This window comes from Pseudomonas sp. Teo4 (assembly GCF_034387475.1).
GTDB lineage: Bacteria > Pseudomonadota > Gammaproteobacteria > Pseudomonadales > Pseudomonadaceae > Aquipseudomonas.
Genome location: NZ_JAXCIL010000002.1, coordinates 1,832,954 through 2,061,001 on the forward strand (window position 1 = coordinate 1,832,954; position 228,048 = coordinate 2,061,001).

Sequence of the window (228,048 nt, forward strand, 5' to 3'; positions counted from 1 at the left end):
GCGACGAAGTGCGCCAGACGCAACCGCCGCGTCAGGGCTACTACCAGGATATTCCTCGACGCAATGGCGAAAACCGATCATGGGAGGCTGGTGGCCACGGGCAACGGCCCGGTGGTGACTGGCAAGGGCGTCCGGACGGCCATGGCAATGGCTGGGGACCTGGGCCGCAGTATCGACCTGGACACACGGTAGATCGCTTCCCCGACCGCTCCTGGAAAGTGCCCTATCGCGGACAGGACTATTTCTACTCCGGCGGCTACTGGTATCGACCGCATGGCGGCAGCTATATCGTGGTGACGCCACCCTATGGCGTGCGGGTCGACTACCTGCCGCCTTATGCCCGAGAGGTGTGGTTGGGCGGTGCGCTGTTCTTCCTGGTCGCCGATACCTATTACCAGTACCTGGCCGACAGCCGCGAGTATGTGGTGGTCAACCCGCCTGCGGCGACACCTGCACCTGTAGCGCCGGCAGCCAGTGGCTATGACGTGGTGGCCTACCCGATGTATGGCCAAGGGCAGGAGCAGCAGGATCAGGACCGCTACCAGTGCCATCGCTGGGCGGTGAGCCAGTCGGGCTTCGACCCAGCCACGGCCAGTTATGCTCCGCCAGTCAACGTGGCAGACACCTACCGACGTGCGCTCGGCGCCTGCTTCAGCGGACGGGGCTACAGCATCAACTGAGGCTTGGTGGGCCTCATCGCTGGCAAGCCAGCTCCCACAGGTACGGCAGTGATCTCAAGATCTGCGCCGTCCATGTGGGAGCCGGCTTGCCGGCGATAGGGCCCCTGTAGATTCCGCTGAAGACCCGATCAGACCGGGTCCGCATGCACGATCACATCCGCCTTCGGATAACGCTGGCGGATGGCCGCAGAAGCCGCCACGCACAACGCATGCGCCTCATGCAGTGGCAGGTCCCCCGGCAATTCCAGATGTAATTGCACGAACCATTGGTTGCCCGACATCCGCGTACGCAGATCGTGCACCCCTTTCACCCCAGGTATGGCCAGTACTTGCTCGACCATGCCTTCGGCAACATCCCCCGGCAGCTCCTGATCCATGAGAATCGCCGTGCTCTCCCGGGCAATCTGCAGCGCGCTCCAGAGGATGTAGGCGGCAATGCCCAGGCCGAACAGCGCGTCCAGTTGCGGCCAGCCGAAGCGAGCCAGCAGCAGGGCCAGCAGAATGCTGCCGTTGAGCAGCAGGTCGGAGCGGTAGTGCAGCGAGTCGGCGCGAACTGCCGTGGAGCCGGTCAGGCGGATCACCTTGTGCTGAAACGCCAGCAACGCCAGGGTCAGCGCCAGCGACAGCAGCATCACGGCTATGCCGATGGCGGTGTCGCCCAGAGGCTGTGGGTTCTGCAACCGCTCGACCGCCTGCACCGCAATCAGCACCGCGCTACCGCCAATGAACAACGCCTGGGCCATGCCGGCCAGGGCCTCGGCCTTGCCATGGCCGAAGCGGTGGTCGTCATCGGCCGGGCGCAAGGCATAGTGCACAGCCAGCAGGTTGAGGAACGAGGCGACTGCGTCCAGCGCCGAATCGGTCAAACCCGCCAGCAGGCTGACCGAGCCACTCAGCCACCAGGCAATCGCCTTGCTCAGCACCAGAATGCTGGCCACGGCCAACGAGGCGCGGGTGGCCAGGCGCAGCAGCCGTTGGTGTTCAACCGAAGTGGTCATGCCGGGGGCGATGTCCTTGTGTGGCTCAGGCGGCTGGAACCAGGCCGTAAGCGGCCAGTTGCTCGACGCTGCCACGGTGCTGGATCAGCCGTGGGTCGTTCAGCGGCAGGCGCTGGCCCAGTTCGCTTTCGATAATGGCTTGTAGCTTGAGGTTGTCGACCTTGCCGTCCGGGGTGATGGCTTCGCGCAGTTTTTCAGGCGCGACCTGGGCGGTGGTGCCGCCTGGGTAGTAGATGGCGCCAGTGGCGAAGTCGACGCCGAAGGCGATCAGGCCAGGGATGACGTAGAACAGGATGCCGATGGCATCGAGCGCGGCGACCACAGGGTCGATCTTGCCTTCGATCTGGCCGCGACGGTCAGGGTAGAACAGCGTGCCGCAGGCCGTCAGCTGGGTCAGCAGGGTGGCGATGAGTACGCTGCCAATGACGCGGGAAGGGATACGCATGTGAATCTCCGGAAAGGTGTACTGCAAGGCTGGGCGAAACGCCAGCACCTGATGCTAAGACCATGATAGAGCAGGCTCGGTTCGCCGTTATACTCGGGCGATTGTTCGAGGACCACCATGATTTCATTACCAATCGATGCTGTCTTGCCCGCTTTGCGCCGGGCGCTGGAAAACCGTGACGAAGCGGTGCTCGAGGCGCCTCCCGGTGCGGGCAAGACCACCCGGGTGCCTTTGGCCCTGTTGGACGAGCCGTGGATGGCCGGCCAGACCATCCTCATGCTCGAACCACGCCGCCTGGCCGCCCGTGCCGCAGCCGAGCGCCTGGCCAGCGAGCTGGGTGAGAAGGTTGGGGAAACCGTGGGTTACCGCATCCGGCTGGACAGCAAGGTGGGGCCGAACACCCGTATCGAGGTGGTCACCGAAGGTATCCTCACCCGTCGTCTGCAGTCCGACCCGGCGCTGGATGGGGTGGGCCTGCTGATTTTCGACGAATTTCACGAACGCAGCCTGGATGCCGACCTGGCCCTGGCCCTTAGCCTCAATGGCCGTGAGCTGTTGCGTGACGAGCCGCCGCTGAAGATTCTGCTGATGTCTGCAACCCTGGAAGGCGAGCGCTTGTCGCGCCTGCTGGACGATGCGCCTGTGGTCAGCAGCGAGGGCCGCATGCACCCTGTGGATATCCACTGGGGGCGGCCGTTCCAGCCAGGTGAATTCATCGAGCCGCGGGTCGTGGACAGTGTGCTTCACGCCTTGGCGGACCAGACCGGCAGTTTGCTGGTCTTCCTGCCAGGTCAGGCCGAGATTCGCCGCGTTCACCAGAGCCTTCAGGATGCTTTGAGCGAGCGTGCCGACATTCTGCTGTGCCCATTGCACGGCGAGCTTGACCTCAATGCCCAGCGCGCGGCCATCGACCCCGCGCCCAAAGGCCAGCGCAAAGTGGTGCTGGCTACCAACATTGCTGAAACCAGCCTGACCATCGACGGCGTACGTGTGGTGATCGATGCAGGCCTGGCGCGCGTGCCGCGTTTCGACCCGGGTAGTGGCATGACCCGCCTGGACACGCAGCGTATTTCCCGCGCCAGCGCCACCCAACGAGCGGGGCGCGCCGGTCGACTTGAGCCGGGCGTGTGCTACCGCCTGTGGAGCGAAGCCCAGCACGACCAGTTGGCGGCCCACGGTACAGCCGAAATGCTTCAGGCCGACCTCGCAGGCCTGGCCTTGCAACTGGCGCGATGGGGCGTTGAACCAGGCCAACTGCGCTGGCTCGACCAGCCGCCAGCTGCCGCGCTCGGTCAGGCCAAGGACCTGCTGGCACGTCTCGGTGCGTTCAAACCGGGCAGTCGCGATCACCTCAGTGACCACGGCCAGGCCATGGCCGAGCTGCCGGCCCACCCGCGCATCGCTCATTTGCTGTTGCGCGGGCAGAGCCTGGGCTTGGCCGAGATGGCCTGCGATGTCGCCGCCTTGCTGGGCGAGCGCGATATCCAGCGCGGTGGTGGGGCCGACCTGCACAGCCGACTGGCGCTGGTGAGCGGTGAGACCAAGGCAGGTCGTGGCGGCCAAGGGGGCGTGCAGCGCGCCCGCCAGCTGGCCCGCCAGTATCGGGGGCTGTTGAGGGGGAAGGCCGGTACCGCTGTTGCTGACCCTGATCATCAGCGATGGCTCGGCGCCCTGTTGGCGCTGGCCTACCCCGATCGAGTTGCACAGCAGCGCCGCGAAGGCGGTGCCGAGTACCGCCTGGCCAACGGCCGTGCTGCGCTGTTCGCCGAAGTCGATGCCCTGATGAAGTGCCCATGGTTGGTGATCGCCGACCTGGGCAGTCGCCAGGGACAGCGGGAAGAACGCATCTACCTGGCGGCTGAATTCGATCCCGCATTGCTGGAGGGGGTGTTGGCCGAACAGGTCGAAACCCTCGACATTCTCGACTGGGACGAGCGTGAGCAAGTCTTGCGTGCCGAGCGCCAGCGCAAGGTGGGCGAGCTGGTACTCAGTCGCGAGCCGCTGCCGGGCTTGGATGAAGAGGCGCGCGCCAAAGCCCTGCTTGGCCTGGTGCGACGCAAGGGCTTGAACCTGCTGACCTGGACGCCGGAGCTGCGCCAGTGGCAAGCGCGTGTGGCGTTGTTGCGCCAGCTTGACCTCGAGAAGGGCGGCCAGAGTGAATGGCCTGATCTAGCCGATGAGGCATTACTGGCAAGCCTCGAAGGCTGGTTGCAACCCTACCTTGGCAAGGTCTCGCGACTTAGCCATTTTGCCTCGTTGGATTTGCCCTCGATCCTGCGCAACCTGTTGCCCTGGCCGTTGCCGCAGCGTTTGGACGAGCAGGCGCCGCAGTCCATAACCGTGCCATCAGGGTCGAACATCAGGCTCGATTACAGTGAGTTTCCGCCGATTCTCGCCGTGCGCCTGCAAGAGCTTTTCGGCTTGTCGGATACGCCACGTATTGCGCAAGGGCGTCTGCAGGTGAAATTGCATCTGCTGTCACCTGCGCGACGACCGGTGCAGGTAACCCAAGACCTGGCGAACTTCTGGCGTACGACCTACGCACAGGTGAAGAAAGATTTGAAGGGGCGTTACCCGAAACACTACTGGCCGGATGACCCGTTGGTGGCCGAAGCCACCGCGCGGGCCAAACCGCGTGGTACTTGAGCGGTTAGCGGGACCTTTCGATCACGAACTCATGCGGCGTACCCTCAGCGGTGGTGAGATACGCGATGTTCGTGCCCGGGGTGTGCGTGCTTTTGATCTGATGGCCCAGATGATCGCGGATCAGGCAGCGAAGCTCGTGCCTCGACCATGCCAGTGGTTGTAGCTTCCAGTAGTCCAGTTCGGCCTCCTGTTCGTAGAGCCCCAGGTAGCCTTCACTGCTGGCGCCCAGTTTTCGTCGGCTGTTGCTGGCAAGCGATATGTTGAAATGCAGGCGGTCTTTGGCCTTCGAGTGAAACCTGAACTGAAAGCCAGGGGCGGCGAAATCGCCCCCCACTTTGAGCCAGCCGTCGTCGGTTTTGATGTTTACACCAAAGCTGAGGTCATGATGGCTTTTGAATATGTGTACCGGCAGTCGTCCACTGGCATCCAGCAGATAGATCTTGCCCAGGAATGAATGGCCATCGGCCCAGTGGTCATTCGTTTGGTTTTCGTTCATTGCCTGCCCTCCGTTGGGTTGTTCAGCCCAAGGTAGGCAGGCGGCGGGTAAGGCGGCAGCCTGTCAGGTTTCCATGCAAACAACCATCGGAAAAGCGCTAGCTCTCAAGCGCCAGCTTCACCTTCCAGCAGCATGAACAGGCGATAGAGCACCACAGTACTGAACAGTTGCAAGAAGCCGCTCAGGCTATCCATGGCCAGCTCGATGGCCGGTGTGGGTTCCGGGATGGCCATCAGCAGCAAGCCGTCGATCAACCAGATCGGTGCCAGCACACCCAGCACGCAGATCATGATGCGCATGAAATGCCCGGTGGTCATCCGCGCGCTTTCGCGCATGGACTGCACCACCGGCAGGCCGCGTAGCACCAGCAGGTACTCGGCGAACACCAGATTGATCATGATCCACACGCCCGGGAAGATGAACAGCGCCAGGCCCGCCATGATCAGCAGCGAGCTGATCAGAATCAGCAGCGCCAATGGCGGCCACAGCTGCACAGCACGAGCGAACAGGTCGCGTTTGGGGATTTCCTGGCCGTTGCTGCGGGTGTCGAGGTAGAGGATCAACGCCGCGCTGTACAGCGGGTAGAACAGCAAACTGACCAGCATGCCGTAGGCGGGGGAGGCCTGGTCGCCCATCTGCCGGTACAGCAGTTGGGTCAGCAGGGCTTCGAGCACCACCAGCGGCAGGCACAGCGGGATGATGCTCGGCAGGTGGCGGCGGAAGAAGTAAAGGGAGTCGCGCAGAACGCTCAGCGGATTCATCAGTCAACATCGCATGGCTGTAAAAGCAGGGGCCTAACTTTAGCCCAGAGCGGTCACTTGCTGAAAAAAGTTTCACGGCCGCCATGATTGAATCCTGTGGCTGCGCCCCCCATCTTTGACGCATCCGATGTCCTGCTCCCGCACGAGGTAGCCCCATGAACACTGAAGAACAAACTCTGATCGACGGCCTGTTCGGCCGCATCAAGCAAGCCGAGGACCCGAGCCAGCCTCGCGACGCCCAGGCTCAGTCGCGCATCGAGGAACACCTGCGCCAGCAACCGGCAGCGCCTTACTACATGGCCCAGGCGATTCTGGTCCAGGAGGCTGCAATCAAGCGCCTCGACGAGCAGAACAAACAGCTCGAAGCCGAACTCAAGCAAGCCCGCGCCCAGCTCGAGGCCACCCGCAGCAGCAACAGCAGCAGCGGTGGTTTCCTGTCCAGCATCTTTGGGGCCGGCGCACGCAACCCGGAGCCGGTTCAACAGCCGCAACGCTCGGTTGCACCACCCCCCAGTGCCGGTGGCTGGCGCGAACCCTCCGCGCCGGGCTTCTCCCAGCCGCAAGCTCAGCAACCTGGCTTCGGCGCAGCACCCGCTCGCAGTGGCGCCAGCAGCTTCCTGGGCGGCGCCATGCAGACTGCCGCTGGCGTGGCGGGCGGTGTATTGCTGGCGCAGGGCATCAGCAGTCTGTTCAACCACCACTCGCAGCCAGAAGAAGTGGTCGAGGTGATCAAGGAAGAACCGGCTCCTGCCAGCGATACCGGTGGCTGGAACGACTCGGGCGACCAGCGTCAGGTGGCCGACAATGGTGGCTGGGGCGCTGATCAGGGCGGCTACGCCGATACCGACTACGGCAGTGACGATGGCGGGTTCTTCTCGGATGACGACACCTTCGTCTAACCGGTCTGGCATACTGCAGGCATTTCAGGGGTGCTTTGCGCCCCTTACTGCCGAGAGTGAGTCGTGAAGAAGATCGCGCTGTTCGCCGATGTGCAGAACCTCTACTACACCGTGCGCCAGGCTTACGGTTGCCACTTCAATTACACCGCGTTATGGGCCGATGTCTGTCGCGAGGGTGAAATTGTCGAGGCTGTGGCTTACGCCATCGACCGTGGCGACAGCAAGCAACAGCAATTCCAGCAGATCCTGCGCAACCTTGGTTTCGACGTACGTCTCAAGCCCTTCATCCAGCGCAGCGATGGTTCGGCCAAGGGCGACTGGGATGTAGGCATCACCCTTGATGTGATCGATGCCGCCAGCCGCGTCGATCAGGTGGTGCTGGCGTCAGGCGACGGCGATTTCGACTTGTTGCTGGAGCGGGTGATCCAGCGCCATGGCACCGAGGCGGTCGTTTATGGCGTGCCTGGGCTGACCGCACTGTCGCTGATTCGTGCCGCCAGCCGTTATGTGCCAATCGAAGGGCGATTGCTGTTACGCCATTGAACTCAGCTTTTCTTGCCATTGTGCTGTAGATGATCCAGCGGCACCCGTCGCTCCACCGCGCTGGACAGAATGATCGAGGTCTTGCTGAAGCCCAGCTGCGAAACACGGTTGATCAACGCTTCAAGTTCAGTCATCGACCCCACGGCCGCCTGCATGATCACGCAGGGGTCACCGGTCACCCGGTGGCATTCGGTCAGTTCCGGTATGCGCGCCAGCTCGTCGTAGCTCTGCTGGTTGCCGTGGCTGGTCAGGCGTAGCTCGATCACGCACTGAATCGGCAAACCGATCTTTTCCAGGTTGACCTTGGCCGTGTAGCCAGAGATGACCCCGGTCGCTTCGAGCTTTGCCACCCGTTCCGCGACCGCCGGTGCCGAAAGGTTCACTTGGCGAGCCAGTTGTGCATAGGTGGCCCGGCCGTCCTCCAGCAGGGCGGCGAGCAGCATGCGGTCGTACTTGTCCATGAGCGGTTCCTGTCGGCTTTGCATTCAACGGTAAATGGCCTGAATAAACGTTCATTGCAAAGTGTTATGGCCTATTAAACGTTTTTTGTAACTTAAGTTTGCACGGAAGCCTTTCTAAACTAAGTCACCCGTAAACGGATTTCGAGTCTTTTTCCATGCCTGCCTCCCGTCGCTTTCCCTGGTTGCTCATTGGTGCTTTCCTGGCCTTGTATTTGGTCTGGGGTTCCACCTACCTGTTCATTCGCATTGGTGTCGAAACCTGGCCGCCGATGCTCATGGCCGGGGTGCGATTCCTGATTGCTGGCAGCCTGCTGTACGGCTTCCTGCGGTGGCGCGGCGTGCCAGCACCCACCTGGACGCAGTGGCGTGCGGCGGGGGCCATCGGCTTTTTGCTGCTCAGTTGCGGCAATGGCGGTGTGACCCTGGCCGAGCATGCCGGGGTCGCGTCGGGTGTGGCGGCACTGGCGGTGGCCACGGTGCCCTTGTTCACCTTGTTGTTCGGCCTGCTGTTCGGGCACCGCAACTCGCGGCTGGAATGGGCGGGGATTGGCCTCGGCCTGGTCGGTATCGGGCTGCTCAACCTGGGGTCGAACCTGCAGGCCAGCCCCATGGGAGCCGCACTCATCCTGTTCGCCGCAGCGGCCTGGGCCTTCGGTTCGGTCTGGAGCAAAAGCCTGCCCTTGCCCCAGGGCGCCATGGCCAGCGCCGCCGAGATGCTGGTGGGCGGTGCGGTGTTGCTGCTGGGCAGCGCCATCAGCGGTGAGCGCCTGACCCAGATGCCCACCGCAGCAGGTTGGGGCGCGCTTGCCTACTTGGTGTTCTTTGGCTCGATTCTGGCGTTCAGTGCCTACATGTACCTGCTCAAGAACGTGCGTCCGGCGGCGGCGACCAGCTATGCCTACGTCAACCCGGCGGTAGCGGTGTTGTTGGGCATCGTCTTCGCGGGTGAAACCATCGGTGCCGAAGAGTGCCTGGCCATGGCGGTGATCATTGGTGCGGTGGTGCTGATCGGCCTTCCACAGTGGCACAAGCCGCCAGAACCCGTGCAACCATTGAAGGGCGAAATCTGCAAGTAGGGTGGGGTGTTGCGGTAAACTTGCCGCCTTCGCTGAACCCCCTGACGGTATTGCCATGAATTTCGCCAAACTCGGCCTGATCGAACCCTTGCTGCGCACCCTGCAGCACCTGGACTACACCACCCCGACCCCGGTCCAGGCCCAGGCCATTCCCGCCGTGCTGGCCAGCCGCGACCTGATGGCCGCGGCCCAGACCGGCACAGGCAAGACCGCAGGTTTCGCCCTGCCGGTGCTGCAGCGCCTGGCCCTTGAGGGGGAAAAGGTCGCGAGCAACTCGATCCGTGCGCTGGTGCTGGTGCCGACCCGTGAACTGGCCGAGCAGGTGCACGCCAATATCCGTGAATATGCCGAGAACCTGCCGCTGAGCACCTATGCGGTGTACGGCGGTGTCAGCATCAACCCGCAGATGATGCGCCTGCGCCGTGGTGTCGACCTGTTGGTGGCCACCCCAGGACGACTGCTCGACCTGTTCCGCCAGAATGCGGTGAAGTTCGGCCAGGTTCAGACCCTGGTGCTCGACGAAGCCGACCGCATGCTCGACCTGGGCTTCGCCGAGGAACTGCAGGCGGTGTATGCCGCCTTGCCGCGCAAGCGCCAGACCCTGCTGTTTTCCGCCACGTTCTCCGACCAGATCCGCATGCTGGCCGGCCTGGCCCTGAACGACCCGCTGAGCATCGAGGTCAGCCCGCGCAACGCCACGGCCACAACGGTCAAGCAGTGGCTGGTGCCGGTGGACAAGAAGCGTAAGGCGGACCTGTTCTGCCACCTGCTGCGCAAGCAGCGCTGGAAACAGGTATTGGTGTTTGCCAAGACCCGTAACGGTGTCGACCAGTTGGTTGAGCGTCTGATGGGCGAGGGCGTGAATGCCGACGGTATTCATGGTGACCGCCCTCAGGCTACTCGCCAGCGTGCGCTGGACAGTTTCAAGGCCCGCGAGATTCAGGTGCTGGTTGCCACGGACGTTGCAGCACGTGGCCTGGACATCGATGACCTGCCGCTGGTGGTCAACCTGGACCTGCCGATTGTTGCCGAAGACTATGTGCACCGCATTGGTCGCACCGGCCGTGCGGGCAACAAAGGTGAGGCGATTTCGCTGGTGTGTGCTGATGAAGTGCAATTGCTGGCCAGCATCGAGACACTGATCCGTCAGACGCTGCCGCGTCATGAAGAGCCGGATTTCATTCCTGACCACCGGGTGCCGATGACCGATGCCAGTGGCCAGGTGATCAAGAAGCCGAAGAAGCCCAAGAAGCCGAAAGAGAACAGCGCCAAACGTGGGTTGGGCAAGTGGATGGACAGCGAGGCTGCGGGTGAGGCAAAGCCTGCAGTCAAAGCGGTGCGCAAGGTGCCGAGCTTCAATGGTGGGCCGCGCAAGCGTAAGCCTTGAGGTGGTCGGGGCGGATATTTCAGTCTCTGCACGGACTTTGTAGGATCCGGCTTGCCGGCGATCACCGGCGTAGCCGGTGCCAAGCACCGTGTCGCCTGCATCGCCGGCAAGCCGGCTCCCACATGGACCGCGCAGATCTTGAGATCACTGCCGTACCTGTGGGAGCTGGCTTATCGTGGCGACGAACCGCAGCGATGAGGCCTGTACAGGCAGCGCAAGACAGTTGCCCCCACAAAGACCGCGCGGATCCTGAGATAACCTGCAGGCGTAGGCTCGCCGACGATTGGGCTGCAATCTAACGGGACAACCACTCCACCGCAGCCCGCCCCGCCCGCAAGCCACTGGCAAAGCACGCCGTCAGCAGGTAGCCCCCGGTCGGCGCTTCCCAATCCAGCATCTCCCCGGCACAGAACACGCCCGGCAGTTGCTTGAGCATTAGTCCTTCGTTCATCGCCTCAAAACGCACGCCGCCCGCACTACTGATGGCTTCATCCAGCGGCCGTGTGCGCACCACCTCAATCGGCAATGCCTTTATCGCCTGTGCCAACGCGTCAGGGTTGGCGAAGGTGGCCTGGTCGGTCAGTTCACGCAACAGCGCCGCCTTCACTCCGTCGAGGCCCAACTGGCTGTGCAGGTGCTTGGCCATGGAACGCGAGCCGCGCGGCTTGGCCAGGGCCAGGGCAATTTTATCCACAGGCCGGTCTGGTAGCAGGTCAAGTAGCAACGTGGCTCGGCCATCACGGTTGATCGCCTCACGTACCGGTGCCGACCAGGCGTACACCAGGCTGCCTTCCACACCCTGGGCGGTCAGAATGAATTCGCCCTTGCGCGGCGCACTGCCGGGGACGCTCAGGGCAATGTTCTTCAGCGGTGCACCGGCGAACTTGTCCTTGAGCAATACGCTCCAGCCTTTGACTTCAAAGCCACAGTTGCTCGGCTGCAACGGCGAGATATCCACACCCCGCTCAGCCAGCATCGGTTGCCAGCTGCCGTCCGAGCCCAGGCGTGCCCAGCTGCCGCCTCCCAGGGCCAGTATTACAGCACTGGCGCGCACGCTGAGTTCGCCCTGTGGATAAGCGATTCGCAAGCTGCCGTCATCGTTCCAGCCCAACCAGCGATGGCGGGTGTGGATAACTACGCCGCTGTCGCGCAGGCGCTTGAGCCAGGCGCGCAGCAGCGGCGCGGCCTTCATGTCGCGAGGGAAGACGCGGCCCGACGTTCCGACGAAGGTTTCGATGCCCAGGCCATGTATCCACAGGCGCAAGGCGTCCGCGTCGAAGCCGCGCAGCAGGGCGTCGATCTCGCCTTGGCGCTCGGCATAGCGCGAAACGAATGCTGGGTAGGGTTCGGAATGGGTGATGTTCATCCCGCCCACGCCCGCCAGCAGGAATTTGCGGCCCACCGAGGGCATGGCGTCGAACACCTCCACGGCGAGGCCAGCCTGGGACAGTGCTTCGGCGGCCATCAAACCGGCGGGGCCGGCGCCAATGACGGCGACGAGGGGAGGGGAGGCAGGGTGCAGATCGGGCATGGTGGGCGGCAGGCTGTGGAAAAGAGCGCGCATTCTACCGCAGCGAGGCCAGTGGAGATACTGAGCAAAAAAATGATCAGTATCTTGGAGGCCAGGTGTTTAAAGGGCTGTAGCCGCTTTCCCGCAGGTTATCCACAAGCGGCTCCACAGTCATTGTGAACAACCGATGACTTTCGCTGCACTGTGGTGAAGGATGCCATGGCGCTTGGCCAAGGCCAGGCGGTCCTTGCTGTAGCCACCACCGATCACTCCCACCACCGGAATATCGCGGCCCAGGCAATGACGCAGGACAAGCTCGTCGCGTGCGGCCAGGCCCTCATCGGTCAGTTGCAGGTAACCCAGGGCATCGTCCTTGTGCACGTCAACACCGGCGTCGTACAGCACGAGGTCGGGCTGGTACAGCGGCAGCAGGTAGTTGAGGGCGTCGTCCACCACCTTCAGGTAGGCAGCGTCGCCCATGCCGCGAGGCAAGGGGATGTCCCAGTCGCTTTGCGCCTTGCGTGCCGGGAAGTTCTGCTCGCAGTGCAGCGACACGGTGATGGCATCGGGGGTGTCATGGAGAATGCGCGCGGTGCCGTCGCCCTGATGCACGTCACAGTCGAAGATCAGCACCCGGTGCACACGCCCGGCTTCCAGCAGGTAGCGGCTGATCACGGCCAGGTCGTTGAAAATGCAGAACCCGGCCGGGTGGTCGTAGTGGGCATGGTGGGTGCCGCCAGCCAAGTGGCAGGCAACCCCATGGCGCAGCGCCATTTCGGCGGTGAGCAACGACCCGCCCACGGCGCGAACGGTGCGGCGGGCCAAGGCTTCGCTCCAGGGCAGGCCGAGACGGCGCTGGTCCTCGCGGGAAAGGTCGCCGCTCATGTAACGCTCGATGTAGCTCCGGTCGTGGGCCAGGGCGAGGATGTCGTTCGGGCAGATTTCCGGGCGCAACAGGGCCTGGTCGGTGGTCAACCCGCTGTCGACCAGGTGATCGTGCAGCAGGCGGAACTTGTCCATCGGAAAGCGGTGCTCGGGGGGAAACTCCGGGCTGTAGTCTTCGTGGTAGATCAGCGGCAACGGCATGGCAGGTTCGCATTCAGGGCCAGCAGCCATCTTGCCAGCAGTTGCCGTGTCGTTGCCAATGTCGGGGTGGTTGAATTACTGGCCGGCAGAGGCCAGCACGCGCTGCCAGTCAGGTTCGTTCATGCGCCCCAGAATCCGCGCCTTGCCGGTGCTGTCCACTGAAACGAACAGGGCGCTGGCGTAACCGCTTTCGCGCTCGCCCCCTGGCACCTTCTGCGCGCGTTCGAAGTGGTCGATACAGCCATTGTGGGTGACCAGCACCAGGTTGTGGCCTGGGCGTTTGCGAGCCAGGGCTTCTTTGGCGAATGGGCGCTCGCAGCTTTCCAGCCAGTCCTCGCTGGGCACGGCCTGGCCGAGAATGAAATGGGCCGTCTGACGGGTGCGCAGCTTGGGGCTGCTGAGCATGTCGGCGTTGGCCAGCCCCAGGTGCTGCAAGCCTTGGCCAACCCGAGTGGCGGCTTCGCTGCCGGCCACGGTGATACCGGTCGGGTCGTCCAGGCACGGGCCGGGCGCGCTGTCACAGCGTTCGGCGTGGCGGATCATGACGATCACCGCACCTTCGGCCCAGTCCTGCAGCAGGCCGCTGTCACTCAACTGTTGTTCGTTGCCAAGGTCCACGATGTGCGTCCTCGTTGCCAGCCAGGTGCTCAACGCCGCCAATACCAGGCACAGGCCGAAGACGACGCCGAGGGTCTTGCGTGGGTACCGACGTCGTTTGCGTCGGGTGTGGAGGGTAGGGGCTTCCAGGGTATTGCTCGACTGCATGCGTCACTCCGATGGCATGGCCGCGTCGGGCGCGGCGTTGGATGCCGGCATTCTGGAAAGCGCGCTGTAGGGAGGCAGTGAAGGTGTTGTGAAAATTGCATTCAAGGCGGGCTGCAGGTGAAAACCCTTGGCCGCGCCTACGCTTTACACTGCAAGACCGTGAAACCGGAGCCTCCCCCGATGACCCCTATCCTGCATCTGGAAAGCGCACGTCTGGTGCTGCGCCAATGGCACGACGACGACTTGCGTGAGTTCGCCAGCATGTGCGCGGACCCACACGTGATGCGTTACTTCCCCGCCCCCATGACACGCCTGGAAGCGGCAGCCCTGATCGGACGGATCCGTGGTCACTTCAACGAATACGGCTTTGGCCTGTGGGCGCTGGAGCGCAAGGACAGTGGTGCCTTCATCGGCATGACCGGCCTGCTCAATGTCAATTTCGACGCCCCATTCGCCCCGGCCGTCGAGATAAGCTGGCGCCTGGCACGACGTCACTGGGGGCTGGGTTTTGCCAGCGAGGCGGCCTGGACCTGCCTGCGTTGTGCTTTCGCCCAATTGCGCCTGGGCGAGGTGGTGTCGTTCACTACCGAGAGCAACCTGCCGTCGCAGAAGGTCATGCAGGCCATCGGCATGGTTCAGGACCTGTCCGGCAACTTCGAGCACCCCCGCTTGCCCGTGGGCCATCCCTTGCGCCCTCATGTGCTGTATCGCATCGACCGAGCGCATTGGGAGCAGACCCTGCGCGGCTGAATGGTTGGCCATGCGCGGCAGCAATGACAAACCCTGTATCATTTACCCAGATGAGAGCGCCGTAGAGCTGTGATGCCTTGCTAGGAGAACCCCCGATGAGCCATGTGTTGGACGACCTGGTCGACCTGTTGAGCCTCGAGTCGATCGAGGAAAACCTGTTCCGTGGACGCAGTCAGGACCTGGGTTTCCGCCAGCTGTACGGTGGGCAGGTGCTGGGCCAGTCGCTGTCGGCGGCCAGCCAGACGGTTGAAGATGCGCGTCATGTGCATTCGCTGCATGGCTACTTTCTGCGCCCGGGCGATGCCAGCTTGCCGGTGGTCTACTCGGTCGACCGCGTGCGTGATGGCGGCAGCTTCAGCACCCGCCGGGTGACGGCGATCCAGAAGGGCCAGACCATCTTCACCTGCAGCGCTTCGTTCCAGTACGACGAGGAAGGCTTCGAGCACCAGGCGCAGATGCCTGATGTGGTGGGCCCCGAGAACCTGCCCAGCGAGGTCGAGCTGGCCCGCACCATGGCCGATCACTTGCCCGAGCGCATTCGCGAGAAAGTGCTGTGCGCCAAGCCCATCGAAATTCGTCCGGTGACCGAGCGCGACCCGTTCAACCCCAAGGCGGGCGACCCGGTGAAATACGCCTGGTTCCGCGCCGACGGCAACCTCCCTGACATTCCTGCGCTGCACAAGTATCTGCTGGCCTACGCGTCGGACTTCGGCCTGCTGACCACCGCGCTGCTGCCCCATGGCAAGTCGGTGTGGCAGAAAGACATGCAGATCGCCAGCCTCGATCACGCGCTGTGGTTCCACCGCAACCTGCGCGCCGATGAGTGGCTGCTGTACGCCACCGACAGCCCGTGGGCCGGCAACTCCCGTGGATTCTGCCGTGGCAGCATCTACAACCGCGCCGGTCAACTGGTGGCCTCGTCCACCCAGGAAGGCCTGATCCGTCATCGCAAGGACTGGGCATGAGCCTCGCCGAGATTCGCAACTGGGTGTTCGACATGGACGGCACCCTCACCGTCGCGGTGCACGATTTCGCCGCCATTCGCGAGGCGCTGGACATTCCCGCCGAGCACGACATCCTCACTCATCTGGCCGCGCTGCCGGCGGCGGAGGCAGCTGCCAAGCATGCCTGGCTTCTGGAGCACGAGCGTGACCTGGCCATTGCCTCCACTGCGGCCACAGGGGCGGTGGAATTGGTACGCGAGCTGGCCGAGCGTGGCTGCCGTTTGGGCATTCTGACCCGCAATGCCCGGGAGCTGGCCCACGTCACGCTGGAAGCGATTGGCCTGGCTGATTGCTTCCCGGTGGAGCACATCCTCGGGCGCGACGAAGCGGCGCCCAAGCCCAGTCCGGATGGCTTGCTGAAGATCGCTGATGCCTGGGGCGTGGCGCCCAGCGAACTGGTGATGGTGGGGGACTACCGATTCGACCTGGACTGTGGGCGCGCTGCGGGGGCGCGGACGGTGCTGGTGAACCTGCCGGACAACCCTTGGCCTGAACTTGCCGATTGGCATGCGGCCGACTGCCACGCGCTGCGAGGCCTGTTGGGCTGATGGCCCTGTCGCTGAGCAGATTGACCGCGCAGATCTGAGTAAACCACATACCTGTGCAAGCAACTGTCATGTGCCGCCTGTACCGGCCTCATCGCCGGCAAGCCGGCTCCTACAGGTACTGCGGTGGTCTCAAGGTTGGTGCGGTCCATGTGGGAGCCGGCTTGCCGGCGATGAGGCCATTACAGACACCGCCGCCATAGCTGGCTAAGCTCCTTGTCTGCTTCCCCACCCAAGGAAACCCACCCATGAGCAGCAAGGCCATCTTCGTCCAACCCGGCGGCGGCTACGACAAGGTCCAGGTCGGCACCTGCGAGGCCCCGGCGCCACAAGCCGGCGAGATCACCGTGCGCCTGCACGCCAGCTCCCTCAATTACCATGATTTCGCCGTGGTCAGCGGCATGTGGGGGCCCAGTGAGCGGCGCATCCCCATGGCCGATGGCGCGGGTGAAGTGGTTGCGATAGGTGCAGGTGTCAGCGAATTCAAGGTCGGCGATGCCGTGGTCAGCACCTTCTTCCCGGACTGGATCGACGGCCAAGCCCAAGTTGAAGGTTTCGCCAGCGTGCCCGGTGACGGCATCGACGGTTACGCCCGCGAGCAGGTGACCGCCCGTGCCACCGCCTTTACCTTGGCCCCGAAAGGCTATAGTCACGCTGAGGCCGCCACGCTGACCACCGCCGGCCTTACTGCCTGGCGTGCGCTGATGAGCGACGACCACCTCAAGCCCGGTGACACGGTGCTGGTTCAAGGCACCGGTGGGGTGTCGATCTTCGCCCTGCAGTTCGCCAAGCTGGCTGGTGCGACGGTCATCGCCACTTCGTCCAGCGACGCCAAGCTCGAACGCCTCAAGACGCTGGGCGCCGACCACCTGATCAACTACCGCAGCACCCCGGCGTGGGGCGAGCAGGTGCGCAAGCTCACCGACAACCGGGGTGTCGATCACGTCATCGAAGTGGGCGGCCCGGCCACCCTGGAGCAGTCGATGATCGCCGCACGGATCGGTGGGCATATCTCGCTGATCGGTATTCTCACCGGCGTGGCCGGGCAGTTGCCGCTGGTCCAGGCGCTGGTAAGGCAGATCCGCCTGCAGGGTGTGCTGGTGGGTAGCCGGGCCCAGCAACAGGCGATGGTCCGAGCCATCGATGCCAATGGCCTGCGGCCAGTGGTGGACAAGCACTTCGAACTGGAGCAGATCGTCGAGGCGTTCCGCTACCAGGAGAGCAACCGCCATTTCGGCAAGATCTGCCTGACCTGGTAACACCTCGGGCGGTCAGTCTGGCAACAATCGGTCCCGGCTGTTGGACAGGTGAAGGCAGATCGCCGCCCGCGCCGCATCCGGGTCCTTGCGCCGAATGGCATTGAGGATGGCCTCGTGTTCCAGGTTCGCCAGGTAGGCATGGCGGGCCAGCTTGGCGCCCGAGCGCTCGTTCAAGGCCATGCGGTTGCGCGGGATCATGCCATTGCCCAGCTGCGTCATCATTTCGGTGAAGTACAGGTTGCCGGTGGCTTCGGCAATCAGCAGGTGGAAACGCCGATCAGGCTCGATGCAACTGTCGCCGGCTGCCGCCAGGTCCTGATAATCGTCCAACGCTTGGCGCATGCGCTTCAACTGCTCGTCGCTGCGGCGCAGGGCGGCGAGGGCGGCGGCCTGGCCCTCCAGGCCGATTCTCAGTTCCAGCAGGTCGCGTACGCTGGCGGCGTTCTCCGCTGCCACCCGCAAGCCCGCCTGTGGCTGGCGCTCGATGACGAAGGTGCCGATACCGTGGCGTGGTTCCACCAGCCCCGAGGCCTGGAGTTTCGACAAGGCTTCGCGGACCACGGTGCGGCTTACGCCGTGCTCACGTACCAGTGTGTTCTCTGACGGCAGCTTGTCGCCGGGCTGGAAAGTGCCCAGCAAAATCTGCTGGGTCAGGCTCGAGACCAGGTCGTGGGCGCGGCTGTGGCCACGGGGGCGGGGTTCAAGGGTTTCCATGGTGCAATCCCTGACGTCAGTTGATCTTGTACGACAAGTTAAATCATAGAAATTTTTTTTGCAGATTTTTTGTATTGCAGAGACAGCGCTGTATGGTCTGTTTTACAGGAGATCGCGTTATTTAAGCTTTTTGATGCTTGTATTTTGCCTTTTAGGCGACTTTTCATGTCTTGTCGTACAACCCCGCTGCGAATATGCTCTTTCCCACTGGCCTGTCATACAACTTCGGCGGACTGCCTCCCGCCCACGACAGCCACGCGACCCGCACAAAAACAATTAGTGGGAGATTCCACAGTGAACGACACCCTCGATCCGTCCGCACGGAGCGGTGGCGACGCGTTGGCCAGTGCCGTGGCCAAAGTCAAACGCCATGTGCTGCCGCTGTTCGTCATCATGTTCATCGTCAACTACCTCGACCGCGTCAATATCGGCTTTGTTCGCCCGCACCTGGAAAGCGACCTTGGCATCAGTGCTGCGGCCTTCGGTTTTGGCGCCGGGCTGTTCTTCATCGGTTACGCCTTGTTCGAGGTGCCGTCGAACATGCTGTTGCAGCGTGTCGGTGCACGCTTGTGGCTGACCCGCATCATGTTCACCTGGGGGTTGGTCGCCACGGCCATGGCCTTCGTGCAGAACGAAACCCAGTTCTATGTGCTGCGCTTCCTGCTGGGTGTCGCTGAAGCCGGCTTCTTCCCAGGCGTCATCTACTACTTCACCCGCTGGCTGCCGGCCGCCGAACGCGGCAAGGCAATCGCCATCTTCCTCAGCGGTTCTGCGGTGGCTTCGTTGATTTCCGGCCCGCTGGCTGGTGCGCTGATGCAGATCCAGGGCATGGGCCTGCACGGTTGGCAGTGGATGCTGTTCATCGAAGGCATGGCTTCGGTGGTGCTGTGCTTCTTCGTGTTCTTCTGGCTCGACTCCAAACCTGAGGATGCCAAGTGGCTAAGCAAGGCCGAGCAGAACGCCTTGATCGAAACCATCGACCGCGAGCAGCGTGAGCGCGAGGCGGGTGGGGCGGTGAAAGTGTCGGCCTGGCGCCTGCTCAAGGACCGTCAGATCGTGCTGTTCTGCGTGATCTACTTCTGTATCCAGTTGACCATTTACGCGGCGACCTTCTGGCTGCCGAGCATCATCAAGCGCATGGGTGACCTGTCCGACATTCAGGTGGGCTTCTTCAACTCCATTCCGTGGTTTATCGCGATCGTGGCCATGTATGCCTTCGCCGCCGGCTCGGTGCGCTGGAAGTTCCAGCAGGCCTGGGTGGCTGCAGCGCTGGTGGTGGCGGCAATCGGGATGTTCATGTCCACCACGGGTGGGCCGGTATTCGCCTTCGTCGCGGTGTGCTTCGCCGCCATCGGTTTCAAATCGGCCTCGTCGTTGTTCTGGCCAATCCCTCAGGGTTACCTGGATGCGCGGATCGCCGCGGCCGTGATCGCCCTGATCAACTCTGTCGGCAACCTCGGCGGCTTCGTCGCCCCCACCACTTTCGGCCTGCTGGAGCAGCAGACCGGTTCGATCCAGGGCGGCCTTTACGGCCTGGCGGTGACCTCGGTGCTGGCAGCGATTCTGGTGTTCTTCGTCCGCACCCGCCCCAACACCTCTTCGAACAGCCTCAAGCCTCAGTCGGCATTGAGCCAGACCCACTGAACCTGCAGGAAACCCCACATGAATATGCAGAGCACTCCAGAATCCTTCAGCGGCGCCCCGGTGCATACCGGCACCCCAGTGGTTACCGACTTGCGCGTGATCCCGGTGGCTGGCCACGACAGCATGCTGCTCAACCTCAGCGGCGCGCATGGCCCGTACTTCACCCGTAACGTCGTGGTGCTGCGTGACAGCGCTGGCAACACCGGCCTGGGCGAAGTGCCCGGCGGCGAGAGCATTCGCCAGACCCTGGAAGACGCCCGCAGCCTGGTGGTCGGCCAACCCATCGGCCACTACCAGCGTGTGCTCAACGCCATGCGCCAGACCTTCGCCAACCGCGACGCCGCCGGGCGCGGCCTGCAGACCTTCGACCTGCGCATCACCGTGCATGCGGTAACTGCCATCGAGTCGGCCCTGCTCGACTTGCTGGGCCAGCACCTGGGCGTGCCGATGGCGGCGCTGCTCGGCGAAGGCCAGCAGCGTGATGCGGTGAAGATGCTGGGCTATCTGTTCTATATCGGTGACCGTCAGCAGACCAACCTGGCCTACCGCAATGAGGCCGACGCCGACAACGACTGGTTCCGCCTGCGTCATGAAAAAGCCCTGACCCCGGAGGCCGTGGTGCGCCTGGCCGAGGCTGCGAAAGAGCGCTACGGCTTTGGCGACTTCAAGCTCAAGGGCGGCGTACTGCGCGGCGAAGAAGAGATGGAAGCGGTCACCGCCCTGGCCGAGCGCTTCCCCGAGGCACGCATCACCCTGGACCCCAACGGTGCCTGGTCACTCAAGGAGGCCATCGCCCTGTGCCGCGACAAGCACCACGTGCTGGCCTACGCCGAAGACCCCTGCGGTGCCGAGAACGGCTACTCGGGCCGTGAAGTGATGGCTGAGTTCCGCCGTGCGACCGGGCTGCCGACCGCCACCAACATGATTGCCACCGACTGGCGGCAGATGGGCCACGCCATTCAGTTGCAGTCGGTGGACATTCCGCTGGCCGACCCACACTTCTGGACCTTGCAGGGTTCGGTGCGGGTGGCGCAGATGTGCAATGACTGGGGCCTGACCTGGGGCTCGCACTCCAACAACCACTTCGACATTTCCCTGGCCATGTTCACCCAGGTCGCGGCGGCGGCACCGGGTGAGATCACCGCGATCGACACCCACTGGATCTGGCAGGACGGCCAGCGCCTGACCCGCGAGCCGCTGCGCATCGTCGACGGCCATGTGCGCGTGCCAGAGCGTCCCGGGCTGGGTGTCGAGCTGGATGAAGACCAACTGGCCAAGGCCCATGAGTGCTACCGCAACATGGGGCTTGGGGCACGGGATGACAGCGTGGCGATGCAGTTCCTGATTCCGGGATGGACGTTCGACAACAAGCGGCCTTGCATGGTGCGGTGAGTTAGATCAGCTTGCGGTGGCCCTTTCGCGGGTGAACCCGCTCCCACAGGTACAGCGCTGCATTCAAGGGCAGCATGGAACCTGTGGGAGCGGGTTTACCCGCGAATGCCGCACCACAGAAAGCCAAGCTCACCCCGCCTCGAAAAACCCCCTCGCCATCTCCACGAATGCCCCCAGCACCGGGTTGGGATTGTCCCGGCAAAACGCCAGGAATATCTCCGCCTGCTGGTCCATGGCCATCAGCGGCTTGAACACCACCTGCTCCAGGCGCAACGCCTGCGCCGAAGCCGGCACCACCGCGCACCCCAGGCCGACATTGACCAGGCCCAGAATCGAATGCGTCTGCCCCAACTGATGCAGGTAACGCGGCTGCACCTCGTGCCGGGCGAACAGGTTGGCGATGCGGTCATGGAAGTAACGCCCTTCGTTGGCGCTGTACATCACGAACGGCTGGTCATGAAAGTCTGCTGGCTTGAGCCGCTCGCGCATGCTCAGCGGATGCCCGGCGGGCAGGGCGGCGACAAAGGGTTCGCGATGGATCGGCAGGTAGTCGACGCGCACGCTGGGCAGTACCTGACGCACCAGGCCAACGTCGATCAGGCCGGCTTCCAGGTCGTGCACCTGGGTGCTGGAAACACGCTCGCTAAGCACCAGCTCGATGTCTGGCAGGGTCTTGCCGGCATGCACCAGCAAGCGTGGAATCATGCTGTACGAACCCACGGCCGTGAAGCCCAGGGTCAGGCGCCCGGCTTCGCCATGGGCGATGCGCCGGGCCGAGTGGCTGGCCGATTCGGCAATCTGCAACACGCGGCGGGCATCTTCGAGAAAGCTTTGCCCGGCCAGGGTCAGGCGCGCCTGGCGGTTGTTGCGTTCAAGCAGCAGCACACCCAGCGAGTGCTCCAGCAGCTGGATCTGCCGGCTCAACGGCGGTTGGGTCATGTGCAGGCGGGTGGCAGCGCGGCCGAAGTGCAGCTCTTCGGCAACGGCGACGAAACAGCGCAGTTGGTGCAGTTCCACGATTCAATTCCTGGATTATTCGATCCAGCATCTATATTAGACCTGTATCGTTTGCAGGCCTAGCATCGGATCACAACCTTCGAACTGCCGGATGCTAACGATGAACAACGACAACACTGCACCCGTCGACCTGCTGCTGACTCAACCGGTGCCGGATGCCATCGATGCGCAGCTGGTGCAGGACTATCGCGTGCACCGCCTGTATCAACATGACAACCCGCAACAGTTGCTGAACGAGGTGGGGCCACGCATTCGCGGCGTAGTCACCGGTGGTGCCAAGGGCCTGTCCAATGCGTTGATGGACCAGCTCCCGGCGCTGCAGATCATCGCCATCAGCGGTATCGGCACCGATGCCGTGGACCTGCGCCACGCCGCCGCCCGCGGTGTCCATGTGACCACCACGCCGGGCGTGCTCACCGACGATGTGGCTGACATGGCCATCGGCCTGATCATTTCCACCCTGCGCCGCCTGGGCGAGGGCGAGCGCCTGGTGCGCGATGGCCTGTGGGGCACGGTGAACCTGCCGCTGGCGCGCAAGGTCACGGGCATCGAGCTGGGCATCGTCGGCCTGGGCCAGGTGGGGCAGGCCATCGCCCGCCGAGCTGCGGCCTTCGACATGCGCATCGCCTACAACGACCGGCGCGAAAAGCCGGAGTACGGTTACCGCTTCGTGGCTGATCTGACCGAACTGGCCCGCTCGGTGGACGTGCTGGTGCTGGCCGCCTCGGCCGACGACGGCAAGGCCATCGTCACTGCCCAGGTGCTGGAGGCATTAGGGCCGGACGGTTATCTGATCAACGTGGCGCGCGGCAAGTTGGTGGATGAAGACGCCCTGGTCGAGGCGCTGCGCGAGGGCCGAATTGCCGGTGCCGGGCTGGATGTCTTCGTCGACGAACCGAACGTACCGCCGGCATTGCGCGACTTGCACCAGGTCAGCCTGCAGCCGCACCGCGCCAGCGCCACGTTGCAGACCCGCCTGGAGATGGGGCGCATGGTGCTGCAAAACCTTGAAGCTTGTTTGCGCGGGGAAACACCACCGAACTGCGCCTGACGCCAATCGCCGCGGCCCATGTGGGAGCCGGCTTGTCGTGGCGACGAACCGCGGCGATAGGGCCGAGGCAGACAGCACCAACGCCACACCTTCTTTTCACAAGAACAATCGCTTCCACCGAGAAGCAAGAGGGTCACCATGAACACAAAATCCGCCGTCGCCGCTTCACCGGCCGTGGCCGGAATCGGCCGCCACCGCTTCCTGGTCCTGGCACTGATTTTCGTCATCACTGTCATCAACTACGCTGACCGCGCAACCCTTTCGATCACCGGCACCGAGGTGCTCAAGGACCTCGGCCTGGACCCGGTGATGCTGGGCATGATCTTCTCCGCTTTCGCCTGGGCCTACGCCCTGGGCCAGGTGCCTGGCGGCTGGCTGCTGGACCGCTTCGGCGCACGACGGGTCTACGGCATCAGCCTGATCCTGTGGTCGCTGTTCACCCTGTTGCAAGGCACGGTTGGCTGGCTGGGGCTGGCAGGCGTGTCGGCGGCGGTGGCGCTGTTCTCCATGCGCTTCATGCTGGGCCTGGTGGAGTCGCCGGCGTTTCCGGCCAACTCGCGCATCGTGAGCTGTTGGTTCCCGACCCGCGAACGGGGCACCGCATCGGCGTTGTTCAACTCGGCGCAGTACATGGCTGTGGTGGTGTTCGCACCGCTGATGGCGTGGATGACCCATACCCTGAGCTGGGAGCAGGTGTTCATCTGGATGGGCGTGCTGGGGTTGTTGCTGAGCCTGGTGTGGTTCCGTCTTTACCATGAGCCGCACAGTGCGCCGGGGCTCAGCCGTGAAGAACTCGACTACATGCGTGAAGGCGGTGCGCTGGTGGACCTTGAGCAAGAGCGCAAGACGGCCAAAAGCAAACCCACCCGCGCCGAGGTGCTGCAACTGTTTACCAGCCGCAACCTGTGGGCGGTGTACCTGGGCCAGTACTGCATTACCGCGCTCACCTACTTCTTCATCACCTGGTTCCCGATCTACCTGATCAAGGGCCGAGGCATGACCATCATGGAGGCCGGCTGGGTGGCAGCGCTGCCAGCCATCTGTGGTTTCACCGGTGGCATTCTTGGCGGCTTCATTTCCGACTGCCTGATCCGTCGCGGCGTGCACCCGTCCAAGGCGCGCAAGACCCCGTTCGTGATCGGCATGGCGCTGTCCACTAGCCTGGTGCTGGCCAACTATGTCGACGGAAACGCCGCAGTGATCGCCCTGATGACTCTGGCCTTCTTCGGCAAAGGCCTGGCGGCAGTGGGCTGGGCGGTGCTGTCGGATGTGGCGCCGCAGAAAATGGTTGGCCTGTGCGGCGGTGTGTTCAACGGCATCGGCAACATTGCCGGCATCGTCACCCCGCTGGTGATCGGCTTTGTCGTGGCCAGCACCGGCTCATTCAACAACGCACTCTGGTTCGTGGCCGCCCATGGCGTGCTGGGGATCCTCGCTTATCTGTTGCTGGCCCGACGCTTCGAGCGTACCGGACAGGCGTAGGCAGACGCTTGAGCAACAGAGCCCCGGGAGACCGGGGCTTTTTTCATTTTGGGTATTGCGTTGGGGCTGCTGGGTGCTTGGCGCTAGAGGTGTAGCGATCATGAGATCGAGCGCCGCCCACGCGGCGCATCGCGAGCAAGGCTCGCTCCTACGTTTGTTTCAGGCCAAGTATGCCTGTGGGATTTGCGCGCGAACGCCTTGGCGCACGACGCGATTGCGTGTCCTGCACAGCAGGCGGTCGCGCGCTTGTCACAGGTGTTATTGGCCGTAAACAAACGTAGGAGCGAGCCTTGCTCGCGATGCGCCGCGCGGGCGGCGCTCGATTTGTGCACCACCTCAAAACTCAAGTCAGGTCCTCTTCCCCAAACTTCCACGAAGCGTCGCCCCTTCCACATCCAAATGAAAAACAAAACCCTCAATTGGCCAGCAGGCGTGTTTGGACATGCCATTCACGACTTGTGACGCGATTGGAAATCCAGTGTCGTGATCGCGCACTTACGGGACGTTCTCGTGTAATTTCCCACAGCCTCACGCGGCTTAAATGAAGCCCAAATTCCGCTGGTGCGTTGCTCTGTGAAGCGTGCAAAAGGTCAACAACAGAGCGCGAGTGACGTGCCCCTCATTTTCCCCAAGGAGATTTTTTCGCTTACGTCTGCCCGTCCTTTCCTTGTGTCAGCAAAAAGAGAACAACATCAATGAACACCGTGGGATCTGATGGCAACCTTGCACAAGGTTTCAAGCCACGTCATGTAACGATGCTGTCCATCGCGGGCATCATCGGCGCCGGACTTTTCGTGGGCTCCGGGCACGCCATCGCGGCGGCCGGGCCAGCCACCATTGTTTCTTACTTCGTGGCCGGGACCCTGGTGGTGCTGGTCATGCGCATGCTCGGCGAAATGGCCGTGGCGCACCCCGACACCGGATCATTCTCCACCTACGCCGACCAGGCCATCGGCCGCTGGGCCGGCTACACCATCGGCTGGTTGTACTGGTGGTTCTGGGTACTGGTGATTCCCATCGAAGCGCTAGCCGCAGGGCACGTGCTCAACGCCTGGTTCCCGCAGGTGGACAGCTGGATCTTCGCCCTCGCATCGGTGCTGTTGCTGGCCGGTACCAACCTGTTCAGCGTGGCCAAGTACGGTGAGTTCGAGTTCTGGTTCGCCATCCTCAAGGTCACGGCGATTCTTGGCTTCATCGGCCTTGGCTTCGCCGCGCTGATGGGCTGGTTGCCCAACCGTGAAGTCAGCGGCCTGAACACCCTGATGGCCGAATACGGCGGCTTCGCCCCCAAAGGCTGGTCGGCGGTAGTCGGTGCCTTCATCACCGTGATGTTCAGCTTCATCGGCACCGAGGCGGTGACCATCGCCGCGTCCGAGTCCAGCGACCCTTCGCGCAACATCGCCAAGGCTACTCGCTCGGTGATCTGGCGCATCAGTACCTTCTACATCCTGTCGATCTTCGTGATCATTTCGGTGGTGCCGTGGAACGACCCGCAGCTGGCAGTAGTGGGCTCGTACCAGCGTGCACTGGAAATCATGAACATTCCCAACGCGGCATTGATGGTCGATTTCGTGGTGCTGATTGCCGTCACCAGCTGCATGAACTCGTCGATCTACATCGCCTCGCGGATGATGTATTCGTTGGCCAAGCGTGGGGATGCACCAGCGTTCCTCAACAAGACCTCGAAGGTTGGCGTACCGCGCGCAGCGGTGTTCGGCAGCACCTTGATCGGTGCGGCCATTGCCGTCCTCAACTACTTCGCGCCCAAAGGCGTGTTCGAGTTCCTGCTGGCCAGCTCCGGGGCCATCGCTTTGCTGGTGTACTTGGTGATCGCCATTTCCCAGCTGCGCATGCGCCGTCGCCTGGAGCGGGAAAACGCCGAGCTGAAGTTCCGCATGTGGCTGTTCCCGTGGCTGACCTGGGCGGTGATTGCGTTCATCAGCGGGGCGCTGGCGGTGATGATGTATACGCCTGAGCATCGGGCCGAGGTAACGGCCACTCTGAGCCTGGCGATTGTGATTTCCTTCCTGGGGATTGTGACGTCGCGTGGGCATGCCAAGGCGGTGGGGGTGCGGTCGATGGGGTGATGGGCCTTTGGGCTGAGTAGGAAAAAGAGCACCCAGGACGGGTGCTCTTTTTTTTTGAAGTGCGCTTTCGAGCCCTGAACATGCAGACTTAAGCGACCACCGGGTAGCAGGCATCGCCCCAAAGTGTTTGCGGGTTATCCAGCATCAACAAGATGATCGCCGGTACCAGCTTGCCGAGCAGGTTCGAGCAGTCTCGCAGCTGATCACGGTTCACGCTGCTGTTCCAGGTCGCGCCGCCATGCATCAACTGGTTGCGCAATGTGTAAATTCGATTGAACACAACGCCAAGTACGGCTGGCGTATCACGGCTGGCCAGTGCCTGATGCGCCACTCGCCGGCCGTTGGCGAAGCGCTCGGTCCACTGTTGCTCGCTGATCTTGCCGTTCTGGTTGTCCCAGAAACTCTGGAAAACGTACGGGTTGTCCAGCAGCACGCGAATGCTGCCGGAGAACTCGGACCACACCAGGTTCTCGATCAGGTTGGCCGTGTCGAGCGAACAGAGTTTGTCGAGAAAGGCTTTGAACGTAGATTGTTCGGAGAGGCGGTATTGCTCGTCGATGTCGGTGGCATAGGCCGAGTTGAAGGCGATCCACAGGAAGATGAAGCGCCCGTCGACATCGTCCGCCTGTTCGGCGCGGTTCAGCCAGCTCAGCGCGCGATGAACCCGCAAGGTGAGGTTGGGGTGATGACCTTCACGTTCCTGGCGGTGACGGGTCTTGAGTGCTGTGTAGTCCATGGGATGGCCGATCCTCGGGCGCGTGAGCGATATGTAAGAATGTGAGTTGTGTCTTAAATATTTACATGTTTTTCGATGAGCTGACGCAGATAGGCAGATGGCTCTATCCCGCGCTTCGGAACCTGCTCCATTTGTTTACCTGTATGCACAGACAATGTGGACGCAGCGTGTCATTTTGCTTAGGTTATGGCCATTAGACACTACCTGCAAGGCAGCCTGCATGAAGCGTGAACAGTTCCTGGCACAACCTGAAGTTGCAGCGTTCGTTGATTGGCTCGTGGTCAAGTTGCCCGCCCTCACTTTCAAATTGCGTTTCAAGTCCAGCAAGTTCGTGCCCGGTGGTTTGAACGTCGATGTACTGGGGTTCGAGCAGGTCATTGGGCACTATCGCTGGAAGGCCAGCTGGAGCGACTCCAGCCAGCAGCCCGTTGACTCTGCAACCTGGGCCGAGACCCGGCGCTCGCTTGGGCAGTTGCGTGAGTGGTTGGCCAGTGCGGTGAGTGCCAATGATGAACAACAGGCGCTGCAGGCCTGCTTGCAGATTCTTCGCTGGGGTGGGGTGAGGGGCGCGATCCCGTTCCTGCACCGGCTGGCGGGGCAGGGAAAGTTGTCGAGCTACCTGCGCAAGATGGCTGGGCTGATGTCGCTGGACGGTGACAACGACCTGGATGATCTCGATGCAAACAGCGTCGAGCGTTTCGATTCTGGCCTGACCAAGATCCATGCGTTGCTCGACCTGACTGGCTCGCCCATTTACGACAGCCGCGTTGGTGCTGCGATCGCGATGTTGTATTCGCAGTTCCGCCAGCAATGGTCGGGGAAAGGCAAGCCGCTGCTGAAGTTCCCATCCGGTGGTGCCCGTGGTGACCAGATCCGTAACCCAGGTGCCTTTGCAGGCTGCCTGCCGGCGCCGCAGTTCTCGACGATCGAGTACGCCGAGTGGGCGCGCTGGCAGGTGCGGTTGGGCTGGATCATTCGGGCGGTGCTCGAGCGAACCCAGTGGTTTGCTGACCAAGGTGCACTGCCGGCTCGCTGTCATGCGTTCGAGGCAAGTTTGTTCATGCTCGGCTATGACCTTCGTTGCTTCGATTTGACGCAGGTGCCCGAGGCGAAGGATGAGGTACCAGCGGAGGAGGGTAGCGACGAGGTACGCGGCGGCAGAGGGTGGGTGCCCACGGGGCACCCCTTCAGCCAGGTCCTCAAGGATTACCTGGCCTTCCGTCAGGCGGGGGGTGCGCTCGACAACAAGGCGTCGTTCGTCGACTGGCTGGTGGCCCAACCGCGAGACGAGAAGCCACTTTCGCGTACGACTGCACAGGGCTACTGCTTTGCGTTTTCCATTGAGGAATTCGACCTGTTCGGTCGGCCATTGGCCGAGCTCAAGCTGATCGTTGCCGGTGGCGAGGACGGGCTGCGTGCGGCCATGGGCACCGAGGTACTGGAGCCGTTCACCATGGGGGACGAACGTGTGGGTGTGTGCCTGGTGGATGTGCTGATCACCGGCAATGCGTATGCCGGTGCAACGACCGAAAAGGCACGCGTCGACGCCATCCTGAGCGCCGGATACGCCGGGACCGAAAATGCCGCCAAGACGTTGATGGCCCTCGGGCGCAACGTGGGCAAACACTTCGGCCTGCTCGATGAACAGCACTTGCCGACGCGCTTGTTCATGCAGTTTTACCAGCCATGCCTGCTTGACGCCTGAACCACGTACACGGCCATGGGCAGCTACAGCTGCCCATTGATGCGACACACCCTGTCGCATCTGCCCCTGATGATCAGCTCATCAGAAGCGTGAGCGGTGGCTTGCACCGCTTTGTGACGCTGAAACCTGTCATTCCGAAGAGGTGCTGCCATGAAGAATCTGTTCGCAATTGTTGGCGTTATCGTCGTTGCCAAGAAGGGCTACGAGTTTGTTCGTGAATACATGGCTATGAAAGAAGAGCTCGAAAAGCGCGCGGCCGAGTCGGCGTGACTGTTCGCCCACATCGTTTTTTCAGCTAGCCAAGGGTGCCTGCTCCTATGCCTATACCGCCTCGCCCGTCCACTTTCAGTTGCCCCCAATGCCATTGGCATGCCACGACGTTACCGGCCAGTGACGCGCTGTGCGAGGGGAGGGACTGGTTCTCGACTTGCCCTTCGTGCCGGAGCACCAAGCTGGAGGTCAGGGCTGCTACGCAGTTGGAGATACTCAAGGCCAAACTGTTGCGACCGTTTAGCTGACGCACTTCTTGTTGGAGGTTGGCGATGAGTGACGAGCAAGAACGAGGTGACCCGGATGCCATTCCCGCACAGCCGGATGCAGATGAAGACGCGCCGGAATACAGCGACGAGTTTGCCGCGATGATCCTGGCGCAAGAAGACAGCGACTTCGAAGAAATTGATGCCGATGACCTGTTGGCATTGCTTGACCAGATGCTCGAAGAGGCCCGGAGCTTGGGGCGCAGTCGGCAGTGATTGTCGGAAAGATTGAACGGGGAGGGCTGGCAGTCCAAGTATATGCTGGCCAGGAACCGAAGCAGCGTACTTCGGCGATCCTTGAACACTGTCAGGGCCGGATGCTGTTTATAATAGTCCAAACCTATTGGTGATTCGGTAAGCGTCTCTGTTTTTTATAATTAAAAAACAGTGATATCATATGGCCTCCATTGGTGCGTTCAGGCTTTGAGGGTTTTACCGTGATGGATAAAATATCTGATGTCGATTTGAAGGCCCTTCAGAATGCAAGAAATTTACTGGAGAATCCTGGCGTTGCAGTGAAGGTCACGAATCTTATAGGTGCGCCAATTGAAAAGGGATTTGAGTTGTTACCTAAGGATTGGAACAAAAATATTGGTGATGTTGTAAAGACAGCTCTGCTCAAAGCATCAGATATGGCAACCTCCACGATGAAAGATGTCCCAGGTGAGGAATCCTCCAACATTTGGCACAAGTTGGGAGTGGCTGTCACCGGTGGAATCGGAGGCTTTTTTGGATTGCCAGCTTTGGCAGTCGAGCTTCCGATCTCGACTGCAATTATGATGCGTTCCATCGCTGATATAGCAAGAAGCGAAGGAGAGTCAATATCTGACGCCGAGACCAAACAAGCCTGTCTAACGGTGTTTGCTCTTGGCGGCGAGAGTGTTGATGATGACTGCGCTGAAAGTACATATTACGCTGTGAGAACAGCCCTTGCTAAGTCAGTTGCAAGTGCTTCTGAGTTCCTCGTAACGAAAAAGCTTACCGAGGAAGGCGCTCCAGTTCTAGTGAAGCTAATAGCTGCAATTGCAGAGCGGTTTAGTGTTCAAGTCACTGAGAAAGTTGCAGCGCAAGCTGTTCCGGCCATTGGGGCGGCAGGAGGTGCATTTATAAATACTATATTTATGGATCACTTTCAGGATATGGCAAGAGGGCACTTTACCGTCAGGCGGTTGGAGAAAAAATATGGTGCTGAGTTGGTGAGGTCAGTTTACGACGGGCTTCCAAAATTCGGTTAAGTCTAAAGGCCGCAACCTAGGCGGCCTTTAGACGTATTTTACCGTAAGACTCGGTCAATTGAATCGCGGAGGGTTTCTGCGGAATGAGAGCTGTCAAGTGAAACACTTTCACGAAGCCGCTTCAGTGCTCGAAGTGCGGGTTCATCACTTTTCAATAAATCTTGAGCCTCCCATCCACCCATAGCAGCCAAGGCAAGAGCGCGTTTCGAAGCATTGTTACGCTCGCTAGTATTATTTTGATTGTAAAAATCTCTAAGGCGGTCGGAAGATGCATTGCGCATTTTGTCCCAGGCTTCAAGTTGTTGCTTTGTAACCGCATCTCCCATGGACTTGATCGCTGCCTTACCAATGCCGGCAACGATATCAAATAATCCCATTTTGCATTCCTCTTGCTTGTATGCACTGTTTGCCCCAATACATTTTGGGATCCCCAAACTAGTGTAGGCTTTCTTTTTTTTGGTGGCAATACGACATCACTCAGGTCAGATTCTGTCCTAGGCTTAGGCGCCTTTTCAGAGCTCATGCTCGTGCATCGAAACCACGATCAATATTAAGGCGGGTGGTTTGCGTAGCCCCTTATGGGCTGCGGGTTGTAGGGATTGGGGTAGTTCGGGGTGGTAGCTTTGCGCCGATTCTGATTCCCAAGCATGAGCGTCGGTTTGCCGGCTTTGATGACAAGATCATCGCCATGTATGCCCAAGGCATGAAAGTGCGGGAGATCCGGGCATTTCTGGTTGAGCAGTATGGCACTGAGGTGTCTGCCGACTTCATCAGCTCGTTGACCGACGAAGTCAGGTTCGCGGCTCGACACCGGACTATTCTTCTCCGAGTCCCCAGAAACTTGCAGGCGGCTCTCGATGGGGTTTTGTACGGCTATGAAGGACTCTGATTTAAAGGCACCGGGGCCATTTGCTCAGTGCCTTCCTCACTCTAGCGGCGTATCCGAAGCCGAAGAAAGTCTTCCATTTCGGCGCCCTTGCTGTGTGCTTGATCAGAGACTCGCAAGGCCTTTTGCGCCGCCAGCTTGAGTTTGCGACGAAGGTCTTCGCAATCACCCACTAACTGCTCAAATTCCGAGGTGTCAAACATCTGTTCTGATATCGGGAAGGCCCGCTCGATACGATCATGCAATGCAGTGCCGCCAATTTCGAGCGCGTCCAGTTTGAACGCGTTGAATTCGTTCTTGCGACCTTTCAATTGCGCAATGTCAGCTTTGATCGCACGTTTGTAGGCATCGAAAACGGCATCTAGCTTATTGGAAATCTTCCCGACTACGTCCACCTTGCAGTTGATAGACCGCAGGAACTGTTCGAACGTCAGCCCTGTTGATGGATAGGTTCTCTTGCGTGCAGTGGATGAGTAGGCACACATACCCGCGTACTCGATGTCTGCGAAGGCAAGGTCCTCGGCTACCTGTTCCATGATTTGATCAATGTCATCCTCAGACTTAACATCAGCCTTGTTCAGCACGATGTACAACGAGTCTCCACGGAATGGCGTGGACTCGATGAACTCAATGTCGGACTGGTCGATGGTCCCGGCGGGGTCAAGGCCGATGACCCAGACCAGCGCAGTAGCCTGATTGACGAGAGAGGCTGCGGTGCTCCTGTCAGCAGCTGAGGCACCACCTGACGTACCTGGGTTGTAGCCCGGTGTATCAATAATGCACAGGTTGCCGAACAGTTGCGGATCCATGGGCACCTTGACGCTGATGAAAGGCAGGATGCGGCGAAGATCGAAGCCGAAGGCTTTGACGTATTCGTGGGACATGGATGCGTAGAGGCTCGGCTCCAGGTCGATGGCTCCGCCGTTGTACGAATAGCCTTTAATCCTGGTTTCTTCAGAGCACACGACATAGCTGGGTACTACGGTCACCGGGTTGATGCCGGTCGCCAGGCGCACGCTTGAGTCTTTGATGAAGCTGTTGATGAACGCAGACTTGCCGCTACTGAAGCCACCCGCAATGCTGAGGATGGTTTTGCCCGCAATGCTTGGGAAGTTATTCAGCATGCGCAGCTCGGCGAGAATCGCCTGCATGTCGAGCACGGCCTGGGCTTCGCCTGCCAGCGACGATTCGCGGCCTGCGAACGCCATGTAATCGTGGTTGATCAGCTCGGCGAATCGGTCCAGCTCTTCATTGACGGGAGGCTGCTGCGCCAGAACCCTGCTCACCAGGGAAAACTTTTCAGTGAGCGACAGGTGTTGCTGGTTAATGTTTGCGTAGTGGTTTTCGAGGTGCTGTTTGGACGCCTTCAGTTCCTCTGTGAAGCTCTCCAGCAATTCGACATTCTGCTCTTGGGCCGACAGTTGGGCTTTATGCTCGTCCAGATAGGCCTCGAGCTCACTGATTTGCGCAAGGGCCTGCCCCATGTGCTCTTCCAGCTTTGCAACATTGGCCTGTTCAGTATGCAACTGGGTCGACAGTGACGCATTGTGAGCCACCAGCTCACTGATGTGTGTGGCATGCCCGGCACATTGTTCATTCAACGACAGATTGGCGTCTTTCACCTCTTCGAGATGTTTTTGGACCTCGGCCATCGTCCGCTCCAGGTCCGCAGCGTCTGCCTCTTTGGCCGTCAACTCTCGGTTGAGCTCGTCCAGCCGCTTTTCAAGATTGGCGATCTCATCAAGGGCCTGGAACTCTCTCCGTGCCAGATCTTCAGCCTCGGCCGTCTTCGCATGCAGCGCATCAGTGAGCGCCTGCTTGCGTGTTTGCAGATCGCCGATCTGTTCTGCCTGGTCTGCGCATTGATCGGTCAACGCTTGTTTGAGGCTTTCGAGCGCTTCGAGTTGATGGCGAACATTGGCCAGCGTTTGCTCAAGGTCGAGGATGTGCTGTTCTTTGTCGGCCAGCAGTTGCTTGTGCGCTGCCAGGTCTTGCTCCAGGCCGCTGATTGTCGCTAGTGCTTGTGCCTGACGCTCTTCGAGCTCCTTGGTGTAGACCTTGGCTTGTGCAAGCGCGAGCATTGCCTTCTGTAGCTTGGCGGTTTCCTGCTCAAGCGCCTTAGTGGTCGAGGCGAGCTTGCCTGTCTCGACCTGTAGCGCTTCGGCGAGCGTGTCATTGCTCTGATTCAGGGCGTGAATGCTGTCGCTCTGGCTTGCAGATAGCGTGGCAAGCGCCTGATGGCTGCTGAACAAAGTGTCTAGCTGGCGTTGGGCATCTTCAAGGTGGCCTTGCAGTTCCAACGCCAGTTTTTTGCGCTTGAATTGCCAGAACCGAGCGAGGGATTCCACGGCCGGCCGCGCCCGGTCATCAATGCGTGGCGGGGTGCTCACAGGGTTACCTCTTCAGCCTTGCGTGTCATACGTTCGAGCCGATCGATCGTTTGGGCTGCGTTGTCGACCTGCGCTTTGAGGACATTGATCCGGCGCTGCACTTCGTCAACGAAAGAGCCAGAGATAGTGCCCGGTGTATTACGCTCTACCTTCTTGAGGAATGAGCTGATCGTTGTTTTGACCTTGCTGCCGAGTGAGCCAACAAAATCCTCTGCGGAGTCTTTGAACTGCTCAGCCTCGTAGCCCTTGAGGGTGCCTTTGCTTTTCAGGTCGTCAGGTAGGGGGATATCCAAATCGAAGTCGTCTTTCGGAATGGATTGGATGATGGACAGGATGGCGAGCTTGATCATCTGTGGATTGGCATCGTGCTCCAGAACGCCACGGATTTTCGGTGTCAGCGATCGGGCTAGCGCTTCATTCAAGCCTTGGTGGGAATAGCTCACTGTGGCGCTCAATTCGTCCTGAACATCGGTCATGTAGTCTTTGAGCGTGGATACAACCTGGCTGCTGATGATCTTTGCGCGGACTTCGGTTTTTTCCGTTGTACCACCAAGCCCTAGCTTGCGCGCGAACCAACCTAAGGCGCCGGCATTATCGACGGTATAGGTATGGCTGTAGGAACCTTCGGCATTATCGATAGCCGATTTCGTCTCACGAAGCAGCTGGGAAGCCTTCTGACGCATGCGTTCACGCAGGTTCTGGCGATAGTCGTCCATGGTGTACTTGAAACTGCCATCCAGCTCCAAGGCGAGATCCAGTCGCTTTGCCTCCAATGACGAAAGCTGCTCGTTAAGTTCGCCGACGTTAGCGCTTTTGATCTGCGACACTTGGTTTTTTGCAAGCGTGATGATGTATTGCTTGAACTCTTCCAAGATCTTCTGTTTGGTCGCTAGCTGGCTGCAGATGAAGTCAGTGGTGATCTTGGCTTTTTCCGCACGGACCTCTGCAAGCACGGCCTTGACCGCATGGATGTTGGCCAAGCTTTCCAGGCTGCCCAGGGTCAGCTCCCGATTGTCACGGGAGAAGTAGTCTGGGTAATCGATGCTCAGGTTTTCCCATGTCACCTGCTCATTCGAATCCCAGCTTTCGGGGGCGTCGAGGCGGCGATTGAGGCTGTGGCACAAGCCCGAACTGTGCAGGAGGTTGTGGTGCACCGAACTGATCAGTTTGTCGAACACCGAACCCACTTCGGGGCTGTTCTGTTTCATGTCCGACAGGGTACTTTGTGCCCGCGCAGAAAGCTGGGTGCGAATGGCTTCCACGGCATCGCTCAGGCGAGCCCGCTTTTCACTGCCATAGAGCTGTGTATCAATTTGGCTGGCCACTAGCACTAGCTTCTGAATGCCTTCTTTCTTAGTGATGCGGCCCATCACCTCCAGGTCTTGCTCATTGAGGAACTGGCCGGCCGGGCTGACGATGAATACCACGTCGCACGTCTTCAGCAGTTCGACCGTTCGTTCCTCGCGCGACTGCACCGGGTCGTTCATGCCGGGCGTGTCGATGATGCAGATATCGCGCAGCTCTTCCAGCGGCATGAAGACATGAACCGTCTTGGTGAACGGCATGTAAGTGCCATTGGCACCGACGTACTCGTGCAACCGCTGCGCCAGCTCCTTTGGGTTGCTGGCGCTGATTTCGCTTTGCGACTGCAACATTTTGCTATCGATGCCGGAGGCTGTCATGCGCTTGAACTGGTCGTTGGCTGCAAACAAGCCTTCTTCCCGCTGCAACTCGGTTAGCGCCCTTTTTTCCGCCATCTGTGTCAGTTGTTGCATGTCGATCGACGTGCCCGGCGCCTGGGTGCTACGTCGTTTCACCAGTTCTTCGAGGCAGGCATCCTTGCGCGCTGCGAGCCGCTGTTCGTACTGGTCCGACTTGAACTTGATCGCCCTTATGTCAGCTTCACTGTAGAACTCGACCTTGGCTCGGAATACCTCTCCCCAGGTGATCGTGGTCAGCGCCGCCGTCATAGGCGTAGCGGCCTTTGGCAGGATTGGCTCACCGTCGAAGATCAGTGCATTGAGCAACGACGATTTGCCAGCCTTGACGCGGCCGACGATACCAATGTTCATCAGCCGATTCTGGTCCTGCAACACTTGGAAGGACTGGGCAAGCTGTTGCGGTTCGTCGATGGCGTTCATGCGCTTGAACTGCTCGATTTCCCGTCCAAACAGGTCCTGATTGCTCCTTGCCAACGCATGAAGGCTTTCGCTGAACTCAACGAGTTTCTGGTAGTTCATCGGGTCGTCCGCCTTATTTGTACAGGTGTTCGTTTGCAGCCGCCTTCACGGCGCTGGCCAGGTTTTCCAATGCGGCGGTCTTCTGACCGATCTCGGCTTCGCGCTGCAGGTTTTCCTCAGCAATGGTGTCGACGACGTGCTTCTGTTTGGTGATCTGCTCTTCGAAACCGTCGCCGATCTTTTTCAGCATGGCGTTGAGTTGCTCATCAATGATCGACGGGATCTTCCCGCGCAGCTCCGCCTTGATATTCGGGAACACTTCACCGGTGAGTTTCTGGCGGAATTTCTCGCGCTCGTTGCCTCCACCGTTGAGCATCCTGAGGATTTCTGGCAGGAAGATGATCGCCAGTTCGACCAAGGGGTTGACCACCGATGTGGTCACGGCAAGCACGGTGGAAAGGCTGCGATAAAGCGCGACGCCTCCCGGTTTGTCGGCTTCGGCACGCGCGCTCAGGCGCGTGGACCAGTCACTGAGCAGTTCGGTGGTGCGCTCCAGTGACACCTTGACCTTGCCCGTCAGCTCTTCGCTCCAGTTGCCATTGATGTCCAACACGGCCATTTGGCCGTTGGTAGCGCTTAAGTTGCTGGCAATGCGGTCCACCATATTGCTGGAGATATCCTGCACTTCAGATTTGATCGTGCTGGCCAGGGTGCTACGGATGATGTCGGAGATCGCGTTCGACATGGCACCTGGGTTTTTGCTGCTACCCAGCGTCACGAGTTCTTCCAAGGCGTTATTTAGGGCGTTATCGAGGCTGCGCAGGCTGCGGTCGAGCATTTTCCCGGAGTAGCGATCCTTGAGGTCCGACTCCACATCCTTGCGCTGCTCCAGCAGCTTTTGCAGGGCTTGTTCCAGTGCACGAGCAGCTTGCTCGCTTTCAGCCTTGTCTTTCTTTAACAGGCTGAGCGCCAGATTGATTTGTGCCAGAACCTCGAAGTTCTGGTCTTTGAGAATATCGATGAACAGACGGGAGAACAGCGCGTCAGGCTGCAAGGCACTCAGCGCATTTTGCAGCGCTTCGCCATCGTGGTTGCCGACGGTGAGGCTACGGTGGTGATCACCGAAATACACACCCAGCTGGTCATCGACATACGCCTGCACTTCCTCCACCTGATCGGCAGCGCGCAGGTTGCATTTGCTGAGTAGGAAGGTGAAATCGGTGTTGTAGGTTTTCAGTTCGTCGAGCTTGCGCAGCATTGACTGGGTGATATTGCCGTCTTCGATGCTGGTCAGCACGACGAAGTGCACACCCCGTGGCAGGTAGTAAGCGATCGCCTTGTTGTGGTTTTCCAGCGAAGAGCCGAACCCTGGCATGTCGACCAGAACTAGCGGTGCAATGGCTTTCAAGGCATCGCTGTCCAGGTAAAGGCGCAAGTGAGAGAACTCGCTGGAGCGACGGTTGATCGAGCTCAGCGCTTCGACGGGCAGGTGTTCCTGAGTGCCGTCGGGCTTGATGGCCAGCAAGTACGGTTCGCTGGCGTAACGCAGCTCGGTTGCCAGCTCGGTCTCTGGTGCGATACCAACGGGCAGTACTTGTTGCCCCATCAATGCGTTTAGCAGTGAGCTCTTGCCCGCGCTGAATGCACCGATTACCGGCACCACCAGCTCGGTCTCCATCACTTTAGGCAGCAAGGTTTGGTCGAAGGTGAAGGCCTGACCCTCGAGCAACCCCTGCATTTTTTTCAAGTACGTGGCAAAGGCTTTCTGGCTTTCGAGCATGGTGATAATCCTTTAAGTGCTGGGCTTGTTCGGAAGAGCAGGGCTAGCGCAAGGCGCTCAATGCTTGCGGATGTGCAGATGCCGGGCGGCTTTTGCCAGCAGGCTGTCAAGGGCGCCGGCCCGAGAAATTTGCAGACTGGGGTTGCCACATTTAGGGCAGCTGTGATGCCAGTCTCTAGGGCCCAGCGCGTCGCTAGCTGGGGCCACTGTCATGCTCCAGTTGCATTGATCACAGTGGAAGGTCATGGGACACGGAGGAATAGGCATTCACACGTCCTGTATGAGTCAGAGTGGGCGCATGATGGCACTCTGATTTCCCTTCGTAAACTGTCAATAAAACGCACTGTTTTGAGTTGAAACATGGGCTGAGAGCGGCTTTTTTGACGAGTTTCCCAAGATTATATGAGCGGATGATTTACCTGTTTATTAGCCAGCTTTTGATTAGGCTCGTTGTTGTTGAAATTTGAAGTCACTGCAGGTGAGCTTTGCGACCCGCACCCGCCTGGTCCTGAGTCGCCTCTGTTTATGTCTGCAACCGAGAAGCGCAAGCGATGGCTCGAGGGCTATACATCGTCGTTTATGAGGAGATTGACGACGGTACCCGTTCGACCTCCCGAGGCAGTAGTCCATTAGTCGTTGCGAGCTTTACGACGGTTGCGGCTCAGGCTAAGGTGCTGGCATAAGGACATTATTCTCTACCATTTTGTCCACGGAAGGTTCTTGGGTCGCTGTGATGCGCCCATTCCACTCCGAATTTTTAGTGCCCCAAAACTTGCTCGGCAAGGTGCTGTCGCTATCCCCCAGCGGGATAGGTGATTGGCGCTTTCGTGTGGGTAATGCGGTCTTGCTGAACATCAAAAAATGCTCAATTGAAGGCGGAAGGTATGGATTTTTCGACGCTGCGGCACCTATGGGATGGTGCGAGCTCCGAGCAGTTGATCGCACCCATAGTGGTTGTTGGGTTTGTTGCCATTTTGTGCACTTGTTATTTTTTCCACTATTTCTACAAATCTTTCGGTCTTAGTGGCCAGCTGAAGCGTTTGATCAAGACCTTGCAGAGCGCAAAAACAGCTCTCCCGCCACTTCGTCGATCAGAGCTGGAACGTCTGTTCAAAGACACCAAGCTGGAGCATTCCTGGCGCGAATATGCTGAAACGCTGCACGACCAGTTCGAGCTCAAGGAAGGCGAGCAGCTACTTGTCCGATCGCGAGCTACCGCCGCAGCAGCGCACTTCTTCTCACCGCAAAGTGTGGTTGATACCCCACTGCGGACCGAATTCTATAAACACCTGCCTGGCATTTTGACCGGAATCGGTATTGTCGGAACCTTCTTCGGCTTGATGTTAGGCCTCCAGCACTTTGACCCGAGCACACCTGAACAGGTTAACGCCAGCGTCGATAAACTGTTGAAAGACGTGTTGTTCGCTTTCTTTGGCTCCTTCATTTCAATCATGGCCTCTATCGGCGTCACGCTCACTGAAAAGTGGCGCCTGGGACAATGCTACAAACTGCTTGAGGAACTCAACGAAACAATCGACGGCCTTTTCGACAGTGGAGTCGGTGAGGAATACCTGGCTGAGCTGGTGCGCTCCAGTGCTGAAAGCTCGGTGCAAACCCGACAGCTGAAGGACAGCCTAGTTACTGATCTGCGGGAAATGCTACAGAACCTGGTTGATACCCAGGTCCGTGAAAGCCTCAAATTGGCAGATACCTTGTCGACGACCTACCGTGACTCGGGGCAGCTGCTGGCCGACCAGGTGAGCGGCGCAATTGAAAATAGCCTCAAGTCGCCGCTTGAAGCCATCGCGGGGGCCGTGCAGGCCGCCAGTGGCGATCAGTCCGGGCAGGTACAGAACCTGCTTCAGGATGTTCTGGTGGCGTTTATGAACAAGCTGGAAGGTACGTTCGGCCAGCAGTTCAATGGCCTGCACGAGTTGATGGGCCAGTCGGTTGCCGCCATGCAGTCGATGCAGCAGGGCTTCTCGACGCTGATCCAGGATATGCGTTCGGCTAGCGAGTCCTCGAATCAAAACAGTTCGACCATGATTGCCCAGCTACTGGCCGATATGCAGGCCGGACAAAACGCCATGCAAGCGGGGATGAACGAGATGCTCGCCAATCTGCAGGCTTCGGTTGCCCGTATCGGCAACGAAGGGGAGGGGGCTGGCGCTCGAATGGCCGAGCAACTGGAGAAGCTGTTTGCTCAAAGCGAGGCTCGCCAACAGGCAATGGCTGAGAATCTCCAGGCTTTTGTCGAGTCGATCAAACAGAGCATCGGCCAAGGCCAACAGGAAACCATGTCCAAGATTGCAGGCTCGGTCGAGGTGCTGGGTGAGCAGCTCTCTGCAGTCTTCAAGCAACTGGAACAGGGCCAGCAGCAGATGGATCAATCTACCCGCGCCGCCCAGGCTGACCTGCACCAAGGTACCCGCGAACTGGTGGGCGGCCTCGACGAGCAGGTCAAGGCTTTGCTGCAGACCGTTTCCGAGCAACAGAAGTCCGCCCAGGACACCATAAATGCATTGAGCGCCCAGACAGAGCAGCATCTGCACAGCATGCAGCTAGGCGCGGACAAGATGCGGGCGGCGGCTGAGCGATTTGAAACCGCCGGACAAAGTGTTGCGCGAGCCAGTGAGTCAACTGCGGGGTTGATGGGTACAGTTCAGGGTGCAGGGGCTGAGCTCGCACAGGCGTCGCGTGAGCTGAATACCGTTGTCGCGGACTACCGGAACAATCGTGAAGCGTTAGCGAAAACGCTCGCTGTCATCGAAGGGGTAGTTGCCAGTGCTCAAGGGGAAGCCAGCGGTCGCAACCAATATCTCCAGGACCTGAAGGTTCAGAGCGAACGGATGCAGGCGCTTAACCGCGAAGTGTATGAATACCTCGAAAACATCAGTGGTGTGCTGGGTAACGGCTTCAAGGAATTCGGTGAAGGCATGGACCGGGCGTTGAGACAAACCCTGGGCAGCCTCGACACCGAGCTCGATAAAGCAGTCAAGAGCCTCGCTGGCGGTGTGGAAGGGGTCAAGGAAAGTCTCGAAGATTTCGGCGACATCATGGAACGTATCAGGCGGTAACGGAGGCTAGTCGATGTTTGGTAAGCAAATGCCTTCGGCTGCCCGTTCAAAGGACGAGGGAGAGAAGCCTTTCTGGATTTCCTTCGCTGATTTGATGACCGCGATGATGATTCTGTTTCTTGTAGTCATGGTGGCGGCTTTGAGTTCTGTGACGCAGCGTATCAATCAGGCGGAGCAGGGGGAGAAGCAGCGTAGCAAGGACATCAGTCAGATTTGCGAGCACCTGAGCCTCAAGGCGAAGACTGCCAGCAAGACCATCGTCGTGGACTGCAAGGACAACCGGATCAGCTTCGGCGATGCTGGTCGCTTTGGGCATAACCAGTACGCGCTGAGCAACGATGGCCAATCGGCACTTCAGGAGGTCGTGCCGATGATTCTGGACGCGGCCAACAGTGAAGAGGGGCGCAAGTGGTTCAAGCAGGTCGTGATCGAGGGGTCTACCGATACCGACGGTTCCTACCTGTATAACTTGCACCTGTCACTGCAGCGTTCGGAGTGGGTGATGTGCAGCCTGCTCGATAGTCGCAGCCCGCTCCAGGTCGGATTGTCGCCGGAGCATCAGCAGCAAATCAGATCGATGTTTCTGGCGGGTGGCGTGTCCTTCAATAATGCAAAGGACACCAAGGAAGAAAGCCGGCGAGTGGAGTTGCGCATGCAGTTTTTTGGCTTGAAGGAGAAGGAGGGCAATCTCAAGCCTGATGTGCCGGTGTTCACTAATACTGATGTGGAAAAATGTCAGTTGGCGATGAACCGATGAGCAGCTCGATCGCGAGGCTTTCCGCCGCCATTAGCCAAAGCCTGTCAGCTCATCGCACAGTGCATGCCCCAGAGCCGTTGGAGCGCTTCCCTCGTCTGACTGCTGCGGGAGTCGACCTATACGAGCGGTTCGAGCGCGCTGAAAAGGCCTTGCCGCCACCCGAAGAAAAGCGCCGTGCTGCGATAAGCAAATTTCGCAATGTAGTACCACTTAACGCCTCGGAATGGCGCTTGGTGTTCGCCGGCCTTTCAGACAAGAGTGAGCGAGTTGGGCCGATACTGGACGATGACCAGCTTTACGCCCGGGTGCATAAAGAAGTTCATAGGCGTATTGAGAAGCGAGAACTGAGCCGCCGGGACTGGTTGGCGCTGTGCTTCAGCTACTTTGGATACGACGCTGCTACGCCTCAGCAGAATGCCAATTGGTGCCTGCTACGTGAAGATGTTCAGCTCGGTTTCGAATGTGTCCGAGACCAGCAGAAGCGTGTGAAGGAATGGGTGCAGATCGTTCAGCAGCATCAGGAGCTTTTTTCCGAGCAAGCAGGTGCCACGCTGGGTGACCAGATGTTCAAGGGCGAGATCAGCGACCTTTCGGCATTGCAGACGATTGCACAGATCCCCGACAAAAGTTGGCTGTGGAACAGGATTTTTAACGTACTGGTTTCTCGTATTTTCTTGTTGGATGACGCTGAGTTCTCTCAGCGTTTAGCCGACTTGGTTGACATCGGCCGGCAGCATCAGGGTTACATGAATCAGATTCTGAGTGCATGTCTGTCGCGTTACCACTTGGCAGCTTATCGGGAGAAACCATCGTCGCTGCTCAAACAGCTCGCGCTCGACAATTGGGGTAGTCCGCAGATCCGCTCCAGGCAAAACAGCTGGCTGCAGTATGTCGAAAAAGATGTCTGTGCGATGGTCGTAGCCTGGTTTGCGAAGGAGGATCTGGAGCACTTCTTCAACCTGCTGAAGGGCGATGATGACGTAGACCAGTCACGCCTTTTCTACTGGCTGCGGTTTGCCAACCAGATGAGCTACACCAGAATCATCATGGGCTCGGATGCATGGAGTAACGAAGGTCGAGACTTTGCTCATTTCCGTGAGAAGAACAAAGGGCGTCTTGGCCGGCTGATAGGCGCAGCTGGTCATAACAATGCTGTCGTCATGCAGATCGGGAACTACTTTTTCGTGGAGTTCTCGGGAATGGGCGCCTGCTATGTGTATCAGGCAGACAAAGCTCCGTTTGATCCAGAAAAGTCCCAGCTTGGACTCGCTACCGAAATTAAGCAGCGCCATCTTGTGGTGGAGTGGATGCGTCACTTCCCGGCGCCGAGCCGCTCAGATCGCGTTGAGGGATGGCTGATCAAGTTCGATGACACCCTAGAGAGACTGGGTATTCGTATTCAAAGCCAGGGGGTAGAGCCTGTCACGTCAAGACTGCTGTCGTTTGACTATCAGCTTCGTGAGTCCATGAGGTCAGTAAAACACACGCTCCAAGATCGACGTGCGCAGGGCGGTGCAATCCATATTCAACTCGAAGAAAATGATCAGGCTGCAACCATCGCCCTCCGGCGATTGGGCTTCAAGCCCGAGAACAATAAGCCACTACGGTTCTGGAGAGAGTAATGCTCAAGCGTTTCCTCAAAGGCATCGGCCTGCAGCCGAACTCGGCAGCAGAAAGTACTGAGCCGGTTTTTTCCATTGAAGAGCAGGGCATCTGTTATCCCCTGAGCTTGGCGGAGAACACGGAGTCCTGGTCGCTGGCGAGTTATCTTGATCAGCTGGAAGAAGAGGAGTTTGTCTCCCAGTTGAGCGATCGCTGGCTCTTGACGTGGGATGAGCTCTACCGGCTGCTGGATGAGCCCGAGCACGTGACAAGCCTGCCGCTATTAGGTTTGCCGCCGCAGACAGCTCTCATCCCTCAATTGAGCAGCCAGGGCAGCCTTGCCTCCGACGATTTCAAGGTCTCCATCAGTGGTTGGCGTGATCCGCAGTCCAATGCCAACGTGCAGGTGCAGCGAACGGGGGCCATTGTTCAGTATCAGGGCGCTACAGAAATGCTGCCAGAGGCATCCTGGAAACTGACCGGTGCGGTACGACAGCTTTATCTGGCACAACAAAATGAGCCCGGTGAAGTAACCAACCAGATCGGCTGGGCCAGCATCAGAAAGCTGGCGCGCAAGGCTGGCGCTGGCATGGATGGCTTCCTGGACAAGACTGTCGTTATCAAACCCGAGAAGCTGCGACTTAACCCACGAAAGTCGACGCTAGGCGATACACCGGTTATCGAGTTGCAACCGAGCTTCGAGGGCCAGCCGGCCAACTGGCTTGAGAGTTTTGACGGTGCCAAGCAGGTTCAGGATCGATACCGGGTAACGGGGGACGATGGCTCGTTGACTCATGTTCTGATTGAACCTGAAGTCAAATCGGTATTGGACTACGTGCGCTCGCTGCCCGGGCGTCGGGTTGCTGGCGACGATGCCCTTTCATTCGTCCGTAACCCTTACAGCACACTCGGCGAAAGTGCCGCGCAAGTGCTGGATGCCGAGGACTATGAAGACGAGCTCGCCGAGGCGGGTATTTTCTTTCATCGTTTCCATCTGGAACCCCAACTGGATGAAGCGGGCCAGCGTATCGAGCAGGTAACGCTGACGCTCGAAGCGATTTCTCCAACCCCGCAAGCGCCCATCGAAATTGAGTTCAAAGCGGCCCATGAGTTCGCGCCGCTGGTGCATGAACTGCACCTGAAGTTGGCCGCCGGCATGCCTGCAGGCTTCTGGCAGGGCTATGAGCTGGAACTCAGCGATTTTGATTTGCGCCAGTTGGCAGGCATCAATGACCTGCTCAAGCGTTGGCAAAACGAAGCGGCCGGAATCGAGTTTGAATCGGTCCTGGACCTTTCTCTCTACGGCGACCGTGTGACAGGCATTGGTGAGGCGGAAAGAATTACTTCGCCTTTCCTGGTCAAAGAGGCGACCGAGAATTGGCTGCCGAAAGATGTGGCAGCGCTGGGCATCGACGCAGAAATCCTGGGTCGGTGGGATCCTTCCGATCGTGCTCAATTTGAAGCGTTTGGGCAGCGGCTGGATGAAGCACGCGCTGCCGGTGATGACACGGTCTGTTTGCCAGAGTCCGAGACACCACTCTCGATTGCCGCAGCAGAACAACTGTTGGATGCCTGGTCGAAGAAGATTGTACCTGTCGAGACCGGCCAGGTTGAGCAACGGGAGAAAGTTGGCCGCGCCGTACTGCAAATCGGTCACAACATTGACGAGCCGACTTACGTACAGGTACGTCAAGCAGCGCTACGCGCCGCTTTGGATGCAACGCCAGAGTTGCCTGGTTTGCTCAAGCCTGAAGTCGTTCTGCGTGACCATCAGTTGCAAGGCGTGGCGTGGTTGCAGCATTTGTTCCGCTTGTCCCCCACGGACGTATCGGGTTGCTTGCTCGCTGATGACATGGGGCTTGGGAAAACGATCCAGTTGCTCACCTTCCTGGTCTGGTACCTGGAACAGTACCCAAACGATCAGCCAACACTGATCGTCGCTCCGGTTTCGTTGCTCGATAACTGGGAGCGAGAGCTTCACCGTTTCTTCTTTGCTGATGCGCTGCCTGTATTGAAGCTGTACGGCTCAGCCTTGAGTACAGTGAAGTTCAAGAAAGATGAAATCCCAGCGGACTTGAAAGCCAAAGGCATCAAGAACCTGCTGCGCCCAGGTTGGATGGGTGATGCCCGAATCGTCCTGACGACTTACGAGACACTGCGTGATCAGGAGTTTTCCCTGGCGCGCCAGCAATGGTCCATCGTCGTGTGTGACGAAGCTCAGAAGCTGAAGAACCCGGCGGCACTGGTGACTCAGGCCATCAAAGCCATTCCCGCACGGTTCCGAGTGGCGTGTACCGGTACGCCGGTCGAGAACACCCTGATCGATCTCTGGTGCCTATTCGACTTCATTCAGCCAGGATTCTTAGGCGGCTTGAACCAGTTCGGTCGCGACTATCAGCGCCCCATCGAGGCCGCACTAGAGCGTGATACGGATGCGCTGGAACGCCTGCGTGGGCTTATCGAACCGCAGACTTTGCGGCGGACCAAGCAGGACATCGCCAAGGACCTGCCGGCCAAAATCGAAGACGCAGCATGCCGTTCACTTGGCATGCATACTCTGCAGCGTAACCTGTATCTGTCCGAAATTTCCGCATACAGCCAGAAGCAGCAGATCGAAGAGCAGCTCGATCAGAAGACCTCGGGCATGCTGGGCTTGCTGCACAAGCTCAAGCTGATTTGTGCCCATCCTTACAGCGTTCAGCCAGACACGAGGTTGCGCGACAACTCGCCGAAGCTTCAGTGGCTGATGCAGACGCTCGAGTCGATCAAAAGGGCCGGCAACGGCGACAAGGTCATCGTCTTTACCGAGTTGCGAGATATTCAGCGGGAATTGCAGCATGCGATTCAGCAGCATTTCGGGTTTCGGGCGACGGTCATCAATGGTGATACCAGTACCAGCAGTCAGAGCGCCAATAGCCGGCAGAGGCTGATCGATCAATTCCAGGAGCTGCCAGGTTTCGCCGTCATCATCCTGTCCACCATCGCCGTCGGATTCGGGGTGAATGTGCAGGCCGCCAACCACGTCATTCACTTCACGCGCTGCTGGAACCCGGCCAAGGAAGATCAGGCGACCGATCGGGCCTATCGGATTGGGCAGCAGAAGGATGTGTATGTGTACTATCCGACGGTTCGAGATGCAGCGATGCCGACGTTTGAGGCGACGCTGGATGAACTTTTGAGTAAGCGACGGGCGTTGGCGCGGGATATGTTGAGTGGGGCTTCGGAGCTTCAGGCTTCGGATTTTGAGGGATTGCTGGGGGCGCGGTGAAGGCTAAGCCTTTAATTAATCAAAATCACAATCGAATTAGAACGGTGACGGCCAGCCTCGACACACTGTTAATGCCTGCCTCCCTATGCGGGGTTACTAAGCTATGTGTCAATTATGGGTGCAGGTTGTTCATTACTGCATTGGCAATTGCGGAGCTTTCAGCCGCCTGAGGGGTTTCTAACGCAGTATCGCCAGCGAGGCCTGCCTGGATTGTTTACCTGTGAGCTTGTCCAGTCTTGGCGCCGGCAGCTCAATGGCCTACGGTGCGCTGAAGTTCGCATCGTAGGTCACATACGTCGAAGCAGCTGTGGTGTCCATGATGCCGAGTAGGTTGAGCGAAGAGCTATCCGCCTCGGACTCAGCATCGCATTCTTCGTGACGGCGGCATCGATGGCCTATTGGATTACTCGCATCCGCTATTCTGTGAGCCGAACTGCCTTTGCTTTCTCACTGTGGGCAGCCTCCGGCAGCTTCAGGACAGACGGAAGATTGGGGTGATCCAGCGGCGTGATCCAATCGCACGGGGGAATGTGCATTTCGCCATGCGCTGGCGTCACAACGCCGCGCGAGTAGCTTGAGTGGAATACTGGTTTTACCTCTGTGCAAAAAAGCCGCGTGTTGATAGGGCGCGAGCTTTACCCATGCTGGCTGGATAGATATTGTGACGTCGTTCGCACACAGTTAGGTCAAAGAGCCATCAGGGACGTAATCAAGGGTTCTAGCGTACACTTTTACGCCGTCCCAATAATCGCCTCGCCAACCAGATATGCGAGGTCAATTCAGTTCAACGGGACGGATACATGGACAAGAATTCACTGACTGAGCGCGACATCTGCAGCAAATACATCACGCCGGCCATCACCGCAGCGGGCTGGGATTTGCACAAGCAGGTCCGTGAGGAAGTCAGCTTTACCAAGGGCCGCATCATCGTCCGTGGCAAGCTGCACAGCCGGGGCGAATCGCGCCGCGCAGACTACATCCTGTATCACCAGGCCAACCTGCCGCTGGCGGTTATCGAAGCCAAGGACAATAAGCACTCCCTCGGCGCCGGCATGCAGCAGGCGCTCGGTTATGCCGAGGCGCTGGATGTGCCGTTCGTGTTCTCCAGCAACGGTGACGGTTTTCTTTTCCATGATCGCAGTGGCACCGGCGCGCAGAAGGAAACCGAGCTGAGCCTGGAGCAGTTCCCCAGCCCCGAGGAGTTGTGGCAGCGCTACTGCCAGTGGAAGGGCCTGAGTGGCGAAAGCCAGCAGAAAGCCGAAGCCCCGTATTACGACGACGGCTCCGGGCGCATGCCGCGCTACTACCAGATGAATGCCATCAACCGCACCGTTGAGGCCGTGGCGCGTGGGCAGGATCGCATCCTGTTGGTCATGGCCACCGGCACCGGCAAGACCTACACGGCCTTCCAGATCATCTGGCGCTTGTGGAAGTCCGGGCAGAAGAAACGCATCCTCTTCCTCGCCGACCGCAACATCCTCGTCGACCAGACCAAGAACAACGACTTCAAGCCCTTCGGCCAGGCGATGACCAAGATTGCCAAACGGCAGATCGAAAAGTCCTACGAAATTTACCTGTCGCTCTATCAGGCCGTGACCGGCAACGAAGAAGAGAAGAATGTCTACAAGCAGTTTTCCCGCGACTTCTTCGACCTCGTGGTGATCGACGAATGCCACCGAGGCAGCGCCTCCGAAGACTCGGCCTGGCGCGAGATTCTCGACTACTTCTCCGGTGCCACCCACATCGGCCTAACCGCTACGCCGAAGGAGACCAAAGAGGTTTCCAGCATCACCTACTTCGGTGAGCCGGTGTACAGCTACACCCTCAAGCAAGGCATCGAAGATGGCTTCCTCGCCCCGTACAAAGTGGTGCGCATCGACTTCGACAAAGACCTGCAAGGCTGGCGCCCGCCCAAGGGCACGCGCGACAAGAACGGTGAGCTGATCGAAGATCGCGTCTATGACCTCAAGGACATGGACCGCGACCTGGTGATCGAAGCGCGCACCCAGTTGGTCGCCCGCAAGGTGACCGAATACCTGACCGCCACCGACCCCTTCCAGAAAACCATCATCTTCTGCGACGACATTGACCACGCCGAGCGCATGCGCCAGGCCCTGGTCAACCTCAACCCCAAGCGCGTTGAGGAAAACCGCAAATACGTGATGCGCATTACCGGCGACGACAAGGAAGGCAAGGCTGAGCTGGACAACTTCATCAACCCCGAGTCGCGCTACCCGGTGATCGCCACCACCAGCAAACTCATGACCACCGGCGTTGATGCCCAGACCTGCAAACTGGTGGTGCTCGACCAGCACATCAAATCCATGACCGAGTTCAAGCAAATCATCGGTCGTGGCACCCGTATCAACGAGGATTACGGCAAGTACTGGTTCACCATCATGGACTTCAAGAAAGCCACCGAACTGTTTGCCGACCCGGCCTTCGACGGTGAGCCGGTGGTGATCTACAACCCCGAGGGCGACTCCTCACCAGTGCCGCCGGAAGAAACCGAGGGCGAAGAGGGTGACGTGACCGACGGTGGTGCTGGGGCAACCGAAGGTGACGAAACCACCGGCGGCGCTGACGACGATGGCGGCAAGAAGCGCGTCAAATACGTGATCAACAACGTCGCTGTGCAAGTCATTGCAGAGCGCGTGCAGTACTATGGCCCGGACGGCAAGCTGATCACCGAATCGCTACGCGACTACACACGTACCTGCGTTAAGAAACAGTTTGCCTCGCTGGATGACTTCCTGCGCCACTGGAGCGATGCCGAACAGAAGAAGGTCATCATCGATGAGCTGGCCGCTCAAGGTGTGATGTGGGAAGCGCTGGACGACGAAGTCTCAGCCAAGCGCGGCCAGCCGCTCGATCCGTTCGACCTGATCTGCCATATCGCCTTCGACCAGCCGCCGCTCACCCGCAAGGAGCGCGCCGAGCAGGTGAAAAAGCGCAACTACTTCGCCAAATACTCCGGCGCCGCCCGCCAGGTACTGGAAGCCCTGCTCGACAAATACGCCGACACCGGCGTCGAGCACATCGAAGACATCAAGATCCTTCAGCTGGCTCCATTCAGCCAGATCGGTGCGCCGATTGAGCTGGTCAAGGCCTTTGGCGGCAAACCGGGCTATCAGCAGGCCATTCAGGAGCTTGAGCGACAGCTCTACGGATAACCGATGCCCAAACTTAATTCATTTGAAATCGCAGCTGCGCTCATCCGTAAGGGCTTTGTTCAGACCGTCAAAAATCAACATGCTAACGGGTATGAGCATCCTGATTTTAACGGTCGTGTATTCGTCAAAATGAGCAAAACGGGTGCTTCTGTTGCCAAGCAGCCCTTCCTCATTCATCCAGAACATGTCACCGCAGGTAAATGGGACTACATCAAGGCACTTTCCCCTTCGTTACCAAATACCGGGTATCGAAACACCAACATGACGGGTTATCCCGCCGTAGCTGGCTCTGACAGTAAACTAGCAATTGCATTGGATATCGCTACAGAGGCCGATCTTCATCAACTGCTTGATCTACTCGGTTATACATCCTCTGTTTCTGCCCTCCAGTCCGCGGCTGCTAAATCTTCGGTCTCAACAGAGGAATTTCTAAACGAACCCAACCTCACCGACACCGAACGCGATGCGCTGATGAAAGCGCGCATCGGCCAGAGCGGCTACCGCGACGACCTGCTTGCCTATTGGGGCGGCTGTGCGATTACTGACTGCTGCGTACCGGAGTTGTTGCGGGCCTCGCATATAAAACCCTGGCATGCTGCCAGCCCGACCGAACGGCTTGATCCGTTCAATGGGCTGTTGCTCACCCCCAATCTTGATCTGGCCTTCGACCGTGGCCTGATCAGCTTTGATGATCAGGGGCAGATTCTCCTCGGCGAGGATCTCGACCCCGACAGCGCCCGTGCGCTCAACATCACCCCTTGTCTGCGCTTGCGCCAGATCAAGCCGCAGCATCGCGGTTATCTGGCCTGGCACCGTGAACACCTTTTCAGGAAGTAAGCATGTCCATCAGCAGCACCATTAAATCCATCCAGGACATCATGCGCAAAGACGTCGGCGTCGACGGTGATGCGCAGCGTATCGGCCAGCTTGTGTGGATATTGTTCCTGAAAATTTTCGACGACCGCGAGCAGGAGTGGGAGCTGCTGGATGACGACTACCGCTCGCCGATTCCGGAGAGCTGCCGCTGGCGCACCTGGGCGGCCAACCCGGAGGGCATCACCGGTGATGCACTGAAGGATTTCATCGACAACAACCTGTTCCCGCAGCTGCAGAACCTCCACGAATACAGCACCACGCCGGCCACCTATGTGGTGCGTGGCGTGTTCGAGGATGCCTACAACTACATGAAGTCTGGCCAGTTGATCCGCCAGGTCATCAACAAGATTCAGGAAGGGGTGGACTTCAACAAGGCGCAGGAGCGCCACGCCTTTGGCGACATGTATGAGCAACTGCTGCGCGACCTGCAGAACGCCGGCAATGCTGGTGAGTTCTACACCCCGCGCCCAGTCACCGAATTCATGGTGCGCATGGTCGACCCCAAGCTGGACGAAAAGGTCTTGGACCCGGCCTGCGGCACTGGCGGCTTCCTCACCTGCAGCATCGAGCACAAGCGCAAGCGTTATGTGCAAACCGCCGAAGACGAGCGCATCCTGCAGGCGAGCATCTTCGGCGTGGAGAAAAAACCGCTGCCGCACCTGCTGGCCACCACCAACATGATCCTGCACGGCATTGAGGTGCCTAACCAGATCAAGCATGACAACACCCTGGGGCGCCCGCTGATCAGTTGGGGCCCAGCAGAGCGGGTCGACTGCATCGTCGCCAACCCGCCGTTCGGCGGCATGGAAGAAGACGGCATCGAAACCAACTTCCCGACTACTTTCCGTACCCGCGAAACCGCCGACCTGTTCCTGGTGCTGATCATGCACCTGCTCAAGGACGGCGGCCGCGCCGCCGTGGTGCTGCCCGACGGCTTCCTCTTTGGTGAAGGCATCAAGAGCCGCATCAAGGAAAAGCTGCTCACAGAATGCAACCTGCACACCATCGTCCGCCTGCCCAACGGCGTGTTCAACCCTTACACCAGCATTAAGACCAACCTGCTGTTCTTCACCAAGGGCACACCGACCAAGGACGTATGGTTCTACGAGCACCAGTACCCGGCCGGTTACAAAAGCTACACCAAGACCAGACCTATGCGCGTCGAGGAGTTCGCCGTCGAAGAAGCCTGGTGGGGCAGCGAGGCCGATGGCTTTGTCGCACGCCAGGAGAACGAGTTCGCCTGGAAAGTCAGCTTTGACGAGTTGCAAAACCGCAACTGGAACCTCGACTGCAAGAACCCTCACGTCGGCGAGCAGATTAGCCACGACCCGGACGAACTGCTGCGTGACTATGCCGCGCTGCAAGGCGAGATTGGCGTACTGCGCGACCAGCTCAAGGCCGTGCTGGCCGAGGCCTTTGCCGCACAGGCGGCGGAGCGTGAAGTATGAGCGCAGTACTGACTGACAACCTGCCGCTGCTGGCCGGCGCGCCCAATGGCATCAAAAAGCTGCGCGAACTGATTCTGGAGCTGGCGGTGCGCGGCAAGCTGGTGCCGCAAGATCCGAGTGATGAGCCGGCCAGTGAGCTGCTAAAGCGGATTGCCGAGGAAAAGGCGCGGTTGGTCGCTGAGGGGAAGATCAATAAGCAAAAGCTGCTGGCAGCGATTACTGAGGAAGAAATACCATACGATCTGCCAGATACCTGGGCGTGTGTAAGACTTCCAGAGGTCTATTACTTGGTATCGGTCAGCGGTAATAAGCTGCTGTCCTCCCAAATTAGTGAGAAAGGAATATTTCCTGTCGTCGACCAAGGGAAACGGTTTGTTGCTGGCTACACCGACGACGAGTCCCTATTGATTCGACTCCCCGGCCCAGTTGTTGTGTTTGGTGACCACACGACGGAGCGAAAATACGTTGACTTTGATTTTGTTGCTGGGGCTGATGGCGTCAAAATTCTCAGACCAGTTTTGCTAAATGAGAAGTTCTTCTGGTGGCATCTGGTTGGTTTAAAGCTAGAAGCCAGAGGGTATGCGCGGCACTTCAAGGTTTTGAATGATGCTTTCTTTGCGCTGCCTCCCAAGGCCGAACAGTCGCGCATTGTCGCCAAAGTCGATGAGCTGATGGCCCTGTGCGACCGGCTGGAAGCCCGGCAAGGCGATGCCGATAGTGCCCATGCCCAACTGGTGCAGGCGCTGCTGAACAGCCTGACTCAGTCCCGCGATGCCGGGGACTTTGCGCAAAGCTGGCAGCGCCTGGCCGAGCACTTCCACACCCTGTTCATCACCGAATCCAGCATCGACGCCCTAACGCAAACTCTGCTGCAACTGGCGGTGATGGGCAAGCTGGTGCCGCAAGATCCTGGTGATGAGCCGGCGCGGGAGTTGTGTAAGCGGATTGACGTCGCGAAACAACGCGTATTGATTGAAACCAAAGCAAGAAAACAAAAAGAGCTAGCTGTCGATACACTGTCAGTGCTCCCTTATAGCGTCCCGAATGGCTGGGAGTGGAAGACTCTAGATTCAGTTTTATATGTGACTGGTGGCGTCACGCTCGGACGTAAACTTGCAGGGCGAAAGCTGGTAATCAAGCCATATCTTCGTGTCGCGAATGTCCAGAGGGGGCACCTTGTCCTTGATCAGATCAAAGAGGTGGAAATTCCAGAGGATGAGCTCGAAAAATATCTCCTGTCGAATGGTGATTTGCTTATTACCGAAGGTGGTGATTGGGACAAGGTCGGACGCACTGCTATTTGGCGTGGAGAAATTTCGGAGTGCTTACACCAAAATCATGTGTTCCGAGCCAGAGCAGTGACAACGGAGTGGGAACCGCGCTGGGCCGAAATTTATCTGAACTCAGCTACAGCTAGAGAGTATTTCGCAGGATCGTCAAAGCAGACAACGAACCTCGCGTCGATCAACATGGCTCAGCTTCGAGCATGCGCTTTTCCGCTACCCCCTCTAGCCGAACAATACCGTATCGTCGCCAAAGTAGATCAACTGATGGCCCTCTGCGACCAACTCAAAGCCCGTCTTAACCAGGCCCGGCAGGTGCACGAGCATCTGGCCAGTGCGCTGGTCGAGCAGGCCGTGGCCTGATTTATCAAGACCACGATAAGGACATCCTATGCGTCCCGACAAGAAAGCCGTCACCGACCTGTTTACCGAGCGCGCGCAGTACCTGATCCCCTTGTTCCAGCGCGGTTACGTGTGGACGCTGAACGAGCAGGTGCAGCCACTGTGGGAAGACTTCGTTGATCGCCTGGAGGCTATCGTCCAGCATCAGGCCGATGCAGCCATGGTCGGAGCTGGCCGGCTCAGGCCGCTACGTCGGCACTTCCTCGGCACCGTGGTGATCGGGAGCCTCAAGGGCGGCAGCAGTGATGCTGTGGGCAACCGCGATGTGATCGACGGCCAGCAGCGTATCACCACCCTGCAGATTCTGTTGCTGGCGTTTCGCGACCTAGTCGCGCCGCTGAAGGACGAAGCGCTGATCTATGACCTCAAGCCGCTAACGCAGAATATCGGCCGCTACCGCCTTGCCAGCGATACCCTCAAGGTACTCCCGACCAATGTCGGTCGCGATGTGATGCAGGCACTGGCCGAGCTGGGCAGCGCCGAAAAGATCTGCGAGCGCTTCCCGGCCAAGGTCGGTCGGCAGTATCAGGAGCGTCCGGCCATGGTGCGCGCCTACCTGTTCTTCCACGCCATGCTGGCCTGCTACCTGCGCGGCCTGCGCTACGATGACCTGTTGCCGGACGCGGCTGCAGATGAAGAGCGCACTGTGGCCCATTCGGTGATTCGCTCCATCGACGCGGATATCTATCTGAAACTGCCTGGCGCCGACCTACCGCTGCAGGTTGAGCGCGCCCATGCGCTGCTGGTCACCCTGCGCGAAGGCTTCCAGATCATGTCACTGGAGCTGGAGGACGAGGACGACCCGCAGATTATCTTCGAAACCCTCAATGCCCGGGGCGCGCCGCTGTTGCCGAGTGACCTGATCCGCAACTTCATCTTCCTCCACGCCACCCGCAACGGCGAGGACGTAGATGAGCTGTATCGCCAGGGCTGGCAGCATTTCGACGAGACGGTAGACACCAGCACTGGCAAGGGCGCCAAGTTCTGGAAGCAGCAGGAGCGGCAGGGCCGCCTGAAGAACTCGCGACTGGACCTGCTGCTTTACCACTACGTGGGCATGCGCAAGTGCGAGGATCTGAAGGTGGCCCACGTATTCAACGAGTTTAAGGACTGGTGGCAGGATGAGTCGCGCGACACTCAGCGCGAGCTGGCGCGCATCACGCACCTGGCGGGGTATTTCCAGACCTTTATAGTGCCGGGGCAGGCGAGTCGCCTCGATCTGTTCTGCCGGCGTCTGAAGCTGTTGGATGTATCCACGGTGACGCCGCTTGTGCTTTATCTACTGGAGCACCATAAGCCGGATTCAGCGGAGTTCCTGCAGGCCATTGGTGATCTGGAGTCTTACTTGGTGCGCCGCTTTATCTGTGGCTACACCACCAAGAGCTACAACCGCACCTTCCTCAACCGCTTGCTGGCGGAGATGGTGCGCGAGCAGAAGACCGATGCCGCGACCCTGCGCGACAAGCTGCTGTCCCTGCAGGGCGACAGCCAATGCTGGCCGGATGACGAGGCCTTCGCTCGTAACTGGTGCCATCGCGCACTTTACCAAGGCCGCAACACTAGCAAGGTCCGTGCGGTTCTCGAGGCGCTGGAACTGTCCATGCGCGGTAGCAAGCAGGAGAGCCTGGTGCTACCTGATGGCCTGACCGTGGAGCATGTGTTGCCGCAGAAATGGCAAACGAACTGGCCGCTGGCCGAGGACACACCAGAGAACCAGGAAAGGCGCCGTCGTCTGCTGCACAGTATCGGCAACCTCACACTGGTGACCCAGGCCTTCAACTCCGCCCTGAGCAACGAACCCTTTGCCATGAAGCGGCAGGAGATCGTGACCACCAGCCTGCTGATGCTCAATATGCACTTCCAGGCGTTTGGTGAGAACGATGCCTGGGAAGAAGCACAAATCGTGTCGCGCTCCGACAAGCTGTTTTCCTATGCCCTGAGCCTCTGGCCTAGACCCTAATCCCCTCAACGTTGAGTTTTTATAGTTACGTCTTGGAGGACTTGAAATGTTGGATCTTCTAACGCTTCTCTGGCCGGATTTTTCGTTGCTGTTCTCAGCAGAAACCAATGGCGTCAGTGCCTGGTTCTGGATTACTACGGCAGCTATCTTCGCTATTTCTGTGATATTTGTCGGGCTTCACGTAGTGTCTTGGAGGCGCGATAAGCTGCTGGTCACAAAAAAACGGATGGCGATCGGCACCAATTCTTTAGCATTTCGTCTTCCTTGCTGACGGCATTTTGCCATTATGCCATTAAGGTTGAAAGAGTGGATTTTGAACAGGTTCACTCAGCAAGAGAATGTCCACGCTAAGATAGTTGGAGGCGGACAAGAGAGCCTGGTGGACTGCCTACCCTCGATGCGAGCGTCAGATCCGCAATCCTCGGTCGCTCCCTAATCGCTTCCAGATCAATAGGGCGGTGAGTCGATAGTAATACCGGGTGGCGTCGGAATGGTCTTTCAGGTGCTGAGTGAGAAACCAGCGCACATGCTTGAGCTGCCAGTTCCAGGGATTATCGCGTTGCCATCGCTGTTGAATGGCCGCTTGCATGACTCGTGCTTGACGTAGGTGACGTTGCTGCGTGGCCTTCGAACCGGTCAATACGCCGCTCAGGAACAGCGTCATATCGAAGGGTTTGCTCATGTTCTCCCGCCAATGTAGGCCGACACCACATCGATCCGGTTATGCCCGAGCTCTAGGCTGATTTGTTGGCGCGCCTGTTGATCAAGTTCACGGTCAATGCGATAGCACTGGCCGCCATTGACCGGTGCGGCGTGGCCCGTGAGCTGCTCGTACCGTTCGCAGGCGTAGGCTGCGCGCAGTTCATGAAAACCCTTCAGTCCGTATGCATGCAGCGTTTCGCGGGCGGGGAGCACGGTTTGGTGCAGAAATATGGCGTAGCTTTCGTCTCGGGCTAGCAAGTTGCGGCTGCCGGTCGGCGATGCCTGACGAACCAACTGCATGGCCGCTTTCACTGCTTCATTGGCCACGACCCATCGCGGCGCTGATGAGCCTGAACGGCCGCCTTTGGTGCCGTCTTGGATGTTGATGCGGCCTAAGCGTTCGGCTTCGCGGTGTAAGCGTGGCAGGTCAGCCAGGATCGCTTCGCGCAGGCGCATGCCGGTTGCTCGAGCTAAAAGGACTATGGCGGCCACCCGATCGTGTTGCAGTTCGCCAAGCAGCTCAGCCAGTCGCCGCACTTGTTGGTGATCTTGGCCATCCGGCGCGCGAGTGCGTACGCTCGAGCGCCGCTGTCCCAAAGCCTGACTCGGGCTGGCGATTCTCACATCCTGATCACCGCGCAGCGCAGCAAGGGTGCGGTTGACGCTGCTCAGGCGGTTCTGCGCGGTGGCGATGCAGAGTGCATCTTGCTGGATCTGATGGCGCAGATACTCGGTGTAGTCTTGTAGCGTCTGTCTATTGATCTGGCGCGCATCGTTGTAACCGGGGCCGTGGTCTGACCGGCACCAGCGTACAAAGGCTTGCCAGCGATCGCTATGCGCTTTGACTGTGGCGAAGTGGCCGCCGCCAAACAGATCTTCCAGTGCCTGCCGCCCGGCATAGCTCAGTTGGCGACCGTAGCCAAAGTTGCGACCGTCACGCCGACCGACCAGTGCCATTGTCTTCACCTTGAACGTTGGTTTGTAGAAACCGCAGCAGGACTTTCCAGTGGGCGCTGACGCTGTCCAACTGTCCCCAGTGTGCTGGGCGGAAGAAAAGGGCATTTTCGCTGTGCAGCAGCAGAGCCCCTTCCTCTTGCAACTGCTCGATGAGCTGAGCCAGGTCGATGGGCTCAGGTGTTGCACTGGCGACAGCGGCGACACTGGCGACAACCCCTGTCGTATCTGGAATGGCACGTGGCGACAAAGTGGGGGCGGTTGTGGCGACACACCGTAGCTCAGTCGGTGAGCGATGTTGCGCTTGGTAGCGGCGCACGGCGTCATTGAGGCGGAACATGGCGCACCTCGAACATCTTTCCGTCGGTTTTCAGCCACCGATGATCAATCAATACCACCAGCAACGCGGCGGTGTGTGGGGTGCTTTTACGGGCAAAGCGAGGACCGTTGCGTGTGAGGTCGCGGATGTTGAACGGAGGCCAATTCTTCTGTACCAACCAGCGCAACAGGCAATCTGCCTCTGCGCGAAGCTTATTCAGCGGTTCCTGTTCAGTCAGTCGTTGGGTCTCGGCCAGGTAGTAATCCATCAACGTAGAGGCGCGCTGAATGTGCACCTCTTCCAACACAGTCGATTCCTCAACCAGCGCCATCACACCAGCCATGCGTAGAACGTTCGCGGCGGCTTTGCCCGCAGCAGCCTGCACATTGACCAGCTCGCCGAACTCCCCTGACTCGCATTCAATGGTGTCGTGAATGGCAATCCAGGCCTCGCGAGCGCGGGGGCTCAACTCCAGGGTTGCAGGGTTGAGGCCGCCGTCTTTATGACGTGACCAAGGCTTCTGCATCAACGCGGCAATGCGCTGCTGGTACAGGTGCACCTTTGGATCTCGGGTCAGGTCAATGGCTTTATACAGCCGCTGTCCAACCAGACGCTCTGGCCAACTGATCAGACAGCGTCCCAGGATGCCCTGGTCTCTGATATCAGCGTCCTGCAGCAAGCGGTCTGCCAGGCGGGGTTGAAGCATCAAGTGCATGCTGAGTCGGCGATCATAGGCGCGCAGACTTTCCCCAGCCATCGCGCGCGATCGATCAATCGGGCTACCGTCCCACAGCGTCGACAAGTGAGTGATCGCCTTGATCATGTTGTCCTTGCTCATGGTGCTGCCGCCCAAAAACTGTCCGCCCTCATCGCTGAACAGCCCCATGCTGGGCAAGCCGTGGCACAGGCTTTTGACCAGGCCCTCAATGGTCGGCTCAGCAGTGAGCAGTCTTGGTTGGACAGGTTCAGGTTGCGCGTCCAGCGCTAGCTGTGCTGACTTTTTCGAGGTCGGTGACTTCGCGGTGAGGCTCATTGCAGCTCGGTGCGCATTGAGCTGTTCGCCATAGGCGATCCACTGCTGTCTTTCCCAGTCCCGTACGGCCTGCAGCGCAATATGGTCCACCGCACTTTTGCGGTCACCTGAGCAAGCCACCGTCAGCAAGTACAGCGACAACGGATAGATTCGGCCATCGAGGTGAACATTGGCGTGCGCCTGGCTCGCCAAAGCTGCTGTGGCCAGCACGGATTGCGCGGCCATGGCGCAGGGCACGCCGATCACATCGGCCATGCGTTCCACGGCAGGCCCCAATAGATCGCCCAGCGCCTCGACCGGGTAGGGTAGGGGCCTAATCTGCTGTTCCAACAAGGGGCGTGGTGGCCCTTGTACTTCGCGCAGTTGCATAGCCGTCCTCCATAAATTACCAATCTCTCCCCCACGTCATCCCGCCAAGAATGCTGAGTGTTATCAGGGATCAAGGCCCCTGCGACCTGTGAGGGTGTCCACTGACGCGGGACTGGCGGCTCTTTACGACCAGGAGCAAGGGCATCTCATGATCTGGCCTCCTGAGCACCGTTACCGGTGGGCGGGTGGAGGCTGCACTGGCTGACGAGACCAGCGCCGCGAGATCCTGAGCCACAAGCAAGCAGCAATGCGATGACCGGGGCATGCCTGACTGTCAGTTAGGTGCAGTCCATTCCTTGGGCTGCGGCACCATCATCTACAGCGCTGTTGCTGGTGACATCGGCGTTTGTCACGCCGATTGTCACGAGGGGGATTGCCGCAAAGCCATGTGCGATCGGGGCTGCAGCAGTGTCAGGAGCGCCCGTCTCTTTTCTGGAAAAAGAGACGGGCGAACGGTTGGCGCAAAACGTTGGCCGAGCAGGTTCGTTGCTGCAGGGCTAAAGGGTTAGCGGGCAGCCGCACTAGGCGGATTGTTTAGAGGGCGTCCATCATTCTGGCGAATGACCGTGCGAGCCTCCGGGCGCGAATCGCACTTTGGGATGAACCACCGGGTTAGCGGCATGACCTTGAAGGCTCTGGTCATCTGGGGTGCTGCCTAAGGCAGCGCTTTGAATCTTCGTTCTATCGGTCACCGCGGCACGGGTCAATTGGTGAAGGGCACATGGAAATGCGCCAGATTCCACCTCTGGCGTGCTTTGGAAGTCGGTGGGAGTCAGTGGCAAAGTGGCCGTTTGTCGCTTTTCTAGTGTTAGCCCGTGAGCATGGGGATGCGAAGCCTCCCCATGCTCACGGGCTTAGCCGGAGAAACCAAAATCGAGGCGAGTTGGCGACTGTCGCCATCCGTTCAGACGGCAAAGATGTAGATGGCACGGGGTCTGTCGCCAGTGTCGCCGTTGTCGCCGCCCTATCGGATGGGTATTACGTTCCGATCCCTGGCCACATTCATCGCGCTGGCTGAGAGATTGCCCGTCGACGCCTTCAGAATGTGCTCGCTCCACCAAGCCATCATCGGCCGCCGTCGCTCGATGTAGTCGGCTCGATTGTAGGCACTGCGCACCTCATCCTTGTCGACGTGCGCCAACGCCACTTCGATGAGCTCCGGGTCCCACCCATGTTCATTCAATATGGTGCTGGCCATCGAGCGCATGCCGTGGCTGACCAAGCGGTCCTGGAAGCCCATGCGTTTCAATGCCATGTTGGCGGTCTGGCTATTGGCATGAGTACGAGGGTTTCGGTCTGCCGGGAAGACGTATTCCCGATGACCACTGTGGGACTTCAGTATCTCCAGCAATGACATGGCTTGATCGCTCAACGGGATGCTGTGCGGGCGGCGCTTCTTCATCCGCTCCGGTGGGATAGTCCAGACTCGCCTTTCAAAGTCGATGTCTACCCAGCGAGTAGTTGCCGCCTCGGCGGGGCGAGTCATCGTGTGCAACTGCCACTCGATCAGGCAGCGGGTCGTGCGCTTGATACTGGCATTCGCTATTTCCAGCATGAGCTCAGGAAGCTCCTCGGGTGGTAGCGCCGCCATATTTTCTTTCTTCGGTTTCTTGAATACCGCCCGAATCCCGCTGAGCGGGTTCGCGAAAATCATTCCCGAATTGACCCCGTAGGTCATGATCTCGTTGAGGCGCTGGCTAAGCCGCTTCACCGTTTCCAAGCTGCCTTTGGCTTCGATAGGGCGAAGGATCTTTATCACCATCGGTGCGCTGACTTCCGAGATCGGAGTCGATTTCATGCTCGGGAAAACGTGCAGAGTGAGTGAGCGCCAGATGTCCTCGGCATAGGCCGGCGTAACAGAGTCCTTTTTCAGCTCGAACCAGGCGCTAGCTACTTTCTCGAACGTATGTTCCGTCTCGGCTAGCTTGGCCTGCGCGAGATCATTGCGCTGAGCTTTTGGGTCGATCCCCTGCGCAAGTACTTCCCTAGCCTCAACCGCTTTCCGCCGAGCTTGCGCCAGAGAGACCTCAGGGTAGGAGCCGAGCGCCATGTTGATTCGATTTTTGGTGACCGGATGCCTGTAGTTGAAATTCCACTGCATCGAGCGATTGACCCGGACTCGGAGCTGGAGGCCGTCGCCGTCCGTGAGGACATAGTCTTTGTCTTTGGGCTTGACCGTCTTGAGCTGGCGGTCGGAGAGGCGAGCTGTTTGAGCGCACATGGGAGAAGCTCCATGACACCTTTTGGTATTCCCAAGATTAGCCCCAGGTAGGCTGGAATACCACTGGGAATACCGGGATGGCTGGAACTCAAAAAACCGTTGTGGCCCTCAAAAGAGCAGTAAACCCTTGATTTCACTGACTTCCAGGCACAAAAAAAGACGTCCGTGGACGTCTTTGATTGATCATTTGGTGGAGCCGGGGGGATTTGAACCCCCGTCCGCCAGTACTCCGCTGTCGGTACTACATGCTTAGCCGTGTCTACTGAGTTAATCCGCAGCCGCCCGACGGGCAGGGTGCTTTGGACGAGTTGGGTAAGTTTTAGTCGCTTTGCCCCCAACGTGCTACACGACGATCCTGTTCTGTATGACAATCATTTCGGGTTTACAGGCATCCCCTGATGATTGCTGGAGCCGAAGCTACCAGGAGAGCGGGCTCAGCTGCTTACGCAGCGAGAGCGTAACCCTCGTAGTTTTCGTCATTGGCAACTATAGAAAGTTGCAACAGTGGATTTACGAGTTCTGTTACCAACTCGGCATGCACCTAGAGTTTCGCTACCGGCGTCGAATCCTGATCGGCCCCACACTAGCTCTAAGCTAACGCACCATACGGCACGTGAGGCGCAGTATACGCCATTGCGCGGGCGACGTCGACAGCCGGTCCGGCCGCCCGCTGCTGGGCTCATACGCCGCTGCCTTTCTCGGTTTTCTCCAGGCGCTCCAGCACTTTGCTGGTGATGGCGATGCATTCCTTGGTGTCGCCCGAAGCCTGGGCGGCCTTGGCTTTGTCGACGTGTTCGGTGATGGCTTTGTCCAGGCCTTCGGAGGTGGCGCCGGCTGTGGCCATGCTGTCGTTGATCTTCTGCAGGTTGGCAGCGCAGAGGTCTTCGGCGGCGAACACGGGGGAGGCCAGGAGGGTGGCCGCTGCGAAAAGGGCGGAAAGCGCAGTACCTTTCATGGGTGTCTCCTTTGAAGGCCTCGGGAAGGTGGGCCTGTAGGGTGGACTGCATCGCTTTGACGAGAGTTCCATCGGGTGCTGGCTTGGCGATGCGAGGGTGAGTGGTGGGGTGCGGCGGGCAGCTGCGCTGACTTCGCTTTGGCCGATAATGGGGCTGCTGTGCAGCCCATCGCAGGCTGCGCCAGCTCCCACGGGTTGGTGGGGTTGTGGAGGTTTGCCGGGAGATAGCGCAGCCGGCAGGTCCTCAACGAGATTTGCTCATCCCAAGCTCCAGATCATCAATCAGCGCTTTGGCCATCTCGCTGAGAATCCGCGCCGCGCTGCCAGCCTTGCGGTCATTTTCCATTTCAGCTTCGGTGGTCAGGTGGCGGATGCAGCCGAGCAGCACTGACAGTTGGCTGAAGGCATGGTCGAAGGGCACGCCGGGTTGCAGGCGAAACAGGTCGAAGGTTTCTTCTCCGGCGGTGGTCACGATTTTCAGTTCGTCGTTCATTCGATCAGCCCTGGCGTTGTGCGTTGGAGAGGCCAGCCAAGGCATGTTCGATCAGGGCCATCGAGGTCTCTGACGCATGCGCGGCGTTGCTGAGCATATTCAAGCCAGGTTCGCCGGCGTGGGTGCGGCAGTGTTCGTCGATGGTTTCGGCGACGCCGCGCAATAGTTCGCTGGCATGGGCCAGGGCATCGGGCGGGGGCATGTCGCTGTGGATGGAGAAGTAAGGGTTGGCGACTAGCTTGAGGCGGGGTGGGTCGGGGACGATCTTTTTCATGGTGCTGTTCCCAGTTTGATCTCAACAGGAGCTGCCAGCTCGATCCTTCTCACGGGATTGGGGTGGCAGCCATGCGCGGGGTGAGAAACCGGTAAACATGGGAAATCCGGCCAGACCGAGGTCTGCCCGCGCAGGGCCGCCATTGCGAGGCTGCTGTCATGTTTACGGGGTTCTCACACCCCATCGTTCGAAAACGACCCAGGGAAACTAGCCCCGATGCGCATGGGCAACAACAGCGAAACGGCAGTACGGGCCGTAGGATAATTCCCAAAGCATTCAATTCAGAAGCATTTGGTTGCAGGTTGGGAAATGTCTTACGGCAAGAGGGTGTGGGCGAGGGCTTTGCCCTCGATTCGCGGGGCAAGCCCGCTCCCACAGGGGGCAAGCTTTTAGAGTTTAAGCAGGACAGTTCTCTCCAAAAGGACCGCGCGGGTTAGTGAGTGCGCGGTCGAGTCACGCGGTCTACCAGGTAAACCAGCCCGTGGTAGTCGATGCCACTGTGGCTGGACAACCCGATTTCGCAGGTGCGGCTGGTGGAAATGCCTTCGCTGCAATACTGCACCGCATCCTTCAGGCTGCGCAGCGAGTGGGCATTGAGCTCGGGCGTGGTAAAGCCCTTGTCGCCTGCAAACCCACAACAATGAATGCCTTCGGGAATCACCACCTGTTTGCTGCAACGCCGGGCCAAATCAATCAGCGCCTGGCTCTCCCCTAAGTGCTGGGTGCTACACGTTACGTGAACAGCCACTGGCGCTTCTTGCGGTGTGAACTCCAGCTTGTCCACCAAATGTGTGCGGATGAAGCGCACCGGGTCGTACAGGTCAAGCCGGGTTTCGCCCAGGTCTTGCACCAGGCGCAAGGTGCACGGGCTGGTGTCGCAGTAGATGGGGTCGAGGCCGCCGCGGCTGGCGTGCAGCAGCGCATTGATCAGTTCCTGGCGCTTGTGCTCGGCCTGTTCGGGGTAGCCTTTGGAGGCGAACGGCTGGCCGCAGCAGAGGCTGTCGGCGTTGTCCGGGAAAATCACCTGGTAGCCGGCTTTCTCAAGCAAAGCGCGGGTTTTGTCGAGCAGCGAACTTTGCTCGTGGTCGCTGTAGGCCGGGCCCATCACGCGGGACACGCAGGCGGCCAGGTACACCACCCGGGGGCGGGCGTCGCTGCTGGCGGGGCCGAAGTTCAGGCTGCGCAAGGGCTGCGGCATGGCGGGGGTCCACTGCGGCAGGCGGCCTTTACTGGCTTTGCTCAAGGCGGACGTGAGGCGACTCAGGCGTGGGGCGCCGAGCAGCTTGCGGGCCGTGTTGGCAGCGGTAAGGGTCAGGCGGGCGCCGCCCAGCGCGGTATGGAAATGCTCGGCCAGCCAGTCGGCGGTCTTCACATGCTCGGCGGCCTGGCTGCGCAACTTCTTCACCAGCTCACCGGTGTTGATGCCAACCGGGCAGCGCTGGGCGCACAGGCCGGTGGCGGCGCAGGTGTCGATGCCCTGGTACTGGTAGGTTTGCAGCAGTTCTCGGGTGTCGACGCCCGCACGCTTTTTGGCCTGAATATCGCGCCACATGACGATGCGCTGGCGGGGGCTCAGGGTCAGCCCCTTGGACGGGCACACCGGCTCGCAGAAGCCGCACTCGATGCACTTGTCGACGATCTCGTCGGCCGCAGGCAGTGGCTTGAGGTGCTTGAGGTGAATGTCTGGGTCTTCGCTCAGCACCACATCGGGGTTGAGGATGCCGTTGGGGTCGAGCAGGCGTTTGAGGGCCCACATCAACTGGTAGGCATCCTGGCCCCACTCCAGTTCGACGAAGGGCGCCATGTTGCGGCCAGTGCCGTGCTCGGCCTTCAGCGAGCCGCCGAACTCCACCGCCACCAGCTGTGCCACGTCATCCATGAAGGCCTGGTAGCGCGCCACTTCCTCGGCGCTGTTAAAGCCCTGGGTGAAGACGAAGTGCAGGTTGCCTTCCAGGGCATGGCCGAAAATGATCGCTTCGTCGTAGTGGTGCTTGTCGAACAGCTGGATCAGGCGGTTGACGCCTTCGGCCAGTTGCTCGATGGGGAAGGTCACGTCTTCGATGATCACGGTGGTGCCGGTCTGGCGCACGGCGCCGACGGCGGGGAAGGTGTCCTTGCGGATTTTCCACAGCTGGTTGTACACCGCAGGGTCTTCGCTGAAGTCGACCTGTTGCTCCAGCGGGAACTCGGCGATGGAGGCCATCACCTGTTGCAGTTGTTCGTGCAGCAGGCTCTGGCTGGCAGCGCGACACTCGATGAGCAGCGCGCAGGCGTTATCTGACAGGTCTTTTACCCACAGCGGCATACCTGGCATGTTCTGCACCGAGCGCAGGCTGCGGCGGTCGAGCAGTTCGACGGCAGAAACAGGCTGGCGCTTGAGCACGGTCACCGCGCGGCAGCAGCTTTCCACGCTGGGGAACACCAGCAGGGCGCTGGCTTTGTGCGGGTGGTCCGGTACGGTGTCGTAGGTGACGGCGCTGATGAAGCCCAGGGTGCCTTCGGAGCCGACCAGCAGGTGCTGCAGGATATCCAGCGGTTGGTCGTAGTCCACCAGCGCATTCAGCGACAGACCTGTGGTGTTTTTCAGCCGGTACTTGTGGCGAATGCGGTCGGCCAGTTCGGTGTTGGCGCGGGTTTCCCGGCCAAGGCGGGCCAGTGCTTCGAGTAGGCCGGCGTGGCTTTTCTCAAAGGCTGCGATGCTGGCGGGGTCTTCGCTGTCCAGGCGCGTGCCGTCGGCCAGCACCAGGCGCATGCCGGCCAAGGTGTGGTAGGTGTTCTGGGCCGTGCCGCAGCACATGCCACTGGCGTTGTTGGCGACGATGCCGCCGATCTTGCAGGCGTTGATCGAGGCCGGGTCTGGGCCGATCTTGCGGCCAAAAGGCGCCAGCCAGGCGTTGGCCTGGGCGCCGATGACGCCGGGTTGCAGGCGGATCTGCTCGCCCTGGCCGCGGATTTCACGACCGTTCCAATTATCGCCAAGAACGATCAGCACCGAGTCGCTGATGGCCTGGCCCGACAGGCTGGTGCCCGCCGCGCGGAAGGTGACCGGCACGCGTTCGCGCTGGGCCAGGTGCAGCAGGCCGACCACTTCGTCCTCCGACTCGACGCGCACTACCAGCTTGGGGATAAGTCGGTAGAAGCTGGCATCGGTGCCGAAGGCCAGGGTGGAGGTCGGGTCGTCGAAACGGCGTTCGGCGGGAATCAGGCGCTCGGCATCACGCAGGAACGCGGCGGGCAGGCTCATGCAGTCTCCTCGCGGGGCCACGGCATCTGGCGCGCCGTGTACCCCGGTAATCAGGCGGTGTTTCGTGCAGGCGTCAGGCGCCCAGTTCGCGAACCAGCGAGTCGCGGGTGATTTCGCTGATCGACTTGGCGCCGGTGAGCACCATGGCCACGCGCATTTCCTTCTCGAACAGTTCGAGCAGGTTCTTCACCCCAGCCTGGCCATGGACGGCGAGGGCGTAGAGGAAGGCGCGGCCGATCAATACAGTGTCGGCGCCCAGGGCGATCATGCGTACCACGTCCAGGCCGCTGCGGATGCCCGAGTCGGCGAGAATCTTCAGGTCGCCTTTGACGGCGTCGGCAATTGCCGGCAGGGCGCGGGCGCTGGACAGCACGCCGTCTAGCTGGCGGCCGCCGTGGTTGGAGACGACGATGCCGTCGGCGCCGAACTTGACCGCGTCGCGGGCGTCGTCGGCGTCGAGAATGCCCTTGATGATCATCGGGCCGTCCCAGAACTCACGAATCCACTCGAGGTCTTTCCACGAAATCGACGGGTCGAAGTTGTTGCCCAGCCAGCCGATGTAGTCGGCAAGGCCGGTGGGGTTGCCACGGTATTTGGAAATGTTGCCCAAGTCGTGCGGGCGGCCCATCACGCCAACATCCCACGCCCATTCGGGGTGGGTCATGGCTTGGAGCACGCGGCGCAGCGGGCCGTTGCTGCCGCTCATGCCGGAATGGGCATCGCGATAGCGGGCGCCAGGCACCGGCATGTCGACGGTGAACACCAGGGTCTTGACCCCAGCGGCCTTGGCTCGCTCCAGGGCGTTGCGCATGAAGCCACGGTCTTTGAGTACGTACAGCTGGAACCACATCGGCCGGTCGATGGCCGGGGCCACTTCTTCGATCGGGCACACCGACACCGTCGACATGGTGAAGGGAATACCGTGGGCCGCTGCAGCGCGTGCCGCCTGAACTTCACCGCGACGCGCGTACATGCCGGTCAGGCCAACCGGGGCCAGGGCCACGGGCATGCTCAGGGTTTCGTCGAACAGCTTGGTTTGAAGGCTCAGCTCGGACATGTTCTTCAGCACGCGCTGACGCAGGGCGATGCTGGCCAGGTCCGAGACGTTGTGGCGCAGGGTGTGCTCGGCGTAGGCGCCGCCGTCGGCGTAGTGGAAGAGGAAGGGGGGCAGCTTGCGTTGGGCCGCGGCGCGATAGTCGGTGGAGGCGGAAATGATCATGGATTCTCGCAGCGTGGGTTGAAGGAGTTGCCGGGCGCGCCATGGCGCCCGGCCCCTTTCACTTTAGTGATGAACCAGCATGCCGGTCAGCCAATAGGCCTGGATCAGGGTGATCAGGCCGACGATGGTGGCGAAGAACAGGCTGTGCTTGACGGTGAAGCGGAACAGGTCGGATTCCTTGCCGACCAGGCCGGTAGCGGCGCAGGCCACGGCGATCGACTGCGGCGAGATCATCTTGCCGGTGACGCCGCCGCTGGTGTTGGCGGCCACCAGCAGGGTGTCGTTGACCCCGATCTGGTGCGCGGTGGTGGCCTGCAGCGAGCTGAACAGGGCGTTGGACGAGGTGTCGGAGCCGGTCAGGAACACGCCCAGCCAGCCGAGGAACGGCGAGAAGAACGGGAACGCAGCGCCGGTGCCAGCCAGGACCAGGGCCATGGTCGAGGACATGCCCGAGTAGTTGGTGACGAAGGCGAAGGCCAGCACCATGCCAATCGACAGGATCGGCCAGCGCAGTTCCCAGAAGGTTTCCTTGAAAGTGGTCAGACCAGTTTTGAGGTTGATCTTGAGCACCGCCATGGAGATCAGCGCCGAGAGGAAGATCGCAGTGCCGGTAGCGGAGATCGGGTCGAGCTTGAACACGGCCGGCATCGCGGTGGCGGTGGTGACGATCGGCGCGGTCTTGATCACCAGCTGGTCAAGGTGCGGGATGGCGAAGTTGAAGACGAAGTTGTACATCGAGCCGCCAGCGGCGAAGGCGGCCTTGAACGGCTTCAGGGTCCAGATGGTGACCAGCACGGTGAGGATCAGGAACGGCGACCAGGCCTTGAAGATTTCACCCAGGCTGTAAGGCGAAGGCTGGCTGCCACCGCCGCTGACCACGGCGGCGCCGACGCTGCCTTGGGCCTGCGCGAACGAACGCTTGGGTTGCCAGACTTTCAGGAACAGGGTCAGGGCGATCAGGCTGGCCAGTGCCGAGGTGATGTCCGGCAGCTCTGGGCCGATGAAGTTCGAGGTGAAGTACTGGGTGACGGCAAAGCTCAGGCCGGCGACCAGGGCTGCGGGCCAGGTTTCCTTCACGCCGCGCAGGCCATCCATCATGAACACCAGCCAGAACGGTACGAACAGCGACAGCAAGGGCAGCTGGCGGCCTGTCATCGCGCCGATGTGGAAGGCGTCGATGCCGGTGACTTGGCCGGCAACGATGATCGGGATACCCAGGGCGCCGAAGGCGACCGGCGCGGTGTTGGCGATCAGGCACAGGCCTGCGGCGTACAGCGGGTTGAAGCCCAGGCCCACCAGCAGCGCGGCAGTAATGGCCACGGGGGCGCCGAAGCCGGCCGCGCCTTCGAGGAAGGCACCGAAGCAGAAGCCGATCAGCAGCACTTGCAGGCGCTGGTCGTCGGTAATCGACAGCACCGAGCTGCGGATAACCTCGAACTGGCCGCTCTTGACCGTGAGTTTGTACAGGAACACCGCGGCAACGATGATCCAGGCAATTGGCCAGAGGCCGTAGAGGAAGCCGTAGCCGGCGGCCGCGAAGGCCATGTCGGCAGGCATCTGGAAGGCGAAGATCGCCACCAGGATCGACAGTGCAAGGGTGATGCTGCCAGCGACGTGGCCTTTGAGGCGGAAGACGGCGAGGGCAAGGAAGAAGAACACGATAGGGATGACCGCCGCCAGTGCGGACAGGCCAAGACTACCAAGCGGGGTATAGAGTTGTTGCCAGGTTTGCATATGGGGTGGCCCCTAATTGTTGTTGGTCAGGCACTGGCATTGGATAATTGGTAAGACCAATTTACAATGGCTGGGCGCTAGGTTAAAAGCGCTGTTGTGGGTGTGTCAATTTGTCCGAGGCAAAACTTTGGTCGTGTGCCGATGAGCGGCCAGCTGATTGGCTGGGAAAATCCACAGCTGATGGGTGTCTGCGCGGCGCGGATCGGCGAGAATAGGCGCCCCCCGAAATAGGCAGGGGGTTTGTGGAGAGCATGTGATGGTTTTTGATCAGGTCCGCCAACGGCGCCTGTCCGACGACATCGTCGATCGGTTGGAAGGGATGATTCTCGAAGGTACGTTGACCTCCGGGCAGCGGCTTCCTGCCGAGCGGGTCCTGGCCGAACAGTTCGGGGTGTCCCGTCCGTCACTGCGCGAGGCCATTCAGAAGCTGGTGGCCAAGGGGTTGCTGGTCAGCCGTCAGGGTGGCGGCAACTATGTGGCCGAGAACCTCGGCTCGACTTTCAGCGACCCTCTGCTCCAGTTGCTCGAGCACAGCCCCGAGGCGCAACGCGACCTGCTCGAGTTCCGCCATACCCTGGAAGCATCTTGCGCCTACTACGCCGCGCAGCGTGCCACCGAGCCTGATCGTGTGCGCCTGAAGGCCGCCTTCGATGAGTTGCAGAGCTGCTACACCCGCGTGGACGAAGTTACCCGGGCCGAAGAAGGCGCGGCCGATGCCCGGTTCCACTTGGCGATTGCCGAAGCCAGCCACAATGCGGTGTTGCTGCATACCATCCGCGGCCTGTTCGACCTGCTCAAGCGCAACGTGGTGACTAACATCGGCGGTATGTACCAGCAGCGGTCAGAGACCCGGGACATGCTGATTGGTCAGCACCGGGAGCTGTATCTGGCGATTGTCGAGGGCAGGGCGGATGATGCGCGGGAGGTTTCCAGCCGGCACATTCTGTATGTGCAGGAAGTGCTGGAAGAAGCGCATGAGGAAGCGCAGAGGGTGGCGCGAGCGGAGCGGCGTAGCGGGCGGTGAGGTTCGCTGCGTCTGTGCTGGCCCTTTCGCGGGTAAACCCGCTCCCACAGGTATTGCACCGCTTTCAGGCTCGGTGAATCACCTGTGGGAGCGGGTTTACCCGCGAAGAGGCCAGCGCAGGCTGAAGAAGAGGCTTTACTCTTCCTTGCCCTTGTTCCGCACCGCACGCTGCAGCTCGCGGTTGGAGTCGCGTTCGCGCATGGTATCGCGCTTGTCGAACTCCTTCTTGCCCTTGCCAAGCGCGATCTCGCACTTGATCAGGTGCTTGCTCCAGTACAGCGACAACGCCACGCAGGTGTAGCCCTTCTGCGCCACGGAGGCCTCCACGCGCTCGAGCTCGCGCTTGTTCAGCAGCAGCTTGCGGGTGCGCGTGGGGTCGGCGATGACGTGGGTGCTGGCGGTGGTCAGCGGGGTGATGTGGCTGCCGAACAGCCAGGCTTCGCCATCCTTGAGCAGCACGTAGCTGTCGGTCAGGTGCGCCTTGCCGGCCCGCAGGCTTTTTACTTCCCAACCGGACAGGACCAGTCCGGCCTCGAACTTGTGTTCGATGAAGTAATCGTGTCGCGCCTTCTTGTTTTGCGCGATGGTCCCGGTCGGATGTTTCTTTTGCTTAGCCATAGGGGCGGCATTATAGGCAGTCGCCGCGTCGTCGGCTACGGGATTTCAGTGTGCTTGAGCCAGTGGAATGAATACCGGACAATACGAGGCCTGTCTTTTGCACAGAACCTGTTTTCGGCACGCTGCGAAGCGCCGCCACCCAGCCTTGGAAGTGACGCCTGGATGACTACCCATATTCAACGCTCCGCCCTGCTGCCGTATCCCGCCCAGGCGCTGTACGATCTGGTCAACGACGTGGCCAGCTACCCGAAATTCCTGCCCTGGTGCTCGGCATCGACCGTGATCGAAGCCAGTGACACGCATATGCGGGCGAAACTGGAAGTGGCCAAAGGCGGTATGAGTCAGCATTTTGTTACGAGCAATGTGCTGGTGCCGGGGGAGTCGATCGTGATGAATCTCGAGGAAGGGCCATTCACCCAATTGCATGGTGTGTGGGTGTTCAAGCCGCTGGGTGAAAAAGCCTGCAAGATCAGCCTGGACCTTTCGTTCGACTATGCCGGGCCAATCGTGCGGGCAACACTGGGGCCCTTGTTCAACCAAGCGGCGAACACCCTGGTGGATGCGTTTTGCCAGCGCGCCAAGCAGCTCAATGGTTGAGCGATTGCTGAGCATCGAGGTGGCCTACGCCACGCCAGAGCGGCAGTGGCTCTTGGCCTGCAAGGTCGCTAGCGGGACAACGGTGCGCGAGGCGTTGCGGCTTTCGGGGATTGCGGTCGAGGTGGCTGGGCTCGATGTCGAAGGTTGCCCTGTGGGAATTTTCGGCAAAGTGGTCAGTGACCCGGCCATACGCCAGGTAGAGGAGGGCGACCGCCTGGAGGTCTATCGGCCTCTGCTGGTCGACCCCAAGGAAGCCCGCAAGCAGCGCGCCGCCAAAGCCAGAGACAAGCGCTAGTCGTACCTTGGCGTGGCGCATAAAAAAGCCCGGATATCGATCCGGGCTTTTTGCTGCTCGCAGGTTTACTGCGGCGAGGTTTCCAGCGGAGCGGGGGTCGGCACCGGCGTGGTCTCGATGGTGTCGATTTCGCGCTGGATGGACTCTTCCACCGAGCCTGGCTTGGCAGGTTTTTCTTCTGGCTGCGGAGCCGGTTGGCCTTGCTCGCCAGCTGGGCTGACGGTGGTATCACCGCTGCCGCCGAGGATCTCCTGGTCCTTGCTCACGCCTGGCATGAAGTCGCCGGACAGGCTGACCAGCTGGTCGTTTTCATTGAAGAAGATGCTCATGCGCTCCTGCTGGCGTTGGCCGCCACCAGGTTGCAGACTGTACAGGTAGTCCCAACGATTGGTGTTGAAGGTGTCCTGAATAAGCGGGTTGCCCATGATAAACCTTACTTGCCGTCGGGTCATTCCGGGGCGTAATTGGTCTATCATGTCTTGCGTAACGACATTGCCCTGCTGGATGTCGATTTTGTAAACCCCGGGAAACGAGCAACCGGCGAGTGCGAGCAGTCCCACAAAGGTGAGGCTGGTTAGCAAGAGCTTGGTGTTGTTTTGCATCGGTGGGCGACTTCCACTATCTTGGCTGGACAACGTAAACCCCGATCATACCCGTATTAAGAGAAGCTGCGAAGCAGCATCGGCGAGAAAGCTGACCATGGTTGAAAATAGCGAATTGCGCAAAGCCGGTCTCAAGGTGACCCTGCCTCGAGTCAAGATCCTTCAAATGCTGGACTCGACCGAGCAGCGTCACATGAGTGCCGAGGATGTTTACAAGGCGCTGATGGAAGCGGGCGAGGACGTCGGTCTGGCGACCGTGTATCGCGTACTGACCCAGTTCGAAGCGGCGGGTCTGGTGGTTCGCCACAACTTTGATGGCGGTCACGCGGTATTCGAGCTGGCGGACGGCGGTCACCACGACCATATGGTCAACGTGGATACCGGCGAGGTCATTGAGTTCATGGATGCTGAGATCGAACGGCGCCAGAAAGAGATCGTAACCGAGCATGGCTACGAACTGGTTGAGCACAATCTGGTTCTGTACGTGCGTAAGAAGAAGTAACGATTTTTATCGTTATTCATGACAAAGGCGACCTTAGGGTCGCCTTTGTGTTTTATGGCTTGGGTTGGGGCTGTATTGGGTGGGTGGAAATCTCAAGCCTTGCCGCTGACCACCATCTTGCGCGCATGCGCCAAAGATTCCTTGGTCAGATCAATGCCGCCAAGCATCCGCGCCACTTCCTCGACCCGCTCGCGTTTGGCCAGGCTGGCCACCGCTGTGTGGGTGGTGTCGCTGTTGCGCACTTTGTGCACGAACAGGTGGTGGTGCCCCTGCGCGGCCACCTGGGGCAGGTGGGTTACGGTCAGCACCTGGCCGCGCTCACCCAGTCGGCGCAACAACTGGCCGACGATTTCGGCAGTGGGGCCGCCAATGCCTACGTCGACTTCGTCGAACACCAGGGTCGGGATGCGCGATGTCTGGGCAGTGATGACCTGGATCGCCAGGCTGATGCGCGACAGTTCGCCGCCCGATGCCACCTTGGCCAGGCCCTTGAGAGGTTGACCAGGGTTGGCGCTGACCAGCAGTTCGATCAGTTCCAGGCCGTGGGGCGACAGTTCCTGTCCTTCGTTTGGCGTCAGCTCGATGCAGAAACGCCCGCCGGGCATACCCAGGCGCTGGATTTCTTGCTCCACGGCGGTCGCTAGTTGGCTGGCGGCCTGTTGGCGCAGTGCGCTCAGCTCGCTGGCCTTCTCTTTATAGTGATGGGCGTAGGCAGTCAGCTCATCAGCCAGGCGTTCGAGGGATTCGTCACTGGCATTCAGCCCTTCCAACTCTTCCATCAACTGTTGTTGCAGATGCGGCAGCTCGGTCGGGTGTACGCGGTGTTTGCGCGCCAGGGTGTAGATGGTGTCGAGCCGCTCTTCCAGGTCCTGCAGGCGCATGGGGTCGGCATCGAAGTTGTCCAGGAAGCGGTTGAGCTCACCCACGGCTTCCTCGACCTGGATCTGCGCGCTGGCGATCAGGTTGGCGGCCTCGCCCAGTGCCTTGGGGGCGTTGCTGGCGGCACCCAGGCGGTTGAGGCTGGAGGTGAGGGCGCTGAGCACATTGCCTGAGTCGCTCTCGCTGCACTGGTCGATGACCTGGCGGCAAATGCCGAACAGCGCCTCGGCGCTGGTCAGGTTTTTATGCTCCTGCTCGAGTTGTTCGAGTTCGTTCTCGCCCAGGCCCAGGTTGTCGAGCTCTTCCAGCTGATAGCTGAGCAACTGGTGGCGTGCGCGTTGCTCGTCGCCGGAGTTGGTCAGGCGCTCCAGCTCGAGGCGGGTCTGGTTCCAGCGTTTGGCGGCCAATTGCACTTGGCGGGCGAGGTCGATGGCGCCGGCATATTCGTCCAGCAGGCGGCGATGGGTGTCGGTTTTTAGCAGCGACTGGTGTTCATGCTGGCTGTGGATGTCGATCAGCAGCTCGCCCAGCGCTTTCAGGTCGCCAAGTGGGCAGGGCGTGCCATTGATATAACCGCGGCTGCGGCCCTCGGCGGTGATGACCCGGCGCAGAATGCACGGGCCGTCGATGTCCAGGTCGCGTTCGGCCAGCCAGGTGCGCGCTTCGGGGATGTCCACCAGGTCAAAGGTGGCGAGGATGTCCGCCTTGTCCGCGCCAGGACGCACCACGCCGCTGTCGGCACGGTCACCCAGGGTGAGGCCGAGGGCGTCCAGCATGATCGATTTGCCTGCGCCGGTCTCGCCGGTGATGACGGACATGCCGCGGGCCAGTTCGAGGTCGAGGTGCTCGACGATGGCGTAGTTGTGAATGGACAGGTGCACCAGCATGAGGGCGGCTCCCGAAGGAAATGGTCTGGTTATTTATACAGTAGTTTTTTCGAGGCTGACAATGCCCGCTCGGAGATTCTTCCTCAGGGTGAAAACCAGATTGCCCCTTGAAGCCTGTTTTTCCGGCCCCATATAGCCGTCAGACAAGGCGAGCCAGGCTCGCAGACCAGAAATTTGCGAAGGAGAACACCCATGGCTGACGAACAGCTGGATGAAAAAAACCTTAATGCCGAAGAGGCTGGTGCAGCGACTGTCGATGCCCGCGTCCAGGAACTAGAGGAGCAGCTGGCCGCCGCCAAGGATCAGTCCCTGCGTGTTGCTGCAGAAGCGCAGAACAGCATTCGTCGCGCCGAACAGGAGGTCGACAAGGCCCGCAAGTTCGCCCTCGAGAAGTTCGCTGGCGACCTGCTGCCGGTAATCGACAGCCTGGAAATGGCGCTTGCGCACCTCAATCCCGAGGACGAGCAGGTCAAGAACACTCGCGAAGGCGTCGAGCTGACCCTGAAGATGTTCCAGGACACCCTCAAGCGCTACAACCTCGAAGCCATCGACCCGCATGGCCATCCGTTCAATGCAGAGCACCATCAGGCGATGGCCATGCAGGAAAGCGCCGAGGTCGAGCCGAACAGCGTGCTGAATGTGTTCCAGAAGGGCTACCTGCTCAATGGCCGCCTGCTGCGCCCTGCGATGGTCGTGGTCAGCAAGGCGCCAGCCGCCCCGCAACCTTCTATTGATGAAAAGGCTTGAAATCTGTCGGGGCATCCCCATCTAGGTGTCAAGCCTTCAAGTATTACCGCAGTTGGCTGAATGCAGCCGCTGCCACCAAATTCAAGTTTCGGGAGATTCAACATGGGTAAAATCATCGGTATCGACCTGGGGACCACCAACTCGTGCGTCTCCATTCTGGAAAACGGTAACGTCAAAGTCATCGAAAACGCCGAGGGCGCGCGTACTACCCCTTCGATCGTGGCTTACGCCAACGATGGCGAAATCCTGGTTGGCCAGTCGGCCAAGCGTCAGGCCGTCACCAACCCGCACAACACCCTGTTCGCCGTGAAGCGTCTGATTGGCCGTCGCTTCGAAGAAGACGTCGTGCAGAAAGACATCAAGCTGGTTCCGTACAAGATCGTCAAAGCCAACAATGGTGACGCTTGGGTCGAAGCCAGCGGCAAGGAAATGGCTCCGCCGCAAATCAGCGCCGAAGTCCTGAAGAAAATGAAGAAAACCGCCGAAGACTACCTCGGCGAGCCGGTGACTGAAGCAGTCATCACCGTTCCGGCCTACTTCAACGACAGCCAGCGTCAGGCCACCAAAGACGCCGGCCGCATCGCTGGTCTGGACGTAAAGCGCATCATCAACGAACCAACTGCCGCTGCGCTGGCTTACGGCATGGACAAGGCCAAGGGCGACCACACCGTCATCGTTTATGACCTGGGTGGTGGTACCTTCGACGTTTCCGTGATCGAGATCGCTGAAGTCGATGGCGAGCACCAGTTCGAAGTACTGGCCACCAACGGTGACACCTTCCTGGGTGGTGAAGACTTCGACATGCGCCTGATCGACTACCTCGTCGACGAGTTCAAGAAAGAGTCGGGCATGGACCTGAAGAACGACCCTCTGGCCCTGCAGCGTCTGAAAGAAGCCGCTGAAAAGGCCAAGATCGAGCTGTCCTCCACTCAGTCGACCGACGTCAACCTGCCGTACATCACTGCAGACGCGACCGGTCCTAAGCACCTGAACGTGAAGATTTCCCGCGCCAAGCTGGAGTCGCTGGTAGAAGACCTGGTCAACCGTACCATCGAGCCTTGCCGCATTGCGCTGAAGGACGCTGGCATCGACGCGAGCAAGATCGACGACGTGATCCTGGTCGGCGGTCAGACCCGTATGCCAATGGTGCAGAAAGCCGTTGCCGACTTCTTCGGTAAAGAAGCACGTAAAGACGTCAACCCTGACGAAGCCGTTGCCATGGGCGCTGCCATTCAGGGCGCGGTACTGGCCGGTGACGTGAAAGACGTCCTGCTGCTGGACGTCAGCCCGCTGACCCTGGGTATCGAAACCATGGGCGGCGTGATGACTCCGCTGATCGAGAAGAACACCACCATCCCGACCAAGAAGTCGCAGGTGTTCTCGACTGCCGATGACAACCAGGGCGCCGTGACCATCCACGTTCTGCAGGGTGAGCGTAAGCAAGCCGCACAGAACAAGTCGCTGGGCAAATTCGACCTGGCCGACATTCCGCCGGCTCCACGCGGTGTACCGCAGATCGAAGTGACCTTCGACATCGACGCCAACGGCATCCTGCACGTCAGCGCCAAAGACAAGGCCACTGGCAAGTCGCAGTCGATCGTGATCAAGGCCAACTCCGGTCTGTCGGACGAAGAGATCGAGCGCATGGTGCGTGACGCCGAGGCAAACGCCGAGGAAGACCGCAAGTTCGAAGAGCTGGCCGCTGCCCGTAACCAGGGTGATGCGCTGGTTCACTCGACCCGCAAGATGGTCGCTGACGCAGGTGACAAGGTCACTGCCGAAGAGAAGACCGCTATCGAAGCTGCGGTCGTTGCCCTGGAAGCCGCTGTCAAAGGCGACGACAAGGCCGCCATCGAAGCCAAGGTCGAAGAGCTGTCCAAGGTCTCCGCGCCAGTGGCTCAGAAGATGTACGCCGAGCAGCAAGCTGAGCAGCCACAAGGCGGTGCGCAGCAGGCTGAGCCGGAAGCCAAGCACGATGACGTGGTTGACGCCGAGTTCGAAGAAGTGAAAGACAACAACAAGCAGTAATCCCTGCATGTTGTCGGCCGGTTGAGCGTCGTTTGACGATGAACTGGTAGGATGTCGCCGCGCGGGGGCTTGCTCCCGCGTTGGCGTGTCTGGAACACGAGAATTTTTACAGCATCTGTCAGGGCGCTTTGGGCGTGCAGCGGCAGGTGCTGACGGCATGGAGCATGCCGTACGCCCTCAAGAGTGCAAATGACCTATGGCAAAGCGTGATTATTATGAGGTCCTGGGTGTCGAGCGTGGCGCCAGCGAAGGTGACCTGAAGAAGGCATATCGCCGCCTGGCGATGAAGTACCACCCCGACCGCAACCCGGACGACAAGGCGTCGGAAGAGCAGTTCAAAGAGGTCAGCGAGGCCTATGAAGTGCTGTCCGATGCGAACAAGCGTGCGTCCTACGACCAGTATGGCCATGCCGCTTTCGAGTCTGGCATGGGTGGCGGTGGCGGCGCTGGTTTCGGTGGTGCCAACTTCTCCGACATCTTCGGCGATGTGTTCAGCGATTTCTTCGGTGGCGGCGGGCGCGGTGGCTCCCGTGGCGGTGCGCAGCGCGGTAGCGACCTGCGTTACACCCTGGAGCTGAACCTGGAAGAAGCGGTGCGCGGCACCACGGTCAGTATCCGGGTGCCGACGCTGGTCAACTGCAAGCCGTGCGACGGCTCTGGCGCGAAGAAGGGCTCGACCCCGTCCGCCTGCCCCACCTGCGGTGGTGTTGGTCAGGTGCGCATGCAGCAGGGCTTCTTCGCTGTGCAGCAGACCTGCCCGCGTTGCCATGGTCAGGGCAAGATCATTACCGACCCTTGCACGTCTTGCCATGGCGAAGGCCGTGTCGAGGAATACAAGACCCTCTCGGTCAAGGTGCCGGCGGGTGTCGATACCGGCGACCGCATTCGCCTGTCGGGTGAGGGTGAGGCCGGTACCCATGGTGGCCCAACCGGCGACCTGTACGTGGTCATCAATGTGCGTGAGCACGCGATCTTCCAGCGTGATGGCAAGCATCTGTACTGCGAAGTGCCGATCAGCTACACCGATGCGGCCTTGGGCGGCGAGCTGGAAGTGCCGACCCTCGACGGTCGCGTCAAACTGAAAATTCCGGAAGGCACGCAAACCGGCAAGCAGTTCCGTCTGCGTGGCAAGGGTGTGGCGCCGGTGCGTGGTGGTGGTGCGGGCGACCTGCTGTGCCGTGTTGCGGTGGAAACGCCGGTCAACCTCAGCCGTCGTCAGCGCGAGCTGCTCGAAGAGCTGCGTGATTCGCTCGATGGTGACAGCTCTCATTCGCCCAAGGCCAGTGGTTGGTTCGAGGGTGTGAAGCGCTTCTTCGGCGATCTCTGACAAGGAACAGGCTATGCGACGTATTGCAGTGATGGGTGCGGCAGGGCGAATGGGCAAGACCCTGATTGAAGCCGTGCAGCAGCAAGCGCCCCAGGCGGGTCTGACAGCGGCGATCGATCGTCCTGACAGTTCTCTGGTGGGTGCCGATGCCGGTGAGTTGGCGGCCCTGGGTCGAATCGGCGTGCCGATTTCCGACGACCTGACCAAGGTTGCCGATGAATTCGATGTACTGATCGATTTCACTCATCCTTCGGTGACCCTGAAGAACCTGGCTTTCTGCCGCAAGGCAGGCAAGGCCATGGTCATCGGCACCACTGGCTTCACGCCGGAAGAGAAGCAGCAGCTGGTCGAGGCGGGCAAGGAGATTCCGATCGTCTTCGCCGCTAACTTCAGTGTTGGCGTCAACCTCAGTCTCAAGCTGCTGGACATGGCGGCGCGGGTGCTGGGTGATGATGTCGACATCGAGATCATCGAGGCGCACCACCGGCACAAGGTCGATGCGCCGTCGGGTACTGCGTTGCGCATGGGTGAAGTGGTTGCCAACGCGCTGGGTCGTGACCTGCAGGAAGTGGCCGTGTATGGCCGCGAAGGTCAGACTGGCGCGCGTGACCGCAAGACCATTGGCTTCGCCACTGTGCGCGCCGGCGATGTGGTCGGTGACCACACCGTGCTGTTCGCTGCCGAAGGTGAGCGCCTGGAAATCACCCACAAGGCTTCGAGCCGCATGACCTTCGCCAAAGGCGCGGTGCGTGCGGCGCTGTGGTTGGATGGGCGTGAGCCGGGCCTGTACGACATGCAGGATGTGCTTGAGCTGCGCTGAACTTGACGGCCTCATCGCCGGCAAGCCGGCTCCCACAAGTGTTGCGCAGGCCGTGAGGCTTGTAGAAATCCTGTAGGAGCCGGCTTGCCGGCGATAGGGCCGCAAAGCAGCCCTCTGTCGCAATCATGTGTTTTAGAGACACATATGCGGTAGACCTAAAACGCACTTTTCTGTAAGCTACAGCTTTAGTGTGTCCACTAAAAGCGCGCAGCGAATTGAATTCAGCACATGAAAGCGGGGTGACGTGTCCATACGTCACTCCGCTTTTTTGCAACCTGCGATCGCCCTTTCATGCTTGATTTACGGGAGGTCTTCTTGACAAAGCCAGCCATACTCGCCCTTGCCGATGGCAGTATTTTCCGCGGTGAAGCCATCGGGGCCGACGGTCAAACCGTTGGTGAGGTGGTGTTCAACACTGCTATGACCGGCTACCAGGAAATCCTTACTGATCCTTCCTACGCGCAGCAAATCGTTACCCTGACCTACCCGCACATTGGCAACACCGGCACCACCCCGGAAGATGCCGAGTCGAACCGCGTCTGGTCCGCTGGCCTGGTCATCCGTGACCTGCCGCTGCTGGCCAGCAACTGGCGTAACACCCAGTCGCTGCCTGAGTACCTGAAGGCCAACAACGTCGTCGCCATCGCCGGTATCGACACCCGTCGCCTGACCCGCATCCTGCGTGAAAAGGGCGCCCAGAACGGCTGCATCCTCGCCGGTGACAACATCAGCGAAGAAGCCGCCATCGCCGCTGCCCGCGCCTTCCCAGGCCTCAAGGGCATGGACCTGGCCAAGGTCGTGTCCACCAAGGAGCGCTACGAGTGGCGTTCCAGCGTGTGGGAACTGAAAACCGACAGCCACCCGACCATCGAAGCTGCCGACCTGCCTTACCACGTGGTTGCTTTCGACTACGGCGTCAAGCTGAACATCCTGCGCATGCTGGTCGCCCGCGGTTGCCGCGTGACCGTTGTGCCTGCTCAGACCCCAGCCAATGAAGTGCTGGCGCTGAATCCGGACGGCGTGTTCCTGTCCAACGGCCCTGGCGACCCCGAGCCGTGCGACTACGCCATCCAGGCGATCAAGGAAATCCTGGAAACCGAGATCCCGGTCTTCGGCATCTGCCTCGGCCACCAGCTGCTGGCCCTGGCCTCCGGCGCCAAGACCGTCAAGATGGGCCACGGCCACCATGGTGCCAACCACCCGGTCCAGGACCTGGACACCGGCGTGGTCATGATCACCAGCCAGAACCACGGTTTCGCCGTCGACGAAGCCACCCTGCCGGGCAATGTCCGCGCCATCCACAAGTCGCTGTTCGACGGCACCCTGCAGGGTATCGAGCGCACCGACAAGAGCGCGTTCAGCTTCCAGGGGCACCCTGAAGCGAGCCCAGGCCCGACCGACGTCGCGCCACTGTTCGATCGTTTCATCGATGCCATGGCCAAGCGCCGCTGAGCATCCTGCTTCAAGGCCCCGGGCCGGCTTGCGCCGCGCCCGGAAGCGCCTGACCCAGATTGTTCAAGGCGGCTTGCCGACTGACCCGCGGATTTGAGTGACAACCATGCCAAAACGTACAGACATCAAAAGCATCCTGATTCTCGGCGCTGGCCCGATCGTGATCGGCCAGGCCTGCGAATTCGACTATTCCGGCGCCCAGGCCTGCAAGGCCCTGCGTGAGGAAGGTTTCCGCGTCATCCTGGTGAACTCCAACCCAGCCACCATCATGACCGACCCGGCCATGGCCGATGCCACCTACATCGAGCCGATCAAGTGGCAATCGGTGGCCAAGATCATCGAGAAAGAGCGCCCAGACGCCGTCCTGCCGACCATGGGCGGCCAGACCGCACTGAACTGTGCCCTGGACCTGGAGCGCCACGGCGTTCTGGAGAAATTCGGCGTCGAGATGATCGGTGCCAACGCCGACACCATCGACAAGGCCGAAGACCGTTCGCGCTTCGACAAGGCGATGAAGGACATCGGCCTGGAGTGCCCGCGCTCCGGTATCGCCCACAGCATGGAAGAGGCCAATGCAGTCCTCGAGAAGCTCGGCTTCCCGTGCATCATTCGCCCGTCGTTCACCATGGGCGGCACCGGTGGTGGTATCGCTTACAACCGTGAAGAATTCGAAGAAATCTGCACCCGTGGTCTGGACCTGTCGCCGACCAAGGAACTGCTGATCGACGAATCGCTGATCGGCTGGAAAGAGTACGAGATGGAAGTGGTCCGCGACAAAAAGGACAACTGCATCATCGTCTGCTCGATCGAAAACTTCGACCCGATGGGCGTACACACCGGCGACTCGATCACCGTCGCTCCGGCGCAGACCCTGACCGACAAGGAATACCAGATCATGCGCAACGCCTCGCTGGCGGTGCTGCGTGAAATCGGTGTCGAAACCGGCGGTTCCAACGTGCAGTTCGGTATCTGTCCGAACACCGGCCGCATGGTCGTCATCGAGATGAACCCGCGCGTATCGCGTTCGTCTGCCTTGGCTTCGAAGGCCACCGGCTTCCCGATCGCCAAGATCGCCGCCAAGCTGGCGATTGGTTACACCCTCGACGAATTGCAGAACGACATCACCGGCGGTCGCACCCCGGCGTCCTTCGAACCGTCGATCGACTACGTCGTCACCAAGCTGCCACGTTTCGCCTTCGAAAAATTCCCGAAAGCCGACGCCCGCCTGACCACCCAGATGAAATCCGTGGGTGAAGTCATGGCCATCGGCCGTACCTTCCAGGAATCCCTGCAGAAAGCCCTGCGCGGCCTGGAAGTCGGTGCCTGCGGTCTGGACCCGAAAGTCGACCTGGCCAGCCCGGAAGCCAGCAGCATTCTCAAGCGTGAGCTGACCGTGCCGGGCGCCGAGCGTATCTGGTACGTGGCCGACGCCATGCGTGCCGGCATGACCTGCGAAGAAATCTTCAACCTGACCGGCATCGACATGTGGTTCCTGGTGCAGATGGAAGATCTCATCAAGGAAGAAGAGAAGGTCAAGACCCTGGCCCTGTCGGCTATCGACAAGGACTACATGCTGCGCCTCAAGCGTAAGGGCTTCTCGGACCAGCGCCTGGCCAAGCTGCTCGGCATCACCGACAAGAACCTGCGTCGTCACCGCCACAAGCTGGAAGTGTTCCCGGTTTACAAGCGTGTCGACACCTGCGCTGCCGAGTTCGCCACCGACACTGCCTACCTGTACTCGACCTACGAGGAAGAGTGCGAGGCCAACCCGTCGACCCGCGACAAGATCATGATCCTGGGTGGCGGCCCGAACCGTATCGGTCAAGGTATCGAGTTCGACTACTGCTGCGTACACGCCGCCCTGGCGCTGCGTGAAGACGGTTACGAGACCATCATGGTCAACTGCAACCCGGAAACCGTTTCCACCGACTACGACACCTCGGACCGTCTGTACTTCGAGCCTCTGACCCTGGAAGACGTGCTGGAAGTCTGCCGTGTCGAGAAGCCGAAAGGCGTCATCGTTCACTACGGTGGCCAGACTCCGCTGAAACTGGCTCGCGCCCTGGAAGAAGCCGGCGTACCGATCATCGGTACCAGCCCTGACGCCATCGACCGCGCCGAAGACCGCGAGCGCTTCCAGCAGATGGTTCAGCGTCTGAACCTGCTGCAGCCGCCAAACGCGACCGTGCGCAGCGAGGAAGAAGCCATCAGCGCTGCTGGCGGCATCGGTTACCCGCTGGTCGTGCGTCCGTCCTACGTACTGGGCGGCCGTGCCATGGAAATCGTCTACGAACTGGACGAGCTCAAGCGTTACCTGCGTGAAGCGGTACAGGTCTCCAACGACAGCCCGGTACTGCTCGACCACTTCCTCAACTGCGCCATCGAAATGGACGTGGATGCGGTCTGCGACGGCACTGACGTGGTGATCGGCGCCATCATGCAGCACATCGAGCAGGCCGGTGTTCACTCCGGTGACTCGGCGTGCTCGCTGCCACCTTACTCGCTGAGCAAGGAAGTGCAGGACGAAGTCCGCGTACAGGTCAAGAAAATGGCCCTGGAGCTGGGCGTTGTCGGCCTGATGAACGTGCAGCTGGCCCTGCAGGGCGACAAGATCTACGTGATCGAAGTCAACCCGCGCGCCTCGCGTACCGTGCCATTCGTCTCCAAGTGCATCGGCACTTCCCTGGCGATGATCGCGGCTCGCGTCATGGCTGGCAAAACCTTGAAAGAACTGGGCTTCACCCAGGAAATCATCCCGAACTTCTACAGCGTCAAGGAAGCCGTCTTCCCGTTCGCCAAGTTCCCAGGGGTTGACCCGATCCTCGGCCCTGAGATGAAATCCACCGGTGAAGTGATGGGTGTCGGCGACAGCTTCGGTGAAGCCTTCGCCAAAGCTCAGATGGGTGCCAGCGAAGTGCTGCCGACTGGCGGTACTGCGTTCATCAGCGTGCGCGACGACGACAAGCCACAAGTGGCTGGCGTTGCCCGTGACCTGATCGCCCTGGGCTTCGAAGTGGTTGCCACCGCTGGTACCGCCAAGGTAATCGAAGCGGCTGGCCTGAAAGTGCGTCGTGTGAACAAGGTGACCGAAGGTCGTCCGCACGTGGTCGACATGATCAAGAACGACGAAGTGTCGCTGATCATCAACACCACCGAAGGCCGCCAGTCGATCGCCGATTCCTACTCGATTCGTCGCAATGCGCTGCAGCACAAGATCTACTGCACCACTACCATTGCGGCCGGTGAAGCCATCTGCGAGGCGCTGAAGTTTGGTCCCGAGAAGACCGTTCGTCGCCTGCAGGATCTGCATGCAGGACTCAAAGCATGAGCATTACCAAGTACCCGATGACCGTTCAGGGCGCTCGCGCCCTGGAAGAAGAGCATCTTTTCCTGAGCAAGACCGAGCGTCCGCGCCTGAGTCAGGCCATTGGCGAAGCCCGTGAGCTGGGCGATCTCAAGGAAAACGCCGAATACCATGCCGCCCGTGAGGAGCAGGGCATGGTCGAGGCGCGTATCCGCGATATCGAAGGTCGTCTGCAGAACTCGGTTGTTATCGATGTGACCACCATTGCCCATACCGGCAAGGTCATCTTCGGTACCACCGTGGACCTGGAGAACACCGAGACCGGTGACCAGGTGACCTACCAGATCGTTGGCGAAGACGAAGCTGACATCAAGAAGGGCAAGCTGTCGGCCGGTGCGCCAATTGCCCGTGCCATCATCGGCAAGGAAGAAGGTGATACTGTCGTCGTCAAGACGCCTAGCGGCACGGTCGAGTACGAGATTGTCGAAGTCAAGCACATCTGACCGGCGCCTGCGGGCGCCATCCCTCGAGGGTATCCTCTGGCAACTGGCCCAGGTCTTCTGGGTCGGTGGCCTTTGGGTGTTTCACGTGGGGTTGGTGCCTGCGCTCAAGGTCAGTGGCCTGGCACCGTTGCTGGTGCAGGACATCGCCGGGCAGATCGACCGCTGGTTGATCGGTGTGGCGTTGCTTGGGCTGTTGACCCAGCTGGCAGTGCTGGCAAGGGTGGATGGCCTGGCGGCCTGGTGGCGGCAGTTTCGCGGCCAGATGCTATTGCTCGGCTTCGGTGCCTGCGTGGGGTATTACACCCTGCGCTACGGCATCTCGGTAGGCGAGCGCTGGCAGATGTTCTGTTTCCTGGTCTTGGGCTTTTCCGGCATCGTGCTGGTGGCCCAGCCGGTCCCGGTCAGGGTGCGTGCTCCACGCCATTGACAGGGGCCATGGACCGTGTGGGAGCCGGCTTGCCGGCGATCAGCGGCGTAGCCGGTGCCAGGCACCGCGGAGCTTTCATCGCCGGCAAGCCGGCTCCCACATGGACCGCGACGATCCTGAGATCACCGCAGTACCTGTGGGCCCATCCCGTTACTTGTAACGGTGGATGTTGGACAGCTGCTTGTTCGGCTGTGGGTTCTTGCGGTAAATCAGCGCCTTCTTGCCGATGGTCTGTACCAGCTCGGCACGGCCTGCCTTGCACAGTTCGGCAATGGCGGCAGCACGTTCTTCGCGATCTTCGGAGCGAATCTCGACCTTGATCAGCTCGTGGTCGGTGAGCGCACGCTCCAGTTCGGCGATAACGCCTTCATTCAAACCGTTGCCAGCAACGATCAGGACCGGCTTCAGGTCATGACCAATGGACTTGTATTGCTTCTTCTGCTCGTTATTGAGCGGCATAATCTGACCCTTTCCGTCTGATTCTGTAAAATTGACCGGCATTTTACCCGAGGGCCACCGGCTCCGCCCAGTCAATCACGACGCATATCATCGAGGTGCCCCGTGGTACAACGTTCCAAAAGCAGCGCAAACTGGCTGCGAGAGCATTTCAACGACCCTTTCGTCAAACAGGCGCAAAAGGATGGCTACCGCTCGCGCGCGAGCTACAAACTGCTGGAGATCCAGGAAAAGGATCGGCTGATTCGTCCAGGCATGAGTGTAATCGACCTGGGCGCAGCGCCTGGAGGCTGGTCGCAGGTGACCAGTCGTCTGATCGGTGGGCAGGGGCGCCTGATCGCCTCCGATATCCTGGAAATGGACGCAATTCCTGACGTTACCTTCATTCAGGGTGACTTTACCCAGGACGAAGTCCTCGCGAACATTCTGCAGGCAGTCGGCGATTCGCACGTAGACCTTGTGATTTCCGACATGGCCCCCAATATGAGTGGTACGCCTGCGGTGGACATGCCGCGCGCCATGTTCCTGTGCGAGCTGGCCCTCGATCTGGCCACCCGTGTCCTCAAGCCGGGCGGCGATTTCCTGATCAAGATTTTCCAGGGCGAAGGTTTTGACGTGTACCTCAAGGACGTGCGTAGCAAGTTCGACAAGGTACAAATGCGCAAACCATCGTCCTCGCGGGATCGCTCGCGTGAGCAATACCTGCTGGCCAGGGGCTTCAAGGGGGCGTGAAAAGGCGGGTTGCGGGGTGGTCGATAGTTATTTCCAATCGGCTGTCCCGTCAGGATCGTCCGAACTTCGTGTAGTCTAGGTTTCACAAAGGGTTACAGACGGTGCCTGCGGATGCGTAGGTAATGTAGTAAGTTAGGGCGACGAATATCATGCGAGGCACGGCTGCGTCGTGCGCCGGCCTCAGAGGGTAGCGAATTGAACGACATGGCAAAGAATCTGATCCTCTGGTTGATCATCGCGGCTGTCCTGGTGACGGTGATGAACAACTTCTCGAGCCCTAACGAGCCGCAGACCCTCAACTACTCCGACTTCATCCAGCAGGTAAAAGACGGGAAGGTCGAGCGTGTGACCGTCGATGGCTACATCATTACCGGCAAGCGCGCCGACGGCGACAACTTCAAGACCGTGCGCCCGGCCATTACCGATAACGGCCTGATCGGCGACCTGGTCGACAACCATGTGATCATCGAAGGCAAGCAGCCTGAACAGCAGAGCATCTGGACTCAGTTGTTGGTGGCCAGCTTCCCGATTCTGGTGATCATCGCCGTGTTCATGTTCTTCATGCGCCAGATGCAAGGCGGCGCAGGCGGCAAGGGCGGGCCGATGAGTTTCGGCAAGAGCAAGGCACGCCTGCTATCCGAAGACCAGGTCAAGACCACCCTCGCGGATGTCGCCGGTTGCGACGAAGCCAAGGAGGAAGTGGGCGAGCTGGTCGAGTTCCTGCGTGATCCGGGCAAATTCCAGCGCCTGGGCGGTCGTATTCCTCGCGGCGTGCTGATGGTTGGCCCGCCCGGTACCGGTAAGACCTTGCTGGCCAAGGCCATTGCCGGTGAAGCCAAGGTGCCGTTCTTCACCATTTCCGGTTCCGACTTCGTCGAAATGTTCGTGGGTGTCGGTGCGAGCCGCGTCCGTGACATGTTCGAACAGGCCAAGAAACACGCGCCTTGCATCATCTTCATCGACGAGATCGACGCCGTGGGTCGCCACCGTGGTGCCGGCATGGGCGGCGGTCACGACGAGCGTGAGCAAACCCTCAACCAGTTGCTGGTCGAGATGGATGGCTTTGAAATGAACGATGGCATCATTGTCATCGCTGCCACCAACCGTCCGGATGTACTGGACCCGGCGCTGCTGCGTCCTGGCCGTTTCGACCGCCAGGTGGTGGTTGGCCTGCCGGATATCCGCGGTCGTGAGCAGATCCTCAAGGTGCACATGCGCAAGGTCCCGGTTGGCGAGAACGTCAACCCGGCGGTCATCGCCCGTGGTACCCCTGGCTTCTCCGGTGCCGACCTGGCCAACCTGGTCAACGAGGCTTCGCTGTTCGCCGCACGCTCCAACAAGCGCCTGGTCGAGATGAAAGAGTTCGAACTGGCCAAGGACAAGATCATGATGGGTGCCGAGCGCAAGACCATGGTCATGTCCGAGAAGGAAAAACAGAACACCGCTTACCACGAAGCTGGCCATGCCATCGTTGGTCGTCTGGTGCCTGAGCATGACCCGGTCTACAAGGTGTCGATCATTCCTCGTGGCCGCGCCCTGGGTGTGACCATGTTCCTGCCGGAAGAGGACCGATACAGCCTGTCCAAGCGCGCGCTGATCAGCCAGATCTGCTCGCTCTACGGTGGCCGTATCGCCGAAGAAATGACCCTGGGCTTCGACGGCGTCACCACCGGCGCTTCGAATGACATCATGCGTGCCAGCCAGATCGCCCGGAACATGGTGACCAAGTGGGGCCTGTCGGAAAAACTCGGCCCGCTGATGTATGCCGAAGAGGAGGGCGAGGTGTTCCTCGGTCGCAGCGCTGCCAGCCAGCACGCCAGCGTCTCCGGTGAAACCGCCAAGCTGATCGACTCGGAAGTGCGCAGCATCATCGACCAGTGCTATGCCACGGCCAAGCAGCTGTTGACCGAAAACCGCGACAAGCTCGACGCCATGGCCGAAGCGCTGATGAAGTACGAGACCATCGACGCCGAGCAGATCGACGATATCATGGCCGGCCGTACCCCTCGCGAACCGCGTGACTGGGATGACGACTCGGCTTCGGGCACCTCTGCAACCCAGGGTGATCGCCCAGAGTCGCCGATCGGCGGCCCAGCGGCTCAACACTAAGGGCATCTATGAGCTCACAGCAGTACCCGACCCGGTTGCCTTGCGGCAACCGGGTTCTTGATTTGTCCCGTACCCATGTCATGGGTATTCTCAATATCACCCCCGACTCCTTCTCCGACGGTGGGCGCTTCAATCAGCGCGACGAAGCGCTTCGGCATGCCGAAGCGATGGTCGCTGCGGGCGCCACGCTGATCGATATCGGTGGAGAGTCGACCCGGCCTGGTGCGCGAGCAGTATCGGTCACCGAAGAGCTTGAGCGGGTTGCGCCGATGGTCGAGGCGATCAACAGTCGTCTGGATGTGGTGATTTCCGTCGATACCTCCACCCCGGCCGTGATTCGCGAGTCGGCGCGGTTGGGTGCAGGCCTGATCAATGACGTGCGCGCGCTGGAGCGCGATGGTGCGCTGGATGCTGCTGCCGATACCGGCCTTCCGGTTTGCCTCATGCACATGCGTGGTGAGCCGGGCAACATGCAGGATGACCCGCACTACAACGATGTGACCGCTGACGTTACGCGCTATCTTGAACAGCGGATGGCTGCGTGTGCAGCTGCGGGTATCGATACTGACCGAATCATTCTTGATCCTGGCTTCGGCTTCGCCAAGACCCTGGCGCATAACCTGAGCCTGTTCAAACACATGGAAGCGCTCTACCGCCTCAGGCGCCCGCTATTGGTGGGTGTTTCGCGCAAGAGCATGATCGGCTTGACCTTGGATCGCCCGGTTGGTGAGCGGTTGTACGGCAGTCTTGCGCTGGCGGCATTGGCCATGACCAAGGGTGCCAGCATCCTGCGCGTCCATGACGTGGCCGAGACCGTTGATGTCGTGCGCATGATCGCCGCGGTGCAGAACGCCGAATAAGAACATTGGAGTCCCTATGAGCAGAAAATACTTTGGTACCGACGGCATTCGTGGCCGCGTCGGCGAATACCCGATCACACCGGATTTCATGCTGAAGCTGGGCTGGGCCGCGGGCATGGCCTTCCGCAAGCAGGGCAATTGCCGCGTTCTGGTGGGCAAGGACACCCGTATTTCGGGGTACATGTTCGAATCGGCGCTCGAAGCCGGGCTGTCAGCCGCCGGTGCCGATGTGATGCTGCTCGGGCCCATGCCGACGCCTGCCATCGCCTACCTCACCCGTACCTTCCACGCTGAAGCCGGGATCGTCATCAGCGCTTCCCACAATCCGCATGACGACAACGGCATCAAGTTCTTCTCGGGCCAGGGCACCAAGCTGCCGGACGAGGTCGAACTGATGATCGAGGAGCTGCTGGACCAACCGATGACGGTGGTCGACTCGAGCAAGTTGGGCAAGGTTTCCCGTATCAACGATGCGGCCGGTCGCTACATCGAGTTCTGCAAGAGCAGTGTGCCGAGCAGCACCAGCTTCGAGGGGCTCAAACTGGTGGTCGACTGCGCCCATGGTGCCACCTACAAGGTCGCGCCCAGCGTGTTCCGTGAGTTGGGTGCCCAGGTGACTGTGCTGCATGCCCAGCCGGATGGTCTGAATATCAACGAGAACTGCGGCTCTACGCACATCGAGTCGCTGCAGGCTGCCGTGCTGGTCGGTCATGCCGATCTGGGCATCGCCTTCGATGGCGATGGCGACCGTGTGCTGATGGTTGACCATACCGGTGCCATCGTCGATGGTGACGAGTTGCTGTTCATCATTGCTCGCGACCTGCATGAGCGCGGCAAGCTGCAGGGCGGGGTGGTGGGTACCCTGATGAGCAACCTTGGGCTGGAGCTTGCTCTCAAGGATCTGGATATTCCGTTCGTGCGGGCCAAGGTCGGCGACCGCTATGTCATGGCCGAGCTGCTCGAGCGCGAATGGTTGGTAGGTGGGGAAAACTCCGGACATGTGGTCTGCTGCAATCACACCACCACAGGTGATGCGATCATTGCCGCGCTGCAGGTGCTGCTGTCGCTCAAACGCCGCGGCGAGACACTGGCACAAGCCCGTCAGGCCGTTCGCAAATGCCCACAGGTACTGATCAATGTGCGCTTCGGTGCGAGCAAGGTCGACCCGTTGGAGCATCCTGCGGTCAAGGAGGCCAGCGCCAAGGCCACCGAGGCGATGGCTGGGCGTGGTCGGGTGCTGTTGCGCAAGTCTGGCACCGAGCCGCTGGTGCGGGTCATGGTCGAAGGCGACGATGAAAACCAGGTGCGTACCCATGCCGAAGCCCTGGCCAAACTGGTCGGCGAAGTTTGTGTCTGAAAGAAGCTTGCCAGCGCAGATCTGGTTGGGTAAGATCTGCGCCCACTTTGACCGACGAGGTAAAGCATGCGTCGCCCCATGGTAGCTGGTAACTGGAAGATGCACGGTACCCGCGCCAGCGTCGCTGAGCTGATCCAGGGCTTGGGCAATATGTCCCTGCCAAGCGGTGTTGAAGTCGCGGTGTTTCCGCCGGCCCTGTTCATCAATCAAGTCATTGATGGGCTGCGCGGCAACGGAATCATCGTTGGAGCACAGAATTCTGCTGTACAGCCCGAACAGGGCGCGCTGACAGGTGAAGTTGCACCGAGTCAGTTGGTTGATGCAGGTTGCAAGTTGGTGCTGATTGGCCATTCCGAACGTCGCCAGATCATTGGTGAAAATGAGGAAGTGCTAAAAGACAAGTTTGCAGCCGCTCAACTTAGTGGTTTAATGCCGGTGCTCTGCGTAGGGGAAACTCTCGAAGAGCGCGAGGCAGGCAAGACGCTTGAAGTTGTCGGGCGTCAACTAAGCAGTATCATCGACGCGTTCGGTGTTAAGGCTTTCGCCAATGCAGTTATTGCTTATGAGCCTGTTTGGGCCATTGGCACAGGTTTGACGGCTTCTCCGCAACAAGCTCAGGATGTGCATGCAGCCATCCGTGCGCAGTTGGCGGCAGAAGACGCCGAAGTTGCCGCAAACGTGCAGCTTCTCTATGGCGGCAGCGTGAAGGCGGCCAATGCGGCTGAGCTGTTCGGCATGCCGGATATCGATGGGGGGCTCATTGGTGGAGCGTCCCTGAACGCAGACGAATTCGGTGCAATTTGTCGCGCCGCAGGAAACTGAACAAATGCTGGAAACAGTTATCGTTGTTTTTCATCTGTTGGCAGCGCTGTCGCTTGTAGTGCTGGTTCTGTTGCAACAGGGTAAAGGTGCGGAAGCAGGTGCATCTTTCGGCGCAGGTGCTTCAAACACTGTGTTCGGAAGCCAAGGTTCTGCTACCTTCCTGAGTAAATTAACTGCAATACTCGCTGCCACTTTCTTTTTGACAGCACTTGGGTTAGGATACTTCGCGAAGCAACAGGCTCACCAGCTGAGCCAGGCGGGTCTCCCAGATCCAGCAGTGCTGGAAGTGAAAGAGCAGCCAAAACCGGCAGTTAATGATGATGTACCGGTGCTCCAGGAGCAGAAGAGCGAAACCACCCCGAAAGGTGATGTACCTCCTCCGGCCGAAGAGCAGAAGTAACGGGTTTCAAGTAGTAGTATTGCCGAGGTGGTGGAATTGGTAGACACGCAACCTTGAGGTGGTTGTGCCCATAGGGTGTAGGGGTTCGAGTCCCCTTCTCGGTACCAATTGAAGCTTGAGAGCCCGCTTTGGCGGGCTTTCTTGCAGGTGGAGGTTAGATTGACCCTGTAGCGGGTTCAGTCTTATACTTTCGCCCCAGCTTTGTCGCGGGGTGGAGCAGCTTGGTAGCTCGTCGGGCTCATAACCCGAAGGTCGTTGGTTCAAATCCAGCCCCCGCAACCAGCTTCAGCGAGCCCCTTTTCAGGGGCTTTTTGCTAGCCGAACAGTTATCGGCGTCGTTGTCCAACGGCGCTTTCAGGGATGGGCGCTTCGCCCATTTTTTATTTGCACAGCATGCACGAGGGGGTTCAGGTGTCGAGCAAGCTAGAACAGTTGCAGGCCTTGTTGGCCCCGGTGGTCGAGGGTCTGGGCTACCAATGCTGGGGGATCGAATACATCTCCCAGGGCAAACATTCGGTCCTGCGTATCTACATCGACAAGGAAGGCGGGATTCTGGTGGACGACTGCGAAACAGTCAGCCGCCAGGCCAGTGCCATTCTGGATGTTGAAGATCCGATCAGCAGTGAATATACCCTCGAGGTGTCCTCTCCAGGCATGGATCGCCCACTGTTCACTCTGGAACAGTTTGCTTCGCATGCCGGCGAACAAGTGAAGATCAAGCTGCGTACGCCCTTCGAAGGTCGTCGTAACTTCCAGGGCCTTCTCCGTGGTGTGGAGGAGCAGGATGTGGTGGTCCAGGTGGACAATCACGAGTTCCTGTTGCCGATCGACTCGATCGACAAGGCCAATATTATTCCCAGTTTTGACTGAGACGTGCCGGGCCCGGCGGACTGTCCGGGCCCAATGGCTTGCGCAAGGCGAGGCGTACGATGAGCAAAGAAGTACTGCTGGTTGTTGAATCGGTATCCAACGAGAAAGGTGTGCCACCTGGCGTCATTTTCGAGGCGCTGGAAGTGGCCCTGGCCACTGCAACCAAAAAACGTTTTGAGGACGAAGTCGACCTGCGTGTGGAAATCAACCGCCACACCGGTAGCTACGAGACCTTCCGTCGCTGGACCGTGGTCGACGAGAACGACCTGGACGATCCGGCGATCGAGACCTGGCTGACCAAGATCCAGGACACGCATCCGGACGCCAAGATCGGTGACGTGATCGAAGAGAAGATCGAGTCCATCGAATTCGGTCGCATCGCCGCCCAGACCGCCAAGCAGGTCATCGTGCAGAAAGTGCGCGAGGCCGAACGTGCCCAAGTGGTTGACGCCTATCGCGAGCGCGTTGGCGAGATCATCTCCGGTACCGTCAAGAAGGTCACCCGCGACAACGTCATCGTCGACCTGGGCAACAATGCCGAGGCCCTGCTGGCGCGCGAAGACATCATTCCACGTGAGACCTTCCGTGTCGGCGTGCGCTTGCGTGCGCTGCTCAAGGAAATCCGCACCGAGAACCGCGGCCCGCAGCTGATTCTGTCGCGCACTGCGCCACAGATGCTGATCGAGCTGTTCCGTATCGAAGTGCCGGAAATCGCCGAAGGCCTCATCGAAGTCATGGCTGCCTCCCGTGATCCGGGTTCGCGTGCCAAGATCGCCGTCCGCTCCAAGGACAAGCGCATCGACCCGCAAGGTGCTTGCATCGGCATGCGCGGCTCGCGTGTCCAGGCCGTATCCGGCGAGTTGGGTGGTGAGCGTGTGGATATCGTCCTGTGGGACGAGAACCCGGCGCAGTTCGTTATCAACGCCATGTCGCCGGCTGAAGTCGCGGCGATCATCGTTGATGAAGATGCCCATGCAATGGACATCGCCGTTGCCGAAGACAACCTGGCCCAGGCTATTGGCCGTGGCGGTCAGAACGTTCGCCTGGCCAGTCAGCTGACCGGCTGGACCCTGAACGTGATGACCGAGAAGGACATCCAGGCCAAGCAGCAGGCTGAGACCGGCGACATCCTGCGCAACTTCATCGAGGAACTGGAAGTCGACGAGGAGCTGGCACAAGTGCTGGTCGACGAAGGCTTCACCAGCCTCGAAGAAATTGCCTACGTACCGTTGGAAGAAATGCTCAACATCGATGGCTTTGACGAGGATATCGTCAATGAGCTGCGTGCTCGTGCCAAGGACCGTTTGTTGACCAAGGCCATCGCTACCGAAGAAAAACTGGCAGACGCCCACCCGGCTGACGACCTGCTCTCCCTTGAGGGCATGGACAAAGACCTGGCAGCGGAACTGGCGGTGCGCGGCGTGGTTAACCGCGAAGACCTGGCCGAGCAGTCGATCGACGATCTGCTCGACATCGACGGCATCGACGAAGAGCGTGCCGGCAAGTTGATCATGGCCGCCCGAGCCCACTGGTTCGAGTAATTAGGCGCGGCCTGAGGAGAGAAGTGCATGACGCAAGTCACGGTGAAAGAACTGGCCCAAGAGGTCGAGGCACCGGTAGAGCGCCTGCTGCAGCAGATGCGTGAGGCAGGTCTGCCGCACACCGACGCCGGTCAGGTAGTGACCGACAATGAGAAGCAGACTCTGCTGACCCATTTGAAGAGCAGCCACAAGAGCAAGGCGGAAGAGCCGCGCAAGATTACCTTGCAGCGCAAAACCACCAGCACCCTGCGTGTCGCCGGTAGCAAAAGCATCAGCGTAGAAGTACGCAAGAAGAAAGTATTCGTGCAGCGCAGCCCGGAAGAAATCCAGGCTGAGCAGAAGCGTGAGCTGGAAGAGCGCCGCGCGGCCGAGAACGCCGTTCGCGAGAAGGCCGATGCCGAAGCTCGTCAGCGTGCTGAAGAGCAGGCCCGTCGCCAGGCCGCCGAAGCTGCTGTCGCAGCACCGGCTGCCAAGGCCGAGCCAGCGCCTGCTCCTGCAGCCGCTGCTCCGGTAGTGGCCGAAGCGCCAGCGTCTGAAGATGCTGCCGCACGTGCCGCCGAGCGCAAGAAGGACGAGACCCGTCGCAACGAAAGCCGCACCCGCGACGAAGACCGTCGTGGCGGCGAGCGTCGTGGCGAAGCCCCGCGCGTGTCGATCAAGGTCAAGGTCAAAGAGAAAGAAAAAGCTCCGACGCCTCGCGCCGCGCCACGCACCACTGACGAAGAGAGCGATGGTTTCCGTCGCGGTCGCGGTGGCAAGGGCAAGCCGAAGAAGCGTAACCAACACGGCTTCCAGAACCCGACCGGTCCAGTCATCCGTGACGTGACCATCGGCGAGACCATCACGGTTTCCGACCTGGCCAACCAGATGTCCGTCAAGGGCGCTGAAGTGGTCAAGTTCATGTTCAAGCTGGGTACTCCGGTCACCATCAACCAGGTGCTCGACCAGGAAACCGCTCAGCTGGTCGCCGAAGAACTGGGCCACAAAGTGACCCTGGTCAGCGACACTGCCCTGGAAGACTCCCTGGCCGAATCGCTGAAGTTCGAAGGTGAAGTCGAGTCCCGTGCGCCGGTCGTAACCGTCATGGGTCACGTCGACCACGGTAAGACCTCGCTGCTCGACTACATCCGTCGTGCCAAGGTTGCCGCTGGCGAAGCCGGTGGTATCACCCAGCACATCGGTGCCTACCACGTGGAAACTGACCGCGGCATGGTCACCTTCCTCGATACCCCAGGCCACGCTGCGTTCACCGCAATGCGTGCCCGTGGTGCCAAGGCTACCGACATCGTCATCCTGGTGGTGGCGGCGGACGACGGCGTGATGCCGCAGACCCGCGAAGCGGTTCAGCATGCCAAGGCAGCTGGCGTTCCGCTGGTAGTTGCGGTGAACAAGATCGACAAGCCAGGTGCTGACCTCGATCGCATCCGTAACGAACTGGCCGTCGAAGGCGTGACCTCCGAGGACTGGGGTGGTGACACTCCGTTCGTCAAGGTTTCGGCGAAGATGGGTACCGGTGTCGACGAACTGCTCGAAGCCGTCCTGCTGCAGGCCGAGATTCTCGAACTGACCGCCACTCCGACCGCTCCAGGTCGTGGCGTCGTGGTCGAATCGCGCCTGGACAAGGGCCGCGGCCCAGTGGCTACCATCCTGGTTCAGGACGGTACCCTGCGTCAGGGCGACATGGTCCTGGTCGGTTCCAACTATGGCCGCGTGCGTGCCATGCTCGACGAGAACGGCAAGCCTGTGAAGGAAGCCGGCCCGTCGATCCCGGTCGAGATCCTTGGCCTGGATGGCACTCCGGAAGCCGGTGACGAGCTGTCCGTGGTTGCCGACGAGAAGAAAGCCCGCGAGGTTGCCCTGTTCCGTCAAGGCAAGTACCGCGAGGTCAAGCTGGCCCGTGCTCACGCCGGCAAGCTGGAAAACATCTTCGAGACCATGGGTCAGGAAGAGAAGAAGACCCTCAACATCGTCCTCAAGACCGACGTTCGCGGCTCTCTGGAAGCACTCCAGGGCTCGCTGGGCGGCCTGGGCAACGACGAAGTTCAGGTTCGCGTGATCGGTGGCGGCGTCGGTGGTATCACCGAGAGCGACGCCAACCTGGCGCTGGCGTCCAACGCGGTGCTGTTCGGCTTCAACGTGCGTGCCGATGCTGGCGCACGTAAGATCGTCGAGCAGGAAGGTCTGGATATGCGTTACTACAACGTGATCTACGACATCATCGAAGACGTCAAGAAAGCCCTGACCGGTATGCTCGGCAGCGATGTTCGCGAGAACATCCTGGGTGTCGCCGAAGTCCGTGACGTGTTCCGTTCGCCGAAGTTCGGTGCAATCGCTGGCTGTATGGTCATCGAAGGTACTGTGCACCGCAACCGTCCGATCCGCGTACTGCGCGAGGACGTGGTGATCTTCGAAGGCGAGCTGGAATCGCTGCGTCGCTTCAAGGACGACGCCTCCGAAGTCCGTTCGGGCATGGAGTGCGGTATTGGCGTGAAGAGCTACAACGACGTCAAGGTCGGCGACAAGATCGAAGTCTTCGAGAAAGTCCAGGTGGCTCGTACCCTGTAAGGGGTCGGCATGGTACAGGCCCCGCTCCAAAGCGGTTGGCAGTGCCTCTGAAGGTAGCGCCCGGTCAGGCTTCAGCTTGACCGGGCGTTTGCCGCTTTAAGTTACAGGTAGCAAGAATGGCAAAAGAATATAGCCGTACCCAACGTATCGGTGATCAGATGCAGCGTGAGCTGTCCGAGCTGATCCGCCGTGAAGTCAAGGACCCGCGCGTCGGCCTGGTCACCATCACTGCCGTCGACGTCAGCCGCGACCTCGGGCACGCCAAGGTCTTCATCACCGTGATGGGCCAGGACGGGGCCGACGCAGTACCACAGACCCTCAAGGCCCTGACCAGTGCCGCAAGCTTCCTGCGCCTGCACCTTGGTCGTGTCATGCAACTGCGCAGCGTGCCGCAGCTGCATTTCCACTTCGACGAAAGCGTCAGCCGTGGTGCCCATCTGTCGGCACTGATCGAGCGTGCGGTCGCCGAAGACCGTCTGCACCAGGATTCCGACAAGTCGGACGCCGGGGAGTAAGCGGTGGCTCAGGTCAAACGTATTCGCCGCAATGTCAGCGGCATCATCCTGCTCGACAAGCCATTGGGGTTCACCTCCAACGCTGCGCTGCAGAAAGTCCGCTGGTTGCTCAATGCCGAAAAGGCTGGCCACACCGGTAGCCTCGATCCACTGGCCTCCGGCGTGCTGCCGTTGTGCTTCGGCGAAGCGACCAAGTTTTCGCAGTACCTGCTCGATTCCGACAAGGGCTACGAAACGGTCATGCAACTGGGGCAGACTACCAGCACCGGTGATGCCGAAGGCGAAGTGCTCAAGACTCGCGATGTGACCGTTGGTCGCGCCGATATTGAGGCGCTGCTGCCACGTTTTCGTGGTCAAATCAGTCAGGTACCGCCGATGTACTCGGCCCTCAAGCGCGATGGTCAGCCACTTTACAAGCTGGCACGTGCAGGAGAGGTAGTGGAGCGAGAGGCGCGTTCTGTTACTATTGGCCGCTTGGAGTTGCTCGAGTGCGAAGGCACCCGTGCGCGCCTGACGGTCGGTTGCAGCAAAGGCACCTATATCCGCACCCTGGTGGAGGATATCGGCGAGGCTCTGGGCTGCGGCGCGTATGTCGCCGAACTGCGCAGGACCCAGGCCGGGCCTTTCGAGCTGGCACAGACCGTGACCCTCGATGAACTCGAGCAGGCACACGCCGAAGGTGGCAACGAAGCGCTCGACCGCTTCCTGATGCCGTCCGACAGCGGTTTGCAGGACTGGCCATTGGTGCGCTTGTCCGAGCACAGCGCGTTCTACTGGCTGCATGGGCAGGCAGTGCGTGCCCCGGACGCGCCGCAATTCGGCATGGTTCGGGTACAAGATCACAATGCCCGCTTCATCGGTATCGGTGAGGTGAGCGAAGACGGGCGCATTGCGCCGCGTCGACTGATTCGGTCGGAATGATCGAACACGCAGGGCCAGGCTTCGGCCGAACCCCGCGGATACGAGGGTGGCTGTCAGTAGGCACGGTCACACCTCATTTTATTAATACGGGGATTCTGTCCCTGGCCTATTGGACCCCGCTTGCGGGATCCGTTTATCAGGAGAAGCCAAATGGCCCTCAGCGTTGAAGAAAAAGCTCAGATCGTTGCCGAATACCAGCAAGCCGCCGGCGATACCGGTAGCCCGGAAGTGCAGGTTGCTCTGCTGACCGCCAACATCAACAAGCTGCAAGGCCACTTCAAGGCCAACGAGAAAGACCACCACTCCCGTCGTGGTCTGATCCGTATGGTTAACCAGCGTCGTAAGCTGCTGGACTACCTGAAGGGCAAAGACACCACTCGTTACAGCGCCCTGATCGGTCGCCTGGGTCTGCGTCGCTAATAGCGGCCTGGCCAGTGGTGTGCATGGCGTGTTGCATGCTCGATGCTGTATGGCAGCAATGCCGTACAGCGTTGGCGTCCAACACGCCACGCGTATCTCCGAGGTTGGCAGTTTGGTGATGTCGAGCGGATTATCCGCTAGGCAGCCAGGCTCCCAGCCTCGTGTTGTATCTGGACGGTCAATGGGGCCGATTCCCCGTTCTGCCCAAGAATTCGCAAGAAACCAGTTCCCCCAGAGCCACTGAAAAAAGGTAGGAAACCGTGAACCCGGTAATCAAGACATTCCAGTTCGGTCAATCGACCGTTACTCTCGAAACGGGCCGCATTGCCCGTCAGGCCACCGGCGCCGTGCTGGTCACCGTCGACAACGATGTCACCGTGCTGGTGACCGTGGTTGGTGCCAAGCAAGCTGACCCGGGCAAGGGCTTCTTCCCGCTGTCGGTCCACTACCAGGAAAAGACCTACGCCGCGGGCAAGATCCCAGGTGGCTTCTTCAAGCGTGAAGGCCGTCCTTCCGAGAAAGAGACCCTGACCTCGCGCCTGATCGACCGTCCGATCCGTCCGCTGTTCCCAGAAGGTTTCATGAACGAAGTGCAGGTTGTCTGCACCGTCGTTTCCACCAGCAAGAAAACCGATCCGGACATCGCTGCGATGATCGGTACCTCGGCTGCCCTGGCCATTTCCGGCATTCCGTTCGAAGGCCCGATCGGCGCTGCCCGCGTTGCTTTCCACGAAAGCACCGGCTACCTGCTGAACCCGACCTACGAGCAACTGGCTGCTTCGAGCCTGGACATGGTCGTTGCCGGTACTTCCGACGCCGTACTGATGGTTGAATCGGAAGCCCAAGAGCTGACCGAAGACCAGATGCTGGGCGCCGTGCTGTTCGCTCACGACGAATTCCAGGCCGTGATCAAGGCCGTCAAGGAACTGGCCGCCGAAGCCGGCAAGCCAACCTGGGACTGGAAACCGGCTGTTGCCAACACCGAGTTGTTCAACGCCATCCGCGCCGAATTCGGCGAAGCTGTTTCGCAGGGCTACACCATCACCGTCAAGGCCGACCGTTATGCGCGCCTGGGCGAGCTGCGCGACCAGGCGGTTGCCAAGTTCTCGGGTGAAGAAGGCCAGCCTTCGGCTTCCGAAGTCAAAGACATCTTTGGTGAGATCGAATACCGCACCGTTCGCGAAAACATCGTAAACGGCAAGCCGCGTATCGATGGTCGTGACACCAAGACCGTGCGTCCGCTGAACATCGAAGTCGGCGTTCTGCCGAAGACTCACGGTTCGGCCCTGTTCACCCGTGGCGAAACCCAGGCCCTGGTCGTCGCGACCCTGGGTACTGCCCGTGACGCCCAGCTGCTGGACACCCTCGAAGGCGAGAAGAAAGACCCCTTCATGCTGCACTACAACTTCCCGCCGTTCTCGGTGGGCGAGTGCGGTCGCATGGGTGGTGCTGGCCGTCGTGAAATCGGCCACGGCCGTCTGGCCCGCCGTTCGGTTCAGGCCATGCTGCCTGCAGCTGACGTGTTCCCGTACACCATCCGTGTGGTTTCGGAAATCACCGAGTCCAACGGTTCCAGCTCCATGGCTTCGGTCTGCGGCGCCTCCCTGGCTCTGATGGACGCTGGTGTGCCGATGAAGGCCCCGGTTGCTGGTATCGCCATGGGCCTGGTCAAGGAAGGCGAGAAGTTCGCGGTCCTGACCGACATCCTGGGTGACGAAGACCACCTGGGCGACATGGACTTCAAGGTTGCTGGTACCGCCAAAGGTGTTACCGCGCTGCAGATGGACATCAAGATCAACGGCATCACCGAAGAGATCATGGAAATCGCCCTGGGCCAGGCCCTGGAAGCGCGCCTGAACATCCTCGGCCAGATGAACCAGATCATTGGTGAGTCGCGTACCGAACTGTCGGCCAACGCGCCAACCATGATCGCGATGAAGATCGACACCGACAAGATCCGTGATGTCATCGGTAAAGGCGGCGCCACCATCCGCGCTATCTGCGAAGAAACCAAGGCCTCGATCGACATCGAAGACGATGGCTCGATCAAGATCTTCGGCGAAACCAAAGAAGCGGCGGACGCGGCCAAGCAGCGCATCCTGGGCATCACCGCCGAGGCCGAGATCGGCAAGATCTACGTGGGCAAGGTCGAGCGTATCGTCGACTTCGGTGCCTTCGTGAACATCCTGCCGGGCAAGGACGGTCTGGTGCACATCTCCATGCTCAGCGATGCGCGCGTAGAGAAAGTCACCGACGTGCTGAAAGAAGGTCAGGAAGTCGAAGTGCTGGTACTGGACGTGGATAACCGCGGCCGTATCAAACTGTCGATCAAGGACGTTGCCGCTGCCAAGGCATCGGGCGTCTAAGCCTTTCCAAAAGGCTTGAAAGAAGGACCCTTCGGGGTCCTTTTTTTGTGCCTGCGGTTTTATGTGGCGGACTTGCATCTTGCATGCAGGAATTGGCCAGGGCGTGCAAAATGCACGATCAGCCATGCCTGACATTTTATTTAACTTGTTGTTTTTAAAGGTTTTTATTTCTTGGCAAAAGCTGGCACACGCCGTGCAACATCACTTCTACCTGCCGCCAGGAACCAAGGCGCAGACCTTTCGAAAAACAGGAGTGACTCACATGAAGAAGTTCGCCATTGCTGCCGCTACTGCTACCGCTCTGACCCTGACCATGGCTAACGCGGCATTTGCCCAACAGTCCACCCAGGCCCCGATGACGCTGGCGGCCGGTGAGGTGACCAAAGCCAAGGAAGCAACCTCCGATACCTGGATCACCACCAAGGTCAAAGCTGACCTGATGACCGAGAAAGGCGTGCCTGGCAGCGACATCAAAGTAGAAACCAACAAGGGTGTGGTCTCGTTGTCCTCCGACGTTGCCATCACCGATTCGCAGAAAGAGATGGCCATCGCCATTGCCAAGAAAATCAAAGGTGTTCAGGCCGTATCGGCTGATGGCCTGAAATCCGAATAAGGGATGTCCCGTCGGTCAAAAGGATTTGGCCACCTGTTCAAAGAAGCCCCGGCATTGGCCGGGGCTTTTTTATTAGGCGACCGGGTTGCGAGCCACCACATCGCTTTCGAAGCACTCCTGCTCGACGATCAGTGGTTCGACGAGAGGGCGGCTGTCGCGAAAGTGCGCAGTCTGGGTATGGGCTTCATAGGCTTCGTCGTCGCGGTAGATTTCGTAGAGGTAGATCAGGTCCGGGTCGAGGCGGTCCTGGCTTACGTCGAACACCAGGCAGCCGGGCTCGGTGGCGACCGAGGCTGCGGCATTGGCTGTGATAGCGCTGAGGAAGGCTTCGGCAGTACCGGGTTTCACACGGGTCTTGATGAATAGGCTGTACACAAGCGGGTCCTTTTGTTTTAAATTCTATATTGAATTGTATACAAAATAGGAGCCGCGCCAATGTCTGAATTACCTGCCCGCCCTGGTCGCCTGAACGGCCTGCGCCATATCGCCTTGCTGGTGCCCAACCTGGAGGAGTGCGAGCGCTTTTATGTGGAGGTGTTGGGCATGGAAGTGCTGCACCGCGCCAATGAAGACCTGGTGTACCTCACCTGTGGCAATGACAACTTGTCGCTTGGGCGTGGGGCAGGCGCTGCGAACGGTTTTCAGACGTTGGATCACTACGGTTTCATCGTTGATACCGTCGAGGAGCTGGAAGCCTGGTATCAGTATTTCAAGGCACATGGCGTGACCCTGCTGGATCGGCCATTCAACCATGGGGATGGCGCGCGTAGCTTCCACTTGCTTGACCCGGCGGGGAACAAGGTGCAACCGCTCTATCATCCGGCGGTGTCAGGGCAGCGCTTGGTCTGAGTGCGTGTGTGGCCTTATCGCCGGCAAGCCGGCTCCCACACAATTTGTAGGAGCCGGCTTGCCGGCGATAAGGCCCGGTCGGATCACTCCGCGTCGAGGTGCATCGGCGTCACCACGCGACCATCGCTCTCGGCCTGCCCCAAGGTGGTGTCGATGAAGTAGACCCGGTCGTCCTCAAGCTTGCCCTTGTCGACCAGGTAGTCTTTGATGCTGCTGGCCCGCTCCTGGCCAAGGGTGCGCAACAGTGCCGCGCTTTCGGCCCAGGACTTGATTACCGCCTCGCGCAGTTTCGCGCTGCGCTCGTCGCGGCCAAGTTGCTCCCATTCGGCCGGCGGCTGCTGCTTGAGCCGAGTGCGGTAGATGCCTTCGAGCATGGCGGGCTTGTCGCTGTCGTCGACCACCAACATCGAGGCGTTGGCCGGTACCTTGTCGCCACGGCGCTGGAGAATCTTGTACCAGGTAGCCTGGTACTCGCGCTCCAGGCGCTGTTCGGCAATCAGAGGGCCGTCGCTGCTCTGGGCGCTGGTGCCTTCGATCTCCAGGCGCAGCTCAGGGCGCTGTTTCAGCGCGGCTGACAGTTTGTCCAGCGCGGACTGCGCATCGCCGGTCAGCTCACTGGAGCCAGGCGCGAAGGCCACACTTCCAAGGTCTTCGGCGCCGCCACCTGAAATCAGCCCGCCAATGAACTTGAACGGTGCCTGGGCCGCGCGCAGCACCAGGTTGCGCAGTGTCTGCCAGACAATCGGCATGACGCTGAATTGCGGGTTGTTCAAGTCGCCGGAAACCGGCAGTTCGATGGAGATCTTGCCTTCGGTGTCCTTGAGCAGTGCTACGGCCAAGCGAATCGGCAGGTCCACCGCATCGGGGCTGTCGACTTTCTCACCCAGTTGCAGCTGTTCGACCACCACTTTGTTTTCGGCCTTCAGCTGGCCGTTGGTGATCAAGTAATGCAGGTCGAGGTTAAGCCGGCCTTTGCGAATGCGAAAACCCGCGAACTTGCCGGAGTAGGGCGTTAGCGTAGTCAGCTCGACCCGCTTGAAGCTGGTGGCGATGTCCAGGCTTGCCAACGGGTTGAAGGGGTTCAGCGCACCTTTGATGGTCACCGGCGCATAGCGGTCGACCTTGCCTTTGACATCGACCTTGGCAGGCGCAGGCTTGCGGTTGTCGATGGTGCCGATCTGGCCGTTGAGCTGCTGTACGGCAGTGGCGAAGTTGGGGGTGAGGGTTAGGTCGGCAAAGTTCGCCGAGCCATCGTTGATGTTGATCTGGCCAATGTGAATGCCCAATGGCTTTTCGCCGGTGCTAGCGGCCGGCTTGGCCTTGGCAGGTGCAGGTGTACCGGCAGGTTGTGGGATCAGCAGGTCATCGACGTTGGTGGTGCGGTCTTCGTTGATGATGAAGCGGGCATAGGGTTGCAGCAAGGTCACCTTGTCGATGGACAGGGCGTCGCCGTGCACATACGAAAGGCCATCCACATTCACCTGCTGCCATTTGACGAAGTCGCGGTTCTTGATGGTGTCCAGTGTATGCAGCTGGCTGACCTGTGCCTTGCCGGCCACGGTGAAGGCCAATGGCTCGGTGCTCTTGAGGTCGACCTTCAGGTCGCTGCCCAGCATGCCGCTGCGCAGTTCCAGGCGAATGAACGGGCTGATGTAGGCCTGGGCGACACGCAAGTCGATGTCACGGGTGCTGACATCGAGCTTGGCGTTAACGGGGGCCAGGTTGACCTGGCCTGCTGCCTGCAGCTTGCCCTGCTTGCCAACGCCGGTGTCGAGCTTCAGGGTGAAAGGCGACTGGTTGAGGCTGTCGAAACCTTGCATGTCCAGGTTCAGCGGGCCGACGTCCAAGGCCACGGGCTCCTGCCGGCTACGGTCGGCCAGGTGAACCATGTAGTTGCGCAGTTGCACATCCTTGAGCAGCACCTGCCAGGGCTTGGCAGGCTCCTTGGCGGCCTTCTCTTCAGGCGTGGGTTCGGCCGCAGCGGGCTCGGCCTTTTCCTTCGGCGTGGCCTTGGCCGGCTGGCTGGCGAACAGCTTCTGCCAGTCGAGCTGGCCGTCCTTCTCCAATGCCGCCCAGGTTTCGAGTTTTTCACTGCGGATCTTGCCGACGGTGACCAGCTGTTTGGCCAGGTCTACTGAGGTTTCGCTCACCTCCAGGCTGGCCAGGCGCGCCAGTTGTCGACCATCCGGTGCTTTGATGGCGAAGGGCGCGATGCGCACGGAGGCGTTGTCCAGCAACAGCTCCGTCTCTTTGGACAGGTTGAGTTTGTAGTGGGTGTCGAGGTTGATCACGCCGTCTTCCAGCACCAGTGGCACGGCATCGCGTACGTAGGGCCAGAACACCTTCATCTTGCCGTCTGTGACCTTCAGGGTGCCTTCGGAGGCAATCGGCGACAGGCTGAGCGTACCGCTCCAGTCGATGCGTCCGCCGTTGGGGCCGATGGCAACCAGGGTCATGTCGGCATTGTCGTCCGGCAGGGTGCTGAGATTCTTCAGCTCCAGGTTCATGTCGTCGTAGATGAACTCGATCGGCTCGCTCGGGCGCTGGTCGGCGAAATGCAGGTAGCCGCCGCTGAGTTTGATGCTGCCGATACGCAGCGGGAACGGGTCGCTTGGCGGCTCATCGGGTTTGGGCTCGCTGGCTGGCAACTTGAACAGCTGAGTCAGGTTGAGCACGCCGTCTTTGCCGAACACAACCTCGTTGCGTGGCTTGTCGAGTTCCACGGCTTGCAGGTGTACGGCACGGCTCCACAGGCTATCGAGTGCCAGGTCGGCATACAGGCGCTCGAAACCGACCTGCTCCTTTCCGGGCTCGCCGATCTGCAGGCCCCACAAGGTCAATTCGAGGCTGAAGGGGTTGAGCTCGATACGTTGCAGGTGAGCCGGCACCGTGGCGTATTGCGCCAGCTGCTGGTTGGCGATACGCAGTGCGACGCCGGGTAGGATGAGGAAGCCGAGCAGGCTGTAGAGGGCAACGAGGGCCAGCAAAGCGCCGAGGGCGCGAGTCAATCCTTTGTACATGTGTCGCTTCGTCTGTCTAAGCAGGAGTCGTTGGAGTATGGCACGTTAAATCGGTTCCGCAGGGGCGACCATTTGACCTCACTCAATACCCATGCGTCGCTTGGCCCGGTGGGCAGAGCCGTTTCGCATGGCCCAGCGCAACACCGGGGCCGTGCGTTCGAGCCCCAGGCGAATCAAGCGCCGCTGCAGCGGGCCCTGGTGCAGGTCAAGCATCTGCTGGGCCCAGTCTGGCAGCAGGTCGATACCCGCCTGCAGCATCAGCTTGCCGACAGGCTCGGCCAAGCGGCTAGGGGCAGGGGCCTTGAGCAGGATGTCGACCACTTCCAGGCTACGGGCATCACATTGCAGTTGTGGGCGCATGCGTTGCAGGTAGTCCTCGACCTGCTGGCGTGAGCGCGGCACGTTGCGGGCGCCGAGGCGTTCGGCGATCAGGGCGATCTCGTCGTAATAGGCATCTTGATCGGCAAGTGAAAGGCTTGAATTGCGGTAGCGCAGGTGGGCGGCAAGGAAACTGCTGACTTCAGCAACGTGCACCCAGGTCAGCAGGTCGGGGTCGCTGGCAGAATAGGGGCGGCCGTCGGGTGCGATGCCAGTGACTTTGAGGTGGATGGTTCGGACCTTCTCGATCAGCCATTCGGCGTCACGGGTGGAGCCGAAGGTGGTACCGGAGATGAACTGACTGGTGCGACGCAGCCGGCCGAGCAGGTCGTGGCGGAAGTTGGAGTGGTCCCACACACCTGCCAGGGCGAGCGGATGCAGCACTTGCAGCATCAGTGCGCTGATGCCGCCGACCAGCATGCTGGGAAAATCACCGTGCACCCGCCAGCTGATGCTTTGCGGGCCGAACAGGCCCGGGTCGCCCTTGGGCGACTCCAGGTCGAGCTTGCCCAGGGCAAGCCCGGTAAGGCTCATGACCTGGGTTTCGATGCGACGGCGTAGGGCTTCCATGGCGACCTTTCGTTCAAGGCGGCCATGAACCCAGGCCGCCAGCTATTGATTCAGGCGTTTATCGATCAACCCCTGGACCACGCTCGGGTCGGCCAGGGTCGAGGTATCGCCCAGATTATCCAGTTCATTGCAGGCGATTTTACGCAGTATACGCCGCATGATCTTGCCGGAGCGGGTCTTGGGCAGTGCGGGTGCCCACTGGATCAGCTCGGGTTTGGCGAAACTGCCGATTTCCTTGCTGACCAGGGCCAGCAGCTCGGCCTTGAGCGCATCGTCCGGGGTGACCCCGTTCATGGGGGTGACGAAGGCATAGACCCCTTGGCCCTTGAGGTCGTGCGGGTAGCCAACCACGGCTGCCTCGGCGACGCTGTCATGCAGTACCAGTGCGCTCTCCACTTCGGCGGTACCGATGCGGTGGCCGGACACATTGATCACATCGTCGATACGACCGGTAATCCAGTAGTCACCGTCGGCATCGCGCCGTGCGCCGTCGCCAGTGAAGTAGTAGCCCGGCATGGGCTTGAAGTAGGTGTCGACCATGCGTTGGTGGTCGCCGTAGACGCTGCGGATCTGCCCAGGCCAGCTGGCCTTGATGGCCAGTATGCCGGCCCCGGGGCCTTCGATGAGTTGGCCTTTGTCGTCGAGCAGCACTGGTTGTACACCGAACATCGGTTGGGTGGCGCAACCGGGCTTGAGCTTTTGCGTACCGGGCAGGGGAGTAATCATGATGCCGCCGGTTTCGGTCTGCCACCAGGTGTCGACGATAGGGCAGCGCTTCTGGCCGACCGCCTCGAAGTACCATTCCCAGGCTTCCGGGTTGATCGGCTCACCCACGCTACCCAGCAGCCGCAGGCTTTGGCGGGAGGTGCTCTGCAGCGGCCCGGCCCCTTCGCGCATCAGCGCCCGCAGGGCTGTTGGTGCGGTGTAGAAGATATTCACCTGGTGTTTATCCACAACCTGCCAGAAGCGCGAGGTGTCCGGGTAGTTCGGCACGCCCTCGAACATCAGTGAGATGGCGCCATTGGCCAGTGGGCCGTAGACGATGTAACTGTGGCCGGTGACCCAGCCGACGTCGGCAGTGCACCAGAACACTTCGCCATCGCGGTAATCGAACACCACCTTGAAGGTGAGGGTGGCCTGTAGCAGGTAGCCAGCGGTGGTGTGCAGCACACCCTTGGGTTTGCCAGTGCTGCCGGAGGTGTAGAGGATGAACAGCGGGTCTTCCGCCTCCATGGGCTCGGGCGGGCAGTCGTCGCCGGCTTTTTCCGCCACCTCGTGGTACCAGAGGTCGCGCCCGGCACTCCAGGCCACATCGCTGCCGGTGCGGCGCACGACGAACACGCTACTGACGTTCGGGCAACTGGCCAGCGCCTTGTCGACGTTCAGTTTCAGCGGGATTCGTTTGCCGCCGCGCACGCCCTCATCGGCGGTGATTACCGTACGGCAATCGGCATCGAGAATACGGTCGCGCAGGGCATCCGGGGAAAAGCCGCCAAAGACCACCGAGTGGATGGCGCCGATGCGGGTGCAGGCCAGCATGGCGTAAGCGGCTTCGGGGACCATCGGCATGTAGATGCACACCCGGTCGCCTTTCTTCACCCCGCGTGCTTTCAGGGCGTTGGCCAGGCGGCAGACCTGGCGATGGAGTTCGCGGTAGGAGATGGCCTTGGTGTCATTCGGGTCGTCGCCTTCCCACAGCAACGCAGTCTGTTCGCCGCGGTTGGCAAGGTGGCGGTCAATGCAGTTGTAGCTCACGTTCAACTGCGCGCCTTCGAACCAGCGGGCTTTGCCGGTGCTCAAGTCGCACTGCTGCACGCTCGACCAGGGTTTGATCCAGTCCAGGCGCTTGGCCTGCTCGGCCCAGAAGGTGTCGGGGTCTTCGACGGACTGGCGATAGAGGCGGCGGTAGTCGTCGGGGGAGATTTGGGCAGATTGGCTGACGGCCAGAGCCTGGGGGTAATCGCGGATATCGAACATGGCGGGTGGTCCTGCTCTTGTCGGGGCGATGGACTGCAACGGCTATTCGATAGGACAGTGTAGCTCTGTGAGGCGTTCAAGCCGTGTTGACCCCATCGCCGGCAAGCCGGCTCCCACAGGTTCCGTAGGAGTCGGCGTGCCAGCGATGGAATTTGTCAGATCAACCGCGGTGACGGCCGCGGAAGTAGTTGATCAGACCTTGGGTAGAGCCGTCTTCGGCGCTGTCTTCAAGGCTGCCGACCAGGCGCTGGTAGACACCTTTGCCCAGTTCCTTGCCCAGCTCCACGCCCCATTGGTCGAAGGCGTTGATACCCCAGATGACGCTTTGCACGAAGACCTTGTGCTCGTACATGGCCACCAGAGCGCCCAGGCGGCGCGGGCTGATACGCTCGACCACCAGGGTGTTGCTCGGGCGGTTGCCCGGGATCACCTTGTGCGGGGCAAGCTTCTCGATATCGGCTTCGTTCAGGCCCTTCTGGCGCAGCTCGGTTTCGGCCTCTTCCCGGGTTTTGCCCAGCATCAGTGCCTGGCTCTGCGACAGGCAGTTGGCGTACAGCCACTGGTGATGGTCGGCTACCGGGTTGAAGCTCACCACCGGCACGATGAAGTCTGCCGGAATCAGCTTGGTGCCCTGGTGCAGCAATTGGTGGTAGGCGTGCTGGCCGTTACAGCCGACGCCACCCCAGATCACCGGGCCGGTATCGGTCTTCACCGGGCTGCCATCCTGCAGCACGCTCTTGCCGTTGGATTCCATGTCCAACTGCTGCAGATGCTTGGTGATGTTGCGCAGGTAATGGTCGTACGGCAGGATCGCGTGGCTCGATGCGCCCCAGAAGTTGCCATACCAAACCCCCAGCAGGGCCAGCAGTACCGGCATGTTCTTGTCGAACGGCGCGGTCTGGAAATGCTGGTCCATGGTGTATGCACCCGACAGCAGTTCCTTGAAGTTGGCCGTACCGATGGCCAGGGCGATCGGCAGGCCGATGGCCGACCACAGTGAGTAACGCCCACCTACCCAGTCCCACATCGGGAAGATGTTCTCTTCGCGGATGCCGAAGGCCACGGCGGCGGCCTTGTTGCTGGAGACGGCGATGAAGTGGCGATACAGCTCGGCCTCGGAGCCGCCCTGGGCCAGGTACCAGGTACGGGCTGCCATGGCGTTCTTCAGCGTCTCGAGGGTGTTGAACGACTTCGACGAGACGATGAACAGGGTGGTCTCGGCGCGCAGGTTGGCCGACAACTCATGGAATTCACTGCCGTCGATGTTCGCCAGGTAGTGGCAGCGCACACCGCGCTGGGCATAGGGCAGCAGGGCTTCGGAGACCAGCTCCGGGCCGAGGAACGAGCCGCCGATGCCAATGTTCACCACGTCGGTGATTGGCTTTTCGCTGTAGCCGCGCCACAGGCCATCGTGAATACGGCCGACCAGTTCGGTGATCTGGTTCAGGACCTTGTGTACTTCCGGCATCACGTTGACGCCGTTGACGCTGAGCTTGTCGCCTACCGGGCGGCGCAGGGCGGTGTGCAGGACCGGGCGCCCTTCGGAGGCGTTGATGATCTCGCCGCTGAACATCGACTTGATCGCGTCCTGCAGGCTGACTTCGTTGGCCAGGCCCACCAGCAGGTCACGGGTCTGCTCGGTGATCAGGTTCTTTGAATAATCGAGGAACAGGCCGCAGCTGCTCAGGGAGAACTGGTCAAAGCGCTTGGCATCGCTGGCGAAGGCTTCGCGCATGCTGAAGCCTTGCATGGCGTCGCGGTGTTGCTGGAGTGCCTGCCAGGCGGGCAGGGCCGTAACATCGTGGGGAGTACGGTAATACGCCATTGCGGAGGGTTCCTTGGTGCGTGGTGTTGCCTTGGACAGGGCAATGATTGCCGGGTTCGGGCTGGCCATCATTATAGGCAAAGGGCTGGCGCTGGGAATGGGGGCGGGAGGGGGAATTTGGTGGGGGGCGCTTTGCGCCCCAATCGCTGGCAAGCCGGCTCCCACAGGGACCGCGACGACCTTGAGATCACCGCATTAACTGTGGGAGCCGGCTTGCCGGCGATGAGGCCGGTACAGGCAGCACAATGACCTTGTAGAAGCCGGCTTGTCGTGGCGACGAACCGCGGCGAATGGGCTGCAAAGCAGCCCAGGAGGGTTATGCGGTTTTTTCGTCCAGGTGAAGGTACAGGTTGTCGATCAACCGGGTGTTACCCAGGTAAGCCGCAGCCAGAATAACCAGGTCACGGTCACCGAAAGTTGCTGGCCGCAGGGTCACTGCGTGGCGCACTTCCAGGTAGTCCGGGCGCAAGCCGGCAGCGGTCAGCCGAGCTTTGCCGTCCTCGACCAGCGCAGGGAAGTCGACCTGGCCACGGACAATGCTTTCACTGATGTGTTTCAGGGTGCTGTACACCACCGGCGCGACAGAGCGCTGCTCAGGCGTCAGGTAACCATTGCGCGATGACAGTGCCAGCCCATCTTCGGCGCGTACGGTCGGCTCGCCGATGATTTGAATCGGCATGTTCAAGTCGCGCACCATGGCGCGGATCACAGCCAGTTGCTGGTAATCCTTTTCGCCGAATACGGCAAGGTCCGGCTGGACCATGTTGAACAGCTTGTTGACCACTGTCGCCACGCCCTCGAAGTGCCCCGGCCGGCTGGCGCCGCAAAGGCCTTCGGAGAGGTTCGGCACGCTGACGCGGGTTTGCACGCTCATGCCATCGGGGTACATTTCCTCGACCGTTGGGGCAAACAGCAGGTTACAGCCTGCCTCAAGCAGGCGCTCCTGGTCGGCGGCCAGGGTACGTGGGTACTTGTCGAGGTCTTCGTTGGCGCCAAACTGCAGCGGGTTGACAAAAATGCTGGCCACCACGAAGTCGGCGCGCTGGGCGGCCTTGACCACCAGTGCGGCATGGCCGCTGTGCAAGTTGCCCATGGTGGGCACGAAGCCGATGCGTTTGCCCTCGCCGCGAGCGCGCGCCACGGCGGCACGCAGTTCACGGACGGTCTTGACTGTATTCATGCGCTGAACCCGTGTTCGCTACCTGGGAAGCTGACCTCTTTGACTGCCTGTACATAGGCAGCGAGGGCGCTCTGGATATCTGGCTGGCCGGTCATGAAGTTCTTCACGAACTTCGGCACACGGCCGCTCAGGGACAGGCCGAGCATATCGTGCAAGACGAGGACCTGGCCGTCGGTAGCACTTCCCGCACCGATGCCGATTACCGGGATGCTGACTGCCTGGGTAATCTCTGCGGCCAACTCGCTTGGCACGCACTCCAGCAGCAACATGGCCGCACCGGCTTGCTCCAGGGCAATGGCGTCGGCACGCATCTGCCGCGCCTGGGCTTCCTGGCGGCCCTGCACTTTGTAACCGCCCAACACGTTGACGGTTTGCGGCGTCAGGCCCATGTGCGCGCACACCGGTACGCCGCGCTCGGCGAGCAAGCGAATGGTCTCGGCCAGCCAGGCCGCACCTTCAAGCTTGATCATATGAGCACCAGCGCGCATCAGCGTTGCGCAGTTGGCGAAGGCTTGCTCTGGCGTGGCGTGGGCCATGAACGGCAGGTCGGCCAGGATCAGGGCACCCTCGTTGCCGCGTTTGACGCAGGCGGTGTGATAAGCCATTTCGTCGGTGCTGACGGGCAGCGTGCTGTCATGGCCTTGCAGGACCATCCCCAGGGAGTCGCCCACCAGCAACACTTCTACGCCGGCCTGGCTGGCCACCTTGGCGAAGGTGGCGTCGTAGCAGGTCAGCATGGTGATTTTTTCACCCTTGGCCTTCAGGCCATGCAGGGTGGTCAGGGTTACTTCAGGCATTTAGGAAAATCCTCGTTCAGGCGCTTTGAAAAACGACTGCGACCAACACGTTGAGTCATCTTCCGGAGCGGCACATCATCGCTTGTGATGTTCGGGCACAGGTCCGTCCGGGCCTAGATACGGGTATGCGGCATTTTGGTGCCACACGGGACGCCTATAGTCGTGAGCGAGGTGGGGGAAGTCAATCACCCTGTTACCGCATTGTTACGATTAGGGTGTTACTGGCGTTACCTAGGTCTGGAACGCCCGGATTACAGGCGTTCCAGGCCGACGAACGGGCAGTCTTCGAGTAACTGCGAGAGGGCGCGGCCATCGGCCAGGCAGAAATCTGCCGGAACCAGCTCGGCCAGCGGGTACAGCACGAAGGGGCGCGCATGCATGTGGTAGTGCGGGACTTTGAGGCGTGGTACGTCGAGCACATGGTCGCCGAACAGCAGGATGTCGAGGTCAAGCGTACGCGGGCCCCAGCGTTCCTTGCGCACACGGCCCTGGCCATTTTCGATGGCCTGCAGGGCATCGAGCAGGGCCAGCGGTTCGAGCACCGTGTCGAGGGCGGCCACGGCGTTGGTGTAGCGCGGTTGGCCGGGCAGCAGCGACTCGCTGGTGTACAGGGCGGAGGCGGCGACAAGGCGCGAGCCTTCGACCTGGTCGAGCGACTGCAAGGCACTGCGCAGTTGCTCGGCAGGTTCGTCCAGGTTGCTACCCAGACCGATGTAGGCGCGGGCGTTCAATCGAACTCCTCGTCGCCGCTGCGCTTGCGCTTGCTGCCACTGCGTTTGCGCTTGCGTGGGCCGGCACCGGTACCTTCGTCGCGGCTGCCCAACTCGCGGATCATCTCGCGGCGCTCGCTGTCATTGGCGTCCTGGTAGTCGGTCCACCACTGGCCGAGGTCGTCGGTTTCCTCGCCTGCGCTTTCACGCAGCAGCAGGAAGTCGTAACCGGCACGGAAGCGCGGGTTGTCGAGCAGCACGTCGGCACGTTTGCCGCTGCGACGTGGCAGGCGTTCCTGCATGTCCCAGATTTCGCGGATCGGCAGCGTGAAGCGTTTCGGGATGGCAATGCGTGCGCACTGTTCGGCGATCAGGTCGTGGGCTGCACCGTTCATGGCCGGGATCGGCGGCACACCCTGGTTCTGCAGGTGCAGAACGCGGCTCGGCAGGGCCGGCCAGAGCAGGGCGGCGAACAGGAAGGCCGGTGTTACCGGCTTGCCTTGCTTGACTCGCAGGTCGGTGTTGTTCAGTGCCTGGCTGATCAGGGTGTGGGTGTAGGTCGGTCGCTCTTCCAGGGCATGGGCGCTGGCCGGGAACAACGGCTCGAACAGGTTCAGGTCGACCAGCATCTCGAAGGCGATGGCGCCCTGGCCGGACAGGAACAGCTTGAGGGTTTCCTCGAACAGGCGTGCTGGCGGAATGTCACGCAGCAGCGGGGCCAGTTCGCGAATCGGCTGGAAGGTGTGCTTCTCGATGCCAAAGTCGAGCTTGGCGGCGAAACGCACTGCGCGCAGCATGCGCACCGGGTCTTCCTGGTAGCGGTGGGTCGGGTCGCCGATCAAGCGCAACAAGCGGTTGCGGACGTCGTGCACACCGTTGGCGTAATCGAGGATGCGCTCACTGACCGGGTCGTAGTAAAGGGCATTGATGGTGAAGTCGCGACGTTGGGCGTCCTCTTCCAGCGTGCCGTACACGTTGTCGCGCAGGATGCGACCACTGGCATTGTGCGACGAACGGTGGCTGTCGCCCTGGTCGTCTTCGGAGTGAGGGGCGCGGAAGGTGGCGACTTCAATGATCTCGCGGCCGAAATGCACATGGACCAGCTTGAAGCGGCGGCCAATGATGCGCGCATTGCGAAACTCCGCGCGGACCTGTTCGGGCGTGGCGCTGGTGGCGACGTCGAAGTCCTTCGGCGTGATGCCCAGCATCAGGTCGCGGACACAGCCACCGACCAGGTATGCCTGGTAGCCCGCACTCTGCAAGCGCTCGACGATATTCACCGCATGGCGGCTGAACTGGTGGCGTTGCAGCGAATGTTGGCTCTTGTTGATCACCTCAGGCGTGGTGCGCCTGTGGTGCTGACCCGGTACGGGCGGGCGGAACGACTGGAACAGCTTCTTCAGCATGGGATGCACTGTTTGAAGGAATGTTCGGCCAAGAATAGGAGAATGGCCGCATGATGGGCGGGGATTCTAGCATTTACTCGGGGAATGGTGTAGGCGGTAGCAGGAAGCCTGCTGGAAGGGGAGAAACGACAAGGGGAGCCTAAGCTCCCCAAGAAGTCGTTGCGTGCTCTTATTGTTTTTCTGCTGGGCTTCTTGTTTTTGTTGAGCGCCCTGTCCACAAATCTCGAAGCTTGTGGACGACCCCCAATCCAGGGGTTAAGAGCAAACGGATTGCTTTGAACGCTGATGTCACGTTGATCAATCGATCCAACCAGTTCAGGCGCTGCTTTTTAGTGCAGTTTTTGTTGTTCTCTGCCTGGTCGTGGGGCAAGCCCCAAACACGCATCCTCTCCAAAAGAATCAGTTAGCTGCGCCTCCGCCGTCTTGTTTTTATTGTGCGTGAGCCGTTTCGTCTTGTTCTTATTCTGAGTTGCAGTGCTTGTTATTGTTCTTGTACCAAACATATAGCAGGTGCCGTGCCAACTTTTGGAAACTCAATGAAATCAAGGGTTTGGAGAGATTTGGCAGGAGCGTGCGGGCTGAAAATGTAGAAATTTCGTTACCGTACGCCTCGGGGACTGTTACGCCGGAGCAGCGTGGGTAACAGATTTTTGCGGGGACTGATGTGTTACCTGAGGTGTGCGGTGTTCTCTCAGGCCCCATCGCCGGCAAGCCGGCTCCTACAGGTAATGCGGTGATCCTGGGATCGCTGCGGTCCTTGTGGGAGCTGGCTTGCCGGCGATGAGGTATGGGGTCATTCGCTGGTGGCGTTGCTCTTGCGCCGCGGAATGCCCAGGCGCTGGCGGCGTTCCCACAGGCACTTGCGGCTCACGCCTAGCTTGCGGGCCAGCTCAGTTTCGGTCATGTGGTCCTGATGCTCGAGGACGAAGTGCTGGAAATAGTCCTCCAGTGACAGGTCCTCGGTGGGTTCATGGCTGGCGTTGTTGGCGCTGCTGCCGGCAATGAGCGGCGTGTCGTCAAGAATATCGTCGTCCAGGTCGCTCAACTCGATGTCGATTCCCAGCAGCTCGGCGGAAATTTCTGGGCTCTCGCTCAGAATCACTGCTCGCTCCACGGCGTTTTCCAGCTCGCGCACGTTACCTGGCCAGCTGTAGTGGCGGATCGCTTGCTCTGCTTCCGTCGAGAAACGCAGGTCGTCACGGCCGATGCGTGCGCTCTGGCGCGCCAGGAAGGCGTTGGCGATTTCGTTGACGTCACTGCCACGCTCGCGCAGGGCGGGTAGCTTCAGGGCTATGACGTGCAGGCGGTAATAAAGGTCTTCACGGAACTGCCCGGCCTTGGCCAGGTTTTTCAGGTCACGGTGGGTCGCCGCGATCAGGCGCACATCGACCTTCTGCGACTGCACCGAGCCGACCCGGCGAATTTCACCTTCCTGCAGCACGCGCAGCAGGCGTGCCTGAGCTTCCAGCGGCAATTCGCCGATTTCGTCGAGGAACAGGGTGCCGCCGTCGGCCGCTTCCACCAACCCCGCCCGGCCCGCGTTCGCACCGGTAAAGGCGCCTTTTTCGTGGCCGAACAGTTCGGACTCGATCAGGGTCTCGGGAATAGCCGCGCAGTTCACCGAAATCATCGGTGCCTTGGCCCGGCGCGACAGGTTGTGCAGGGCGCGAGCCACCAGCTCTTTACCTGTCCCCGACTCACCCTGAATGAGAACGTTGGAGTCGGTTGGCGCGACCTTGCGGATCTTGCTGTACATATCCTGCATCGGCGGGCAGGAACCGATAATGCCGATTTCACCATTCGCCGGTGCCACGCCGCCTTTGTCGGCCAGCGGTGCTTTGCCATTGGTGCGCGGTTCGGCGGTGACAGGGGCTGCGGCGGGTGCGTTCTGCCGGTCACGCAGAATGCGGGCTACGGCCTGGAGCATTTCGTCGTGGTCGAATGGCTTGGCGATGTAGTCCACCGCGCCCATTTTCATCGAGTCCACTGCCGAGCGCAGGCTGGCATAGCTGGTCATGATCAGCACGGGTGTGCCCTGGCCGAGCTTGATCAGCTCGGTGCCTGGCGCACCGGGCAGGCGCAGGTCGCTGACGATCAGGTCGAAGGTGGCAATGCTGAAGCGTTCCTGGGCTTCCTGCACCGAGCCGGCTTCGCTGACCTGGTACTGGTTGCGTTCGAGCAATCGACGCAGGGCCGAGCGGATGATGGTTTCGTCTTCGACGATCAGAATGTGCGGCATTGATTCAATTCTCTCGACGGTCTCGAATTTCAGGGGACGTCGCTACGACATGCCGGGGCAGGGTCACGCGGATCCGGGTGCCACGTTGCCGTTCGATGTCGGCCGGGCTGTCGATGGTGATTTGCCCATAATGCTCTTCCACGATGGAATAGACCAGAGCGAGCCCCAGTCCGGTTCCCTCGCCAGGGTCCTTGGTAGTGAAGAACGGTTCGAACAAGCGGTCCATGATGTTTTTCGGGATCCCGCTGCCTTCATCCTCGACGATCAGGTCGACGGTATGTTCGCTGACTTCGCTGCGCACACGCACTGCGCTTCCGGGTGGCGAGGCATCGCGGGCGTTGGACAGCAGATTGATCAGCACCTGGGCCAGGCGCTGCGGGTCGCCCTCTGCCCAGTGGTCCGGGTCGCAGAGGTTGAAGAACTGTACTTCGAAGTTGCGCCTGTTCAACGCCAGCAGACCAATGGCATCCTGGGCCACTTCAGCCAGGCACACCGGTTCTTCGCTGTTCTGGTGGCTGCCACCGGCGTGGGCGAAGCTCATCAGCGACTGGACGATGCGCGACACGCGTTTGGTCTGTTCGAGGATCTGGCTCGACAGCTCGATGATTTCGCCGTCACCTTCGCGCTCTTCGCGCAGATTCTGCGCCAGGCAAGCGATGCCGGTGATCGGGTTGCCGATTTCGTGGGCCACGCCAGCAGCCAGGCGGCCGATGCTGGCCAGTCGCTCGGAGTGCACCAGCTTGTCTTCCAGCGCCTGGGTCTCGGTGAGGTCCTCGACCAGCAGCACCAGGCCACTGTTACCTGGGGCCAGCGGCTCGTCGATGGCCGCCTTGTGCAGGTTCAGCCAGCGGGGTTGGCCGTCCAGAGCCAGGCGCTGCTTGTGCAGGTGTTCGTCGGGCACATTGATGAAGCCTTGCAGCAGGCCACGCCAGGGCTCGCCGATGGTGACCAGGCGCGAGCCCACCACATGCTTGGCGGCAATGCCGGTGAGCTCTTCCATGGCTTTGTTCCACATCAGGATTTCCTGGTCCTTGGCCAGCGAACAGACGCCCATGGGCAGCTCTTGCAGGGTCTGGCGGTGGTAACGACGCAGGGCATCGAGTTCGGCGGCCAGGCCGGTCAGGCGCGAGTGGTAGTCTTCCAGGCGGCTTTCGATGAAGTGGATGTCTTCGGTGACATAGTTCTCGTTGCCGGACTTGTAGGGCAGGAAGGTCTCGACCATGTCCTGGGCCACGCTGGGGCCCATCAAGCCCGACAGGTTCGCTTCGATGCGGTCACGCAGGCGGCGCAGGGCGTACGGGCGGCGCTCATCGAAAGGCAGGTAGAGATCGCGCAGAGCCTGCTCGACTTCCTTCTGCGCGGCTTTGGCGCCCAGGGGTTTGGCCAGCTGGGTGGCGAACTCCTGGGGCGAGGCAGCATGCAGTTCGCGGCGTTGCGGGCGGCGTACGTTGTCTACCGCGCAGGCTTCGGCGGCACTGGCTTCTTCGCTGCTGGCGTTGGTGAACAGCGAGATCAGGGTGAACAACAACACGTTGGCCGCCAGCGAGGCGATGGCCGCCATGTGCCAGCTGGTGTCGTCCAGCACGTAGATCATGTCCAGCAGCGGAATGTAGAAGCCCTGCAGGTTGCCCAGTAGCGGCAACAGCATTGTCACCATCCACACCAGGGTGCCCGCCAGCAGACCGGCGATGAAGCCGCGGCGATTGGCGGTCGGCCAGTACAGCACCGACAGCACGCCGGGCAGGAACTGCAAGGTGGCGACGAAGGCGACGATGCCGAGGTTGGCCAGGCTCTGGTGGTTGTTCTGGGTAAGGTAGAACATGAAGCCGGCGGTGATGATGGCCACGATGAGCGCACGACGGGTCCATTTCAACCAACGGTAGATATTGCCTTCGGCCGGTGGCTGGTAGAGCGGCAGCACCAGGTGATTGAGCGCCATGCCCGACAGTGCCAGGGTGGTGACGATGATCAGGCCGCTGGCGGCCGACAACCCGCCGACATAGGCCAGCAATGCCAGTGCCGGGTTGCCGGCGGCGATCCCCAGGCCCAGGGTGAAGTACTCAGGGTTGGTGCTGGCGCCCAGGCGCAAACCGGCCCAGAGCACCAGTGGCACCGCCAGGCTCATCAGCAGCAGGAACAGTGGCAGGCCCCAGCTGGCGCTGACCAGCGAGCGCGGGTTGAGGTTCTCGGTGAAGGCCATGTGGTACATGTGCGGCATGACGATGGCCGAGGCGAAGAACACCAGCAGCAGGGTGCGCCATGGCCCTTCCTGCAGCGGCGTATGCAGCGCCGCGAGGGCCGTCTGGTTCTGCAGCAGCCACACCTCGAGCTGGTGCGGGCCTCCGAACACGCCATACAGGGCGTACAAACCGATGCCGCCCAGAGCCAGCAGCTTGATCACCGATTCAAAGGCGATGGCGAACACCAGCCCTTCGTGTTTTTCCCGGGTGGCTATGTGGCGCGAGCCGAAGAAAATGGTGAACAGAATGATCAGCGCGCAGAAGGCGAATGCTACCCGTGCCTTGACCGGCTCTCCGGTGAGAATGCTGATCGAGTCTGCGACCGCCTGGATCTGCAGGGCCAGCAACGGCAATACACCGATCAGCATGATCACCGTGGTCAGTGCGCCGGCCCAGGTACTGCGGAAACGGAATGCCAGCAAGTCGGCCAGCGATGACAGCTGGTAGGTGCGGGTGATCTTTAGAATCGGGTAGAGCAGCACCGGTGCGAGCAGGAACGCGCCGGACACCCCCAGGTAACACGCCAGGAAGCCATAGCCGTACTGGTAAGCCAGGCCCACCGAGCCGTAGAAGGCCCAGGCGCTGGCGTATACGCCCAGCGACAGGGTGTAGGTCAGGGGGTGGCGGATGATGGAGCGGGGAATCAGCCCTCGCTCGCTGATCCAGGCCACGCCGAACAGCACCAGAAGGTACGCGGCGCTGATCAGGATCATCTGGGTCAGGCTAAAGCTCATCGGCATCTCGTTGGCTCTGCAGGATGAAGGTGACGACGATCAGGATCAGCCAGAGCAGGTAAGGGCGGTACCAGGCACCGGTCGGTTCGATCCACCAGTCCATGATGGCCGGGGAGAACAGGTAGATCCCCACGACCAGAAGCAGGACCAAACGATAGATGTACATGCTGGCCTCGATGGTTGGGCGCTGCGGGCTTGGACTTATTATTGGCGCAAATGGCTGGGGCGATGCTAGCGGTAGAAGGGGGTGTTCGCCAAGGGGTTGAATTTATTGGGCTTTTGATTTTTTGAGTTGTGGTGTTTTTTGCGGCCCTATCGCCGGCAAGCCGGCTCCCACATGGGCTGCGACGATCCTGAGATCACTGCAGCTCCTGTAGGAGCCGGCTTGCCGGCGATAGGTCCGCAACGGCCTCAGCGCAAATCAGCCTCTTGCACCGTGGTTCGCCGCGCAATCGCCTCCGGCTTCCATTGTTGCCGGGCCACCGCCAAAACCTCGGCCGGGCTTGCCCGCTCCAGCTCAGGGTCGGTTTGCTGCCCCAACGCCCGCAACGCCCTCAACAACAATGGCGTCGCCTGGTCCGCCTCGAGCGGCGGCGAGCGGTACGACTTGCCCAGCTTATGCCCGTCTGGCTGCACGATGAGCGGGATATGCAGGTAACGCGGTTGGGAAAACCCCAGCAACTCCTGCAGGTACAACTGGCGCGGTGTGTTGTCGAGCAGGTCGGCGCCCCGCACGATGTCGGTAACGCCCTGCCAGGCATCGTCCAGCACCACTGCCAGCTGATAGGCGTAAAGCCCATCGCGGCGCTGGATGACGAAGTCACCCACGTCACGACCCAGATGCTGCTGGAACTCACCTTGTACCCGGTCAGTGAAGCGGTAGATGAGCTCGGGCACCCGCAGCCGAATCGCCGCGCCCTCGCGCCCATGCCCTGCGTTACGGCACAAACCTGGGTAGATGCCGTTGTAGCTTTCCAGTTGCTTGCGTGAACAGGTGCAGGCGTAGGCCAGGCCCATGTTGAACAGGCGGTCGACCACGGCGGCGTAGGCATCATGGCGTTGGCTCTGGAACACCACCTCGCCATCCCATTCCAGCCCGTAGCGTTCCAACGTCTGCAGGATTGCGTCGCGGGCACCTGGCATTTCCCGGGGCGGGTCGGTGTCTTCCATGCGCAGCAGCCAGCGGCCATCGACGGCGCGGGCGTCGAGCCAGGAGGCGAGGGCGGCGACCAGCGAGCCAAAGTGCAGGAAGCCGCTGGGGGTGGGGGCGAAGCGTCCGATGTAGCGGGAGTCTTTCATGGGCCGTACAGGTCGTATAAATGAAAACGGGGCGCATGATGCGCCCCGTTCGGATGGGAAAAGAATCAGCCTTTGCCGACGGTCTTTTCCTTCTTCTCAGCGATTTCCTTGCAGTCGAAGCACAGGTCGGCGGTCGGACGGGCTTCCAAACGACGCAGGCCGATCTCGATGCCACAGGAGTCGCACCAGCCGTACTCGTCGTCTTTGATCTTGTCGAGGGTCTTGTCGATTTTCTTGATCAACTTGCGCTCGCGATCGCGGTTACGCAGCTCCAGGGCGAATTCTTCTTCCTGGCTGGCGCGGTCGGCCGGGTCGGGGAAGTTGGCTGCTTCGTCCTTCATGTGGTCCACGGTGCGATCCACACTGACCATCAGCTCGCCTTTCCAGGCATTGAGCAGCTTGGTGAAGTGCTTTTTCATGGGCTCGCCCATGTACGTTTCACCTTTGGTCTCTACGTAAGGCTCGACACCGTACATGGTCTGGACTTTTTGCTTTTCTACGGTGGACATGAATAGACCGCCTCTCACTCATCTGATCCAATGCGCAGGCTGCTCCATCTCCGGCACCCGCCGGCCCTGCGACTGCGAGCCGCCGAACTTACCAGATAGATCGGGGGTGCGCTACCCCGCCCGATCCTAGCGGTTGACAGCGGCGCAAGCCGTACGTTCGGTGCTGCACAGAGGTAGAATCCACAGTTTAGACCCAATTGAGAGAAGGTCATGGCCCTTACCCACAGTGCGCGCAGTCGCGCCATCGAACCCTTTCATGTCATGGCGTTGCTGGCGCGGGCCAACGAGTTGCAGGCCGCGGGGCACGATGTAATCCACCTGGAAATCGGTGAACCCGACTTCACCACCGCCGCGCCCATCGTCGCAGCCGGCCAGGCAGCGCTGGCAGCTGGCCATACCCGTTACACCGCCGCCCGTGGCTTGCCTGAGTTGCGTGAGGCCATTGCCGGCTTTTACCACCAGCGCTACAGCGTCACGGTCGACCCGGAGCGCATCCTGATCACGCCAGGCGGTTCGGGCGCGCTGCTGCTGGCCAGCAGCCTGTTGGTGGACCCGGGCAAGCACTGGTTGTTGGCTGACCCTGGCTACCCCTGCAACCGCCACTTCCTGCGCCTGGTCGAGGGTGGTGCGCAACTGGTTCCGGTAGGGCCGGACGTCAATTACCAGCTGACTGCCGATCTAGTAGAGCGTTATTGGGACAAGGACACCGTCGGCGCCCTGGTCGCATCGCCGGCCAACCCGACCGGCACTGTGCTGAACCGTGACGAGCTGGCCAGCCTGTCCAAGGCCACCCGTGAGCACCATGGCCATCTGGTGGTGGACGAGATCTACCACGGCCTGACCTACGGCATGGACGCCCCTAGCGTGCTGGAAGTCGACGACGACGCGTTTGTCCTGAATAGTTTTTCCAAGTATTTCGGCATGACCGGATGGCGTCTGGGCTGGCTGGTTGCGCCGCCGAGTGCCGTGGCTGACCTGGAGAAACTGGCGCAGAACCTGTACATCAGTGCGCCAAGCATGGCCCAGCATGCTGCATTGGCGTGCTTCCAACCCGAGACACTGGCAATTCTCGAGGAGCGCCGCGCAGAGTTCGCCCGTCGCCGCGACTACCTGTTGCCGGCACTGCGCGAACTGGGCTTCCGGATTGCCGTTGAGCCGCAGGGTGCTTTCTATCTTTATGCCGATATCAGCGCTTTTGGCGGCGATGCCTTCGCCTTCTGCCGGCATTTCCTGGAGACCGAGCACCTGGCCTTTACCCCGGGCCTGGATTTTGGTCGCCACCTGGCCGGTCACCACGTGCGCTTCGCCTATACCCAGAGCCTGCCGCGTCTGGAAGAGGCGGTCCAGCGCATTGAGCGTGGCTTGCGGAGCTGGCAAGGCTGATGCGCTTTTCTCCTGCACTCGAACAAGGGCGCCTGCTGCGCCGCTACAAGCGTTTTCTGGCCGACATCGAACTGGCCAGCGGCGAGCAACTGACGATTCACTGCCCCAATACCGGCTCCATGCTCAATTGCATGCGTGAAGGCGGGCAGGTCTGGTTCAGCCGTTCCAACGACCCCAAGCGCAAGCTGCCCGGCACCTGGGAGATCAGTGAGACGCCCCAAGGGCGCCTGGCCTGCGTCAACACCGGTCGGGCCAATGCACTGGTTGAAGAAGCGTTGCGGGCGGGCGTAATCCATGAGTTGGCCGGCTTCACCGCACTCAAGCGCGAGGTGGCGTACGGCGAAGAGCGCAGCCGCGTGGATTTTCGCCTGGAGTTCGCCGATGGCCCGGCCTACGTCGAGGTCAAGAGTGTGACCCTGGGCTACCCGGACACCTCTGTCGCGGCCTTCCCCGATGCCGTGACCCAGCGTGGCGCCAAGCACCTGCGTGAGTTGGCTGCTCTGGCCCGGCAAGGGGTGAGGGCGGTGCAGCTGTACTGCGTCAACCTCTCTGGCGTGGAGGCTGTGCGCCCCGCCGAGGAAATCGATGTGGCCTACGCCAATGCCCTGCGTGCAGCCGTGGCCGATGGGGTCGAGGTGCTGGCCTACGGCGCCCGTCTGGACGCCGAACAGATCGTCATCGACCGCCCATTGCCGGTGCTGCTCAATCCGTAAGCCAGATGCCCTGGCTGTCTTCCTGGCAGCCCAGGCTCTCCAATGCCTCGCCCTCGCAGGGGCCGGCCACGCATTCGCCACTTTCGATCAGAAACAAGGCGCCGTGATGGGCGCAGTGGATCAGGCTGGCGCTGTCATCGAGAAAGCTGTCCTCTGCCCAGTTCAAGGGGATGCCGCGGTGCGGGCAGCGGTTACGGTACAGGTACACATGGCCCCGGCGGCGAACGCCGAACACTGCGGTGCCGTCTACGCTGAAGGCGCGGCTTTGGCCTTCGAGTAGCCCGTGAGAGGTACAAAGGAAGTGCATGGCAGGGTAGTTCCATGTAACAACGTCATGGCTTGACGCTTTAATGCGAATAATTATCAAATTGCCGGCACTCGCTGCGCCAGTCTGCCTATGGTGCGCAGTTCCGCCGCCCGCCACAAGGCGCGTGGCCCGCCTTCAGAAGGAATTCGATGATGCGCCGTTTCGCAGCCCTGATCGCCTTGTGCACAAACCTTGTGCTTTCAAGCCAGGCCCTGGCCACCGATTTGCCGCAGCGCTGGGTCAGCGCCGGGGGTTCCCTGAGTGAATGGATCAGTGTGCTGGGTGGCCAGCAGCGTCTGGTTGGTGTCGATACCACCAGTCAGCATCCCGAGTCGCTGAAAGCCTTGCCGAGCATCGGCTATCAGCGGCAACTGTCGGCCGAAGGCATCCTCAGCCTGCGTCCGGATGTGCTGGTCGGCACCGAAGAAATGGGGCCGCCGCCGGTGCTGGCGCAAATCCGCAAGGCAGGCGTACAGGTTGAACTGTTCTCCGGCAAGGCCGAACTGGCTGCCGTGGATGAAAACCTCAGGCACTTGGGCAAATTGCTCGGGGCACAGCAGAAGGCCTCTGAATTGACCGCAGACTATCACCAGCAGCTTGCAGCGCTGCAGGCGAAGGTCCAACAAGCCCAGGCCAGCCAAAAGGCGCCAGGCGTTTTGCTGTTGGTTGGCCATGCGGGCGCCAAGCCGCTGATTGCCGGGCAGGGCACCTCGGGTGACTGGGTGTTGCGCCAGGCCGGAGGGCGTAACCTTGCCGAGCATCAGGGTTACAAGAATTTTTCCGTCGAAGCATTGGCTGCATTGGACCCGGATGTCGTGGTGTTCTCCGACCGCGCCCTGAGTGGCGAACAGGCGTTGCAGGCCCTGCTCAAGGAAAACCCGGCGTTGGCCGCATCCCGGGCGGTACGTGACAAACGGCTGGTTTCGCTCGACCCGACCTTGTTGGTAGGGGGCCTGGGGCCGCGCCTGCCCGCCACTCTGCAGGACTTGGCGCAGGTGTTCTACCCCTTGGCCAAGGACAGCAAGGCCCAATGAAGCAGCGGACTCAGCCGCGCACGCTGTTCATCTGCCTGGGTGTGTTGTGCGTGCTGGCGATCTGGCTTTCGCTGGCCTTGGGGCCTGTCAGCCTGCCGCTGTTCGACACACTGCGCGCTGGCCTCAGGCTGATCGGGCTGCCCATCGCGGGGGAGGGACTGGAGCAGGCCGAAATGATCCTTGGCCAGATCCGCCTGCCACGTACCTTGCTTGGCCTTGCCGTGGGGGCAGTGCTGGCGCTGTCTGGCGTGGCCATGCAGGGCTTGTTTCGTAACCCGTTGGCCGACCCCGGGCTGGTGGGGGTGGCCAGCGGGGCGGCGGTTGGTGCAGCCGTTGCGATCGTAGGTGGGAACTGGCTGGGCGGCATGCCAGAGGCACTTGCACCTTATCTGCTGTCTGTCTGTGCCTTCGTTGGCGGGCTGGGAGTCACCGCGCTGGTGTACCGGCTCGGGCGGCGAGATGGCCAAACCAATGTTGCCACCATGCTATTGGCGGGCGTTGCCATGACCGCATTGGGTGGGGCGGCGGTGGGCCTGTTCAGCTACTTGGCCGATGACGCCACGTTGCGTGCGCTGACCTTCTGGAACCTGGGCAGCCTCAACGGGGCCGGCTATGAGCGGCTGTGGCCGCTGTTGCTGGTGGCGGCGGCTGTCGCGCTGTGGCTGCCGCGCCGGGCTCAGGCGTTGAATGCCTTGCTGCTGGGGGAGTCGGAGGCTCGGCATCTGGGCATCGAAGTAGAGCGGCTCAAGCGCGAGTTGGTGATCTGCACGGCGCTTGGGGTCGGCGCTGCGGTTGCAGCAGCTGGCCTGATCGGCTTCGTTGGCCTGGTGGTACCGCATTTGGTGCGGCAGCTGGCCGGGCCTGATCATCGTGTCTTGCTGCCCGCCTCGCTGTTGGCGGGTGCGGCACTGTTGCTGTTTGCTGACCTGGTCGCCCGCCTGGCATTGGCGCCTGCCGAACTGCCAATTGGTATTGTCACTGCGTTTATCGGTGCGCCGTTCTTTCTATTTCTACTGGTTCGGGGGCGCCACTGATGCTGGAAGTCGAAGGCGTGCATCTGCAGCGTGGGGCCAACGAAGTGTTACGCGATATTCACCTGAGCGTGATACCTGGCCAGGTGCTCGGTGTGCTTGGCCCGAACGGTGCTGGCAAAAGCAGCCTGCTGGGCGTGCTGTGCGGCGAGCTGGCGCCAAGCCAGGGGCGGGTGACACTACGGGGGCGGGCGCTAAGCGCGTGGGCGGGGCAGGAGCGGGCGCGGCGTCTGGCGGTGTTGCCTCAGGTGTCGGGCCTGGGTTTTGCCTTTCGCGTGGACGAGGTGGTTGGCATGGGGCGCTTGCCACACGCCAGCGGCCAGCAACGTGATCGGGAAATCGTCGAAGCGGCGTTGCGGGCGGCAGATGCCTGGCATCTGGTCGAGCGCAGTTACCTGGCGTTGTCCGGGGGCGAGCGTCAGCGGGTTCATCTAGCGCGAGTCTTGGCCCAGTTATGGCCAGGTGAAGCGGGAACCACGCTGCTGCTCGACGAGCCGACGTCGATGCTCGACCCACTGCACCAGCACACCACGCTGCAAGCGGTGCGCACATTCGCCGAGCGCGGCGCTGCGGTGCTGGTGATCCTGCATGACCTCAACCTGGCGGCGCGCTATTGTGATCGCATCCTGCTACTGGAGCAGGGCCGCTGCCATGCGCTTGCCGAGCCGCAAGCGGTGCTGACACCCGGTGCGCTCAAGGTGGTGTTCGGCATTGATGTACTCGTGCAGGAACACCCGGAACGGGGCCACCCGTTGATCATCACTCGCTAGGAGGCTCTGTGCATGCGTCATCCATGGCTGTCCGGTGTTTCGCTTTGTCTGATGCTGGCGTTGGGAGGGTGCCAGGCCAGCCTGCCAGCGCTACCCACCTGGCAGAGCAGTGAAGGGCGCGACAGTGCGCAGCTGGGGCAGATCCGCGACCTGGCCAGCGGCCAGTTGATCAGCCCCGAGCAACTGGTTCAGCGCCTGGCTGACGCACCGCGTGTGATCGTGGGCGAGAAGCACGACAACCCTGACCACCACGCCCTGCAGTTATGGCTGCTGCGCGCCGTCCAGACCCAGCGCCCCCAGGGCAGCCTGTTGCTGGAGATGCTGCAACCGGACCAGCAACCACGGGTTGATGCGGTGCAGCAGCAAGCGCAACTGCCTCAGGACCTGGCGAAAGCATTGGCCTGGGAAGATGGCTGGGACTGGGATTTGTACGGGCCAATCGTACGCGAGGCTTTGCAGGCGCATGTTCCCTTGCTGGCGGCCAACCTTTCGCCCGAGCAGATGCGCCAGGCCTACCGCCAACCGCAGCCATTGCCTGGCACGCGCTCCAACAGCCCGGCAGTGAAGGCTGCGCTGCTCGAGCAGGTGCGGGAAGGGCATTGTGGGCTGTTGCCGGAAAGCCAGCTGCCAGCGATGCTGGCTGTTCAGCAGCAGCGCGACCGTCGTATCGCCGAACGACTCAACGGTGCGCCGCAGCCTGCGATGTTGCTGACCGGTGCCTATCACGCACGCAAGGACCTGGGGGTGCCATTGCACCTGGCCGATCTGGGGGCGAGGGGGGAAACCAAGGTGTTGATCCTGGCTGAGGTGGGCGAGCCGCTGGCGGCCGGCATGGCCGACTACGTGTGGTACACCGCCGCGGTACCTGAGCAGGACTACTGCGCTACGTTGCGCCGGTAACGATGGGCGGTTGTGGTCTGGTGCGCAGGCAAAAAAAGACCCGGCAAATTGCCGGGTCAATAACCGTGATTAGCCTGATGAGGAGATAATCTGAGAGTCCGAACCAGGGGCTTTCAGTTTATCCAACCAGTCTCGCGACCAGTTGTGATAATCATAACGATTCTCATTTAACAGTCAATCCCCTTTGTGCGTTTATTTTGCATTTTTCTGCGCAGGGCATTTTGCATCCAGTTGTTGATTGAGCGCTTGCTTGCGCTCGGCCGGCAAATCGTTCCAATGCATGTCCAGGAGTGCGCCTTCAATGGCGTACAACAGCACCTTCGATGCCCGGAATCCTCGCGTTTTCACGGCCTGGTACGCACCCACCGCGCCAAGGCGGCGCAAGTCCGATGCACTGTGGATACCGGCCGCATGCAACCACTGCGCGGAGGTCTTGCCAAGATTCTTCAGATGCTGCAATTCATCGTTCATCGAGCCTCCTTGCGATGGCTGAACGGGTCTTGTGGGATAAATCGCGAGCAGGTCAGAAAGGAGTGTAGCGGGGGTTCGCAAATGCGCGGCCTTTTGCCATCGGGGCCGACGAGATGCCCGAAAGTTGGGGCTGTCGCCAGCCCCAGTGGTGATTCAGGCTTTCGGTCGATAGCGCATGCGCGTGCCGAACTTGGCTGACATGAGAATTTCGTCCGCGCTGAGTTCCGACGGAAAATACGTGCCAGAGATCTGGGCGTAGGCGATGCTCGCGCCTTCCAGACCGTTGTCGCGCAGGTCCAGCCCGCGCAGGTCGGCGGCGCGGAAGTAGGCGTCAGTGAAGTCGATGCCACGGGTGTCCAGCTCGCGCAGGTCCAAACCGCGGAAATCTCCGCCGCGAAAGTCGATCAGGCCCTCTGCGGGCTTCTCGCGGTTGAATGCGGCGATCTTTTCATCGCGGATCAGTGCATACAGGGCACTGTCCAGTTGGCGGGGCTGGTTCATGACGGCGCCTCCTTGTGGTTGTGATGATATTGTAATGCCATCACTTTGGAGGCGCCGAACTTCAGGCGCGAATTGTCGACTGCTTCACGCCTTGAAGGCTTACAGGCCTGGCAGGCGTTGGCGGATCTGGTCGATCACCTGGTCCATGCTGCTGGCGTCCTGGGTATCAACCCGGGTGCTCTGCACCAGCTCTTGAGAGTCCAGAGGCTCGCGGCTGGCCTGTTGCGCCTTGACCACTTCCAGGGTGGCGTCCGAAGGGTCGGTGTTTTCTGCCTGGCGCTGCTCCAGCCAGCTGGCGATGACGGCCTCAGGGGCGTGGCAGTCGAGGATCAGGAAGGGCACGCCGGTCTGGCTGGCGACCTCTGCTGCCGCCTGGCGCTGCTCGCGCTTGAGGTAGGTGGCATCGAGCACAACCGGGAAACCGGCGCGCAGGATGGTTGCCGCCAGTTCATGCAGGCGTTGGTAGGTTGCGACGCTGGCGTCCTGATCATAGATGCCGGAGTTCTGCTGCCCGGCATGGGCTGCCTGCTGCTCACCGAACAGGCGCTTGCGCTCTACGTCCGAGCGAACGCGGACTGCTCCCAGGGCTTCGACGAGGCGCATGGCGACATGGCTCTTGCCCACGGCCGAAACCCCATGGGTGATGGCCAGCAGGCGCGAGGGGATGGCGCTGTAGCTTTCCGCCAGGTTGGCGTAGTTGCGGTAAGTGCGCAGAGTGGTAGCGCGCTGAACGCCATCGGCATCGGGCGAAAGGCTGAACAAGGCGACCTTGGCCCGGACCAGTGCACGGTAGGCCTTGTAGAAGTTGAGCAGCTCAAGGCCTGCGTAATCGCCCGTCAGTTCCAGGTATTGGCTGATGAAGCGGCGCGACAGGCACTTGAGGCCGCGGTCTTCCAGGTCCATGGCCAGGAAGCCGACGTCGGCGTAGACGTCGGTCAGGCGGAATGGCTCGTTGAACTCGATGCAGTCGAAGATCACCACCTTGCCGTCGATCAGGGTGGCGTTGCCCAGGTGGATGTCGCCGTGGCATTCGCGGATGAAGCCATTGGCCTTGCGCTGCTGCAACAGGCCGTGCAGGCGCTCGAAGCTGCTGCGGGCCCAGGCCTGCAGGTTATCCAGTTGTTGCAGGTCGGCCTTGTCGGTGAGGAACGGGCGGATCTGCTCGAAGTTCTGCTCCACCGGGGCCATCACGCTTTCCGGGGTGCCCAGCGGGTGGTCGACCGGCACTTTCGGTGCCTGCAGGTGGAACTCGGCGATCTGCCGGGCCATCTGATCGATGTGGCTGGCATTGAGTTCGCCGTTTGCCTGCAGGGTGTTGAGCATCTGGCCTTGCGGGAACTGGCGCATTTTCAGGACGTATTCGATGGCCTGGCCATCGCCGCCGATTTGCGGCACCTCGGCTGTACCGGTGATCGGCAAGACCTCAAGGTAGAGACCATCGGTCAGGCGCTGGTTCAGGCGCAGTTCTTCGTTACAGAAATGCTGGCGCTGATCCAGGCTGGTGAAGTCGAGGAAGCCGAAGTTCATCGGTTTCTTGACCTTGTAGGCGTACTCGCCAGTGAGCAGAACCCAGGAGATATGCGTCTCGATGAGTTGGAAGCCATCCACCGCATGAGGGTAGAGGGCTGGGTTCTGCAAGGCGTTGATCAAGGCTTGGCTCACGAGAAATCCTTCCGGGGCAGGGAATTCGAATGCGCCATTATGGTCAATGGTGCCGTCCCTGCATACCGCCAGAGGGCGTCTGCCTAGCCTTAACAAAGTGCGTATAATCCGCCGCCATGACTCGAACTCGAAACCCCCGTACCCCCCAGAAACGCCCGAACAGCCGCTCCCGCGCCTGGCTGGGCTGGGCTTTGAAGCTCAGCCTGGTCGGCCTGGTGATCGTCGCCGGCTTCGCGGTTTACCTCGATGCCGTCGTCCAGGAGAAGTTCTCTGGCAAGCGCTGGACCATCCCGGCCAAGGTGTATGCCCGGCCGCTGGAGCTGTTCGTCGGCCAGAAACTGAGCAAGAACGACTTCCTCACCGAACTCGATGCGCTCGGCTACCGGCGTGAAAGTGCCGCCAATGGCCCAGGTGCGGCGGCGGTGAACGGTAACAACGTCGACCTCAATACCCGCGGCTTCCAGTTCTACGAGGGCATGGAACCGGCGCAGTTCGTACGCGTGCGTTTCTCCGGTGACTATGTAGCGGGGCTTTCCGGCGCCAATGGCGGCAAGCTCGATGTGGTGCGCCTTGAGCCGCTGATGATCGGCGGTATCTACCCGAAGAACCTCGAAGACCGCATTCTGATCAAGATCGATCAGGTGCCGCCGTACCTGCTAGAAACCCTGGTCGCCACGGAAGACCGCGATTTCTACAGTCACTTTGGTGTATCGCCCAAGTCCATCGCCCGGGCCATGTGGGTCAACACCGCAGCCGGCTCCATGCGCCAGGGCGGCAGCACCCTGACCCAGCAGTTGGTGAAGAACTTCTACCTCAGTAGCGAGCGCAGCCTCAGCCGTAAGCTGACCGAAGCGATGATGGCTGTGCTGCTGGAGCTGCATTACGACAAGCGCGAGATTCTCGAGGCGTACCTCAATGAGGTGTTTGTCGGCCAGGATGGCCAGCGCGCCGTGCATGGCTTCGGCTTGGCCAGCCAGTTCTTCTTCAGCCAGCCGCTGTCGGAGCTCAAGCTGCATCAAATCGCCTTGTTGGTGGGCATGGTCAAGGGCCCGTCCTACTACAACCCGCGTCGCTACCCCGAGCGTGCATTGGCCCGTCGCAACCTGGTCCTCGACTTGGTGGCCGAACAGGGCGTGGTGAGCAAGGAAGTCGCTGAAGCGGCGAAGAAGATGCCGCTGGGTGTGACCAAGCGTGGCAGCCTGGCCGACAGCTCGTTCCCGGCCTTCCTCGATCTGGTCAAACGCCAGCTCCGCCAGGATTACCGCGACGAAGACTTGACCGAAGAAGGCCTGCGCATCTTCACCAGCTTCGACCCGATCCTGCAAATGAAGGCCGAGACCGCGATGAGCGAGACCTTCAAGCGCCTGGCCGGGCGCAAGGGCGCTGACGAGGTGGAATCGGCCATGGTCGTGACCAACCCGGAAACCGGTGAGGTGCAGGCGCTGATCGGTAGCCGTCAGTCAGGCTTTGCGGGCTTCAACCGTGCCATAGATGCGGTGCGTCCGATTGGCTCGCTGGTCAAGCCGGCGGTATACCTGACTGCGCTGGAGCAACCGACCAAGTACACCCTGACCAGCCGGGTGCAGGACGAGCCGTTCTCGATCAAGGGTGCCGATGGCCAGGTCTGGCGACCGCAGAACTACGACCGTCGTCCCCACGGCACCATCTACCTGTACCAGGGGCTGGCCAACTCCTACAACCTGTCGACTGCCAAGATCGGCCTGGAAGTCGGGGTGCCGAACGTCATCAAGACCATCGGGCGGCTGGGCGTGAATGTCGACTGGCCTGCGTTCCCGTCGATGTTGCTGGGCGCAGGTGGCATGTCGCCGATGCAGGTGGCAACCATGTACCAGACCATCGCAAACGGTGGTTTCAATACCCCGATGCGCGGTATTCGCAGCGTGCTGACGGCCGAAGGCGAACCGCTCAAGCGCTACCCGTTCCAGATTCAGCAGACTTTCGACCCGGGTTCTATCTACCTGGTGCAGAACGCCATGCAGCGGGTGATGCGTGAAGGTACTGGCCGTTCGGTCTATAGCGTACTGCCAAGTTCATTGACCCTGGCCGGCAAGACCGGCACCAGTAACGACTCGCGCGACAGCTGGTTCTCGGGCTTCAGCCAGGACCTGCTGGCCGTGGTCTGGCTGGGCCGCGACGATAACGGCAAGACGCCGTTCACCGGCGCCACGGGTGCCCTGCAGGTCTGGACCAGCTTCATGCGCAAGGCCGACCCACTGCCGTTGGACATGCCGCAACCGGACAACGTGGTGCAGGCCTGGATCGACCCCTACAGCGGGCAAGGTTCTGACGGCAGCTGTCCGGGAGCCGTGCAGATGCCGTATATTCGCGGAAGCGAGCCGCCCGCAGGTGCGACCTGTGGTGGCGAGCAGGATCCGGTTGAGTCGGTCATGGACTGGGTCAAGGGCTGGATGAATTAAGCACTGGCTGCATTGATGAGGTGTGAAGTGAAAAAGTGGTGGTTTCCTGCCGTGACGGCACTGGTTGTGCTCCAGGGTTGCTCCAGCGTTCAGCGGGGCAATATCCCGGTCGTCGACTCGAGCACACGCGTGTCCAACAGTGAGCGCATCACTGCCAACCGTTCGGCGGTTGGCATGAGCGGTGGCACCTCGCAGGCGCAATCGTTGCCCGAAGACTCCGGTGTGACCGTGGTCATCCCGCAGGGTGCAGGTTCGTCGCCTATCCAGACTTTCCCGGCAGCGACCGGGGCGGCGCCAATCAGCACTTCCCCTATCAGTACCGGGCCGATCAGCACCGGGCCGATCAGCAGCGCGCCGATCGCGACCAACCCCAACCCGATTGCCGATGAGCCGTTCGACATCGCGTCGATGAACAGTACTTCCAGCGCTACCAGCGCCCCGACCGGTATCCCGCGCAGCAGTGCGGCGGGTGGCCTGTCGGCCGACGAGCAGCTCGACGGCCCGGTGCTGGCATTGCTCACTACCGCCCAGCAGCAGCAGGGCAGTGGCGACTTCAATGGCGCTGCCTCCAGCCTGGAGCGTGCCCAGCGCATTGCCCCGCGTGAGCCGCAGGTGCTGTTCCGTCTGGCCCAGGTGCGTCTGTCCCAGGGCGATGCCGCCCAAGCCGAGCAGCTGGCGCGTCGTGGCCTGAGCTACGCCAACGGTCGTCCGAGCCTGCAAGCCGAACTGTGGAACACCATCGCCCAAGCCCGTGAAAAGCAGGGCGACAGCGCTGGTGCGGCATTGGCGCGGCAAAAGGCACGGGTTAACGGGTGATGGTGGAACAACGGATTCTCGATATCGCCGACCACCTGCTGCTCATCGAGCGTGAGTTGCAGGTGCAGGGCTGGTGGAGCGACGAGCCGCCGAGCGATGAGGCATTGGCCAGCACCGTGCCGTTCGCGGTGGATACGCTGAGCTTCGAGCAGTGGCTGCAGTGGATCTTTCTGCCCCGCATGAAGATCATCATCGAACTTGGCCATCCGCTACCCAATGCCTCGAGCATCCTGGTAATGGCGGAAACCGTGTTCGTCGATCGCCCGGAGCAAAGTCGTGAGCTTCGGCGTCTGTTGGCAGCATTCGATCAATTGATCGCTCCTTCCGCCTGATTTCTTCTCTTTTTCCTTCAAGGGCCGCAGATTGTGGCCCTTTTTTGTGGAAATCTTATTTTTCCTGCTGCTGACACGGTTTTTCGTGGTGGCAGAAATTCATCTTGCGGAAAAATTGGCAATAATTTTTCTTGACTTGTGGGCGCCGAATCAGAAGAATCCAGATTCCGCTGTAGAGGGACTGCCAGAAGCAGACCCGCTAAGCAGATCATGAGGTGCACACCCGCACCGACCTGTTACACCCCGCAACGCGTTACCTCGCGCTGGGTGGGAAAACCCCGCAACACTCTGGGGCGCTCCCAATACTTGCTCAGTCAGTGCTGACGTTCGCTCATGCTCTGCTTGGCAGTAAACCTATTAAGACCCGTCCACTAGGGACGGTATTCTGGCGTTTTAGAGGTGAACAACGTGGAGCTTTTATCTGGCGCTGAAATGGTCGTCCGCTTCTTGCGTGACGAAGGCGTTAAGCACATCTACGGGTACCCTGGTGGTGCTCTCCTTCATGTTTACGATGCACTGTTCAAAGAACCGGAAGTCGAGCACATCCTGGTTCGTCACGAGCAGGCTGCTACCCATATGGCGGACGGCTACGCCCGCGCCACCGGCAAGGCCGGTGTGGTGCTGGTAACCTCCGGCCCGGGTGCGACCAATGCCATCACCGGCATTGCCACTGCCTATATGGATTCGATTCCGATGGTCATCCTGTCCGGTCAGGTGCCTAGCACCATGGTCGGTACCGATGCCTTCCAGGAAACCGACATGATCGGTATCTCGCGGCCGATCGTGAAGCACAGCTTCATGATCAAGAACGCTACCGAGATCCCCGAAGTTCTGAAAAAAGCCTTCTATCTGGCGCAATCCGGCCGTCCTGGCCCGGTCGTGGTCGACATTCCAAAAGATATGACCAACCCGGCCGAGAAGTTCGAATACGTCTACCCGAAAAAGGTCAAGCTGCGCTCCTACAGCCCGGCTGTACGTGGCCACTCCGGCCAGATCCGCAAGGCAGCCGAGATGATCCTCGCCGCCAAGCGCCCGATCGTGTACGCCGGCGGTGGTGTGATTCTCGGCGGTGGCTCCGAAGCCCTGACCGAAATCGCCAAGTCGCTGAACCTGCCGGTCACCAACACCCTGATGGGCCTCGGTGGCTTCCCAGGTACTGATCGTCAGTTCCTCGGCATGCTCGGCATGCACGGCAGCTTCACCGCCAACATGGCCATGCACAATGCCGACGTGATCCTTGCGGTTGGCGCACGCTTCGATGACCGTGTGGTCAACGGCCCGGCCAAGTTCTGCCCGAACGCCAAGATCATTCACATCGACATCGACCCTGCGTCGATTTCCAAGATGATCAAGGCCGACGTGCCGATCGTGGGGCCAGTCGACAGCGTGCTGAGCGAGATGCTCACCATCCTCAAGGAAATCGGCGAGCAGCCTGAAAAAGCCGCAATGGATGCCTGGTGGAAGCAGATCGACGAGTGGCGCGGTGACCGTGGCCTGTTCCCTTACGACAAGGGCGACGGCAGCGTCATCAAGCCACAAACCGTGATCGAGACCCTCTGCGAAGTGACCAATGGCGACGCCTTCGTCACCTCCGACGTGGGTCAGCACCAGATGTTCGCGGCGCAGTACTACCGCTTCAACAAGCCGAATCGTTGGATCAACTCCGGCGGCTTGGGCACCATGGGCTTCGGTTTCCCGGCGGCCATGGGCGTCAAGCTGAACTTCCCGGATCAGGACGTGGCCTGCGTCACTGGCGAAGGCAGTATCCAGATGAACATCCAGGAGCTGTCCACCTGCATGCAATATGGCCTGCCGGTGAAGATCGTCAACCTGAACAACGGGGTGTTGGGCATGGTTCGCCAGTGGCAGGACATGTCCTACAACGGTCGTCACTCGCATTCCTATGTCGAGTCGCTGCCTGACTTCATCAAGCTGGCCGAGGCCTATGGCCATGTGGGTATCCGCATCACCAGCCTGAAGGACCTCAAGCCGAAGCTGGAAGAGGCCTTTGCGATGAAGGACCGCCTGGTGTTCATCGACATCGCGGTTGACCGTACCGAGCACGTCTATCCAATGCAGATCAAGGATGGCTCGATGCGTGACATGTGGCTGAGCAAGACGGAGCGTACCTGATATGCGGCACATCATCTCCCTGCTGCTGGAAAACGAACCAGGTGCGTTGTCCCGCGTGGTCGGCCTGTTCTCCCAGCGCAACTACAACATTGAAAGCCTGACCGTGGCGCCGACCGAAGACCCGACCCTGTCGCGTCTGACGCTGACCACCGTTGGCCACGACGAAGTGATCGAACAGATCACCAAGAACCTGAACAAGCTGGTCGAAGTGGTAAAACTGGTCGACCTGTCGGAAAGTGCTCACATCGAGCGCGAACTGATGTTGGTCAAGGTCAAGGCCACCGGTGCCCAGCGCGCCGAGATCAAGCGCACCACGGACATCTTCCGTGGCCAGATCGTCGATGTCTCCGCCAGCGTGTACACCGTGCAACTGAGCGGCACCAGCGACAAACTGGACAGCTTCATCCAGGCGATCGGCACTGCATCGATTCTCGAAACCGTGCGCAGCGGCGTTACCGGCATTGCCCGTGGCGACAAAGTGCTCAGCATCTAAATTCAAAAATTAGCGATGGCTCCGCAGGGGCCGAGATATAACCAGGGGTATTTCCATGAAAGTTTTCTACGACAAAGACTGCGACCTTTCCATCATCCAAGGTAAGAAAGTCGCCATCATCGGTTACGGCTCCCAGGGCCACGCTCAGGCGTGCAACCTGAAGGACTCCGGTGTAGACGTTACCGTCGGTCTGCGTAAAGGCTCGGCTACCGTTGCCAAGGCAGAAGCCCACGGCCTGAAAGTTGCCGACGTTGCTACCGCCGTCGCTGCTGCCGACCTGGTCATGATCCTGACCCCGGACGAGTTCCAGGGCGCTCTGTACAAGAACGAAATCGAGCCGAACATCAAGAAGGGCGCCACCCTGGCCTTCTCCCACGGCTTCTCGATCCACTACAACCAAGTCGTTCCTCGCGCCGACCTGGACGTGATCATGATCGCGCCGAAGGCCCCGGGCCACACCGTTCGCTCCGAGTTCGTCAAAGGCGGCGGTATCCCTGACCTGATCGCTATCTACCAGGACGCCTCGGGCAACGCCAAGAACGTCGCTCTGTCCTACGCTTCGGGCGTTGGCGGCGGCCGTACCGGCATCATCGAAACCACCTTCAAGGACGAGACCGAAACCGACCTGTTCGGTGAGCAGGCTGTTCTGTGCGGCGGTACCGTCGAGTTGGTCAAAGCCGGTTTCGAAACCCTGGTCGAAGCTGGCTACGCGCCGGAAATGGCCTACTTCGAGTGCTTGCACGAGCTGAAGCTGATCGTTGACCTCATGTACGAAGGCGGTATCGCCAACATGAACTACTCGATCTCCAACAACGCCGAGTACGGTGAGTACGTCACCGGCCCAGAAGTCATCAACGAAGAATCCCGCAAGGCCATGCGCAACGCTCTGAAGCGCATCCAGGACGGCGAATACGCGAAGATGTTCATCTCCGAAGGCGCTACCAACTACCCATCGATGACCGCCAAGCGTCGTAACAACGCTGCCCACGGCATCGAAATCATCGGTGAGCAACTGCGCTCGATGATGCCTTGGATCTCGGCTAACAAGATCGTCGACAAGACCAAGAACTAAGTCTTATCGAAAGATGAAAAACGCGGCTTCGGCCGCGTTTTTTCGTTTGTGCAGCCAGCTTCTGGTATAAAGCAGACCAGTGGCTTGCTGTCAGAACCTGTTTTGCAGGCCCGTGTCGAACATTTTCCATCCTGTTGCAAGGTACCCTCCATGAGCGAACGTCCCGAAGAGCCGAACAAGCCCTCCGACGCCGAAAGCCTGCTACCTGTCGATGAGCACGTTGAAGAAGGGCATGACGCCGAAGGGCGCAAGGTGCGTCATCGCGGCATCTATCTGCTGCCCAACCTGTTTACCACTGCCAACCTGTTCGCCGGTTTCTATTCCATCATCAGCTCGATGAGCGCGCAGAGCGCCCTGAGTGCCGGTGACCCGCGTGAGGCGAGCAAGTACTTTGCCTTTGCCGCCATCGCCATCTTCGTTGCCATGGTGCTCGATGGCCTCGACGGCCGAGTGGCGCGCATGACCAATACCCAGAGTGCCTTCGGTGCCGAGTACGACTCGTTGTCGGACATGGTTGCCTTTGGCGTGGCACCAGCGCTGTTGGCGTTCGGCTGGGCACTGGGTGACATGGGCAAGGTCGGCTGGATGGTCGCCTTCATCTATGTGGCTGGCGCGGCACTTCGACTGGCGCGCTTCAATACCCAGGTCGGTACTGCCGACAAGCGCTACTTCATCGGCTTGGCCAGCCCAGCTGCCGCTGGTGTGGTCGCCGGTACTGTGTGGGCCTTCAGCGACTACGGTATCCAAGGCTCGAAGCTGTCATTCCTGGTGGCGCTGCTGGTGGCCGCCGCGGGCATGCTGATGGTCAGCAACATCAAGTACAACAGCTTCAAGGAGCTGGACCTCAAGGGGCGCGTGCCGTTCGTCGCGATCCTGGCGGTGGTGTTGGTGTTTGCCGTCGTGTTCAGCGACCCGCCACGCATCCTGCTGCTGATCTTCCTTGCCTATGCGGCTTCGGGACCCATCCAGTTCTTGCTGCGCCGTCGTAAATCCTGACCAGGATTTAATGATGGAATAACCCTCCGGCTCCATAGTCTTACTGGTACATCCGTTATCCAGTGCTGTGGAGCCGCCCATGCTCATCAAGCTTCCCAGGTCTTCCGAGTGCAAGGCGTCGGAGATCACCCCAGAAGGTATCTACCTTTCCCGTCGTACTCTGCTCGGGGGTTCCCTTGCAGGTCTTGCCCTGAGTGCGCTCCCGAGTGGAGCGGCGGCAATTGAAGTCTCCCGATACGCCGATGTGCAGGCCGGTGCTGCGCCAGCATGGTTCGCCGACAAGCTTGCAGCCACGCGCTGGCAGGCAGTTACGGTGAAGGATGAGGCGATCACGCCGTTCAAGGATGCCACCCATTACAACAACTTCTATGAGTTCGGGCCTGACAAAGGTGACCCGGCAGCCAACGGCGATAGCCTGAAGACCGAACCCTGGTCGGTGGTGGTCGATGGCGAGGTGGGCAAGCCGGGGCGCTATGCGCTGGAAGACTTCGTCAAACCCTATCAGCTTGAGGAACGTATCTACCGGCTGCGCTGCGTCGAGGCCTGGTCGATGGTCATTCCCTGGTTAGGCTTTCCTCTGGCGCAGGTGCTCAAGCAGGTCGAGCCGACTTCGAAGGCTCGCTATGTACGCTTCGAGACCTTGAAGGACCCAGAGCATATGCCGGGGCAGCGTTCGGGCTTCGCCTTGATCGACTGGCCCTACAGGGAAGGGCTACGCCTGGATGAAGCGATGCATCCGTTGGCTATCCTGGCGGTAGGCATGTATGGCCGGGAGCTGCCGAACCAGAATGGCGCGCCATTGCGGTTGGTGGTGCCGTGGAAGTATGGGTTCAAGAGCATCAAGTCGATCGTGCGCATCAGCCTGGTGGCGGAGCAGCCGCAGACCACGTGGGAAGGGCTGGCACCGGATGAGTATGGTTTCTATGCCAATGTGAATCCGACGGTCGACCATCCGCGCTGGAGTCAGGCGCGTGAGCGACGGCTGCCCAGCGGTTTGTTCAGTCCCAATGTGCGGGAGACACAGATGTTCAATGGCTATGCTGATGAGGTGGCGTCGCTGTATGCCGGACTCGATCTGCGGAAGAACTATTGATGCGTTATCCCTGGTTACGCCTTGCCATCTTTATCGTGGGGAGTCTGCTTCCGGCATGGTGGCTGTATGAGGCCGCGATGAACCTGCTGGGGCCGGACCCTGGCAAGATCATGATGGATCGCCTGGGGCTTGGGGCGCTGACTTTCTTGCTTGTTACCTTGAGCATGACCCCGCTGCAGAAGCTGACAGGCTGGTCCGGCTGGATTGTGGTGCGCCGGCAGCTTGGGCTGTGGTGCTTTGCTTATATAGTGCTGCATATCCTTTGCTATCTGTTCTTCATTTTGGGGCTCGATTGGGGGCAGTTTGCTGTCGAGCTGCGCAAGCGTCCTTACATTATTGTGGGCGCGCTCGGGTTTCTGGGGTTGCTGGCACTGGCGGTCACGTCCAATCGGTATAGCCAGCGTCGGCTGGGCGCGCGCTGGAAGAAGTTGCACAAGCTGGTGTATGTGATTCTTGGCTTGGGGTTGCTGCACTTTCTGTGGATTGTGCGCTCGGATTTGCGGGAGTGGGCGATCTATGCGGCGGTGGGTGGTTTGCTGATGGTGTTGCGGATTCCTGTTGTTGCGCGGGTGCTTCCTCGGGTTGTTCGCAGGGCGGGGAGGGTGGTTTGATTGTCGGGTGGGGCGCAGAAGGTGTTGTGGCGAGCACCTGGCAGCCATAACGCGGTGTGTTTTGCGGTTATTTCAATTTAATGAACATTAAGGCTTGACGGGCTTTCGAATCCCCTTATAATGCGCCCCACTTCCAGCGACAACGGAACGCAAAACTCCTTGAGATTCAACGAGTTAAGCGGTTCGGAAGATCCCGGAAGTGCTTCGATCTACTGATCGGCAGCGGTGAAAAAGGCAGTTGACAGCGAATTTAAACGCTGTATTATTCGCCTCCCGCTACGAGAGATCGCAGCGAGCCAAGTGTTTGAAGCTAAACGAGTTTCTCGCAAAAAAACTTCAAAATAAACACTTGACAGCAAATGAGGAAAGCGTAGAATGCGCGCCTCGGTTGAGACGAAACACTCTTAGCCAAACGCTCTTTAACAAATTGAATCAAGCAATTCGTGTGGGTGCTTGTGAGTACGGACTGATAGTCACAAAGATTATCAGCATCACAAGTGGCCATGCGAGAAATCACATAGTCATTTGAGATTGCTGAGCCAAGTTTAGGGTTTCTTAAAAACCCAAGCAGTATTGAACTGAAGAGTTTGATCATGGCTCAGATTGAACGCTGGCGGCAGGCCTAACACATGCAAGTCGAGCGGATGACGGGAGCTTGCTCCTTGATTCAGCGGCGGACGGGTGAGTAATGCCTAGGAATCTGCCTGGTAGTGGGGGACAACGTTTCGAAAGGAACGCTAATACCGCATACGTCCTACGGGAGAAAGCAGGGGACCTTCGGGCCTTGCGCTATCAGATGAGCCTAGGTCGGATTAGCTAGTTGGTGAGGTAATGGCTCACCAAGGCGACGATCCGTAACTGGTCTGAGAGGATGATCAGTCACACTGGAACTGAGACACGGTCCAGACTCCTACGGGAGGCAGCAGTGGGGAATATTGGACAATGGGCGAAAGCCTGATCCAGCCATGCCGCGTGTGTGAAGAAGGTCTTCGGATTGTAAAGCACTTTAAGTTGGGAGGAAGGGCAGTAAGTTAATACCTTGCTGTTTTGACGTTACCGACAGAATAAGCACCGGCTAACTCTGTGCCAGCAGCCGCGGTAATACAGAGGGTGCAAGCGTTAATCGGAATTACTGGGCGTAAAGCGCGCGTAGGTGGTTCGTTAAGTTGGATGTGAAAGCCCCGGGCTCAACCTGGGAACTGCATCCAAAACTGGCGAGCTAGAGTACGGTAGAGGGTGGTGGAATTTCCTGTGTAGCGGTGAAATGCGTAGATATAGGAAGGAACACCAGTGGCGAAGGCGACCACCTGGACTGATACTGACACTGAGGTGCGAAAGCGTGGGGAGCAAACAGGATTAGATACCCTGGTAGTCCACGCCGTAAACGATGTCAACTAGCCGTTGGAATCCTTGAGATTTTAGTGGCGCAGCTAACGCATTAAGTTGACCGCCTGGGGAGTACGGCCGCAAGGTTAAAACTCAAATGAATTGACGGGGGCCCGCACAAGCGGTGGAGCATGTGGTTTAATTCGAAGCAACGCGAAGAACCTTACCAGGCCTTGACATGCAGAGAACTTTCCAGAGATGGATTGGTGCCTTCGGGAACTCTGACACAGGTGCTGCATGGCTGTCGTCAGCTCGTGTCGTGAGATGTTGGGTTAAGTCCCGTAACGAGCGCAACCCTTGTCCTTAGTTACCAGCACGTTATGGTGGGCACTCTAAGGAGACTGCCGGTGACAAACCGGAGGAAGGTGGGGATGACGTCAAGTCATCATGGCCCTTACGGCCTGGGCTACACACGTGCTACAATGGTCGGTACAGAGGGTTGCCAAGCCGCGAGGTGGAGCTAATCTCACAAAACCGATCGTAGTCCGGATCGCAGTCTGCAACTCGACTGCGTGAAGTCGGAATCGCTAGTAATCGCGAATCAGAATGTCGCGGTGAATACGTTCCCGGGCCTTGTACACACCGCCCGTCACACCATGGGAGTGGGTTGCACCAGAAGTAGCTAGTCTAACCTTCGGGAGGACGGTTACCACGGTGTGATTCATGACTGGGGTGAAGTCGTAACAAGGTAGCCGTAGGGGAACCTGCGGCTGGATCACCTCCTTAATCGACGACATCAGCCTACTGATGAGCTCCCACACGAATTGCTTGATTCATTGTAGAAGACGATCAAGACCCTATATAGGTCTGTAGCTCAGTTGGTTAGAGCGCACCCCTGATAAGGGTGAGGTCGGCAGTTCAAATCTGCCCAGACCTACCAATATGCGGGGCCATAGCTCAGCTGGGAGAGCGCCTGCCTTGCACGCAGGAGGTCAGCGGTTCGATCCCGCTTGGCTCCACCACTTCGCTGTACCTTGATCAGAACTTAGAAATGAACATTCGTGAATGAATGTTGATTTCTGACTTTTGTCAGATCGTTCTTTAAAAATTCGGATATGTGATAGATATAGACTGATAACCACTTTCACTGGTGGATATCAGGCTAAGGTAAAATTTGTGAGTTCTGCTCTTAATTGAGCAACATGCGAATTTTCGGCGAATGTCGTCTTCACAGTATAACCAGATTGCTTGGGGTTATATGGTCAAGTGAAGAAGCGCATACGGTGGATGCCTTGGCAGTCAGAGGCGATGAAAGACGTGGTAGCCTGCGATAAGCTTTGGGGAGTCGGCAAACAGACTGTGATCCAGAGATCTCTGAATGGGGGAACCCAGCCAGCATAAGCTGGTTATCTTGTACTGAATACATAGGTGCAAGAGGCGAACCAGGGGAACTGAAACATCTAAGTACCCTGAGGAAAAGAAATCAACCGAGATTCCCTTAGTAGTGGCGAGCGAACGGGGACCAGCCCTTAAGTTGGTTTGAGATTAGTGGAACACTCTGGAAAGTGTGGCCATAGTGGGTGATAGCCCCGTACACGAAAATCTCTTATCAATGAAATCGAGTAGGACGGAGCACGAGAAACTTTGTCTGAACATGGGGGGACCATCCTCCAAGGCTAAATACTACTGACTGACCGATAGTGAACCAGTACCGTGAGGGAAAGGCGAAAAGAACCCCGGAGAGGGGAGTGAAATAGAACCTGAAACCGTATGCGTACAAGCAGTGGGAGCCTACTTTGTTAGGTGACTGCGTACCTTTTGTATAATGGGTCAGCGACTTATATTCAGTGGCGAGCTTAACCGAATAGGGGAGGCGTAGCGAAAGCGAGTCTTAATAGGGCGTTTAGTCGCTGGGTATAGACCCGAAACCGGGCGATCTATCCATGGGCAGGTTGAAGGTTAGGTAACACTGACTGGAGGACCGAACCGACTACCGTTGAAAAGTTAGCGGATGACCTGTGGATCGGAGTGAAAGGCTAATCAAGCTCGGAGATAGCTGGTTCTCCTCGAAAGCTATTTAGGTAGCGCCTCATGTATCACTGTAGGGGGTAGAGCACTGTTTCGGCTAGGGGGTCATCCCGACTTACCAAACCGATGCAAACTCCGAATACCTACAAGTGCCGAGCATGGGAGACACACGGCGGGTGCTAACGTCCGTCGTGAAAAGGGAAACAACCCAGACCGTCAGCTAAGGTCCCAAAGTCATGGTTAAGTGGGAAACGATGTGGGAAGGCTTAGACAGCTAGGAGGTTGGCTTAGAAGCAGCCATCCTTTAAAGAAAGCGTAATAGCTCACTAGTCGAGTCGGCCTGCGCGGAAGATGTAACGGGGCTCAAACCATGCACCGAAGCTACGGGTATCACCTTTGGTGATGCGGTAGAGGAGCGTTCTGTAAGCCTGTGAAGGTGAGTTGAGAAGCTTGCTGGAGGTATCAGAAGTGCGAATGCTGACATGAGTAACGACAATGGGAGTGAAAAACTCCCACGCCGAAAGACCAAGGTTTCCTGCGCAACGTTAATCGACGCAGGGTTAGTCGGTCCCTAAGGCGAGGCTGAAAAGCGTAGTCGATGGAAAACAGGTTAATATTCCTGTACTTCCAGTTATTGCGATGGAGGGACGGAGAAGGCTAGGCCAGCTTGGCGTTGGTTGTCCAAGTTTAAGGTGGTAGGCTGAGATCTTAGGCAAATCCGGGATTTCAAGGCCGAGAGCTGATGACGAGTTGCTATTAGGCGACGAAGTGGTTGATGCCATGCTTCCAAGAAAAGCTCCTAAGCTTCAGATAACTGGGAACCGTACCCCAAACCGACACAGGTGGTCGGGTAGAGAATACCAAGGCGCTTGAGAGAACTCGGGTGAAGGAACTAGGCAAAATGGCACCGTAACTTCGGGAGAAGGTGCGCCGGCGAGGGTTAAGGACTTGCTCCGTAAGCCCATGCCGGTCGAAGATACCAGGCCGCTGCGACTGTTTATTAAAAACACAGCACTCTGCAAACACGAAAGTGGACGTATAGGGTGTGACGCCTGCCCGGTGCCGGAAGGTTAATTGATGGGGTTAGCGCAAGCGAAGCTCTTGATCGAAGCCCCGGTAAACGGCGGCCGTAACTATAACGGTCCTAAGGTAGCGAAATTCCTTGTCGGGTAAGTTCCGACCTGCACGAATGGCGTAACGATGGCGGCGCTGTCTCCACCCGAGACTCAGTGAAATTGAAATCGCTGTGAAGATGCAGTGTATCCGCGGCTAGACGGAAAGACCCCGTGAACCTTTACTATAGCTTTGCACTGGACTTTGAATTTGCTTGTGTAGGATAGGTGGGAGGCTTTGAAGTGGGGACGCCAGTTCTCATGGAGCCATTCTTGAAATACCACCCTGGCAACTTTGAGGTTCTAACTCAGGTCCGTTATCCGGATCGAGGACAGTGTATGGTGGGTAGTTTGACTGGGGCGGTCTCCTCCCAAAGAGTAACGGAGGAGTACGAAGGTGCGCTCAGACCGGTCGGAAATCGGTCGTAGAGTATAAAGGCAAAAGCGCGCTTGACTGCGAGACAAACACGTCGAGCAGGTACGAAAGTAGGTCTTAGTGATCCGGTGGTTCTGTATGGAAGGGCCATCGCTCAACGGATAAAAGGTACTCCGGGGATAACAGGCTGATACCGCCCAAGAGTTCATATCGACGGCGGTGTTTGGCACCTCGATGTCGGCTCATCACATCCTGGGGCTGAAGCCGGTCCCAAGGGTATGGCTGTTCGCCATTTAAAGTGGTACGCGAGCTGGGTTTAGAACGTCGTGAGACAGTTCGGTCCCTATCTGCCGTGGACGTTTGAGATTTGAGAGGGGCTGCTCCTAGTACGAGAGGACCGGAGTGGACGAACCTCTGGTGTTCCGGTTGTCACGCCAGTGGCATTGCCGGGTAGCTATGTTCGGAAGAGATAACCGCTGAAAGCATCTAAGCGGGAAACTTGCCTCAAGATGAGATCTCACTGGGATCTTGAATCCCCTAAAGGGCCGTCGAAGACTACGACGTTGATAGGTTGGGTGTGTAAGCGCTGTGAGGCGTTGAGCTAACCAATACTAATTGCCCGTGAGGCTTGACCATATAACACCCAAGCAATTTGCTGACGCAGATTGCGGTGGTGAAGACGAAAGAACCGAAAATTCGCAACATCACAAATTCACATATCCGAATTCGCCAAGAGTGTTCCTAAGACATTCTGGCTACAGAATTTCTTGACGACCATAGAGCATTGGAACCACCTGATCCCATCCCGAACTCAGTAGTGAAACGATGCATCGCCGATGGTAGTGTGGGGTTTCCCCATGTGAGAGTAGGTCATCGTCAAGATTCATTTCGCAAAACCCCTATCTGCGTATGCAGGTAGGGGTTTTGTCTTTCTGGCGCACAAACATCTCCCTTATCTACGGCCATTACGCGTCCGACCGCGACACATTTCGGTATGTGCCCCGTGATATGGTTCCGCCCCAGAACAGATCAGCCACCAGAGAACGCTCAATGGCCAACAGCACCCCACTTCATCCAGGCTTCATGATCGTCCATGGCAATCGGTTGGACGACTTGCGCAGTTTGGTGGTGAGCTGGATGCGGCGCTACCCGCTGGCGCCACTGGAAAACGAGATCGCCCTCGTACAGAGCAACGGCATCGCACAGTGGCTCAAGCTGGCCCTGGCCGAGGACCCACAGGATGATGATCAGGGAGGCTGTGGTATCGCGGCCGCCATTGACGTTCAACTGCCAGGTAGTTTCATGTGGCAGTTGTACCGACGCGTACTGGGACGCGAGGAAATCCCCGAGGTGTCCCTGCTCGACAAGGCTCCTCTGACTTGGCGCCTGATGCGCCTGCTTCCCGCTTTGATCGAACGCCCGCACTTCGAACCGCTGCGGCGCTTCCTCACCGACGACAGCGATTTGCGCAAGCGCTACCAGCTGGCTGAACGCCTTGCCGACCTGTTTGACCAATACCAGGTCTACCGCGCCGACTGGCTGAAGGACTGGGCCGCCGGTGAACATGTGCTCAACAGTGCTCGGGGCGAACGCAAGCCGCTGGCCCCCGGCAATCGTTGGCAAGCCGAGTTGTGGCGGGCCTTGCTGGAAGATGTCGGCGAGCAAGGTATGGCCCAGAGCCGCGCCGGCGTGCACCAGCGTTTCATCGAGCGCATCAAGCAACTGGAGCAAGCCCCGGCAGGCTTGCCGTCGCGGGTGATCGTGTTCGGTATCTCGTCGTTGCCCGCCCAGGCACTCGAGGCATTGGCTGGCTTGGCTCGATTCAGCCAGGTCTTGCTGTGCGTGCACAACCCTTGCCGCCACCATTGGGCCGATATCGTCGCCGACAAGGACCTGCTGCGCCACCAGTACAAGCGTCAGCAGCGCAAGCAGGGCATGCCCCTGCAACTGGATGACGAATCGATGCATCAGCATGCCCACCCGTTGCTAGCCGCATGGGGCAAGCAAGGGCGTGATTACATCAACCTGCTCGACAGCTACGACGATCCAGGTAGCTACCAGGGCGTGTTCAGCGATGGCCGTATCGACCTGTTCAGCGACGGCGAGCCGACCACGCTGCTCAACCAGTTGCAGGACGATATTCTTGAGCTTCGCCCCCTGGCTGAAACCCGTGAACTATGGCCGCCGGTCGATACCAGCAAGGATCGCTCGGTGCGCTTTCACGTGGCCCATAGCCCGCAGCGTGAAGTCGAAATCCTCCACGATCAGTTGCTCGCCCGGTTCAGCGCCGACCCCACCCTGAGACCGCGTGACATCATCGTCATGCTCCCGGCAATCGACACTTACGCCCCGCATATCCGCGCCGTGTTCGGCCAACTGCAGCGTAACGATCCCCGCTACATTCCCTACACCCTGACCGACCAGGGCCAGCGTGGCCGCGACCCATTGCTGATTGCCCTCGAATACCTGCTCAAGCTCCCCGACAGCCGTTTCGCCGTCAGTGAAGTACTCGACCTGCTGGATGTCCCCGCCGTACGCGCCCGTTTTGGCATCCGTGAAAGTGACCTGCCTACGCTGCATCGCTGGATTGAAGGGGCCGGCATCCGCTGGGGGCTCAGTGCCCACCAACGGGCATCGCTCGGGCTGCCTGAAGGCCTTGAGCAGAACAGCTGGCGATTTGGTCTGCGGCGCATGCTGCTGGGCTATGCGGTCGGTGTGGGCGAAAGCTGTGATGGTATCGAGCCCTATGATGAAATCGGCGGCTTGGATGCGGCGTTGATCGGACCGTTGGTGGCGCTGCTGGACGCCTTGGATGTGGCCTGTGAAGCCCTGCGTCAGCCGGCCACCGCCACACAGTGGGGAGAGCGTCTGCATGCACTCTTGCAGGTGTTCTTCCTGCCCGAGGGTGATCACGATGAGTTCCTCCTGATGCAATTGCAGGAACTGCGCGATAGCTGGTTGGAAGTGTGCGAAACCGTGGGTTTGCAGGACTTGCTGCCACTTACCGTGGTGCGCGAGGCCTGGCTGTCCGGACTCGACCAGGGCAAGCTGTCCCAGCGTTTCCTCGCTGGCTCGGTGAACTTCTGCACCCTGATGCCGATGCGCGCCATTCCCTTCCGTGTGGTCTGCTTGCTGGGCATGAACGATGGTGATTACCCGCGAGCCCAGCCGCCGCTGGACTTCGACCTGATGGCCAGCGACTACCGCCCCGGCGACCGCTCGCGTCGCGAAGACGACCGCTATTTGTTGCTTGAAGCCCTGCTGTCGGCACGTGACCAACTGTATGTCAGCTGGGTTGGACGCAGCATTCGCGACAACAGCGAGCGGCCAGCCTCTGTGCTGATCGGCCAGTTGCGTGATCACCTGGCTGCCGGTTGGCGGCCGCTCGGTGCCCAGGACGGCGAACAGCAGGAGCCTGGCCAGCAACTGCTGCATGCCCTGACCCAGGAGCATCCGCTACAGCCCTTCAGCCCGCGTTATTTCCAGAAGGGCAGCGCATTGTTCAGCTACGCACACGAGTGGCAGGTACTGCACCAGGCAACTGAGCAGGTGTCGCACAGCGCGGGCCTGGCGCCCTACGTCAACGATGAAGCCCTGACCCTGATGCAACTGCAGGACTTTCTGCGTCACCCGGTCCGGCATTTCTTCAGTCAGCGGCTGAAAGTATTTTTCGAGGCGTTGGAAGCGCCAACCCCCGATGAGGAACCGTTCGTCCTCGATACCCTGCAGCGTTACGGCGCCAGCGAGAGCTTGCTGGGCGCCGCCTTGGCCGACCCCGACCATGCAGAGCAGGCCTTGCAGGCCCAGGCCCGCCGCCTGCAGGCCTGCGGGATGTTGCCTCTGGCGGGCTTCGGCGAGCTGCTTCAGGCCGAACTGGTCCAGCCCTTGCCCGACCTGCTGCAGCGTCACCGGCAATTGCTGCAACGTTGGCCAACCGTGGTCGAGGGTGCGCTGCCGATTCATTTCGAGCAGGGTAATCACCGCCTCGAGGGTTGGCTGGGGCGTGTCTACCAGGCGGATGACCAGAGTCTGCTGAGCGTCACCACGGTGCCCAATACCATCAGCGCCGGGCGCAACAACTTCAAATGGCACCGCCTCACGGCAAGCTGGGTGATGCATCTGGCGGCCTGCGCTGCGGGCTATCCGCTCAACAGCGCGGTGGTGGCCAGCGACTTGACCCTGCTGCTTCCCCCTCTGCCACAGGCGGATGCCGGCAAACTGCTCGGTCACCTGCTGGTGTCGCGCCAGGCCGCGATGAACGCACCGCTGCCGGTAGCGGCCAAGACAGCCTTTGCCTGGCTCGCCCAGGAAGACCCGGACAAAGCCCTGGCCGCCGCTGAGCGGGCCTATGAGGGCGATGGCCGAACCACCTTTGGCGAACGCAGCGAAAGTCTCGCCCTGTCCCGCCAGTTCCGCGACTTTGCCGCGCTCATGGCAGACGAAACCTTTGAAGGCTGGTGCCAGACCCTGTACCAACCGTTATTTACCGCACCCTGGCAAACCCTGGGTAACCCGGAGAGTGGCGTATGACCCAGGTTCGTCCACTGGCATTGAGTTTTCCCCTGCATGGCAGCCAACTGATCGAGGCCAGCGCCGGTACGGGCAAGACCTTCACCATTTCTGCGCTGTACCTGCGTCTGATCCTTGGCCATGGCGGCGAGCAAGGTTTCGGTCGTGAGCTGCTGCCGCCGCAGATTCTCGTGGTGACCTTCACCGATGCGGCCACCAAGGAGCTGCGCGAGCGCATCCGTGCCCGCCTGGCCGAAGCCGCACGTTTCTTCCGTGGCGAGTTGGCCGCCGCCGATCCGCTGTTGCAGCAGTTGCGTGGTGACTACCCCGAGCACGACTGGCCGCGCTGCGCCAGCCGCCTGGAAATTGCCGTGCAATGGATGGACGAAGCTGCGGTATCGACCATCCACGGCTGGTGCCAGCGCATGCTCCGTGAGCACGCATTCGACAGCGGCAGCCTGTTCACCCAAAGCCTGGAAACCGACCACAGCGACTTGCTGGGCCAGGTGATGCGCGATTACTGGCGGCGCTTCTGCTACGGCATGCAAGGCGAAGCCCTGGCCTGGGTGCGCAACCACTGGGGCAGCCCCGCCGCGTTGTTGCCCCGCATTCGTCCGCTGTTTGGTCGTGTTGCCGCAGATCAGGACCCACCTGAACCGCACGTGTTGATCGAGGCTGCGCTGCAGCAGCGAAACGAACAGCTGCATCTACTGAAGGCCCCTTGGGCACAATGGGCCGACGAGCTGCAGCAGATCTGCCAGGACGCAGTGACCGCCAAGCAGGTGGACGGCCGCAAACTGCAAGCGCGCTACTTTATTCCGTGGTTCGACAAACTGCGTGCCTGGGCGAGCGATGATCAGCTCGTGGAGCTTGACCTGGGTACTGGTTTCACCCGGCTGACCCCGGACGGCATGGCCGAAATCTGGAAAACCGGCGAGCCCCCTGAGCACCCCGGGCTCGATGCCATGCAGTCGCTGGAGCAGCAATTGCAGGCCTTGCCCAGCCCCGATGCGCGCTTGCTGGAACACGCCGCCGCCTGGGTTTCGGCGCGCTTTGAAGTGGAAAAGCGCCGACGTGCCGAGATGGGCTTCGACGACATGCTCGTGCGTTTGCAGCATGCGCTGACCAGTGAAGCCGGCGAGCGCTTGGCCGGACTGATTCGCGAGCAGTTTCCTGTGGCGCTGATCGACGAGTTCCAGGATACCGACCCGGTGCAGTACGGCATTTTCGAATCCATCTACCGGATTACCGAGAATCGTCCGGAAACCGGCCTGTTCATGATCGGTGACCCCAAGCAGGCGATTTACGCCTTCCGCGGCGCCGACATCCATACCTACCTGACCGCCCGACGTGCCACCGCTGGCCGCCTGCATAGCCTGGATACCAACTACCGGTCCAGCCAGGCGATGGTCGCCGCGGTCAACCAAGTGTTCCTCCAGGCAGAAAACCGGGTCGAAGGCCGAGGGGCGTTCCTGTTCCGCGAAGAGCATGACAACCCTTTACCCTTCATCGAGGTGAAGGCCAAAGGCCGAAGCGAACAGTTGCTGATCGACGGCCAGACCAGCACAGCCTTGCAATGCTGGCGGCTGGAAAGTGACGAGCCCATCTCCAGCACGCTTTATCGCCAACAGCTGGCGGCCAGCTGCGCCAGCCACATCGTGGCCTTGCTCAACGGCGGGCAGCAGGGCACCACCGGGTTCAGCAACGGCGAGGGCGAGCTGCGTCCTTGTCTGCCGTCGGATATCGCCATCCTGGTGCGCGACGGCAATGAAGCGCAGTTGATTCGCAGCGAACTGGCCGCACGCAGCGTGCGGAGCGTGTATCTGTCCGACAAGGACTCGGTGTTCGCCGCCCAGGAAGCCCACGACCTGCTGGCGTGGCTCAAGGCCTGCGCCGAGCCAGACTCTGAACGTCTGCTCAAGGCCGCCTTGGCCAGCCTGACCCTCGACCTGCCGCTGGCCAGGCTGGACCAGCTCAACCAGGACGAGCGGGTCTGGGAAGACTGGGTCATGCGTTTTCGTCATTACCGCGAACTCTGGCAGCGCCAGGGCGTGCTGCCGATGCTGCGCCATTTGCTGCATGAGTTCGAGTTGCCCCGCATCCTGATCGGCCGTACCGATGGCGAGCGTGTGCTGACCAACCTGTTGCACCTGGCCGAACTGTTGCAACAGGCCGCTGGCGAGCTGGATGGCGAGCAGGCACTGATCCGTCACCTCGCCGAGCACCTGAGCAGCTCGGGCCAGGCTGGCGAAGAGCAGATCCTGCGCCTGGAAAGCGATGAGCAACTGGTCAAGGTGGTGACGATCCACAAGTCCAAGGGCCTGGAGTATCCGCTGGTCTACCTGCCGTTCATCTGTACCAGCAAACCGGTGGACGGTTCCCGGCTGCCGCTGGCCTGGCATGACGGCCAGGGCAATGCCCACCTCACCCTTACGCCGACCGCAGAGCAGGTTGTGCTGGCCGACGACGAGCGCCTCGCCGAAGACCTGCGCCTGCTCTATGTTGCCCTCACGCGTGCCCAGCATGCCTGCTGGCTCGGGGTAGCCGACCTCAAGCGCGGCAACCAGAAAAGCTCGCAGCTGCACCGTTCGGCGCTGGGTTACTTGCTCGGCGCAGGGCTGGCGCTTCCGTCCTCGGGGCAGTTGGCGGACTGGTTGCAGGCATTGCAATCGGCTTGCGACCAAATCGCCTGCACCGGTCTTCCTGAAGCGAATGACGCAGCCTACAGCGCACCCCGCAGCGAGCGTGAGCTGCTGCCCGCGCGCAAGCCGCGCCGCACAGCTGCCGAGCACTGGTGGATCGCCTCCTACAGTGCACTGCGCGTTGGCGAACAGACCTTGGGAGCCGACAGTTCCCTGGCCCAGCAACTGCTCGATGACGAACTGGTCGATGCCCAACTGGTGCGTGAAGTGCCGGCCGAAGGTGGCGACATCCACCGCTTCCCCCGTGGGCCAAACCCCGGCACCTTCCTGCATGGTCTGCTCGAATGGGCCGGTCGCGAGGGCTTTGCCGAAGTCAGCGGCAACCCCAAGTTGCTCGAACGCACGGTTGGCCAGCGTTGCAATCGTCGGGACTGGACCGGTTGGATTCCGGCCCTGAGCCAATGGTTGCAGCAACTGTTGACCGAGCCGTTGCCAATCGACCGGGGCAACGCGACCCTGACGCTCGCCCAGCTACGCCACTATCAGATCGAAATGGAGTTCTGGTTCGCCAGCCACCAGGTCGACGCCGAGCAGCTTGACCGCCTGGTAGCGCGTCACACGCACCCCGGCGCGGGCCGCCCGGCGGCTCAGCCGACGCTGCTCAACGGCATGTTCAAAGGCTTCATCGACCTGGCCTTCGAACTCGACGGCCGTTACTACGTGGCGGACTACAAATCCAACTGGCTGGGCGCCGATACCCAGGCCTATGACGCCATGGCCATGGAAAAGGCGATTCTCGAGCATCGCTATGACCTGCAGTACGTGCTTTACCTGCTGGCCCTGCACCGCCAGTTGCGCGCACGTCTGCCTGATTACGATTACGACCGCCATGTCGGCGGCGCATTGTTCATTTTCCTGCGGGGGGCCAGCAGTGGCCACGGCGTGTACTTCGCCAAACCGCCCCGTGAGCTGATCGACGCGCTGGACGCCCTGTTCCGCGGCGCACACCAGCCTGAACAGCAGGACCTGTTTGCCGGAGTCGCGCCATGAGCCGAAGCCTTGACGACCTTTTGCCCACACCGCTGGACGCCGAGTATCTGCAGGCACTGGCACCGCAACGTGACAGCAAAGACCTGCTGGAACTGCTCGACCGCTGGGTAGAGCGGGGCTGGTTGCGTGCCCTGGACCGCGCTTTCGTTTCCTTCCTCGAAGAGCGTGCCCCCGGCAGTGATCCGTTGCTGCTGCTGGCAGCGGCGCTGGCCAGCCATCAGCTGGGTCACGGTCATGTCTGCCTGGACCTGCAGCAAACGCTGGCCGAACCAGACTTCGCCCTGTCGCTGCCGCCGGAAGGCGATGCCCTGGCCGGGCCGCTGATGCTGCCTTCGCAGCTGCTGGCCAAGCTGGACTTGTCCACCTGGCGCCAACGTATCGCCGCCAGCACGTTGGTCGCAGCCGGCGACAACCAGGCGCAGCGCTCGCGTCCGTTGGTACTCAGTGGCGAGCGCCTTTACCTGCGCCGCTACTGGAGCTACGAACGGCAGATCGACCAGACCTTGCGCCAACGCCTGAGTCAGGGCGAGGCCCCGCCTGGCGAATTGCCGGGCCGCCTGGCCCAGTTGTTCGACGGCGGCTCACCAGAAGGCCTGGTGGACTGGCAGAAACTCGCCTGTGCCTTGGCCACCCGTGCAGGTTTCAGCATCATCACTGGCGGCCCTGGTACCGGCAAGACCACCACAGTGGTGCGCCTGCTGGCGCTGCTGCAGGCTCCAGCGGTGGAGCAGGGCCGGCCACTGCGCATTCGCCTGGCCGCGCCGACCGGCAAAGCCGCCGCTCGCCTGACCGAGTCCATTGGCCAGCAGGTCGAGCGGCTGCAGGTCAGCGCCGAGGTGCGCGGGCAGATTCCCACTGAAGTCAGCACGGTGCATCGCCTGCTGGGCAGTCGCCCTGGGTCGCGGCATTTCCGTCACCATGCCGGTAATCCGTTGCCGTTGGACGTGCTGGTGGTCGATGAAGCCTCGATGATCGACCTGGAGATGATGGCCAACCTGCTCGATGCCCTACCGCCGCGGGCACGCCTGATTCTGCTGGGCGACAAGGATCAGCTGGCGTCGGTCGAGGCCGGTGCAGTGCTGGGAGACCTGTGCCGGGACGCGGAAGAGGGCTGCTATTCGCCTGAAACCCGCGCGTGGCTCGAACAAGTGGGCGGCCAGTCGCTGGCGGACAGCGGCCTCAAGGCCGGCGATGCGCAACGCAACCCGCTGGCCCAGCAGGTGGTGATGCTGCGGTTTTCGCGTCGTTTTGGCGAGGGCAGTGGCATCGGCCAACTGGCCCGCCTGGTCAACCGCCAGGAAGCGCAGGCCGCACGTGACCTGCTGACGATGCCACCTGCCGACGTGTTTGGCCTGGCCCTGCGCGGTGAGCAGGACCGCGCCTTCGACCGCTTCCTGCTCGATGGCCTCAACCGCGGGGCAGAAGGGCCGCAAGGCTATCGTCACTACCTGCGTGCCATCGGGCGCTTTCGTCCGGCGCCCGGTACCGCGTTCGACGACGCGCGCTGGCAGCAATGGGCAAGCAAGGTGCTGCAACATTTCGAGGACTTCCAGTTGCTGTGCGCGGTGCGTAAGGGGGCCTGGGGTGTGGAAGGGTTGAATGACCGGGTGACGCGCGTGCTGCACAACGCCGGGCTGATCAACAGCCAGCAGCCCTGGTACGAGGGGCGCCCCGTGCTGGTCACGCGCAACGACTACGGCCTGGGGCTGATGAACGGCGACATCGGCATTGCCCTGTTCCTGCCGGATGAGCAGGGCCAGGCATTGTTGCGTGTAGCCTTCCCGCGTAACGATGGCAGTGGCGGTGTGCGCTTCGTCCTGCCTAGCCGCCTGAACGAAGTGGAGACCGTGTACGCCATGACAGTGCACAAGTCCCAGGGGTCGGAGTTCAGCCATACCGCCCTGGTGCTGCCGGATGCACTCAACCCGGTGTTGACCAAAGAGCTGGTGTACACCGGTATCACCCGCGCCAAGCACTGCTTCAGCCTGGTCGAACCTCGCCAGGGCATTTTCGAAGAGGCTGTGTTGCGCAAGGTGCGGCGTATTTCGGGGCTGATGCTGGAGCAGGTCTAGCCGCCTGCCGGGCGGCGTTATGCTATCGTTGCGACATAATTTGAAAGGGTTGTGAGAGATTTTCCACATGACAGGGGCCGGGGGACGGTTGTCGGGCTGCGCGCTTTCGCTGCTTCTGGCTGCTCTGTTGCTATTGGCGGGCCCTGTGCGCGCCGATGCCACTGCAACGGCCGTACAGGCACAGGAACGGGCCAGGGCGGTGACCCAGGTGGTGCTGGGAATCTTCAGCTATGCCCGTTGGCCGGTTGCACCGGTGCCGTTGCGCCTGTGTCTGGTCGGGCCTACCGAATATGCTGACGACCTGATCAAAGGCAATGTGCAAAACACCGGCCAGCCGCTTCAGGTGCGCCGTCTGCTGGCTGATGATGTCCAGCTCGCCCAATCCTGCGATGCGCTGTACATCGGCAAGCTGGACCCCGGCCAGCGCGACCGCCTGTTCCAATCGGTCAGTGGTCATCCAGTGCTGAGCATCAGCGAGGCTGACGACCCCTGCACGGTCGGCAGCCTGTTTTGCCTGCGGGTCAGCGACCAGCAGGTCGCCTTCGATGTGAATCTCGACTCTGTGGCGCGTTCCGGCGTGCGCATTCATCCCAGCGTGCTGCAATTGTCGCGGCGCCGAGCGGTGCAGCCATGAAACCCGGCAAGCAGCGCAATGCCCGTCCGACCCTGCGCTCGGTGCTGGGCCGTGGCCACCTCAGCGTAGCGTTGCTGGCCGTGGGGCTGGCGGGTATTTCCCTGACCCTGCTCGGGGTGTTCGCCCTGCAGGCCTATGCCAACCACAACCTGCATCTGATTGCCCGCTCGATCAACTACACCGTCGAGGCCGCCGTGGTGTTCGACGACAGCGCCGCCGCCAGCGAGGCCTTGGCGCTGATCGCCAGCACCGAAGAGGTGGCAGACGCCAAGGTCTTCAACAACGACGGTGAGGAGCTGGCGCACTGGCAGCGTCAGGATGACAGCATGCTTGCGCACCTGGAAACCCAGGTGGCGACCGCCTTGCTGGACGAACCGATCAATCTGCCTATCGTGCACCAGCAACAGAAGGTCGGGCACATCGAACTGATTGGCCAGGGCCGCAGCCTGCTGTTGTTCCTGCTCAGCGGGTTGGGCGGCATCCTGTTCTGCACGCTGTTGAGTGCGGTGGTGGCCCTGTACCTGTCGCAACGTATGCTGGGCGACATTGTTCGTCCCCTGCGCGGCTTGGCCAGCGTGGCCCACGCCGCACGCCGTGAGCGCAGCTTCGACCGGCGCGTGCCGGAAGCGCCGATAGCCGAGCTCAACGAGCTGGGTAACGACTTCAATGCGCTGCTGGATGAGCTGGAGGTCTGGCACAGCCACCTGCAGAACGAGAACCAGACCCTGGCCCACCAGGCCAGCCACGACAGCCTCACCGGCCTGCCCAACCGCGCCTTCTTCGAAGGCCGCTTGAGCCGTACGCTGCGTAATGCGGCCCGGCAGGGCGATCACCTGGCGCTGCTATTCCTGGACAGCGACCATTTCAAGCAGATCAACGACAGCCTTGGCCATGCGGTGGGCGATGAAGTGTTGATCTGCGTTGCCGAGCGCGTCCGCGCCCAGTTGCGTGAGCACGATCTGGTGGCGCGCCTGGGTGGCGACGAATTCGCCGTGATCCTGACGCCGATGCAGTCGCGCGAAGACGCCGAGCGCATTGCCGAGAAGATTGTTGCCAGCATGAAGCTGCCCATGCAGCTGGACAGCGGCAGCAGCATCACCACCTCGCTGAGCGTCGGTATTGCCTATTACCCGCAGGATGGCGCTGACCCCGCCAGCCTCCTCAATGCCGCCGATGCGGCGATGTACCAGGCCAAGCGCAAGCGCCGTGGCCATTGGCAAGCGGCGCAGACGGAGTAGTCCGCCGTAGAGAAAAAGACAGGAGTTGAACCGTGATGCTGCGTTTTCGTTTCCCCATTCTGGCGTTGTTGCTCGCCCTGCTGGCGCTGGGTGGCTGCCAGAGCGCGCCACCCAAAGGGCTGAGCGCCGAACAGATTGCTGTGCTCAAGCGTGAAGGGTTTGCGCCGACGGAAGAAGGCTGGGCCTATGACCTGTCCGGCAAAGTGCTGTTCGGCAGTGACCTGGACAGCCTCAACGGCCAGAGCGAGGCGATTGTCGAGCGGATCGGCAAGGCGCTTTTAGGCGTGGGTATCCAGAATGTGCGGGTCGATGGCCATGCTGATGCTTCCGGCAAGGCCGCTTACAACCAGCAGCTTTCAGAGCGTCGCGCACAGAGTGTGGCCAAGGCACTGATTGGTGTCGGCATGCCAGCGCAGAACATTCGAACCCGAGGCCTGGGCAGCAGCCAGCCGGTGGCCGACAACCGCAGTAGCGCGGGGCGCACGGAGAACCGGCGGGTATCGATTGTGGTGGCGTCGTACTGAAGCGTCAGCATCATCAACACCACACCCGCCACGCTCTTGCGTTGCCTTTTCTGGCCCTATCGCCGGCAAGCCGGCTCCTACAGGAGCTGCAGTGATATTGAGAGCGGCGCGGTCCATGTGGGAGCCGGCTTGCCGGCGATGCAGGCAACGCGGTGCATTAGGACGGTAAGGACCGCGCAGCTTTCGCTTACGCCTGAACGAACCGCATCGCCCGCGTCTCACCCATCAACAACGGTGCATTCGCCTCGGTCACTTCACGGATGTAATCCCACAACAGGGTAATCCGCTTCAACTTGCGCAGATCCTCGCGGCAGTACATCCAGAACGACAAAGAGGGAAAGGGTTAACCCAGTGATTACAAGGGCTTAACCACCATGAACACCCTTCCACAGGAGCACCCTGTCACAAGTGCTGTCACAAACCGCACGCTTCCCTTGAGGCCAGTTTGCCGGTTGGCGAGTCCGTACCATTACCGACGACACGGTATCTACTACCTACGCCTTCGTGTGACTGGCAGCGTGAACAGGACGGTTTCTGTCTCTCTGAAGACCACTGATCGCAGATGGGCGATGCAGACATCTGGTCATCTCACGTCATCACTTCAGGCATTCCACTTGGATCATCCTGATGCCTCATGGTACGACCTACGGGAGCATTTGCTGGCGTTGGTGAGTAACACCGTTGTGTCTGCTGATGAAGGCCACCCATTACGCCATTGGGGGGATTTGTACCGGAACGTCACCGTTGCCCCAAGCCCAGTGGAAACATCGTACAGAGAGGTGATGAGCACAACGCCAGCAGAGTCACCGATGGCCTTTGATGCACTCGCTCGGTTGTACATGGCTGATCGTGCTGGAGAGCAGAAACCGTCAACCCTGAAGGAAACGACGTTGTGTCACAAGGTGATCAGTGAGCATCTGGAGGGATTGGACTTCAGGAACCACTCAAGAGAAGACCTTGTAGCGTTCAGGGGGCGATTAGCCCAAGGACGGATGCCCTCAACGGTAAACAAGTTGATTGTGAAGCTGTCAGCTGTGCTCGCATGGGCTGTCGAGAATGGGCACCTGAGCAAGACATACGACAAGAAGCTGAAACTTACAAAGGGGGTTGAATCGACCCGTAAGGCTTTCTCGCAGCATCAGGTGAGCAAGCTGATGGAATATGCGAGCAACCTTCCAGAGGCATCATGGAAGCGGTGGCTGCTCAGCCTAGGCATCATCACAGGTGGGCGGCTGAAGGAGATATGCCAGTTGACTACGGGTGACGTTGTAACCATGAAATCTGGCCTTGTTGCCATTCACATCAACGAGGCAGGTGAGGGTAAGTCCATCAAGAACAAACAGAGCGAGCGACTGGTGCCGCTTACTGACGGTGCGTACGGTTTCGACCTAGCAGCATTCTTAAGGTACGTCGATGTTATCCGCCGCAGTGGGAGCACATCGCTAGCGCAGGTTGGTTACAGGCCATCGGGTGAGTGGGTGAACCAGCAAGCTATACCTGCCGCTTTAGAGGATACATATGAACGTGGCTTAGTATTTCACTCATTGCGACATTCTCTAGCTTCATTGATGCAAGCGAAGGGGGTTCCTGTCACTCACGCTCAGGCTGTAATGGGTCATGCTTCAGGGACGATCACCTTTGACACCTATGGGTCTAGGGTTCCTGTAGAAGTGATTGAGAAGATGTTGAAGGTGGTGTTGTGCCCAAGCTGATCTGGAATACATATTGTTAAAAAATTGTTGGTGTAAAGTGCAAAAAAACACTTGCAACGTATGGACAAATGTGATTTGAAAATGTATAATGGTAACTATTGAGAAAGTAAAGTCTCACAAACTTTTGGGTTGACCATTTCCCTAGACTTCTCAATGGTCCTTAAGGTCGTATCCTCGACGTACCATGAGCAACTTAGTCCTGCCATTCCTTCTTGGCTATGTTGCTCCTACCACCTTGACCCTCTCTCATGGTGGTACATCTTATCCTTACCCTCTCGTTCACTTCATTGTGGCGAGAGTTTATTCTGTGCCTGTCAGAATATTCGTTCTGATAGAAACCATTACATCTAATATCTTGGAGGTTTAAATCTATGGAACACGCACGCCTGTGCCTGGCTTGCCACGCACCACTAACAAACAAGCGGTCTGACGCCAAAACATGCAGCGGGAAATGCAGGAGTAAGAAATTTAGGTCATTGAGGGAGCATTCAGTATTGATTTCCTTTCGCCTTCATACTTCTTTACATGCTGATTTGTTTCTAGCCGCCTACGCACGTAATCAAGCCGTCAATACATACATCACCAGACTAGTTGGCGACCATCTCGCTAACGCCCATTGAGAAGGAGGACAACATGACGAACAAAGATATCTACATTCAAATTAGACATTACAGCTCTCTTCGTGCAGCTGCTGCATGTACTGGCAATCGGTCAGAGCATCAACGGTGCAGTGATATTATAGAGCTACTGTCTGAGCACTTAGTAGGAGGTGCGCGGTAATGAATGAAAACCATGAAGACTACTACATGAGGGGCTTGAGGCGTGGGATTGAACGACTTGCCAAGCAACAAGCAAACACCGCTAGCAAGTCAGCCAGCATCGAGCCAGCGGTAACTAAACCGGTGTTAGCTAAGCCAGTGCTTACAGCACTCCAACCAGTTAAACTGCAGGCTACTAAGCTGGAAGCTATCAAGCCCGAATTCAATCTAGAGGCATACCGCCTAGACATAATTGCCAAAGCAATTGCTCACATTCTCAAACAACAGAAAGGAATCTAACAATGAAAGATAAGATTGTCATAAACGGAACTCCACCTGCCTGGGACCAAGCAGAGTATGCCCGTCGAGTAGAATCGTGGGTCCACGCGTATCGTCACACGGAAAAGTCCATGGAACTGGTCAGTGCAAGCCTAGGCCATGAGTTCCTTCAAGCTGTGATTGACAAGGCTAATCAGGGTTACACGATCACTCATACCAAGCGTCTGCAACATGGCGAGCTTTACCATTCGACCTACATGGTGAAACCTTTGGAGATGCAAGAACAGGACATTGAGGCTATCAAGGCCAAAGTGAAATCTGAGTACGTCGCATGGCTGGAAAGCGAACATGCACGCTATCAGAGCTTATTGCGTGAACAACTGGTTCAGGCACAAGAAGAAAAAGAGCGTAAGGCAGCAGAAGTAGCTAAGGCAAAGCAGCTGGCAGCCATCGAAAAAGAGGTTCAAGCTTGCTACAAGCCACTTGTCATTCCCGACTGATTATCCACATGAACTAGGTCAATAACAATGAAATTACAGGATGCTCCGCATTGTCTAACCGCAGTGCGGAGCTTTTTCATATCTGCAAGAAAGTGGCTTCACCCCGATAAACGTTGGTGATGATCGTGATGGTACTGAACACACCTGACGCTTTCGCCAAAAAACTTAGTAATTTCAACGGATAGGAACGTATTCAGGTAGGTTTTTACAGAATACTATGGGTAGCGTGACAGGAAGGCATCAACCGATTGATCCTGAGCGATTTAACTGCTCGGACATAAAAGGGTAGCGGGTAGGTCCTAGCATTGCTTAAATCGAAGCTGGCGAGCTTACAGAGGCTTGATGTGTAGTAGATGAGAATTGATTTTATCTAAATAAGAATTACTTGCATTTGAGTCCGCTTTCGTGTAGTTTACGCACCCTCAATCCAGTACGCCATTCTCCACACGACCCGCTTTCGTAAAACGAACTGCGCATCGTAGGGGCTTCGTCGTGTCCGCGATTTGAGCAGTTACGTCACTACACACATGGCACCACCCGAGAGGAATGCCTATGCAAAAGAACTGAAAAGGAGAATGAAGAATGCTTACTAATGAAGAACTATCAAAACTGAATGCTCGGTTTGAGAACAATGCAAACGCCCTAATCTCTGCGCGTCAAGCTGGCAGCATTAAGGCTGAGCGGTCAGCTACTGGTAGCGACTACGAAAAATTGGCAAACCCTTTTTCAGGGTACATTGTCTGTCCGATGTATCCAGTTGACAATGCATCCAAGGACTTCACTCTATATCCGAAGTGGTGTCTTGATGTTGTCGAGGGTGTTGCTAGATTGAACTGGTATCGCCCTGAAGGTGATCAGCGTCCATTGTCGGTTAAGAAGATTCTGCTGATACTGCAAACATGTAAGCAGATCGACAAATACACCATTGGTGAGATGTTTGGATTTGATTCTCGGCAAGCTGAGCGTTATGTTCAAGCCGTCCGCATCATCATTCCGCAACTTGAAAAGGTTGTACCTGATGGTTTGAAAGTGAAGATCAAAAGTTGCACGCCATTGTTTGAGAAGTCTTCACAGATTGTCGGAGTCGCGTCTAGTGTTGACCTGACTGACGATGTGCCAGATGTTCTTGATTGGAAACAACACAAGGCCGTGTGGCTTGACAAACTACATCGTGACTATGAAATTGTTTTTACCGAGTACAACACACGTGAATTCTATGAGGCTGACAGGCTGGAAATCCTATCAGAAGCTACCGTGCGTTACCCGGTGAGGGAGCCGGTTGTTGTTGAAGTGCTGAGGGTTGAGCATCCAATGCAAGCCAAAGCCCTTGAGCTGATCCGGGGCGGTCTGTCCGTGGCCAAGGTAGCACGGGAGACTGGCGTTCACAGGAACACCGTCAGCAAGTGGAAAAAGGCAGCTTGAGAAGTGCACACCTAAGTGCGTCGCATTATATTTAAGGGGAACCCGATCTAGGGGGAACCGAAAATATAACCGCTTTTCTTCTGTGGAGATTGTCCACAGAGCATGCTTTCTTCAGGGTGTCCACCCTGCATTGATACTCTGAGAAATTGGAAAGGAGAGGATGGGTAAACCATCCCGAACTAGCGATAATTATTCATAGCTTCGCTATGCATGTTGCTTTCCTGTACTGAGTACAGAAGACAGTTCAAGAGCTTGGTAGGCTGTCTGCCTCCCTATTGAAAAGCATTCGCCTTGCGGCTCACCTGCGGACACTGAATGTATGAGAGTGATAATGTTCTGATTGACAATCAGTGAGCGCCAAGGAAACCGTAGGTTGACGTTCTTGAGGATTCATCCTCGATAATCATTCTTCAGCGTCTACGCTGAATAGGGTAATCCTAAATCATTCGAAAGTGAGGGTAAGAGGAACGAACCCACAAACCCGTGTCATCATCCTCACCCTCGAACGGTGTGAACTGCCACCCCTTGCACGTGCAAGGAATTCGTCAGTAAGACGATGGGCGAATGTCCAGCATTGGTTGGAATGCAATGCGGAAAGTTTGGCGTTCACCAACCTCAATCCATGTAGCCACTTCTCTTTTGTATTGGCTGTTTCCTGAGCAAGGACCCACCCCTTGCGGGTCGGAGCCAACACCAACGAGTCTTCTACCGGGCTTTACATGGAAGGTTGCTTTCTCGTTGTTATCCAGCCTTGCCACCAGCTTTCCGTCGATGAAGACGCCAAAGAAGCAGTGACCGGCTTGTATCGCACTTTCACGTACCACAGTCACAGCTGCGTCCTTGCCGTGATCCTCGGTTTGCATTGTCAGCAAGCGATTGCCTGGAGCAGGTACAGCCTCACCAACCGTTGGTGGTGCAGCACAGCCACTCAACATTGCGATAGCTGCGGCGGTAATCAGTGGTCGCATTAGTTTCGTCCTTGTTATCGTGAAGGCACAAAGCTATCACTCCCCTACGGACGCTCCAAGCGCTTCTGCCCTACTCATGCGCTCTTGGTGTCAACAATCGCTCGGTTTACGACACCAGCGGGAAGGGTGTTCGATTGGTGTCATTAAATTATGGTTTGCATTTTATGATGCTATTGATATTATGACACCACCTTAAGCGACACCCTGACGGGCAACCAAGGATCATCATCATGTCTCGCACCTTCCTGTACTGCCGTGTTAGCACCTCGACCCAATTCACAGAGAATCAGGTACAGGAAGTGAAAGCCGCTGGTTTCAACGTACAGGCCAGCCGAGTTGTTGAAGAAACAATCTCAGGCAGTACTTGTGCAGCAGACCGACCCGGCTTTGCAAAGCTGCTGGATCGTATGGAAGGTGGCGACATTCTCATTGTTACCAAGCTTGACCGTCTAGGTCGCAATGCTATGGATGTACGCTCCACCATTGAGCGATTGGCAGAGACTAAGATTCGCGTGCATTGCCTAGCCCTTGGTGGCGTAGACCTCACCAGTCCAGCAGGAAAGATGACTATGCAAGTGCTGTGTGCAGTCGCTGAATTTGAGCGTGATCTGCTGATCGAGCGTACACAGTCAGGCTTGAAGCGTGCGAAGGCGGAGGGTCGAAAGTTGGGCCGACCAGAGGCAACAGGAACAACCAAGGATGTACAGACAGCCCGCTCTGAGGGTATGAGCCAATCGCAAGTGGCTGAACACCTGAACATCAGTCTCGCTACTGTCAAACGGCACTGGAACAAGGCCGCATAAAAGCTAGCCCCATATAGAGCCGCATCGGCTTACCCTGTGGGGTGGAATAGACATGCACTCAATCGCCTCGCTATGAGCTTCCTATAAGCTTGTGGTGGGGCGTTCTTGTTTGTATTGCCAGCAGTCACCACAGGATTCGACATTTCTTGTGTAGGGGGGGGTTCTGAAACAGTCGGGTGTTAAGACCGGTCGCTAACCCAAAGGGATTTTCCGTGATCAACATATCCCGGGCCGGTGTGAATTCAATCCCTGTTTTCAGGGGGGGGGTGAAAACCACGGAGATTGCAATGACCTAGGACCACGTAAAGCATTTCTACGCTAAGCTGTCCTATCGTGCTTCAACGGAGTGTTGGTAGCAATATAAATGGAACGATAGCATCTGACGCATTTAGAGTTGTGTCTATGAGTCGATATAAATAAGCTCAGTCATTACCCAGTTAGGTCAAGGATATGAGGTATAGCAGTGGGAAATTATGCAAGCAAACTTACAGAAAGATGGAAGCACAGTCAGATACCTCAAGGATACTGCTTGATTTGTGGAGCTTATGGAAAACTGAGTTGGGATCATGTGCCCCCGCAAGGCAGCGTAACAATAACGAAAGTTGAACAGGTTCACTTGACTGAAATAATGGGGGTCAACCCAGTTCCTGTGAGGGGAATAAAATCAACGAACGGTAGTAAATTCAAAACCATTTGTAAAGATTGCAATAGCACGCACCTTGGTCGAAATGATGATGAGGTAGCGAAGGTTTATAGGAGTCTTACCAGCCTAGTAATGCACCATTTCACATACCTGAACAATCCATATAATCACGTAACGATACCGTTTGATGCAGTCAGATTCTGTCGGGCAATGATTGGTCATATTCTTTCTGCAACCACTGTCGAGGAGTGTAGGCAAGAGCCAGTAGAGTCACCTTACTTTACGCCGCTGCAAAAGTTTGTAATGGGCGACGATGCAGCCATTGATGATACGCATGATATCTACTGTTGGTTTTATCCCCATCGCCATCACTTGAGTGCAAAGATGTTTGCCTTTAAAAACAAAGGGAACACCTGCACAATTAGCGTTTTGTCTTTTTACCCACTGGCGTTCTCCGTGACTGAGAAAGGAAAAGGAATTTATCCATCAGGGGCTACTAAGGTTTTGCTTACTGACAAGCAAATGTTTGTAGACCTATCATCAGGAAATTTTCCGTATTCCGGCTTTCCTTTTACGGGTTTGACTGGTGATCAGATGATGCTTTTGTCGTCTGCTCAAGCGATTGTAAGCTATCCAATTAAATCTTAGCAGCAGCGTACGTAGAGCAAAAGAGTATCGTATCGTGTAGCACCATATCTCTACGTACTGAACTGGGACACAGGTTTTGAAATGCGGTGACTTTCCGCCCGAGGGTACGCAGAATGCAAATCCTCCCACTGAGGACTACACATGGACAAAGCCACCACCACCGCTGACGCACTTGAACTTCTTCATCTGAACCAGATAGCCATACGTGCGGCGATAGAGGAAGTCAGCACATGGATACGCCAACGCGGTTCGGTCAACGTTCACGAAAACGTGATGGGCACCCTGCAGACTCTCGACACAAATGCCGAAGCAATCACCCTAGCAGTTGAGCGGTTGCGGAATGAAAGCTTGTAGTAGCAGTTGACCCTCCAGCAAGGCATGGAAGGTCTTGCTGGAGTGCTCAGTCTTCGATGCTGTCGATTGCGAAGTTGATGAAGGCTGAACAGCAAATTAGCATGAATCGGGCATCAGCTTTGGTAGGCGGGGTGGTATTGTCCAATATTGCATGCCTAATGCCGCCGGCATCGCTGGTGTAACCGTAAAGTGTCATAAATGCTGACTTCAAACTTCCATGGAGGCCATGTTTTTCTTCCAATATTTTTAGCGCCTGACCAAGCGTTGCCTTGTCGTCTTGAACTACTTTTTTCGCGAGAGATTCTACAGCGCTTATGCTTTCTTTAATCGAATTTCGATAATCAGGACTTTCCCTGTCTGTTAGCAAGCTTAACGCTGTTTGGATATGGGTCCTTACGCCGGCGTAGCAATCCGAGTTGCGGATGGCTGACTCGATTTCTGATATCTCTTCACTGGAGGTTATAGGTGATAATTGCCCGGAAACAAAGCGATACGCAGAGTTTTCACGATCCAGTACTTTGTTGAATGCTAATATAAGCAGTTGTTGTTCTACTTCTTTTTCTGAGGATGATACAATGAACTCTACGAAGCTGTACTGGCGGTGCCATTCCATTTTAAAGAAGCTTTCGCGTACAGTTTTTTTAAAGTCTGTCCACTTATAAGGAATGGTGTCCAGAGGGGCTTTGTAAAATTCTGAGTATAATTGTGTGGCAAGCCAGCTTAAGTTTGATCCTGCAACTTTGTCCCAATCTTTTGGATGCCTAAATTTTGCGAATTTCAGCGAAACAACGACATTCCATAGGGAGTTTTTAAGATCACGATCAATACTGTCAACTTGAGCTACTTTAGTCGCTGGAGCCATTCCCATGCGCTGCGAGAAATCCATTGTCACCATTGCACCTCATTTCTACTAGTCGTAGCCAAACGGCGGCTTGATCCATGAGCGACATTGTACACGGTGGCTGATTGCCAGTGGCCACTGTCGGAGGTTGGGCGTAGTGCAGATATGTAGCAAGGAGCTATGGATGTGAGCTGTCACAAGAGGTGTCACAACCACTGTCACAAGGCGTTGCGACAACCCCTTGCCCTAGGTAGGATGAGCAACCCTTACTTTTTGTCGATCTACCCCTGGGCAAACCTCATTTCACGGCTATCCCCCATCAACAAAGGTGCATTGGCCTCGGTCACTTCACGTATGTAATCCCACAACAGGGTAATCCGCTTCAACTTGCGCAAATCCTCCCGGCAGTACATCCAGAACTGCCGTGTCACCTCGATCTCTTCTGGCAGCACCGTCACCAGCCGCGCATCTTGCGCAGCCAAGAAACACGGCAGAATCGCCAGCCCACGCCCTTGCAGTGCGGCGGTGAACTGGGCGATCACACTGGTGCTGCGCAGGTGCGCACTGGCATTGGGAATCAGGTTGGCCAGGTACAGCAGCTCCGAACTGAACGCCAAATCGTCCACATAGCTGATGAACGGATGGTCGACCAGATCGCTCACCTGGCGGATCGGCGCATGGCTGTCCAGGTATTCCTGGGTCGCATACAACCGCAGACGGTAGTCGCACAGCTTGCAGCACACATACGGCCCATGTTCAGGGCGTTCCAGGGCAATCACGATATCCGCTTCGCGCTTGGACAGGCTGATGAAGTGCGGCAACGGCAGGATATCCACCGAAATGGCTGGCCAGGCGTCGACGAAGTGGCTCAATTGAGGCGTGACGAAGAAACTGCCGAAGCCCTCGGTGCAGCCCATGCGCACATGCCCCGACAACGCCACACCCGAGCCAGACACCTGTTCGCAGGCCATGTGCAGGGTGCTTTCGATCGATTCGGCATAGCCCAGCAAGCGCTGGCCCTCGGCGGTGAGCACGAAGCCGTTGGTGCGCGACTTCTCGAACAACAAGGTGCCCAGTGCCCCTTCGAGCGAACTGATGCGCCGCGACACCGTGGTGTAGTCGACGCTCAGGCGCTTGGCGGCGCTGCTGGCCTTGCGGGTACGTGCCACTTCGAGGAAGAACTTGAGGTCGTCCCAGTTCAGCGCGCTCAATGAGGTGAGGTCTTTTTGCATGATGATCCGGTTTTTTTGTGCGTTCTTGTTGGATGTTTGCACATCTATACTCGAAAAAAGCCCCAAGACCCAAGCGCCACCTCGCGTTTGCCCCCGGCGCTGGCGATCTCGTCCTGACAATAATTCCAAGGAGAACGCAGATGAACGCACCGCAATCCCCCGACCAGACCAAGGTCGAGCAGGTCAAGCTGCTGATCGATGGCCAGTGGGTCGAATCGAAAACCACCGAATGGCGTGACATCGTCAACCCGGCCACCCAGCAGGTGCTGGCGCGGGTCCCGTTCGCCACCGTCGAAGAAGTCGATGCCGCCGTGGCCGCTGCCCAGCGCGCCTTCCCGAGCTGGCGCGATACCCCGATTGGCGCACGCATGCGCATCATGCTCAAGCTGCAGGCGTTGATCCGCGAGCACACCAAGCGCATCGCCCAGACCCTCAGCGCCGAGCAGGGCAAGACCCTGGCCGATGCCGAAGGCGATATCTTCCGTGGCCTTGAAGTGGTCGAACATGCAGCGTCGATTGGCACCCTGCAGATGGGCGAGTTCGCCGAGAACGTCGCCGGGGGCGTGGACACCTACACCCTGCGCCAGCCCATCGGTGTATGCGCTGGCATCACCCCATTCAACTTCCCGGCGATGATTCCGTTGTGGATGTTCCCCATGGCCATCGTCTGCGGTAACACCTTCGTCCTCAAGCCGTCCGAGCAGGACCCGCTGTCGACCATGATGCTGGTCGAGCTGGCGCTGGAAGCCGGTGTACCGGCGGGTGTGTTGAACGTGGTGCATGGCGGCAAGCAAGTGGTGGATGCGATCTGCACCCATCAGGACATCAAGGCCATTTCCTTCGTCGGCTCTACCGAAGTCGGTACCCACGTCTACAACCTGGGTAGCCAGCACGGCAAGCGCGTGCAGTCGATGATGGGCGCCAAGAACCATGCCGTGGTGCTGCCTGACGCCAACCGCACGCAAACCGTCAACGCCCTGGTTGGCGCCGCCTTTGGCGCGGCAGGCCAGCGCTGCATGGCCACCTCGGTGGCGGTACTGGTGGGCAAGGCCCGCGACTGGCTGCCGGACATCAAGGAGGCTGCGAGCAAGCTCAAGGTCAATGCCGGCTGTGAGCCAGGCACCGACGTTGGCCCGGTGGTGTCCAAGCGCGCCAAGGAACGTGTGCTGGGGCTGATTGAAAGCGGCATCCAGGAAGGTGCCAAGCTTGAACTGGACGGGCGCGATGTGAAGGTGCCAGGTTACGAGCAGGGCAACTTCGTTGGCCCGACCCTGTTCTCCGGGGTCAAGACCGACATGCAGGTCTACACCCAGGAAATCTTCGGCCCGGTGCTGGTGACCCTGGAAGTCGACACCCTCGACGAAGCCATCGCCCTGGTCAACGCCAACCCGTTCGGCAACGGCACCGGCCTGTTCACCCAGAGCGGCGCGGCGGCGCGCAAGTTCCAGAGCGAGATCGACATCGGCCAGGTTGGTATCAACATCCCGATTCCGGTGCCGGTGCCGTTCTTCAGCTTCACCGGTTCGCGCGGCTCGAAGCTGGGAGACCTTGGCCCATACGGCAAGCAAGTGGTGCAGTTCTACACTCAGACCAAGACCGTCACCGCCCGCTGGTTCGATGACGACAGCGTCAATGACGGTGTGAACACCACCATCAGCCTGCGCTAAGGAGTTCGTCATGCGTATCGCATTCATCGGTCTGGGCAACATGGGCGCCCCCATGGCCCGCAACCTGATCAAGGCCGGGCACCAGTTGAACCTGTTCGACCTGAACAAGACTGTGCTGGCCGAACTCGCCGAGCTGGGCGGGCAGGTCAGCGCCTCGCCCAAGGACGCGGCTGCCGACAGCGAGCTGGTGATTACCATGTTGCCGGCAGCGGCCCATGTGCGCGCCGTGTACCTCAATGAAGAAGATGGCGTGCTGGCGGGCATCCGTCCAGGTACGCCGACGGTGGATTGCAGCACCATCGACCCGCAGACTGCCCGCGATGTGTCCAAAGCCGCAGCGGCCAAGGGCGTGGATATGGGCGATGCACCGGTTTCCGGCGGCACCGGCGGCGCGGCGGCGGGCACGCTGACCTTCATGGTCGGCGCCAGTGCCGAGTTGTTCGCCACCCTCAAGCCGGTACTGGAACAGATGGGCCGCAACATCGTGCATTGCGGTGAGGTGGGGACCGGGCAGATCGCCAAGATCTGCAACAACCTGCTGCTGGGCATCTCGATGGTCGGCGTGTCCGAGGCCATGGCGCTGGGCAATGCGCTGGGCATCGACACCAAGGTGTTGGCCGGCATCATCAACAGCTCGACCGGGCGTTGCTGGAGCTCCGACACCTACAACCCTTGGCCGGGCATTATCGAAACCGCGCCGGCCTCACGGGGCTACACCGGAGGTTTTGGCGCCGAGCTGATGCTCAAGGACCTGGGCTTGGCCACTGAAGCTGCACGGCAGGCGCACCAACCGGTGATTCTTGGTGCGGTGGCCCAGCAGCTGTATCAGGCGATGAGCTTGCGTGGTGACGGCGGCAAGGACTTCTCGGCGATTGTCGAGGGGTATCGCAAGAAGGATTGACGAGCGAGGCTTGATCGCGGGGCAGGCGGCCTTCCCTTTGTAACTGCGCACCAAAGGGAAGGGTGCCTGTCTCGCGATTTTTTTCGTACTCGGCTTTTACCAGACGCAGAATGCCCCTGTGGGAGCGGGTTCACCCGCGAATGCGGTGGTGAACTCACCGACGCATTCGCGGGTAAACCCGCTCCCACAAGGGCGATGTTTGGCTTGAAGTCAGGCGAAGACGAAATACTTGCGCACGGTCTCGACCACTTCCCAAGTGCCCTTCATCCCCGGTTCGATCACGAACACATCACCCGCTTTCAGGTGCTTCGGCTCTTCACCTTCCGGGGTGATGATGCAGTAGCCATCGAGGAAGTGGCAGAACTCCCACTTCTCGTAATTCACCTCGAACTTGCCCGGCGTGCAGATCCAGGTGCCCATGATCTTGCTGCCGTCGGCCGACAGGTAGGCGTTGAGGTTGACGGTGTGCGGATCGCCGCCGATGCGCTTCCACTTGGTGGCGTCCACGACCGGCGTCGGGCAGGTTTCGCGCAGGACGGTGATGAAATCGGACATGGCACAACTCCTGGTGACTGGCTGAATGACTCGTCACCATAGGGCCATCGTCCGAGCCGCAGTTGCCTGGGCTCGACGTCCAGCTGTCTGACCGCGCTATGGCAGCGCATTTACCTCTACGGTCACATGGGCCAGTTCTTCATGGACGCCGAGGGCCTGGCGCACGCTATCGGCGCTCAGTTCCCCTTGGGTTGCGAGGCTGAGGATACAGGCGTACTGGTCTTTGCCCACGCGCCAGACGTGCAGGTCGGTGATGGTGGCAGGTGCAGGCAACTGAGCGACCACTTCACGAATTTCCTCGACCACCGGTGCGTCCATTTCGGCGTCCAGCAACACCCGGCCAGTATCGCGCAGCAGGCCGCGCGCCCACAGCGCCACCAGTACCGCACCTACCAGTCCCATCACCGGGTCGAGCCAGCTGGCGCCCCAGAACTTGCCTGCAAGCAGGGCGATGATGGCCAGTACCGAGGTGGCGGCGTCGGCGATGACGTGCAGGTAGGCCGAGCGCAGGTTCAGGTCGTGGTGGTGATGGCTGTGATCGTGGTGGTGGTCGTGGCCATGGCCATGATGATGGTCATGGTGATGGTCATCGCGCAGCAGCCAGGCGCAGACCAGGTTCACGGCCAGGCCCACGATGGCGATGAAAATTGCTTCGTCGTAGTGGATCGGCCCCGGTGTCAGCAGCCGTTCGATGGACTGGAAGGCCATCAGCCCGGCCACACCGAGCAGCAGCAGGGCGCTGGAATAACCACCAAGGATTTCGATCTTCCAGGTGCCGAAGGCGAAGCGCCGGTCTGCGGCATAGCGTCGCGCTGCGGCATACGCCAGCAATGACAAGCCGAGCGCCAGGGCATGGGAGCTCATGTGCCAGCCGTCGGCCAGCAGGGCCATGGAGTTGAAGAACCAGCCACCAGCGATTTCCGCCACCATCATCACGGCCGTCAGCCACACCGCCAGGCGAGTCTTGCGTTCGGCGCCGAGATTTCCGGTATGGAACTGGTGGGTGTGCTGCCAGCGGTCTGAGGTTTGCGTCGCCATGGTTTATCATGCTCCCGGAATGTCGAGAAATATACTATACCCCAGTATACCTATGATGGTGTGAAAGCGAATGGCACATACACTCAAGAGCAAGAAGCAGCTGCTGACTCGCGTGCGCAAGATCAAAGGCCAGGCTGCGGCCCTGGAGACTGCGCTCGAGCAGGAAAAGGACTGCCTGGCCATCCTCCAGCAGATTGCTGCCGTGCGCGGCGCGGTGAACGGGCTGATGGCCGAAATGATGGAGGGGCACATCCGTGAACACCTCGTGGCGGATGGCTTGAGCGCGGAGCAGCGACAGGAAGAGGCAGACAAGGTGGCGGCGTTGCTGCGTTCCTACCTTAAATGATGGGCGGCGGCACCGGCCAATCGCCGGCAAGCCGGCTCCCACATGGACCGCGCTGATCTTGAGATCACTGCACTGCCTGTGGGAGCAACTGTCTTGCTCAGTTTCTAAAAAGCTGCGCGATCCCTGTGGGAGCCGGCTTGCCGGCGATGAGGCCGGTACAGGCAGCACAAGGCGATCTTCCCACCGAGTGAGCGGCGGACAGTCTCCTGCATACCCCAGGGGGGTATCAGGCCCACCAGTAGCGCACGAAGTGGAAGAACACGGGGGCGGCAAAGCACACCGAATCCATCCGGTCGAGCATGCCGCCGTGGCCTTCGATCATGTGCCCCCAGTCCTTCACCCCGCGGTCGCGCTTGATCGCCGACATCACCAGCCCACCGAAAAAGCCCATGGCGTTGACCGTCAGCGCCATCAATGCGGCCTGCCAGAAGTTGAAGGGGGTGATCCAGCACAGCAGGGCGCCGACCAGAGTGGCCAAGGCGACACCGCCGGCCAAGCCTTCGACGGTCTTGGACGGTGACAGGTTGGGCGCCACCTTGTGCTTGCCGAACAGTTTGCCGCAGACGTACTGCAGCACGTCGCTGATCTGCACCACCAGAATCAGCCAGGCGATCAGCAACAGGTTGCGGCCTTCGTAACCGGGAATATCGAGGGTCAACAGGGCCGGCACCGAAGACAGGCAGTACACCGCGATCATCAAGCCCCACTGCACCTTCGAGGCCCGCTCCAGAAAACGCGTGGTGTCACCGCCGAAGCTGGCCAGAATCGGCAGCAGCAGGAACAGGTACACCGGAATGAAGATGCTGAACATCCCGTACCAATCCATGGCGATCAGCAGGTATTGCACCGGCAGCGCCACGTAGAAGGCGGCCACCAGCGCCGGGTAGTCGCTGCGTCGGGTCGGGGTGAGGGTCATGAACTCGCGCAGGGCGTAGAACGAAACACCGTAGAACAGCACGATCACGCCGTATTTGCCGAACACGAAGGCGATGCCGATCACCAGCACCATCACCCACCAGGCATTGATGCGGGCATTGAGGTTGTCGATCACCGCATGCGGGGCTGGGCCGGCGCGCCATTTGAGCAAGCGGCCGATCACGCTGGCGAGCAACAGCAGGGCGCCGATGCCGGCAAACAGAAGCAGGGTGTTGTCGTCCATGTCAGGCATCCTTTGGCGCCAGGTTCAGCAAGGCCTGGCTGGCCCGCTCGAGAAAGGCCTGCTTGCCTTCGTCGGCTTGCAGGTGAAGGGGCTCACCAAAACTCAAGGTGCACAACAGCGGCAACGGCAGGGCACGGCCTTTGGGCATTACGCGGTTGAGGTTGGCGATCCATACCGGCACCAGCTCCACGTCGGGATTGGTGGCGGCCAAATGGAACAATCCGCTTTTGAAGGGCATCAGCGGCTCATCGCCCAGATTGCGGGTGCCCTCTGGGAAGAAGATCAGCGAATCGCCCTGGGCCACGGCATCGAAGATCGGTTGCAACGGGCTGCCCTGGCCTTCGACCCGTTGCCGGTCGATCAGCACCCCGTTGAACACCTTGCGAATCAGAAAGTCGCGGACCCCAGGCTTTGCCCAGTAGTCGGCACCTGCCACGGGCCGAGTGCGACTGCGCAGTGGCGCGGGGAGCGAGGCCCAGATCAGTACGAAATCGCCATGGCTGCTGTGGTTGGCGAAATACAGGCGTTGCACCGGTTGTGGCGTGCAGCCGAGCCACAGGGCGCGGGCGCCGGTGATCAGGCGCGCTGCACTGGTGATGATGAAAGCGGTCAGGGCGGCAAGCATGGCGCGTGGTTATCCAATCAAAGGCATTGTCAGCAGGGTAGCCAACGTCAGCAGCACTTGCAGGCCCAGGCACAGGGCCTGACGCCGCAGCAGCGCCAGTGCGGCCTTGCTGCGGGCAGGCCAGTCACGGGTGTCCTGCGCCCCGGCCTTGAGGCGCAGGTCGAACAGGGCCTGGTCCAGGGCTTGTGTGTCCGCCGACAAGTCGGAACTGGAGTCGAGTCGGCTGAACAAGTCAGCGTCCAGGGCGACACGCATCGCCCAGTATTTGTGCAGCACACCAAGGGCCAGCAGCACAGCGCACAGCAAACTCGCCAAGGGCTGTAGCGATGCTCCCAGCAGCGGCGCCAGGCCGTAGGCCAAGGCCAGCAGGCTGATGCCGTCGGACAGGCGCTCCAACTGGGCGCCACGGCCAAGCAGACTGGCCACCACCATCATCTTCATGGCTGCGCGTCCAACTGTTGCAGCGCCAGGCGATGAGCAGGGGACAGGACCACGCCCTGGCGAACCTTGTGGATCAGAACCTGCGCCTGGGCGATGTCGCTGCAGCGGCCAGTCAACAGCAGCCAGGCGGCGACCGCGCTGGCGCTGCGCGAGTAGCCCAGCGCGCAGCAGACCAGTAGCGGGCCTTGCTGGCGCAACCGCTCGATGGCCACGGCGGCTTGCTGCAACAGTTGGCTTTGCGGGGCGACCAGATCGAGCGTCGGCAGCAACTGGTAATCGATGCCCTGGGTCGTCGAGCAGGGCAGTTCGGCACACAGATCGACGATGGCAACGAAGGTCGAGGCTTCGCCCCGCCCTGGAATGCGCCCTAGAAAAACGCCGTCACAGATTTCGTCGGCTTGGGGGTGACGCCATGTCCATAGCCGCGAATTGATCCACGCCCCAAGCGTGTATGGCGCAAGCAAGGCGCTGGCGGCAACCGAGAGTCGCCCGTCGCTTCCTTTCTGAAAACCTTGCGCGCCCAGCGCGCCGTAGTTCAGCGCCACTAGCAACAGCGCCAGGGCCGGCCATAACAGCCACAGTCCAGCGCCACCCACAAGCAGCGCCAGCGCTGCACACCCCAACGCCCCGGCCCCATAACGCAGTGCCAACCGCCAGCGATGCGGGTTTCGAGCGAGCTGGGCGTGCTGCCAGGGCAGGTGGCCTTCGGACGGCCACAGCCAGAGGCAGACGAACCCGGCCAATGCCCCGGTGGGCAGGTCGATGAAATGATGTTGCCAGGTGGTCAGCACGGACAGCCCGATCAGCGCCATCCAGCCATGCATTGCCCAGCGCCAGGGGTTCTGCTGCAGATGTCGGGCAAACAGGGTCCAGATAATCACCAGCAGGGCGATGTGCAGCGACGGGGCCTGGTTGAACGGTTTGTCGAAGCCCATCAGCACCTCGAACAGCCAGCCGAACAGTCCGCTCATTTCCGGCCGCTCGAAAGTGAAGCGCAGGGGCCAAAGCAGGAAGCAGCTGACGCTGATTACTTGCGCGGTGAGCAAGGCCAAGGCATGGCGGTCCATTTCCCGGCGCGTGCGTGGCAGCAGGAAGGACAGGCCGTAGAGCAGGTCGATCGACCAATACGGCAGGATGGTCCACGGCCAAAGCGGTATGTGCCGTTCCCAGGCGAACACCAGGCTGCCGACGTCGTCGCGGCCAGCGGTGTGGCTGTTGGCCAGGCCATAGCTCAGGAAGAAGAATGGCCCGAGTAGCAGCAGCCACAGCACGCCCCGGCGGATCAGCCCTGGTTCGCGCATCGGGTTCACTCACGCACCCGCTGCGCCAGGCTTACGCTGAAGATGCCCCATTCATCGATGCGTTGCGCCAGCTTGCGGAAACCAGCGGCCTCCACCAGTTGGTCCATCTCAACCTGGCTGCGTCGGCGCATCACCCAGGCCTCGCCGCCACGGTGGCTGGTGAGGGCGCGAGCGATCATCTCCAGCTGCGGGTGCCAGGGCTGGCCGGTGTAGACCAGATAGCCGCCGTCCTCCACGGCGTCGGCAAGCCCGGCCAGGGAATTTGCGACCTGCGTGTTGCTGGCGAACAGTTCATACAAGCCGGACACCACCGCCAGCGTCGGGCGTGGGTCCAGGACCGCCAGGCTTTGACGGTCGAATGCATCGCCCTGTACGAAGCGAGCGATTGCGGACAGGTTTTTTTCGGCAATCAGCGCGCTGCCTTGTTCTACGTTCAGCTCGCTGTAGTCGCGCAGCAAGATTGAATCTGGCTGCTGTTCCTGCGCCTGCAGGGCTTCGAGGATGTAGCGGCCATGGCCAGCGGCGATGTCGACGATATGCACAGGCCGTTGTTCTGTCCGCAGGTGCTGCATGGCCAGGCGCAGCAGTTCCTCGACATGCAGTTTGCGCTGGCGAATGCCACGCCAACCGATGGCGTTCAGGTAGTTCTGGTCGATCGAACGGCCCAGCCGGCCCTTGCCTGTGGGCTGATTGCGATAGACATAGTCGAGGGTGCTGCCGGAATCGAACCCGGTGTCGAAACCCAGCTTCACGCCCTCGGACAAGCCTTTACCCAAGCGCAACCCGGCGCGCGTGGCACGCCAGTAAAGGTCGCGAGGCGAATTGCGCGGCAGCGGGGCGGCCAGGCTTTCGGCCTCGGCGCAGCTGGCGCCGGTCTTGTCTGCATCGAGCAGGCAGGGGCGCGCTGCGGGTGCATCGAAGTTGTGTTCGACGAAACGCTCGATCCGCTTCAGCACATGGGCGCGGTCCCGCTCACCGAGGGTGTCGTGGAAAAAACCGGGAAGCACATGCATTTCCTTGCGCGCACTGCCCAGTCGCTCGAAGAAGCGTTCCTGAGGCTGGCGCTCGACCACCAGGTCGGCACCGGACACCAGCAGTTGGGTCGGTACCTGGATCGCCTGGGCATCGGCCACCACGCGGTCGGCCGCCTCGTAAAGGCCCAGCAGCATGGTCACCGAAATGGGGCGGCTGATCAGCGGGTCGGCGATGTACGACATGACCCGCTCCGGGTCGTGGGTCAGCAGGCGCGGTTTGACGTAGCTGTTGACGAAGAAGTTGCCGCGCAAGGCCTTGAGCAATTTCAGGCCGGGGCGGGCGAAGGGCACGTACAGCTTCACCTTGAAGGCCGGCGAGGCCAGCACCAGGCAACGTACCTTGGGTGCGTAGTCGTGGGCCCAGGTGGCGATCAACACCGCACCGACGCTTTGCGCCAGCACCACCATGTCGTGTTCGGCGATGCCGTGTTGCGCCTGGATGTGTTCGATGAAGGTCTGTACGTCGCGCACGCTGGTGGCGAACCCTGGGCTGTCGCCGCGTGCACCGGGCGACTGGCCGTGGCCACGGGCATCCCAGGCGAAGAAGTCGTAGCCCGGCATGTCCAGTTCATCGGCCAGGTGGGCCATGCGCCCGCCGTGCTCATGGCCACGGTGGAACATCACCACGGCCCGGCGCGGTTGATGTTCGTTGCGTGTGGCAGGCCAATGACGGTAATGCAGCTCGACACCGTCATGGGTGGAGAAGTGCAGCGATTGCGCTTGGCGCATGGCGAAGATCCTTGTCCGGCGACAATAGGCTCAGCGGGTTTCGGCCAGACCCTGGCGAACCCGGTTGTAGAGGGTATAGAGCGAGAGTGCGAGGATGACCAGCAGCAGGCCGTTGATCCAGTCAGCGCCGAGCACGTTGAACGCCACGCCAGCGCCCAGCACGCCGAAGGCGAAGGCCCGATCGCTCTTGCCCATCGGCCCGTCATAGCGCCGCGAGGCGCCTGCCAGCGGCCCCATGACCCCGGCGTACTCGCTGATGAGCGCGCTGATCACCACCAGTACTACCAGCGGTGGCGACACTCCGGGCAAGCATGCGAACGGCAGGTAGAGCGCGGTGTCGGCAATCACGTCGCACAACTCATTCAGGTAAGCGCCGAGTTTCGATTGCTGGCCGAACTCCCGGGCGAGCATGCCGTCGACGGCATTGAGCGCCATGCGCAGCAGCATCCAGACGGGGAGCAGGATGAACAGCCAGGCAATGTGGCTTAGCCATGTGAGCAGCAGGCCCAGTAATACGGACACCAGCGCTGCCGTGATTGTGACCTGGTTCGCGGTGACGCCTCGGTCGTGAAGGCGTTGCACTGAAGGGCGCAGTAAGGACTGGAAGCGGGGTTTTAGCTGGTAGATCGATAGCACGTGAGGCTCCCTTTCCGAGCGGTCTGTCGTTTGAGCAATGGTAGCCAAGGACCGGAAGGAGAGGTGTTGCGATCCTTGATAGCGAGTAGCCTGGGCTGACGCATTCGCGGGTAAACCCGCTCCCACAGGTGCTCTGCGCAATCCAGTTGTGGGAGCGGGTTTACCCGCGAATGCTGCCGCTACAGTCGCAGCTCAATGATCATGCGTTCACTAGCCGATCAACCAACCCCGCCGCATAGCCCGGTAACTCCGCGAAATCCCGCGCGCACAGCAGTAAACGGCGATTCGCCCAATTTTCCTGCAGTGCCATCCAATGCAGCGGCAACACACCCGCCCAGCGCTTCACCGAGGCCAGCGGCACCACGCCAACTCCGGCCCCTCCCGCGACCATGCGTATTACCCCGTCGAATCCTTCTGCCCGTACCCTTACAGACATCCGCCGCCCTTCGCGCAGGGCCTGTTCTTCGAGGTACAACGCCAGGGCACTGTTGGCCCCCAATCCGACATGACCATAGGCAAGGCTGTCGACGAAGTTCGGCGCAGGTTCCGCACTGAGCGGATGGCCCTGAGGTGTAACCAGCACTAGCGGGTCATCGCGAAACGCAAGTGTCTGCAAATGTTCACTGGCTACGGCGGTAGAGATGATGCCGAGGTCGGCCATCCCTTGGGTGATCGACTGGACGATGCGCAGGCTCGGCAGCTCCTGCACATCGATGCTGACACCCGGCTGCTCCGCCAGGTAGCCGGCCAGCAACTCCGGCAGGTACTCGGTCAGTGCCGCCGTGTTGCACAGCAGGCGCACCTGGCCCTGTTGCCCTTGGGCATATTGCGCCAGGTCGTACTGCAAGCGCTCGACTTGCTGCCCGATCAGCCGGGCATGCTGCAACAGCGCCTGCCCTGCGGGGGTCGCTTGCACGCCGCGCCGGTTGCGGGCCAGCAGCGGTATCCCAAGTGAGCTTTCCATCGCGCGAATACGCGCACTTGCGGCAGGCAGGGACAAATGGCTGCGTTGGGCGCCAGCGGTGATGCTGCCGCATTCCAGCACATGCTGGAACAGGCTCAGGTCGGTCAGGTCGAAATGCATGTGCCTCTTCCGTGGCAATAGTCAGGCTGAGTATATGGCAGATTTTAAAACTCACGGATGCTGGCCATCATGGGCCCATGAACACCCTCATCGCTTTCTATCAGAACATCGGCCCAGCTTTGTCATTGCTGGTTTTCTTGACCTTCCTGCTGGCGGGAGCGGTCAAGGGCGTCATCGGCCTTGGCCTGCCCACCATTGCCATGGGGCTGTTGGGCCTGGCTATGGCACCGGCGCAGGCTGCGGCGCTATTGATCGTGCCTTCAACGTTGACCAACCTGTGGCAACTGGCTGCTGGCGGGCACTTGCTGGCGTTGTTGCGCCGTCTTGGCCCGATGCTGGTGATGATCGTCCTTGGCACGCTTCTAGGTAGTGCCTGGTTGGGTATCAACAATGGTCCGTGGGCCGCTCAGGCGCTTGGCGCGGCGCTGCTTGCCTACTCGGTATATGGGTTGGTCGGACGTGGTTTTCAGGTGCCGCCTGCTTGGGAAGTGTGGCTTGGGCCTGTGTGCGGGCTGGTGACAGGCGTAGTCACTGCGGCAACCGGGGTGTTCGTGATGCCGGCCGTACCCTTCCTGCAAAGTCTGGGGTTGAGCCGTGACGAAATGATCCAGGCCTTGGGCCTTTCGTTCACGGTGTCGACGCTGGCCTTGGCCGTTGGCCTGGCTGGGCAGGACGCCCTCGGCGGTCAAGCCTTGGGCGCGTCATTGCTGATGCTGGCGCCAGCGTTGCTGGGCATGCTGGCAGGCCAGTGGTTGCGCCAGCGCATCAGCGCGGCGCTGTTCAAGCGTTGCTTCTTCGTTGGCCTGGCCGTGCTGGGCGGCCACCTGTTGGTCAACGGTTAGCCGAAGAAGGGCTGAGCATCTCGATCAGTTGGATGTCGAATTCGCGCTCCAGATAGTCCATGCGTTTTTCAAAGAACTCGCGCATGTGTGGCAGAGCCGAGTGCACATCCAGGGCGGCCTTGCTGGCCCAGACTTCGTAAAACACGAACAGGCTCGGGTCTTCCTTGTCGCGCAGCATGTGGTATTCGATGCAGCCCGGCTCCTGGCGGCTTGGTTCTACATAGGCACGGAACAGGGCCTCGAAGGCTTCGGATTGTTCGGGACGGGTCTTGGCCTTGAGGATGAAGGCGTACTGCTCACTCATGGGATTTGCCTCTGGGGTTAAAGGACTGAAACGATTCTAAGGCAATAATTAACAAATCATTCGTGATTCTCAGGCAAAGGTATTTTGCCGCAGGGTCGCTTTTTCCTCGTTTGCCTGCTGCGTAATCTGCCGCCATCCCACTCGATCGGCAGGCGCAGCGCCTCGGATCGACACAGACACATTCGAGGCTACCCATGAAAAAGATCCTGTTGCTCAACGGCGGTAAGCAGTTCGCCCATTCCGACGGCCGTCTGAACCAGACCCTGCACGACGCGGCCATGGCCTATCTGGACCGTGCCGGTTTCGATGTCCAGGAGACGTTCATCGATGGTGGCTATGACATCGACCAGGAAGTGCAGAAGTACCTGTGGGCCGATGTGGTGATCTACCAGATGCCAGGTTGGTGGATGGGCGCGCCCTGGACTGTGAAGAAGTACATCGACGAAGTCTTCACCGCCGGCCACGGCAGCCTCTACGCCAACGACGGCCGTACCCGTTCCGATGCTTCGCAGAAGTACGGCAGTGGCGGCCTGGTGCAGGGCAAGCAGTACATGATTTCGGCAACCTGGAACGCCCCTCAGCAGGCCTTCGATGACCCGACCGACTTCTTCGAAGGCAAAGGTGTGGACGCGGTGTATTTCCCGTTCCACAAGGCCAATCAGTTCCTGGGCATGACTGGCTTGCCGACGTTCCTCGCAGTGGACGTGATGAAACGGCCTGACGTGCCGGCAGCGGTGGCAGCGTATGAGGCGCACCTGGGCCAGGTGTTCGGCAAGATGCAGTAAAAGACCACCAATTTCACTGGATTGTGCTGCAAACTGGACTGCCCTCGAGGGTTGGATTGGTGTCCAAATTCTTGGGGAAAGTCCAAACCGTGGGAGCTGGCGTCAGCCTGCGATCGAGGGCGTAAGCCCTCGCATAAGCCGATGTTGCCGCCTGCACAGCGCCAATGTACTGCTGCGAGGGCTTACGCCCTCGATCGCAGGCTGACGCCAGCTCCCACGGCTTGCGCAGTGCCCTGTGACCCGCTATCAATCACGTCACTCCTTGACACAGGCCCGACACGTGAAAACCCGATCCGAAGAACTCCAGGTTTTCGTCGCCGTCATCGACAGCGGCTCGATTTCCGCCGCTGCCGAGCAACTGGGCCAGACGCCCTCTGCCGTCAGCCGCACTTTGTCGCGGCTGGAGGCCAAGCTCGATACTACGCTGGTCAACCGTACTACCCGACGCATGGACCTGACCGAGGAAGGCCGCTTCTTCCTCGAGCGCTCGCGGCTCGTCCTCGAACAGATGGATGAAATGGAAGAGCGTCTGTCGATGAACCGCCAGACCCCTTCCGGCCGCCTGCGCATCAACGCCGCCGCACCGTTCATGCTGCATGCCATCCTGCCCTGGATCGGCGAGTTCCGGCGCCAGTACCCCGGCATCGAGCTGGAACTGAACACCGACGACCTGATCATCGACTTGCTGGAGCAAAGCACCGACGTGGCCATTCGCATCGGCGAGCTGGCCGATTCCAGCCTGCATGCGCGTTCGCTGGGTTGCAGCCCGGTGCAGATTCTGGCCAGCCCAGCCTATTTGGAGCAGTACGGCACGCCGCAAAGCGTGGAAGACCTCAACGACCACTGCCTGCTCGGCTTCAGCCAGCCAGAAGCACTCAACCAGTGGCCGCTGCGCCATGCCCACGGTGATCGCTGGGCCATCCGCCCGGCGCTAATCGCTTCCAGCGGCGAGACCCTGCGCCAGCTGGCCCTGGCGGGGGAGGGTATCGTCAGCCTGTCGCACTTCATGACCCACGAAGATATTCGCAGCGGCCGCCTGCAGGTGCTGCTGAGCGAGGCCAACAACGGCTACCGGCAACCGATCAACGCGGTGTACTACCGCAACACGCAACTGGCCCTGCGTATCCAGTGCTTCCTGGATTTCATCCAGAACAAGTTGGCGAAGTACGCCTGCTGAGTTGCCTGAGGGCGACAATTTCTGTTCAAGGGCGGCGAAAGCTCCTACGGTTGTTTGCACGGTCGGTAAGTTTCGGTATTACTGACTGATCAACAAAAACAACACCAAGGAAGTGTTATGCGTATCGTCCTGTTGAAGTCCATGGCTCTCGGAGCCGCGATTCTCAGCTGTTCTTCAGCCTACGCGGTGACCCTCGAGGGCGGCGCGGTGGCTGCGCCTGATCAATATGCTGCACAGGTGGCTGCCGATACTCTTAAAAAGGGTGGTAACGCAGTGGATGCCGCCGTGGCCACCGCCTTCACCTTGGCCGTGACTTACCCCGAGGCCGGTAACATTGGCGGTGGCGGTTTCATGACCCTGTTCGTCGACGGCAAGCCGTACTTCCTCGACTACCGCGAAGTGGCGCCCAAGGCCGCAACGCGCAACATGTACCTGGACGACAAGGGCGAGGTGATCGAGAACCTCAGCCTGGTCGGCGCCCGTGCCGCAGGCGTGCCGGGTACCGTGATGGGCTTGTGGGAGGCGCACCAGAAGTTCGGCAAGTTGCCCTGGAGCGAGCTGCTGACGCCCGCCATCGGCTATGCCAAGAATGGCTTCAAGGTCGCGAAGAAGCAGTACCAGTACCGTGACGACGCCCAAGGCCTGTTCAAGGCCGGCACCAACTTCAACGATTATTTTGCCAGCATGAAAATGGACGAGCTGTTCAAACAGCCGGAAATGGCCCAGACCCTCGAACGCATCGCCGACAAAGGTGCCAGCGAGTTCTACCAGGGCAAGACCGCTGACCTGCTGGTCGCGCAGATGCAGGCCGACAAAGGCCTCATCACCAAGGAAGACCTCAAGGACTACAAGGCCGTGTGGCGTCAGCCGATGGCACTCGACTGGCGGGGTAATGTGGTCTACACCGCGCCGCCGCCCAGTTCAGGTGGCGTCGCCCTGGCGCAGCTGCTGGGCATCAAGGCCAACCGCGAAGCCGACTTCAAGGGCGTGGCGCACAACTCGGCGCGCTACATCCACTTGCTGGCCGAGATCGAAAAGCGGGTGTTCGCGGACCGTGCCGACTATCTCGGTGACCCTGCCTTCACCAAGGTGCCGGTGGATCAGCTGATTGCCAAGGATTACCTGGCCAAGCGCGCCGCCCAGGTCAACCCGAATGCCATTTCCGATACCGATGGCGTAAAGCCGGGACTGGAATCGCACCAGACCACGCACTTCTCCATCGTCGACAAGCAGGGCAACGCGGTCAGCAACACCTACACCCTCAACCTCGATTACGGCAGTGGCGTGGTGGTCAAGGGCGCGGGCTTCCTGCTCAACGACGAGATGGACGACTTCAGTGCCAAACCCGGGGCGGCCAATGCCTTTGGTGTGGTGGGCGGCGCGGCCAATGCCATCGAGCCTGGCAAGCGCATGCTCTCGTCCATGAGCCCGAGCCTTATGACCCGTGATGGCAAGGTGGTACTGGTGATCGGCACACCGGGTGGTTCGCGGATCTTCACCTCGATCTTCCAGGTGATGAACAACCTGTACGACTACGGCATGCCGCTGGAGAAAGCGGTGGCGGCCCAGCGCGTGCACCATCAGTTGCTGCCCAAGGACACCATCTATTACGACAGCTATGCCCCGCTGAAAGGGCCGGTGGCGGATGAACTGAAGAAGATGGGCTATGTGTTGGAGGATCAGGGCTGGGAGATGGGCGACATCCAGGCGATTCGGGTGACCGGTGACAAACTGGAGACCGCTTCCGATCCGCGTGGGCGCGGGGTGGGGATTATCGTCAAATAGGTTGTGAACCTATCGCCGGCAAGCCGGCTCCCACAGGTAATGCGCTCATCTCAAGGTCGGCGCGGTCCATGTGGGAGCCGGCTCGCCGGCGATGGGCCGCGAAGCGGCCCCAGGGTCTGGAAATCAGACGCGGAACTGGCTCACCAGCATCTGCAACTGCCCACCCAAGCGCGCCAGCTCCACGCTGGACGCCGCGGTCTCGTCACTGGCCGCCGCAGTCTGCTCCGACACATCCCGCACATTCAAAATGCTGCGGCTGATTTCTTCAGCCACCGCGCTCTGCTGTTCGGCCGCCGCCGCAATCTGCTGGTTCATCGACTGGATGTTCGACACGGTGCTGGTGATGCTTTCCAGCGATGCACCGGCCTTGCGCGCCAGCTCGACGCTGCTGTCGGTGAGTGTGCGGCTGCCCTGCATGGCATTGGCCACCTGCTGGGTGCCGCTTTGCAGGCTGGCCACCAGCTCTTCGATCTCTTCGGTGGACTTCTGCGTGCGCTGTGCCAGCCCGCGTACCTCATCGGCAACCACTGCGAAACCACGACCGGCTTCACCAGCACGGGCGGCTTCGATCGCGGCGTTCAGCGCCAACAGGTTGGTCTGCTCGGCCACCGACTTGATCACGTCCATGACGCTGCCGATCTTCTGGCTTTCCTGCTGCAGCAGGTTCATGGCTGCAGTGGAGCGGTGCACTTCTTCGGCCAAGCGCTCGATCTGGCTGATCGCTTCACCCACCACGCGGTCACCCGCGCGGGCTTCGTCGTCGGCACCGGTGGCCGCGTGTGAGGCTTGTTCGGCGTTGCGTGCCACTTCCTGAACGGTGGCGGCCATTTCGTGCATGGCAGTGGCCACCTGGTCGGTTTCAACCTTCTGGCTATTGGCACCGGCGCTGGTCTGCTCGGTGACGGCCGACAACTCTTCGGCGGCGCTGGCGATCTGGGTAACGCCGTCGCGGATGCCGGTGATCAGTTCGCGCAGGGTGGTACCCATGCGGGCGATGCCCTGTTGCAGCACACCGATTTCGTCACGACGGGTCACCCGCAGGTCGTGGGTAAGGTCGCCGCCAGCGATTCGCTCCACGGCTTGCAGGGTTTCGCGCAGCGGGCGAGTGATCTGGCGGGTGATGATGACTGCCGCCAGCACGCCCACCAGCAGTGCCAGCAGTGTGGCGATGGTCTGCAGGCTGCGGGCCTGGGCGCTTTCCGCGTCACGGCGATCCAGCTGGATCTTGTACAGCGCATCGCTGCGTTTGACGATGTCGGCGCCTTGCACGGTCATTTCTGCTCGCGCAGTGGTGATTCCCGCGACGGCATCGCGGAATTGGCGTACGGCTTCACGGTAGGCCTGCACCGACTGCTCGAACTGTTGCAGACGATTGGCGTCGGCAGGCAGCTGGCGCTTGAGGGTATCGATTTCGACCAGCGCCGACTCGAGCTGGCGCAAGGCGGCTTGTTCGTTGGCGGCGGTGTTGTCGGCAATGTAACCGCGCACATCGATGCGCACTTGCAGCAATTGCTGGCGCGTCTTGCTGATCAGCTGGTATTGGGCCAGGCGTACGCTGTCGGACTCAGGGCGGGCCATGACGTCCTGGCTGAGGGCGTCCAAGGCCTCGTCAGCCTTGATGGCCGAGGCGTTCATGGCATCGCGGGCTGCCTGGGAGCTTTTGTAGCCGGCGCGCATCTTGTTCAGCGATACCTTGTACTCGCTGATGGTTTGCCCCAGTTCATTCAGCAGCTTGACGTTCTCAGGGCTCTTGAAGGTGTTAGCCAGGTGTTGCTGCTGTTTGCTGAAGGCGTCCAGCTTGGCCTGGGTGTTGGCTGCCGCTGCATCGTCGCCGTTGGCGATCATGTATTGCAGGCGCGCCACCCGCATGTCGGTCAGGTCTTTGTTGAGCTGACCGATGTCGCCCATCCAGTTGCTTCGGTCTATGAGGCTGCCGAGGCTGGTCCAGCCAGTCAGGGCCAGCAGGCCGGTCAGGATCAGGACCAGGCCGAAGCCCAGGCCCAGCTTGAGGTTTACGCTGATGTTGGCGAACCAGCTGTTCATGCACGCTCTCCAGAAAAATGATTTCGCTCACTTGATCATCGATCGCTAGGCGTTGTTCTTCTGGGTGCCTGCTGATTCGTGCAGCAGTTATCGGCAAAAAAATCGGAAGCTGAAACGCTTTTTCAGCAGATTTGTAACCTCATGAAAACGTTTGCGCTTTCAAAGGCCCATTCGCGGGTAAACCCGCTCCCACAGGATGAAGCGCTGTGCTTGTGGGAGCGGGTTTACCGGCGAATCTCAGAGACTCCGCGCGCTGAAGGTATCGCAGCTGTTCACATCCCCTTGCGCGAACCCGGCCTTGAACCAGCGCACCCGCTGTTGCGAGGTGCCATGGGTGAACGAATCGGGCACCACACGCCCTTGGCCCTGCTGCTGCAGACGGTCATCACCGATGGCATTGGCGGCATTCAGCGCTTCTTCGACGTCGCCCGGCTCCAGCCAGTTCAGGCGCTGCTGCGCCTGGAAGGCCCATACGCCGGCCAGGCAATCGGCCTGCAGCTCCTGACGCACCAGCAGGCCATTGTCGCCCTCCATGCGCTGGCCGTTGCGACGTGCGGCATCGACCTTGGCCGATACCCCAAGCAAGGTCTGCACGTGGTGGCCGATTTCATGAGCGATGACATAGGCCTGGGCAAAGTCGCCCGCAGCGGCAAAGCGGGTTTCCATTTCACGGAAGAACGACATGTCCAGGTACACCCGTTGGTCCGCCGGGCAATAGAACGGCCCGACCGCCGCCGAAGCAAAGCCACAGGCCGAGTTGACCTGGCCACTGAACAGCACCAGTTTGGGGTCGCGGTATTGCTTGCCTGCCTGGGAGAACAGGGCCTTCCAGGTGTCCTCGGTGTCGCCCAGGATCGAGGCGACGAATTCGGCCTGCTCGTCGTTGGCCGGCGGCGCCTTGCCGCCCGCGCCGCTGGGGGCCTGCTGTTGCTGCTGTTCCATCTGCCCGGTGAGCTGGCCGAGGATCTGCAGCGGGTCCTGCCCGGTGAGCCAGCCGATGCCGACGATCAGCAGGATCGCGCCCAGCCCCAGCCCCTTGCCGCCGCCAAAGCGCATGCCACCGCCGCCGCCACCTTCGCCCCGGGCATCGACCACATTGTCGCTGCGCCGGCCTTTTCGCCATTCCATGAGGTGCTCTCCAGAGCGTGAAACATGAAGACAAAGGTTAGTTCAGTGCAGCGGAACCTGTTAGCCCAAGGTGGTTATGCATAACTGTTTGGTTATGTATTTGGCGCGTGTTTTCAATATTAATCCCGCGCGACTTATCTGAAACTGCAAGTCCGCCTGCCACCTACAGGCGTTCTGATAATTCCAAGAGAGGAAACCGGCATGCCCGCCCAGGACAACAGCCGCTTCGTGATCCGTGATCGCAACTGGCACCCCAAGGCCCTCACGCCCGACTACAAGACGTCCATTGCCCGCTCGCCGCGCCAGGCACTGGTCAGCATCCCGCAGTCGATCAGCGAAACCACCGGCCCGGACTTTTCCCACCTGGGCTTCGGCGCCCACGACCATGACCTGCTGCTGAACTTCAACAACGGTGGCTTGCCGATCGGCGAGCGCATCATCGTTGCCGGCCGCGTCGTCGACCAGTACGGCAAGCCTGTGCCGAACACCCTGGTCGAGATCTGGCAAGCCAACGCCGGCGGCCGCTACCGGCACAAGAACGACCGTTACCTGGCGCCGCTGGACCCGAACTTCGGCGGTGTCGGCCGCTGCCTGACCGACCGTGACGGCTACTACAGCTTCCGTACCATCAAGCCAGGCCCATACCCATGGCGCAACGGCCCGAACGACTGGCGCCCGGCGCACATCCACGTCTCCGTCAGCGGCCCGTCGATTGCCACCAAGCTGATCACTCAGCTGTATTTCGAAGGTGATCCGTTGATCCCGATGTGCCCGATCGTCAAGTCGATCGCCAACCCAGAAGCCGTACAGCAGTTGATTGCCAAGCTCGACATGAGCAATGCCAACCCCATGGACTGCCTGGCGTACCGCTTCGACATCGTGCTGCGCGGCCAGCGCAAGACCCACTTCGAGAACTGCTGAGGACCCCGACATGCCTATCGAACTGCTGCCGGAAACCCCTTCGCAGACCGCCGGCCCCTACGTACACATCGGCCTGGCCCTGGAAGCGGCCGGCAACCCGACCCGAGACCAGGAAATCTGGAACCGTCTGGCCAAGCCGGACGCGCCGGGCGAGCACATTTTGTTGATCGGCCAGGTGTATGACGGCAACGGCCACCTGGTGCGTGATTCGTTCCTGGAAGTCTGGCAGGCGGATGCCAACGGCCAGTATCAGGATGCCTACAACCTGGAAAACGCCTTCAACAGCTTCGGCCGCACCGCTACCACGTTCGATGCGGGCGAGTGGACGCTGCAGACGGTCAAGCCAGGTGTGGTGAAAAACGCTGCGGGCGTGCCGATGGCGCCGCACATCAACATCAGCCTGTTTGCCCGAGGCATCAACATTCACCTGCACACGCGGCTGTATTTCGATGACGAGGCAGAGGCCAACGCCAAGTGCCCGGTGCTCAACCTGATCGAGCAGCCGCAGCGCCGTGAGACGCTGATTGCCAAGCGTTGCGAAGTGGATGGGAAGACGGCGTACCGTTTCGATATCCGTATTCAGGGGGAAGGGGAGACGGTCTTCTTCGACTTCTGAGTCTGTAAAAGAGCATCGCCGGCAAGCCGGCTCCCACAGAGAGCAATGCAATCCTCTGTGGGAGCCGGCTTGCCGGCGATTTAGCCTTTGAACTTAGCGCCGAACCAGCAGCACCCCACTCTCCATATGGTGGGTGTAGGGGAACTGGTCAAACAACGCGCAACGTTCGATACGGTGCGTGTCCTGCAATTGGGCAATGTTCGCCGCCAGTGTTTCCGGGTTGCACGAGATGTACAGAATCCGCTCGAAACGCCGGGTCAGCTCGCAGGTGTCCGGGTCCATGCCGGCCCGTGGCGGGTCGACGAACACCGTACCGAACTCGTAGCTCTTGAGGTCGATCCCTTCCAGCCGACGGAACGGGCGCACGTCATTCAGTGCCTGGGTCAGCTCTTCCGCCGACAGGCGCACCAGCCGCACGTTATCCACAGTGTTCTCGTCGAGGTTGCTCAGCGCGGCATTGACCGAGGTCTTGCTGATCTCGGTGGCCAGCACCTTGCGCACGCGGGTGGCCAGCGGCAGGGTGAAGTTGCCGTTGCCGCAATACAGCTCTAGCAGGTCGTCATCGCGCTCACCAATCGCTTCATAAGCCCAGCTCAGCATCTTCTGGTTCACCGCGCCGTTGGGCTGGGTGAACGCGCCTTCCGGCTGGCGATAGCTGAAGACGCGGCCAGCCACGTCGAGCTTTTCCACGGCATAGTCACGGCCGACCACCAGACGCTTGCCCTTGGAACGGCCGATGACGCTCACTTCCAGGTCGCTGGCCAGCTGGCGTGCAGCCACTTCCCAGGCTTCGTCCAGCGGGCGGTGATAGCACATCGTGACCATCGCATCGCCGGCCAGGGTGGTGAGGAACTCCACCTGGAACAGGCGATTGCCCAGCTCCTCGCTGGCCTGCCAGGCCGCTTTCAGGCGCGGCATCAGCGCATTGATGCGCTCGCTGGCGATGGGGAAATCGTCGATCAGAATCGCCTTGTGCTTCTCGCCGGGGGCGAACATCGCATAGTGGCGCTGGCCTTCTTCGCGCCACAGGCGGAACTCGGCGCGCAGGCGGTAGTGCTCGCGTGGCGAGTCGAAAACAGCCGGTTCCGGCGCACCGAAGGGCGCCAGCAGCTCACGCAGCCGGGCCACCTTGGCCTCCAGCTGGGTGGCGTAGGAGGAGGGGTCGAAGACAGCACTCATGCGTTGAACCAGCCCAACTTGATGACGAACAGAATGGAAAGGATCACCAGCGCCGGGTTCAGGTCGCGGTGGCGGCCGGAGATCAGCTTGACGGCGGTCCAGGCGATGAAGCCGAAGGCGATGCCGTTGGCGATCGAGTAGGTCAGCGGCATGGCCAGGGCGGTCACTACCACAGGGGCCGCTTCGGTGACGTCGTCCCAGTTTATTTCCGCCAGGCCCGAGGCCATCAGTACCGCGACGAACAGCAGCGCTGGGGCGGTGGCGAAGGCGGGCACGCTACCGGCCAGCGGGGCGAAGAACAGTGCCAGCAGGAACAGGATGGCGACCACGATGGCGGTCAGGCCGGTGCGGCCGCCGGCGCTCACGCCAGCCGCCGATTCGATGTAGCTGGTGGTGGTCGAGGTGCCCAGCAGCGAGCCGGCCATGGCGGCGGTACTGTCGGCGATCAGGGCACGGCCCATTTTCGGCATGTGGCCGTCCTTGCTCATCAGGCCGGCACGCTTGGCCACGCCGATGAGGGTGCCGGAGTTGTCGAACAGGTCGACGAACAGGAAGGCGAAGATCACGCTGACCAGGCCGATGTCCAGGGCGCCCTTGATGTCCAGCTGCAGGAAGGTTGGTGCCAGCGAAGGCGGCATCGAGACCACGCCACCGAACGGGGTGACGCCCATCAGGATCGAAGCCAGGGTGACCGCGAGGATGCCGATCAGCACCGCGCCACGCACTTTCAGCGACTCGAGGCCAACGATCAGGAAGAAGCCCAGGGTGGCGAGGATCGGGGCCGGTTGCTTGAGGTCGCCCAGGCCCACCAGGGTCGCCGGGTTATCGACGACGATGCCGGCATTGTGCAGGGCGATCAGTGCCAGGAACAGGCCGATGCCCGCAGCGATGGCCGAGCGCAGCGGCAGCGGGATGCTGTTCACGATCCACTCGCGGATGCGGAAGATCGACAGCAGGAAGAAGCACACCGCCGAGAGGAATACCGCGCCCAGCGCCACTTGCCAGGTATGGCCCATGTGCAGGACCACGGTGTAGGTGAAGAAGGCGTTCAGGCCCATGCCCGGCGCCAGGGCGATCGGGTAGTTGGCGATCAGGCCCATGGTCACCGAGCCGATGGCCGCGGCCAGGCAGGTGGCGACGAAGATCGCGCCTTTGTCCATGCCTGTTTCGCCGAGGATGCTCGGGTTGACGAACAGGATGTAGGCCATGGCCAGGAAGGTGGTGACGCCCGCGAGAATCTCGGTGCGCACATTGGTGTCGTGTGCTTTTAGTTGAAACAGCCTTTCCAGCATGCCCGCTCCCCAAGGCGCCCCCGGCGCCGTGAATGTATCGACCCCATCAGCAAAGCACAGGTCGTTGGCAACCGTGGTTTGTGTGGGGCGGAAAAAAGCCGCGCATCATACCAGCATGCTTGGCGGGGGCCTATGGCCGTTGGGGAATGGGGATCTGCTTTGCCTGTACCGGCCCTATCGCCGGCAAGCCGGCTCCCACATGGACCGCAACGCCCTCAAGATCACTGCAGTACCTGTGGGAGCCGGCTTGCCGGCGATAGGGCCAGAAAGATCAACCGTTATGCAGCCGATCCCGCTTGGCCAAGGTCGGGAACAGTTTTATCCACACCCCCGTCACCACCAGCGTGCCCACGCCGCCCAGCACCACGGCCGGCACCGTGCCGAACCAGTGCGCCGTCACCCCCGACTCGAACTCGCCAAGCTGGTTGGAAGCCCCGATGAACAAGCCGTTCACCGCGCTGACCCGCCCGCGCATTTCGTCCGGTGTCTCCAGCTGCACGAAAGCACCGCGGATGACCATGCTGATCATGTCTGCCGCGCCAAGCACCACCAGCACGGCCAGCGAGAACCAGAACGAGGTCGACAGGCCGAAGGCGATGGTCGCCACGCCAAACACCCCAACTGCGGTGAACATGGTCCGGCCCACCTTGCGTTCAACCGGGAAGCGCGCGAGCCACAGCGACATCAGCAGCGCCCCGACTGCGGGCGCCGAACGCAGCAGGCCAAGGCCCCAGGGGCCGGTGAGCAGGATGTCCTTGGCGAATACCGGCAACAGCGCGGTGGCGCCGCCCAGCAACACGGCGAACAGGTCGAGCGAAATCGCCCCGAGGATGTCCGGCCGGCTGCGGATGAAGCGAATGCCAGCCATCAGCGACTCCAGGCTGGCGCGGCCGCGCTGGGCCACCTGCTGGCGGGATTCCAGGCTCAGCATCAGCAGGCACGCCACGGCATACAGGGCCACGGTCGGGCCATACACCCAGATGCTGCCAAAGGCGTAGAGGAAACCGCCCACGGCCGGGGCGACGATGGTCGCCGCCTGGGTTGCCGAGGCCGACGCCGCCACCGCCCGTGGGAACAGCCCCGGTGGTACGACGTTGGGCAGCAGGGCCTGGGTTGCCGGCATCTCGAACGAGCGGGTCGCGCCCAGGAAGAAGGCCAACACGAAGATCAGCTCGCGGGTGACGTTGTCGGTCATGCTGCCCAAGGCCAGGGCCAGTGCGATCAGGCCCTGCAGGCTCTGGCACAAAGCGGCGACCTTGCGCCGGTCATAACGGTCGGCGACATGCCCGGTGTGCAGCATGAACAGCACGCGGGGGGCGAACTCCACCAGGCCGACCAGGCCCAGGTCGAGGACATTGCCAGTGAGTTGGTAGAGGTGCCAGCCGATGGCCACGGTGAGCATCTGGAAGCCGCTGGCGGTGAACACCCGGGCCAGCCAGAAGGCCATGAAGGGGCGGTGGTGGCGCAACAACTGCGGTGCGGAATCGGACATCGGAAACCTGTGGCCTCGGCGCAGTAGAGGGGTCGGCAGGGTATCATCTGTTTGTAACAAACGGTTACTGTTTGCCGAAATCGGCACTTTTCCACACTTGGGTAAAGAGGGTGGGGCAACCGGTCACGCGGCAATCAACCACACGGCCCGCCGGGCCATTCAGGACTATGCTTCCAGACAATTGTTGATCTGGGTCAATCGTTGCGGTTGCAACGATCAGGCAACGATTTTGGCCTCCGGGCCGGATTCCCTGCAGTCGAACAGAACAATTCCAACGCGCCGCACTCGACTACCGTGGGGGCAGTGGGCGACAGGGCCACGAACCCGTTCGCCGGATTATCTGAAGAGGAAGCACCATGTTCGGCTTAGAAGCCCTTGAGCTCGCCCGAATCCAGTTTGCCTTTACCGTGTCCTTTCACATTTTGTTCCCGGCCATCACCATCGGTCTGGCGAGCTACCTGGCGGTCCTCGAAGGCCTTTGGCTCAGGACCCACAACGATGTCTACCGTGACCTCTACCACTTCTGGTCGAAGATCTTTGCCGTCAACTTCGGCATGGGCGTGGTGTCCGGCCTGGTCATGGCTTACCAGTTCGGCACCAACTGGAGCCGATTCTCCGATTTCGCCGGAGCCGTCACCGGGCCTTTGCTGACTTATGAAGTGCTCACCGCCTTCTTCCTCGAGGCAGGCTTCCTTGGCGTCATGTTGTTTGGCTGGAACCGTGTCGGTCGCGGCCTGCACTTCTTCGCCACGGTCATGGTGGCACTCGGCACCCTGGTCTCGACCTTCTGGATCCTGGCGTCCAACAGCTGGATGCAGACACCCCAAGGCCACGAGATCATCGATGGCCGGGTGGTGCCGGTGGATTGGTTGGCAGTGATCTTCAACCCATCGTTCCCCTACCGCCTGATGCACATGGCCACCGCCGCCTTCGTCTCCACCGCGTTCTTCGTCGGTGCCTCGGCGGCCTGGCACCTGCTGCGTGGGCGGGACAACCCGGCGGTGCGCAAGATGTTGTCGATGGCCATGTGGATGGCCTTGATCGTGGCGCCGGTGCAAGCGGTGATCGGCGACTTCCACGGCCTCAACACCCTCAAGCACCAGCCGGTGAAGATCGCTGCAATCGAAGGCCACTGGGAGAATGTCCCGGGCGAGCCGACTCCGCTGATTTTGTTCGGCATTCCCGACATGAAGGCCGAGACCACCCATTTCAAGCTCGAGATCCCGGCGTTGGGCAGCCTGATCCTGACCCACAGCCTGGACAAGCAGGTCCCGGCGATGAAGGAGTTCCCGCCTGAAGACCGACCCAACTCGACCATCGTGTTCTGGTCGTTCCGGATCATGGTCGGTCTTGGCTTCCTGATGATCTTCGTCGGCCTGTGGAGCCTGTGGCTGCGCAAGCGGGGCACCTTGTACAGCAACAGGCCGTTCCTCTACCTGGCGTTGTGGATGGGCCCTTCCGGGCTGATCGCCCTGCTGGCGGGCTGGTTCACCACCGAGATCGGCCGTCAGCCATGGGTGGTGTATGGCTTGATGCGTACTTCCGAAGGGGTTTCCAACCACAGCTACGGCCAGCTCGGTTTCACTCTGGTGGCGTTCGTGGTGGTGTACTTCGCCCTGTTCGGCACCGGCCTTGGCTACATGATGCGCCTGGTTCGCAAAGGGCCGAAGACCGGCGAAGGCGAGGAGCACACCCCCGGTGGCCCTGGCCAGAAACGCACGCCGGCGCGGCCGCTGTCCGCCGCCGATGATGGCCATGAGGCCAAGCCCGTCAGCCTGAGCAAGGAGAACTGAGCCATGGGTATCGACCTTCCGCTGATCTGGGCCGTGATCATCATTTTCGGCGTCATGATGTACGTGGTGATGGATGGTTTCGACCTGGGAATCGGCATGCTCTTCCCCTTCGTGAAGGATGAGCGTGACCGCGACGTGATGATGAATACCGTTGCCCCCGTGTGGGACGGCAATGAAACCTGGCTGATTCTTGGCGGTGCCGGGCTGTTCGGCGCGTTTCCGATGGCCTATTCGGTGGTGCTCGAAGCGTTGTACCTGCCACTGATCCTCATGCTGATCGGCTTGATCTTCCGTGGCGTGGCATTCGAGTTCCGCTTCAAGGCCAAGGCTGACAAACGTCACATCTGGGACAAGGCCTTCATCTGGGGTTCGCTGGTTGCAACGTTCTTCCAGGGTGTTGCGCTGGGTGCGTTCATCGAGGGCTTCAAGGTCGTCGATCGCCATTTCGCGGGTGGAACCCTCGATTGGCTGACCCCATTCAGCCTCTACAGCGGCCTGGGGCTGATCGTCGCCTACACGCTGCTTGGGTGCACCTGGCTGATCATGAAAACCGAAGGGCCGCTGCAGCAACAGATGCATGACCTGGCCAAGCCTCTGGCGCTGGTACTGTTGGCGGTGATCGGCATCGTCAGCCTGTGGACGCCGATTGCCTACCCGCAGATTGCCGAGCGCTGGTTCAGCATGCCCAACCTGTTCTGGTTCATGCCAGTGCCGATCCTGGTACTGGTGACCTTCTACGGGTTGCTCAAGGCGGTGGCGCGTAATGCCCACTACACCCCGTTCCTGTTGACCCTGGTGCTGATTTTCCTCGGCTATAGCGGCTTGGGCATCAGCTTGTGGCCGAACATCATCCCACCGTCGATTTCGATCTGGGATGCCGCAGCACCGCCGCAGAGCCAGGGCTTCATGCTGGTGGGGACCTTGTTCATCCTGCCGTTCATCCTGGGGTATACCTTCTGGAGCTACTACGTGTTCCGCGGCAAGGTGACCCATGACGACGGCTATCACTAGGAGGGCCACATGATGACCGGTAAACATGGCCTGGAAGAGAAAAAGCCACTGTGGCAGCGGCTGGGTTGGCTGGTGCTGATCTGGGCGATGAGCGTCGCGGCGCTGGGCGTGGCGGCGTATGTGATGCGGCTGTTCATGGGCGCGGCCGGGCTCACTACCCACTGAACCTCACCGCTTTGCCAGTGCCTTGCACTGGATCGCCGGCAAGCCGGCTCCTACAGGTTCTGCAATGATCCCGAGATCGGTGCAAAACCTGTGGGAGCCGGCTTGCCGGCGATGAGGCCGGTCACCTCGGCGAGTTATTTACGGGCTTTGAGAATCACGAACTTCGGCGTCGCCGCCACTTGCTCCACGCCCCGGAACAAGCGCGCCAGCTTGCTGTGGTAACCCAGGTGACGGTTGCCGACTATATAAAGCGCGCCCCCCACCACCAGAGCTTCACGCGCCTGCTGGAACATGCGCCAGGCGAGGAAGTCGCCCACCACCTGTTGCTGATGGAACGGCGGGTTGCACAGCACCACGTCCAGCGATTGTTTTTCCTGTCCAGCCAGCCCATCACCCGGCATGACGTTCACGGCACGGTCGCCCAGCGCGGCCTGCCAGTTTTCCCGGGCAGACTGCACGGCCATGTACGATTCGTCGACCAGGGTGTAATGGGCATCCGGGTTGTCCAATGCACTGGCGATTGCCAACACGCCATTGCCGCAGCCCAGATCCGCCACCCGGGCCTGACCCAGATTGCGCGGAAGGTGCGGGAGGAAGGCGCGGGTGCCGATATCCAGGCCTTCGCGACAGAACACGTTGGCATGGTTGACCAGCTCCAGCGCTGGCGCCTCCAGGCGGTAGCGAGTGGGGTAGGGCGAGCGCGCGGCAGCTTTCTCGGTGACCGTGGCCGTCAGCAGGCGTGCTTTTTTCTGTGCCAGCGATGCCTGCACCGGGCCGATGTACTTCTCCATCAGGTCGCCTGCGGCCCGCGGCAGGTGCTTGATCATGGCGCCGGCAATCACCTGAGCCCCGGGTGCCAGGTGGCCTTGCAGGCGAATCAGCTGTTCTTCGAGCAGGGCCAGGGTCTTGGGCACACGTACCAGCACGCGGTCGAAAGGCCCTTGCCAGTGTTCGCTGGCGGGTACGAAGTGCACGCTGTCGTAAGCCTGGCCATTACGTGCAAGGTTCTTTTCCAGAGCCAGGCGGGCCAGGTGCGAGTCGCCGCTGCTGACAACCTGGCAGTGTCCGACCAGGCTGGCGGCCACGGCGCCGAAGCTGTCATTGAGCACCAGGACCCGGCAGCCTGCGTCGTTCGACTGGGCGTGCAAGTGCTCGAGCAGATACTCATCGGCGGCGTCGAAAGCCTGCAAGGGGTCGTTGGCCTGCTCCGGCTGGCGGATCAGGTCGAGTTCGGCAAAGGGGGTGGTCAACAGGGGCATGGCGTCTGGCTCGGGTACGAATCTGCCCGTCGCGGATCGCCTCGGGCTTTGCTGCGCGATTCTACAGGGCTTTGCCGAAGGTCGCAGGAAAGGCTGTCAGATCCACCCGCGAAGCGCGGCGATGGCGATGGCGCCGGCCTTGTTGGCGGCATTGGTCTTGGTGATCACGCTGCGGATATGGAAATTCACCGTGCTCTGCGACAGTGAAAGGATGCAGGCGACATCGGCGGCAGTCTTGCCGGCGGCCGACCACTTGAGCACCTCCAGCTCCCGCTCGCTCATCTTCGGTTGCGGTGGACACAACGCATTCAGGTGGTGCTCAGCGAGCACCGCATGCAAGGTTTGACACAGCCAAAGGACACTCGCGCCTTTTTCATAGAGTTCATGGATGCCAATCGGTTTCGAGTGCCTGGCAACGCTCAGCTGGCTTTCGTTGTGCTGCAGGTCATGCACCGATTGTGTCCAACCATGGCGCAAGCCGTGAAGGCAGGCAGCCTCACGAAACTGAGGGGCCTCACGATACAGCTCGTCAGTCCAGAGGACAGGCAAGTTCGAGTTGTGGCTCAGCGCTGTTATGGGGTCTTGCTTGTGGAAGTCATCGCACTGACAGCGTGCGATCCATTCATTCGGGTAGTTGCTATAGAGGTACAGCTTGGGCGTTTGTGTAGCGATCTGTATGCGAATCTTGAGGCCGACCGACTCCATGTCGAGGTCCTGCGCCAGATGCACTGCCAGATTGAACAGGCGAGAGGGATTGCGCTCGGTGGCCAGCTCATGAAGATGCTCAGGCTTCCAGTTAAGCATCGGTCGCACTCCCTAGGGGTGTAGAAGGATCCAATCCATTTGCGTACGGGAGGATTGTAGGAAAAGTCCGAGCGTCATGTTCGGATTTTTTTGTTATAGCGATCAGGTTTCTCTGCGAACTTGGCATGATCGTCTGGCTGAGGCCCTACAATCCAGCGGTTTTTATCCGGCCCGCTTTGCGCGACACTGGGCCCACGCCAACCATGGAGCCCGACATGACCGCCAGCGCCGACAAGTTCACCCGCCAGACCCTGCTCGATGTGCAGCCGCTGACCCCCAGCCTGTTCAGCTTGCGGGTGACGCGTGACCCAGGCTTTCGTTTTCGCTCCGGCCAGTTTGCACGGCTGGGCGTGACCAAGGCTGACGGCAGTGTGGTGTGGCGTGCCTACTCGATGGTCAGCGCACCCCATGACGAGTTTCTCGATTTTTTCTCGATCGTGGTGCCGGGCGGCGAGTTCACCAGGGAACTGAGCCGGCTGAAGGAGGGCGACTCGTTGTTGATCGATCGCCAGGCTTTCGGCTACCTCACACTGGACCGTTTCGTCGGTGGTCGCGACCTGTGGTTGTTGGCCACCGGCACTGGCATTGCGCCATTCATGTCGATCCTGCAGGACTTTGAAGCCTGGGAGCGTTTCGACAACATCAAGCTGGTGTATTCCGTGCGCGAGGCGAAGGAACTGGCTTATCTGGATGAAATCGCCGGGTTGGAGCAGCGTGACTACCTGGCCGAGCACGCCGGCAAGTTGCAGTTCATTCCGGTGGTGACCCGCGAACAGCACCCAGGCGCATTGAATGCGCGTATTACCACGCTGATCGAAAACGGCGAACTGGAGAAGGCTGCGGGGCTGGAGCTGTCTACCGAGCACTCGCGCATCATGCTGTGCGGCAACCCAGAGATGATCGACGAGACACGCAAGGTGCTCAAGGCGCGGGATCTGCAACTGAGCCTGAGCAAGCGCCCAGGCCAGGTTGCGGTGGAAAATTATTGGTGAGCGACAAGCCGTAAGCTTGCCGCTTGCCGCTGTTCAAGGCAACCGATTCTGGTTCTGCGACTTGAGCAGATCGCGAATCTCGGTCAGCAAAGTTTCCTCGGCGCTCGGCACTGGCGGCGCGGACGGCGCCACGGCTTCTTCACGCTTGAGGCGGTTGATCGCCTTCACGCCCATGAAGATGGCGAAGGCCACGATCACGAAGTCGATGACTGTCTGAATGAACTTGCCATAGGCCAGCACCACCGCCGGTACATCGCCCTCGGCGGCTTTCAGGGTGACAGCCAGGTCACTGAAGTCGACACCACCGATGATAAGGCCCAGTGGCGGCATGATCACATCGCCCACGAAGGACGAGACGATCTTGCCGAACGCGGCGCCGATGATGATACCTACCGCCATATCGACGACATTTCCCTTGACCGCGAAGGCCTTGAACTCACTGAGCATGCCCATGCTTGATTCCTTGTAACAAATGGTTAGGTAAACGCAGTGTAAGCCACTAAAACGCGTCATGCGTTGCATTCAGGCCTACTGACTTCGGCTGCGACGAATAGTTTTGTCGCATCCCAAGGCGTTCGAGGCACGTCCCGCTCGGCTATCATGGCGGTTTTTTCCAGGAGACCGAGTCCATGGCCAAGGCCAAGCGCTTGTATGGCTGCACCGAGTGCGGCGCGACCTTCCCCAAATGGGCCGGACAGTGCGGCGAATGTGGGGCCTGGAACACCTTGGTCGAAACCATGATCGAAAGCGGCGGTGCAGCCGCACCCAGCGGCCGCACGGGTTGGGCCGGGCAGCAGGCTCAAATCAAGACCCTGGCCGAAGTCAGCGTCGAGGAAATCCCGCGTTTTACCACCAGCAGCGCTGAGTTGGACCGCGTACTGGGTGGTGGCCTGGTGGACGGCTCCGTGGTGTTGATCGGCGGTGACCCGGGTATCGGCAAGTCGACCATTTTGCTGCAGACCCTGTGCAACATCGCAACCGGCATGCCTGCGCTGTACGTCACTGGCGAAGAGTCCCAGCAGCAGGTGGCCATGCGCTCACGCCGCCTGGGGTTGCCGCAGGACCAGTTGAAGGTGATGACCGAGACCTGCATCGAGACGATCATCGCCACCGCACGTGTGGAAAAACCTCGGGTGATGGTGATCGACTCGATCCAGACCATTTTCACCGAGCAATTGCAGTCGGCCCCCGGCGGCGTGGCTCAGGTGCGCGAGAGCGCGGCGCTGCTGGTGCGCTACGCCAAGCAGAGCGGCACGGCGATCTTCCTGGTCGGTCACGTCACCAAGGAAGGCTCGCTGGCCGGGCCGCGGGTGCTGGAACACATGGTCGACACCGTGCTGTATTTCGAAGGTGAGTCCGATGGCCGCTTGCGTTTGTTGCGAGCGGTGAAGAACCGTTTTGGCGCGGTCAACGAGCTGGGCGTGTTCGGCATGACCGACCGTGGTCTGAAGGAGGTCTCCAACCCCTCGGCGATTTTCCTCAACAGAGCCCAGGAAGAGGTGCCGGGCAGCGTGGTGATGGCCACCTGGGAAGGCACCCGGCCGATGCTGGTTGAGGTACAGGCGTTGGTCGATGACAGCCATCTGTCCAACCCGCGTCGAGTCACCCTGGGCCTGGATCAGAACCGCCTGGCGATGTTGCTGGCGGTGTTGCACCGTCACGGTGGTATTCCAACGCACGATCAGGATGTTTTCCTTAACGTCGTGGGTGGGGTCAAGGTGCTGGAGACGGCCTCTGACCTGGCCTTGCTGGCGGCAGTGATGTCCAGCTTGCGTAATCGCCCGCTGGCCCATGGCTTGCTGGTGTTTGGGGAAATCGGCCTGTCTGGCGAGGTGCGCCCGGTGCCCAGTGGCCAGGAGCGCCTGAAAGAGGCGGCCAAGCATGGCTTCAAGCGCGCCATCGTGCCCAAGGGCAATGCACCGAAGGAAGCGCCGGCGGGGTTGCAGATCATTGCGGTTACGCGCCTGGAGCAGGCGTTGGATGCATTGTTCGAGTGATGTTTAGCCTGTTCTGGCCTCTTCGCGGGTAAACCCGCTCCCACAGGATCACCAGCGTCCGGAAGACTGCTCGATCCCTGTGGGAGCGGGTTTACCCGCGAAGAGGACAGACCAGGCAAACGAAAAGGGGAGCCGACGATGCGCATCAGCTCCCCTCATTACCGCTCAGTCAGCGGTCAATGCTCTGCGACCGGCGTGCGCCTGGGTGCGGCATTGCCATGCTCATCCAGCTCCATCACCGGCACTTCGTTACCCTCGGCATCGAACAGCTTGCCATCCTTGAAGTAATCGCCATCACGCAGCGCCGAGATGTCCGAGTACTGGATGGTGCGCTCGTAGGCCGCAGCGAATACCGACTGCTGGTCCGAGTTGCCCGCCGTAAAATGGTTGAAGATCAGGTTCAGCAGAATGGCCATGATGGCGGCCGAGCTGATGCCGGAGTGGAAGATGGTCTCGAACCAGTTCGGGAAGTGGTGATAGAAGGTCGGTGCTGCGATCGGGATCATGCCGAAGCCCAGCGAGGCGGCGACGATGATCAGGTTCACGTTGTTCTTGTAGTTGACCTTCGACAGGGTACGGATACCACTGGCCGCCACGGTGCCGAACAACACGATACCCGCGCCACCCAGCACCGGCGTCGGTACTGCGGCAATCACCCGGCCCATGATCGGCAGCAGGCCGAGCACCACCAGGATCACACCACCGGTGGCCACGACATAACGGCTCTTGACCCCGGTAACGGCCACCAGGCCGACGTTCTGGGCGAAGGCACTCTGGGTGAACGAGCCAAAGATCGGCGCCAGGATGCTCGAAGCCATGTCGGCACGCAGGCCATTGCCCAGGCGCTTGGAGTCGACCTTGGTGTCGATGATCTCACCCACCGCGAGAATGTCGGCCGAGGTCTCCACCAGGGTCACCATGATCACGATGCACATCGACAGGATCGCGGCGATGTGGAATTCCGGCATGCCGAAATGGAAGGGCGTCGGGAAGGCGAACATCGGGCCTTGGGTGACCTTGCTGAAGTCGGTCATGCCCAGTCCCCAGGCGATCAGGGTGCCGATGACCATGGCCAGCAGGATCGACAGGCGCGAGATGGTCGCGCTGCCCAACTTGCTCAGCAGCAGGACGATGGCGAAGGTCAGCGCTGCCAGGCCGATGTTGGCCACGCTGCCGAACTCCGGCGAGGCGCTGTTGCCGCCCATCACCCAACGTGCCGCTACGGGCATCAGGGTCAGGCCGATGGTGGTGATGACGATGCCGGTGACCAGCGGTGGGAAGAACTTGGTGATGCGCGAGAACACTGGGGTGATCAGAAAGCCGATCAGCGACGCCGCCATGACCGCGCCCAGCACGCCCGGCAGGCCACCACCGCCTTCACTGCTGAGAATTGCCCCCATGGTGGCCACGCCCGCGAACGAGACCCCCTGAACCAAGGGCAGCTGACAACCGAAGAACGGCAAGCCCAGCGTTTGCAACAATGTGGCCAGGCCACCGGCGAACAGCGAGGCGGCGATCAGCATGCCGATTTCGGCACCATTCAGGCCTGCAGCCTGCCCAAGTATCAGGGGTACCGCGACGATCCCTCCATACATGGTCAGCACATGCTGCAGACCATAGGCCAGGTTGGCACCAAGACCGAGGTTTTCGTCCTCGGGGCGTTTGGCGGGAGACGTGCTAGGGGACGACGTAGTCATGGAGCAGGCTCTCTGTTTATTGTTGTGCGACTACTGTAGACATTTCCTACAAAGTATTGCCACAACAATTGTATACAATTTTTTGATTGGAGCAGAAACACAGGTGCCCGCAAGGGGCACATTCCGTGAATGCAGAATGCGTTCCAACTTGTGAAAAGCTGTGTCAGAGAGGTGTGTACAAAATGTCGGAAGCCCAGCTGAAAGCTGTCTGTGTAGACAAGAAACGCGAAGTGGGAACTACGATAGCTAGCTAAGAGATTTCATTATTCGATGAGTTCGCGCAGTTCACGCATCATTTCGGTGCTGTCGGCCACGTTGAGTTCCACAAGACGGTGCAGATGGGTCAGCGATTCAATATCGATATAGAGGCAGACGAAGCCGAGGCGGGTGGGTTCTTCGTGGCGTAGTTCCACCTGCATCTGCACAAGATTTTCCGGGTCGAGTTCGATGATTGCATCGAAATCCTGGGTCAGGTCGGCATCCCAGGGTTTGGGGCATTCGATCAGCAGGCCCTTGAGCGACAAATCGATCAGTTTTACCGGCCAACGGCGATCGCCCTGGCGCAGTTCGGTGGGGGCATCGAAGTCGATGCGCTGAAAGCGGCGGCGTTCGTCGTGTTCGCTCATGGTGAAAGCCCTCGAGGGTTCAACCTGACTATAGTTATTCCTGTAGAGAAATCAGCTGTCACAAACTGGCCGCAGAGGCTCTAGGCCAAAGCAGGTATGGCAATGCGCGATGACACGCCCTAGACTCGATGGGCGGTCTTTTCCAATCCACCAGCTGGAAGCAAACCATGAACAACAATAATAGCCTGCTACGCCACATTCCGTGGTTGGCGCTGGCAGTCATAGGCGCCTGCGCGCTGGGCGTGGTTGCCCTGCGTCGCGGCGAGGCGATCAACGCCTTGTGGATCGTGGTCGCGGCAGTGGCCATCTACCTGGTCGCCTATCGCTACTACAGCCTGTTCATCGCCACCAAGGTGATGCAACTCGACCCCCGGCGGGCCACCCCGGCGGTACTCAACAACGACGGCCTGGACTACGTCCCGACCAACAAGCACATTCTTTTCGGTCACCACTTCGCCGCCATCGCTGGTGCAGGCCCCTTGGTCGGCCCGGTTCTGGCTGCGCAAATGGGCTATTTGCCCGGCACGCTGTGGCTGATTGCCGGCGTGGTGCTGGCCGGTGCGGTGCAGGACTTCATGGTCCTGTTCCTGTCCACCCGCCGCAACGGTCGCTCGCTGGGCGACATGGTGCGCGAGGAGATGGGCCGCATTCCTGGGACCATCGCCCTGTTCGGTTGCTTCCTGATCATGATCATCATCCTCGCGGTGCTGGCGCTGATCGTGGTCAAGGCCCTGGCCGAAAGCCCATGGGGCATGTTCACGGTGATGGCGACCATCCCGATCGCGATGTTCATGGGCATCTACATGCGCTACATCCGCCCGGGCCACATCGGCGAGATCTCGGTCATCGGCGTAGTCCTGCTGCTGGCGTCGATCTGGCTGGGGGGCCAGATTGCCGCAGATCCGGTCTGGGGCCCGGCGTTCACCTTCACCGGCGTGCAGATCACCTGGATGCTGGTGGGCTATGGCTTCGTCGCGGCCGTGCTGCCTGTCTGGCTGGTGCTGGCACCGCGTGACTACCTGTCGACCTTCCTCAAGATCGGCACCATCGTCGGCCTGGCCATCGGTATCCTGATCATCGCGCCCGAGCTGAAAATGCCAGCGCTGACCCAGTTCACCGACGGTACCGGCCCTGTGTGGAAGGGCACCCTGTTCCCGTTCCTGTTCATCACCATCGCCTGTGGCGCGGTGTCCGGTTTCCACGCGCTGATCTCCTCGGGGACCACGCCCAAGCTGCTGGACAACGAAACCAACGCCCGTTACATCGGCTACGGCGGCATGCTGATGGAGTCGTTCGTCGCCATCATGGCCATGGTCGCCGCTTCGGTGATCGAGCCGGGTGTGTACTTCGCCATGAACAGCCCGGCCGCAGTGGTCGGTGCCGACGTCGCTACGGTGGCGCAAACGGTCAGCAGCTGGGGCTTCATGATTACCCCCGAGCAGCTGGAAGCCACTGCTCGTGACATTGGCGAACACACCGTCCTGGCCCGTGCCGGTGGTGCGCCGACCCTGGCGGTGGGTATTGCGCAGATCCTGCACCAGGTGCTGCCGGGTGAGAACACCATGGCCTTCTGGTACCACTTCGCGATCCTGTTCGAAGCGCTATTCATCCTCACCGCGGTGGACGCCGGTACCCGTGCTGGCCGCTTCATGCTGCAGGACCTGCTGGGCAGCTTCGTGCCAGCCCTGAAGCGCACCGAGTCGTGGACCGCCAACCTGATCGGCACCGCAGGCTGTGTGGCGCTGTGGGGTTACCTGCTGTACCAGGGCGTGATCGACCCGCTGGGTGGCATCAACACCCTGTGGCCGCTGTTCGGCATCTCCAACCAGATGCTGGCCGGTATCGCCCTGATGCTGGGCACCGTGGTGCTGATCAAGATGAAGCGCCAGCGCTACGTCTGGGTCACCCTGCTGCCGGCTGTGTGGCTGCTGATCTGCACCACCACCGCAGGCCTGATCAAGCTGTTCGACCCGAACCCGGCAGTCGGCTTCCTGGCCCTGGCCAAGAAGTACAGCACTGCTCTGGACGCTGGCCAGGTACTGGCCCCGGCCAAGGACATCGGCCAGATGCAGCATGTGATCTTCAACGCCTACACCAACGCCGGCCTGACCGTGCTGTTCCTGCTGGTGGTGTTCAGCGTGCTGTTCTTCGCCATCAAGGTCGGCTTCGCCGCCCTGGGTCGCAAGGAACGCACCGACAAGGAAACCCCGTTCCAGGCTCTGCCTGACGCTTAACCCAAGAGGAATGCCGTGATGTTCAACGACCTGGGTCGACTGGGTAAGTACCTGGGGCAGGCAGCCCGCCTGATGGTCGGCATGCCCGACTACGACAACTATGTCGAGCACATGCAGACCAAGCACCCGGACAAGCCGGTGATGACGTACGAGGAGTTCTTCCGGGAACGCCAGGAGGCGCGTTACGGCGGCAAGTCCGGACCCAAGTGCTGTTGAACATCGACCTCTGCTAGCTTGTCCCGGCCTCATCGCCGGCAAGCTGGCTCCTACAGGATCTGCGCTGTACCTGTGGGAGCCGGCTTGCCGGCGATGAGGCCGCTGTTTTTTCCGCCAAGGAGATATTCCGCGTGCAAACGCCGATTCCCGTTACCGTGCTGACCGGCTTTCTCGGTGCCGGCAAGACCACCTTGCTCAAGTACATGCTAAAGGCCGAGCACGGCCTGAAGATTGCCGTGATCGAGAACGAATTCAGCGAGGCCGGCATCGACAGCCAGCTGCTGGGTGACGAACCCGTGCAGGTCATGACCTTGGCCAATGGCTGCGTGTGCTGCAGCATCCACGGTGACCTCACCCGCGCCCTGTACCTGTTGCTCGAACGCCTGGATGCCGGCGAAATCGCCTTCGACCGCCTGGTGATCGAGTGTACCGGCCTGGCCGACCCGGCCCCCGTGGCCCAGACCTTCTTCATCGACGAGGAACTGCGTGATCGCTACATCCTCGACGGCATCATCACCCTGGTCGACGCCGCCCACGCCGACGTGCACCTGACCCAGGCCATCGCCCAGGCACAGGTCGGTTTTGCCGACCGCCTGCTGCTGAGCAAGACCGACCTGGTCGAACCGGCGACAGTGGAGGCGCTGCGCGAGCGACTGGCGCGCATCAACGGCCGGGCATCCATCCGGGTGGTGGAGCATGGCCGCATCGACCTGGCCGAGCTGCTCGATGTGCGAGGCTTCAACCTCAACCCCGATCTTGGCGGCAGCCTGAAAGCAACCCTGCGCCCGGTGCTCAAACCCGCCACCCCGGACCGTATCTCGACCCTGGTGCTGCGCACCGAAACACCGCTGGACATCGACCGGCTCAGTGACTTCATGAACGCGTTGCTGGAAGACCACGGCAAGCAGTTGCTGCGCTACAAAGGCGTGCTGAACATCGCAGGTGAGTCGCGCCGCCTGGTGTTCCAGGGCGTACTCAAGCTCTATGGTTTCGACTGGGATGCCGAGTGGGCCGAGGGTGAAGCACGTGAGAGCGTGATGGTGTTCATTGCCGATGAGCTGCCGGAGGAGACGATTCGGGCAGGCTTCGAGGCGTTGAGCGCGCATTGACCCGAGGCGCCTGTGCATCGAACCACTGCGGCCACGAACTGTGATGGCGGCTTTGGACTTCGATGCACGGGATCAGCCGCTCGCTCAGCACCGCAGTTTGCGCCACGGCCTTGGCGGTGCGGTATTTCACGCTGTGGATGCACTCGCGGTCGCCGAATTCGCAGCGGTTGAGCGAGGTGCCGCCGCATGGGCCGTTGGCCAGCCCCTTGGGGCAGGTCTCCGGGCAGATGTAGAGCGTGTCTTCCAGGCGGCAGCGGCCGCAGGTGTCGCAGCCCAGCAGCGGGCGTTTGACGCTGCGCTCCAGGCGATGCAGCAGTTGTGCGCCTTTGGCACTTTGCCAAAGCGGCAGGCGGACGGCCCAGCCGAAGGCCTTGCTCAACAGGTTCTGGCGGTTGAACAGCAGCGCATGCATGCCATGCAGAAGGTGGTAGCGTGCCGTTTCGCGGCGTGAGGCAGTGATTCTCGACTCACCGAGGCGCCAGTTGCTTTCCGGGGGGTGGAAACTCACCGCTGGCAGGCCAGGCATCTGCCAGCTGGCGTTCCAGGCCGGCGTCCACTGTTCAAGCGAGTGAATGCACGCCTGCCAGTGATCGATGCGCTGCTCCAGTTCAAGCAACTGCTTGAGTTCATGAATGCCCGACAGGTGTACTCCGGCGTACCCCATCAACTTCACCCCGATGATCTGCAGGGCCAGGCGGTCGACGCTGCGTGCCTGGGCATAGGCTTTGGACACGGCCGTTTCGGCTTCGAGCATGGCGCGCATCGAGGGCGTGACGATAACCCCCGCCACATGGTCGAGCATCGTGGCACGCCCGTGGGTGAGGCTCATCAGGCAGGCCAGTAGTGGTTTTGGGGAGGCCTGACGGCTCATCCAGCGCACCGCTTCCTGGTGTTTGCTGGCATCGAAGCCAAGCTGCAAGGTGAGGAAGTCGGCCCCCGCAGCAAGTTTCTTCTCGGCCTTGAGGTATTGCGCGCCGCCTTCTTCCTCGCGGTATTTGAATGGGTTGAGGGCCGCACCGAGCAACCAGTGAGGGCAGGCCTGGCGGGCAATCTGCAAGGCGGCAACCGATTCCAGGTAGCGGACTGGGCGTTCGCCGGGCTGATGGCCTGGCAGGCGGTCGCCAGTGAGCAGCAGCAATTGATCGAGGCCGGCGGCGTCCATGCGTTGCAACTGGGCAAGCAGGTGGTGGCGTTCACGGTCCTTGCCGGAGAAGTGGGGCAGGGCAGGGACAGGCGTGCTGAAGCTGGACAAGGCATCCAGGGGCGAGAGGTCCAGCGGGCTGCCGACGCGGTCGCCAATCGCCACGGTCATGGGCCAGCCACACAGGTGCGCGCGGGCCATGATCGCTTCCATGGCAGCAAAGCGTTGCGCGGAGGGCTTGGGAACGAACTCCATGACGCAGACGAAGGTGTTTTCGCGCAGCGCCGTTTTCAGCAGGCTCATGGGGTCACCTGGTTGGGGCAGGGGCACATTGTGCGGCAGGCAGGGGGCAGGGCCATGTCTGAATGCGCAGGGAATTGTTTCGAACGAGACAAAGCCCGACACCGCCCGCGTAGCAGCCGGCTTGCCGGCGATGTGGCCAGTTCAAACAGCACAATTAGCCAATCATGAACAAATCTTGAGTTCATCTCAAATTTAATGAGTTTGTCTCAAGATAGCCCTTGCCTGAAAATTCCCTCATTCACTTATGCATTCTGAGGGACAAGACATGGCACTGGCACACAACCTGGGCTTCCCGCGTATCGGCCGCGATCGCGAACTGAAAAAAGCCCAGGAGGCCTTCTGGAAAGGCGAGCTGGACGAAACCGGCCTGCGCGCCGTAGGCCGTCAGCTGCGTGCCAGCCACTGGCAGCTGCAGAAGGATGCCGGCATCGACCTGCTGCCGGTCGGCGACTTCGCCTGGTACGACCAGGTCCTCACTCACTCGCTGACTTTCGGCGTGATTCCCGAGCGCTTCCGTGGGCACGGCGGTGCCAAGCCGACCCTGCAGACCCTGTTCGCCATGGCCCGAGGCGCCGTAGCGAGCGGCCACGGTGAAAGCTGCTGCGGCGGTGCCCACGCCCAGGAAATGACGAAGTGGTTCGACACCAACTACCACTATCTGGTCCCTGAATTCACTGTCGACCAACAGTTCGCCCTGAGCTGGGAGCAGTTGTTCGAAGAAGTCGAGGAGGCCAGGGCCTTGGGCCATGCGGTCAAGCCGGTGGTGATCGGCCCGCTGACCTATCTGTGGCTTGGCAAGACCAAGGGTATCGACTTCGACAAGCTGGACCTGCTCGACCGTCTGCTGCCGCTCTACGATGAAATCTTCAACCGTTTGGCCGCCCAAGGCGTGGAATGGGTGCAGATCGACGAGCCGATCCTGGTGCTGGACTTGCCACAGGAATGGAAGAACGCCTACGAGCGCGTCTACAACATCCTGCAACGCGCACCGTTGAAGAAACTGATCGCCACCTACTTCGGTGGGCTGGAAGAAAACCTTGGCCTGGCCGCCAACCTGCCGGTCGACGGCCTGCACATCGACCTGGTACGTGCGCCTGACCAATACCCGACCATCCTCGACCGCCTGCCCACCTACAAAGTCTTGTCGCTGGGGCTAGTGAACGGGCGCAATGTCTGGGCCTGCGATCTGGAAAAAGCCCTTGCTTTGCTGCAGCACGCCGCGGAACGCCTGGGCGATCGCCTGTGGGTTGCGCCATCCTGCTCGCTGCTGCACAGCCCGGTCGACCTGGCCCGTGAAGACAAGCTCGATGCCGAGCTCAAGAGCTGGTTGGCCTTCGCCGTGCAGAAGTGCCAGGAAGTGGCCGTGCTGACCAAGGCGGTCAACGAGCCAACGGCCGCGGACGTGGTTGCTGCCCTGGAGCGCAGCCGCGCAATCCAGGCCGGCCGCGCTGCTTCGCCGCGCATCCACAAACCAGCGGTGCAGGCCCGTCTGGCGGCTATCAAGCCTGCCGACAGTCAGCGTCAATCGGCCTTCGAGCAACGTATCGCCAAACAGCGTGCAGGCCTGGACCTGCCGGCCTACCCGACCACGACCATCGGTTCGTTCCCGCAGACATCGGCGATCCGTCTGGCCCGACAGTCATTCAAGCAGGGCAAGCTGACCGAGTCCGAGTACATCGAAGCGATGCAGAGCGAGATCCGTCATGCCGTGCAGATCCAGGAAAACCTGGGCCTGGATGTGTTGGTACACGGTGAGGCCGAGCGCAACGACATGGTCGAGTATTTCGCCGAGCAGTTGGACGGCTATGTGTTCACTCGCTTCGGCTGGGTACAGAGCTACGGTTCGCGCTGCGTGAAACCGGCCGTCATCTTCGGCGACCTGAGCCGCCCGAAGGCCATGACCGTGGGCTGGATCAAGTACGCCCAAGGCCTCACCGACAAGGTGATGAAGGGTATGTTGACTGGCCCGGTGACCATGCTGATGTGGTCCTTCCCCCGCGAAGACGTGAGCCGCGAAGTGCAGGCCCGCCAACTGGCCCTGGCCATTCGCGACGAGGTGGTCGACCTTGAGGCCGCCGGCATCAAGATCGTGCAGATCGACGAAGCGGCGTTCCGCGAAGGCTTGCCGCTACGTCGCAGTGCCTGGGCGGCTTACCTGGAGTGGGCGACCGAGGCTTTCCGCCTGTGCGCTTCGGGTGTGCGGGATGAGACCCAGATCCACACCCACATGTGCTACAGCGAGTTCAATGACGTGATCGAGTCGATCGCCGCCATGGACGCGGACGTGATCACCATCGAGACATCGCGTTCGGACATGGAGCTGCTGGAAGCCTTCGAGAAGTTCGATTACCCGAACGAAATCGGCCCAGGTGTGTATGACATCCACTCGCCGCGGGTGCCAAGCCGTGAAGAGATGGTCAAGTTGCTGCGCAAGGCGGCGCAGCGGATTCCGGCCGAACGGCTGTGGGTGAATCCGGACTGTGGGCTGAAGACCCGTGGCTGGCCGGAAACCGAAGCGGCGCTGGTGAATATGGTTGCTGCGGCGCAGGAGCTGCGCAGAACCCTGTAAATCGCGCCAGCCTCTTCGCGGGTAAACCCGCTCCCACAGGAACACCGCAGCTTTCAACAGCTGCGGCGCACCTGTGGGAGCGGGTTTACCCGCGAAAGGGACGGAATTGACCGAACCAGCCCTGAATCAGCGCTCGATTGCCAGGGCAACACCCTGCCCGCCACCAATGCACAAGGTAGCCAGCCCTTTCTTCGCATCGCGCTTGATCATCTCGTGCAGCAACGTCACCAGCACTCGGCAGCCCGACGCGCCAATCGGGTGGCCCAGGGCAATCGCCCCGCCATTGACGTTGACCTTTTCGGCATCCCACTCCAGCGCCTTGCCCACCGCCAATGCCTGTGCCGCGAACGCCTCGTTGGCCTCGATCAGGTCCAGATCGGCCAGCTGCCAGCCGGCCTTGTCCAGGCAACGCTGGGTGGCGGACACCGGGCCAATGCCCATGATCGCCGGGTCCACGCCCGCGCTGGCGTAGGCGGTGATCTTCGCCAGTACCGGCAGGCCCAGGGACTGGGCTTTGCTGGCGCTCATCAGCAGTACGGCGGCGGCGCCGTCATTGAGGCTGGAGGCGTTGCCGGCGGTCACGCTGCCGTCCTTCTTGAACGCAGGGCGCAACTTGGCCAGGGAGTCTGCGGTGGTGTCGGGACGTGGTTGCTCGTCACGGTCGAAGACCTTGGGGTCACCTTTTTTCTGCGGCAGCACGATCGGGGTGATCTCGTCCTGGAAGCGCCCAGACTCGATGGCGGCCACGGCCTTGCGCTGGGATTCGGCGGCGAAGGCGTCCTGCTGTTCACGGCTGAGGCCGTACTTGTCCACCAGGTTTTCGGCGGTGATGCCCATGTGGTAGTCGTTGAACGCATCCCACAGGCCATCGGTGATCATGCTGTCGATCAGCTGGCCATGGCCCATGCGCTGGCCGGTGCGGGCCGACGGCATGACATAGGGCGCCAGGCTCATGTTCTCCTGGCCGCCGGCAATCACCACTTCTGCATCGCCACAGCGAATCGCCTGGGCGGCCAGGTGCAGGGCCTTCAGGCCCGAGCCGCACACCTTGTTCAGGGTCAGCGCCGGCACGCTGTAGGGCAGGCCGGCCTTGATCGCAGCCTGACGGGCAGGGTTCTGGCCTGCGCCGGCCGTGAGCACCTGGCCGAGGATTACTTCGTCGACCTGGGCCGGGTCAAGCTGGGTTTGTGCCAGCAGCTGCTTGATCACGGCCGCGCCAAGGTCGACGGCGGACACGTTGGCCAAGGCGCCCTGGAAGCTGCCGATGGCGGTGCGGGTTGCGGCGACGATTACCACGTCGTTCATCTTGTTGTTCTCCGGGCAAGGGGGCGCCGGGCAGGCGCATTACCGCCAGCATCGGTGGGTTGGGTTCATTTGTTAAGTTTGTTTTTCTTTGGCATTCATATGAAAAACAAATGAGTGTTTGGCGTTGAGAATGGGCCTCATCACGTGGAACGGCAGGCTAAGCTTGTGAGGCTTGGCCACGCATCGTGCAGTATCACTCAACACACTGGAGCCCAATGCCATGCGTACCCTCGTCGTCCTCACCCTGCTAATCGGCAGCAGCAGTGCCTTCGCCGCCACCCAGTGCACCACCGCTGATCGCAGTACCTGGCAAGATCAGGAAAAGTTTCAGGCTCATTTGGACGAGCAGGGTTACACGATCAACAAGTTCAAGGTCACCAAAGGCAACTGCTACGAGATCTACGGCCTCGACAAGGACGGGCGCAAGGTCGAGATTTACTATGACCCGGTCTCGGGCAAGGCGGTGAAGACCGAGTACGAGGACAAGGAAGAGTCCAAGTCGAGCTACTGAGGTCTGCCTTCGCCAACGCGAGTTGGATCACACGGCGGGGCATTGATGGGTTACGCAGTGAATGCCCCCGCCACCCGCCGCAATCGCGTCGATGTCCAACTGCACGATGTCTCGCCGCGGATACAACTGCGCGAGCAATGCCCGCGCTTTCTCGTCCGCTTGTGAATCCCCGAATTGCGGGGCGATGACCGCGCCGTTGATCACGAAATAGTTGATATAGCCGGCCGCGAAGTCCGGGTTGCCCTTGCTGAATCTGTTGCGCCGGCCCTTCGTTGGCGGTGACACCACATGGACCTGCAACCGACGGCCTTCGGCATCGGTGGCTTGCTTGAGAATGCCCAGGTGTTTTCGAGTGACCTCGTAGTCGTAGGAGTCGGGGTCGTTGTCCAGGTTGGCAATCACCACGCCCGGTCGTACGAAGCGGGCATAGAAGTCCACATGCCCGTCAGTGATGTCCTCGCCCGCGATGCCCGGAAGCCAGATCACCGTGTTCAAGCCAAGGCGTTCCTTGAGTTCGGCCTCCACCTCGCTCTTGCTCCAGCCTTTGTTGCGGTTGGCGTTGACCCAGCTGCTCTCGGTCATGATGCCGGTACCGTGGCCGTCCACTTCGATCGCGCCGCCTTCACCCACCAGTTCGCTGCGTTGATACCGCGCGTTCGCCAGAGCGGCCACCCGCTTGGCCATCTGGGCATCGTTGCGGTGGCGTTGCTTGTTGCCCCAGCCATTGAAGTTGAAGTCCACCGCGGCCAGGGCGCCGTCATCGTCGACGACGAAGTTGGCGCCGATGTCGCGCATCCAGATATCGTCCAGCTCGCAGGTCACGAACTGGGTGTTGTGGTTGCCGCAGTGCCGCATGGCCAGCTCACGTTCGCTGGCACGGCAGAACACGGTGACAGGCTGGTAGCGGGCGATGGCCTGGGCGATTCGACCGAGAGCGGCCTGCACGTCGGTGGTGAAGTCCTCCCAGATTGCGTCCTGGGCGCCGAAGGCAATGAACGCACGCTGCTGCGGCTCGCCCTCGTCGGGCATGAACCAGCGCCCCGGCTCATTGGCCCTCGCCAGGCCCAGCGGTAGCCCGAAGCCGGCCCCAAGGCCTGCGGCCAATGACAGTTGCAGAAAGGTTCTACGGCTTGGCATGTCTCAGTCCTGTGCGGTCTTGAAGCGTGTCCACACCCGCATGCGCGCGCGCATGTCGGCCTGGGGGATATCCCGGCCCGGAATCAGCCGGGCATAGGTGGCTTCGTCGAGGTAGATGTCGGGGTTGTCGCGCATGTGCGGGTCCACCGCCAGGCGGGCTTTGGCACTGGCCGTCGGGTAGCCGGTGAAGTTGCTGATCGCGGCCATGTTTTCCGGGCGCATGACGAAGTTGATGAAACGATAGGCGTACTCGGGGTGCTTGGCATCGGCAGGTATGGCCATGGTGTCCATCCACACCGTGGTGCCCTGGCGGGGGACGCGGTACTGGAAGTCCAGGGCCTTGCCGGCGGCGCTGGCGGTGCGCTGGGCTTGAATCACGTCGCCGCTGTAACCCAGCGACAGGCACAGGTTCTCGTTCACCAGCTCGGTCACTGGCTGGGACTGGAACTTGCGGATGTAAGGCCGTACCGCCTTGAGCAGTTCGCTGGCTGCGGCCAGGTCTTCACGCTTGGCGCTGCGCGGCTCGCGGCCCAGGTAGTTGAGGACTACGGCCAGTACTTCGTCGGGCGAGTCGATGATCGAGATGCCGCAGTCGGCGAACTTGGCCGCCAGCTCGGGTTTGAACAGCAGGTCGAGGTTGTCCAGCTGGGCATCGGGCATGCGCTGGCGCACCTTGTCGGCGTTCGATGTCAGGCCGATGGTGCCCCAGGTGTAAGGCACCGTGGCCTGGCTGGCCTTGGGGTATTGCGCGTGAAGCTTGCGCAAGCCGGGTTCGACATCGTCGAGCGCTTCCAGGCGGCTGTGGTCCAGCGGTTGCAGGCTGCCGGCCCGCATCAACCGCTCGGCCACGGTGTCGCCGGGGAATACCAAGTCATAGCCGCTGCGCCCGGACATCAACTTGGCCTCGAGCACTTCGCTGCCGTCCATGACGTCGTAGATCACCTGAATGCCAGTCTCGGCGGTGAACTGTTTGAGCGTGTCTTCGGCGAAATAGTCGGCCCAGTTGTACAAGCGCAGGGTTGGCTGTTCTGCCTGGGCCTGGCTGGTGCCGATCGCCAGGGCCAGTGCAGCCAGAAGTGGCAGTTTCATGCTCGGGCCCTCGCGATGTGTGGGTGGCTGCCGTCCAGGGTGAGCAGCGGCGCGTACATTTCCGGGCGGCGGTCACGGTAGACGCCCCAGCTCAGGCGGTCCTCGCGCATGCGCGCAAGGTCCAGGTCGTGCAGCCAGATGCCTGTGCTGTTGCGGTCGGCTTCGGCAAGCAGGGCACCTTTGTGGTCGCAGATGAACGATGAACCGTAGAACTGCATGCTCAACGTTTCATCGCTGCCAGCGACTTCCTGGCCGACACGGTTGGCGGCGACCACGGGCAGCAGGTTGGCGGCGGCATGGCCGCGCATGGCGATCTGCCAGTGGTCGCGCGAGTCCAGTTCGGCGGCGCCGGGCTCGGAGCCGATGGCGGTGGGGAACAGCAGCACTTCAGCCCCCATCAGCGCCAGGCAGCGGGCGGTTTCGGGGAACCACTGGTCCCAGCAGATGCCGATGCCCAGGCGGCCGAAGGCGGTGTCCCAGACCTTGAAACCCGTGTCGCCGGGGCTGAAGTACTCTTTCTCCTGGTAGCCGATGGCGTTGGGGATGTGGGTCTTGCGGTACACGCCAAGCAGCTGGCCATCGGCATCTGCCACAGTCAGCGAGTTGAAGAAGGCATTGCCGGCCCGCTCGAACCAGCTCAGCGGCAGGACCACGCCCAGCTCCCTGGCAAGGGCCGCGAAGCGTTGCAGGATCGGGCTGTGCGGATAGGGCTCGGCAAGTGCCTGGTGCCGGTGGTCCTGCTCGATGCAGAAGTACGGCGTGGCGAACAACTCCTGCAACAGAATGACCTGTGCGCCTTGGGCGGCGGCCTGGCGCACCAGTTGCTCGGCGCGGTTCAGGTTGCCTGGCAGGTTCCAGTCACAGGGCATCTGGGTGGTGGCGATGCGCAGCAGGCTCATGGGCGTACCTCTGGCTGTTGCTGGGTGATGCAGTGGATGCCGCCACCGCCGTGGGCGATGTGGTCGATGCGCACCGGCACGATTTCCCGTCCGGGGAAGGCGTGGGCCAGTTGGTCTGCGGCGGCCTGATCGGCATCGATGCCGTAGGCCGGCATGATGATCGCGCCATTGGCGATGTAGAAGTTGGTGTAGGAGGCGCAGAACACTTCGGCATCCTGATCGACCGCGGCACTGGCTTCGTACAGGTCGAGCAGTTCGAAATGCCGGCCCTGTGCGTCGGTGGCCAGCTCCAGGGCGCGGCGGTTCTCTCGCACCACGTCGGCGTACACCGAACCTTGTTCATGAGTGGCGTCGACCAGCAGCACGCCGGGGCGGGCGAACGCACATACACCGTCGACATGGCCGTCGGTCATGTCTCCGGTGACGTACTGAGGGTCGCCCGGCAGCCAGATGGTCTTGCGAATGCCCAGGTGACGGGCGAAGCACTGCTCGAATTCGGCCTTGCTGATGCCTGGGTTGCGGTTGGGGTTGAGCAGCACCGATTCGGTGGTGATCAGCGTGCCTTCGCCGTCCACATGGATGGCGCCGCCTTCGTTGCACAAGGGCGTGCTGAACCCTTCGAGGCCCAGGTGATCGAGGATGCGTCGGCCGAGGCTGCGGTCGTGAGCATGGTGCGACTTGCCGCCCCAGGCGTTGAAACGCCAGCTCAGGCCCGCCAGGCCATGCTGCGGATGGCACACGAAACTTGGGCCGCTGTCGCGGCACCAGCTATCGTCCACCGCCAGTTCGATCAGTTCGATGTTGGCACCGCACAGGGCGCGAGCGCTGGCCAGTGCAGACGGGTCGACGACCATTTTCACCGGCTCGAAACGGGCGATGGCGGCAGCGACGCGGGCATAGTCACGCTGCACGTCGGCGAGCTGCACATGCCAGCCGCCTTCCCACAGTGCCTGATTGTGCGGCCAGATCATCCAGGTAGCAGCGTGGCGGGCCCATTCGGCGGGCATGCGCCAGCCGCTGTCGAGGGACAGGTCCATAGAGAACTCCGATTTATTAAGGATTTTTATCAACGAAGCCCGCCGTCGCGGGTGTTGGTGCCAATGCTATGGCTATGAATGCTGATCGACAAACGATAGATTTAGCGCACACCTGATTAGCAGGGCTTATCGATCATGCTCAAACACTGGCCACCCCTCAATGCGCTCAGAGGCTTCGAGGCCGCAGCGCGGCTTGGCAGTTTCCACAAGGCTGCCGAGGCCCTGAACCTCACTCAGTCGGCAATCAGCCAGCAGATTCGCAGCCTGGAAACCTACCTGGAGCAGCCGCTGTTCCACCGCAGTGGTCGCAGCGTGAGCCTGACCGATGCCGGGCATGACCTGCTCAGCACCACGCAGTCGCTGTTGCAGCACCTTGCCGTGGGCATTCGCCGCCTTGACCAGTACCGCAAGCCCAACCAGCTGGTGGTCAACACCAGCCCGGCCTTCGCCCGGCATTGGCTGTTGCCGCGTCTGGCCGATTTTCATCAGCGCTGCCCGGAGGTCGACCTGTGGTTGTTCACCAGTTTCGAAGTGCCGGACATGGCGACCGAGACCATCGACCTGGCTATTCGTGATGACCTCAGTGCCCAGGCCGAATGCAGCTTTACCGTGTTGCACAACGATCAGTTGTATCCGGCCTGCCACCCTTCGCTGCTGATGGCTTCCGGGCGCACGACCTTGCACGGCGAGCGGGAAATGGATTGGAGCCATTGGCAACTGGAAGGTGGCGAGGATGTCGGGCAGCAGGGCAAGGGGCTCAACTTCTCCGACCCCGGGTTGTTGCTGGATGCAGCGAGCGAGGGGCTGGGTATCGCCCTGGTCAGCCAGCTGCTGGCCCAGCGTGCAGTGGCGCAGGGCCACTTGCAGGCCTTGTCCGAGCAGCGTGTGCGCGGGCCAGCGTGGGCTTGCCTGGTGCACAGGGACAGTCAGGACGATCCGTTGGCGCGGCAGTTCCTGGAATGGCTGAAGGAGGCCTTGGCGCAGGACGCTCAGGTTTCGCATCACCCAATCACCCCGTAATATGTGTCGGATAACCTGCGGGGGTAGTCTCACCCTCTAGTTCAATCGGAATCGCCCGCAGCGGCGCTTCCCTGGCATAAACCTGACGAGGTACAGACATTGGCCATCATTCATCCTAAGGTCCGCGGTTTCATCTGCACCACGACTCACCCGAAGGGCTGCGAGCTCAACGTCCGTGACCAGATCGAAGCCACCCGCAAGCTGGGCGTGCGCGAGGATGGTCCGAAGAAGGTCCTGGTCATCGGTGCCTCCAGTGGCTACGGCCTGGCAGCGCGCATCACCGCGGCCTTCGGCTTCAAGGCCGACACCCTGGGCGTGTTCTTCGAAAAACCGGGTACCGAGACCAAGGCGGGCACCGCTGGCTGGTACAACGCCGCTGCGTTCGACAAGTTCGCCAAGGCCGAAGGCCTGTACAGCAAGTCGATCAACGGCGACGCGTTCTCGGACGAAGCCCGTGCCAAGGTTATCGGGCTGATCAAGAACGAAATGGGCGGCAAGGTCGACCTGGTGATCTACTCGCTGGCTTCGCCTGTGCGCAAACTGCCGCAGACCGGTGAGCTGATCCGTTCCTCGCTCAAGCCGATCGGCCAGCCGTACAAGTCGACCGCCATCGACACCAACAAGGACACCATCATCGAGGCCAGCATCGAGCCTGCCACCGAGCAGGAAATTGCCGACACCGTCACCGTCATGGGTGGTCAGGACTGGCAGCTGTGGATCGATGCCCTGGCTGGTGCCAACGTGCTGGCCGAAGGCGCGCGTACCGTGGCCTTCAGCTACATCGGCACCGAGATCACCTGGCCGATCTACTGGCACGGTGCCCTGGGCCAGGCCAAGCAGGACCTGGACGAAACCGCCCTGCGCCTGGACCAGAAACTGGCCAGCGAAATCAAGGGCGGCGCCAACGTGGCGGTGCTCAAGTCGGTGGTCACCCAGGCCAGCTCGGCCATTCCGGTGATGCCACTGTACCTGTCGATGGTGTTCAAGATCATGCAGGAGAAGGGCGTCCACGAAGGCACCCAGGACCAGCTCGACCGCATGTTCCGTGACCGCATGTACCGTGCCGACGGCGCCCCGGCGGCCGTCGACGAAAAGGCTCGCCTGCGTCTGGACGACTGGGAACTGCGTGACGACGTACAGGATGCCTGCAAGGCCCTGTGGCCGCAGGTGACCACCGAGAACCTGTTCGAAATCACCGACTATGCCGGTTACAAGAAACAGTTCCTCAACCTGTTCGGTTTCGAGCGTGCTGACGTCAACTACGACGAAGACGTGGCCACCGACGTGAAGTTCGACTGCATCGAGCTGTAATCACGTCCGGTCTGTACCGGCCTCTTCGCGGGTGAACCCGCTCCCACAGGAGCCGTGTGGGAGCGGGTTTACCCGCGAAGAGGCCGGTACAGACCACACATTTTTTGCTAGCGTTGGCGCACAACAACAGGAAGCGCGCCATGAGCAGCCTAACCCAGCCCGCCACTGCCTTTCGCCACACCGCCGCCGATGGCTACAGCCTCGGAGGTTTCCTCTGGCGCCACGCCAACCCCGACCCTCAGCGCCCCCTGGTGATCATCAACGCCGCCACATCGGTGCGTTGCCGTTACTACTCGCGTTTTGCCGACTACCTGTTCGCCAACGGCTGGGACGTGCTGACGTACGACTACCGTGGCATCGGCGAGTCGCGCCCGGCCTCGCTTCGGGGGTTCAAGGCGTCATGGAGCGACTGGGGGCAACTGGACTTCGAAGCCATGCTGGCTTATGCCGCACAGCAGTTCCCAGGGCAGCCCGTGGATGTGGTTGGGCATAGCTTTGGTGGCTGCGCGGTGGGGTTGGCGCCCTCGGCGGGGCGGGTGCGGCGGGTGGTGATGGTGGGGGCGCAATTTGCCTACTGGCGCGACTATGCGCGGGACCTGCGTTGGCGACTGGTGGGCAAGTGGCATGTGGTGATGCCGCTGCTGACGCGGTTGTTCGGTTACTTTCCCGGCAAGCGGCTGGGTTGGCTGGAGGATACGCCGGCGGGGGTGGTGCAGGATTGGACAGCCCGTACATCACGCTACGAGCACAGGCCTAGTGGAAGTCAGCTACAAGGTTTGCCATTTGCTCAGGTGCGAGCGGCGACACTGGCGATCAGCTTGACCGATGACCCATTTGGTACCGTGGCGGCGACAGAGCGTCTGCTGGGGTATCTGAAGCACACAGAGCGGTTGCACCTGCGGCTGGCGCCTGTGGATATCTCCGTCGATGAGATCGGCCATTTCGCGTTTTTCCATGACAGGTTTCGCGAGGGGCTGTGGCCTATTGCACTGGAGTGGTTGCAGCGGGGGGAGGTGTCAGCCAGCTGGAAGCATCGGATCGAGGGTTGATGTCGGCTGTACCGGCCACTTCTTGGCGGCCCGTCGTCACGATAAATCCGCTCCAACAGGGATTGCACCGCTCTGGAGGTTGAAGCAGCACCTGTGGGAGCGGGTTCACCCGCGAATGGGCCGCAAAGCGGCCCCACCCGACATCAAGCCAGGCGCGAAAGCGGCTGCTGGGCGAACTTCACGCCAGCCAGGCCGTGCTTGATCAGCGCACGGATATTGCCATGGTCACTGCCTTCTGGCGTTGCCAGCACGCTGCGGTAGTGCTCGCCGAACGCCAGCAGCGCTTCCTGATCGCTCAGGCCTTCCAGCAGTGCCAGGCCCAGGGTCTTGCACGAGCCTTCGTTCTGGCCGGCGGCGTTTTCCACGCCACCATTGTTGAAGGCTTGAGGCTGGTAGCTGTAGTTGGCGGCAATGAACGCCAGGGTATCGGCAAAGACGTGTTCGCCGCTGGCCAGGCTGGCGCGCAGGGTGTTCAGATCAGTCACGAGGTTTTCCTTTTTCAAACGCCGCTTGCTGCTCGGCGCTGGCTTCTTTCTGGTATTGGGCTTTCCACTCGGCGTAGGGCATGCCGTACACCGCTTCGCGGGCATCATCCATGCTCAGTTCGACCTGGCGCTCGTCGGCGGCCGCCTTGTACCACTTTGACAGGCAGTTGCGGCAGAAGCCGGAGAGGTTCATCAGGTCGATGTTCTGCACATCGGTGCGTTTCTGCAGGTGTTCGACCAGGCGCCGGAACGCGGCGGCCTCGAGTTCGAGTTGCTGTTGCGGGGTCATGGGCTTCTCTCAGGTCATGCGATTCTTAAGGTGGCGGCCACCGTTGATGACCACCTGGCTGCCGGTGCTGTACTGGCTGGCAAGCAGGTACTTGACCGTCTCGATCAGTGGGCCGGCGCCGGGTTCGAATTCCAGCAGGGCTTTTTTCAGCGTTTGCTGGCGGTACGCTTCATCGCCCCCTTCCTTGAGGATCAACAGGCCCGGCAGGATACCGTTGACATGCACCTTGGGTGCATATTTTTCCGCGAACGACAGCACCATGTTCTGCAACGCGGCTTTGGTGGCGGCGTAGCCGATGTGGCTCTTGCTGCCGCGTGATGAGGTTTCGTCGCAGATATGGATGATGTCGGCCTTGTCCACCTTGGCCAATAGGTCGCCCAGTGCCAGGTTGAGGTGGTAGGGCGCCTCGACGTGCAGGCGGAACATGGTCTCGAGGTTGTCGAGGCCGTCATCCAGCCACAGAGAGGCGTTGTGGATAACCGCGCGCAAGCCGTCGTAATGGCTGTGCAGGAAGTCGATCAGCGCCTGGCGGTCTGCCGCCAGGCAGAGGTCGGCCTTGAACTGAACGATATTCGGGTGCGCAGGTTGCGGCAGGATGCTGCGGCTGGCACTGACCACCGTATGGCCGGCCTGTGCCAGTTCGAGCGCCAGAGCCAGCCCGACACGCTGGCTGGCTCCGGTAACGAGGATTGGGCTGTTCATGTTCGGGGCGGTCAACTTGTCTGTTCTTTCGTTGCCGCCCAGCATACCCGAACTGTTTCGCTCTTGCGTGGCCGGCCCTCAACGGCTGCGCAGCGCTGTGCCAGTGTGCGGCGCGGCGTTCAGCCAATTCGCCAGCAGGCGAGTGGAGAGGGGAATGAAGACATACACCATCACAGGTGTCAGCATCAGCGTGCTGAGCATCACCCGGGGCACCAGGTCCAATGCCGCCAGCCAATGGCCGAACAACAGGTTGAACAGCAGCGAGACCGGGAAGAACGCCAGCCAGATGGCCACGGCTTGCTTCCAGCGCGGTGGTTTTTGCACCATAGCGGTGCAAAACCAATCATCAATGCCGGTTACGCGCCTCTCTTTGGGGCGTTCGAACAGGCCATTTCCGCGTTGCAGCCAGGCTCGGCGAGAAGCGGAATGTTCCCAGGCGTGCAGGGTTGGTTCGTCGCTGAAACGGAAAATGATCTGGAACTCGTCGCCATCACGGGGCGGTGCGAGGATGCCCGAGCCAAGATAGCCGGGAAAGTCTGTGGCCAGCTGCTCGCCTTCATGGAGCCAGGCCAGCAGGTCCTGGTAGCGGCCATGGGCGGCGCGGCGCGACACCATCAGGGTGACGGGTGGGGTAGACATCGTGTATCTCCTGACGACGGGGTTGGCGGGTAGCTGGCCCCTTGGCTGTGTCGCCCGGGGTGGTGGGCGACACAGACGTATATGCAAGAATCGGGCACGGATTATCGCGGCTGTTGCATGACAGGCAAGTGTCAGGCGGCGAATGGTCACTGACCGGTAATCTATTCTGTCGTAGTAGAATGCGCGTTCAATTCAAACGCACAGGGTGCTCAGTGCAGATGAACAAAACGGCAATGGATGCCGGCCTGGAACACCAGGACCTGTTTCCGATCCGCGAAGTTTCCCGCCTCACGGGGGTCAACCCGGTGACTCTGCGTGCCTGGGAGCGACGCTACGGGTTGATCCAGCCGACTCGCACCGACAGCGGCCACCGCCTGTATTCCCAAGCTGACATCGACGATATTCGCCTGATCCTGGGGTGGCTCGAACGTGGTGTCGCGGTGAGCAAGGTCGGTAGCATTCTTGCTCGCGGGCAGGCGGTTCTGCGTGAAGCCAGTCACCCGGCCACGGCGGACACCCAGGGGCAGTGGCAAAACCAGCTGCGCAAAGCGCTGCAATCCTTCGATGGCGTGAGCTTGGGGCGTGTGTTCGACCAAGTGTCGGCGAGCCATTGCCTGGACAAGGCATTCACCGAGATATTCATGCCCGTCTGGCATGACCTGGCGGCGGGCCATGGGGTGTTTGGCCAGACCAGCGAGTGGCTGTTTTTTGACCAGTTCTTGCGGGCACGCGTGCTGTCGCTGCTGCAGTTTTCCCGCAAGGCATGCCATCAGCGCGTGCTGATGGCGGCTCTGCCTGGGCCTTGCCACGAGTTGGAGCTGCTGGTGGCCGGCCTGCTGTTGAGCAGTGATGAGGTCGGCGTGACCTTGCTGGCGCCTGGGCAACCGCTTGAAGAGCTGACGCTGGTGTGCGAGCGGCTACGCCCCGATGCCTTGGTGCTGTTCTCCAATCACCAGTTGACGGTGGACCTTGGCAAACGTTTGTTACGCCTGGTGGTGGGGTTGGAGTGCCCGTTGCTGCTGGCAGGAGAAGCTGCGGAGCTGGCCCAGGACAGCCTGGCGGGAAGCCCGGTGGCTTGTCTGGGCGCTGAAGCGGGTTTGATGCGTCGGCGTTTGCGGCAGTTTCTAGCCGGTCAGCTCGACACCTGAGCGTGTAGTTCTGGGTGGGCCTGGCGATGAGCCTGAAGAATGTACTCGCGCAGGCGTTCGATTTCTTCGGTCGAGCTTTGGCTCAAGTCGTAGGCGGCCAGATCTGGACCAATGCGCCGGCCCAAGGTGCCGTGCAGTTCAATTGGGGTGATTCCGTCAGGCGCGAAGTGCAGGTCGAATTGCGCAGGTGCCTGCCGCAGTCCGCGTAGTTCCAGCAGTGCCCCCTTGAAGGAAATTTCGCGTACCCACAGTCCGCAGGCGTTGCCGTGTGCATCTTGCAGTGCGCTGGGCTGGTCCAACGACAGGCGCCAGGGGCGCAGCATCGGGCCGTCTTCGTAGATTTCCGGTGAACCCAGTTGCAAGTGCAGGGCGTGGAACTCGTCTTCGACCAGTTGCAGCGGGAAGCTGATCTGCTGGTTGTTGAATTGCGCCTGCAGCGTGACTTGCTCGTTGGCCACCAGGCGGGTGAGCAAGTGCTGGATGCGGCGGTCGCCATTGACCAGCAGGCTCGACATGGGGTCGGCCAGGTTCAACTGCGGCGTGTGCTGCATGCCCTGTATGAAATCCAACTCGTCCTGGGTCAGGAGCGCGTTTGCTTGCATGATCGAACTCGGAGGCGATTTCTTCAACGGCATGGACAATGCTTCAGGCGCTTGGTTCAGCTCGTTGGTCGGAATTCAGACGAGCGTTGAGTTCGGCCAGCTCGCGCTCCAGCTCCACCTGGCGGGTGACATCCTTCTGGATACCGATGAAATAAGTGCGTTTCTCGGCGTCGTTCTTCACGGGAGTGATCGACAGCTCGTTCCAGAAAGCGCTGCCATCCTTGCGGTAGTTGCGCAGCACCTCCCGGCAAGGACGGCCTTCGACCAGGGCTTTGCGGATTCGCGCACGGCCCAGCTGGTCGCGGTCGTCGGCCTGCAGGAAACGGCAATCCTGGTAGAGAATCTCGTCCCGGCTGTATCCGGTCAGGCGTTCGAATGCCGCGTTCACGTAGATCAGGATGGTGTCGTCGCCTTCCTGTTCGGCAACCACGATACCGTCGTTGGATGCATCGACCATCGATTGCAGCAATTGCGCGTTGATCATGTCCGGGCCATCAGGGAGAAAGAGGGGACTTTAGTAGAGACGGCCTTTTGCCAGCGCCGGATGTTAGTATCCTACGTTTTCACTCAGTTTCGGAATCCTCTCCCCGATGAAAGTCGCCATTATTTCCGGGTCGGTGTACGGTACCGCCGAAGAAGTTGCCCGTCATGCCGAATCCCTGCTCAAGGCCGCAGGTTTCGAAGCCTGGCACGCGGCGCGGGCTACCCTGCAGGACCTGCAGGGCTTCGCGCCAGAGGCCTTGCTGGCAGTGACCTCGACCACCGGCATGGGTGAGCTGCCAGACAACCTCATGCCGCTGTACAGCACCATCCGTGACACCTTGCCTGCTGCCTGGCGCGGCCTGCCGGGGGCGGTGATTGCCCTGGGCGACTCCAGCTACGGCGATACCTTCTGTGGTGGTGGCGAGCAGATGCGCGAGTTGTTTGCCGAACTGGGCGTGCGGGAAGTGCAGCCGATGCTGCGCCTGGACGCCAGCGAGACGGTAACCCCGGAGATCGATGCCGAGCCGTGGCTGGCTGAACTGGCGCAGTTGCTGAAGGCCTGACAAAGCACGGGATGCAATTGGCCTCATCGCCGGCAAGCCGGCTCCTACAGGTACAGCGGTGATCTCAAGGTTGGTGCAGTCCATGTGGGAGCCGGCTTGCCGGCGATGAGGCCGGTACAGACAACTCAAAGCTGCCCGTCCGGCTCCTGCCGCACCAACTGCAACCACGCTTGCGCCGCCCGCGACAGATACGCCCCACGTCGCCAGATAAACGCGATGTCCCAGCGCAGAAATGCCGGAGCCCGCAGCGCCAGGCGCACCACGCCAGGGCGCTCCAGCGCTTTTGCCACCACTCGGGGCAGCAACACCACGCCCTGGCCTGCTGCCACCAGCGCGACGAGAAAGTCGGCCTGACCACTACGCCCACCTTCCTTCGGCGTGAACCCCTCCTGCTGGCAAGCCTTCAGCAAACGATCGTTCAGCACGAAACTGCGTTGGTACAGCAGAAAAGGCGTGTCAGCCAGTTGCTTCAAGTCGACCAGGCCAAGGCCCGCCAACGGATGCCCAGCTGGCAGCAGTACATCCAGAGGCTCATTGCAGAATGGCTGGTGCTCAAAGGCCGGGTCACCAGGTGTCAGGCTGCCGCCGAGCTCCAGCTCACCGGTTCTTACCGCTTGCTCAATGCTGTGGCTACCGCCTTCGAGCAATTGGATCGAGATATTCGGGTGCCGCCGCCGGTACTCGGCAAACAGCCCTGCGAAAAGCGCATCGCTACCCAATAGCGGCAACCCCAGGCGCAATTCGCCGCGGCCCATCTGGCTGAGGTCGTCGAGTTCGCTGAGCAGCGCCTGACGTTGGCGCAACAAGGCTTCGCCACGCTCAAGGACGATACGCCCGGCAGCGGTCAAGTGCAGCTGCGAAGCCTGACGCTCCAGCAGCGGCTGGCCCACATCTTGCTCCAGTTGAGCCACCTGTTTGCTGACCGCTGACTGGCTGATGTGCAGGATGAGCGCCGCTTGGGTGAATCCCCCGCGGTTGACCACTTCGATGAAGCTGCGCAGTTGTTTGAATTCCATGACCTGAATTCCATTATGGAATGCTGATTAGTCTAACAATTCGCTTCTGGCCTAGGCAGGCAAAATTTAAAATGAGGGCCTGTCGAGGACTCGCCAATGAAACCCGCGTTGTTGAAGAAAATCCCGCGCCTGCTTGCCGAGCTTGCAGTGCTGTTGGCCTTGTTCCTGCTGGGAGGTCAACTTGCCGCCTGGCTGGGCTGGCCCATCCCTGGTGGAGTGATGGGCCTGGCGCTTTTGTTGTTGCTGTTTGCCAGCGGCGTAGTTAAACCAGGCACCTTGCAACTGGGCGCCGGCTGGCTGATGGCCGAGATGCTGCTGTTCTTCATCCCGGCGCTGATGAGCTTGCTCGACTACGGCGCCCTGGTGCGCAACGAGGGCTGGCGCATTCTGCTGGTGATCGCCGTGAGCACATTGATGGTAATGGTCGTCACCGCAGTGACCGTCGAACTGGTATGCCGCTGGAGGTTGCGCCATGAGTCTTGAGCCCATGCCGCTGTTCTGGCTGGCCCTGACCCTGGCCGCGTATCTGGGCAGCCGCTGGCTGTACCGGCGCAGTGGTCGCTACCTGCTGTCGCCCCTGATTCTGGTGCCGACGCTACTGCTGGCGGTGGCCGTACCGCTGCACACCGCGTATGCCGAGTACGCACGCAACACCCACTGGCTCATGAGTGTACTTGGCCCGGTGACCGTGGCCTTCGCGGTGCCGATCTGGCAGCAGCGGGCCATGTTGGCGCGGCATTGGCCTGCGCTGTTGATTGGCATGGTGGCCGGAAGTGCAGCGTCCATCGCCAGCTCCTGGGGGCTGGCCCACCTGCTGGCGCTGGACAACGCAATCAGCCTGTCGCTGGTGCCACGCTCGATCACTACACCCTTTGCCATGCCGCTGGCCCACGACCTTGGTGGCGTACCGGAGTTGACCGCAGTGTTCGTGATGTTCACCGGCGTGCTAGGGGCGATGTTCGGTGGCGTGCTGCTGCGTTGGTTGCCCCTTCGTACTCCGCTGGCCCGGGGCGCGTTGTTTGGTGTGGGTGCCCATGGTGCTGGCGTTAGTCGGGCACAGGAAGTGGGCCGCGAAGAAGGTTCCGTGGCCGGCCTGGTCATGGTCCTGACCGGCCTGCTGAACCTGTTTGCCGCGCCTCTGCTGGCCGTGCTGCTGTGACCGTTCGTGCCACTGACTCGCTGAGTCATCAAGCTGGCTGGCAACGCAAGTTTCTCCGCCTTGGCTGCTGACTAGACTGAGCCTCGACATAGAGAGCACATGTAAGTGCCGAGGTGACATGCAATGACCGCAGCCTTGCCCTATTCCACCAACACTTATCTTCCGGGACGACTCTGATGCCTTTGGCCGAGATTCCATTGTGCGTCTGGCGTACCCGGGGACAGAGTTTTTCATTCCGGGGCCAGAGCATCCGCTACTGGACCGCAGGGCAAGGAGAGCCCCTGCTACTTCTGCACGGATTTCCCACCGCAAGTTGGGATTGGCACTACCTGTGGGCGCCGCTGGCTCAGCGCTTCCGGGTCATTGCCTGCGACATGCTG

Annotated in this window: 193 protein-coding genes, 4 tRNA genes, 3 rRNA genes, 1 other RNA gene and 3 pseudogenes (2 of these 204 only partly in view); 118 read left to right on the plus strand and 86 right to left on the minus strand. The window is 60.5% G+C overall.

Annotated features, from left to right (window positions below):
• Positions 1-680, plus strand: partial view of a DUF6515 family protein gene (locus PspTeo4_RS24805; RefSeq protein ID WP_322366388.1) — the 3' portion only. 163 nt of this gene lie to the left of the window's left edge; 680 of the gene's 843 nt are visible here — the last part of the coding sequence; its start codon lies off the left edge, out of view; the stop codon is at positions 678-680.
• A gap of 128 nt (positions 681-808) precedes the next feature.
• Here PspTeo4_RS24805 and PspTeo4_RS24810 read toward each other — a convergent pair whose 3' ends face one another.
• Positions 809-1,678 carry a cation diffusion facilitator family transporter gene (locus tag PspTeo4_RS24810; protein WP_322366389.1) on the minus strand — a complete coding sequence of 290 codons (870 nt, stop codon included), beginning with the start codon at positions 1,676-1,678 and terminating at the stop codon, positions 809-811.
• Positions 1,679-1,703: 25 nt separating this feature from the next.
• The gene (locus tag PspTeo4_RS24815; RefSeq protein ID WP_322366390.1) at positions 1,704-2,123 is read right to left on the minus strand and encodes a polyribonucleotide nucleotidyltransferase; all 420 of its coding nucleotides are present in this window, start codon (positions 2,121-2,123) and stop codon (positions 1,704-1,706) included.
• Positions 2,124-2,240: 117 nt separating this feature from the next.
• Here PspTeo4_RS24815 and hrpB point away from each other — a divergent pair, with 117 nt between their 5' ends.
• Complete coding sequence (hrpB, locus tag PspTeo4_RS24820; protein ID WP_322366391.1) at positions 2,241-4,769, plus strand: ATP-dependent helicase HrpB; 2,529 nt, start codon at positions 2,241-2,243, stop codon at positions 4,767-4,769.
• A gap of 4 nt (positions 4,770-4,773) precedes the next feature.
• On the opposite strand, the gene PspTeo4_RS24825 is transcribed toward hrpB, so the two are convergent.
• Both PspTeo4_RS24825 and PspTeo4_RS24830 read right to left on the minus strand, forming a co-directional pair.
• Positions 4,774-5,265, minus strand: coding sequence for a hypothetical protein (locus PspTeo4_RS24825; RefSeq protein WP_322366392.1), 492 nt, complete (start codon positions 5,263-5,265; stop codon positions 4,774-4,776).
• Between the two features lie 104 nt (positions 5,266-5,369).
• Complete coding sequence (locus tag PspTeo4_RS24830) at positions 5,370-6,026, minus strand: YciC family protein (RefSeq protein ID WP_322366393.1); 657 nt, start codon at positions 6,024-6,026, stop codon at positions 5,370-5,372.
• 155 nt (positions 6,027-6,181) lie between these two features.
• On the opposite strand from PspTeo4_RS24830, the gene PspTeo4_RS24835 reads away from it, so the two are divergent.
• Positions 6,182-6,925 (plus strand): DUF2076 domain-containing protein, encoded by a 744-nt coding sequence (locus tag PspTeo4_RS24835; RefSeq protein WP_322366394.1) that lies wholly within the window; start codon positions 6,182-6,184, stop codon positions 6,923-6,925.
• A gap of 63 nt (positions 6,926-6,988) precedes the next feature.
• Positions 6,989-7,468, plus strand: a complete 480-nt coding sequence (locus PspTeo4_RS24840; RefSeq protein ID WP_322366395.1) for an NYN domain-containing protein — start codon at positions 6,989-6,991, stop codon at positions 7,466-7,468.
• Positions 7,469-7,470: 2 nt separating this feature from the next.
• Here the strand turns inward: PspTeo4_RS24840 and PspTeo4_RS24845 are convergent, their stop codons facing one another.
• Complete coding sequence (locus PspTeo4_RS24845) at positions 7,471-7,929, minus strand: Lrp/AsnC family transcriptional regulator (protein WP_322366396.1); 459 nt, start codon at positions 7,927-7,929, stop codon at positions 7,471-7,473.
• A 155-nt stretch (positions 7,930-8,084) separates the two neighbouring features.
• Here PspTeo4_RS24845 and yedA point away from each other — a divergent pair, with 155 nt between their 5' ends.
• A complete protein-coding gene (gene yedA / locus PspTeo4_RS24850; RefSeq protein WP_322366397.1) occupies positions 8,085-9,005 on the plus strand; it encodes a drug/metabolite exporter YedA in 921 nt (306 codons plus the stop codon).
• A gap of 55 nt (positions 9,006-9,060) precedes the next feature.
• Positions 9,061-10,392, plus strand: a complete 1,332-nt coding sequence (locus tag PspTeo4_RS24855) for a DEAD/DEAH box helicase (protein ID WP_322366398.1) — start codon at positions 9,061-9,063, stop codon at positions 10,390-10,392.
• Between the two features lie 295 nt (positions 10,393-10,687).
• Here the strand turns inward: PspTeo4_RS24855 and PspTeo4_RS24860 are convergent, their stop codons facing one another.
• From PspTeo4_RS24860 to PspTeo4_RS24870, 3 genes are all read right to left on the minus strand, one after another.
• The gene (locus PspTeo4_RS24860) at positions 10,688-11,923 is read right to left on the minus strand and encodes a TIGR03862 family flavoprotein (protein WP_322366399.1); all 1,236 of its coding nucleotides are present in this window, start codon (positions 11,921-11,923) and stop codon (positions 10,688-10,690) included.
• Between the two features lie 150 nt (positions 11,924-12,073).
• Positions 12,074-12,988 carry a histone deacetylase gene (locus PspTeo4_RS24865; protein WP_322366400.1) on the minus strand — a complete coding sequence of 305 codons (915 nt, stop codon included), beginning with the start codon at positions 12,986-12,988 and terminating at the stop codon, positions 12,074-12,076.
• A 75-nt stretch (positions 12,989-13,063) separates the two neighbouring features.
• Positions 13,064-13,753 (minus strand): histidine phosphatase family protein, encoded by a 690-nt coding sequence (locus PspTeo4_RS24870; RefSeq protein WP_322366401.1) that lies wholly within the window; start codon positions 13,751-13,753, stop codon positions 13,064-13,066.
• 180 nt (positions 13,754-13,933) lie between these two features.
• On the opposite strand from PspTeo4_RS24870, the gene PspTeo4_RS24875 reads away from it, so the two are divergent.
• From PspTeo4_RS24875 to PspTeo4_RS24890, 4 genes are all read left to right on the plus strand, one after another.
• A complete protein-coding gene (locus PspTeo4_RS24875; protein WP_322366402.1) occupies positions 13,934-14,503 on the plus strand; it encodes a GNAT family N-acetyltransferase in 570 nt (189 codons plus the stop codon).
• 95 nt (positions 14,504-14,598) lie between these two features.
• Complete coding sequence (tesB, locus tag PspTeo4_RS24880) at positions 14,599-15,468, plus strand: acyl-CoA thioesterase II (protein WP_322366403.1); 870 nt, start codon at positions 14,599-14,601, stop codon at positions 15,466-15,468.
• Positions 15,465-16,055, plus strand: a complete 591-nt coding sequence (locus PspTeo4_RS24885; protein WP_322366404.1) for an HAD family hydrolase — start codon at positions 15,465-15,467, stop codon at positions 16,053-16,055. Before tesB ends, PspTeo4_RS24885 begins: the two co-directional genes overlap by 4 nt.
• Positions 16,056-16,300: 245 nt before the next feature.
• Complete coding sequence (locus PspTeo4_RS24890) at positions 16,301-17,311, plus strand: NAD(P)-dependent alcohol dehydrogenase (protein WP_322366405.1); 1,011 nt, start codon at positions 16,301-16,303, stop codon at positions 17,309-17,311.
• A 12-nt stretch (positions 17,312-17,323) separates the two neighbouring features.
• On the opposite strand, the gene PspTeo4_RS24895 is transcribed toward PspTeo4_RS24890, so the two are convergent.
• Positions 17,324-18,025, minus strand: a complete 702-nt coding sequence (locus PspTeo4_RS24895; protein WP_322366406.1) for a FadR/GntR family transcriptional regulator — start codon at positions 18,023-18,025, stop codon at positions 17,324-17,326.
• A 294-nt stretch (positions 18,026-18,319) separates the two neighbouring features.
• Between PspTeo4_RS24895 and PspTeo4_RS24900 the strand changes: the two genes are divergently transcribed.
• Both PspTeo4_RS24900 and gudD read left to right on the plus strand, forming a co-directional pair.
• Positions 18,320-19,669 carry an MFS transporter gene (locus PspTeo4_RS24900; protein WP_322366407.1) on the plus strand — a complete coding sequence of 450 codons (1,350 nt, stop codon included), beginning with the start codon at positions 18,320-18,322 and terminating at the stop codon, positions 19,667-19,669.
• Positions 19,670-19,693: 24 nt separating this feature from the next.
• Positions 19,694-21,061, plus strand: coding sequence for a glucarate dehydratase (gudD, locus tag PspTeo4_RS24905; protein ID WP_416196992.1), 1,368 nt, complete (start codon positions 19,694-19,696; stop codon positions 21,059-21,061).
• A 129-nt stretch (positions 21,062-21,190) separates the two neighbouring features.
• Here the strand turns inward: gudD and PspTeo4_RS24910 are convergent, their stop codons facing one another.
• Positions 21,191-22,078: a LysR substrate-binding domain-containing protein gene (locus PspTeo4_RS24910; RefSeq protein WP_322366409.1), complete on the minus strand. Its 888-nt coding sequence runs from the start codon at positions 22,076-22,078 to the stop codon at positions 21,191-21,193.
• A 100-nt stretch (positions 22,079-22,178) separates the two neighbouring features.
• Here PspTeo4_RS24910 and PspTeo4_RS24915 point away from each other — a divergent pair, with 100 nt between their 5' ends.
• From PspTeo4_RS24915 to gabP, 3 genes are all read left to right on the plus strand, one after another.
• A complete protein-coding gene (locus PspTeo4_RS24915) occupies positions 22,179-23,129 on the plus strand; it encodes a 2-hydroxyacid dehydrogenase (protein WP_322366410.1) in 951 nt (316 codons plus the stop codon).
• Positions 23,130-23,267: 138 nt separating this feature from the next.
• Positions 23,268-24,611, plus strand: a complete 1,344-nt coding sequence (locus PspTeo4_RS24920) for an MFS transporter (protein WP_322366411.1) — start codon at positions 23,268-23,270, stop codon at positions 24,609-24,611.
• A gap of 695 nt (positions 24,612-25,306) precedes the next feature.
• On the plus strand, positions 25,307-26,698 hold the full coding sequence (gene gabP / locus PspTeo4_RS24925) for a GABA permease (RefSeq protein WP_322366412.1): 1,392 nt from the start codon (positions 25,307-25,309) through the stop codon (positions 26,696-26,698).
• A gap of 88 nt (positions 26,699-26,786) precedes the next feature.
• On the opposite strand, the gene PspTeo4_RS24930 is transcribed toward gabP, so the two are convergent.
• A complete protein-coding gene (locus PspTeo4_RS24930; protein ID WP_322366413.1) occupies positions 26,787-27,434 on the minus strand; it encodes a HEPN domain-containing protein in 648 nt (215 codons plus the stop codon).
• A 220-nt stretch (positions 27,435-27,654) separates the two neighbouring features.
• Here PspTeo4_RS24930 and PspTeo4_RS24935 point away from each other — a divergent pair, with 220 nt between their 5' ends.
• The 3 genes from PspTeo4_RS24935 (at position 27,655) to PspTeo4_RS24945 (ending at position 30,910) form a co-directional block, all read left to right on the plus strand.
• On the plus strand, positions 27,655-29,139 hold the full coding sequence (locus PspTeo4_RS24935) for a hypothetical protein (RefSeq protein ID WP_322366414.1): 1,485 nt from the start codon (positions 27,655-27,657) through the stop codon (positions 29,137-29,139).
• 542 nt (positions 29,140-29,681) lie between these two features.
• A complete protein-coding gene (locus PspTeo4_RS24940) occupies positions 29,682-29,891 on the plus strand; it encodes a hypothetical protein (protein ID WP_322366415.1) in 210 nt (69 codons plus the stop codon).
• A 224-nt stretch (positions 29,892-30,115) separates the two neighbouring features.
• Positions 30,116-30,910, plus strand: a complete 795-nt coding sequence (locus PspTeo4_RS24945; RefSeq protein WP_322366416.1) for an EcsC family protein — start codon at positions 30,116-30,118, stop codon at positions 30,908-30,910.
• 38 nt (positions 30,911-30,948) lie between these two features.
• Here PspTeo4_RS24945 and PspTeo4_RS24950 read toward each other — a convergent pair whose 3' ends face one another.
• Complete coding sequence (locus PspTeo4_RS24950) at positions 30,949-31,287, minus strand: hypothetical protein (RefSeq protein WP_322366417.1); 339 nt, start codon at positions 31,285-31,287, stop codon at positions 30,949-30,951.
• Between the two features lie 233 nt (positions 31,288-31,520).
• On the opposite strand from PspTeo4_RS24950, the pseudogene PspTeo4_RS24955 reads away from it, so the two are divergent.
• Positions 31,521-31,703, plus strand: a pseudogene (locus PspTeo4_RS24955) (transposase); the annotation flags it as partial.
• 137 nt (positions 31,704-31,840) lie between these two features.
• Here the strand turns inward: PspTeo4_RS24955 and PspTeo4_RS24960 are convergent.
• From PspTeo4_RS24960 to PspTeo4_RS24970, 3 genes are read right to left on the minus strand one after another with little or no spacing between them, the layout of a single operon-like run.
• Complete coding sequence (locus tag PspTeo4_RS24960) at positions 31,841-34,186, minus strand: dynamin family protein (RefSeq protein ID WP_322366418.1); 2,346 nt, start codon at positions 34,184-34,186, stop codon at positions 31,841-31,843.
• On the minus strand, positions 34,183-36,426 hold the full coding sequence (locus PspTeo4_RS24965; RefSeq protein ID WP_322366419.1) for a dynamin family protein: 2,244 nt from the start codon (positions 36,424-36,426) through the stop codon (positions 34,183-34,185). Before PspTeo4_RS24965 ends, PspTeo4_RS24960 begins: the two co-directional genes overlap by 4 nt.
• A gap of 13 nt (positions 36,427-36,439) precedes the next feature.
• Complete coding sequence (locus PspTeo4_RS24970) at positions 36,440-38,146, minus strand: dynamin family protein (RefSeq protein ID WP_322366420.1); 1,707 nt, start codon at positions 38,144-38,146, stop codon at positions 36,440-36,442.
• 884 nt (positions 38,147-39,030) lie between these two features.
• Here PspTeo4_RS24970 and zorA1 point away from each other — a divergent pair.
• From zorA1 to PspTeo4_RS25020, 10 genes and pseudogenes are all read left to right on the plus strand, one after another.
• Positions 39,031-41,223, plus strand: a complete 2,193-nt coding sequence (gene zorA1 / locus PspTeo4_RS24975; protein WP_322366421.1) for a type I Zorya anti-phage system protein ZorA1 — start codon at positions 39,031-39,033, stop codon at positions 41,221-41,223.
• 13 nt (positions 41,224-41,236) lie between these two features.
• Positions 41,237-41,980 (plus strand): type I Zorya anti-phage system protein ZorB1, encoded by a 744-nt coding sequence (zorB1, locus tag PspTeo4_RS24980; RefSeq protein WP_110639689.1) that lies wholly within the window; start codon positions 41,237-41,239, stop codon positions 41,978-41,980.
• Positions 41,977-43,602 (plus strand): type I Zorya anti-phage system protein ZorC, encoded by a 1,626-nt coding sequence (gene zorC / locus PspTeo4_RS24985; protein WP_322366422.1) that lies wholly within the window; start codon positions 41,977-41,979, stop codon positions 43,600-43,602. Before zorB1 ends, zorC begins: the two co-directional genes overlap by 4 nt.
• Positions 43,602-46,850, plus strand: a complete 3,249-nt coding sequence (zorD, locus tag PspTeo4_RS24990; RefSeq protein WP_322366423.1) for a type I Zorya anti-phage system protein ZorD — start codon at positions 43,602-43,604, stop codon at positions 46,848-46,850. Before zorC ends, zorD begins: the two co-directional genes overlap by 1 nt.
• 800 nt (positions 46,851-47,650) lie before the next feature.
• Entirely contained in the window at positions 47,651-50,023 is a 2,373-nt protein-coding gene (hsdR, locus tag PspTeo4_RS24995; RefSeq protein WP_125857366.1) for an EcoAI/FtnUII family type I restriction enzme subunit R, read from the plus strand.
• Between the two features lie 444 nt (positions 50,024-50,467).
• Positions 50,468-50,860 (plus strand): annotated as a pseudogene (locus tag PspTeo4_RS30075) (HNH endonuclease); the annotation flags it as partial.
• Between the two features lie 2 nt (positions 50,861-50,862).
• Positions 50,863-52,347: a type I restriction-modification system subunit M gene (locus tag PspTeo4_RS25005; RefSeq protein WP_125857368.1), complete on the plus strand. Its 1,485-nt coding sequence runs from the start codon at positions 50,863-50,865 to the stop codon at positions 52,345-52,347.
• Positions 52,344-53,993: a restriction endonuclease subunit S gene (locus PspTeo4_RS25010; RefSeq protein ID WP_223811887.1), complete on the plus strand. Its 1,650-nt coding sequence runs from the start codon at positions 52,344-52,346 to the stop codon at positions 53,991-53,993. The genes PspTeo4_RS25005 and PspTeo4_RS25010 overlap by 4 nt, the downstream gene beginning before the upstream one ends.
• A gap of 28 nt (positions 53,994-54,021) precedes the next feature.
• Positions 54,022-55,992, plus strand: a complete 1,971-nt coding sequence (locus PspTeo4_RS25015) for a DUF262 domain-containing HNH endonuclease family protein (protein ID WP_322366424.1) — start codon at positions 54,022-54,024, stop codon at positions 55,990-55,992.
• A 46-nt stretch (positions 55,993-56,038) separates the two neighbouring features.
• Positions 56,039-56,263 (plus strand): hypothetical protein, encoded by a 225-nt coding sequence (locus PspTeo4_RS25020; protein ID WP_322366425.1) that lies wholly within the window; start codon positions 56,039-56,041, stop codon positions 56,261-56,263.
• A 135-nt stretch (positions 56,264-56,398) separates the two neighbouring features.
• On the opposite strand, the gene PspTeo4_RS25025 is transcribed toward PspTeo4_RS25020, so the two are convergent.
• The 12 genes from PspTeo4_RS25025 to PspTeo4_RS25080 form a co-directional block, all read right to left on the minus strand.
• The gene (locus PspTeo4_RS25025) at positions 56,399-56,674 is read right to left on the minus strand and encodes a hypothetical protein (RefSeq protein ID WP_322366426.1); all 276 of its coding nucleotides are present in this window, start codon (positions 56,672-56,674) and stop codon (positions 56,399-56,401) included.
• Positions 56,671-57,651 (minus strand): integrase domain-containing protein, encoded by a 981-nt coding sequence (locus PspTeo4_RS25030; protein WP_125857373.1) that lies wholly within the window; start codon positions 57,649-57,651, stop codon positions 56,671-56,673. The genes PspTeo4_RS25025 and PspTeo4_RS25030 overlap by 4 nt, the downstream gene beginning before the upstream one ends.
• Complete coding sequence (locus PspTeo4_RS25035; protein WP_125857375.1) at positions 57,629-57,988, minus strand: hypothetical protein; 360 nt, start codon at positions 57,986-57,988, stop codon at positions 57,629-57,631. The genes PspTeo4_RS25030 and PspTeo4_RS25035 overlap by 23 nt, the downstream gene beginning before the upstream one ends.
• A complete protein-coding gene (locus PspTeo4_RS25040) occupies positions 57,972-59,369 on the minus strand; it encodes a YfjI family protein (RefSeq protein WP_125857377.1) in 1,398 nt (465 codons plus the stop codon). The genes PspTeo4_RS25035 and PspTeo4_RS25040 overlap by 17 nt, the downstream gene beginning before the upstream one ends.
• Before the next feature lie 964 nt (positions 59,370-60,333).
• Positions 60,334-61,590, minus strand: coding sequence for an integrase domain-containing protein (locus PspTeo4_RS25045; RefSeq protein WP_125857378.1), 1,257 nt, complete (start codon positions 61,588-61,590; stop codon positions 60,334-60,336).
• Positions 61,591-61,778: 188 nt separating this feature from the next.
• Positions 61,779-62,170: a transfer-messenger RNA gene (gene ssrA, locus PspTeo4_RS25050) on the minus strand.
• A 99-nt stretch (positions 62,171-62,269) separates the two neighbouring features.
• On the minus strand, positions 62,270-62,545 hold the full coding sequence (locus tag PspTeo4_RS25055; RefSeq protein WP_322366427.1) for a hypothetical protein: 276 nt from the start codon (positions 62,543-62,545) through the stop codon (positions 62,270-62,272).
• 244 nt (positions 62,546-62,789) lie between these two features.
• Positions 62,790-63,038, minus strand: coding sequence for a DUF3077 domain-containing protein (locus PspTeo4_RS25060; protein WP_322366428.1), 249 nt, complete (start codon positions 63,036-63,038; stop codon positions 62,790-62,792).
• Positions 63,039-63,042: 4 nt separating this feature from the next.
• The gene (locus tag PspTeo4_RS25065) at positions 63,043-63,312 is read right to left on the minus strand and encodes a hypothetical protein (protein WP_322366429.1); all 270 of its coding nucleotides are present in this window, start codon (positions 63,310-63,312) and stop codon (positions 63,043-63,045) included.
• A gap of 433 nt (positions 63,313-63,745) precedes the next feature.
• Positions 63,746-66,556: an FAD-binding and (Fe-S)-binding domain-containing protein gene (locus tag PspTeo4_RS25070; RefSeq protein WP_322366430.1), complete on the minus strand. Its 2,811-nt coding sequence runs from the start codon at positions 66,554-66,556 to the stop codon at positions 63,746-63,748.
• A 73-nt stretch (positions 66,557-66,629) separates the two neighbouring features.
• The gene (lldD, locus tag PspTeo4_RS25075) at positions 66,630-67,775 is read right to left on the minus strand and encodes an FMN-dependent L-lactate dehydrogenase LldD (RefSeq protein WP_322366431.1); all 1,146 of its coding nucleotides are present in this window, start codon (positions 67,773-67,775) and stop codon (positions 66,630-66,632) included.
• Positions 67,776-67,838: 63 nt separating this feature from the next.
• Positions 67,839-69,509, minus strand: a complete 1,671-nt coding sequence (locus tag PspTeo4_RS25080; protein WP_322366432.1) for a lactate permease LctP family transporter — start codon at positions 69,507-69,509, stop codon at positions 67,839-67,841.
• Positions 69,510-69,765: 256 nt separating this feature from the next.
• Between PspTeo4_RS25080 and PspTeo4_RS25085 the strand changes: the two genes are divergently transcribed.
• Positions 69,766-70,533 carry an FCD domain-containing protein gene (locus PspTeo4_RS25085; protein ID WP_322366433.1) on the plus strand — a complete coding sequence of 256 codons (768 nt, stop codon included), beginning with the start codon at positions 69,766-69,768 and terminating at the stop codon, positions 70,531-70,533.
• Positions 70,534-70,668: 135 nt separating this feature from the next.
• Here PspTeo4_RS25085 and smpB read toward each other — a convergent pair whose 3' ends face one another.
• Entirely contained in the window at positions 70,669-71,151 is a 483-nt protein-coding gene (gene smpB, locus PspTeo4_RS25090; protein WP_023378604.1) for an SsrA-binding protein SmpB, read from the minus strand.
• A gap of 162 nt (positions 71,152-71,313) precedes the next feature.
• Here smpB and PspTeo4_RS25095 point away from each other — a divergent pair, with 162 nt between their 5' ends.
• Both PspTeo4_RS25095 and PspTeo4_RS25100 read left to right on the plus strand, forming a co-directional pair.
• Entirely contained in the window at positions 71,314-71,748 is a 435-nt protein-coding gene (locus tag PspTeo4_RS25095; protein WP_322366434.1) for a type II toxin-antitoxin system RatA family toxin, read from the plus strand.
• Entirely contained in the window at positions 71,741-72,043 is a 303-nt protein-coding gene (locus tag PspTeo4_RS25100) for an RnfH family protein (RefSeq protein WP_322366435.1), read from the plus strand. Before PspTeo4_RS25095 ends, PspTeo4_RS25100 begins: the two co-directional genes overlap by 8 nt.
• Positions 72,044-72,108: 65 nt before the next feature.
• Here the strand turns inward: PspTeo4_RS25100 and PspTeo4_RS25105 are convergent, their stop codons facing one another.
• Positions 72,109-72,645 (minus strand): outer membrane protein assembly factor BamE, encoded by a 537-nt coding sequence (locus tag PspTeo4_RS25105; RefSeq protein WP_322366436.1) that lies wholly within the window; start codon positions 72,643-72,645, stop codon positions 72,109-72,111.
• 97 nt (positions 72,646-72,742) lie between these two features.
• Here PspTeo4_RS25105 and fur point away from each other — a divergent pair, with 97 nt between their 5' ends.
• On the plus strand, positions 72,743-73,147 hold the full coding sequence (gene fur / locus PspTeo4_RS25110; RefSeq protein WP_322366437.1) for a ferric iron uptake transcriptional regulator: 405 nt from the start codon (positions 72,743-72,745) through the stop codon (positions 73,145-73,147).
• Between the two features lie 92 nt (positions 73,148-73,239).
• Here fur and recN read toward each other — a convergent pair whose 3' ends face one another.
• A complete protein-coding gene (gene recN / locus PspTeo4_RS25115) occupies positions 73,240-74,913 on the minus strand; it encodes a DNA repair protein RecN (RefSeq protein WP_322366438.1) in 1,674 nt (557 codons plus the stop codon).
• A gap of 192 nt (positions 74,914-75,105) precedes the next feature.
• On the opposite strand from recN, the gene grpE reads away from it, so the two are divergent.
• From grpE to PspTeo4_RS25155, 8 genes are all read left to right on the plus strand, one after another.
• A complete protein-coding gene (grpE, locus tag PspTeo4_RS25120) occupies positions 75,106-75,660 on the plus strand; it encodes a nucleotide exchange factor GrpE (RefSeq protein ID WP_322366439.1) in 555 nt (184 codons plus the stop codon).
• 102 nt (positions 75,661-75,762) lie between these two features.
• On the plus strand, positions 75,763-77,688 hold the full coding sequence (dnaK, locus tag PspTeo4_RS25125) for a molecular chaperone DnaK (RefSeq protein WP_322366440.1): 1,926 nt from the start codon (positions 75,763-75,765) through the stop codon (positions 77,686-77,688).
• 196 nt (positions 77,689-77,884) lie between these two features.
• A complete protein-coding gene (gene dnaJ, locus PspTeo4_RS25130) occupies positions 77,885-79,015 on the plus strand; it encodes a molecular chaperone DnaJ (RefSeq protein WP_322366441.1) in 1,131 nt (376 codons plus the stop codon).
• Between the two features lie 13 nt (positions 79,016-79,028).
• Positions 79,029-79,835 (plus strand): 4-hydroxy-tetrahydrodipicolinate reductase, encoded by an 807-nt coding sequence (gene dapB, locus PspTeo4_RS25135; protein ID WP_322366442.1) that lies wholly within the window; start codon positions 79,029-79,031, stop codon positions 79,833-79,835.
• Positions 79,836-80,150: 315 nt separating this feature from the next.
• A complete protein-coding gene (gene carA, locus PspTeo4_RS25140) occupies positions 80,151-81,287 on the plus strand; it encodes a glutamine-hydrolyzing carbamoyl-phosphate synthase small subunit (RefSeq protein WP_322366443.1) in 1,137 nt (378 codons plus the stop codon).
• Between the two features lie 106 nt (positions 81,288-81,393).
• The gene (gene carB, locus PspTeo4_RS25145) at positions 81,394-84,615 is read left to right on the plus strand and encodes a carbamoyl-phosphate synthase large subunit (RefSeq protein WP_322366444.1); all 3,222 of its coding nucleotides are present in this window, start codon (positions 81,394-81,396) and stop codon (positions 84,613-84,615) included.
• Positions 84,612-85,094, plus strand: a complete 483-nt coding sequence (greA, locus tag PspTeo4_RS25150) for a transcription elongation factor GreA (RefSeq protein WP_217841715.1) — start codon at positions 84,612-84,614, stop codon at positions 85,092-85,094. The genes carB and greA overlap by 4 nt, the downstream gene beginning before the upstream one ends.
• Positions 85,072-85,521, plus strand: coding sequence for an MFS transporter (locus PspTeo4_RS25155; RefSeq protein ID WP_322366445.1), 450 nt, complete (start codon positions 85,072-85,074; stop codon positions 85,519-85,521). Before greA ends, PspTeo4_RS25155 begins: the two co-directional genes overlap by 23 nt.
• A gap of 150 nt (positions 85,522-85,671) precedes the next feature.
• Here the strand turns inward: PspTeo4_RS25155 and yhbY are convergent, their stop codons facing one another.
• On the minus strand, positions 85,672-85,980 hold the full coding sequence (gene yhbY, locus PspTeo4_RS25160) for a ribosome assembly RNA-binding protein YhbY (RefSeq protein ID WP_023378620.1): 309 nt from the start codon (positions 85,978-85,980) through the stop codon (positions 85,672-85,674).
• Between the two features lie 102 nt (positions 85,981-86,082).
• On the opposite strand from yhbY, the gene rlmE reads away from it, so the two are divergent.
• The 16 genes from rlmE (at position 86,083) to PspTeo4_RS25240 (ending at position 102,068) form a co-directional block, all read left to right on the plus strand.
• Positions 86,083-86,709, plus strand: coding sequence for a 23S rRNA (uridine(2552)-2'-O)-methyltransferase RlmE (gene rlmE / locus PspTeo4_RS25165; RefSeq protein WP_322366446.1), 627 nt, complete (start codon positions 86,083-86,085; stop codon positions 86,707-86,709).
• A 204-nt stretch (positions 86,710-86,913) separates the two neighbouring features.
• On the plus strand, positions 86,914-88,818 hold the full coding sequence (gene ftsH, locus PspTeo4_RS25170) for an ATP-dependent zinc metalloprotease FtsH (RefSeq protein WP_322366447.1): 1,905 nt from the start codon (positions 86,914-86,916) through the stop codon (positions 88,816-88,818).
• A gap of 8 nt (positions 88,819-88,826) precedes the next feature.
• Positions 88,827-89,678 (plus strand): dihydropteroate synthase, encoded by an 852-nt coding sequence (gene folP, locus PspTeo4_RS25175; protein ID WP_322366448.1) that lies wholly within the window; start codon positions 88,827-88,829, stop codon positions 89,676-89,678.
• 16 nt (positions 89,679-89,694) lie between these two features.
• Positions 89,695-91,035, plus strand: a complete 1,341-nt coding sequence (gene glmM / locus PspTeo4_RS25180) for a phosphoglucosamine mutase (RefSeq protein ID WP_322366449.1) — start codon at positions 89,695-89,697, stop codon at positions 91,033-91,035.
• A gap of 66 nt (positions 91,036-91,101) precedes the next feature.
• Positions 91,102-91,857: a triose-phosphate isomerase gene (gene tpiA, locus PspTeo4_RS25185; RefSeq protein WP_322366450.1), complete on the plus strand. Its 756-nt coding sequence runs from the start codon at positions 91,102-91,104 to the stop codon at positions 91,855-91,857.
• A gap of 4 nt (positions 91,858-91,861) precedes the next feature.
• Positions 91,862-92,257 (plus strand): preprotein translocase subunit SecG, encoded by a 396-nt coding sequence (secG, locus tag PspTeo4_RS25190; protein ID WP_060478639.1) that lies wholly within the window; start codon positions 91,862-91,864, stop codon positions 92,255-92,257.
• Between the two features lie 21 nt (positions 92,258-92,278).
• Positions 92,279-92,364: transfer RNA gene (locus PspTeo4_RS25195), tRNA-Leu, on the plus strand.
• Positions 92,365-92,462: 98 nt separating this feature from the next.
• Positions 92,463-92,539: transfer RNA gene (locus PspTeo4_RS25200), tRNA-Met, on the plus strand.
• 129 nt (positions 92,540-92,668) lie between these two features.
• Positions 92,669-93,127, plus strand: coding sequence for a ribosome maturation factor RimP (gene rimP / locus PspTeo4_RS25205; protein WP_322366451.1), 459 nt, complete (start codon positions 92,669-92,671; stop codon positions 93,125-93,127).
• A gap of 59 nt (positions 93,128-93,186) precedes the next feature.
• Positions 93,187-94,668, plus strand: a complete 1,482-nt coding sequence (nusA, locus tag PspTeo4_RS25210; protein ID WP_322366452.1) for a transcription termination factor NusA — start codon at positions 93,187-93,189, stop codon at positions 94,666-94,668.
• A 27-nt stretch (positions 94,669-94,695) separates the two neighbouring features.
• A complete protein-coding gene (infB, locus tag PspTeo4_RS25215) occupies positions 94,696-97,233 on the plus strand; it encodes a translation initiation factor IF-2 (protein WP_322366453.1) in 2,538 nt (845 codons plus the stop codon).
• A gap of 116 nt (positions 97,234-97,349) precedes the next feature.
• Positions 97,350-97,748, plus strand: a complete 399-nt coding sequence (gene rbfA, locus PspTeo4_RS25220) for a 30S ribosome-binding factor RbfA (RefSeq protein ID WP_322366454.1) — start codon at positions 97,350-97,352, stop codon at positions 97,746-97,748.
• Positions 97,749-97,751: 3 nt separating this feature from the next.
• Positions 97,752-98,669: a tRNA pseudouridine(55) synthase TruB gene (gene truB / locus PspTeo4_RS25225; protein ID WP_322366455.1), complete on the plus strand. Its 918-nt coding sequence runs from the start codon at positions 97,752-97,754 to the stop codon at positions 98,667-98,669.
• A gap of 150 nt (positions 98,670-98,819) precedes the next feature.
• Positions 98,820-99,089 carry a 30S ribosomal protein S15 gene (gene rpsO, locus PspTeo4_RS25230; protein ID WP_011532144.1) on the plus strand — a complete coding sequence of 90 codons (270 nt, stop codon included), beginning with the start codon at positions 98,820-98,822 and terminating at the stop codon, positions 99,087-99,089.
• A gap of 260 nt (positions 99,090-99,349) precedes the next feature.
• On the plus strand, positions 99,350-101,455 hold the full coding sequence (gene pnp, locus PspTeo4_RS25235) for a polyribonucleotide nucleotidyltransferase (RefSeq protein ID WP_322366456.1): 2,106 nt from the start codon (positions 99,350-99,352) through the stop codon (positions 101,453-101,455).
• 262 nt (positions 101,456-101,717) lie between these two features.
• The gene (locus PspTeo4_RS25240) at positions 101,718-102,068 is read left to right on the plus strand and encodes a BON domain-containing protein (RefSeq protein ID WP_023378633.1); all 351 of its coding nucleotides are present in this window, start codon (positions 101,718-101,720) and stop codon (positions 102,066-102,068) included.
• Positions 102,069-102,140: 72 nt separating this feature from the next.
• On the opposite strand, the gene PspTeo4_RS25245 is transcribed toward PspTeo4_RS25240, so the two are convergent.
• Complete coding sequence (locus PspTeo4_RS25245; RefSeq protein ID WP_322366457.1) at positions 102,141-102,443, minus strand: putative quinol monooxygenase; 303 nt, start codon at positions 102,441-102,443, stop codon at positions 102,141-102,143.
• A gap of 60 nt (positions 102,444-102,503) precedes the next feature.
• Between PspTeo4_RS25245 and PspTeo4_RS25250 the strand changes: the two genes are divergently transcribed.
• Positions 102,504-102,917, plus strand: a complete 414-nt coding sequence (locus tag PspTeo4_RS25250; RefSeq protein ID WP_322366458.1) for a VOC family protein — start codon at positions 102,504-102,506, stop codon at positions 102,915-102,917.
• Between the two features lie 83 nt (positions 102,918-103,000).
• Here the strand turns inward: PspTeo4_RS25250 and PspTeo4_RS25255 are convergent, their stop codons facing one another.
• The 13 genes from PspTeo4_RS25255 to dksA form a co-directional block, all read right to left on the minus strand.
• On the minus strand, positions 103,001-105,937 hold the full coding sequence (locus PspTeo4_RS25255; RefSeq protein WP_322366459.1) for a DUF748 domain-containing protein: 2,937 nt from the start codon (positions 105,935-105,937) through the stop codon (positions 103,001-103,003).
• Positions 105,938-106,015: 78 nt separating this feature from the next.
• The gene (locus PspTeo4_RS25260; protein ID WP_322366460.1) at positions 106,016-106,885 is read right to left on the minus strand and encodes an oxygenase MpaB family protein; all 870 of its coding nucleotides are present in this window, start codon (positions 106,883-106,885) and stop codon (positions 106,016-106,018) included.
• 42 nt (positions 106,886-106,927) lie between these two features.
• Positions 106,928-108,862, minus strand: a complete 1,935-nt coding sequence (acs, locus tag PspTeo4_RS25265; protein ID WP_322366461.1) for an acetate--CoA ligase — start codon at positions 108,860-108,862, stop codon at positions 106,928-106,930.
• A 160-nt stretch (positions 108,863-109,022) separates the two neighbouring features.
• Positions 109,023-110,687, minus strand: a complete 1,665-nt coding sequence (gene pgi / locus PspTeo4_RS25270; protein WP_322366462.1) for a glucose-6-phosphate isomerase — start codon at positions 110,685-110,687, stop codon at positions 109,023-109,025.
• A gap of 316 nt (positions 110,688-111,003) precedes the next feature.
• Positions 111,004-111,867: a pantoate--beta-alanine ligase gene (gene panC, locus PspTeo4_RS25275; RefSeq protein WP_322366463.1), complete on the minus strand. Its 864-nt coding sequence runs from the start codon at positions 111,865-111,867 to the stop codon at positions 111,004-111,006.
• A complete protein-coding gene (panB, locus tag PspTeo4_RS25280; RefSeq protein ID WP_322366464.1) occupies positions 111,864-112,664 on the minus strand; it encodes a 3-methyl-2-oxobutanoate hydroxymethyltransferase in 801 nt (266 codons plus the stop codon). Before panB ends, panC begins: the two co-directional genes overlap by 4 nt.
• Before the next feature lie 251 nt (positions 112,665-112,915).
• The gene (gene folK, locus PspTeo4_RS25285) at positions 112,916-113,395 is read right to left on the minus strand and encodes a 2-amino-4-hydroxy-6-hydroxymethyldihydropteridine diphosphokinase (RefSeq protein WP_322366465.1); all 480 of its coding nucleotides are present in this window, start codon (positions 113,393-113,395) and stop codon (positions 112,916-112,918) included.
• Entirely contained in the window at positions 113,392-114,780 is a 1,389-nt protein-coding gene (locus PspTeo4_RS25290; protein WP_322366466.1) for a polynucleotide adenylyltransferase PcnB, read from the minus strand. The genes folK and PspTeo4_RS25290 overlap by 4 nt, the downstream gene beginning before the upstream one ends.
• 793 nt (positions 114,781-115,573) lie before the next feature.
• Complete coding sequence (locus PspTeo4_RS25295; RefSeq protein WP_322366467.1) at positions 115,574-117,019, minus strand: sigma-54 dependent transcriptional regulator; 1,446 nt, start codon at positions 117,017-117,019, stop codon at positions 115,574-115,576.
• Between the two features lie 4 nt (positions 117,020-117,023).
• Positions 117,024-119,999, minus strand: coding sequence for a sensor histidine kinase (locus tag PspTeo4_RS25300; RefSeq protein WP_322366468.1), 2,976 nt, complete (start codon positions 119,997-119,999; stop codon positions 117,024-117,026).
• Positions 119,983-120,159 carry a hypothetical protein gene (locus tag PspTeo4_RS25305; RefSeq protein WP_003250005.1) on the minus strand — a complete coding sequence of 59 codons (177 nt, stop codon included), beginning with the start codon at positions 120,157-120,159 and terminating at the stop codon, positions 119,983-119,985. Before PspTeo4_RS25305 ends, PspTeo4_RS25300 begins: the two co-directional genes overlap by 17 nt.
• 245 nt (positions 120,160-120,404) lie before the next feature.
• Positions 120,405-121,292: a tRNA glutamyl-Q(34) synthetase GluQRS gene (gene gluQRS / locus PspTeo4_RS25310; RefSeq protein ID WP_322366469.1), complete on the minus strand. Its 888-nt coding sequence runs from the start codon at positions 121,290-121,292 to the stop codon at positions 120,405-120,407.
• 65 nt (positions 121,293-121,357) lie between these two features.
• Positions 121,358-121,801 (minus strand): RNA polymerase-binding protein DksA, encoded by a 444-nt coding sequence (dksA, locus tag PspTeo4_RS25315; RefSeq protein WP_322366470.1) that lies wholly within the window; start codon positions 121,799-121,801, stop codon positions 121,358-121,360.
• A 210-nt stretch (positions 121,802-122,011) separates the two neighbouring features.
• On the opposite strand from dksA, the gene PspTeo4_RS25320 reads away from it, so the two are divergent.
• Together PspTeo4_RS25320 and sfsA are read left to right on the plus strand one after the other, a co-directional pair.
• Positions 122,012-123,184 carry a pyridoxal phosphate-dependent aminotransferase gene (locus PspTeo4_RS25320; protein ID WP_322366471.1) on the plus strand — a complete coding sequence of 391 codons (1,173 nt, stop codon included), beginning with the start codon at positions 122,012-122,014 and terminating at the stop codon, positions 123,182-123,184.
• Positions 123,184-123,897 (plus strand): DNA/RNA nuclease SfsA, encoded by a 714-nt coding sequence (sfsA, locus tag PspTeo4_RS25325; protein WP_322366472.1) that lies wholly within the window; start codon positions 123,184-123,186, stop codon positions 123,895-123,897. Before PspTeo4_RS25320 ends, sfsA begins: the two co-directional genes overlap by 1 nt.
• Here sfsA and PspTeo4_RS25330 read toward each other — a convergent pair.
• A complete protein-coding gene (locus tag PspTeo4_RS25330; protein ID WP_322366473.1) occupies positions 123,887-124,204 on the minus strand; it encodes a Rieske (2Fe-2S) protein in 318 nt (105 codons plus the stop codon). The genes sfsA and PspTeo4_RS25330 overlap by 11 nt on opposite strands.
• Positions 124,205-124,353: 149 nt before the next feature.
• Here PspTeo4_RS25330 and PspTeo4_RS25335 point away from each other — a divergent pair, with 149 nt between their 5' ends.
• Genes PspTeo4_RS25335 through PspTeo4_RS25350 form a run of 4 tightly spaced genes read left to right on the plus strand, consistent with a single transcriptional unit; the run spans position 124,354 to position 127,939 of the window.
• Positions 124,354-125,238, plus strand: coding sequence for a helical backbone metal receptor (locus tag PspTeo4_RS25335; RefSeq protein WP_322366474.1), 885 nt, complete (start codon positions 124,354-124,356; stop codon positions 125,236-125,238).
• Positions 125,239-125,288: 50 nt separating this feature from the next.
• Positions 125,289-126,272 carry an iron ABC transporter permease gene (locus PspTeo4_RS25340; RefSeq protein ID WP_322366931.1) on the plus strand — a complete coding sequence of 328 codons (984 nt, stop codon included), beginning with the start codon at positions 125,289-125,291 and terminating at the stop codon, positions 126,270-126,272.
• Positions 126,272-127,039: a heme ABC transporter ATP-binding protein gene (locus PspTeo4_RS25345; RefSeq protein ID WP_322366475.1), complete on the plus strand. Its 768-nt coding sequence runs from the start codon at positions 126,272-126,274 to the stop codon at positions 127,037-127,039. The genes PspTeo4_RS25340 and PspTeo4_RS25345 overlap by 1 nt, the downstream gene beginning before the upstream one ends.
• 12 nt (positions 127,040-127,051) lie before the next feature.
• Complete coding sequence (locus tag PspTeo4_RS25350; protein WP_322366476.1) at positions 127,052-127,939, plus strand: ChaN family lipoprotein; 888 nt, start codon at positions 127,052-127,054, stop codon at positions 127,937-127,939.
• 192 nt (positions 127,940-128,131) lie between these two features.
• Here the strand turns inward: PspTeo4_RS25350 and PspTeo4_RS25355 are convergent, their stop codons facing one another.
• The 3 genes from PspTeo4_RS25355 to PspTeo4_RS25365 form a co-directional block, all read right to left on the minus strand.
• Positions 128,132-128,410, minus strand: coding sequence for a TfoX/Sxy family protein (locus tag PspTeo4_RS25355; protein ID WP_012312680.1), 279 nt, complete (start codon positions 128,408-128,410; stop codon positions 128,132-128,134).
• Between the two features lie 153 nt (positions 128,411-128,563).
• Positions 128,564-128,911, minus strand: coding sequence for a pentapeptide repeat-containing protein (locus PspTeo4_RS25360; protein WP_322366477.1), 348 nt, complete (start codon positions 128,909-128,911; stop codon positions 128,564-128,566).
• Positions 128,912-129,010: 99 nt separating this feature from the next.
• On the minus strand, positions 129,011-130,573 hold the full coding sequence (locus tag PspTeo4_RS25365; RefSeq protein ID WP_322366478.1) for a bifunctional aminoglycoside phosphotransferase/ATP-binding protein: 1,563 nt from the start codon (positions 130,571-130,573) through the stop codon (positions 129,011-129,013).
• A gap of 116 nt (positions 130,574-130,689) precedes the next feature.
• On the opposite strand from PspTeo4_RS25365, the gene mrcB reads away from it, so the two are divergent.
• The 20 genes from mrcB (at position 130,690) to PspTeo4_RS25465 (ending at position 158,068) form a co-directional block, all read left to right on the plus strand.
• Entirely contained in the window at positions 130,690-133,011 is a 2,322-nt protein-coding gene (gene mrcB / locus PspTeo4_RS25370) for a penicillin-binding protein 1B (RefSeq protein ID WP_322366479.1), read from the plus strand.
• A 15-nt stretch (positions 133,012-133,026) separates the two neighbouring features.
• Complete coding sequence (locus PspTeo4_RS25375) at positions 133,027-133,827, plus strand: tetratricopeptide repeat protein (protein ID WP_322366480.1); 801 nt, start codon at positions 133,027-133,029, stop codon at positions 133,825-133,827.
• Positions 133,827-134,159, plus strand: a complete 333-nt coding sequence (locus PspTeo4_RS25380) for a YqcC family protein (protein ID WP_322366481.1) — start codon at positions 133,827-133,829, stop codon at positions 134,157-134,159. Before PspTeo4_RS25375 ends, PspTeo4_RS25380 begins: the two co-directional genes overlap by 1 nt.
• 408 nt (positions 134,160-134,567) lie before the next feature.
• Positions 134,568-136,292, plus strand: coding sequence for an acetolactate synthase 3 large subunit (locus tag PspTeo4_RS25385; protein WP_322366482.1), 1,725 nt, complete (start codon positions 134,568-134,570; stop codon positions 136,290-136,292).
• Between the two features lies 1 nt (position 136,293).
• Positions 136,294-136,785: an acetolactate synthase small subunit gene (gene ilvN, locus PspTeo4_RS25390; RefSeq protein ID WP_008096911.1), complete on the plus strand. Its 492-nt coding sequence runs from the start codon at positions 136,294-136,296 to the stop codon at positions 136,783-136,785.
• 55 nt (positions 136,786-136,840) lie between these two features.
• Positions 136,841-137,857 carry a ketol-acid reductoisomerase gene (ilvC, locus tag PspTeo4_RS25395; protein WP_003250043.1) on the plus strand — a complete coding sequence of 339 codons (1,017 nt, stop codon included), beginning with the start codon at positions 136,841-136,843 and terminating at the stop codon, positions 137,855-137,857.
• A gap of 150 nt (positions 137,858-138,007) precedes the next feature.
• Positions 138,008-138,853, plus strand: a complete 846-nt coding sequence (pssA, locus tag PspTeo4_RS25400) for a CDP-diacylglycerol--serine O-phosphatidyltransferase (RefSeq protein ID WP_322366483.1) — start codon at positions 138,008-138,010, stop codon at positions 138,851-138,853.
• A 79-nt stretch (positions 138,854-138,932) separates the two neighbouring features.
• Complete coding sequence (gene msrP / locus PspTeo4_RS25405) at positions 138,933-139,946, plus strand: protein-methionine-sulfoxide reductase catalytic subunit MsrP (protein WP_322366484.1); 1,014 nt, start codon at positions 138,933-138,935, stop codon at positions 139,944-139,946.
• Complete coding sequence (gene msrQ, locus PspTeo4_RS25410) at positions 139,946-140,557, plus strand: protein-methionine-sulfoxide reductase heme-binding subunit MsrQ (protein ID WP_322366485.1); 612 nt, start codon at positions 139,946-139,948, stop codon at positions 140,555-140,557. Before msrP ends, msrQ begins: the two co-directional genes overlap by 1 nt.
• 575 nt (positions 140,558-141,132) lie before the next feature.
• Positions 141,133-142,669 (plus strand): 16S ribosomal RNA (locus PspTeo4_RS25415).
• 77 nt (positions 142,670-142,746) lie between these two features.
• Positions 142,747-142,823, plus strand: a tRNA-Ile gene (locus tag PspTeo4_RS25420).
• A gap of 6 nt (positions 142,824-142,829) precedes the next feature.
• A tRNA-Ala gene (locus PspTeo4_RS25425) sits at positions 142,830-142,905 on the plus strand.
• 238 nt (positions 142,906-143,143) lie between these two features.
• A 23S ribosomal RNA gene (locus PspTeo4_RS25430) occupies positions 143,144-146,035 on the plus strand.
• Between the two features lie 130 nt (positions 146,036-146,165).
• A 5S ribosomal RNA gene (gene rrf / locus PspTeo4_RS25435) occupies positions 146,166-146,281 on the plus strand.
• The 16S, 23S and 5S rRNA genes sit together here with 2 tRNA genes alongside, the layout of an rRNA operon.
• A 168-nt stretch (positions 146,282-146,449) precedes the next feature.
• Complete coding sequence (gene recC, locus PspTeo4_RS25440; RefSeq protein WP_322366486.1) at positions 146,450-149,929, plus strand: exodeoxyribonuclease V subunit gamma; 3,480 nt, start codon at positions 146,450-146,452, stop codon at positions 149,927-149,929.
• Positions 149,926-153,600 (plus strand): exodeoxyribonuclease V subunit beta, encoded by a 3,675-nt coding sequence (gene recB / locus PspTeo4_RS25445; RefSeq protein WP_322366487.1) that lies wholly within the window; start codon positions 149,926-149,928, stop codon positions 153,598-153,600. The genes recC and recB overlap by 4 nt, the downstream gene beginning before the upstream one ends.
• Positions 153,597-155,672 carry an exodeoxyribonuclease V subunit alpha gene (recD, locus tag PspTeo4_RS25450; RefSeq protein WP_322366488.1) on the plus strand — a complete coding sequence of 692 codons (2,076 nt, stop codon included), beginning with the start codon at positions 153,597-153,599 and terminating at the stop codon, positions 155,670-155,672. Before recB ends, recD begins: the two co-directional genes overlap by 4 nt.
• A gap of 67 nt (positions 155,673-155,739) precedes the next feature.
• Positions 155,740-156,306, plus strand: coding sequence for a YfiR family protein (locus PspTeo4_RS25455; RefSeq protein WP_322366489.1), 567 nt, complete (start codon positions 155,740-155,742; stop codon positions 156,304-156,306).
• Positions 156,303-157,544, plus strand: coding sequence for a diguanylate cyclase domain-containing protein (locus tag PspTeo4_RS25460; RefSeq protein ID WP_322366490.1), 1,242 nt, complete (start codon positions 156,303-156,305; stop codon positions 157,542-157,544). Before PspTeo4_RS25455 ends, PspTeo4_RS25460 begins: the two co-directional genes overlap by 4 nt.
• Positions 157,545-157,579: 35 nt before the next feature.
• Complete coding sequence (locus tag PspTeo4_RS25465) at positions 157,580-158,068, plus strand: OmpA family protein (RefSeq protein WP_416196976.1); 489 nt, start codon at positions 157,580-157,582, stop codon at positions 158,066-158,068.
• Positions 158,069-158,255: 187 nt separating this feature from the next.
• Here the strand turns inward: PspTeo4_RS25465 and PspTeo4_RS25470 are convergent.
• Positions 158,256-158,393, minus strand: a pseudogene (locus tag PspTeo4_RS25470) (LysR family transcriptional regulator); the annotation flags it as partial.
• 457 nt (positions 158,394-158,850) lie between these two features.
• Between PspTeo4_RS25470 and PspTeo4_RS25475 the strand changes: the two are divergent.
• The 4 genes from PspTeo4_RS25475 (at position 158,851) to PspTeo4_RS25490 (ending at position 162,739) form a co-directional block, all read left to right on the plus strand.
• Positions 158,851-159,780 (plus strand): tyrosine-type recombinase/integrase, encoded by a 930-nt coding sequence (locus PspTeo4_RS25475; RefSeq protein WP_322366492.1) that lies wholly within the window; start codon positions 158,851-158,853, stop codon positions 159,778-159,780.
• Between the two features lie 779 nt (positions 159,781-160,559).
• Positions 160,560-160,838, plus strand: a complete 279-nt coding sequence (locus tag PspTeo4_RS25480) for a hypothetical protein (RefSeq protein WP_322366493.1) — start codon at positions 160,560-160,562, stop codon at positions 160,836-160,838.
• Positions 160,839-160,948: 110 nt separating this feature from the next.
• A complete protein-coding gene (locus tag PspTeo4_RS25485) occupies positions 160,949-161,317 on the plus strand; it encodes a hypothetical protein (protein WP_322366494.1) in 369 nt (122 codons plus the stop codon).
• A 582-nt stretch (positions 161,318-161,899) separates the two neighbouring features.
• A complete protein-coding gene (locus PspTeo4_RS25490) occupies positions 161,900-162,739 on the plus strand; it encodes a helix-turn-helix domain-containing protein (RefSeq protein WP_322366495.1) in 840 nt (279 codons plus the stop codon).
• Between the two features lie 545 nt (positions 162,740-163,284).
• Here PspTeo4_RS25490 and PspTeo4_RS25495 read toward each other — a convergent pair.
• The gene (locus tag PspTeo4_RS25495; protein ID WP_322366496.1) at positions 163,285-163,707 is read right to left on the minus strand and encodes a hypothetical protein; all 423 of its coding nucleotides are present in this window, start codon (positions 163,705-163,707) and stop codon (positions 163,285-163,287) included.
• Between the two features lie 230 nt (positions 163,708-163,937).
• Between PspTeo4_RS25495 and PspTeo4_RS25500 the strand changes: the two genes are divergently transcribed.
• From PspTeo4_RS25500 to PspTeo4_RS25510, 3 genes are all read left to right on the plus strand, one after another.
• Entirely contained in the window at positions 163,938-164,510 is a 573-nt protein-coding gene (locus tag PspTeo4_RS25500) for a recombinase family protein (RefSeq protein ID WP_322366497.1), read from the plus strand.
• A 463-nt stretch (positions 164,511-164,973) separates the two neighbouring features.
• Positions 164,974-165,801, plus strand: coding sequence for a metal-binding protein (locus PspTeo4_RS25505; protein WP_322366498.1), 828 nt, complete (start codon positions 164,974-164,976; stop codon positions 165,799-165,801).
• A gap of 141 nt (positions 165,802-165,942) precedes the next feature.
• Positions 165,943-166,155: a hypothetical protein gene (locus tag PspTeo4_RS25510; protein WP_322366499.1), complete on the plus strand. Its 213-nt coding sequence runs from the start codon at positions 165,943-165,945 to the stop codon at positions 166,153-166,155.
• 46 nt (positions 166,156-166,201) lie between these two features.
• Here the strand turns inward: PspTeo4_RS25510 and PspTeo4_RS25515 are convergent, their stop codons facing one another.
• Positions 166,202-167,041, minus strand: a complete 840-nt coding sequence (locus PspTeo4_RS25515; RefSeq protein WP_322366500.1) for an AbiJ-NTD4 domain-containing protein — start codon at positions 167,039-167,041, stop codon at positions 166,202-166,204.
• A 236-nt stretch (positions 167,042-167,277) separates the two neighbouring features.
• Positions 167,278-168,228, minus strand: a complete 951-nt coding sequence (locus tag PspTeo4_RS25520; protein WP_322366501.1) for a LysR family transcriptional regulator — start codon at positions 168,226-168,228, stop codon at positions 167,278-167,280.
• A gap of 140 nt (positions 168,229-168,368) precedes the next feature.
• On the opposite strand from PspTeo4_RS25520, the gene PspTeo4_RS25525 reads away from it, so the two are divergent.
• Together PspTeo4_RS25525 and mmsB are read left to right on the plus strand one after the other, a co-directional pair.
• Positions 168,369-169,895, plus strand: a complete 1,527-nt coding sequence (locus PspTeo4_RS25525) for a CoA-acylating methylmalonate-semialdehyde dehydrogenase (protein WP_322366502.1) — start codon at positions 168,369-168,371, stop codon at positions 169,893-169,895.
• Between the two features lie 10 nt (positions 169,896-169,905).
• On the plus strand, positions 169,906-170,796 hold the full coding sequence (gene mmsB, locus PspTeo4_RS25530; RefSeq protein WP_322366503.1) for a 3-hydroxyisobutyrate dehydrogenase: 891 nt from the start codon (positions 169,906-169,908) through the stop codon (positions 170,794-170,796).
• Between the two features lie 210 nt (positions 170,797-171,006).
• On the opposite strand, the gene PspTeo4_RS25535 is transcribed toward mmsB, so the two are convergent.
• The gene (locus PspTeo4_RS25535) at positions 171,007-171,351 is read right to left on the minus strand and encodes a cupin domain-containing protein (protein WP_003258412.1); all 345 of its coding nucleotides are present in this window, start codon (positions 171,349-171,351) and stop codon (positions 171,007-171,009) included.
• 96 nt (positions 171,352-171,447) lie between these two features.
• Positions 171,448-172,389, minus strand: coding sequence for a CDF family Co(II)/Ni(II) efflux transporter DmeF (gene dmeF / locus PspTeo4_RS25540; RefSeq protein ID WP_322366505.1), 942 nt, complete (start codon positions 172,387-172,389; stop codon positions 171,448-171,450).
• A 70-nt stretch (positions 172,390-172,459) separates the two neighbouring features.
• Between dmeF and PspTeo4_RS25545 the strand changes: the two genes are divergently transcribed.
• Entirely contained in the window at positions 172,460-172,735 is a 276-nt protein-coding gene (locus PspTeo4_RS25545) for a metal/formaldehyde-sensitive transcriptional repressor (RefSeq protein WP_322366506.1), read from the plus strand.
• 226 nt (positions 172,736-172,961) lie between these two features.
• Here the strand turns inward: PspTeo4_RS25545 and PspTeo4_RS25550 are convergent, their stop codons facing one another.
• The 7 genes from PspTeo4_RS25550 to PspTeo4_RS25580 form a co-directional block, all read right to left on the minus strand.
• The gene (locus PspTeo4_RS25550; protein WP_322366507.1) at positions 172,962-173,894 is read right to left on the minus strand and encodes a phosphatidate cytidylyltransferase; all 933 of its coding nucleotides are present in this window, start codon (positions 173,892-173,894) and stop codon (positions 172,962-172,964) included.
• Position 173,895: 1 nt separating this feature from the next.
• Positions 173,896-174,519, minus strand: a complete 624-nt coding sequence (locus PspTeo4_RS25555; protein WP_322366508.1) for a lysophospholipid acyltransferase family protein — start codon at positions 174,517-174,519, stop codon at positions 173,896-173,898.
• Positions 174,520-174,528: 9 nt separating this feature from the next.
• Complete coding sequence (locus tag PspTeo4_RS25560) at positions 174,529-174,960, minus strand: hypothetical protein (protein WP_322366509.1); 432 nt, start codon at positions 174,958-174,960, stop codon at positions 174,529-174,531.
• Positions 174,957-176,270 carry a phosphatase PAP2/dual specificity phosphatase family protein gene (locus tag PspTeo4_RS25565; RefSeq protein ID WP_322366510.1) on the minus strand — a complete coding sequence of 438 codons (1,314 nt, stop codon included), beginning with the start codon at positions 176,268-176,270 and terminating at the stop codon, positions 174,957-174,959. Before PspTeo4_RS25565 ends, PspTeo4_RS25560 begins: the two co-directional genes overlap by 4 nt.
• On the minus strand, positions 176,267-178,024 hold the full coding sequence (locus PspTeo4_RS25570; protein WP_322366511.1) for a bifunctional alpha/beta hydrolase/class I SAM-dependent methyltransferase: 1,758 nt from the start codon (positions 178,022-178,024) through the stop codon (positions 176,267-176,269). Before PspTeo4_RS25570 ends, PspTeo4_RS25565 begins: the two co-directional genes overlap by 4 nt.
• A 30-nt stretch (positions 178,025-178,054) precedes the next feature.
• Positions 178,055-178,660, minus strand: coding sequence for a CDP-alcohol phosphatidyltransferase family protein (locus PspTeo4_RS25575; RefSeq protein ID WP_322366512.1), 606 nt, complete (start codon positions 178,658-178,660; stop codon positions 178,055-178,057).
• A 199-nt stretch (positions 178,661-178,859) separates the two neighbouring features.
• Positions 178,860-179,744 carry a LysR family transcriptional regulator gene (locus PspTeo4_RS25580; protein ID WP_322366513.1) on the minus strand — a complete coding sequence of 295 codons (885 nt, stop codon included), beginning with the start codon at positions 179,742-179,744 and terminating at the stop codon, positions 178,860-178,862.
• Positions 179,745-179,821: 77 nt separating this feature from the next.
• Here PspTeo4_RS25580 and PspTeo4_RS25585 point away from each other — a divergent pair, with 77 nt between their 5' ends.
• Entirely contained in the window at positions 179,822-180,586 is a 765-nt protein-coding gene (locus tag PspTeo4_RS25585; RefSeq protein ID WP_322366514.1) for a sulfite exporter TauE/SafE family protein, read from the plus strand.
• Here the strand turns inward: PspTeo4_RS25585 and PspTeo4_RS25590 are convergent.
• Entirely contained in the window at positions 180,576-180,890 is a 315-nt protein-coding gene (locus PspTeo4_RS25590; protein ID WP_322366515.1) for a putative quinol monooxygenase, read from the minus strand. The genes PspTeo4_RS25585 and PspTeo4_RS25590 overlap by 11 nt on opposite strands.
• A gap of 194 nt (positions 180,891-181,084) precedes the next feature.
• Between PspTeo4_RS25590 and PspTeo4_RS25595 the strand changes: the two genes are divergently transcribed.
• The 3 genes from PspTeo4_RS25595 to ggt all read left to right on the plus strand — a co-directional run bounded on the left by PspTeo4_RS25595 (position 181,085) and on the right by ggt (position 184,637).
• Positions 181,085-181,675, plus strand: a complete 591-nt coding sequence (locus tag PspTeo4_RS25595; protein WP_322366516.1) for an NAD(P)H-dependent oxidoreductase — start codon at positions 181,085-181,087, stop codon at positions 181,673-181,675.
• Positions 181,676-181,955: 280 nt separating this feature from the next.
• A complete protein-coding gene (locus PspTeo4_RS25600; RefSeq protein WP_322366517.1) occupies positions 181,956-182,852 on the plus strand; it encodes a LysR family transcriptional regulator in 897 nt (298 codons plus the stop codon).
• Positions 182,853-182,969: 117 nt separating this feature from the next.
• Positions 182,970-184,637, plus strand: a complete 1,668-nt coding sequence (gene ggt, locus PspTeo4_RS25605; protein ID WP_322366518.1) for a gamma-glutamyltransferase — start codon at positions 182,970-182,972, stop codon at positions 184,635-184,637.
• Positions 184,638-184,760: 123 nt separating this feature from the next.
• Here ggt and PspTeo4_RS25610 read toward each other — a convergent pair whose 3' ends face one another.
• Together PspTeo4_RS25610 and PspTeo4_RS25615 are read right to left on the minus strand one after the other, a co-directional pair.
• Positions 184,761-186,680 carry a methyl-accepting chemotaxis protein gene (locus PspTeo4_RS25610; protein WP_322366519.1) on the minus strand — a complete coding sequence of 640 codons (1,920 nt, stop codon included), beginning with the start codon at positions 186,678-186,680 and terminating at the stop codon, positions 184,761-184,763.
• Between the two features lie 237 nt (positions 186,681-186,917).
• Entirely contained in the window at positions 186,918-187,808 is an 891-nt protein-coding gene (locus tag PspTeo4_RS25615) for a neutral zinc metallopeptidase (protein WP_322366520.1), read from the minus strand.
• A 201-nt stretch (positions 187,809-188,009) separates the two neighbouring features.
• On the opposite strand from PspTeo4_RS25615, the gene pcaH reads away from it, so the two are divergent.
• Both pcaH and pcaG read left to right on the plus strand, forming a co-directional pair.
• Entirely contained in the window at positions 188,010-188,729 is a 720-nt protein-coding gene (gene pcaH / locus PspTeo4_RS25620; protein WP_322366521.1) for a protocatechuate 3,4-dioxygenase subunit beta, read from the plus strand.
• Between the two features lie 10 nt (positions 188,730-188,739).
• Positions 188,740-189,345, plus strand: a complete 606-nt coding sequence (pcaG, locus tag PspTeo4_RS25625) for a protocatechuate 3,4-dioxygenase subunit alpha (protein WP_322366522.1) — start codon at positions 188,740-188,742, stop codon at positions 189,343-189,345.
• A 93-nt stretch (positions 189,346-189,438) separates the two neighbouring features.
• Here pcaG and trmA read toward each other — a convergent pair whose 3' ends face one another.
• The 3 genes from trmA to PspTeo4_RS25640 form a co-directional block, all read right to left on the minus strand.
• Positions 189,439-190,524: a tRNA (uridine(54)-C5)-methyltransferase TrmA gene (gene trmA / locus PspTeo4_RS25630; protein WP_322366523.1), complete on the minus strand. Its 1,086-nt coding sequence runs from the start codon at positions 190,522-190,524 to the stop codon at positions 189,439-189,441.
• Complete coding sequence (locus tag PspTeo4_RS25635; RefSeq protein ID WP_322366524.1) at positions 190,521-191,816, minus strand: NCS2 family permease; 1,296 nt, start codon at positions 191,814-191,816, stop codon at positions 190,521-190,523. Before PspTeo4_RS25635 ends, trmA begins: the two co-directional genes overlap by 4 nt.
• 271 nt (positions 191,817-192,087) lie before the next feature.
• On the minus strand, positions 192,088-193,308 hold the full coding sequence (locus PspTeo4_RS25640; RefSeq protein ID WP_322366525.1) for an MFS transporter: 1,221 nt from the start codon (positions 193,306-193,308) through the stop codon (positions 192,088-192,090).
• A 356-nt stretch (positions 193,309-193,664) separates the two neighbouring features.
• On the opposite strand from PspTeo4_RS25640, the gene PspTeo4_RS25645 reads away from it, so the two are divergent.
• Genes PspTeo4_RS25645 through PspTeo4_RS25655 form a run of 3 tightly spaced genes read left to right on the plus strand, consistent with a single transcriptional unit; the run spans position 193,665 to position 196,277 of the window.
• Positions 193,665-195,101: a cytochrome ubiquinol oxidase subunit I gene (locus tag PspTeo4_RS25645; RefSeq protein ID WP_322366526.1), complete on the plus strand. Its 1,437-nt coding sequence runs from the start codon at positions 193,665-193,667 to the stop codon at positions 195,099-195,101.
• Between the two features lie 3 nt (positions 195,102-195,104).
• Positions 195,105-196,112 carry a cytochrome d ubiquinol oxidase subunit II gene (gene cydB / locus PspTeo4_RS25650; protein WP_322366527.1) on the plus strand — a complete coding sequence of 336 codons (1,008 nt, stop codon included), beginning with the start codon at positions 195,105-195,107 and terminating at the stop codon, positions 196,110-196,112.
• A gap of 9 nt (positions 196,113-196,121) precedes the next feature.
• Complete coding sequence (locus PspTeo4_RS25655) at positions 196,122-196,277, plus strand: DUF2474 domain-containing protein (protein WP_081717522.1); 156 nt, start codon at positions 196,122-196,124, stop codon at positions 196,275-196,277.
• 134 nt (positions 196,278-196,411) lie between these two features.
• Here PspTeo4_RS25655 and PspTeo4_RS25660 read toward each other — a convergent pair whose 3' ends face one another.
• A complete protein-coding gene (locus tag PspTeo4_RS25660) occupies positions 196,412-197,536 on the minus strand; it encodes a methyltransferase (RefSeq protein WP_322366528.1) in 1,125 nt (374 codons plus the stop codon).
• Positions 197,537-197,632: 96 nt separating this feature from the next.
• A complete protein-coding gene (locus PspTeo4_RS25665; protein ID WP_322366529.1) occupies positions 197,633-198,340 on the minus strand; it encodes an autoinducer binding domain-containing protein in 708 nt (235 codons plus the stop codon).
• A gap of 215 nt (positions 198,341-198,555) precedes the next feature.
• On the opposite strand from PspTeo4_RS25665, the gene PspTeo4_RS25670 reads away from it, so the two are divergent.
• Entirely contained in the window at positions 198,556-199,332 is a 777-nt protein-coding gene (locus tag PspTeo4_RS25670) for a ferredoxin--NADP reductase (protein WP_322366531.1), read from the plus strand.
• A gap of 33 nt (positions 199,333-199,365) precedes the next feature.
• On the opposite strand, the gene mscL is transcribed toward PspTeo4_RS25670, so the two are convergent.
• Positions 199,366-199,785 (minus strand): large-conductance mechanosensitive channel protein MscL, encoded by a 420-nt coding sequence (gene mscL / locus PspTeo4_RS25675; protein ID WP_322366532.1) that lies wholly within the window; start codon positions 199,783-199,785, stop codon positions 199,366-199,368.
• 176 nt (positions 199,786-199,961) lie between these two features.
• On the opposite strand from mscL, the gene radA reads away from it, so the two are divergent.
• Positions 199,962-201,329: a DNA repair protein RadA gene (gene radA, locus PspTeo4_RS25680; protein ID WP_322366533.1), complete on the plus strand. Its 1,368-nt coding sequence runs from the start codon at positions 199,962-199,964 to the stop codon at positions 201,327-201,329.
• A gap of 176 nt (positions 201,330-201,505) precedes the next feature.
• Here the strand turns inward: radA and PspTeo4_RS25685 are convergent, their stop codons facing one another.
• Both PspTeo4_RS25685 and PspTeo4_RS25690 read right to left on the minus strand, forming a co-directional pair.
• Positions 201,506-203,026, minus strand: coding sequence for a nucleobase:cation symporter-2 family protein (locus PspTeo4_RS25685; protein WP_322366535.1), 1,521 nt, complete (start codon positions 203,024-203,026; stop codon positions 201,506-201,508).
• A 263-nt stretch (positions 203,027-203,289) separates the two neighbouring features.
• Positions 203,290-203,652, minus strand: a complete 363-nt coding sequence (locus PspTeo4_RS25690; protein ID WP_322366536.1) for a PilZ domain-containing protein — start codon at positions 203,650-203,652, stop codon at positions 203,290-203,292.
• 167 nt (positions 203,653-203,819) lie between these two features.
• On the opposite strand from PspTeo4_RS25690, the gene PspTeo4_RS25695 reads away from it, so the two are divergent.
• From PspTeo4_RS25695 to yjiA, 3 genes are all read left to right on the plus strand, one after another.
• On the plus strand, positions 203,820-205,886 hold the full coding sequence (locus tag PspTeo4_RS25695; RefSeq protein ID WP_322366537.1) for a carbon starvation CstA family protein: 2,067 nt from the start codon (positions 203,820-203,822) through the stop codon (positions 205,884-205,886).
• An 18-nt stretch (positions 205,887-205,904) separates the two neighbouring features.
• Positions 205,905-206,102: a YbdD/YjiX family protein gene (locus PspTeo4_RS25700; RefSeq protein ID WP_013974210.1), complete on the plus strand. Its 198-nt coding sequence runs from the start codon at positions 205,905-205,907 to the stop codon at positions 206,100-206,102.
• Between the two features lie 131 nt (positions 206,103-206,233).
• A complete protein-coding gene (yjiA, locus tag PspTeo4_RS25705; protein ID WP_322366538.1) occupies positions 206,234-207,211 on the plus strand; it encodes a GTPase in 978 nt (325 codons plus the stop codon).
• Here the strand turns inward: yjiA and PspTeo4_RS25710 are convergent.
• Positions 207,147-208,655 (minus strand): methylenetetrahydrofolate reductase C-terminal domain-containing protein, encoded by a 1,509-nt coding sequence (locus PspTeo4_RS25710; protein WP_322366539.1) that lies wholly within the window; start codon positions 208,653-208,655, stop codon positions 207,147-207,149. The genes yjiA and PspTeo4_RS25710 overlap by 65 nt on opposite strands.
• Before the next feature lie 265 nt (positions 208,656-208,920).
• Here PspTeo4_RS25710 and metE point away from each other — a divergent pair, with 265 nt between their 5' ends.
• Positions 208,921-211,224 (plus strand): 5-methyltetrahydropteroyltriglutamate--homocysteine S-methyltransferase, encoded by a 2,304-nt coding sequence (gene metE / locus PspTeo4_RS25715; protein WP_322366540.1) that lies wholly within the window; start codon positions 208,921-208,923, stop codon positions 211,222-211,224.
• Between the two features lie 126 nt (positions 211,225-211,350).
• Here the strand turns inward: metE and PspTeo4_RS25720 are convergent, their stop codons facing one another.
• Complete coding sequence (locus tag PspTeo4_RS25720; protein WP_322366541.1) at positions 211,351-212,529, minus strand: acetyl-CoA C-acetyltransferase; 1,179 nt, start codon at positions 212,527-212,529, stop codon at positions 211,351-211,353.
• A gap of 220 nt (positions 212,530-212,749) precedes the next feature.
• Here PspTeo4_RS25720 and PspTeo4_RS25725 point away from each other — a divergent pair, with 220 nt between their 5' ends.
• Complete coding sequence (locus tag PspTeo4_RS25725; RefSeq protein ID WP_322366542.1) at positions 212,750-213,040, plus strand: PepSY domain-containing protein; 291 nt, start codon at positions 212,750-212,752, stop codon at positions 213,038-213,040.
• A gap of 27 nt (positions 213,041-213,067) precedes the next feature.
• Here PspTeo4_RS25725 and PspTeo4_RS25730 read toward each other — a convergent pair whose 3' ends face one another.
• From PspTeo4_RS25730 to PspTeo4_RS25745, 4 genes are read right to left on the minus strand one after another with little or no spacing between them, the layout of a single operon-like run.
• Positions 213,068-214,177 carry an agmatine deiminase family protein gene (locus tag PspTeo4_RS25730; protein ID WP_322366543.1) on the minus strand — a complete coding sequence of 370 codons (1,110 nt, stop codon included), beginning with the start codon at positions 214,175-214,177 and terminating at the stop codon, positions 213,068-213,070.
• 3 nt (positions 214,178-214,180) lie between these two features.
• Positions 214,181-215,266 (minus strand): extracellular solute-binding protein, encoded by a 1,086-nt coding sequence (locus PspTeo4_RS25735; RefSeq protein WP_322366544.1) that lies wholly within the window; start codon positions 215,264-215,266, stop codon positions 214,181-214,183.
• Positions 215,263-216,165, minus strand: a complete 903-nt coding sequence (gene aguB / locus PspTeo4_RS25740; protein WP_322366545.1) for an N-carbamoylputrescine amidase — start codon at positions 216,163-216,165, stop codon at positions 215,263-215,265. Before aguB ends, PspTeo4_RS25735 begins: the two co-directional genes overlap by 4 nt.
• Positions 216,162-217,202 (minus strand): agmatine deiminase family protein, encoded by a 1,041-nt coding sequence (locus tag PspTeo4_RS25745; RefSeq protein ID WP_322366546.1) that lies wholly within the window; start codon positions 217,200-217,202, stop codon positions 216,162-216,164. The genes aguB and PspTeo4_RS25745 overlap by 4 nt, the downstream gene beginning before the upstream one ends.
• Before the next feature lie 135 nt (positions 217,203-217,337).
• Here PspTeo4_RS25745 and PspTeo4_RS25750 point away from each other — a divergent pair, with 135 nt between their 5' ends.
• The 3 genes from PspTeo4_RS25750 (at position 217,338) to PspTeo4_RS25760 (ending at position 220,582) form a co-directional block, all read left to right on the plus strand.
• Positions 217,338-218,222 (plus strand): LysR substrate-binding domain-containing protein, encoded by an 885-nt coding sequence (locus tag PspTeo4_RS25750; RefSeq protein ID WP_322366547.1) that lies wholly within the window; start codon positions 217,338-217,340, stop codon positions 218,220-218,222.
• Positions 218,223-218,321: 99 nt separating this feature from the next.
• Positions 218,322-219,533: an enoyl-ACP reductase FabV gene (fabV, locus tag PspTeo4_RS25755; protein WP_322366548.1), complete on the plus strand. Its 1,212-nt coding sequence runs from the start codon at positions 218,322-218,324 to the stop codon at positions 219,531-219,533.
• A 140-nt stretch (positions 219,534-219,673) separates the two neighbouring features.
• Positions 219,674-220,582, plus strand: coding sequence for an alpha/beta fold hydrolase (locus PspTeo4_RS25760; protein ID WP_322366549.1), 909 nt, complete (start codon positions 219,674-219,676; stop codon positions 220,580-220,582).
• A 143-nt stretch (positions 220,583-220,725) separates the two neighbouring features.
• On the opposite strand, the gene PspTeo4_RS25765 is transcribed toward PspTeo4_RS25760, so the two are convergent.
• Genes PspTeo4_RS25765 through PspTeo4_RS25780 form a run of 4 tightly spaced genes read right to left on the minus strand, consistent with a single transcriptional unit; the run spans position 220,726 to position 222,697 of the window.
• Positions 220,726-221,067, minus strand: a complete 342-nt coding sequence (locus PspTeo4_RS25765; protein ID WP_322366550.1) for a HopJ type III effector protein — start codon at positions 221,065-221,067, stop codon at positions 220,726-220,728.
• Positions 221,060-221,356: a DUF1244 domain-containing protein gene (locus PspTeo4_RS25770; RefSeq protein WP_023378717.1), complete on the minus strand. Its 297-nt coding sequence runs from the start codon at positions 221,354-221,356 to the stop codon at positions 221,060-221,062. Before PspTeo4_RS25770 ends, PspTeo4_RS25765 begins: the two co-directional genes overlap by 8 nt.
• 9 nt (positions 221,357-221,365) lie before the next feature.
• A complete protein-coding gene (gene folM / locus PspTeo4_RS25775; protein ID WP_322366551.1) occupies positions 221,366-222,103 on the minus strand; it encodes a dihydromonapterin reductase in 738 nt (245 codons plus the stop codon).
• Between the two features lie 33 nt (positions 222,104-222,136).
• Positions 222,137-222,697: an antibiotic biosynthesis monooxygenase gene (locus PspTeo4_RS25780; protein WP_322366552.1), complete on the minus strand. Its 561-nt coding sequence runs from the start codon at positions 222,695-222,697 to the stop codon at positions 222,137-222,139.
• Positions 222,698-222,915: 218 nt separating this feature from the next.
• Here PspTeo4_RS25780 and PspTeo4_RS25785 point away from each other — a divergent pair, with 218 nt between their 5' ends.
• On the plus strand, positions 222,916-223,845 hold the full coding sequence (locus PspTeo4_RS25785; protein ID WP_322366553.1) for a MerR family transcriptional regulator: 930 nt from the start codon (positions 222,916-222,918) through the stop codon (positions 223,843-223,845).
• Here PspTeo4_RS25785 and PspTeo4_RS25790 read toward each other — a convergent pair.
• Positions 223,830-224,447, minus strand: a complete 618-nt coding sequence (locus PspTeo4_RS25790) for a hypothetical protein (protein WP_322366554.1) — start codon at positions 224,445-224,447, stop codon at positions 223,830-223,832. The two genes, PspTeo4_RS25785 and PspTeo4_RS25790, sit on opposite strands and share 16 nt — an antisense overlap.
• A gap of 43 nt (positions 224,448-224,490) precedes the next feature.
• Positions 224,491-224,931: a PAS domain S-box protein gene (locus PspTeo4_RS25795; RefSeq protein WP_322366555.1), complete on the minus strand. Its 441-nt coding sequence runs from the start codon at positions 224,929-224,931 to the stop codon at positions 224,491-224,493.
• Positions 224,932-225,037: 106 nt separating this feature from the next.
• Between PspTeo4_RS25795 and PspTeo4_RS25800 the strand changes: the two genes are divergently transcribed.
• On the plus strand, positions 225,038-225,493 hold the full coding sequence (locus tag PspTeo4_RS25800) for a flavodoxin (protein WP_322366556.1): 456 nt from the start codon (positions 225,038-225,040) through the stop codon (positions 225,491-225,493).
• Positions 225,494-225,618: 125 nt separating this feature from the next.
• On the opposite strand, the gene PspTeo4_RS25805 is transcribed toward PspTeo4_RS25800, so the two are convergent.
• Positions 225,619-226,509 carry a LysR family transcriptional regulator gene (locus tag PspTeo4_RS25805; protein WP_322366557.1) on the minus strand — a complete coding sequence of 297 codons (891 nt, stop codon included), beginning with the start codon at positions 226,507-226,509 and terminating at the stop codon, positions 225,619-225,621.
• Positions 226,510-226,605: 96 nt separating this feature from the next.
• Here PspTeo4_RS25805 and PspTeo4_RS25810 point away from each other — a divergent pair, with 96 nt between their 5' ends.
• The 3 genes from PspTeo4_RS25810 to PspTeo4_RS25820 form a co-directional block, all read left to right on the plus strand.
• Positions 226,606-226,992 carry a CidA/LrgA family protein gene (locus tag PspTeo4_RS25810; RefSeq protein WP_322366558.1) on the plus strand — a complete coding sequence of 129 codons (387 nt, stop codon included), beginning with the start codon at positions 226,606-226,608 and terminating at the stop codon, positions 226,990-226,992.
• Positions 226,982-227,668: an LrgB family protein gene (locus PspTeo4_RS25815; protein ID WP_322366559.1), complete on the plus strand. Its 687-nt coding sequence runs from the start codon at positions 226,982-226,984 to the stop codon at positions 227,666-227,668. The genes PspTeo4_RS25810 and PspTeo4_RS25815 overlap by 11 nt, the downstream gene beginning before the upstream one ends.
• 176 nt (positions 227,669-227,844) lie before the next feature.
• Positions 227,845-228,048: the beginning of an alpha/beta hydrolase gene (locus PspTeo4_RS25820; RefSeq protein ID WP_322366560.1), read on the plus strand. It continues 702 nt past the right edge of the window; only the first 204 of its 906 coding nucleotides appear in the window; the start codon lies at positions 227,845-227,847; its stop codon lies off the right edge, out of view.

What these genes read in the sequence shown, in the direction of transcription:
- PspTeo4_RS24810 (WP_322366389.1), bottom strand. Translation starts at nt 1,678, where the DNA reads ATGACCACTTCGGTTGAACACCAACGGCTGCTGCGCCTGGCCACCCGC.
- PspTeo4_RS24815 (WP_322366390.1), bottom strand. Translation starts at nt 2,123, where the DNA reads ATGCGTATCCCTTCCCGCGTCATTGGCAGCGTACTCATCGCCACCCTG.
- hrpB (WP_322366391.1), top strand. Translation starts at nt 2,241, where the DNA reads ATGATTTCATTACCAATCGATGCTGTCTTGCCCGCTTTGCGCCGGGCG.
- PspTeo4_RS24825 (WP_322366392.1), bottom strand. Translation starts at nt 5,265, where the DNA reads ATGAACGAAAACCAAACGAATGACCACTGGGCCGATGGCCATTCATTC.
- PspTeo4_RS24830 (WP_322366393.1), bottom strand. Translation starts at nt 6,026, where the DNA reads ATGAATCCGCTGAGCGTTCTGCGCGACTCCCTTTACTTCTTCCGCCGC.
- PspTeo4_RS24835 (WP_322366394.1), top strand. Translation starts at nt 6,182, where the DNA reads ATGAACACTGAAGAACAAACTCTGATCGACGGCCTGTTCGGCCGCATC.
- PspTeo4_RS24845 (WP_322366396.1), bottom strand. Translation starts at nt 7,929, where the DNA reads ATGGACAAGTACGACCGCATGCTGCTCGCCGCCCTGCTGGAGGACGGC.
- yedA (WP_322366397.1), top strand. Translation starts at nt 8,085, where the DNA reads ATGCCTGCCTCCCGTCGCTTTCCCTGGTTGCTCATTGGTGCTTTCCTG.
- PspTeo4_RS24855 (WP_322366398.1), top strand. Translation starts at nt 9,061, where the DNA reads ATGAATTTCGCCAAACTCGGCCTGATCGAACCCTTGCTGCGCACCCTG.
- PspTeo4_RS24860 (WP_322366399.1), bottom strand. Translation starts at nt 11,923, where the DNA reads ATGCCCGATCTGCACCCTGCCTCCCCTCCCCTCGTCGCCGTCATTGGC.
- PspTeo4_RS24865 (WP_322366400.1), bottom strand. Translation starts at nt 12,988, where the DNA reads ATGCCGTTGCCGCTGATCTACCACGAAGACTACAGCCCGGAGTTTCCC.
- PspTeo4_RS24870 (WP_322366401.1), bottom strand. Translation starts at nt 13,753, where the DNA reads ATGCAGTCGAGCAATACCCTGGAAGCCCCTACCCTCCACACCCGACGC.
- PspTeo4_RS24875 (WP_322366402.1), top strand. Translation starts at nt 13,934, where the DNA reads ATGACCCCTATCCTGCATCTGGAAAGCGCACGTCTGGTGCTGCGCCAA.
- tesB (WP_322366403.1), top strand. Translation starts at nt 14,599, where the DNA reads ATGAGCCATGTGTTGGACGACCTGGTCGACCTGTTGAGCCTCGAGTCG.
- PspTeo4_RS24885 (WP_322366404.1), top strand. Translation starts at nt 15,465, where the DNA reads ATGAGCCTCGCCGAGATTCGCAACTGGGTGTTCGACATGGACGGCACC.
- PspTeo4_RS24890 (WP_322366405.1), top strand. Translation starts at nt 16,301, where the DNA reads ATGAGCAGCAAGGCCATCTTCGTCCAACCCGGCGGCGGCTACGACAAG.
- PspTeo4_RS24895 (WP_322366406.1), bottom strand. Translation starts at nt 18,025, where the DNA reads ATGGAAACCCTTGAACCCCGCCCCCGTGGCCACAGCCGCGCCCACGAC.
- gudD (WP_416196992.1), top strand. Translation starts at nt 19,694, where the DNA reads ATGCAGAGCACTCCAGAATCCTTCAGCGGCGCCCCGGTGCATACCGGC.
- PspTeo4_RS24915 (WP_322366410.1), top strand. Translation starts at nt 22,179, where the DNA reads ATGAACAACGACAACACTGCACCCGTCGACCTGCTGCTGACTCAACCG.
- PspTeo4_RS24920 (WP_322366411.1), top strand. Translation starts at nt 23,268, where the DNA reads ATGAACACAAAATCCGCCGTCGCCGCTTCACCGGCCGTGGCCGGAATC.
- gabP (WP_322366412.1), top strand. Translation starts at nt 25,307, where the DNA reads ATGAACACCGTGGGATCTGATGGCAACCTTGCACAAGGTTTCAAGCCA.
- PspTeo4_RS24930 (WP_322366413.1), bottom strand. Translation starts at nt 27,434, where the DNA reads ATGGACTACACAGCACTCAAGACCCGTCACCGCCAGGAACGTGAAGGT.
- PspTeo4_RS24935 (WP_322366414.1), top strand. Translation starts at nt 27,655, where the DNA reads ATGAAGCGTGAACAGTTCCTGGCACAACCTGAAGTTGCAGCGTTCGTT.
- PspTeo4_RS24940 (WP_322366415.1), top strand. Translation starts at nt 29,682, where the DNA reads ATGAGTGACGAGCAAGAACGAGGTGACCCGGATGCCATTCCCGCACAG.
- PspTeo4_RS24945 (WP_322366416.1), top strand. Translation starts at nt 30,116, where the DNA reads ATGGATAAAATATCTGATGTCGATTTGAAGGCCCTTCAGAATGCAAGA.
- PspTeo4_RS24950 (WP_322366417.1), bottom strand. Translation starts at nt 31,287, where the DNA reads ATGGGATTATTTGATATCGTTGCCGGCATTGGTAAGGCAGCGATCAAG.
- PspTeo4_RS24965 (WP_322366419.1), bottom strand. Translation starts at nt 36,426, where the DNA reads ATGAACTACCAGAAACTCGTTGAGTTCAGCGAAAGCCTTCATGCGTTG.
- PspTeo4_RS24970 (WP_322366420.1), bottom strand. Translation starts at nt 38,146, where the DNA reads ATGCTCGAAAGCCAGAAAGCCTTTGCCACGTACTTGAAAAAAATGCAG.
- zorA1 (WP_322366421.1), top strand. Translation starts at nt 39,031, where the DNA reads ATGGATTTTTCGACGCTGCGGCACCTATGGGATGGTGCGAGCTCCGAG.
- zorB1 (WP_110639689.1), top strand. Translation starts at nt 41,237, where the DNA reads ATGTTTGGTAAGCAAATGCCTTCGGCTGCCCGTTCAAAGGACGAGGGA.
- zorC (WP_322366422.1), top strand. Translation starts at nt 41,977, where the DNA reads ATGAGCAGCTCGATCGCGAGGCTTTCCGCCGCCATTAGCCAAAGCCTG.
- zorD (WP_322366423.1), top strand. Translation starts at nt 43,602, where the DNA reads ATGCTCAAGCGTTTCCTCAAAGGCATCGGCCTGCAGCCGAACTCGGCA.
- hsdR (WP_125857366.1), top strand. Translation starts at nt 47,651, where the DNA reads ATGGACAAGAATTCACTGACTGAGCGCGACATCTGCAGCAAATACATC.
- PspTeo4_RS25005 (WP_125857368.1), top strand. Translation starts at nt 50,863, where the DNA reads ATGTCCATCAGCAGCACCATTAAATCCATCCAGGACATCATGCGCAAA.
- PspTeo4_RS25010 (WP_223811887.1), top strand. Translation starts at nt 52,344, where the DNA reads ATGAGCGCAGTACTGACTGACAACCTGCCGCTGCTGGCCGGCGCGCCC.
- PspTeo4_RS25015 (WP_322366424.1), top strand. Translation starts at nt 54,022, where the DNA reads ATGCGTCCCGACAAGAAAGCCGTCACCGACCTGTTTACCGAGCGCGCG.
- PspTeo4_RS25020 (WP_322366425.1), top strand. Translation starts at nt 56,039, where the DNA reads ATGTTGGATCTTCTAACGCTTCTCTGGCCGGATTTTTCGTTGCTGTTC.
- PspTeo4_RS25025 (WP_322366426.1), bottom strand. Translation starts at nt 56,674, where the DNA reads ATGAGCAAACCCTTCGATATGACGCTGTTCCTGAGCGGCGTATTGACC.
- PspTeo4_RS25030 (WP_125857373.1), bottom strand. Translation starts at nt 57,651, where the DNA reads ATGGCACTGGTCGGTCGGCGTGACGGTCGCAACTTTGGCTACGGTCGC.
- PspTeo4_RS25035 (WP_125857375.1), bottom strand. Translation starts at nt 57,988, where the DNA reads ATGTTCCGCCTCAATGACGCCGTGCGCCGCTACCAAGCGCAACATCGC.
- PspTeo4_RS25040 (WP_125857377.1), bottom strand. Translation starts at nt 59,369, where the DNA reads ATGCAACTGCGCGAAGTACAAGGGCCACCACGCCCCTTGTTGGAACAG.
- PspTeo4_RS25045 (WP_125857378.1), bottom strand. Translation starts at nt 61,590, where the DNA reads ATGTGCGCTCAAACAGCTCGCCTCTCCGACCGCCAGCTCAAGACGGTC.
- PspTeo4_RS25055 (WP_322366427.1), bottom strand. Translation starts at nt 62,545, where the DNA reads ATGAAAGGTACTGCGCTTTCCGCCCTTTTCGCAGCGGCCACCCTCCTG.
- PspTeo4_RS25060 (WP_322366428.1), bottom strand. Translation starts at nt 63,038, where the DNA reads ATGAACGACGAACTGAAAATCGTGACCACCGCCGGAGAAGAAACCTTC.
- PspTeo4_RS25065 (WP_322366429.1), bottom strand. Translation starts at nt 63,312, where the DNA reads ATGAAAAAGATCGTCCCCGACCCACCCCGCCTCAAGCTAGTCGCCAAC.
- PspTeo4_RS25070 (WP_322366430.1), bottom strand. Translation starts at nt 66,556, where the DNA reads ATGAGCCTGCCCGCCGCGTTCCTGCGTGATGCCGAGCGCCTGATTCCC.
- lldD (WP_322366431.1), bottom strand. Translation starts at nt 67,775, where the DNA reads ATGATCATTTCCGCCTCCACCGACTATCGCGCCGCGGCCCAACGCAAG.
- PspTeo4_RS25080 (WP_322366432.1), bottom strand. Translation starts at nt 69,509, where the DNA reads ATGCAAACCTGGCAACAACTCTATACCCCGCTTGGTAGTCTTGGCCTG.
- PspTeo4_RS25085 (WP_322366433.1), top strand. Translation starts at nt 69,766, where the DNA reads ATGGTTTTTGATCAGGTCCGCCAACGGCGCCTGTCCGACGACATCGTC.
- smpB (WP_023378604.1), bottom strand. Translation starts at nt 71,151, where the DNA reads ATGGCTAAGCAAAAGAAACATCCGACCGGGACCATCGCGCAAAACAAG.
- PspTeo4_RS25095 (WP_322366434.1), top strand. Translation starts at nt 71,314, where the DNA reads ATGACTACCCATATTCAACGCTCCGCCCTGCTGCCGTATCCCGCCCAG.
- PspTeo4_RS25100 (WP_322366435.1), top strand. Translation starts at nt 71,741, where the DNA reads ATGGTTGAGCGATTGCTGAGCATCGAGGTGGCCTACGCCACGCCAGAG.
- PspTeo4_RS25105 (WP_322366436.1), bottom strand. Translation starts at nt 72,645, where the DNA reads ATGCAAAACAACACCAAGCTCTTGCTAACCAGCCTCACCTTTGTGGGA.
- fur (WP_322366437.1), top strand. Translation starts at nt 72,743, where the DNA reads ATGGTTGAAAATAGCGAATTGCGCAAAGCCGGTCTCAAGGTGACCCTG.
- recN (WP_322366438.1), bottom strand. Translation starts at nt 74,913, where the DNA reads ATGCTGGTGCACCTGTCCATTCACAACTACGCCATCGTCGAGCACCTC.
- grpE (WP_322366439.1), top strand. Translation starts at nt 75,106, where the DNA reads ATGGCTGACGAACAGCTGGATGAAAAAAACCTTAATGCCGAAGAGGCT.
- dnaK (WP_322366440.1), top strand. Translation starts at nt 75,763, where the DNA reads ATGGGTAAAATCATCGGTATCGACCTGGGGACCACCAACTCGTGCGTC.
- dnaJ (WP_322366441.1), top strand. Translation starts at nt 77,885, where the DNA reads ATGGCAAAGCGTGATTATTATGAGGTCCTGGGTGTCGAGCGTGGCGCC.
- dapB (WP_322366442.1), top strand. Translation starts at nt 79,029, where the DNA reads ATGCGACGTATTGCAGTGATGGGTGCGGCAGGGCGAATGGGCAAGACC.
- carB (WP_322366444.1), top strand. Translation starts at nt 81,394, where the DNA reads ATGCCAAAACGTACAGACATCAAAAGCATCCTGATTCTCGGCGCTGGC.
- greA (WP_217841715.1), top strand. Translation starts at nt 84,612, where the DNA reads ATGAGCATTACCAAGTACCCGATGACCGTTCAGGGCGCTCGCGCCCTG.
- yhbY (WP_023378620.1), bottom strand. Translation starts at nt 85,980, where the DNA reads ATGCCGCTCAATAACGAGCAGAAGAAGCAATACAAGTCCATTGGTCAT.
- ftsH (WP_322366447.1), top strand. Translation starts at nt 86,914, where the DNA reads ATGGCAAAGAATCTGATCCTCTGGTTGATCATCGCGGCTGTCCTGGTG.
- folP (WP_322366448.1), top strand. Translation starts at nt 88,827, where the DNA reads ATGAGCTCACAGCAGTACCCGACCCGGTTGCCTTGCGGCAACCGGGTT.
- glmM (WP_322366449.1), top strand. Translation starts at nt 89,695, where the DNA reads ATGAGCAGAAAATACTTTGGTACCGACGGCATTCGTGGCCGCGTCGGC.
- tpiA (WP_322366450.1), top strand. Translation starts at nt 91,102, where the DNA reads ATGCGTCGCCCCATGGTAGCTGGTAACTGGAAGATGCACGGTACCCGC.
- secG (WP_060478639.1), top strand. Translation starts at nt 91,862, where the DNA reads ATGCTGGAAACAGTTATCGTTGTTTTTCATCTGTTGGCAGCGCTGTCG.
- nusA (WP_322366452.1), top strand. Translation starts at nt 93,187, where the DNA reads ATGAGCAAAGAAGTACTGCTGGTTGTTGAATCGGTATCCAACGAGAAA.
- infB (WP_322366453.1), top strand. Translation starts at nt 94,696, where the DNA reads ATGACGCAAGTCACGGTGAAAGAACTGGCCCAAGAGGTCGAGGCACCG.
- rbfA (WP_322366454.1), top strand. Translation starts at nt 97,350, where the DNA reads ATGGCAAAAGAATATAGCCGTACCCAACGTATCGGTGATCAGATGCAG.
- rpsO (WP_011532144.1), top strand. Translation starts at nt 98,820, where the DNA reads ATGGCCCTCAGCGTTGAAGAAAAAGCTCAGATCGTTGCCGAATACCAG.
- PspTeo4_RS25240 (WP_023378633.1), top strand. Translation starts at nt 101,718, where the DNA reads ATGAAGAAGTTCGCCATTGCTGCCGCTACTGCTACCGCTCTGACCCTG.
- PspTeo4_RS25250 (WP_322366458.1), top strand. Translation starts at nt 102,504, where the DNA reads ATGTCTGAATTACCTGCCCGCCCTGGTCGCCTGAACGGCCTGCGCCAT.
- PspTeo4_RS25255 (WP_322366459.1), bottom strand. Translation starts at nt 105,937, where the DNA reads ATGTACAAAGGATTGACTCGCGCCCTCGGCGCTTTGCTGGCCCTCGTT.
- PspTeo4_RS25260 (WP_322366460.1), bottom strand. Translation starts at nt 106,885, where the DNA reads ATGGAAGCCCTACGCCGTCGCATCGAAACCCAGGTCATGAGCCTTACC.
- acs (WP_322366461.1), bottom strand. Translation starts at nt 108,862, where the DNA reads ATGTTCGATATCCGCGATTACCCCCAGGCTCTGGCCGTCAGCCAATCT.
- pgi (WP_322366462.1), bottom strand. Translation starts at nt 110,687, where the DNA reads ATGGCGTATTACCGTACTCCCCACGATGTTACGGCCCTGCCCGCCTGG.
- panC (WP_322366463.1), bottom strand. Translation starts at nt 111,867, where the DNA reads ATGAATACAGTCAAGACCGTCCGTGAACTGCGTGCCGCCGTGGCGCGC.
- panB (WP_322366464.1), bottom strand. Translation starts at nt 112,664, where the DNA reads ATGCCTGAAGTAACCCTGACCACCCTGCATGGCCTGAAGGCCAAGGGT.
- PspTeo4_RS25290 (WP_322366466.1), bottom strand. Translation starts at nt 114,780, where the DNA reads ATGCTGAAGAAGCTGTTCCAGTCGTTCCGCCCGCCCGTACCGGGTCAG.
- PspTeo4_RS25295 (WP_322366467.1), bottom strand. Translation starts at nt 117,019, where the DNA reads ATGCCGCACATTCTGATCGTCGAAGACGAAACCATCATCCGCTCGGCC.
- PspTeo4_RS25300 (WP_322366468.1), bottom strand. Translation starts at nt 119,999, where the DNA reads ATGCCGATGAGCTTTAGCCTGACCCAGATGATCCTGATCAGCGCCGCG.
- PspTeo4_RS25305 (WP_003250005.1), bottom strand. Translation starts at nt 120,159, where the DNA reads ATGTACATCTATCGTTTGGTCCTGCTTCTGGTCGTGGGGATCTACCTG.
- gluQRS (WP_322366469.1), bottom strand. Translation starts at nt 121,292, where the DNA reads ATGAAAGACTCCCGCTACATCGGACGCTTCGCCCCCACCCCCAGCGGC.
- dksA (WP_322366470.1), bottom strand. Translation starts at nt 121,801, where the DNA reads ATGTCCACCGTAGAAAAGCAAAAAGTCCAGACCATGTACGGTGTCGAG.
- PspTeo4_RS25320 (WP_322366471.1), top strand. Translation starts at nt 122,012, where the DNA reads ATGGCCCTTACCCACAGTGCGCGCAGTCGCGCCATCGAACCCTTTCAT.
- sfsA (WP_322366472.1), top strand. Translation starts at nt 123,184, where the DNA reads ATGCGCTTTTCTCCTGCACTCGAACAAGGGCGCCTGCTGCGCCGCTAC.
- PspTeo4_RS25330 (WP_322366473.1), bottom strand. Translation starts at nt 124,204, where the DNA reads ATGCACTTCCTTTGTACCTCTCACGGGCTACTCGAAGGCCAAAGCCGC.
- PspTeo4_RS25335 (WP_322366474.1), top strand. Translation starts at nt 124,354, where the DNA reads ATGATGCGCCGTTTCGCAGCCCTGATCGCCTTGTGCACAAACCTTGTG.
- PspTeo4_RS25345 (WP_322366475.1), top strand. Translation starts at nt 126,272, where the DNA reads ATGCTGGAAGTCGAAGGCGTGCATCTGCAGCGTGGGGCCAACGAAGTG.
- PspTeo4_RS25350 (WP_322366476.1), top strand. Translation starts at nt 127,052, where the DNA reads ATGCGTCATCCATGGCTGTCCGGTGTTTCGCTTTGTCTGATGCTGGCG.
- PspTeo4_RS25355 (WP_012312680.1), bottom strand. Translation starts at nt 128,410, where the DNA reads ATGAACGATGAATTGCAGCATCTGAAGAATCTTGGCAAGACCTCCGCG.
- PspTeo4_RS25360 (WP_322366477.1), bottom strand. Translation starts at nt 128,911, where the DNA reads ATGAACCAGCCCCGCCAACTGGACAGTGCCCTGTATGCACTGATCCGC.
- mrcB (WP_322366479.1), top strand. Translation starts at nt 130,690, where the DNA reads ATGACTCGAACTCGAAACCCCCGTACCCCCCAGAAACGCCCGAACAGC.
- PspTeo4_RS25375 (WP_322366480.1), top strand. Translation starts at nt 133,027, where the DNA reads ATGAGGTGTGAAGTGAAAAAGTGGTGGTTTCCTGCCGTGACGGCACTG.
- PspTeo4_RS25380 (WP_322366481.1), top strand. Translation starts at nt 133,827, where the DNA reads ATGGTGGAACAACGGATTCTCGATATCGCCGACCACCTGCTGCTCATC.
- ilvN (WP_008096911.1), top strand. Translation starts at nt 136,294, where the DNA reads ATGCGGCACATCATCTCCCTGCTGCTGGAAAACGAACCAGGTGCGTTG.
- ilvC (WP_003250043.1), top strand. Translation starts at nt 136,841, where the DNA reads ATGAAAGTTTTCTACGACAAAGACTGCGACCTTTCCATCATCCAAGGT.
- pssA (WP_322366483.1), top strand. Translation starts at nt 138,008, where the DNA reads ATGAGCGAACGTCCCGAAGAGCCGAACAAGCCCTCCGACGCCGAAAGC.
- msrP (WP_322366484.1), top strand. Translation starts at nt 138,933, where the DNA reads ATGCTCATCAAGCTTCCCAGGTCTTCCGAGTGCAAGGCGTCGGAGATC.
- msrQ (WP_322366485.1), top strand. Translation starts at nt 139,946, where the DNA reads ATGCGTTATCCCTGGTTACGCCTTGCCATCTTTATCGTGGGGAGTCTG.
- recC (WP_322366486.1), top strand. Translation starts at nt 146,450, where the DNA reads ATGGCCAACAGCACCCCACTTCATCCAGGCTTCATGATCGTCCATGGC.
- recB (WP_322366487.1), top strand. Translation starts at nt 149,926, where the DNA reads ATGACCCAGGTTCGTCCACTGGCATTGAGTTTTCCCCTGCATGGCAGC.
- recD (WP_322366488.1), top strand. Translation starts at nt 153,597, where the DNA reads ATGAGCCGAAGCCTTGACGACCTTTTGCCCACACCGCTGGACGCCGAG.
- PspTeo4_RS25455 (WP_322366489.1), top strand. Translation starts at nt 155,740, where the DNA reads ATGACAGGGGCCGGGGGACGGTTGTCGGGCTGCGCGCTTTCGCTGCTT.
- PspTeo4_RS25460 (WP_322366490.1), top strand. Translation starts at nt 156,303, where the DNA reads ATGAAACCCGGCAAGCAGCGCAATGCCCGTCCGACCCTGCGCTCGGTG.
- PspTeo4_RS25465 (WP_416196976.1), top strand. Translation starts at nt 157,580, where the DNA reads ATGCTGCGTTTTCGTTTCCCCATTCTGGCGTTGTTGCTCGCCCTGCTG.
- PspTeo4_RS25475 (WP_322366492.1), top strand. Translation starts at nt 158,851, where the DNA reads ATGAGCACAACGCCAGCAGAGTCACCGATGGCCTTTGATGCACTCGCT.
- PspTeo4_RS25480 (WP_322366493.1), top strand. Translation starts at nt 160,560, where the DNA reads ATGAATGAAAACCATGAAGACTACTACATGAGGGGCTTGAGGCGTGGG.
- PspTeo4_RS25485 (WP_322366494.1), top strand. Translation starts at nt 160,949, where the DNA reads ATGGAACTGGTCAGTGCAAGCCTAGGCCATGAGTTCCTTCAAGCTGTG.
- PspTeo4_RS25490 (WP_322366495.1), top strand. Translation starts at nt 161,900, where the DNA reads ATGCTTACTAATGAAGAACTATCAAAACTGAATGCTCGGTTTGAGAAC.
- PspTeo4_RS25495 (WP_322366496.1), bottom strand. Translation starts at nt 163,707, where the DNA reads ATGCGACCACTGATTACCGCCGCAGCTATCGCAATGTTGAGTGGCTGT.
- PspTeo4_RS25500 (WP_322366497.1), top strand. Translation starts at nt 163,938, where the DNA reads ATGTCTCGCACCTTCCTGTACTGCCGTGTTAGCACCTCGACCCAATTC.
- PspTeo4_RS25510 (WP_322366499.1), top strand. Translation starts at nt 165,943, where the DNA reads ATGGACAAAGCCACCACCACCGCTGACGCACTTGAACTTCTTCATCTG.
- PspTeo4_RS25515 (WP_322366500.1), bottom strand. Translation starts at nt 167,041, where the DNA reads ATGGATTTCTCGCAGCGCATGGGAATGGCTCCAGCGACTAAAGTAGCT.
- PspTeo4_RS25520 (WP_322366501.1), bottom strand. Translation starts at nt 168,228, where the DNA reads ATGCAAAAAGACCTCACCTCATTGAGCGCGCTGAACTGGGACGACCTC.
- PspTeo4_RS25525 (WP_322366502.1), top strand. Translation starts at nt 168,369, where the DNA reads ATGAACGCACCGCAATCCCCCGACCAGACCAAGGTCGAGCAGGTCAAG.
- mmsB (WP_322366503.1), top strand. Translation starts at nt 169,906, where the DNA reads ATGCGTATCGCATTCATCGGTCTGGGCAACATGGGCGCCCCCATGGCC.
- PspTeo4_RS25535 (WP_003258412.1), bottom strand. Translation starts at nt 171,351, where the DNA reads ATGTCCGATTTCATCACCGTCCTGCGCGAAACCTGCCCGACGCCGGTC.
- dmeF (WP_322366505.1), bottom strand. Translation starts at nt 172,389, where the DNA reads ATGGCGACGCAAACCTCAGACCGCTGGCAGCACACCCACCAGTTCCAT.
- PspTeo4_RS25545 (WP_322366506.1), top strand. Translation starts at nt 172,460, where the DNA reads ATGGCACATACACTCAAGAGCAAGAAGCAGCTGCTGACTCGCGTGCGC.
- PspTeo4_RS25550 (WP_322366507.1), bottom strand. Translation starts at nt 173,894, where the DNA reads ATGGACGACAACACCCTGCTTCTGTTTGCCGGCATCGGCGCCCTGCTG.
- PspTeo4_RS25555 (WP_322366508.1), bottom strand. Translation starts at nt 174,519, where the DNA reads ATGCTTGCCGCCCTGACCGCTTTCATCATCACCAGTGCAGCGCGCCTG.
- PspTeo4_RS25560 (WP_322366509.1), bottom strand. Translation starts at nt 174,960, where the DNA reads ATGAAGATGATGGTGGTGGCCAGTCTGCTTGGCCGTGGCGCCCAGTTG.
- PspTeo4_RS25570 (WP_322366511.1), bottom strand. Translation starts at nt 178,024, where the DNA reads ATGCGCCAAGCGCAATCGCTGCACTTCTCCACCCATGACGGTGTCGAG.
- PspTeo4_RS25580 (WP_322366513.1), bottom strand. Translation starts at nt 179,744, where the DNA reads ATGCATTTCGACCTGACCGACCTGAGCCTGTTCCAGCATGTGCTGGAA.
- PspTeo4_RS25585 (WP_322366514.1), top strand. Translation starts at nt 179,822, where the DNA reads ATGAACACCCTCATCGCTTTCTATCAGAACATCGGCCCAGCTTTGTCA.
- PspTeo4_RS25590 (WP_322366515.1), bottom strand. Translation starts at nt 180,890, where the DNA reads ATGAGTGAGCAGTACGCCTTCATCCTCAAGGCCAAGACCCGTCCCGAA.
- PspTeo4_RS25595 (WP_322366516.1), top strand. Translation starts at nt 181,085, where the DNA reads ATGAAAAAGATCCTGTTGCTCAACGGCGGTAAGCAGTTCGCCCATTCC.
- ggt (WP_322366518.1), top strand. Translation starts at nt 182,970, where the DNA reads ATGCGTATCGTCCTGTTGAAGTCCATGGCTCTCGGAGCCGCGATTCTC.
- PspTeo4_RS25610 (WP_322366519.1), bottom strand. Translation starts at nt 186,680, where the DNA reads ATGAACAGCTGGTTCGCCAACATCAGCGTAAACCTCAAGCTGGGCCTG.
- PspTeo4_RS25615 (WP_322366520.1), bottom strand. Translation starts at nt 187,808, where the DNA reads ATGGAATGGCGAAAAGGCCGGCGCAGCGACAATGTGGTCGATGCCCGG.
- pcaH (WP_322366521.1), top strand. Translation starts at nt 188,010, where the DNA reads ATGCCCGCCCAGGACAACAGCCGCTTCGTGATCCGTGATCGCAACTGG.
- pcaG (WP_322366522.1), top strand. Translation starts at nt 188,740, where the DNA reads ATGCCTATCGAACTGCTGCCGGAAACCCCTTCGCAGACCGCCGGCCCC.
- trmA (WP_322366523.1), bottom strand. Translation starts at nt 190,524, where the DNA reads ATGAGTGCTGTCTTCGACCCCTCCTCCTACGCCACCCAGCTGGAGGCC.
- PspTeo4_RS25635 (WP_322366524.1), bottom strand. Translation starts at nt 191,816, where the DNA reads ATGCTGGAAAGGCTGTTTCAACTAAAAGCACACGACACCAATGTGCGC.
- PspTeo4_RS25640 (WP_322366525.1), bottom strand. Translation starts at nt 193,308, where the DNA reads ATGTCCGATTCCGCACCGCAGTTGTTGCGCCACCACCGCCCCTTCATG.
- PspTeo4_RS25645 (WP_322366526.1), top strand. Translation starts at nt 193,665, where the DNA reads ATGTTCGGCTTAGAAGCCCTTGAGCTCGCCCGAATCCAGTTTGCCTTT.
- cydB (WP_322366527.1), top strand. Translation starts at nt 195,105, where the DNA reads ATGGGTATCGACCTTCCGCTGATCTGGGCCGTGATCATCATTTTCGGC.
- PspTeo4_RS25655 (WP_081717522.1), top strand. Translation starts at nt 196,122, where the DNA reads ATGATGACCGGTAAACATGGCCTGGAAGAGAAAAAGCCACTGTGGCAG.
- PspTeo4_RS25660 (WP_322366528.1), bottom strand. Translation starts at nt 197,536, where the DNA reads ATGCCCCTGTTGACCACCCCCTTTGCCGAACTCGACCTGATCCGCCAG.
- PspTeo4_RS25665 (WP_322366529.1), bottom strand. Translation starts at nt 198,340, where the DNA reads ATGCTTAACTGGAAGCCTGAGCATCTTCATGAGCTGGCCACCGAGCGC.
- PspTeo4_RS25670 (WP_322366531.1), top strand. Translation starts at nt 198,556, where the DNA reads ATGACCGCCAGCGCCGACAAGTTCACCCGCCAGACCCTGCTCGATGTG.
- mscL (WP_322366532.1), bottom strand. Translation starts at nt 199,785, where the DNA reads ATGGGCATGCTCAGTGAGTTCAAGGCCTTCGCGGTCAAGGGAAATGTC.
- radA (WP_322366533.1), top strand. Translation starts at nt 199,962, where the DNA reads ATGGCCAAGGCCAAGCGCTTGTATGGCTGCACCGAGTGCGGCGCGACC.
- PspTeo4_RS25685 (WP_322366535.1), bottom strand. Translation starts at nt 203,026, where the DNA reads ATGACTACGTCGTCCCCTAGCACGTCTCCCGCCAAACGCCCCGAGGAC.
- PspTeo4_RS25690 (WP_322366536.1), bottom strand. Translation starts at nt 203,652, where the DNA reads ATGAGCGAACACGACGAACGCCGCCGCTTTCAGCGCATCGACTTCGAT.
- PspTeo4_RS25695 (WP_322366537.1), top strand. Translation starts at nt 203,820, where the DNA reads ATGAACAACAATAATAGCCTGCTACGCCACATTCCGTGGTTGGCGCTG.
- PspTeo4_RS25700 (WP_013974210.1), top strand. Translation starts at nt 205,905, where the DNA reads ATGTTCAACGACCTGGGTCGACTGGGTAAGTACCTGGGGCAGGCAGCC.
- PspTeo4_RS25710 (WP_322366539.1), bottom strand. Translation starts at nt 208,655, where the DNA reads ATGAGCCTGCTGAAAACGGCGCTGCGCGAAAACACCTTCGTCTGCGTC.
- metE (WP_322366540.1), top strand. Translation starts at nt 208,921, where the DNA reads ATGGCACTGGCACACAACCTGGGCTTCCCGCGTATCGGCCGCGATCGC.
- PspTeo4_RS25720 (WP_322366541.1), bottom strand. Translation starts at nt 212,529, where the DNA reads ATGAACGACGTGGTAATCGTCGCCGCAACCCGCACCGCCATCGGCAGC.
- PspTeo4_RS25725 (WP_322366542.1), top strand. Translation starts at nt 212,750, where the DNA reads ATGCGTACCCTCGTCGTCCTCACCCTGCTAATCGGCAGCAGCAGTGCC.
- PspTeo4_RS25730 (WP_322366543.1), bottom strand. Translation starts at nt 214,177, where the DNA reads ATGCCAAGCCGTAGAACCTTTCTGCAACTGTCATTGGCCGCAGGCCTT.
- PspTeo4_RS25735 (WP_322366544.1), bottom strand. Translation starts at nt 215,266, where the DNA reads ATGAAACTGCCACTTCTGGCTGCACTGGCCCTGGCGATCGGCACCAGC.
- aguB (WP_322366545.1), bottom strand. Translation starts at nt 216,165, where the DNA reads ATGAGCCTGCTGCGCATCGCCACCACCCAGATGCCCTGTGACTGGAAC.
- PspTeo4_RS25745 (WP_322366546.1), bottom strand. Translation starts at nt 217,202, where the DNA reads ATGGACCTGTCCCTCGACAGCGGCTGGCGCATGCCCGCCGAATGGGCC.
- PspTeo4_RS25750 (WP_322366547.1), top strand. Translation starts at nt 217,338, where the DNA reads ATGCTCAAACACTGGCCACCCCTCAATGCGCTCAGAGGCTTCGAGGCC.
- PspTeo4_RS25760 (WP_322366549.1), top strand. Translation starts at nt 219,674, where the DNA reads ATGAGCAGCCTAACCCAGCCCGCCACTGCCTTTCGCCACACCGCCGCC.
- PspTeo4_RS25770 (WP_023378717.1), bottom strand. Translation starts at nt 221,356, where the DNA reads ATGACCCCGCAACAGCAACTCGAACTCGAGGCCGCCGCGTTCCGGCGC.
- folM (WP_322366551.1), bottom strand. Translation starts at nt 222,103, where the DNA reads ATGCTGGGCGGCAACGAAAGAACAGACAAGTTGACCGCCCCGAACATG.
- PspTeo4_RS25780 (WP_322366552.1), bottom strand. Translation starts at nt 222,697, where the DNA reads ATGTCTACCCCACCCGTCACCCTGATGGTGTCGCGCCGCGCCGCCCAT.
- PspTeo4_RS25785 (WP_322366553.1), top strand. Translation starts at nt 222,916, where the DNA reads ATGAACAAAACGGCAATGGATGCCGGCCTGGAACACCAGGACCTGTTT.
- PspTeo4_RS25790 (WP_322366554.1), bottom strand. Translation starts at nt 224,447, where the DNA reads ATGCAAGCAAACGCGCTCCTGACCCAGGACGAGTTGGATTTCATACAG.
- PspTeo4_RS25795 (WP_322366555.1), bottom strand. Translation starts at nt 224,931, where the DNA reads ATGATCAACGCGCAATTGCTGCAATCGATGGTCGATGCATCCAACGAC.
- PspTeo4_RS25800 (WP_322366556.1), top strand. Translation starts at nt 225,038, where the DNA reads ATGAAAGTCGCCATTATTTCCGGGTCGGTGTACGGTACCGCCGAAGAA.
- PspTeo4_RS25805 (WP_322366557.1), bottom strand. Translation starts at nt 226,509, where the DNA reads ATGGAATTCAAACAACTGCGCAGCTTCATCGAAGTGGTCAACCGCGGG.
- PspTeo4_RS25810 (WP_322366558.1), top strand. Translation starts at nt 226,606, where the DNA reads ATGAAACCCGCGTTGTTGAAGAAAATCCCGCGCCTGCTTGCCGAGCTT.
- PspTeo4_RS25815 (WP_322366559.1), top strand. Translation starts at nt 226,982, where the DNA reads ATGAGTCTTGAGCCCATGCCGCTGTTCTGGCTGGCCCTGACCCTGGCC.